This window comes from Jatrophihabitans endophyticus (assembly GCF_900129455.1).
Lineage (GTDB): Bacteria > Actinomycetota > Actinomycetes > Mycobacteriales > Jatrophihabitantaceae > Jatrophihabitans > Jatrophihabitans endophyticus.
Genome location: NZ_FQVU01000002.1, coordinates 225064 through 449847, shown reverse-complemented (window position 1 = coordinate 449847; position 224784 = coordinate 225064). Strand labels below are relative to the sequence as shown.

Sequence of the window (224784 nt, the reverse complement as noted above, 5' to 3'; positions counted from 1 at the left end):
AAGCTGACCCACAATCTGTTCGACGACGACAAGGGCCCCCAGGACGCGTGCGGCGTCTTCGGCGTGTGGGCGCCCGGCGAGGACGTCGCGAAGCTGACCTACTACGGGCTGTACGCGCTGCAGCACCGCGGGCAGGAGGCGGCGGGCATCGCCGTGAGCGACGGCAGCTCGCTGGTGGTCTACAAGGACCTCGGTCTCGTCTCGCAGGTCTTCGACGAGGCGACGCTCGCCACGCTGCAGGGGCACATCGCCGTCGGGCACACCCGCTACTCCACGACCGGGTCGACCACGTGGGAGAACTCGCAGCCGAGCTTCCGCACCACCCCCGCGGGCACCGGTCTCGCGCTCGGGCACAACGGCAACCTCGTCAACACCGCCGATCTCGCCGACGAGGCGCGCGCGGCGGGCATCCGCGGCAGCTCGATGGGCGCCACGACCGACTCCGAGCTGCTGACCGCGATGCTCGCGGCGCGCCCCGACGTCAGCGTCGAGCAGGCGGCGAGCGAGGTCCTGCCCAAGCTCGAGGGCGCCTTCTCACTCGTCTTCATGGACGAGCACACGCTCTACGCCGCCCGCGACCCGCAGGGCGTGCGACCGCTGGTCTTGGGGCGGCTCGAGCGTGGGTGGGTCGTGACGTCCGAGACCGCCGCGCTCGACATCGTCGGCGCCAGCTTCGTGCGCGAGGTCGAGCCGGGCGAGCTCGTGGCGATCGACGCGGACGGGTTGCGCTCGCAGAGCTTCGCCGCCCCCAAGCCCAAGGGCTGCGTGTTCGAGTACGTCTACCTCGCCCGCCCCGACACCACCATCGCCGGCCGCAGCGTGCACTCGGCGCGCGTGGAGCTCGGCCGCCGGCTGGCCCGCGAGCACCCGGCCGAGGCCGACCTCGTCATCCCGGTGCCCGAGTCCGGGGTGCCGGCGGCCATCGGCTACGCCGAGGCGTCCGGCATCCCCTACGGCCTCGGGCTGGTCAAGAACTCCTACGTCGGACGCACCTTCATCCAGCCCTCGCAGACGATCCGGCAGCTCGGCATCCGGCTCAAGCTCAACCCGTTGCGCGACGTGATCCGGGGCAAGCGACTGGTCGTCGTCGACGACACGATCGTGCGCGGCAACACCCAGCGCGCCCTGATCCGCATGCTGCGCGAGGCGGGGGCGGTCGAGGTGCACGTTCGCATCTCGGCGCCGCCGGTCAAGTGGCCGTGCTTCTACGGCATCGACTTCGCCTCGCGGGCCGAGCTCGTCGCGAACGGGCTCGACAACGACGGCATCCGCCACTCCATCGGCGCCGATTCGCTCGGCTACGTCTCGCTGGAGAGCATGATCGCCGCGACCGAACAGCCCAAGACGCGGCTGTGTCGCGCCTGCTTCGACGGCGAGTACCCGATCGCCATCCCGGCGACCATGGGGGGCAAGCACGTGCTCGAGGGCATCGAGCGGTCGGTCGCCGTGCCGCAGCTGCTCGGCCGCGAGCCGGAGCGCTCCTCGGCGTGGGCCGAGGACGCCCTCACCCGGCCGTGAGCGTCGCGCCGTGAGCAACGCCTACGCCGGAGCCGGTGTCGACGTCGAGGCCGGTGAGCGCGCCGTGGAGCTGATGAAGGCGTCGGTGGCGCGCACCGACCGTCCCGAGACCCGTGGTGGCCTCGGCGGCTTCGCCGGCCTGTTCGCACTCGACCTCACCCGCCACCCGAAGCCGGTGCTGGCCAGCTCCACCGACGGGGTCGGGACCAAGCTGGTCATCGCGCAGGCGATGGACCGGCACGACACCATCGGCATCGACCTCGTCGCGATGGTCGTCGACGACCTGGTGGTCGTGGGCGCGGAGCCGCTGCTGCTCACCGACTACATCGCCACCGGCAAGGTCGTGCCCGAGAAGATCGCCGCGATCGTGTCCGGCATCGCCGAGGGCTGCGTGCAGGCCGGCTGTGCCCTGGTCGGCGGCGAGACCGCGGAGCACCCGGGCGTGATGGGCGCCGACGAGTACGACATCTCCGGGACGGGCGTGGGCGTCGTCGACGCCGACGCGGTGCTGGGGTCCGAGCGGGTGCGCCCGGGGGACGTCCTCGTCGCGATGGGGTCGAGCGGCGTGCACTCCAACGGATACTCGCTCGTGCGGCACGTCCTGCTCGACCAGGGCGGGCTCGACCTCACCGCCACGCCGGACGTCCTGGGCGGGCGCACCCTGGGCGAGGAGCTGCTCACCCCGACCCGCATCTACGCACTCGACTGCCTCGCCCTCGCCGCCGGGGGCGGCGCACACGCGTTCGCCCACATCACCGGCGGCGGGCTCGCCGGCAACCTGGCCCGCGTGCTGCCGCCGGGCACCGCGGCGACCGTCGACCGCGCCACCTGGGCGCCGCAGCCGGTCTTCGATCTGGTGCGCACCACCGGCGACGTGTCACGGGCCGACCTGGAGCTCGCCTTCAACCTGGGCGTCGGCATGGTCGCGGTGGTCCCGGCAGCGCGGGTCCAGGACGCGGTCGGGCTGCTCACCGACCGGGGCGTCCCGGCGTGGCCGATCGGGGACGTGCGCGAAGCGGCCAGCACCCAGCCGGGCGAGGTCACACTCGTCGCGAATTACGCAGGTCCGGCGTCGGACTGGGTCTGAGCGGCCCGCTCGGTGGCCTACTCGGCTATCGCGTGCCAGGCGAGCACGAGCTTCGCCTGGCACGCGATCGACGTGTCCGTCATCGCCGCGACGACGTCAGTGGTCTGCACCAATGCCGGCGACCGGGCGGTCACCGGTCGGTGCCGGTCCATTCGTCGTAGTCGTCGTCATCGACGTCGGCGTCCCGCGCGGTGTGATCGCCACCAGGGGAGGAAGTCCCGAGCTCGCGCTGAAGGGCGTCGAGATCGGTGAAATGGGTGTTGTACTTCAGCTCTCGGGCCACTTTTTGCTGTTTGGCCTTGGCACGGCCGCGCCCCATGGCTCGACCCCCTCGCTCGCGCGCTCATCCGGCTTCAAGCCACACGTGGTGTCTCAGCGGGCGTTGCCGGGGAACTTGTCATGTCGTAAACACAGCCTACCTCGCGCAGAAGTGGCCTTGCACGTCGGTGAGCCCACGTGGCGACGTGTCCGGTAGTGACCATATTCGTCCGAATTGCGGCCCGGAAAAATTGGACAGGCACTTCCTGCATGGCACAGAGTGGACAGTTGAGCGCGCACCTATGGCGGATCGCTTCACGCTCGGCATACTCGATGGTGTTCGCGAGGAACAGGACTTCTCGCGACGTTTACCTCAAAGGAGCACCACCATGACGACGGTTCGCGTTCGTCCCGAGACCGAGGCCCTCCTCACCCCGTCCGAGGTTGCGACGCTGTTCCGCGTCGACCCGAAGACCGTGACCCGCTGGGCCAAGGCCGGCAAGCTCACCTCGATCCGCACGCTGGGCGGCCACCGCCGCTACCGCGAGTCCGAGGTCCGCTCGCTGCTGGACGGCAACACCGCCGCCGTCGACGCCTGAGTCGTCGCCACGCGGCTTCCGACGCCGCACCCGAGTCGCTCTGCTGCGACTCCGGTGCGGCGTCGTTGCGTTCGGGGCGGGACCGGCGCCGGCCCTGCTGGCCCGCTGTGACCCGCGCCACCTAGTCTCGGGCGGGTGAACCCCACGTCCTACGCCAGCGGCGTCGCGACCGTCCCGCTGCTCGGCGAGACCATCGACGCGAACCTGCGCCGCACCGTCGCGACCCACGCCGACCGCGACGCCGTCGTCGACGTCGCGACCGGCCGTCGGCTCACCTACGCCGAGCTCGACGAGGCGGTGGACGGCGTCGCGCGCGGCCTGCTCGCCCGCGGTCTGCAGCGCGGTGACCGGGTGGCGGTCTGGGCCCCCAACTGCCTGGAGTGGTTCCTCGTCCAGTTCGCGACCGCCCGGGTCGGGGCCATCCTGGTGACGGTCAACCCGGCGTACCGGACCCACGAACTGGACTACGTGCTCCGGCAGGCCGGCGTCACGATGCTGGTCTCGGCGACGTCGTTCAAGACCAGCGACTACCGGGCCATGATCGACGAGGCCCGTCCTGGTCTCGAACAGCTGCGCGACGTCGTCCTGATCGCCGACGACAGCTGGGACCGGTTGCTCGCCGACGGGGCCGCGGTCTCCCGCGAGGACGTGGCGCGCCGATCGAGCGAGCTGGCCTTCGACGACCCGATCAACATCCAGTACACGTCGGGGACGACGGGGTTCCCGAAGGGCGCCACCCTCAGCCACCACAGCATCCTCAACAACGGCTACTTCGTCGGCGAGGGCATGGGCTACAGCCACGAGGAGCGCATCTGCGTCCCCGTGCCCTTCTATCACTGCTTCGGCATGACGATGGGCAATCTCGCGGCCACGTCGCACGGCGCGTGCATCGTCGTCCCCGCGCCCGGCTTCGACCCCGCCGCGACGCTGCGTGCCGTGCAGGACGAGCGGTGCACCTCGCTCTACGGCGTGCCGACGATGTTCATCGCCGAGCTCGCGCTGCCGGACTTCGCGTCCTACGACCTGTCGAGCCTGCGTACCGGGTGCATGGCCGGCTCGCCCTGCCCGGTCGAGGTCATGAAGCGCGTGATCGACGAGATGCACATGGGCGAGGTCACGATCGCCTACGGGATGACCGAGACGTCCCCGGTCTCCACGCAGACCCGCAAGGACGACTCGCTCGACCGGCGCACCGGCACCGTCGGTCGCGTCCACCCGCACGTCGAGGTGATGGTCGTCGACCCCGAGACCGGCCTGCCGGTGCCGTGCGGCGAACCCGGCGAGCTCTGCACGCGGGCCTACTCGGTGATGCTCGGGTACTGGGAGGAACCGGAGCGGACGGCCGAGGTGCTGCGCAACGGCTGGATGCACACCGGCGACCTCGCGACCATGGACGCCGAGGGTTACGTGCAGATCGTGGGCCGCATCAAGGACATGGTCATCCGCGGCGGCGAGAACGTGTACCCCCGCGAGATCGAGGAGTTCCTCTACGCCCACCCCGACGTCGTCGACGCGCAGGTCATCGGGGTGCCCGACGAGCGGTACGGCGAGGAGCTGATGGCGTGGGTCAGGCTGCGCGACGGGGCTCCCGAGCTCACGGCGGCCGCCCTGCGCGAGTTCTGCCAGGGCAGGCTGGCCCACTACAAGATCCCGCGCTACGTGCGCGTGGTCGACGAGTTCCCGATGACGGTCACCGGCAAGGTCCGCAAGGTCGAGATGCGCGACGTCGCCACCGAGCTCCTCGCGCGGGGCCAGCTCGGCTGAGCGCCCGAGGTGGCAGAACCGCCGGCGCGGGTGAATAATTGTGCCGATCAACTAGTTGAGCGAAGCATGTAATGGAGCCCGTCCGTCGATGACCGACCTCGTCGCCGAGTTGCCGTCCCCCGAGACCGGCGACGTCGCCGACGTCGCCGAACTCGCCGACACCGTCTTCGACCTCGTCCAGGCCGTCCAACGCGCCCGCGCCCGGTGGCTGGCCGCGGCGGAGCACAGCGTCGAGCGCACCGGACTCGTCATCCTGCGCACCGTGCGTAGCGGCGGCCCGATGCGCGCGAGCGACATCGCCGACTCGCTGCAGTTCGACCCGTCCACCGTGAGCCGCCGGGTCGCCGCGCTGGTCCGCGACGGGCTGCTGGAGCGGCGCGCCGACCCCGAGGACGGCCGGGCGAGCCTGCTCGCGCCGACCCCCAAGGCCGACGCGGTGCTGGCCGACCAGCGGCGCGTCCGCGCCGACCACTTCGCGGCGATGCTGTCGGGCTGGGAGCGCGACGAGGTCGTGCAACTCACCGGGCTGATGCGCCGCTTCACCGCCGCCTACGACGACGTGACGACCCGTCACGCGACCACCACTGCCGAGGACGACACCCACTGATGGCCAGCACCACCACCGCATCCGCGCCCGCCGCCGACACCAGCGGCGGCCTCAGTCACAAGCAGATCATGAGCATCCTCTCGGGGCTCATGATCGGCATGTTCCTGGCCGCGCTCGACCAGACCATCGTCGCCACCGCGATCCGCACGATCGGCGACGACCTGCACGGGCTGTCCATCCAGGCCTGGGTGACCACCGCGTTCCTGATCACCTCGACGATCGCCACCCCGCTGTTCGGCAAGCTCTCGGACATCTACGGGCGCAAGCCGATGTTCATGATCGCGATCGTCGTGTTCGTGCTCGGCTCGATGCTCTGCGGCATCTCGCAGTCCATGTACATGCTGGCCGCGTTCCGGGCGCTGCAGGGGATCGGTGCCGGCGGCATCATGCCGCTGGTCCTCGCGATCATCGGCGACATCATCCCGCCGCGCGAGCGGGCCCGCTACCAGGGCTACTTCATGGCCGTCTTCGCGACGTCCTCGGTGCTCGGCCCGGTCATCGGCGGCTTCCTCGCCGGGCAGAGCGACATCTTCGGGATCTCGGGCTGGCGCTGGATCTTCTACATCAACGTCCCGCTGGGCGCGCTCGCGCTGGCTGTCGTCACGCGGGTGCTGCAGCTCGAGCACACGCGCCGCGACCACCGCATCGACTGGACCGGCGCCGCCGCGCTGGTGGTGGGTCTGGTGCCGCTGCTCATCATCGCCGAGCAGGGGCGCGAGTGGGGCTTCCTGTCCGCCGGCGCCTGGGTCTGCTACGTCATCGGCGCGATCGGGATCGCCGCCTTCCTCCGCGTCGAGGCGCGGGCGGGCGACGAGGCGCTGCTGCCGCTACGGCTGTTCCGCATCCGCAACTTCGCGGTCGGCTCGGCCCAGTCGATGGTCGTCGGCATGGGGATGTTCGGCGGCATCGCCGCGATCCCGCTGTACCTGCAGATCGTGAAGGGCGCCTCGCCGACGAAGGCGGGCCTGCTCATCCTGCCCCTCGTCGCCGGCATCATGACCGCGTCGCTGGTGGCCGGCCAGATCACCTCGCGCACCGGCAAGTACAAGGCCTTCCCGGTCGTGGGCTCGGTCCTGATGGTCGCCGGTCTGCTGATCCTCACCCAGGTCGGCGCGGACACGCCGCTGTGGCAGACCGACATCTTCATGGCCGTCTTCGGCCTCGGGCTCGGCATGAACATGCAGAGCATCGTGCTGGCGATGCAGAACGCCGTGGATCCCCGCGACATGGGTGTCGCCACGTCCAGTGCGACGTTCTTCCGGCAGGTGGGCGGCTCGCTGGGCACCGCGGTCTTCCTGTCCATCCTGTTCTCGCAGGCGGCGATCAAGATCCCGCAGGAGATCGCGCGGTCGGGCAACGACCAGCGCCAGTACGCGAACTTCGACCTCAACGACACCAGCGCGCTCGGCTCGCTGAGCGAGCAGGCGAAGCATCCGATCCTCGTCGGGTTCTCCGACGCCATGGACCACGTCTTCCTGGTCGGCGGGCTGCTGCTGGTCCTGGCCGTCGTGCTGTCGATCCTGGTCAGGGAGGTCCCGCTGCGCACGCTGTCGGGGCAGGACGCCCGGCGGGCCGCAGAGGCTGCACCGCCGACGCCGGCGCTCGACCCGGGCGGCGCCGCCTCGCTGATCTCGGTCCCGACGGCGGTCCCGACGGCGGACGGCACCGACGACGACCCGGGCGGCGCGCACGAGGCCGCGGGCGTCGCGCCCCCGCACGACGGGCCGGGCCGGCACGAGCAGGCCGAGGACGACGTCACGCGTCGGTGATGCGCGCGCGGCACCACCGCCTCTAGGCTCGCGGGCATCCTGCCGCGGACGATCGCGTCCGCCCGACCCGATGGAGTGCTCATGCCCGGTGGCGACAAGCGCAAGCTGACCTCGACCCTCACCGGGTACGCGACGTTCGCCGACTGCAGCAAGGACGACGTCGCCGCCCTGGTCGACGCCGGCGGCCCGTTCACGCTCCCGGCGGGCTGGCCGCTCGTGCAGGAGGGCATCCCCGCCGACGCCTGCTTCGTGCTGACGGAGGGCACGGCGCTGGTGTTCCACCAGCGCGAACAGATCGCCGAGCTCGGACCCGGCGACCTCATCGGGGAGATGGCGCTGCTCGGCGGCGGGCAGCGTCGCGCGACCGTCACCTCCTCGAGCCGAGTGGCCGGGCTGCGGGTCGAGTACGACGCGCTGCGCACGCTGCTGTCCCAGCGGTCCGCCCTGGCCGACGCCTTCCGCGCGGTCTACGACGCCCACAGCGACTGACCGTCTTCCTCGGCGAGTTGGTGGCAAAACAGCGGCTCGCAGCAACCAACTCGCCGAGGAAGGCGTCAGCGGACGGCGGCGTGCAGCTCGCGGCGGTGGGCGACGATCCAGCCGCCCGCGCGCCGGTACATCTCCGCCTGTGCCTCCCACATGCGGCCGAAGGCCGGGTGCCCGGCCTGGCTGGCGTCGCGGATGACGGCGGCGATCCACGCGTTCGCGGTCGCGGAGGCGGCCACGGTCGCGGTGCGCAGGATGGCGTCGGCGCCGTAGCCGTCCAGCAGCGCCCGCAGCCGACGGGCCGCCGCACCGGCGCGGTCGTCGGTGACGTCGGCGGGTTCGCGCAGCGGCGCCCAGCAGCATGCCGCTATCGCAAGGTCCCAGGGCCGGCTCCCGGGCGCGGCGAGGTCGAAGTCGATGAGGGCCACGGCCCGGCCGTCGCGGAAGACGACGTTGGCGGGGTTGACGTCGTTGTGCGTCACCAGGGTGCCGCGCCACGGCGGCGGCACCGCCCGCTGCCAGCGCAGCGGCGTGGCGTCGAAGCTCGCGGCGTGGTCGTGGAAGCTGCGCAGCAACGAGCCGACCGTGGCCAGCGCGTCGTCGGTCAGCGCCCACCCGGGCAGTGGTTCGACGGCCGCGGTGCCGGGCACGTAGTCGAGCACCTCGACGCGGCCACCGTCGGCGGCGCCGTCCACGACGCCGGGCGCGCCGCGGAACCCCGTGTCGCGCAGATGACCGAGCAGCGCGTGGACCGCGGGCGCGTGCCCGCCGCGCGGGCGGTGCACGGTGTCGCCCACGCGGAAGACGCGGCCGCGGTTCGCGGTGCCGCCGGCGAGCAGCTCGTCAGCCGGCATCGGCGGCGGCCGGTTCGGTCGCGCGCTGGTCGGCGACCAGCAGCGCGCGGGCGAGCTCGGTATGGGTGACGAGACCGTTCACGAGGCCGCCGCGCAGGGCGGCCCGGACGGCGTCGGCCTTGCCGCGGCCGTACGCGACCGATATGACGGTGCCGGCGCGCCGTAGCTGGTCGCCGGTGACGCCGATGATGCGCTTGCTCAACGCACCGGAGATGGAGTGGCCGTCGCGACCGACGAGCGCGCCGGAGATCTCGCCGATGGTGCCCAGGGCACTGGCCTGCTCGCGGGCCTCGGGCTCCACCATGTCGTAGATGGTCGACAGTCCCGGTTCCCAGGCGCCGATCCCCACCGCCGCGACGGTGACGCGGTCGGCGAGCTCGAGGGCACGCGCGACGTCGGGCTGGCGCAGCACGACGCGGGCCGAGGCGGCGTCCGGTGCGACGAGCGGCGCGTAGTACACGTGCGGGGTCCCGCCGCCGGCCTGCGCCACCGAGCGGACGAGCTCGAGCACGTCGCTTCCGTCGGGCCCGGACAGCGCACCCGTCAGCTGGACCACGGGGCACGCCGCGATGCTGCGCACCGCGGCGCCGACGCCCTGCAGCGACCGTGCCCACGCCAGACCCAGGACGTCGTCGGCGGTGACGATCTCGCTCAGGACCCCGGCCGCCACCTGCCCCAGCCGTCGGCGCAGCTCGGGCATGTCCTCGCCCCCGTGCTCGATCACCACAGCGTGGGCCAGGCCGAACCGTTCCTGCAGCTGGACGGACAACTCGGTGTCGACACCGGCGGGTGACTCGATGCGGATCGACACGATGCCCTCGCGGCGGGCGGTCTCGAGCAGCCGGGCGACCCGGAAACGGCTGATGCCGAGCCGATCGGCGATGTCGCTCTTGGACAGCTCGTCGAGGTAGAAGAGCCGCGCGACGCGGGCGAGCAGCACGTGCTGGCCTGGTGTGGGCGACACCGTGCACCCCCTCGCCGGCACCGCTCATGTGAGCGCGTTGACTTCCAGTTTGTCAGAAACCGTTGACAGCGACCACCGGCAAGCGGGAGTTTCGTCCGGAGATTTCCGAGCGGGCTGGCGCTCGTTTGAGCTATCGGTGTCCTGACGAGTCGAGGAGGATTCGTGCGGGGTAGGACGATTCGCGCGGCGCTGGCGGTGCTGGCCGTGCCGCTGCTGACGGGAGCGCTCGCCTCCTGCGGTGCGCAGGGCTGGGGCGACACGGGGGGCGCGGGCACGGTCCGGGTGCTCATGGTGAACAACCCGCAGATGATCGATCTGCAGAAGCTGGCGCCGGAGTTCACCAAGGAGACCGGCATCAAACTCAGCTTCACCGTGCTGCCCGAGGACGACCTGCGCGACAAGGCCAGCCAGGAGTTCTCGAGCCAGGCGCATCAGTACGACGTCGCCACGCTGTCGAACTACGAGATCCCGTTCTACTCGAAGAACGGCTGGCTCGAGCCGCTGGACCGCTACGTGAGGAACGACGCGTCCTTCGACCAGGCCGACATCCTCAAGCCGATCGCCCAGAGCCTGACCGGCGACGACGGCAAGATCTACGGCGAGCCCTTCTACGGCGAGTCGTCCTTCCTGATGTACCGCAAGGACGTCTTCGCCAAGAAGGGACTGACGATGCCGCCGCACCCGACCTGGCAGCAGGTGGCGGCCCTCGCGGCCAAGGCCGACGGCGCGCAGCAGGGGATGCGCGGCATCTGCCTGCGGGGCCAGCCCGGCTGGGGTCAGGTGCTCGCGCCGTTCACGACCCTCGTCAACACCTTCGGTGGGACCTGGTTCGACAAGGACTGGAACGCGCAGGTCGACTCGCCCGCCTTCAAGCAGGCCGCCGACTTCTACGTCGACCTCGTCCGCCGACACGGGGAGGTCGGCGCGGCCCAGGCCGGCTTCACCGAGTGCCTGACCAACCTGCAGCAGGGCAAGGTCGCCATGTGGTACGACGCGACCTCCGCGGCGGGATCGCTCGAGGCCAAGGGCTCGCCGGTGGCCGGCAAGATCGGCTACGTCCCGGCGCCGGTCGTCAAGACGAAGACGGCGGGCTGGCTGTTCGCGTGGTCGTGGGCGATCGAGAAGGCGAGCGACCACAAGGACAAGGCGGCGCGCTTCGTCGAGTGGGCCTCGAGCAAGAAGTACGAGGAGCTCGTCGGACGCCGACTCGGCTGGGCCAACGTGCCCGCCGGCAAGCGCACCTCGACCTACTCCAACCCGGACTATCTGAAGATCGCGGGGGCCTTCGCGAAACCGACGCTGTCCTCGATCCAGTCGGTCGACCCGCGCTCACCGGGGGTCCAGCCGCGGCCCTGGGTCGGCATCCAGTTCGTCGACATTCCCGAGTTCACCGACTTCGGGACGAAGTTCTCGCAGGAGTTCAGTGCCGCCATCGCCGGCAAGCAGTCGGTGCAGAGCGCGCTCGACACCGGCCAGGATCTCGCGTCCACCGTCGGCGACACGTACAAGTAGGGGGACGCCATGTCGAGCGCAACGTCGGGCGCGGCACCGGCCGCCCCGGTCGCGGAACGCGAAGCCGAGGTGCCCGAGCCCACGGGCAACGGCACCGGGCTGGTCACCGGCCGCGACAAGTGGATGCGCAGGGCGCCGCTGCTGCCCGGCCTGATCTTCATGGTCGTCGTGACCCAGCTGCCGTTCGTCGCGACGCTGGTCATCTCCTTCATGCGCTGGAACGCGTTGTCGCCGGCCAACAAGGGGTTCGCCGGGATCGACAACTACCGCAAGGTGTTCAGCGACTCCGCGCTGCGCTCGTCGGTGCTGTTCACGATCCTGCTGACGGTGACCGTCGTGCTCGTCAGCCTCGTGCTCGGCCTGTGCATCGCGCTGCTGCTCGACCGCGCGTTCTTCGGTCGCGGCATCGTGCGGACGCTGATGATCGCGCCGTTCCTCGTCGTACCGGTCGCCGCCGCCCTGCTGTTCAAGCACGGCGTCTACAACCCCGGTTACGGCCTGCTCAACGGGACGTTGACGTCGATCTGGAACCTGTTCGGCGGCGACGCGCCGCAGCCGGACTGGCTGACCGCGCACCCCAAGCTGATGGTCGAGCTGCAGCTGATCTGGCAGTGGACGCCGTTCATGATGCTGATCCTGCTGGCGGGTCTGCAGTCCCGCGACCGCGAGGTCACCGAGGCGGCGCACGTCGACGGCGCGTCCAGCTGGCAGGCGTTCCGGTTCATCACGCTGCCGCACATGCGCAAGTACCTGGAGCTCGGCGGCCTGCTCGGCAGCATCTACATCGTCCAGAACTTCGACGCGGTCTTCACGATCACGTCCGGCGGTCTCGACACCGCGAACCTGCCCTACACGATCTACCAGACCTTCTTCAGTGCGCACGACTACGGCCTCGCGTCCGCGCAGGGCGTCATCGTGGTCATCGGCTCGCTGATCATCGCGACGTTCGCCCTACGGGTCGTGTCGTCGCTGTTCGAGGAGGAGCGATGACCGCGACGGTGAACGCCCCCGACGCCCCCGACGCGCCGGACGCCGCCGAGACCACGCGCGCCCCGGGTAGCGCCGGCAGCAGCCCGCGGACCCGGCGTTACGGCGGTCCGCTGCTCGGCCTGCTCGCGTGGGTCATCGGCATCATCTTCGTCCTGCCGGTGCTGTGGATGATCCTCACGTCGTTCCACAGCGAGCAGAACGCCGGTCACAACCCGCCGTACGTGACCGCGCCGCTCGACCTCGACGGCTACCGCGATTTCTTCTCCGGCGGTACGAGCCCCTGGCCGTACCTGCTGAACTCGCTGACCGCCAGCGTGGTCTCGACCGCGCTCGTGCTGCTGCTGGCGATCCCCGCCGCGTACGCGCTGTCGATCCGGCCGGTGCGCAAGTGGACCGACGTGATGTTCTTCTTCCTGTCGACCAAGATGCTGCCGCCGATCGCGGGGTTGCTGCCGATCTACCTGTTCGCGCAGAAGGTCGACCTGCTCGACAACGTCTTCCTGCTGATCGTGCTGTACATGTCGATGAACCTGCCCATCGCGGTGTGGATGATGCGCTCATTCCTCGCCGAGGTGCCCCGGGCGATTCTCGAGGCCGCCTCCCTCGACGGGGCGAGCCTGCCGTACCAGATGCGCCGCATCATCGTGCCGATCACGATGCCGGGCATCGCGGCGACGTCGTTGATCTGCTTCATCTTCAGCTGGAACGAGCTGCTCTTCGCCCGGGTGCTCACCGGGGTCGCGGCGCAGACCGCGCCGGTGTTCCTCACCAGCTTCGTGACCAGCCAGGGGCTGTTCCTCGCCAAGGTCTGCGCGGCCGCGACCATCGTGTCGCTGCCCGTGCTCGCCGCTGGATTCGCGGCACAGGACAAACTGGTCCAGGGGCTCTCCCTCGGCGCCGTGAAGTGACGCCGGACCCGGACCGTGACGAGGAAAGAAGGACGCAGTGAGAGCAGCGGTGGTCAAGGCCGTCGGCGAGGTGACGGTCGAGACGGTGGACGACCCCACTCCGCAGGACGGTGAGGTCGTCGTCCAGGTCGCCGCGTGCGGCCTGTGCGGCACCGATCTGCACATCCTGCAGGGCGAGTTCGCGCCGACGCTGCCGGTGATCCCGGGGCACGAGTTCGCCGGGACCGTCGTCGCGCTGGGTGCCGGCGTCACCGACGTGCGCGAGGGCGACCGGGTCGCCGTGGACCCCTCGCTGTACTGCCACGAGTGCCACTACTGCCGACGCGGGCGCAACAACCTGTGCCTGCGCTGGAACGCGATCGGGGTGTCGGTGTCCGGCGGCGCCGCCGAGTTCGTCGCGGTGCCCGCGGCCAACTGCGTGCGGCTGCCCGACCACGTCGAGACCGCCGACGCGACGCTGATCGAGCCGCTCTCGTGCGCGGTTCGCGGCTACGACGTGCTGACCAGCCAGCTGGGTTCGCACGTGCTCATCTACGGTGCCGGCACGATGGGGCTGATGATGCTGCGCCTCGCGCAGCGGGTGGGGGCGACGAGCATCGACGTCGTCGACCTCAACACCGACCGGCTCGAGACCGCCCGCGGGCTCGGGGTGACGCACGCCGAGACCACGGCCGACGGCATCGAGCCGGAGTTCGGCTGGGAGCTCGTCATCGACGCCACCGGCAACGACAAGGCCATCCAGGACGGGCTCGGTCGCGTCGCGCCCGGCGGCACCTTCCTGCAGTTCGGGGTCGCCGACTACGCCGCCCGCGCCACCATCGACCCGTACCGGATCTACAACAAGGAGATCACCATCACCGGGTCGATGGCGGTCCTGCACAGCTACGAGCGGGCCGCCGAGCTCTTCGCCACCGGTGTGCTCGACCCGGGCCTGTTCATCACCGACCGCGTCCCGCTCGAGGACTACGCCGGTGCGATCGAGGCGTTCAAGACGGGCAAGGGACTGAAGACGCAGGTGATCCCGGGCTAGGCGCATCCGATGCGACGATCGGTGGCGTCGGATGCGTGCGCACGACTCTCGATCTCGATCCGAGCGTCCCTACGACCTGGTGCCCGACGCGCACCTCGTCGCGCTGATGCGTCGGCACGACGTGACGGTGATGTGGAGCCACGACCGCGACCTGCGCCGCTTCGCCGGCAGCCGGGTCTAGGATCCGTTCCCGCCTGACGGCGCTACTTCACCGAGCCGGCGGTGAGGCCGCCCACCAGGTGCTTCTCGATGGCGGCGAAGAGCACGACGACCGGCACGATCGCGATGATGGACGCGGCGAAGAGCAGGTCCCAGTTCTGCTGGTAGCCGGTGACGTAGGAGTTGATGCCCACCGTCAGCGGCTTGCGCGAGTCGTCCTGCATCAGCGTCAGCGCGACCACGTACTCGTTCCATGCCGCGATGAAGGTGAACACGACCGCGGTCACGAGCCCCGGCTTGGTGAGCGGCAGCATCACGCGCCACAGCGTGCCGAACTTGCTGCAGCCGTCGAGGTGCGCGGCGTCCTCGACGTCCTTCGGGACGGCGGAGAAGAACCCGTGCAGGATCCACACCGCGAACGCGAGATTGAACGCCGCGTTGGTCAGGATGATCGCCTGGTAGGTGTTCACGAGGCTCAGGTCGAAGAACTCGCGGTAGATGCCGACCACCAGCGACGTGGGCGAGAACATCTGCGTGACCAGGACGAGGAAGAGGAACAGCGTGCGGCCCGGGAAGCGGTAGCGGGCCGTGAAGTACGCGGCCGGCACCGCCGCGACGAGGACGATGGCCGTCGAGACCCCCGCGACGAGCAACGAGGTCTTGAGCCAGTTGAGGAACCGGTCGTCGGACAGCACGTCGCCGAAGGACGAGAACCGCCAGTGCCGCGGCAGGAAGGTCGTCGGGGTCGCCACGACGTCGGCGCTCGGACGCAGCGCGTCGAGCAGCATGACGATGTAGGGCGAGAGCAGCACGAGCGCGAGCACGAACCCGACGACCGGCAGCACGACCGGACGCCAGCGTCGCCAGCCCCGGTGACGGCGTACGGGAGCGGGTTGCTCGCCGGTCGCGTCGCCGACGGCGGTGGCGGTGATGGACGTCGTCACGATCCCGGCTCCTCCTGCCACTTCACGGTCTTCAGGTAGATGACGACGACGACCAGGATGAGCAGGACGTTGAAGACGCCGGTCGCCGCCGACATGCCCACGTCGAGCTCGGCGCTCTTGAAGGCGAGCTTGTACATGAAGGTGATCGTCGTGTCGTGCTCGAAACCGGGGTTGCGCTCGTTGAGCGTGTAGACCACCGGGAAGGAGTTGAAGACGTAGATGATGTTGAGGACGGTCGCGACGAGCAGGGCCGGACGCAGCAGCGGCAGCGTCACGTGCCGGTAGGTCTGCCACGACGACGCACCGTCGATGCGGGCCGCCTCGAGGACCTCGTGCGAGATCCCGTTGAGCCCGGCGATGAAGACGTACGCGGTGAACGGCAGCGACACGAAGACGCCGACGACGATCATCGACGGCATCACCCAGCTGTCGTCGCCGAGGAAGTCGACGGGCTTGTCCAGCAGCCCGAGGCCGACGAGCACCTTGTTGACGATGCCGTGGTAGTAGTCCAACAGCAGCGTGAACAGTCGCGACGTGATGACGAGCGACGCCGCCCAGGGCACGATGAGCGCCCACCGCACGACGCGGCGTCCGAAGAACTCCTTGGACAGGAACTGCGCGAGCGCGAGCCCCAGCACGATGGTGATCGTGACGACCGCGACCACCCACACCAGGGTGTTGACCAGCACGGTGGCGAGGTCGGGGTGGTCGAGCACCTTGCGGTAGTTGTCGGTGCCGACCGAGCCCTTCTCCAGGCCGGTGATCGAGTAGGTCTTGGTCGAGGCCTGGATCATCGCGATCGCCGGGTAGACGACCACCGCGCCGATGAGCACGAGCGCCGGCGCGAGCCAGATCAACGCCTGCCAGAACGGCGCGTGGCCGCGGGCGCGATGCGTGCGCCCGCGGTGCGGCCGGTGCGGCGCCGCCGGCACGGCGTCCGCAGCCGCAGCCGCGGACGTCGTGCCGGCGGACGTCGAGGTCACCGTCAGCTCGCCTCGGCCGTCTTCTGCAGCTGGTCGAGGACCTGCTGCGGGTCTCCGCCGGAGGCGACGCCCTCGCCGATGTCCTGCTGCACGGCGAGCAGCACCTTGTCCCACGCCGGGTCCTGGTTCGGGGTCAGCTTGATGTTCGGCAGCGTCTGGATGTAGACGCTCAAGGCCTTGTTCGACGAGAACACCTTCAGCCCGGACTTGGTGACGGGCAGGAACCCCTCGGCCTTGATGAACTTGTTGACCTGGTCGGGCTGGTAGTACAGCTCGTAGAAGTCCTTGACCGCCTGTTGGTTGCCGGACTTCTTGAAGGCGTTGAGGTAGTCGGTGACGCCGTAGGTCGCCGGCTGGCCGCCGGTGTTCGTGGGCATCGGCGCGATGCCGTAGTCGACCTTCTTGGTCTTGTCGAGGTCGGCCGACAGCGGGCCGAAGCCGACGATCATGCCGGCCTTGCCGGAGGTGAACAGCGGGAACGCGCCGTCGGTGCGGTTCGTGCGGCCCGGGTTGTTCTGCGTGACCTTGTCGTCGACGGCCAGCTTGCGCAGGAACTTCAGCGTGTCGACGTTCTGCTTGGAGTTGATCGTCCACTTGCCGTCGTCGGACTGCCAGTTGCCGCCGTTGTTGAACGCCCAGATCGAGAACTCGGCCTGGGCCTCCTCCTTGCCCAGCGGCATCGCGTAGCCGACGTTGCCGTTGCCGAGCGCCTGCACCTTCTTGGCGTCGGTCTCGAACTCGTCCCACGTCTTCGGCGCGGTGGCGATGCCGGCCTGCTTGAACAGCGTCTTGTTGTAGAACAGGGCGCGCGCCGAGGAGAGGTCCGGGAAGCCGTAGAGCTTGTCCTTGAACGTGCCGCTGGTCTTGAACGCGTCGATGAGGTCGGACTGCACGCTGGTCGGCAGCACCTGCGAGGCGTCGTAGAGCAGGCCGTCCTTCGCGTAGCTCGAGTAGTAGTTGATGTTCAGGATGTCCGGCGGGTTGTTGTTCTGGATCATCGTGCGGCTCTGCTGCGCGATGTCGTTCCAGTTGATGATCTGGACGTCGAGCTTGATGCCGTATTTCTGCTGGTACGTCTTCGCGAACGAGCTCCAGAAGCTCTGCGTGTTCTTGGAGTACTCGGCGGCGACGAGCTTGATCGACTTGACCCCACCACCCTTGCTGGTGGTGCCGGTGTTCTTGGCGTCGTCGGCACCGGTACCGCCGCCACAGGCGGCGAGGCTCAGGGCCACTGCCCCGAACGCGGCGGCGAGCGCGGCCGTCCTTCTCTTCATCTGTCCTCCTTGCCAGGCGGTGGACGTGGCCACCGCGGCCGAACGGCGAACTGCTCAGACTGTGCCGGGGAGGTTAGTACAGATGATTGCTTGCAGCTAGATTAAAGCAGAAACAATCAGATACCGTCCCTCGCGCCGGGCCAATGCGCTCCACGTGCCCAGGAATTGCGCGCAACGCGCAGGGCGCGACCGTATCCCGCCGGGAGTACCCCGGCGCCGTTCCACGCCCGAATCGGGTCGTCACCACCGAGGGGAACCGTCGATGAGCCACGTGTCAGCCGAGATCGCCGACCAGCCGGGCTGCTGGCGGCGGGCCGCCGAGCTCGCCACGACCGACGAGGTCGTCCACGTCCTGCCGAAACCCGGCGAACGGGTCGCGGTGGTGGGCTGCGGGACGTCGCTGTACATGGCGCAGTGCTTCGCCGTCCTGCGCGAGACCGCCGGCCAGGGCGAGACCGACGCGTTCCCGGCGTCGGAGTTCCCGACGGGCCGGACCTACGACCGGGTCGTCGCGCTGACACGTTCGGGCACCACGACCGAGGTCCGCCGGCTGCTCACCGGACTGGCGGGCAGCACGCCCACCGTCGTCGTCACCGCCGTCCCCGACGCCCCGGTCGTCACCGAGGCCGACACCGCCGTCGTCATCGACTTCGCCGACGAGGAGTCGGTCGTGCAGACGCGGTTCGCGACGACCGCGCTGGCCCTGTGGCGCGCCTTCCTGGGCGAGGACCTCGACCCGGTGATCGCGGCGGCCGAGCAGGTGCTGGCCGAGGGGGCACCCCCGGCGGCGGTGGCGTCCGAGCAGTTCACCTTCCTCGCGACCGGATGGGCGACCGGGCTCGCGAACGAGGCCGGCCTGAAGCTGCGCGAGGCGGCACAGGCGTGGACCGAGGCCTACCCGGCCATGGAGTTCCGCCACGGCCCCATCAGCGTGATCGACGATCGCTCGACGGTCTGGGTGCTCGGCGCGCCCCCGGTGGGCCTGCTCGACGATCTCGCGGTCACCCACGCGAACGTCGTCACCGGTCACCGCGACCCGATGGCGCAGCTGATCGGCGCCCAGCTGGTCGCGGTGGCCGTCGCCGAGCGGAAGGGGCTCGACCCCGACCGCCCCCGCAACCTGACCCGCTCGATCGTCCTGCCCGCCTGACGGAGGACTGGGCACGATCGCACCATGACCGAGACGCGACCGGCCACACCCCCGCCCGCCGTCGTCGCCCTCGACGTGGGCGGTACCGGGATGAAGGGCTGGGTCTGCGACCGCGCCGGGCGGTCCCGCCGGACGGCGGAACGACCGACCCCCGTCGCGGCAGGGCCCGACGCCGTCGTGCGGGCGGTGCGCGATCTCGTCGTCGAACTGCGCGGCGCGGACGACGATATCGTCGCGGCCGGCGTGGTCGTCCCGGGCATGGTGGACGCGGCCAACGGCGTCGCCACCTGGTCGGCCAACATCGGCTGGCGTGACGTGCCGCTGGGGACGTTGCTCGCCGCCGACCTCGGCGTGCCGGTCGCGATCGACCACGACGTGCGCAGCGGGGGGCTCGCCGAGGCGCGCATCGGCGCGGCCCGCGGCCGGGCCAGCTCGCTGTTCGTCCCGGTCGGCACCGGCATCGCCGGCGCGTTCGTCGTGGACGGCGTCGCCCACGCCGGCGCACGGGGCGCGGCCGGCGAGGTGGGGCACGTCATCGTCCACCCGGACGGCGAGCCGTGCGCGTGCGGCCAGCACGGCTGCGTCGAGACCTACGCGTCGGCCGCGGCCGTCGTCCGCCGCTACCGTGCCCGCACCGGGACCGCGCGCAGCGCCGCCGAGATCGCGGCGCGGCTGCGGGTCGACCCGGACGCGCGGACGGTGTGGGACGACGCCGTCACCGCCCTGTCGCTCGGGCTCGTCGCGGCGACGGCGCTCTACGACCCCGAGCTGGTGGTCATCGGCGGCGGCCTGGCGGCCGCGGGGAGCGTCCTGCTCGACCCGCTCGTCGCCGCGCTCACCGCGCGGCTGGCGTGGCGCGCGCCGCCGCCGCTCGTGCTCGCGGCGCTGGGCAGCGCGGCCGGTCGCTACGGCGCGGCGCTCATCGCGTGGGCCGCGGCCGGCGAGCCCGACATCGGGTCGGACTGGGACACGACGGCGGCGACGACGGGGGTGACGGCGTGACCGTGCTGGCCGGCGCCCGGGTCGTCACGCCCGACGCGGTGCTGGACCCCGGGTGGGTGGCGGTCGAGGGGACGCGCATCGCCGCGGTCGGCGCCGGTGCCCCGCCCGCGGCCGCAGCCGATCTCGGCGGGGCGTGGGTGCTGCCGGGGTTCGTCGACCTGCACGTCCACGGCGGCGGTGGGCACGACGTGACGACGTCGCCCCGGGACCTGGCCGCGGCGGTCGCCTTCCACCGCGCGCACGGCACCACGCGGACGCTGGTCTCGCTGGTGACCGCGCCCGAGGCCGAGCTGCGCGAACAGCTGACCTGGGTCGCGGCCGCGGCGGCCGCCGGGCCGCACGGGGCCGGCCACGTCGTCGGCGCCCACCTCGAGGGCCCGTTCCTGGCGGCGGAGCGGTGCGGCGCGCAGAACCCGGCGCACCTGCTCGCGCCGGACCGGGCCGTGCTCGCCCGGCTGCTCGGCGCCGCGCCCGGCACCGTCCGGGTCGTGACGCTCGCCCCCGAGCTGCCCGGCGCCGCGGACCTGCTCGCCGACCTGCTCGTGGCGGGCGTGGCGGTCGCGGTCGGGCACACCGCCAGTGGGTACGACGACGCCGCCGCGGCGTTCGAGTCCGGCGCGGGCCTGGCCACGCACCTCGGCAACGGGATGCCCCCGCTGCAGGCGAGGGAGCCGGGACCCGTCGGCGCCGCGCTCGACCGGGGCGCGTACGCCGAGGTCATCAACGACGGGCAGCACGTGCACCGCGGTCTGCTGCGACTCGTCCGCCCCGACCGGCTGGTGTTGATCACCGACGCGATGAGCGCCGCGGGCGCCGCGGGCGGCAGCTACACCCTCGGTGGACAGGAGGTGACGGTCGCCGGCGGGGTAGCGCGGCTGGCGCGCAACGGCTCGCTCGCCGGCAGCACCCTGACGATGGACGACGCGGTGCGCCGGGCGGTACGCGACGCCGGGTTGTCGATCGTCGACGTGGCGGCGGCCGCGGCGACCAACCCCGCGCGCGTGCTCGGCATGGCGGACACGTGTGGCGCGCTCGCCGCCGGGCTCGACGCCGACCTCGTCGTGCTCGACGACGACCTGCGTCTCGCCCGCGTCATGGCGCAGGGGCAGTGGTGCGGCTGACCGGTGGCGGGACCGGCGGGACCGACCCCTAGACCGAGGTGACGTCGACGCCCGCCTCGCGCAGCCGCTGCAGCTCGTCGGCGTCGGCGGTGCCGTCGGTGACGAGGGCGTCGACGCGGCCCGTGTCGCAGATGCGCGCGAACGCCCGCAGCCCCACCTTGGAGCCGTCCGCCACGACGACGACCCGGTTCGAGCGCTCCACCATCAACCGGTTGATCTCGGCCTCGCCCTCGTTGTGAGCCGCCGCCCCGCCGCCGGCGGAGATGGCGTTGACGCCGAGGATGAGGACGTCCACGGCGATGTCGTCGAGCAGCCGGCGCGACAGCGGCCCGATGAGCTCGTAGGACTGCGGCCGCGCCACCCCGCCGATGACGACGACCTTGACGTGGGGGCGCACCACGAGCTCGTTGGCGATGTTCAGCGCGTTGGTGACCACGGTGAGCTGGGTCGGCCCGGAGCCGTTGGCGGTCCCGGCGAGATGGGTGCGCGTCGCGAGCGTGCGCGCGACCGCCGAGGTCGTCGTGCCGCCGTTGAGGCCGACGACCGCCCCGGGGCGGACGAGGTCGGCGGCGGTGTCGGCGATGCGCTGCTTCTCGTCGGACTGCCGCACCGACTTGTACCGCAGCGGCAGGTCGTAGCTGACCGACTGCACGACGGCGCCGCCCCGGGTGCGGGTCACGAGCTGCTGGGCGGCGAGGTCGTCGAGGTCGCGGCGGACGGTCGCGGGCGACACGTCGAAGCGCTCGACGATCTGCTCGACCGAGAGCTTCCCGCTCTCGGCGAGCGCCTCGAGAACCGCGTTCAGGCGTTCGTAGCGCTGCACCATTGCTCGCTTCCGGCGTCGGGTGCACGTATTTGATCGAAGTGGGCATCGACACGTCAAGACCGCGCGGGTTTCGCTCGCAAGAAATGACAGAGCCCACGGTGCCGGGCCCGGAGACACCACCGGCCGCCGCGACGTATCGCGACGGCCGAGGGCGTGGTGGTGGCCAGGGGCGGGGTCGAACCGCCGACCTACCGCTTTTCAGGCGGTCGCTCGTACCAACTGAGCTACCTGGCCGTGCTCGCGGGCCAGACTACCGGACGGCGGCGCGGCTCCGCGGTGCGCGCCCGGTCAGCGCGCGGCCCGGGTCTCGTCGTAGCGGCGCCACGCGAGCGTGACCAGCGCGTCGTGCACGCCGAGCGGCTCGGCGACCGTCGTCCCCGCATCGGCGGCGGCGCGCAGGGTGGACGCGAAGCGGCCCTCGGCGAGCAGGTAGGTCGCCACCGTCAGCGGCCGCGGGAGCGCGGCGAAGGCCGCGACGAGATCGTCGGCCATGGTGTGGACGGCGACGGGACGCCCGACGCGGCGGGCGAGCCGGGCACCGGTCTCGGCGAGCTCGGCGGTGGCGGCCGAGCGACTCGACCCCGCCCCGACGAGGGCGACGGCGCCGTCGGCGGGCACCGCGCCCAGGCGGGCGAGCAGCACGTCGACGAGCAGGTCGTCCGGGCCGAGATGGCGGCTCACGACGGTGCGGGGGTACGCCGCGACCGCGGCCGGGATGTCGGTCTGCACGTGGTAGCCGGTCGAGAGCAACAGCGGGACGACGACGGTGGGCCGGTCGTCGAGGGCGTCGGGCAGCCGTGGCTCGACGACGTCGAGGAAGCAGTGCTCGACCGGGACGGCGGGGCGGGCGGCCGCGATCGCGGCGACGAGACGCTCGGTGGTGGCGCGGCCCGCGTCGTCCGCGGTGCCGTGCGCCACCACGAGCATTCGTGGTGGCGAGGCATCCATGGCGACCCCGACGGGACTTGAACCCGCGACCTCCGCCGTGACAGGGCGGCACGCTAACCAGCTGCGCTACGGGGCCAGGTGGATCGCTGGCGCGATCCGTATGGCGGTACTGCGTGCCCCCAACGGGATTCGAACCCGTGCTACCGCCTTGAAAGGGCGGCGTCCTGGGCCTCTAGACGATGAGGGCGCCGTGAACCGTTCATCATGCTAGCCCCGCTGGTGGACTCGTCCAGCATAGGGGACGCGCCGACCGCCTTCCACCACGGGGCCGCTCACCGGCGTCGCGGGCGGTAGACCAGCCGGAAGACGATGAGCACCAGGACGCTGCCGATGACCGCGCCGATGAAGGTGCTGGCGCGGCGCAGGTTGAACTCGTCCTCGAACAGCAGCGTGAACAGGCTGCCGCCGGCGTAGGACCCGACGACGCCGAGCAGGGCGGTGCCGATGCAGCCGAGGCGGGTGGGGCTGCTCACGAACAACCGCGCGATGCCGCCGGCGAACAGCCCGACGAGGAAGAGGGCGAGGATCGACCAGAACATGACCGGGGATTCTGCCCGGTCGGCGCCGCGCCCGGCGGGTCAGATGGGGCGCATCCCGAGCAGCCGCACACCGTCGTCGTCGCGCAGGACCGCCGTGACCCACCCGCCGGCGCGGCCGTGCCCGACCAGGGCCGTCGGGTCGGTGGTGACCTCGACGGGCTCGAAGCGGCGGTGTTCCCAGTTCGTCCGGGCCGCGTGACCGGCGCTCGCGAGCGGGTAGACCGACCGGCCGGCCGCGAGGGCGTCGCGGGCCGAGGTCAGGTGATAGATCGCGTCGTCGAGCGCGCCGACCAGCGCGGCGTTCCCGTCGCACCACGACGTCACGAGCTCCGGCCGGGTGCGCGCGACCCGCGATCCGGACTTGTACGACCCCGCCGCGAGCGAGAGCCCGAGCGAGCCGCCGGCGAGGCCGGTGAGCGCCAGCGCCTCGGCGAGGACGTGCGGCAGGCCGATGACGCGGGCGACGGCGGTGTCCTGGTCGGCGGCCGTCGTCGGCACCGGCCGGGCGCCCAGGTCGCAGACGAGTCCGGCGAGCCGCAACCACGCGGTCAGCGAGGTGTCCGGCTCGAAGATCAACGCCCACGGGCAGTCGCGGAACAGCAGCGGGTCCGACGCCGCCCAGCCCGTCTCCTCGACGCCGGCGAGCGGGTGCCCCCCGACGAAGCGGACGCCGGGCGCGTGCTCGCGGACCGCGGCCAGCACCGGTTGCTTCAACGTGCCGACGTCGGTCAGCACGGTGTCGGGTCGCAGGTGCGGCCCCACCGAACGCAGCGCGGGGGTGACCTCGGGCAGCGGCATCGCGAGGACGACGAGGTCGGCACCGTGCACGGCGGTGGCGGCGTCCGGTGCGACCGGGAAGCCGGCCGCGCTCGCCGCGGCGCCGGCGCCGGGTTCGGTGTCGAAGCCGATCACCTCGAGGCCGGTCTGGCGCAGCGCGCGCAGCAGCGAGCCGCCGATGAGGCCGAGGCCGAGAACGGTCACGCGCCGGAAGGGCGGGACCTCCGTCGAGGGGTGCGTCGGCACGGTCACCGCGCGACCGTATCGCCCGTGTCGCGACACGTGTCGGCGACTTCCTCGGACCGGGTCGTCCGTGCCACGATCGTGGGCGGAAGGCGGTGATTGCGGTGGCTCAGCCCGGGTTCGCGGTAGCGGCGTATCGCGACGGTGCGCAGTGGCGTGTCGATCCGCTGCCACCGAGCGTGCTCGACGACCTCGGCGTGCTGCTGTCGGCGCTGCGCGCCCAGCCGCCCGAGGGCGGTCCGTTCGTCGTCGCCTGCCTGGAGGACGAGTTCTTCGTCGTCGCGCGGCAGGACGGCCGGCGGATCTCGCTGTTGCTGTCCGACCTCACCGCCGCGGTGGAGTTCCCCCTCGCCGAGCAGGCGATGACCCGCCTGGGCGAGGACCCGCCCGCCGACGACGAGCTGGACGAGGTCTGGCCGGTCGGCGACCTGGACCTGTTCGACGATCTCGAGCTCACCGAGGACGACGTCGAGGAGATCCTCGACGACCTCGACCTGCTGCCCGAGGAGATGCTCGAGGCGATCATGGATCGGCTGGAGGTCGGCGAGGCGTACGCGCGGGCGATCGACGCGGCCTGGGTGCGCTGAGCCGTGACGTACTTCGCCGCCGTGGTCACGCGCAGCGGTCACCGCTGGCGCACGGCGGAAGCCGATCTGACCGGGTGCGAGTCGCTGGCCGACCTGGGCGACATCGTGGGCGACACGGTGGGCGACGTCCGGCTGCTGCTGATCGAGCAGGACGACGAGTACGCCGCGATCGTGCGACTGGACGCCGGCGACGACGAACCACGCGCCTTCCTCACCGACGGCCACTCGGCCGACGCCTACCCGTTGGCCGCCGTCGTCGCCGAGGAGCTCACCGAGATCGGCACCGACGACCTCGCCGACGACGAGGACGCGCCGCCGGCGCACGACAGCGCGCCGTTCGGCGATGCCGGCATCGTCGCCGATCTCGGCACCGACGCCGACGGGCTGCTGGCGCTGTGCGAGCACGAGGGGACGCTGCCGGTCGACGTGCTGTTCGCGGTCTGCGAGAAGGCCGGCTGCGGCGAGGCCTTCGAGGAGCTGCGCGGGTGATTCCCGCCGCGTCGGACGCGGCCGCGATCGGACTCGCGCTCGCCGCCGCGCGCGAGTGCGACGACGACGTCCCGGTCGGGGCGGTCGTCCTCGATCCGGCCGGGCGGGTGATCGCCACCGCCGGCAACGAGCGCGAGGCCGACCGCGACCCGACCGCGCACGCGGAGATCCTGGCGTTGCGCCGGGCCGGCGCGGCGTTGGGTTCGTGGCAGCTCGGCGGGTGCACGCTGGCCGTGACCCTCGAGCCGTGCCCGATGTGCGCCGGCGCGCTCGTCCTCGCCCGCGTGGCCCGTGTCGTGTTCGGCGCATGGGACCCGAAGGCCGGCGCCGCCGGGTCGGTGTGGGACCTCCTGCGCGACCGCCGCCTCAACCACCGACCCGAGGTCGTCGGCGGCGTGCGCGAGGACGAGTGCGCCGCCGTCCTCGCCGAGTTCTTCGCCGGACGCCGCTGGTAGCCTTCTCGGCGGTGGCGTGTCCGAGCGGCCAAAGGAGCACGCCTCGAAAGCGTGTGTGGGTAAAACCACCGTGGGTTCGAATCCCACCGCCACCGCCAAAACGTAATTTTATGGACAAACAAACGGCAGTCTAACGCCACAACCCCCGGAGATCCGCGAGAAACCGCGAATTTACGGGGGTTTCGTGTTGCGCTCGCTCGGCGTGCGTCGTTTTATAGTTTGTTTTATGGCCAGCGACCCATCCGATACGAATTCGTCGTCGTCTCCCGTGCGCCGCGCGAAGCGAAAGAACGGCGAGGGGTGGATGGGCGAAGTGCTGCGTCCAGATGGCACGAAGGTCTGGAGAGTGCGTCGCACGCTCGCCTACGACCCCGTCACCCGCAAGACAACGGTGGTGGCGGGAGAGGGCAAGACGCCGAAGGAAGCCTACGAGCGCCTGGAGCGCAACGTCCTCCGGCGCGAAGTGCTCATGGGGCTGAAGAGTCCGGAGGAGCTGTACTCACCCCTGCCCGCGAAGCTCTCCACCACCGTGAAGGAGTTCCTGAAGGAGTGGGCGCCGAAGCAGGACTGGAGCGAACAGACGAGGGGAGCACAGCTCCGCCGCATGGCGCTCCACATCAACGATGGGCAGGGCGTGGGGCACATCAAGCTCCGCATGCTCACCATCTCCGACTGCCAGAGCTTCCTGGATCGCCTGAAGGCGAAGAAGGCGAAGGACGGCAGTCAGCTGTTGTCCGGCACGGCGCAGCGGGCGGTGGTGCTCCTGCTCAAGGGCGCGCTCGATGACGCCAAGGACCAGCAGCTCATCCTCGCCAACCCCATGGACGCCATCGAGGTGCCGCAACGCAACGAGGTGGACAAGGAGCACATCAAGCGGGTGAAGTCCTGGCTCCCGCTCCAGGTGTTCAAGGCGATCGAGGGTGACGAGCTGGAGGCTCTGTGGGCGCTGTTCTTCCTCGGCATGCGACAGTCCGAACGCCTGGGACTCACCGACGACCGGGTGTTCCTGGATGCGAAGAACCCCCGCATTGAGATCCGGCAACAGCTCCTTCGCCACACGGACGGCGAGCGCGGCACCAACACGCTCTACATCGCGCAGCGCACCAAGTCCAAGAAGAGCCGGCGGGATATCCAGCTCGTGGAGCCGTGGCTGTCCATCGTGCGTGCTCACCGCCGCAAGCAGCTCGCGCGGCGGAAGAAGTTCACCCCTGAGCATCGCGAGCTGTTGGCGGCGCAGGGGTTCGACAAGCTCCTGTTCACCCGCGAGGACGGCACGCCGATCCGGCACCAGATCGAGAACGCGGAGTGGAAGGCGTTGCTCAAGCGCGCCCGCGCCACCGAGATCGTGGGGCACGACGCTCGGCACATCACCGTGTCGCTGTTGAGCAGTCTCGGCTACGACGCCGCCACCATCATGCGGATCACCGGGTGGAGCAGCACGGCGATGATGGCGGTCTACGACCACCAGACCGCAGCCATTACCCGCGCGCCCCTTGAGGAACTGGGCAAGGTGCTCATCGCCCGGCGCGGCAAGACGGTGGACCAGCTCGTGGAGGTGGCGAAGCAAATGGATGCCGACGAGGAGGAAGAGGACGCCTGAGCTTCCTGCTCGCCGCCTCCTGCCCCGCTCTGCGCTTCGTCTCGCCCGTTCGGGTTCGTTCCGACTTCGGTTTTCCGGGGTTTCCGTGCTGCGCATGGCCTCGCCGTGAGCAGAAGCTCTCCTCGTCAACCCACTGCACGACGAGGAGATCCCATGGCAGCAGAAGAGCCCATCGACTGGCGCGAGCTCACGGTGCGCCTGCGCCCGACCACCACCATCTACGAGCGGCTGCGGGGCAAGCTCGTGGTGCTCACGCAGCGCAAGCGCAAGGGCGCGCCGAAGTTCAGCCAGGAGCAGATCGAGTTCATGGGGCGCGACTTCTTCGAGATGCGCCTGGCGGAGTACTACGCCAACGAGGGCGACCTCGTGATCGCTCCCTCGCTCGCCGCGCTCGCCCGCGCCACCTATCTCGGCAAGAAGTACGCAGCGGCGTCCAACGAGATCAAGGACGTACGGCAAACCATGGCCATCGCGCTCGCTCAGGCAGGCGAGCCGCTCATCGACATCTGCGTGGCCACCGGCGTGAACCTGAAGAACCTCCGCGAAGCGTGGTTCGTGGGAGACATGCCGACCGGCGACATGAAGGTCTCCAACCAGAAGCAGTTGGACGAGGACACCACCGGTGAGGTGAAGCCCGTCCTGGAGCCGGTGATGGAGAAGTCGCTTCTCGTGCCGGTGAAGGTGATGGAAGAGCTGATGACCTTCGAGCCGAAGGACTTGAAGGAGCGCGCCAAGACCTTCCACCCGCTCCCGCCGGAGGACGTGACGGCATCGGACGAGGAGGAGGACGACGCACTCAGTGACGAGCTGGACGACCTGGGCGAGGACGCCGTAGAGGACGGCGCACCGCTGGCAGCCACCTTCTGACCCGATGTTGTTCTTCACGCGGCGGGTGGCGGGCGTGCGTTTCTACAGCGACCTGCCACCCGCCGACGTGCCCCGGCTGTCCCGCAGAGAGCGTTTCGCGATGGGCGAGCGCGAGGTGGATCGGCGGGTGGCGCGGTGGCTTGTGGAGCGGGGCAGGCGCAAGGAGCTGGTCCGGGTGAGTACGACGTCGCTGGCAACGCTGGCGGAGCACGCTGAGGTGCTGCGCCGTGCGCACGCTGCCACCGCTCGCGCGCGGCGGGGCATGGCGGTGGCGCTCGTCTGCCGGGGAGAGAGTGCCGTCGCTGTGTGGGAGGAGTCCGGAGTGCCGGCGCGCACCTTCCGCTCCTGGCTGTATGTCGGTCACGGGAAGCCCACCGAGCGCTTGCTCATCCCGGAGGCGGAGCTGCATGCGTTCGACGAGCACCAGAACAGGCTTGCTCACCAGACGGCGCTGGAGGCGATGGACTTCGACGTGCTTCGGCTGAAGAGCCGCCGCATCCGGACGGCGGGCGATCGCCGCTTCAACGAACTGTTGGAGCAGTTCACGGAGATGCATCGCGACTGGTCGGCGGACAACGAAGACCCCTACGTCTATCAGGGCATCGGCACGGAGGAGCTGGACGTCATCCGCGATCAGCTCGCAGGGATCTTGTACGACGAGGCTCTCACCCGATTCCAGCTTTGACGCCCTGTCGCTGCCACACGGCGGGTGACCACGCCTCACTGCTCGATCCCAGAGCCGCCCTCCTGACGAACCATGCGGGAGGGCGGCTTTCGGCTGTTGGAGGCTGCTCTACCGTCGTCCGCACGGTGGCAGTCCAGGCGGGGCAACGGCTGTAGCTGCGGCGCTCAGAGCGGGCGATGCTGCGATAACTGATCTTGAAGGACGCCTGGGTGTGACCGGAGCATCGCCTAGCAGCGCGCCTCACGGAACCTGTCGTTGGTCGTTTGTACGGTGACGGCGTGCCGAGGACAACCCACAGCAAGACGCAGCACCCCAAGGTCGGGACGTCCGAGCAGATCGGCTCCACAACGCTGTTCTGCGGGTCGGCTGGTGACTTCTACGAGCGCTGGGAAGCGCCGACAGTGATCCACGTAGACGGTCCCTACGGCGTGAGCGGCTTCCCTGGCGACCCGCACACGGCTGACGGTCTCGCGAAGTGGTACGCGCCCCACGCTGCCGCCTGGGCATCTGCTGCCACTCCGGAAACCACACTCTGGTTCTGGGGGACCGAGATCGGATGGGCGCTCGTGCACCCCGTGCTCGATCAGGCAGGGTGGGAGTACGAGGGATTGCAAGTCTGGGACAAGGGCATCGCTCACGTGGCTGGCAACGTCAATAGCCGGACCATACGTGGCTTCCCAGTGGTGACAGAGGTGTGCGCCCGGTACAGCCGGCGCGCGACCTTCGAGTCCGAAGACGGCGCGCTGCTCTCCATGAAGGAATGGCTGCGGTCGGAGTGGCTGCGTTCCGGTTTGCCGCTTTACAAGACCAACGAGGCATGTGGCGTGAAGAACGCGGCGACCAGGAAGTACTTCACGCAAGATCATCTGTGGTACTTCCCGCCTCCGGAGATGATGGCGAAGCTCGCTGCCTATGCGAAGACCAATGGGCGGCTGACCAAGCGCCCTTATTTCTCGCTGGACGGTGCGACGCCGCTTACGGCGGAACGCTGGGCGCACATGCGCACCAAGTGGAACCACGAGCACGGCGTCACCAACGTGTGGGCGATGCCCGCCATCAGGGGCGCTGAGCGCATCAAGCACAACGGGAAAATCGTCCACACAAACCAGAAGCCCCTCGCACTTATCGAGCGGCTCATCAATGCAACGTCGGATGAAGGCGACGTGGTGTGGGACCCGTTCGCCGGACTTGCCACCACCGGCGTTGCAGCCAACCGTCTTGGTCGGCGCTGTTACACGGCGGAGATCACGCCGACGGTGGCAACCGCCGCGGCGGAACGTCTCCGCTCCGAACTCGCTGTACCGACAGATCTGAGCGAACTGGCGTAGTCACAGCTACGGTCATGATGTGACCGAGCAGATCGACTCCGAGGCGGCAGATGTTGACGCGCCCGTGCGCATCGACCCCGACACCTTCCCCGAAGACAAACGTGCGCTATACGACGGCGTGCACGCAGCGCTTGCCGCGCTCCCGGTCTACTTCGACTTCGACAACCCCATCGCAGGCATCGACGCCACCGACCTGCACAACCTGAACACGCTCATGGGAGCGGCGATCGAGGTGCAGGTGGTCGAGACGCTCAACGGAATCCGGAGCGTGTGGGACCCCAATCGCACCTGGGCGGAGTACTCCTTCGTGCGCTCGTCGCAGGCGTTCCCGGACGTTCGGCTGGCGCGGCGCACGCCGCAGGGGTTCGAGGTGATCTTCGGTATCGAGCTCAAGGGTTGGTTCCTGCTCGCCAAGGAAGGCGTGCCTTCGCTGCGCTACAAGGTGGCGCCTGCCGCATGTTCGCCCTGGGACCTGGTGTGCGTGGTCCCGTGGTACCTCTCCAATGCCGTCGCCGGTAAGCCGCAGGTCGGCGCTCCGTGGGTGGAACAGGCGAGGTATGCGGCTGAGTGGCGTGACCACTGGTGGCAGAACGTGCGGAAGCCAAAGAATGCAAACGATCCGACCGGCGTTCAGGTCCCAGCCGATGCAGCTCCCTACCCGAGCAAAGCCGACCTGGTGTCGGTGGTGCCGGAGAAGGACGGAGGCGACAACTTCGGACGCCTCCCTCGGTGTCGCCCGCTGATGGACACCTTCATCGAGGACTCGCTCCACCAGCCCATCCTCGGCATCGCAGCAACGGACTGGCAGACCTTCCTGCACATCCACTCGGACAACGCGGACGGCGAAGCAGTGTTGAAAAAAATCTTGGCGATGGACAAGACATCGAAAGCACAAGTGGAAGCGCGGGCAGAGCGTTTGCGCGGACTGCTTCGCGACCTGGCCACCGAGTTCGACTTCAGTTAGCCGCGCTCGGACGGCAGCTCTGACGGGGAGTCCGCCGCCTCAGGTGTTCGTACGGGGAGGCGAGCTTCGTCTGTTAGCTGACGGATGAGGGAGGCGGGGACGGCAGCGCGGACGTGAAGTGCCGCGGCTCGCCTTGCTTGCTCCTGCCGGGACTTGCTCTTGCTCAGAAAGACTGGCTCGGTCCTTTAAGAAGCTGTAGATGGCTCCTCGCCGCCCTCGCGCCACTCCGTGGTGTTCGGGACGGTCTCGGCTCGTCCTTCGGGCGCCTTGACCGGCGGCGTGGAGCGCTCACCGATGAGGGTGTCGAGCTTCGCTCGAAGTAGGTGGGCATGAAGAAGTCGAAGAGGGGAGCCAGCTACCGCTGGCAGGCTCGCTGCGCTCGCACCCATCACCGAAGTGAATGGCACCGCTCGGAGCGTTCCCGGACGGGTCTGCTCTCCCTCCAACTCAAAGTCCATCCCTTCCCCTCCTACTTCGGGCGTAGCCCGACACAGCTAAAAGCTGTCTTACTGGCTGAAGCCAGGTTGTTAGAGGTGGCCACCTTCCCGGTGGCTCGCTTCGCAACAACTAGAAGCGCTGGAAGCGGCTCCATCCTCTCCGCTCGCCTCTGCTCTCGTCAGTAAAAACCAGCTAGTCTGGTACCACTAAAAGCTTTCTTAATAGCATCGGGCTAAGCTGCTCCCCGCCCGGCGGCTCGGCGCAGCGCGGCGGCATACCGCACCGGTGGCTCTCATGAAGAAGCCCCGGAGGAAAGCCGTAACCCCGGGGCTCTTCAATGCTATTTAGGTAATCAGCCTGGGCAGCGGACCCGCAACCAACGCAATGGTGTTATATCAACTCTCCCCTCGCTCTTCGCGGGTGGTCTCGCGCACGAACCACTGGCCCACCAGCCACAGCGTGGTGCGGTAGCCGGCGAGCGTGGGCGGCTTCCAAATGGAGATCACGCCCTTGAGCTTCAGGTACTCCTTCGCCCAGCGCTGCTCGGCGGGAGACAAGCCGAGGCGGGCGGAGATGTAGGACTCGGCGAGCGGGTGCACGCGCCACTCGTGCTCCACCTGCCAGCGGAGCACCGTTTCCGCGATGAGGAGAGCGTGGGTGCGGGTCATGCTCCGCTTCACCTTGCGCACCGCGCCCGCGTCGAATGCCTCCTCCACTCGGCGCAGGCACAGCGTGTGACGGCGGCCGGGCAGGGGATCGCTGTCGTCAAGACGGCGGAGGAGGTAGGAGTAGTACTCGGGGTCGGTGAGGCGAAGCTCCGCAAGCTGCGCCTGCTCCTCCTCCGTCACGGGCTTCACGCCCAGTCCTCGGGTAGTTCGAGGTCGGGGTCGGCGGCGTCTTCTCTGCGGCGCGCGTCGCGGTAGGCGAGCGCGGAGGGAAGGTCGGGGAAGGGGACGTGATCGCCCCACACCACGCCGCAGCGTGCGCCGCGCTCGTCTCGGCAACGCTCCACCACGTCATGGGCGGAGAGGTAGTGGAAGCCCACGTCCTTGCTCCACACCGTGCCGACCGCGCGGGCGGCGAGTTCGGTGGAGCCGAGCGTCCGCGCCTGAGCGTGGTGCAGCTCGCGGTAGGTGGCGGTGTTGCGCAGCCATCCAGCCCGCATGGCGTGGTTGTCCTGCATCACCTCAAGGGCGCACTGGACGAATTGCTCCGGCGTGAGGAAGCCGCGGAGGCAGAAATCGTTGTAGCAACGCTTGATCGCGGCGATGATGGCGCCGTGCGCGCCGGAGAAGTAGGCGAAGTTCGCGCTGTAGAACTTGCGCTTGTGCTCGCGCCAGAACTGCTGGGGGTCGGGCTTCTCGGTCATGGGCTTTCCCTCGGTGAGCGTTGGTCGGCGACGGGTGATTAGTCCGTCCACCGGCGAATATCGCTTCCGAGGCAGAGCCGAGCTGGTGAGCGAGGCACCGGCGCTCCGCCTCGTCAGATGTCGCGGTACAGCTTCGGTGTCCAGTGCACGTCGCGCTCCACCACCAGCGTGAAGCCGTAGGGAGTGGAGACTGCAAGCTCCTCCAGTTCGACGACCGACACGTACCCCCACTCCGCCATCTGCTCGTCACCAAGGTTGGCGTGCCCGAAGGCGAGAAGCGAGTCCGGGTCCAGCTCCGCGATGAGCCAGGTGGCGGCACCGCAGAAGAACTTCAGGTGGATCTCTTTGTCGGAGAAGTCGGTGTCTTCGGTGCCGTAGAGGTCGGGAATCTGGGCGAGTGTGGCGACGTCCGGCAGGAAGGCGTGTCCCCGACGCTCGCGCTGCGTCTCGTTCATCGGGCGCTCCGCACGATGGTGACCTGGAACTCGCCGCCGGTGCTGAAGCTGAGCACCACGCCGTGGTTGTAGGTGAGCACGCCCGCCTCACGGAAAGTGCTCACGGTGGCGGAGAAGTCCCCCGGCACCGCCTCGCCCTCCTCCTCAAGCACGGAGGTGAGCGCCTCCTGCAGGAGGTCCAGGTGCACGAGGTAGCGGAACGCTTCCTCGAGGTGGCGAGAGGTGACGGTGGGCTGCGGGTCGATCTTGGCGTTGTCCATGGCGCGGCATGGTGAACGGACGCCACGACAACGCGCACCACCAACGGTGAGACGGTGCCTGAGCGGGCGAGCGCCTGGGGGATGGTCGATGTGCGCGCCTGCGGTGCTCATGCTGCGAGCGTCCGAGCTAGACGGGTGGAGCCACGTCATCGCCACGACGGCGGGGCTACGCGTGGGCGAACGCGTGAGCCGGCGGCGCTCACTTCTCTCCCTCCGCAGGAGCGTGATCTTCGGAGGGAGGAAGTTGTGTCACCCGGCGGGCGCGGAAGGGGAATGCACGCCCGCCGGGGAGTTCTGGGTCAGCGGCGCTTGCTGGACACTGCGTAGGAGTGGTTGGCGTCGAGTCCGTAGTACCAGCCCTTGGTGCCGCTCTGGTCAGTGAGCAGGTAGGCGTACACGTCGCCGTCGCCCTTGTGGACCACGTTGTGCATGGTGCCGAGCTGGTAGGTGAAAACGCGGGTGTGCTTGCTGCGGGTGGCGTACACGGTGCGGCGAACGCCGTTGCCGTTGTCGCCGGTCTTGTGGGACTTGGCGTTGTTCGCCGCCCACTCCGCCAGGATGGACAGCTTCTCGGCGTGTCCGCCCTTCACCTTCACCTGCATGCGGGCGGTGAGGGTTGCGGAGCCGTTGCGCTCGGTGGCGACGGTGAAGCAGTTGCGCCCCTCCGCGGTGTCGAGGTGCTTCGTCTTGCTCTTCCACAGCACGCCCCACTTGCCGCAGTAGGAGTAGTGCCGGGGCAGAGGCTTGGAGTGATGCAGCGGGGAGGCGAAGGCGGGGAAGCCGCCGAGGGTGAGGAGAGCGAGGCACGCCAGGAGCGCGCTCACCGCGAGGGTGCGGATGGTCTTCATGGGGTTGTTCCTTGCGTTCAGGCGCTCTTGCGCTTGCGGGAGATAAGGAGGACGAGGCCGCCGCTGAGGAGCGCGAGGAGCGCGATGCCTGCCGCGATCACTCCGGCGTGCGAGTCGCTGTTGTCCTTGGTGACGTGGGCGGCGTTCTGCACCGGTGCAACCGTCGGAGAGGTCGAAGGAGTCGCGCTGACGGTGGGAGTGGCGCTTGTTGTAGGAGCACTCGTGGTTGGCGTGGCGCTGGGCGTCGGCTTTTTGGTGGGTGCCTCCTTCACCGGAGCCTTCGGCTTGGGCTTCGCCTTGTGGTGCACCGGCGCGTGTCCGCACCAGCCGTCGTAGCGGGAGCCGGTGTAGTCGCCGTTGGGGCAGTAGTCCTTTGCGGGCGGCGTGTAGGTGTGCTTCGGCAGCGGGGTGTAGGTGTGCCCACCGCCGTTGCCGCCGGAGTGGTGCGAGCTGCCACCGGAGGAGGAACCCCCGCCGGAGTGCGAGCCTCCCGAAGATGAACCGCCGCCGGAGGATGAGCCGCCGCCGGAGTTGGACCCGCCTCCACCGTTGCCGAGATTGCCGCCTCCGCCGCCGAGGCAGAGTATCGCCCCGTTGGGCTCCTTGATCTGATCGCTGGGAGGGCAACTCGCCGCGTGCGCGGCGGTGCTGCCCAGGAAGAGCACGGCGAAGAAAGGCACGAAGGTGAGCGTGAGCAGAAGCGCGGTGCTTCGAATGTGAGTGGTCATTGTCATTCCCCTAACAATGGTTGCCTTGGCCTTTTACCAAGTTCTCCGGATGGAGTGCGGCTAAATATCAAAACGTGGTTACGAGCGGGAGGGTGTCTGCCAGGGGAATGGTGACGGGCTTCTAGCGCCAGTCAATTGGATGTAGGAGAGGAGTGAGAATTCCTCTCTTGAAGCGTGCGGCTACAGGGCATGGCGGAGTTGGGTGGTAGCTGCGGCGAGACAGCGGGAGCGAGGACTTTCTCTGTAAAGCGCATTTCCCGTGGGCATCACAGTCCCGTGATTCTCTCCGTGAAAATGACAGCTCTCACCGCCGTCCCCTCGCCGAAGGGGATCAGGCGAGGGGACGGTGAGCCTCGGAGAGGTGGAGCTGTTAGTTGGTGGTCGCCCGCACGAAGTGCACCTCGCGGTAGTAGGGGCTGTAGGTGACCGGCTCCGGAATCCAGGCGCCTGTGGAGTCGAGCCTCGTGCCGAAGGCGAGCCGCCCGTCCAGCGTGTTGGTGATGGCCGGTTGCCCCTGGTGCTCGATGTCGCCGGTGGAGTTCTTCACCAATGTGGTGAGCGCCGGGCTCGCGGCCGCCGTCCCCTGCATGGAGTACACCTCGCCCTCGATGCCGGTGGAGACAGTGCCGAGGGTGTCGGTGCGCTGGTCGTGGCTGTCGAAGCCCACCACCACGGGGAAGGTGTTGCTCACCTGGGGTGTGTAGATCCACTTGGTGGTGAAGACTTCCGGCTTGCCGGCGTCGGTGGGCCAGTCCGCCTCCATGCCTAAGTTGGTCACCTGGCTGGGCACGAGCCCGAAGTACTTCTCCTGGACGGCGTTTACCGACCCCCACTGCGACAGAACGGGAGCGGGTGAGGCGTCACTGCCGAAGAGCGGTTGGCCGTTGGCCATCATTTGGAACTGACCCGTGTCGCTGACGCCCGGTGCCTGAATGCTGCCGTTCCAGAGGGAGACCATGGTGGCGGTGGCGTCCTGCCCGCTGTAGCTCACCACGCCCCCGGACTGTGGCCGGTAGAGATCCACGCTGGTGGCGTGAGGCGTGTTGTCACGAAAGTAGGTGACGGAGGCCGGGCTGCCGGTGGAGGCTTTCTGCCCCTGGTAGGCGCAGAGCTTGTTCCACTGCCCGGCGCGATCGCCTTCGCCCCATCCCCACTGCGGCTCGAACTCGTTGAGGTTGTCGGTGCGGGAGATCACTGAGCCCGCGAAGTTCTTCGTGCTGTCGCCGTTGTCCACCACGGTGGCGCCGGCGGACTGTCCCTTCTGGATGGCCGCGCTCGCGTCACAGTGATTGGTGAAGATCTGGTAAAGGCCGCCGTTCTCTCCGGTCTCGGTGTTCTCGCCCGTGCCGCAAGAGTGCACCGGTGATCCGCTGTTCTTCCAGGCGGTCCAGGCGGTGTAGGAGAAGTAGTAGCCGGTTTCGTCGCCCACTCCGTACTCCGCTCCGGTGTTGTAGAGCGTGAAGCTGTACACCTGAGTCCTCACCCGCGTCCGCACCTGGGGCTGCTTGGTGGTGGGGGTGAGGAGGAGCTGGATGCGCTCGATGTTCTCCCGCACGGTGAGGATGCCGCCCTCAGCCAGCCCCCTCTTGTTCTCGGCGTTGACCGCCACGCTGCCGTGGCTCACGCCCACGTTCTTCGCGGCGGCGGCGTTGAGCTGAGCCACCGTGGGGCAGGTGTTGTTCTTGTAGTTGTAGCTGTTCACGAACTGGCCGAGAGGCATCACGGTCTCGGTGGTCTGGTACACGAGCTTGTCTGGACCGGGGTGAGTGCGCTGGCCGAAGTCTTCGTCGTCCGGCAGAAGGTCGATGTTGTAGCCGTAGATGTACTCAGGCGACACGGTGCGCTTCCCGCTCGTAGTGAGCAGCCGAGTCTGGGTCTCGGTGTTGCGCGTTCCGGTGCGGTAATAGCAGTAGGCGCCCATCTTCGCCCCCGTGTTGTAGCTCGCCCGGATGGCCGCGCCCGAGTGTTGGATGTAAGCCCTCACGTGGTTCGGATCGCTCGATGACGACGTGGGGCAGTGAAGCGCGCACTTGGCGAGAGCGTCGCTGGCGGAGGAAGCCTCGGTGGTGGCGGTGTTCACGCCGCGGCGGATCACGTAGGTGTGGCTGGTCACGCCGTAGCCGGAGCAATACTGCACCGGAGGGTTAACACCGGGGATGTTGCAGTGAGCGCCGCAGCTCAGCCAGGCGCACACGTAGGTGAGGTACTTCCCATTGGATGCTCGGTAGTTGCTCCCTCCGAGTTCCTTCCATTGCGCGTGGCTCCCGGCGCCGAAGCTGCCGTCGCTGATCTCGGACTCGATCCACCGCTTGATGGCGAGCCGTGTGGGCGCGTTGTCATAGCCGCTCGCCTTCGCGGAGCGAGTGAAACCCGCCGAGATGTTGCTGTCGTCCTGGATGAGATCGGTGAGCTTGTTCCTCATGAACTTGAAGCCGCCGGAGGAGGTGGGAAGGCTGATGTGCTTTCCCTCGTTGCCGCCGCTCGTGGCGGTGACGTAAAAGATCCAGGAGCCTTCAGCGGCGGAGGTCTGGCACGAACTTCCCGTGAGGGTGTTGTTGGTGCAGCCGCTACCTGTCTTCGGCACGGAGCCGTGGGCGAACTCCCACTTCGTGTTGAAGGCGGCGCAGCCACCTGGGCCGCTTCCACCTCCGGAGCCCGAGCCTCCGGACCCGATGCCGCTTCCAGAGGCGTAGGCGGGAGAGGAACCGACCAAAAGGCTGGCGGCGAACGCCAGTAGGAAGCCGACGAAGATGCCGAGGACGGTCACCTTCCGAGTAAGTGCGTGTGTCATGAGTACGCCCCTTCGCTTGTGCTCCCGAGGGAGCGGTTGATGAGGGGCGAATATCGGAGCGGCGTGGTTAGGAGCGGGAGTCCTCCGCCTCCTCCTCCACCGGCGGCGGGAGCGGGATGGGGCGTCCGCCTTCACCGTCCAGGCGCACGTAGATGCGGGGACCGACCCGCACTGTCTCCAAGCCAAGGGTCTGCTTCTTGTAGCGGCGATAGCCGGTGTTGAAGTGGAGCCCCTCGCTCTTCGCCCATCCGGCGAGCGAGATGGTGGCGGGCGGACGCTTGATGGCCATCGGATTCCTCCAGCGGTAGGTGGTGACAAGCGAGATATCGCTCGCGTTGCCACCGTCCGCTCTCAAGGACTCGGGAGCGGCGCTCCCGCTCTGGCATGGAGCGCCGCTCCCCGCCGTGCCATGACACACGCACCGGAAGCACCGGTGAAGAGCAATATCAGGTGCGGGAGGGAGGCGCCGGTGCAGCGGTGCTCGCGCTGGCGCTTTTCGATTGCATCAACACCTGTTGACGAGCGGCGCGAGCAGAGCATCCGTCTCGCCGCGACGCGGGAAGCGTTGCACCGGCGCAGTGTGCGCGAGCCAAAAACTGTCGGACCCGCGTCGGATGATGGCGGCATGATGGTCGAGCCCCGCCGCGGAGTCCCAGCTTCTCTCCTAGAGGAGAAGCTGCGGTACGTCCACAACTCCGCCCAGAACGCGTTCAACGGCAACTCGGACGTGCATGCCCAGGTGGAGCAATACCTGAGCTGGGCGGCGGAGGCAGAACGGCAGCTACGTCCGGTGATGGCAGTCGAAAATCTCGACCGCGTTCTGCTCACCCGGCGCTACTGGGCGACGCACGCGAATCCCTCGTACTCGCCAGCCAACGTGCGCGCTGTACAGGAGGAGGTTCGCACGCGCGAGCGTCTCTTCGAGGAGATGGCGAAGGCAGTGCTCGACGAGCGACGGCGGTGGGCAAGCGCCGAGCCGGAAGTTGCGTTTGTCGTTGCGGACACCAACGTGCACCTGCACCACCCCTCCGCCTGGGAAGCCATCCACTGGCGCGCGGTGGTCGGATGGCAGAACAGGTCTCGCGCGCTCATCCGCCTGGTCCTGCCGATGCTCGTGGTGGATGAGCTGGATAACGCGAAGTGGAAGAACAACGACAAGATCAGGTCGCGAGCGCGAACCACGCTGAAGAAGATCTACGGCGAGTTTGGCTCCGACCCCACGACCACATGGGAGATGCGAGCGGCTGATCTGGACTTCGGTGCGGTGCGCGCGAATCTGCTCGTGGACGAGCCCACCCACCAGCGCTTGGAGCGGGCGGACGACGAGCTTGTGGACCGTGCGCTCATGCTCTCGGACTTCATGGAGCAGAGCGTCATGGGCAATCGCCTGGTGTACTTCGTCTCCTACGACACGGGAGCTGCTTTGCGCGCGCGGTCTGCGGGGCTCAGGGTTTGTCATCTCGTGCACGGTGAAGACGGCAACTAGCGATGACGGAAGAGGTGGACACGCAGTACCGCGCGTGCGCCCGTGACGCGCTACAGCTCTACGCAACAGCGACAGGGCAGTTCGCGGTGCCGCAGGAAGGGACGGTGAAGTTCCAAGCCACCTTCCCTCTCGCCATGTACGCGCTCAACCAGGTGCACGCCGCGCTCATCCTCGCGGAGAACAAGCGGGAGTACCTAGCAGTGGCGAACGTGCGGGTGGCCTACGAGCACGCCGTCACCGCGCAGTGGGTGCTGTTCACGAGGAGTGCGGAAGAGAAGCTCGTAGGGACGCTGCACCGGCACAACCGCTTCGTGGTGAAGGATCTCGCCACCTACGCCAACGTGCCGGATGAGTTGCTGACCGGCTTCGGCGAACAGGGTGATCCGGTGATGCCGAACTTCAAGGTGCAGTGCGAGGCGCTGAACCCATCAAGCGATGCACTGATCTCCCTCTACCGAAACCTGACGGTCGGCGTGCACCCATCGTCAGCCACCCTTGCCCAGCACCTCACCGCCTCCCATGAGCACGGCATCACTGGCGTCAGACTCGGCGCGGTGCAGGAGGCGCCGGTGGACACCTGGATGGGATGCGCGCTGTCCACTTTGGCGGCTGCCTTCGTCATCGAGGTGCAGCGAGAGGATCAACCGCGCATGCCGCAGGTGATGGCGCTGTCCGAGAAGTACCGCGTGCCCTTCGACCTCCGTCGCTGACCTTTCGATCAGTTGCAGTCATTCTTAGAGATGGTGGCGTCCGCAGTGTTATTGAAGAAGTTGTCGCCCTTCGGCTGTACAAACACCTCCGTCCGCAGAAGGTTGCTGCCACAGCGGAGGTCAACGAGCGCCGGCGTAGAAGCGGTTATCACCACGTAAGCTCCCGCGCCGGGCGCGTAACTGCCAATGAGGATGCCGTCGGTAACTACCGCGTCGGTGGAGGTAATGGGTTCGCCGTGAGGTGTCGTGGAGTTTACGAGGTACGTCGAATGAGGAATCATCGTAATGCCTCGCGCGAGCTTAAGCCTTATCTCGACGTCACGCTGAACCGAGCTACTCGTGTTCCGATACTCAACCTCGTACTCGACCAGTGTGGGCGAGTCGCGTGGAGTGATGGCGCGAACCCAGCATTGGCCACGTTCCGTTGTTCGCACGTACAGATCGGCATCTACCACATGATCGCTGCGACCTGTCGGGGCACCTGTCGCCGTGTCCTTCGGGCACGCCTTCGCCGCTGAAGCGGAACCGTAGTAGTTGTTGACAACGCCTCCGACATTCACCTGGCCATTGTTGGTGACGACTTTGGCGGAGGACCGGCCGCCACCGCTGAGCGCAATCGGAACGACTACCCCGGTAACTGCGCCGACGAGAAGTGTCGCAACGATGCTCCAGAACGCCAGCTTGTGCTCGCGCTGCCAGCTTGTGAACCCCCCCGGCGCCCGCCATGCATGGATCGTCTCAGACGAGGACGCACGACACACCGGGGTTGTGGCGCTGCACCGGCATGAGGCGCTGCGCCGGCGCTTCTGCCGCGAGGCGACCGCGTGCTGCACCGGTGCTACGCCCACGTACGCCGCGCCGCGCTCAGACAGCTGCACCGGTGTAAGTGCTCCTGCACCGTCGCGCGCTGCACCGGTTCACCATGCAGAGCTCACCCGCCGCCTCGCCGACGTCGACCAGAGCAAGGGCGAGCTTCTTCCCCTAGGCGGATGGGAGAGCGAGCCGTCCCTCCCTTCGGAGAGCGCCGCGCTGCTCGCCGGTAATGAGCTTGGTAATGCAGCGAAGCTTTACCGGTAATGCTCGAAAAAAATAGCCGGGGACATTCCCAAGGGAGGAGCGCTCCGCCGCTCCGCTCCCCGCTGTTCCCCTCGGACTCGGCTTCGCCTCGTCCCTGAGGTGAAAGCTGTCTCCTGTTCCATACGGGCGAGTGCGCTAGCAACGTCCGAGAGCGTTGGTGGACTTGTTGCCCTGTGACAAGTGCCGGCACTACTGACTGCTTGTGGCTTGTTCGGAGAGACGGGCGGGTTCTTGCTCCCCGGTGGTGAGCTGCTTCAGGCAGCGACTCCGCTCGGGGGCAAGAGCCGTCCGGCTCGGGTGGGGTGGCGTCGCCGGGGAAACACTTCCCCTAGAGACGGTTTCGGCCAGGACTGCTTGCAGTGCTGGCAGGTGGCGGCGGAGCCGCTTTTCCTTCTCCCCATTCGGCGAGAACCCCCCGCCCCCAAGTCCGCCTTGCTCCGCAGGCAAGTCGCACATAAACGGGGTAATAAGTGCCCCAGGTAAGTCCTGATATTACCGGTAAGCGATTTCCCGCATTACCGGTAAAGGACCAAAGCCATGACCACAGATCACTACGACGAGGACGACGACCTGGCCGAGCGCTTCATGCTGGAGCACGCGGCAGAGAACCAGGCGAAGTACGGCGGCAGACACGCGGAGCGCGGCGGCGAGAGCGAGGCTCCCAGCGCGCCAGCGCCGCGAGTGCGCATACCCGCGCCCGTTCCTACCGCAGCGCCCGCACCGTCTCCCGCCGCCGAGCAGGAGGACTTCGACGCACAACTCGCCGCTCTCCAGGACGAGCACGAGGAGGTGCCGACCGTCGCCAGCGTGAAACGGACGGAGGAGCCGAACGTAGAGACGGAGGGAGTGCGGCTGTTCCCAAAAGCCTCCGGTGGTGAGCGCAGGAAGGGGCAGCACCGCCCCGGTCTGAAGCGCGCGCCACGCTTCCGTCTCACGGACGAGGACTCGTGGGTGATCGAGTTCCTCGCCGCTGCCCGCTACGGCACCGCCAGCACCGTGAGCTTCTTCCTCGGCAAGGAGCGCAGGACGGTGGAACGACGCTTGAGCAAGCTCACCGAGCGCGGCTACCTCTTCAAGCGCAGCGGCTCGTCAGCGGGAGCACTCTTCTCTCCCACCGAGTTCGGCCTGGAAGAGGTGGACATCCCGGCGCGAATGGAGCAGGAGGACTTCAGTCTCCGGGCGGTGAGCCACACCTTGGCCGCCGCCAATGTGCTCGCCCTCCTGCTGTCCGGCACGGCTCGCCCCTCCTGGGCGAAGCTGCTCACGCTGCCGGACTTCCCGGTTCACGAGCACTTCCTCACGGAGAAGGAGCTGCGTCGGCAGGTGAATCTGCGGCAGGCCAGCATCAACACACGCCGGGACTCCAAGGCTCCACCCTGGCGGTGGGACACCGGCGAGCTGTACCACGAGCGCGACAAGCGCCTCACCAAGTGGGCGGCTGGCCAGGAGGCTCACGGCGCGAAGCAGGAGGTGGAGCAGCCGTGGACCTTCCTCATCCTTCGCCATCAGGACCTGGGCGAGTACGGCTATCACCTGCCGGACCTGATGCTCACCTACCCGCGCTTCAGCACCACTCACGAGGCGCGCGCCGTGGCGGTGGAGGTGGAGCTGCACGCGGTGAACGAGGACAAGCTGCACAACGCCATGCGCGCCTACGCCGAGGAGTTCGGCAAGGGCGCGGCGAGCAGCTACGGCAGCGTGGTGTGGCTGTGCCGCAACGAGAAGGTGGCGAAGGCGGTGGCAGCAGCCGTCACCGCCGTCATGCCCCGTGACCTGTGGGCGAGAGTGAAGGTGCAGGTGCTGGACTCCCGCGCGCTCACCGGCGTCTCCTTCGCCGGGCGGCAGGCGAACTTCACCCCTGACCAGAAGGCTCGCCGCGACGCCAACCTGGTCACCGAACGCTTCACTCGCGGGCTCTACAAGACAGAACGGACGGCACTTGCCGCCGCCAAGACCTCGCGAGGAGGTGAGTGAGATGGGTGAGTCGTTCAAGCACTTCCCCGGCATCACGGTGCAGTGGCGTGACCCCACCGGTCCGTGGAGCACCTACTACGCGGCGCAGCAGGCGAGCCGGCGAATGATGGAGGAGCACGAGGCACACGGAGTGGTGGGAGACGCTGAGCACTGGGAGTGCCCCAAGTGCCAGCTCCAGCACTACCTCAGCCCCGAACGCCGACCCGGCGAGACGTTGTTCTCCTACGGCGCGAGACGCCTACTGGGCGGCTAGGAGCGCAACGCTCACCGCCGTGAGCATCGGATGGACAGACGCCCACGAGCCTCTTGTGTTCGTGGGCGTTCGTCGCGAGAGCAGCGAGGAGTGCTGTTACGCCGACTCGGCGGGCTGAATAAACAATGGGCGGTAGTGGTGGGGACCGTCGCTGAAGTCGAAACGATCCCAACCGAGAGACGCCCAGAAACCGTCTGCCTCTTCGCTGAGCGCAAGCAGGCGACGGTCCGGATACTGCTCTGCCAGGATCGCAATGACCGCCGCGCCGATGCCCTTCCGGCGGTAGCTCTTCGCCACTTCCATGAACTGAATTTCGAGTGCGGCGTCACCGAGGTCGGGCGCTCCGACGTGTTTGCTTCCCCGGAAATCGTGATCCAGCTCGATTCTCGCCACCTCAACGCCGTCCCCATCCGCTCGCACGAAGTGGGGGTCATCGAAGAGATAGGGCGGCGAGTCCCACCAGTCTCCGTTGAACTCGTCGTTGGGGGCGAAGGGTGTCCACGAGTACTTGTCGTCCGAAGCCCCGCGACGAAGGTGGACGAGGGTAATGCTCACGTCTGGCTCCGACCGCCGTCAAAGGCATGCTTGGTGCTCGGCTTGCCTTGCACCGGATTGCCCCAAACGGTGGGCGTGGACGGCTCAACGATCACCGGCATGGGCTGGCGCCTGGCGTTGGACACTTCCTTGAACCCGTCGGTAAGCATGTCTGGCTTGCGCGTATCGCCGGTGCAGTCGTACTCGTAGGTGGCTACTTCGCCCATCACGAAGATCTGCATGTAGGCGAAGCGCTCGCCGTAGGTGATTCGACGCCAGAAGGGTGAAGCGGACCAGTCCTCGATCTCGGGGTCGATGATGCTTCGCGGGTTGATCTTCACCTCCATGGAGTCATCCCAGGGAGATAGGTCCAGGCGTAGCACCTCTGTCTTGCCGGGACCGAGCACTCGGTTGCCCCAGCGCATCTCGACGTTGCAGCCTTCGGGGTACTGGAGCACGGGTCGAAGGTCCGCCAGGTAGGAGGTCATCACGCTCAGGCGGCGGTGGCGGTCGATGCGGGAGAGCCGGTTGATCCAGCCGAGGTAGTTGGCGTCCGAGTCGCTCGCGAAGGGCTGCATCTCGTACAACATTTCGCGGTGGTGATCGGCCAGGGGTTTGAGGCGGTGAAGTTGGCTGTTCCACATCTTCTCGGTGTCGTAGATGGGGTACTGGAGAACACCTTCGCTGGGCGGCGGGATCGAGCCGTGCAGGTGCACCGCCGTCGCCCAGATGATGTAGTCCAGCGCGCTGCGCAGGCTGTAGAACCACTCACCCGTCACCACCGCAAGTTCTGCGGGCATGGGGGCGTCACGCCAGACGCGCAGGATATGCACGCCACTGCCCTCGTGATCGAGTGACCATTGGACGGGGTGCTCTGTGTAGTAGTCGTTCCAAATTTGCATTGCTTCTCGGCGGTGCACGTCAGCCCGGTCGAGTTTCTGCCAGCAGGCATCGAAAGGTTCGATGGTCACTCCGCCACGATAGGAAAGCGGTACGACTATTTAGCCGTCGATGATGGAGACGGCGAGCGTGGGAGCGGGCGGAACCTTGCTCCCGAAGCGCACCTCAAGCTCCTCCGCGAGGCGGCGCACCCGCAGGTCGAAGTGGTGGGAGGAGGTGAGGAACCGTTCGTGATCGCCGAAGTGCATGGACGGCACCGGCGCGTCCACCAGGCGAGGGCGAGCAACCACGTTGGCGTACTTCTCCAGCCAGGCGCGCACCGCTGGCTTGAAGACGGCGATGGGCAATGCGAGTCCCCATCGCACCGCCTCCGGCGTGAGCCAGGCGAGAAAGTCCTGCACGGGAGCTTGGGGTGCGTCATAGGGCTCGTACCGCAGGATGCCGTCGCGGAGGATGAAGGCGGTGCGTAGGCGTAGCTCCATCGCGGCGAGGTTCTCTCGGTCGCTCGTAGGGATCTTCTGAAAGCGGCGTTCGTAGCCGTGCTGCACTCTCGCCCGGCGATCGTCGTAGGTGGCGTCTGGGCGGGTGCGCATCATGGCGAGCCACTGCCGCACCTCGGCGCGAAGGAGGGCGGGCGGGCAGGTGAGGAAGAACTGCGTCTCGTCTGGGTCGAGAGCGTCGAGGAAGTCCGCCGCAGTGACGCCGTGATCGGCGAGGAGCTTGCGCGAACGAGCGATGCGGTTGAGGAGTGCGTTGCGTGCCGCCAGCTCGCTCACCATCGTGTCGAGCAAGCTCTCTGCCTCGATGGTCTTCATGGTGATGTCGTCCTCCTCCGCGTTGTCCTGCGGCGGGTGAATATCAGTCTGGCGACGACGGTGAGCGGGCGAGCTACAAAACGCCTGCATGCGGTGACGCGTACGGGCGGTCGGGGGTGGACGTGCCGGGAGCATCCGGGTGGGGACGGTTGATCGCGCGCTACGCGGCATGACGCGCGCAGGACACGCAGCGCTCGCCGACGATGAGGTAGTCACGGATGCGGCACCGGCGATCGTGCCCGCAGGCGCACACGAAGGTGGCCTCCTGCCAAAGTGCACGCACCTGTTCTGGCTGGAGCGCGGAGGCTGGACTCCAGTAGGGGAGGTAGGGCGCGAGAAGGGGCGCGACGCGTTCATGCCGGTCGGCGGCGAGGCGTTCTTGTGTCGCCTTGCTCGCGCACTTAGGACAGGGGCGATGCTTCGCCACCTCTCGGTCGTAGTAGGCGACGGTGCGGAGGCGCTTGCAGTCCGGGCACACCACCTGCTCCACCGTGTCTTGCCTGGTGCGGGTGCAGGCGCGGCAGCGGGGATGCTTCGCAAGGTAGAACACCTGCCGTTCCCTGGGTTCGCCGCAGCCGGAGCAGGCGGCAATCACCACGCGGTTGGAATGCACGCCCACTTCTTCAGGCGTGTAGCGGGAAGTGGACAGGAAGAGCGCTGCCAGGTCGGGGCGTAAGTCAGCCACGCTCTTGCCAGGAGGGGCGGTGGAGAAGCAGCGCTGCGCGCAGCGCTTGCATCGACGCGTCTCGCACCCCTTGGTCCCGGTGGTCCAGCGTTCGTGTCCGCAGGCGGGACAGGGCAGGAGGACTCGACGCGCGGTCATGCGGACACCTGCACGTCGGCGGCGTCGTCTGCGAGCGCGCGGTAGAGCGTGGCGCGGCATACGCCCAGGTCTCTTGCCACTGCCGCCTTCGGCACTCCGAGCGCAATGCGCTCCCTTGCGTTACTCACCTGATCTGAGGTGAGCGACGGCTTGCGTCCGGCGTACTTGCCGGCGAGCTTCGCCTTGGCGATGCCCTCCGCCTGTCGCTCCATGATGATGTTGCGCTCCAGCTCCGCCACCGCGCCGAGGATCTGGAGCTGGAAGGTGGCGTAGGGGTCCTTCTTCGCGTTGGGCTGGAAGGTCAGGTTGTTCTTTACGAACTCCACGCTCACGCCCCTGCTGACGAGTTCGCCGACGATGTTCTGTAGGTCGAGGAGTGAGCGTGCGAGTCGGTCCATGGACCACACGCGGATGTGGTCGCCCTCCCGCACGTAGTCGAGCATCGCCTTGAGTTGCGGGCGTTCGCGGGTGGTGCCGCTGGCGTGCTCCTCGAAGACCTTGTCGGTTCCTTCGGTGATGTCCTGCTGTCGGTCGAGCTTCTGGTGCGTGGTGCTCACCCGCAGGTACGCCACCACCTGTCCTTTGTCGTTCATGGTGTAGACCTCCGTTTCGGTTGTGTCGCTAAATATCGAAACGGGCTTCTACGCGACGCTCGGGCGCGGAGCGCACGGTGGTCAGGTGAGCCGGGACCTATCTGAACGCGACCGGGCGGCGCTCGAAGTCGAGGAAGTGTCGTACCCCTGCGCCATGCTTCTTTGCATGCAGACTCATGTGCGCGGTGCCTGGCACGGGTGGAAGGGCGACACGGTGGTCCAGCTCGATGACGGCTCCAAGTGGAAGCAAGCCGAGTATCACTACGAGTACCGCTACGCCTACCGCCCCGAGGCGATGATGAGCGGTGACCAGCTCTACGTGCAGGGCATGAGTCGGGCGGTGCGGGTGCGCCGCGCTCGCTGACAGCGTTCTCCTCGGAGGGGGTTGCGTGGAGGAAGATCGGGAAGACAACCTCGCTTCGGCGTTTCACGCCTGGACGCGTGATCAGTCAAGCAACCCCCGAGTTCTTCGAACTGAAGGGGTCGAGATCTATCGCGGTCCCCAGGTCTACAAGTCCGCAACGCTGCGAACCTTCGGCGACCGTGACGCGGGCAGTGTGTCCAGGACCGAACTGCGCTTCGGAAGCTATCGGCGCAAGGATTTCGAGCCTGGCTACGACTTCGACCATCCTGACCGAACTTGGCACTGCAACGACGAGCAGATCGACCGGGTTCGCGCACTGCTCAACGGCGACTTTCTGGAGGACGGGTATTACTTGCGCGTCGAGCGGGGGTCATCGCTGTCTGGTCTTGCGGAGGCGATGCGCGACGGTGCGGTAGACGCGGAGTCGATCGCCGATCTGATCGCAGCACTCGCTGCCGTCCCAGGTGTCACCGAAGCTCTTGCCTCTACGGATCTCGTTCAGTTCGTGACTGGAGCAGTTGAAAGGGAGAAGCAACGCGCCGGGATCGCGCGGTTGCAGTCCGCAGTCGAAGACTCCGACAGCTCCGAGCAGGACTTGCAATCCATCCTCGAGGACCATTGGTGGATGTTCGGCGGTCGGTACGTGAGTGCCGCCGCCCGCCGGAAGCTCACGCTCCTCGACCAGTTCGACATACCGCTCATTCGGGCAGACGGTGCGCTGCACGTCGTTGAGCTCAAGAAGGCTTACATTCCGCGACTGGTCATCGAGCACAGGAACCATGTCGCGCTCGGTCCGGATGTGCACTTCGCTGTCTCGCAGGCGCAGAACTACCTCGCTGCTCTCGACCGCCAAGAGACCGTCATTCGTTCCGAGTTCGGTCTCGACTGTCGCCGCGCATTTGCAACGGTGGTGGTGGGTCACCCGATGCACTGCACCGGCTTCGACTCGAAGCGGATCTCCGAGGCGCTTCGGATCTACAACGGTCACCTCTCGCGCGTCGAGGTGATCACCTACGAGGAACTGATTCACGGCGCGTCTCGCAGCATCGCCATTACCTCCGAAGAGGACTGATCTCCCGCCCTGTCCCGGCGGATTGCACAGAGGACTGGACGTGGTGATGCCAGCGGATCGCAAAAGGTCAGTGGTGCCGCTTACGCTCCCCGCATGAAGCCGGACGACGACGCCCCCGGTGGCGAGATCGAGCTGATCAGCGACGAGCACGGTCTCGCGGTGATCGGTGATCCCGCAGCGGTGGAGCTGTTCCTTGCCTCCGAGGGGCTGGAGTCGAAGGAGCTTGGTCTGCCTCGGCTGAGCAAGGCTCTCAACGCCAGTGGTGCGCTCGCCCAGGGCGGATCGGAGATCGCCGCCAACGCAGGTCGATGGGTGAAGCTCACCGAGGAGTCCGCGCAAAAGCTCAAGAAGTTCAAGCTCATGAAGGGCTCCAGTCCGGGAACGGCTCGAACCGTTCTCACGCAGAACGGGAAGAGCAAAGGCTTTCTCGAACTGGTGAAGACGCCGGGGTCCATCGCGGGCAACCCGGCAGTCCTGGCGGGAGTCGGCGGCATCATGGCTCAGCTCGCCATGCAGCAGGCGATGGACGAGATCACCGACTACCTCGAAACCATCGACAAGAAGCTCGACAGCGTGCTGCGTATGCAGCTCAATCAGGTGCTCGCAGAGATGGACGCGGTTGATCTAGCGATCCAAGAAGCGATGACCGTCCGCGAGCACGTGGGACGAGTCTCGGAGGTGACCTGGTCGAAGGTGCAGGCGACGTCGCAGTCCATCCTTAAGACGCAAGCGCTTGCCGTTCGCCAGCTTCGTGACCTCGCCACCGAGCTTGACAAGAAGCAGAAGGTGGGTGAGCTGGTCGACGCCACCCAGGAGACCGAGGCAGACGTTCGCAAATGGCTCGCCGTGCTCGCTCGATGCGTTCAGTTGCACGACGCAGTGGCGGTGCTTGAACTGGACCGCGCGTTGGACAGTGCGCCCGACGAGCTTGATCGCCATCGCATGGGTTTGAAGGCGGCGCGGGAGCAACGGCTTGCACTCCTCGCCTCCGCCACTGGCGACGTGCTGGACAGAATGAACGCCGTTGTTGGGATCGCCAACGCCAAGGTGCTGCGGCATCCAAGCGCCTCGCCCACGCTGGCGTTGACCGGCAACCGCGTCGCTACCGGCGTCATCGAGTTTCACGAGACAGTCGGCATCGAGGCAGGCGTTCAGCCCGCAGAGGGCAAGAGGTGGGCGCTCGCTGTTGCGGAGGTGAGGGACAAGGCTCTCGACGCGGGCGGCGATGGCGTCGACGCTGCCAAGCGCCTCGGCAACGAGACCTACGACCGAGCACGCACCACGGGCAAGAAGGTCTCCACGCAGGTGAGCGAGCGCGCCTCCCGCTGGCGCAAGAACTGACTGCTCTCCCGCCCGATCCATGCAGACCGAGCGGGAGGACCGGGAGCGTCCGGACTACTTGCTAGCGGACGTCTCCTTCGGCGCGACCGCCTTGGCGGGTGCAGCCTTCGCCGGAGCCTGCTTCGCGGGCGGCGCGACGGGCGCGGGCGTCGCCTTCACCTCCACCTGCGGCGCGGAGGCGGTGGCGTCGCCGTCCTTCGCCATCGCCTCGCGGTACTGGGCACGCACCTCCTTCGGCACCACGCCCTTCGCCGGAAGCTCCACGCCGTTCGCCTTCGCCCACTCGCGCATGAGCTGTGCCTGGGTGGGACCGCTCTTCTCCGCCTTCGGCTTGCTCGCGCCCCGGGTGTGCGCGGCGGGGGTGGCGACGGCGGTGTAGCGCTCGAACGCCTTGAGGAACTCCTCCCGCTCCTTCGCGGTGAGGTCGAGCGTGTACGCCTGCCCGGCGAGAGCGAAGCTGATGGTCTCCACGCCGTCGGTGACGCCGGACAGGTCGGACACGGTGATGGTCTTGGTAGCCACGGGATGCCTCCACAGGTTGGTGAGCAGTGCGGTGTGGAGCCAAAGGTGACGGGAGCTAGCGAGAGCGCAACCCGCCACCGCAAGCTCCTTGAGTTCCCGCGCGCCCGCCCTGCGGCTAAAGTCCCGGTGAAGCCGATCAAGGGTGGAGGGGCGCGTGAGCGAGGCGCGGGAAGTCCGCACGGAACACCCGGTGGACTTGTTGGTGATGGAGCTTCAGCGCTTGCGTGCTGCCGCCGGCTCCCCCTCCTACGCGGAGATCGCACAACGGGTGGCACGCCGACGTCGCGCAGACGGGGCGAGCGAGGCGGCGGCACGGGTCAGCAAGACCACCGTCTACTCGGTCTTTCAGACCGGGCGTCGCCGCCTCAACGTGGATCTGGTGGAGGAGATGCTGCTGACGCTCGGCGCGGACCACGCCGTGATCGCTTCGTGGAAGGAGCGTTACGCCGAGGCGCAACTGCCCACCGTGAGTGCAGCGGTGGTGGTGGAGGAGGAGGCGCCGGAGGAGCTAGTGGTTGCGCCCGCGGATCTGCTCGTTCACGCCCGTCGCTATGTGGTGCCCTTGGTGCTCGCCTGCTCCCTCGCGCTCAACCTCTTCGGTGGGTGGTTCGTGATGGTGACCCGCCTGCCGGTCTATCTGGACATGGTGGGAACAGCCATCGCGAGCACGGTGCTCGGTCCCTGGTGGGGCGTGCTTGTAGCCATAGGCACCAACGGCGGCGAGACGGTCTATGACGGACGCGCTTCGCTACCCTTCGTCGTCGTGAATATGGCGGGCGCGCTGGTCTGGGGCTACGGCGTACGGCGCTTCGGCATGGGACGTTCTCTCGCCCGCTTCTTCATGCTTAACGTCGCTGTGGCGCTCTCCTGCACGGTGATCGCCGTGCCCATCCTCTTGGGCGACTTCTCCGGCGTCACCCGCAACGCGGTGAGCGATCAGACCCTCACACTTGCAGCCACCTATCACTCACTCCTCGCGGGCGTCTGGTCGAGCAACACCCTCACCTCCCTCATCGACAAGATGCTGTGCGGCGTGGGAGTGCTTCTCGGGACCTCCCGCCTGCCTGCCTCTCACCTCACCCGCATGCCGCGAGACTGGATGGTGCAGGCGCGCGGGGACGGGGTTTCGACGTACGGTGAGACGGCGCGACGCATGATCGTTCGCATCGCCAATCCGGCATGATCAAGTTTGCTAGTTTGTTTTATTTTGGCAAGATCGCGCGGTGTTCGTACGCAGTGCGACGCTAGACGTCAACGTTTGCGCGGGAGACTGCGACTGACGGCAAGATCGACTAACGCCCAGTTGGAAACCCACCGCCACCGCACCGAGAACTCCCGTCTCCGCTGGGCTGTAGCCACTTGGAGCAGTCAGCGGATACGGGAGTTCTTCATGAGGATGCAGCCCGCTCGTGGTCGTTGACGTGGTGGCACCCCCGACGACCGCGCACCCGACCCGGCCGCTCCCTTCCCCGGACGTCGCGATCCGCGCCGCCCTCGATCCTCGCCCAGTTGTGGCAGCAGTGGGAGGGACGGCGGGCAGGATGGCGAAGAGTGGATGTGGCCGTGGGCGCGTCCGATGGCGCGCGGGGGACTGCTGATGGAATCGCACCTCGCGGCGATGCACACCCGCGAGGACGACGGGCGCCTGGTGGTCGATCTGACCGGCGTCCGCACCATCCGTCCGGTCCACATGGTCGCCGTGCTGGCCCGTGCCCGGGCGGCTCGCGAGGACGGGCTCGCGTTCCATCTCGACGGGCCGGCGCTACGCGACCCCGGCGTGTACGCGGCCCGGATGCGGGTGGGGTCCAGCATCGAACGGCTGGGTGGGACGCACACCTTGCCGACCGACATCGTCGAGCACGACCGGGCCCGGTCGCTGCTGGAAGTCTCGTCGATCGCGACGCGCGACGAGGTGCGGGCGCTGGCGAAGCTGGTGCACGGGAAGGTGACCCCGGTCGATCCGGCGTTGGCCAACGCACTGTGGGAGGGCATCTGCGAGATCGGGATGAACGTGCAGGAGCACGCCGAGACGGTCGGTTACGTCGCCGCGCAGACGATGCCCAACCTGGGCGAGCTGAGGTTCGCGATCGGCGATGCCGGTCGAGGCATCCTGTCCACGCTGCGCCCCCGCGGCGCGACCGACCACCGCACGGCGATCGATCTCGCGCTGAGTGGCGTCAGCCGGCACCTGGAGGCCGACAGCGGGACGGGTATCAGGGAGACCACTCGGCTGGTCACCGAATTGAGCGGCGCGGTCCTGCTCGCGAGCGGCGACGCGGAGGTCGTCGTCGGTGAGACCACCCGAACCGCGCGGGTGAACGCCGCGTCGTTCTCGGGAACGCTGTTCGAGGCGACGATCCCGCTGCCCAGCGGCCGGCACGCCGCGCGACTATCGTGACTATTGCGCGAACGGCTGCTGTGAATGGTCGGCGAATCGGTCGTCGCCGCGGCATAGTTGGCGGTTGTCGGAAGAAGGGAGACCCAGTGACCACCTCGCTGCAGTTGCCCTCACTCGTCGCCGGCCGTGATCTGGCGGACGAATACGCCGATCAGCTCGGGGACGTTGCCGAAGAGACGGTCACCGTCGACGCCCGCAGCCTCACCAGTGGGACGTCGTCGTTCGCAGCCCAGCTGGTCCGCCGCATCCTGCTGGAAGGGCACGCGCACCGGCTCGTCGTCGTCGGTGCGCCGGCCCGCTTCGTGCACCACCTGCGTGAGGCGTCCGCGGCCGACCAGGTATCCGCGGGCCTGGAGACCGTCGACACCATGCAGCTCGCCGACGCCTCCTGACATCCGTGCTCAGTCACCCACGAGCGCTGCCGGCACCGTCACGCCCGCCCGGTCGCGCTGCGTCGTGACACCGGTGCTCGACATCAGGGCGGCGCGACACAAGTCCTGGACGTAGGCGAACCACTCGTCCTCGACGTGGGCGCTGAGGTCCTCGACAGAGATCAAACTGCGTTCCGCGGCGGATCGCCACGTCGACATCGCGGTGGCGACCGCGTCGTCGTGGACGCGGGCGACGCGGGTCTCGAAGCGTCCGGTCGCGGTCCGCTTCGCTGCCTCGAGCTCCGGCTGGTCCTGGCTCGCGCGGATGCCCCTGCCGTACTCGGCCAATGCCTCGCGGAGATCCAGCATCGCGTCCTGCGCCTCGGCGAGCCCGGCACGTCGCGAGACGTACTGCCTGTCGATGCGCGAGCGCTGCGACGTCCACACCTGGGTGACGATGGCGACCACCACGGCGACCGACGCGGTGATCACCGCCCCGATCAGAGCGGCATCGCTGGCGGCCATGCACGCAGCTTAGGAAGTCGGCGGCCGGTCGAGCGGGACGTCCACACCACGCAGGGCGCGCCCGTTCCCTGCTGAGTGACGACCACGGGCCGGGTCGGGCCGGGCCGCGAGTTCTGCGACCATGGGCGGCGCGAACCCCGAAGGACAGTGCGATGGAGGCGACGATGGCGGACGACGCTGCCGCAGCGGGTGACCCCGCAGGCCCGGGCGGTCCCGCGGCCGCGGCGGACGCCGCGCGGGCGGAGGACGTCGCGGCGGCGCACAAGCGGCCGCCGCTGGCCAAGCTGCTGCGCTACGAGTTCGGCGGCACGCTGCCGGCGGAGTACCGCACCTGGGTGCTGCACGACCTGACCTGCTCGACGTGGTGGCTGCGCCACTTCGGCCGCACCGCGCTGCTGGTGGTGCCGCTGTTCACGATCTACCTCGTCGCGATGCCGGGCTCGCTCAGCCTGCGACTGCTCAGCGGGTTCACCTTCGTCGGCGCGGTGCTGCTCTACAGCTTCGTCAACATCCTGGTCGCCACCGACCGCAAGGCGATTCGGGCCGGGTACCCGACCGGCCGCGTCTCGGACGTCCGCGAGCAGCGCTCGGTCGACCGGCACCGCGCGTCCAGCTACGAGCGCCGGGAGCGGATCGCCCAGCGGCGCGAGTCCCGCCGCCGGTAGCCCCGCGTCGCACCCACCCATCGCCACACGACGAAGCCCCCGACCCGTGTGGGCCGGGGGCTTCGTCGTCTGCGCGGTCGAACGGTCAGCCGACGTCGAAGCGGTCGGCGTCCATGACCTTCGTCCACGCGGCGACGAAGTCCGTCACGAACTTGTCGGCCGCGTCGTCGAGGGCGTAGACCTCGGCGACGGCGCGCAGCTCGGAGTTCGAGCCGAAGACGAGATCGTTGCGGGTGCCGGTCCAGCGGACGGCACCCGACGCGTCACGCGCCTCGAAGGTCTCCGACGTGTCGTCCAGCGGCTTCCACTCCGTCTCCATGTCGAGCAGGTTGACGAAGAAGTCGTTCGTCAGCGTGCCCGGGCGGTCGGTGAGGACGCCGTGCTGCGAGCCGCCGTGGTTGGTGCCGAGCACGCGCAGGCCGCCGACGAGCACGGTGAGCTCGGGTGCCGACAGATCGAGCAGGTTCGCGCGATCGACGAGCAGGTACTCCGCCGGGAGCCGGTGGCCCTTGCCGAGGTAGTTGCGGAAACCGTCGGCCGACGGCTCCAGCGGGGCGAAGGACTCGACGTCGGTCTGCTCCTGCGTCGCGTCGGTGCGCCCCGGCGTGAACGGCACGGTGACGTCGTGACCGGCGTCCTTGGCCGCCTTCTCCACCCCGGCCGCGCCGGCGAGCACGACGAGGTCGGCGAACGAGATCCTCTTGCCCACCGACTGCGCGGAGTTGAACGACTCCTGCACGCCTTCGAGCGTGCGGACCACCTGCGCGAGCGCGTCGGGCTGGTTGACCTCCCAGCCGTTCTGCGGCTCGAGCCGGATGCGACCGCCGTTCGCACCGCCGCGCTTGTCGGAGGCGCGGAAGGACGACGCGGCCGCCCACGCGGTCGAGACGAGCTGCGAGACCGAGAGCCCCGATTCGAGGATCGTCGCCTTGAGCTCGGCGACGTCGGCGTCGGAGACGAGCTCGTGGTCGACGGCCGGCACCGGGTCCTGCCAGATCAGCACCTCGTCGGGGACGAGCGCGCCGCGGTAGCGCGGCCGCGGACCCATGTCGCGGTGGGTCAGCTTGTACCAGGCGCGGGCGAACGCGTCGGCGAACTGGTCGGGGTGCTCGTGGAAGCGGCGCGAGATCGGCTCGTAGATCGGGTCGAAGCGCAGCGCGAGGTCGGTGGTGAGCATCGTCGGCTTGCGCATGTTCGGCGTGCCGTCGGGGTCGGGGACGGTCGCCTCGGCGTCCTTGGCGACCCACTGGTTGGCGCCGGCCGGGCTCTGCTCGAGCTCCCACTCGTGGCCGAACAGGTTGTCGAAGAAGCCGTTGCCCCAGCGCGTCGGCGTCGAGGTCCAGGTGACCTCCAGGCCACTGGTGATGACGTCGCCGAGGTGGCCGCTCTGGAACTTCTGCTGCCAGCCGAGACCCTGCTGCTCGAGCGGGGCGCCCTCGGGCTCGGGGCCGACGAACTGCTCGGGGTCGGCCGCGCCGTGCGTCTTGCCGAAGGTGTGGCCGCCGGCGATGAGGGCGACGGTCTCCTCGTCGTTCATGGCCATCCGGCCGAACGTCTCGCGGATGTCGCGGGCCGAGGCGAGCGGGTCCGGGTTGCCGTTGGGGCCCTCGGGGTTGACGTAGATCAACCCCATCTGGACGGCGCCGAGCGGCTTCTCCAGCTCGCGGTCACCGGTGTAGCGGTCGTCGCCGAGCCAGACCTCCTCCGGACCCCAGTAGACGTCCTCGTCCGGCTCGTAGACGTCGGCGCGGCCGCCGGCGTACCCGAACGTCTCGAAGCCCATCGACTCGAGCGCCACGTTGCCGGCGAAGACGATCAGGTCGGCCCAGGACAGGCTGCGGCCGTACTTCTTCTTGACCGGCCACAGCAGTCGGCGGGCCTTGTCGAGGTTGCCGTTGTCGGGCCAGCTGTTCAGCGGCGCGAAGCGCTGCATGCCGGCACCGGCGCCGCCCCGGCCGTCGTGGATGCGGTAGGTGCCCGCGCTGTGCCACGCCATGCGGATGAACAGGCCGCCGTAGTGGCCGAAGTCGGCCGGCCACCAGGGTTGCGACGTGGTGAGCACCTGCTCGACGTCGGCCTTGAGTGCGGCGAGGTCGACGCTCTCGAACGCGGTGGCGTAGTCGAAGTCGGCGTCCATCGGGTTGGAGACCGACGCGTGCTTGCGCAGGATCTTCAGGTTGAGCTGGTTGGGCCACCAGTCACGGTTGCTCCCACCCTCGGCGGGGTAGGGGCGGCGGCCGGACGCGACGGGGCAGCGCTCCTCGGCGCTGGCCTCCGGCTCGTCCATTCTGCCGACGACGGCATCGGGCTTGTCTGTGTCAGCCACGGGAGGTCCTTCCGGTTGAGGTTGTCGTGCTCACGAGCGGGGTGCGGGTGGGGGCGCCGCGGCGCAGGCGGGGCACCGACCCCAGTACACGACCTCGGCCTCGTCGATGACGAAGCCGTGGTCGTCGGACGCGGTGAGGCAAGGGGCGTCGCCGACGGCACAGTCGATGTCGGCGATGGCGCCGCACGAACGGCACACCACGTGGTGGTGGTTGTCGCCGACGCGCGACTCGTAGCGCGCCACCGACCCGATCGGCTGGATACGGCGCACCAGCCCGGCGTCGGTCAGGGCACGCAGGACGTCGTAGACGGCCTGGTGCGAGACGCGGCCGAGCTCGCCGCGGACGTCGCCGATGATGGTGTCGGTGTCGGCGTGGGGCCGCTCGTGCAGGGCGGCCAGCACGGCGACCCGCGGCCGGGTGACCCGCAGCCGGGCCTCGCGCAGCCTGCGTTCCAGGTCGGCGGTCGTCGGCACGGGTCGAGTCTGGTCGATTTACTGGAACGAATCAAGTTAGCGGCGTTCGCCGGGGTCCCGGTTCGCCTCACGACCCGCCCGGATCCATGTGGCGCAGCAGGGTGAACTCGTCCTGTCGCAGCGACGTGCGGAAGACGCGGACGAAGTCCTGCCCCACGGCGAGCAGGTCGTCCGGGCCGGTGCGCTCGGCGAGGGCAGCGGCCAGGCCGGGGCGCAGCACCGCGAGGTCGCGCGCGGCGTCGCCCGCGGCGAGCACCAGGTGCGCCGACTGCCACCACCGGCTCGTGTGCGGGACGGCCGACGCCGCGTGGACGACGGTGCTCCACGGCTGCCGGGCGAAGCCGGGCGGCGGCGGGTCGGGCATGTCGATGAGCAACGCGAACGGGGGCGCGGCGGCGTCCGGTGGCCAGCGGCGCAGCTGGCGCGACACGGCGAACGGGGTGGTGTGCGCCCGCGCCGCCAGCCGCTGCCAACGCTGCTCGTCGGCGGTGACGACGGTGAGGTCGCACGACTGCGCCAGCAGCCGGACGGCGAGCAGCGCGGCGAGGCGCGGCTGCGCGACGACACCGATCCGGGTCGAGTGGGTCGGATCCAGCAGCGGATAGGCGATCCGCCCGCCCCAGCGGTCGCTACCGAGCTCGATGCCGGTCGTCGGCACACCCACCGCGAACGGCAGCCGGCCGGGCGCCCACGGCCGACGCCGGACCCCGACCGTGGAGCCGGGCGTCCACGCGGGATCCCGCGGTGGTTCGGTGCGACCGTGCCGCGGGCCCGCGGTCATTGCCGGGCCAGCGTCAGCACGGACAGGATGTCGTTCGGACCGCCGCCGAGCGGCACGAGCGAGGCCATGGCCGACCGCGGCGCGAGACCGATGATCGCGTCGTCGGCGCGGAGCACGTCGACACTGCTGGCGAGCAAACCCGCATCGGGGTCGGCGACTTGGACGACGGCGTGCGTGTGCCAACGGTCGGCGTCGGCGAGGTCGACGCACAACGACAGCACCGAACGCTGCGGCGCGGTGCCGGTCAGCAGGTCGAGCAGCCGCTGCACGTCGCCGGCGAAGGTGCAGTCCGCGACCAGCAGTCGGGCCGGGACGTCCGCGGTGTCGTCGGAGAGCACGGCGCTGATGGCGGCGGTGTCCAGCACCCGGACCGGGGTGCCGGCCCGCCGCAGCCGGCTCGCGGCCCGGTCCAGCGCGGCGACGAGGGCGGCGCGGCTGCCCGCGGCACCGCCGCCGTGGCTCTCGACCACGTCGCCGGCCCGCCCGGGCTCGAAGCGCACGACCAGGTGCACCACCCGGTGCACCGGGACGGCGGTGCCGCGCCGCCGGCCCCCGTAACCGCGCGTGCGGGTGCCCGGCGGCGCCAGGGCCGTGATCCGCAGCTGCACCGACGACGGGTGACAGGGGTCGGCGGCGAGGTCGGCGGCGACGGCGCCGAGGTCGACCCGCGCGCCGCTCGCGGCGGTCAGCTCGAGACCGGCCGCGTAACCCTGCCGGTCGCCCACGACACCGACGTCGCCGCTCGACCGGCTCGTCACGCCGACCACGTGCAGCCGTTGCAGCAGCTGCGGGTCGTCGGTCACGCGGACGGGGCGCAGCAACCGGCCGCGGCGCCAGGCCACGAAGACGGGGACGAAGAGCGCCGCGACCACGACGAGGGCCCAGCCGAAGGTGCCGCGCAGGGCCACCCCGGCGGCGATCGCCGCGATCACGCCCTCGACGACGAGGACGAGACCGACGGCGCGCCGGCTCAGCACCACACGGGGCGGCGAGGCCTGCGGCTGCGTCGCGGACGAGCTCAACCGGTCCCTCCCGGTCCGACTGGACGGCGCGGACGAAGATCGCGCAGTCGTCTTTATACTCGCGCGCACCGCAACACGTCCTGTCGATCACCGACCACGACCGGGAACTGGGTGCCATGGCCAGCGCGCGCGACCAGGTCGAGGCCTACGGCTTCGCGGCGCGCCGGCAGGTCCTGGCGCTGCTGCGCGGCGACGACGAGTCGACGGTGGATCCCCGCCGACGCCTCAGTCGATCGGTCGTCGGGGGAGTCCTGCTCGCGATCGCCCTGCTGGCCGGCGCGGGCGTCGCCGGGTTCCTCTCCGGCGGCGCGTCGGACTCGGTGCCCCGCGCCGGCGTGATCGTCGACGAGGACACCGGTGGGGCCTACGTGCTGACGTCCGGCGTGCTGCACCCCGCACTGAACATCGCGTCCGCGCATCTCGTCGCCGGCAAGCAGACCACCACGATCGCCGGCAGCGCGCTCGCCCGACTGCCGCGCGGCCTGCCGGTGGGCATTCCCGACGCCCCCGACCAGCTGCCGCCCGCCGGCGCCCTCGACCGGGGTGCCTGGACGGTCTGCTCGACCGCGCCGCGGGCGGAGGCCGAACGGGCCCGGGTCGTCGTGAGCCTGGGCGCACGCGTGCCGACGCCGCTGCCGGCCGGTTCCGGCGTCCCGGTGCGCTCGTCCGACGGCGTCCTCTGGCTGCTCGAGGACGGCGTGCGGTACCGCGTCGACGCCGCCGCCTCGACCCTGCTGGGCCTCGACCGGGTGGCGCCGGTGGCGGTCGGGGCGGACGTCCTCGACCTCGTGCCCGAGGGGCCGCGGCTCGCCGTGCCGACGGTGCGCGGCGCCGGCGCGACGCCCACGGTGACGCTGCCCTTCGCCGCGAAGGTCGGCGACGTGGTCGAGGCCGACAACGGCACGGCTCAGCCGGCCCGCTACGTCGTGCTGTCCGACGGCGTCGCGCCGGTCGACCAGCTCGCCTTCGCCCTGCTCGCCGGTGGCGCGGACAGGACGCTGCGGGTGCAGGCCAGTCAGGTCGTGTCCGTCGCGTCGACGTCGCGTCCCGACCTGCCCGACGGCTGGCCCCGCACCTTCGCGCTCGCGCGACCGCCGGTGTCGGCCGCGCCGCTGTGCGTGTCCTACCGCCCCGGCGCCGCGGCGTCCGGTGCCGCCTGGCCGGTGACGGTGAGCGAGCCCGCGACCGTCCCGCTCCCCGCCGGCGCGCGAGCGAGTGCACCCCGGTCGGGCCGGCTGCCCACCGCGGCCACCGGTGTCGCCGTCCCGCCGGGCAGCGGCGCACTCGTCAAGGCGGTCGGTGCGGGCGGTGTCGACGGCGTGTACGCGCTGGTCACCGACAGCGGGCTCCGATTCCCGATCGCGGGGGCCGACGCCGCGGGCCGGCTGGGCTACGACGTCGCCGCGGCGCAGCGCGTGCCCCTGCCGTTCGTGCGCCTGCTGCCGTCGGGGCCGGCCCTGGACCCCGCCGCCGCGGCCGCCGAGTACTCCGGATCGCGCTGAGCCGCCGCCTCCTCAGCCCAGCTGGGCCGGGTGCGGGCGCACCTCGCGCTCGTCGACCGCCCGCCGCCGTCGCCGCCCCGCGACCCAGCCGCGCCGGCGGCCGGCACGCACGCTGATCGTCGCCGTCCCGATCACCACGGCCAGCGCCGCCAGCACCGCGGCCGTGCCTACGATCGCGCCGTGACCGTCGTCGCCGCGGTCGTCGTGGGTGCGGGCGATCGGCACCCGCCCCGCCGCGGCGCCGGGACCGGCCGAGGCGGGTCCCCGCGCGTCGGTGAGCGCGGCGTACGGGTCGACGACCCCCGCGCCCACCGCGTCGGCGCGGCCGCCGTCACCCGGCGGGACGGCGCTGCGCTCCAACCGGGCGATCACCCCGGCCGCCGACAGGTGGGGGAAGCGTGACCGCAGCAGCGCGGCGGCGCCGGACACGACTCCCGTCGCGAAGCTCGTCCCGGTGACCGTCACGTAGCCCTTGCCCCCACGCGGGACGGTGGTCAACGAGTCGCCGGGGGCGGCGATCGAGATCCAGGAGCCCGTGGACGCGCCGGACACGGGAGCGTCGTCGGCGTCCACGGCGGCGACCGCCAGCACGCCCGGGTAGGCGGCCGGGTACTGCTTGGCGCGCGTCGATCCCCCTGCACCGCCGGCCCCGCCGGCCTCGTTGGCCGACGCGGCCACGACGACCACGTCGTGCGCGACCGCGTACTTCACGGCGGCCCGGATGTCGTCGTGGTCGGCCGGCTGCGCGAAGGACAGGTTGATCACGGACGCGTGCCGGGCCGCATCGGTGATCGCGGCGGCGACGAGGGCGGACGGCACCTGCCCGATGTCGCCCTGGATCGACACCGGGTACACGCTCGCGCCGGGCGCCACGCCGGACACGCGGTCGTCGCCCGCCTCGGTGCGCCCCGCGACGATGCCCGCGATCTCGGTGCCGTGACCGTCGCAGTCGACCCGGCCGTCCGGCGCGTCGGCGTAGACGGCTTTGGTGTCCACGACGTGGTAGCTGCGCCCGAGCTGCACCGCGCCGGCGAGCTTGGGGCTGGCGGGATCCACGCCGGTGTCGACGATCCCGACGGTCACGCCGGTGCCGGTGGACAGCGGCCACGCGTGGTCCAGGCCGAGCTGTTCGAGCAACGGGTCGCGTGGGGCCGTGGCGGGGATGGGCACGCCGGGGGTGGGTGCCTGCTCGCACGAGCCGGGCGCCGCCGCTCGCGGTGCTGTCGCCGCTGCTGTCGCCGTCGCTGCGGGGACCGACGGCAGCACGACGCCGGCCGCGGCGAGCAGCCCCGCCGCGAGCGCGCGGCCGGCCGGCATCCCGCGCACGGACCCTCAGTCCCCGAGGTGATAGATCGTCGCGTACACGTGCCACACGCCCAGGACGAGCGGGGCGACGGCGACCAGCATCACCGTCTCGGCCAGGTCGAGGAGGCGTCGCTGCCGCGGCGTCGCCACCCACCGGCCGGCGGTCAACCCGTTGCCCAAGGCGGCGAGGGCGACCGCGGCCGCCACGACGGCGGTGAGGATCAGCGGTCGCTCGCCCGAGCGCGACAGGGCGACCAGCGCGAGTCCGGCGAGGGCCACTGCGGCCGCGGCGACGGTGATGAGGACCGGGCGCCGTGCCGCGAACAGCCGGGCCCGCAGCAGCACGAGCGCGACGAGCACGCCCGCGAGCGCGCGCGCCCACCACCCCGGTGACGCGGCGAGGACCACCACGCCGACCGCGGTGACGCAGAGCGCCCCGGCGGTCAGCCCGGCGAGCAGCGCCCGGGCGTTGGCCACGCGACCGGCGGTCCGGGCCTGGTCGACCTCGCCGGGCAGCTCGGCGAGGTCGGCGGCGTTGAAGGCCAGCTCGGGCCGGGGCAGCCGGGCCAGGCGCAACGACAGCGCCGGCAGCATCGTCGTCGCGGCGAGGGCGAGCGGCGCCACCACGGCCGCGCACCGCGCGGGGGTGACGTCGGCGAGGACGAGCACGAGACCGGCGATCCCGCCGAACAGCGCGAGCATCGCGAAGCCACCGGCGATCGACTCGTACCCCCCGACCAGCGCGGGCAGCAGGGCGGCGACCAGCAACAGCGCCGCGCACGCGATCAGCAACCGCTGCCGGTCCCACGGCCCGTGGACGAACAGCGCCGCGCCGACCGCGGCGAACGGGCCGGCCAGCGCCGCGACGAACGCACCGCCCCCGAGGTCGCCAGCGGCCCGGGACACCGCGAGGCCACCGAGCAGCAGCACCGCCGCGACGGCCACGCAGATCGCCGCCTCGAGATACTCGTGCCGGGGCATGCGGGCCAGCGCGGCCAGGGCGGCCAGCATGGCCAGCCCGCCGATGACGGCGGCGGTCGCTCGACGCTCGCGCGCCGTCCATCGCTCACGAACGGAGTCGCGGCCGACGAGCTCCACGACGTCGTCGAAGAGCGGGTCGTCCACGACCTCGTGCACCGGCTGCAACACCAGGACGTCACCGTCGCGGATCTCGTTGCCGTCCATGCTGCGGGCGAGGTCCAGCGTCCGGCCGTCGAGTCGGCACAGCCGCCACCCGCCGTGGCCGGGAACCGCGGCGTCGTCGTCCTGACCGACCTGACGCAGCAGGACGGGCAGGAACGCGGCCACCGGCACGGAGTTCGGCACGGCGACGTCCGCGCGGGTACGGGGTGCCGACAGCGTGATACGCGAGAACCCGGACAACGGCGACGGGGCGACCACCAGCCATTCCCTCCCCAACTAGGCGCACCGTGATTCGCATGGCACGGTTGCGCTGCGATTGTGACCTATCGATGATCGTCGCGGTATCCACCGCGGCGGCGTCGCCCGACGCCCGCGCAGGGACGTGCTCAGGAGCAGAGACGTGACGACGACGGTCTTCCGGCGGCCACCGCGAATCGAGCCGCCCACGGTGCCGACGGGGGACGTCGTCATGCAGCCGCCTCCGGAGCTGCCGCGCCCGGACGGCAACAACGCCTGGCTGACCGCGCTGCCGGCGCTGTCCGGCCTCGGCTCGGTGGCGTACATGTTCGCCGGTCCCGCGAACCCCATCACCTACGTCGCCGGCTCCATGTTCCTGTTCAGCTCCCTCGCCATGGTCGGCGGCAGCGTGCTGCGCAGCCGCACCTCCAACAAGGGCAGCGCCAACCAGTCGCGGACGGATTACCTGCGCTACCTGCGGCGGGCACGCGGTGACGTGCGGCAGGTCGCCGCGGCGCAGCGGGAGCTCGCGCTGTGGCGCGGCCCCGCCCCCGAGCAGCTGTGGACGATCACGACCGGTCGACGGTTGTGGGAGCGGCGGGCCGGTGACGACGACTTCGCCCTGCTGCGCGTGGGGACCGGCCCGCAGAACCTGGTCACGCCGCTCGTCACCGGCGAGACGGGGCCGGTGGACGACCTCGACCCACTGGCCGCGACCGCGCTACGGCGATTCGTGCTGACGCACGGCGTGCTGCCCAGTGCGCCGATGATGATCGCCGCCCGCCGGCTCGCCGCGATCCGGTTCAGCGGCGACCGCGACGCGGCGCGCGCCCTGTGCCGCTCGGTCGTGCTGCAGGCGGCCGCGTTCCACGCGCCGGAGGACCTGCGCATCGCCGTCTGCACCCGCGACGTCGACGACGGCGGATGGGCGTGGGCGAAGTGGCTGCCGCACGCGCAACTGCCCGACGAGACGGACAACGTGGGTCCGGTGCGGCTGATCACGCCGTCCGTCGCGTCGCTGGAGGCCATGCTCGGTAGCGAGCTCACCAGTCGCCCACGCTTCAACCGCAGCGCGGCGGCCGATCCCGAGGTCGCGCACCTGCTCGTCGTGGTGGACGGCGGCCGGGCCGAGGACGCCGAGCTGCTGCTCGACGACGACGGGCTGCAGGCCGTCACCGTGCTCGACCTCGACGGCGCGGCCGACGACCTCGTGCGTGCGCACGGCATGCATCTCGTCGTCGACGACGGCAAGCTGGCGCAGCGCGTCGGCGACGACCTCGTCTGGCTCGGCGACGCCGACGCGGTGGGCGCGCCGCTGGCCGAGGCGCTCGCCCGCCAGCTCGCCGGCGTCCGCCTGGACACGGCGGCCGCGCAGGGCGAGGACCTCGGTACCGCCGACAACACGTTGCCGGGCCTCTTGGGTATCGCCGATCCGGCGCGGTTGGACATCGAGCGGTTGTGGCGCAACCGGCCGGTCCGCGACCGGCTGCGTACCCCCATCGGGCCGGCCGCGGACGGCACGGTGCTCGAGCTCGACATCAAGGAGTCCGCGCAGGACGGCATGGGGCCGCACGGATTGATCATCGGCGCGACCGGGTCGGGCAAGTCCGAGCTGTTGCGCACGCTCGTCCTCGGCATGGCGACGACACACCCCAGCGAGGTCCTGAACCTCGTCCTCGTCGACTTCAAGGGCGGCGCGACGTTCGCCGGCATGGCCGACCTGCCCCACGTGGCGGCGGTGATCACGAACCTCGAGGACGACCTGACGATGGTCGACCGCATGCGCGAGGCGTTGTCGGGCGAGCTGAACCGGCGGCAGGAGGTGCTGCGGGCCGCCGGGAACCTCGTGTCCGTCCGCGACTACGAGCGCGCCCGGCTGCAGGGCACGAACCTCCCGCCGCTGCCGTCGCTGTGGATCGTCGTCGACGAGTTCAGCGAGCTGCTGGCGCAGAAGCCGGACTTCTCCGAGCTGTTCGTGCAGATCGGCCGCCTCGGCCGCTCGCTCGGAGTCCACCTGCTGTTGGCCTCGCAACGCGTGGACGAGGGCCGGCTGCGCGGCCTCGAGTCGCACCTGTCCTATCGCATCGGGCTGCGGACGTTCTCCGAGTCCGAGTCGCGCGCGGTGCTCGGCGTCCCCGATGCGTACACCCTGCCGAGCGCCCCCGGGCACGGCTTCCTCAAGGCCGACACCTCGGGGCTGCGGCGTTTCCGCGCCGCCTACGTCTCGGGCGCGCACCGCGGGACCGAGACCGACGACGGCGCGGGACTGCTGCCGGGGCGCGAGGTGCGCCCGTTCACGGCGTCCTACCAGCCGGTGTACGTGCCCGACGACCTGGCCGACACCGCCGCGGCCGCCCGGCACCGCGACGGCACCGAGGAGTCCGACGCCGACGAGACGACGGTGCTCGACGTCATGGTGTCCCAGCTCGTGGGGCGCGGCGCGCCCGCGCACCAGGTCTGGTTGCCGCCGCTCGAGGAACCCGAGACGCTCGACCGCCTCTTCGACGACCTGCGGGTGCGCGACGGGCGCGGATTCGGGGCAGCGCCGGACTCGCGACCGCTCGCGGTCCCGTTCGGGACGATCGACCTGCCCTTCCAGCAGCGCCGCGACCCGTTCGTCGTCGACTTCGCCGGCGCCAGCGGGAACGTCGCGGTCGTCGGCGGCCCGCGGTCGGGCAAGTCGACGCTGCTGCGCACGATCATCACCGCTCTGGCGCTGCGGCACACGCCGGCCGAGGTGCAGTTCTACTGCCTGGACTTCAGCGGTGGCGCGCTGTTCGGCCTCGCCGAGCTGCCCCACGTCGGCGGCGTCGCGGGCCGGCAGGACGCCGCGGTCGCGCACCGCATGGTCGCCGAGGTCGCCGCCATCGTCGAGGCGCGCGAGGGGCGGTTCCGCGACGTCGGGGTCGACTCGATGAGCGGTTACCGGCGGGCGCGGGCCGAGGGGCGGGTCGACGACCCGTACGGCGACGTCTTCCTGGTCGTGGACGGGTGGGCGGTGCTGCGGCAGGACTACGAGGACCTCGAGACCGAGCTCACCAATCTCGTCGGGCGCGCGCTCACCTACGGCGTGCACGTGATCCTCAGCGCGAACCGCTGGCTCGATCTGCGGCTGGGCCTGCGCGACCTCGTCGGCGGCAAGCTGGAGCTCAAGCTCGGTGACGCGCTGGATTCCGAGATCGACCGCCGCGCGCAGCAGGCGGTGCCGGCCGGCCGACCCGGGCGCGGCGTCACCCCGGGCAAGCTGCAGTACCTGGCCGCACTGCCCCGCATCGACGGCAGCCAGGACGACGACGACCTCGGTGCGGGGGTGGCGGACCTGGTCGTGACGGTGCGCGACGCGTGGGACGGCCCGGGCGCGCCGGCGGTGCGGCTGCTGCCGGCCCGGGTGACGGCCGAGGACCTGCCGGCCGATACGGCCGATGCGGCCGACCAGGTGGTGCTGGGCATCGAGGGGCAGCGGCTGCAGCCGGTCGCGTTCGACCCGCGCCAGGAGCAGGGCCTCGTCGTCCTCGGCGACGGCGAGAGCGGCAAGACGAGCCTGCTGCGCTCGATCGCGACCCAGGTGACGACGATCTGGCAGCCGAGCGAGGCCAAGATCGTGCTGATCGACTACCGTCGCTCGCTGCTCGGCGAGTTCTCCGGTGACGGCGTGCTCGCCTACGCGGCGACCGCGCAGCAGGCCGTCGACGCGGTCGCCGGGCTGGCGGAGGGTTTCACCAAGCGACTGCCGGGTACCGACGTCACCCCCGAACAGCTGCGCACGCGGTCGTGGTGGACGGGCCCCGAGGTGTACGTCCTCGTCGACGACTACGACCTCGTGGCCAGCACGCAGAACCCGCTGCTGCCGTTGGTGGACTTCCTGCCGCAGGCCCGCGACATCGGCCTGCACCTGGTGATCGCCCGTCGGGCCGGCGGCGCGAGCCGGGCGCTCGTCGACCCGGTCGTGGGGCGCCTGCGCGAGCTCGGCCAGCCGGCGGTCGTGCTCAGCGCGCCGCGCGACGAGGGCGCGCTGTTCGGGGTCCGGCCCGGCCCGCAGCCGGCCGGCCGCGGCACGTTGGTGAACCGGCGGTTCGGCACGGTGCCGATCCAGCTGCTCGCCGCCGACCCGCCGGGCTGAGGCGCCGGCAGGGGTGCGGCAGCTCGCGAGCCTGAGAGATCGCGGACCGGGCAAATGTCCCCATTTGCACAACCGCGGGCCGCGGACGATCATCGCAACACGCCGCCTCGGGTGATGAATTCGCTGTGAGCGGTGGGAACACTGTCGGCGCGGACCAGCCGGTCCGTCGTTCGTGGAAGTGGAGAGGGGTTGCACGAATGTCGATGAAGATCTCGTTCTCCGAGGTCCAGGCGGCGCAGAAGGTCGTCGCGGACGGCGTGGAGCAGATGAACCAGCTGACCCGGCAGATCCTCGCGCAGGCCGGCGCCTCCCAGGCCGCCATGCAGGCGCCCGCCGGTCAGGTCACCAGCGAGACGTTCGGCGATCTCGGCGGTGGCGGCAAGGCGTTGGCCGAGACGCTGACGCAGCTGCACAACGACCTGAACACGCTGCAGCAGGTAGCCGCCGAGGGGTCCGACGAGGCCACCCGGCAGGCACAGGCAGGCGCGGTCAACTCGCCCATCGCGGCGCAGATGTGAGGGGCTGACACACCATGGGCAACGACTTCCTGAAGTTCGACACCGAGCAGATCGCATCCATCGCCAAGGCGACGCAGTCGCACCAGGCGCAGTGGGACGAGATCTGGAACGGCGTGAAGGCGCGGCTGTCGGCGACCGCCGCCGAGGCGCTGTCGCAGGAGCCGGGCGGCTCGCTCGAGCACCGCACGCAGGAGTACCACCGCAAGACGCAGCAGTACAACGAGCAGCTGCTCGCCCAGTCGCACGCGGTGACCAAGGTGGGGGGTACGGCCGAGGACTACAACGGCCGCATGACCCGCACCATCGCCGGCTGAACGGGTCGCGCGAGGTCGTCATGCGCAGCGGAGCGGTCGGCCGGCGGCGTCGCCGGTCGACCGGGTCGGGGCTTCTGCTCGGCCCGGTGACGGTGGCAGCCGTGTTGCTGTCGGCGTGCTCGTCGGCCGGTGGCGAGCCGGCCGGCCCGCCGTCCTCGACGGCGACGGCACCGACGTCGGCGACGCCGAGCAGTGACCCGGTGACAACCTCGACGGCGCCCGCGCCGATCGCCTCCCCGACCGCCTCGCCCGAGCCGATCGCGAAGCGACGGATCGTGCGTCCCGATGGTGCACGCCTGGTCGATTTCAAGACGTGCTCCGGCGCCGCGGGCGGCTCGCTGGTGGGCGCGATCCAGGCCCAGATCTTCAGGGCGACGACGCGCGCCAAGCAGGTTCAAGGGTTGCTGGTTCTGCGCGTCCTCGCCGAAGACAGCGAGCGGGACAGCGTCCAGGCGGCGAAGGCGTTCCGGGCGGCGGGCTACCCCGCCTCCTTCCCGGTGGTGACGGACCTGAAGAACCAGGCGGCGGCCTATCAGGAGCTGTTGCAGATGATCAAGGCGAAGGACGTGAGCGGCATTGCCCCGTTCTATCTGCGGCTGCGCACCGTCGAGGCGCAGTACGCGGCGGATGCGGGGGCCGAGCACGGTTCCGCAAAGGTATGCGATTTCTGATTTGAGGGAGTCAGCATGAGCGAACCACGGCACGACTCGACGCACCCGGCACCGCGCGCGTACTCCACGCGCATGAGTGACGACGGCACTGGCACCACCGACGGCTACGCGGTGAAGATCGCACCGGGCGACCTGGACGCGTCGATCGCCCAGTTCCGCGGTGCGCTGCAGCACCAGAACCCGATCCAGATGCAGACCATGCTGGGCGAGGCGATGCAGGTCGACGCCGCGTTCGGCGACATCCCGAACGCCACGTCGGCATACGGCCAGCTCAGGGACTTCGTGCAAAGCCACCTCGAGGCGATGCAGGAGATGGGTGTCTCGCTGGAGGACTTCGTGGCGCGGGTGCAGGCGGCGGCGAAGCTCGGCTACGAGGCGGACCCGGCGACGGTCGCGGCGGCGAAGCAGGCGGAACAGGCGCGGATCAGCCGGCTCAACCGGATGGCGTACTAGTCATGGCCGAGTGGGGCATCGAAGCCGCGTACCAGCTGCTCATGAGCCCGACGCCGTACTCGCAGGCGTCGGCGTCGGCCATGATGCGCAACTTCTCCTCCGCCGCGCAGCTGATGGCGCAGCACCTGCGTCAGACCGGCGCGACGGCCAGCAGCGCCGGCGACGCGGGGGTGGCGGCACAGCAGAAGGCCGAGGCCCACGCGGCGTGGTTCGACCAGGTCGCGTCGAACTCGGGCCTGGCAGCCGATCACCTCGACCGGCTCGTCACGACGGGCAACGAGCACCAGGCCACCGCCGAGGAGGTCTACGCCGGCTACCGGCAGGCGGTCGCGAGCGACACGGGGCCGAACCCGTCCGGCGAGCAGGACAAGGCCGTCATCGTGAAGAGCCAGAACGGCTCGCGCGTGCTCTCGGCCGCGGTGAACGACTGGGGTGACAAGTACTCGGGCTTCACGGCTCCCGCGCCGCCCCCGGTGCCCAAGAGCGCCGGCGCGCACCCGGCCCGCGGTACGACGGGCGGTGGCTCCGCCAGTGGCGGGGCCACCGGCAGCGGTACCGGCGGGCGGTCGGACGGGTCGACTGGCGACGCCGACGGCCTGCTCGTCCCGAGCGGTGGCTACGGCGAGTCCGGCACCTCGACACCGACACACGACCGGGGCGCGGGGGTGGCGGGCAGCGTCGAGGTAGGTCCGGACGGCGGCGACTTCGCCGGGTGGTACCGCGACCCGCGCACCGGCTACTACATCGATCCGCAGACCGGGCGGGAGTTCGACCCCGCGACGTCGCGCTGGGTCGACCCGGTCACCGGCAAGCCGTTCGGCGACGTCACCCAGTACGCGACCTCGCTGCAGGGTCTCGGGCCGGCCGCGACGACCGGCGGCCTGCTCTCCGACACCGGTGCCGGGGCCGTCGGCGGTGCCGGTGGCGGGAGTTTCGGTGGGCTGTTCGCCGGCGGCGGCGCGACCGGGGCGGCGGGCGTCTCCGGTGCGTACGGGGGCGTGCTGCCGCCGTCGTTGGTCACCGGCTCGGCGGGCTCGGGGTCGCTGTGGCGCCAGGCGGGGCGGACCGTCGACGTCAAGGCGCAGATGGCGGCCAACCTGGTGGCCCGCGAGCAGGCGGTGCGCTCCGGCCGTCCTTACCTGCCTCCGACCCAGGCCGGGCTCGGTGCCGGTGCGGCCACCGCCGCGGGCCGTACCCGTCCCGGCTACCTGACCGCCGACGGCGAGGAGGCGTCGCTGTTCTCGTCACGCGCGAAGGCGGCGTCGGGCGGCCTCGGCCGTGTCGGCGCGCTCGGCGCGGCGGCCGAGGAAGAGGGGGCTGCCGCGGCCGCCGTGCGGGCGGGACGGCTGCCCGGCGCGCTACGAAGCGGTGCCACGGCAGCGGGGGTCGGCGAGGAAGCGGGCATGGTCGGCAGCGTGGGGTCGCGGGTCGGTGGTCCGGCAGGCACCGGGACGGGTCGTGCCGGCAGCGTGGCGGCGGCCGAGGAGTCGGCTGCTGCGGGCGCGGGTCGCCGTCCCTACCTGCCGCCGACCCAGGCCGGCGCGGCGGGCGAGGACAAGCGGCGCGGCCGGGAACGGCCGGACTGGCTGGTCGAGGACGACGCGTTCACCGTCGAGGGGCGCGCCAACGGCGTGCTCGGAGAGTAGGAGGCCGCCATGCCCGAGATGGAGTACCGAACCAGTGACCTGCGTAGCGGCAGCGCTCACGCGGCCGCCGCGTCCGAGGCCGCCGACGACGCCGCAGCCGCGCTGGATGCCGCGGGTGGCGGGTCGCCCTTCGGCGACGTGGACGGGGCAGCCGCGCTGCACGGCGCGGTCGGCCACGCCCGCGACCACCACCAGGTGGGGGCACGGCGCGTGGCCCACAACGCCGACGCCGCGGCGCAACGCGCGTCGGGCACGGCCGCCCTCGGGGACGAGAACACCGCGGAGACCACGCGGGTCGCGCCGCGCAGCGAGCGTTCGGCCGCCGTCCGCGACGGCATGTGACGGCCGTTCGCACGGTTGACGGGACGACGGGAGGGAGATCGTCGTGGTGAGTTTCGACAGGGCGAGCCTGGCCGCGGCCGCGGGCATCGACCCGTGGGCGCTGCAGGCGAAGCTGGGCAAGGGCGACCCCGCCCAGATCGAGGCGCTGGCGGCTGCGTTCTTCCGCGCCAGTGGCCGGTCCGGCGCCGCCGAGACCGCCGCGCGGAAGTCGCAGGCGTACGTGCGGCAGGGCTACTCGGTCCAGGGATCGAGCCCCATCGACATGAGCGCTGCGGCCAAGACCCTGGTGCGCGACCCGGCCGTCGGCAAGGCGCACACCGCTCAGATCGCCAAGATCCTCGGCCACGTCGGCGGTGACCTCGGGCGTGCCGGCACGCGGGCCGGCCACGAGATCGACCAGCTGGACGCGGCCGTCAACCGGTTCGTCGCGTCGGCCCAGACGACGGCCAGAACCACCATGCACATGGCCCCCGAGGACCGCGAAAGCGTGCTGCAGGGGATCTTCGACGACGCGGTGGCCGTCGTGCGCAGTCACGGCGCCACGGTCAAGGGCCTGATCACCACCTACGAACGCACGCTGCACCAGGCACTGCGGTCCATGGCCGACCTCGGCTACATCCCGCCCGACGCCGTCGACGAGGGCCCCGGCGACGTCGACCTGGACACCGGCACGCAGGACGGCAAGACGACCGTCGCGGCGGCGAAGAGCGGGGACAGGGCCAGGCTCCGGCGAGCGATGTTCAAGATCCGCCTGATCGACGACGCGATCAAGCATCGTGGCGGACACGTCGACGACAGTCAGTACGCCTTCCTGTACGAGTACTACGACCAGACGGCGAAGCATTCCGACACGATCTGGAATGCGGCCAAGCACGATGCCGCCACCCGTAACGCCATCGCCCGGCCGTACGCCGACGGGATGTTGAACCTCACCCGAGGTGCCGAGCAGACCGACGATGAGGGCCACCCTCCGCACTACCGCAACGACCACGGTCCGGGCACCTACGGGCGTGGCGGCGTCAACGGGCTGCCGCAGAGCGTGCAGGACGTCCTGCGCTCGCGCATCGGCAAGGTCCAGCCGACGCCGCAGTACGCCGGCGGCGGGGACCACCCCACGCCGGACATGCGACGCGCGGAGTGGCAGGACGGGCACTGGGTCGTCGACAACTACGCCAACGACTCGGCTTTCGCCTCGCTGCTGAACAACGCCAGCAAGGGCGTGCAGGGTGGCGACGACTTCTCCAAGACGTTGGCCGAGACCGCGCTGCGCTGGAAGCACGACGAGAACGCAGTGCAGACCAACACCGCCAACTGGCTGCAGGCCGCCCACACCTACTACAACTATCCCGGTGTCGACAGCAGCGATAGCGACGCGCGAGCGCTCGGGTTCCCGCCGGACACCGACCCCAAACACCTGCACCTCGGCATGACCGACGACGGTGCCTCGGCAGCGCTGGCCACCGCATCTCGCAACAGCTACGCGTCCGCCAACGTCCTGAACGACGCGGGTGATCGTCACGCCGTGCTGGGGTTGAACTGGCACAACGGCGACGGCGCGAGCAAGCTCATCGTCTCTGGCACCGCGCCCGACCCGACCAACCAGATGCTCGATCCCCAGCACCCCGGTCAGAGCGTTCGTAACGAGGCGGCGCTGAACGTCATGCAAGACGTCGGCTCGGATTATCGCACCCTTGCGCATAATGCGAACGGTGCGGTCAAGGGTGCACTTACCACCGTTGCGATTGACCATCTCGCGTCCTTCGCGTCGCCTTCGTTGCGCCCGAGCGCCGGTGGCGACGAGGTTGGCACGCTGACCATTCCGGGTGGCCGCGACATTCACGGTGTGCAACTGTCGAACGACACCTCCGGGAATTTCCTGAAGGCGATCGCAACCTTCGGACCCAGACAGTACGGGTTGCTGCACGCCGCGGCGTTGGAGCAGGGCGCTCAATGGATTCATCAAGCGCCGCCCGGGTCGACCGACGCGACGAACACGGGTGCGGCCTACGCCAGTAACCTCGACGGTCGGATCACCGGCGCGGGTTTCGCCGCGGCGTCGGAGATCGCCGGGCAGGACGCGAAGCACGACCACGACACCTACGCCGCGGAGCTGGTCAAACAGCAGAACGAGGCAACCCACGACATGATGGGCAAGGTGGCGTTTCAGACTATCGACGCGGGACTCGATATTGCTTCCTTCGGTGCCAGCGACCGCATCGGCAAGGCTCTGGACGCGCTTTCCACGATCAACGGCCTGGCCAGCACCGGTTACGACGATTACGGCGAGTTCAACTCGTCCGACGCCAACTCTGAGTACATCCAACATCTGCAATCACAGGTGCACACCTCGCTGCAGCAGGCGCAGAACAGTGCTCATGTCAGTGATGCAACTCGGGTGGATCAGGACTGGATGGCCGTTCGGGCAGCCGCGCTCAATCCCGACCACGCCATGCAGGTGAGCCACGGCGGGCGCGTCGACGTCAGCAACCTGGTCGATGCCAACGGCCGTCCCTACCTGCCGGCAGGGCAGCTCGTCACCTCCAACGGAGCTGTCGCCAATCCCGCCATCGACGTCAACGATCCCCACTACCAATACGCCACGAGCGATGCGACCTATCACAAGGTGATCGCTCCGCTGCAGGACCACGTCTACGGTGCGTACGGGGACGGTTGGGCGGCCGAGGGCATCAATTCGACCGTGCAGAGCGCTGACGGAGCGCACGTGAAGTGGGAGCAGAAACCCGATGTCCTCAACGGCGACAACGCGACGTACTCGTGGAGTCCCGGGCGTGACCCGAACACCTGGGAGTTCTTCACGCCGGAACGGATCAAGTGAGCCGCAGCGCGCGATGGCTCGGCGCGCTCGTGGCGACGTTGGTCGCAACGCTGTGCGCGTGTTCGGGTGGGTCGGACAGCAAGGGCAATGACGCGGGCCCGTGTGACTGGCCGTCCTCGACCGCGGGTCTGGCGATCGGGTCGGCCAGGATGTCCGCGGCGACCTCGCGCGACCCGTCACGGGCTTACGCCATGGTCGTGGCCGTTGATCCGGCGACCGGGCGGCTTCGCGGCATGTGTCGGCTGAGGCGTGAGCCGAGTGCCTACCGCGCTTCGTTGCTCGTGAACGGCCAGCACTACGCGAGCGGGCCGACGAGCTATCCGGGACTGGCCGTGCCCATGACGGCCGACCCGGAACTGACGCCGGACAACGTGGACGAGACACACGGCGCGGTGCGCGATCTGCGCAGCGGAGAGGTCATCCGCCTGAGGTTCGCGGGCTGGGCGGTCCAGGCCACGGCGGGGCGTCGCCTGCTGCTTGTGAACATGGCGCACCGGACATTCTCCGATCCGCTCGAGACCCATCCGTCGGCGTGGTGCGTGCTGCCCTCACCGAACGCGCCCCGGTCGCAGTGCGCGCCCCTTCCTGGAGCCGGTTCCGTCGGTACCGCGGCGGTGTCGTCGTCCGGGTCGGTGTTCTGGGCGCCCGCCCACTCGACACCGCTGCGGGTTGGCGAGACAGCGGTGAACGTCGCGGCCGGCCCCGAGGGACGCATCCTGGCGGCCGGCACCGGGACGCCGGGGCGCCGGGGGAGCACCGGCTTGCCGATCGGTGTGGACCAGCGCACGGTCGTCTTCCTCCCGGGACCGCGCGGTCCCGGGGGGCGTCGCACGCTGCAGTGGGCACATGTCGCGACCGACGGGAAAGGCCGTCGCAGCGCGCGGCTGCACACCACGGGCGAACGGTACGACGACGATCTGGTCTGGGCGTCACCGACGACGTTCGCGTCCGACGCCACCGGCTCGCGCCTTGTCGTCGCCCCGGAGTCGGCCGGCAACGATCATTTCCTCGAGTTCACCGCGGGCGGCGGTCGCCGGGTCCTGCCCGCGTTGCGGTTGCCGGAGAACGTCGGGTCCTTCCACCTGTTCAGCTGGCCGTTCGCGACGAGCCCGGCCTCGTCGTGACCTTGTCCCGCGTGGTGCGATTCTTCCTGCTGCCCATGGGCGTCGCGGCGGGGTTGCTCTCGGCGTGCACGTCGGCGCCGACGCACCGTTCGGCCGGCCCGCCCGCGACGAAGCAGACGTGCGCGTGGGGGGCGGGGGCGCTGTCGGCGCCGGATCGTGCGTTCGCGGTCAACGGCGCGCAGAGTCGCAACTTCGACGCCTACGAGCTGGTCGAGTTGAGTTCCGGACGCGTACTCGACTCGTGCGCGTCCGGTTCGTGGTCGCCGTGGGGGTGAAGCAGGCGCTGAGTTCCCATGGTCGATCCGGTGCGAGCGGCTCCGCCGAGGCATGGCCGGGCAGCCTGCGTCCCGGTGGTGCGGACGGCATGACGGTGGCGGTGGCGGGTGGTGTGGTCGATCTGGCGTCGGGCAAGCGCACGGCAATCCACATCCCGGGGTTCGCGGCCGACGGCGTGGGGCGCACGCAGGTGTTCCTGGCCTCGACGCGGATCCGGTCGGTGGCCGACGCGGTGAAGCCGGGCAACTGGTGCGTGGCCGAGCTGCGTGCTCCCGCGCGATGCCGGCCGGTTGCGGGTGCGGACGGCCCGGGGAGCCCGGCGGTCGATGCCCGGGGCGAGGTGTTCTGGTTGTCCAACGAGGCTCGGGTCTCGACGGCGGTGGCGCCGGGCACGTCGAGTCGCTATCTGGTGCGCGAGGGGCATGGGCTGCTGACTGCGGCCGGGTTGGTGCGTCGTGGTCGGTTCGACGGGATCGACGACTATCTGGTGAGTCCGAACGGCGCCGGGTTCACGCCCAAGACCGAGTTCCACAGCGACCCTCCCGGCCCGATCCGTTGGTACAGCACGACCGTGGCCGGCGGCCTGCGATTGCATCAGGCCACCGCGACGTGGGCGCAGCTGTACCGGGCGGCACAGTGGCCCCCGGCCGGTGCGGACGGAGACTCGGACGACGCGTTCCACACCGACGTGCTGGTCTCGGCCGACGGCACACGGCTCTTCGTCACCCTGGCCCGCGCCGGTGTTCCCCGTGCCTCCGTGGCGCAGGTGAGCGAACGCGGCAATGTCAGCGTCGTGGCCCGGGCCTCGCGACGCAGCGACCGCCGCACCTCCTTTCTGGCTGAGAACACGCACCTGCTGGCGGTACGCCCGTCGTCGTCATGACGCAGCGCGGCGCTGCGCGGTAGCGTCACGCAGGGAGGGGAGGGGGCCATGGCCTTCACACGCGCCGACCTCGTCGCCGCCGCGGGGATCGACCCGTGGGCGCTCGAGGCCAAGGTGGCCGCCGGGGACCCGGCGCAGATCGATCACCTGGCGGCGGCGTTCTACCGGGCGGGTGACCGCACCGCCGAGGCCGCCCGAGCCGAGCAACGCTCCAGCACCCTCGTCCGGCACGGCTACTCCTCCGGTGGGGCAGCCCTGGACTACAACGCGACGGCGCGGCAGACCAGGGCGCATCTCACCGATGCGTCCGTGGCACTCCCACGCATCGCCCGGCTGCTCACCACCGTTGCCGAGGACCTCACGACCGCCCGCAGCGGCGCCGCGGAGCAGGTACGCGGGCTGGCCGGCGACCTGGAGCGCGTCGACGCCGCGTGGCGCAGCTTCCAGGCCGGTGCCGGGCACCACCTGCCCGGCGACGACCAACAGGCCGCGCTCGCGGGTTACCGCAACCAGGCCGTCGACGCGGTCCGTGCCCGCGGCAAGGCCGTCGCCGGTTGCATCGACGCCTACGAGGCGCGCCTCGCGCACTCCAGCAAGGTCATGGCCGACCTCGGCTTCGTCGCGCCATTGGGCCTGCGCGAGGCGGCCGTGCCCGCCATGCCCCCGGCCGGCGCCGATCCGACCAGGGTCGCCGCGTGGTGGAAGGGACTGACCCCGGCCGAGCAGCAGGCGCTGTTGCAACACCGCTACCAACAGCTGGGACGGCTGCAGGGGCTGCCCGCCACCGTGCTGAACACCGCCAACCGGCACCGGTTGAACGACCACCTCGCCGAACTCGATCGCGAGATCGCCGCGTTACGCCAGTCGCCGGGCGTCGTCACCGGCGACCCCGGCGCGGTGAACCGGCTCGGTGCGTTGCTCGCCGAGCGAGGTCAGGACGCCGGCATCCTGCAGGTGGCCAACCGACGCGGCGCGCCGCCGGTGTTCGTGCTCCGCTACGACCCCGAGGCCGGCGACGGGCAGACCGGGGTCGCGATCGCGCTCGGCGACCCGGACGTCGCGAACGACACCGCGGTCGTCGTGCCGGGGACGGGCAACAACGCCAGCAAGTTGAGCTCGGTCGCCGGCAACGGGCTGAGCATGTACGACCACATGTCGTCGTCCTCGAAGTCGGTCGTGGTGTGGCTCGACGGCACCGAACCGCAGTCGATCCCCGACGCCGCGTCCGACGAGTACGCCGACCGCTCGGCGCCCCGTCTGGCCGACGACCTGGCCGGGCTGCGTGCCGCACACGCGAGCGCGTCCGGCACGGCCGGCCACACCACCGCGATCGGTCACAGCTACGGCAGCTACATCCTGGGCAAGGCCCTGTCCGGCGGTGGCAAGGTCGACGACGCGGTCTTCGTCGGCTCGCCGGGCGTCGGGGTCGACCGGGCCGGCGACCTGCACATGTCCGGCGACCACGTGTGGAGCGGCCAGGCCGGGGACGACCCCATCATGTTCACCCCCAACCGGTTCACGCCGGGGCTCAGCGGCAACAACCCGTCCGAGGGCGATTTCGGCGCGCGGCACTTCGACGTCAGCGACTCCCACGGTCACTCGGAGTACTACCAGGGGCACTCCCTGACCAACATGGCGCGGATCGCCGACGGCAACTACGCCGCGGTGTCCACCACCGCGGCGCCGGACCACCGGGGGCTGCGCGAGCTGCCCACCGACGCCCTCGACACGTACGTCTTCGACCCCGTCGAGACCGTCGGGCACACCGCGGGCAGCCTGTTCACCGGTCACCCGATCGACGCGGCCCAGAACCTGTACCACGGGGTCGCCAAGAACCTCGGCGACCTCGGGCACACCGGCGAGGACATCGTCGTCGGGGCCGGGCACGTCGCCAAGTCGGCCTGGGACTGGATCACGTGACCGGACCGCCCGCGCCATCCCCGTGGCCGCCGCAGCCGCCCGTCCCCGTCCAGCCGGAATCGTCCCGCTCGCGACGCAGGGTCGTGCTCGGCGTTCTCGTGCTGGTTGCCGTCCTCGTCGTCGGAGTCGTCATCGGAGTAGCCGTGATCGTCAGCCACACGGGCGGGGGAGACAGCGCCTCGCCCACCATGAACCGCCTGCACCGGGTGCTCGACGCGCTCCCGCTGCCCGCCGGCGCCCGCCAGGGCGGCGAGGAGGCGCACCCCGAGGCCGCGCCCGCCACCCTGCAACGCTCGTACTCCTTGCCGGCGGCGACGGGGACGAGCGAGCAGGTCGTGTCGGCGTTGCGCCACGCGCACTACGAGCCCGTCGACGTGCTCAGTGGCGCCGCCGATCCGGAGGGCTGGGAGGCCGCGCTCGACCACCGCGACACGGGGATGATCACGGTGCGGCCGCCGGAGAACCACGGCCGCGGCGGGATCGACCTGAACTGGACGGCGGGGTTCGTGTTCGCCGAGGTCGACGCCAACGCGTTCCCGGCCTGAGCTCAGCCGTTCGGGGCGCTGAGCTCGACGTTGATGTCGTCGGGGTCCTGCACCGACAGGATCGTCATGCCGAGCGAGCCCAGGTCCTTCACCTCGCCGTGCTCCACGCCAGCGGCGGTGAGCCGCCCGGCGGCGGAGTGCAGGTCGTCGACCGAGCCGACGGACAGGCTGAGGTGGTCCAGCCCGACGCGGGTCGAGTCGAAGGTGTCGCCGGCGGTCGCGGCCGGTCGCAGCCCGAGAAGCTGGTCGCCGAGCGCGAAGCCGCAGCCGCCGTAGAGCTGATCCGGATCGTCACGGACGCCGGGCTCGTCGACGCGATCGCTGTAGTCGAAGACCGTTCCCGTCCCGAGCAGCTGCTCGTAGAAGGCCTTCGAGCGGTGGATGTCGGTCACCGTCAGCCGCACGTGGCTGAAGCCGGCGGGGCGCGCGATGGGTTCGGCTGTCATACCGGGACGATTCCCCGTGCGCCACGACGCGAATCAGTGGGCCGCACTGGCCAGCCACGTGGCCATCCGGGTCATCAGGGCACGCGCCGCGTCCGCACCGGCGCCGTGCAGGAAGTAGTGGTCGACCCCCGGCGCCACGACGTGCTCGGTGGCGACGCCCGCGTCGCGCAACCGGGCCGCGTAGCGGTCGCCCTCGCGGCGCAGGGTGTCGCGTTCGGCGGTGACGACGAGCGTGGGGGGCGCGCCGGTCACGTCGGGCGCGAGCAGTGGCGACGCCACTGCGCCGATGCGGCAGGCCGGGTCGCGGAAGTAGGTCTCGCGCACCAGCGTCAGCAGCGACTCGCCGATCATGCCGCCGGGCGCGGCGGCGCATTTGCCGCGCGCGTCCTCGGCGACGTCCAGCGACGGGACGCCGAGCAGCTGGCCGGCCAGCGGGAACTCGCCCCGGGCGCGCAGCGCCACCGACGCGGCGAGGTTGCCGCCACCGGAGAAGCCGCCGACCACCAGCGGCTCGTCGCTCGCCAGATGGCGCGCGATGTCGAACGCCTCGTCGTGCGCCACCGGGAAGCGGGCCTGCGGCGCCACGTCGTAGTCGGCCAGCACGACCGTCAGCCCGGTCCGCGCGACGACGAAGCGCGCCCAGAAGTCGTCCATGCGGGGGTGGCGGGTGACGAAGGCGCCGCCGTGCAGGTGCAGGTAGCGGCCGGGCCGCGTGCCTCGGTAGACCAGGCAGCGCACCCGGCCGTGGCGGGTCGTCACGCGCTCGCGCGCCGGCGCCGGGAGGTCCTGCCCGGCGAAGCACAGCTCGCGGCCGTAGCGCGGCCGGGCGCGCTGCGCGACGAGCGCGGCCAGGTCGTGTCGCCACCCCACGCCCGACGTTCGTGCCGGCGCCGCGGGTCGGTTCAGCCGGCGCGGTGCGTGGGGCAGCGGGCGAGCACGCGCGTCATCGCGTCCCGCTCGGGACGGGTGACCCACAACCGGTACGCCGCCTTCACCGCGATCTGCCGTGCGACGTAGGCGCACCGGTAACGCTTGTTCGGCGGCAGCCAGGTGGCGGCGTCGCCGTCGCCCTTCGCCTGGTTGGTGGGACCGTCGACCGCGAGCAGCTCCCGCGGGTCATTGGCGAGATCGCGTCGTCGCCGTTCGGAAAGCTGCTGCGCCCCGGTCTGCCACGCGTTGCTCAGTGCGACGACGTGGTCGATCTGGACGGCCGAGCTGGTCCGCGCGCCACGGGTGAAGGCGATGGCCGCGCCGGTGTACGGATCGTGCAGCACCCCGGTCAGGACCACGCAGCCGTGCGTGCCGGGCCGGACGACGTCGCGGTCGAGATCACGGCGCAGGACGTCGTTGCGGGTGTCGCAGCCGTTGTGGCCCTCGGCGACGTCGTTGTCGTCGGTCCAGGCCGGGCCGAAGCGCTCGCGGTCGTACCCCGTCCGCGGCGCACGACCTCGGACCGGCAGCGTGTCGAGCACGGCGAGTGCCGTGCGCGTTGTCGTCGCGTTCGCGGCCGTGGTCACGTCGGCGCGCGCCGACTTCGGGCCCGGTGAGGTCGACGGGGTCGAGGGGAGGGAGCACGCCGACGCGACCAGCGCGGCTGCCGCGGCCGCCGCGGCCCGACCTCGCGCACCGCAGCCCCGTCGCACCGACGCATCGTGTCAGCCGGACCCGACAGTCCCTGCAACGGCAGGGGCACCGGCGTTGTCTACAGCAGACACGACACTGTCGATCCCGGAGGCAATTGCATGTCCCGCATCGCCGTCCTGGCCGCGCTCGCGGCGCTCACCACGGCCGTCACGGCCTGCTCGTCGTCCGGCGGGGGTGGCTCGCCGTCCACCCCGGCCGGACCGTCGGCCACCGCGAGCTCGACCGCGACGTCGACCGCGACACGGACGGCGACCCGCACGGCCACGGCCACCGAGACGCGCACCGCCGAGCGGAGCTCCACCGCCGACGCCGGGCCCGCCCGCTGCCTCGAGAAGCAGCTGCGCGCCACCGTCGACCCCCGGCACCTCCCCGGCAACGGCACGTCCACCGCGCCGGGGCGGGACCGCAACGGTGTGCTGGTCGATCTGGAGAACAAGTCGAGCACGACCTGCACGCTCTTCGGCTACCCCGGCGCCGCCATCGAGGACGGCGACGGCACGCAGGTGCAGCAGGCGAAGCGCACGCTGCGCGGGCCGCTCGGCGGACTCCCGTCCTCGCGCACGGCGCCCGGCACGGTCACGCTGCAGCCCGGCGAGTTCGCGGCCGCCCTCGTCGAGGGCCACAGCACCTACCAGCACGGCGCGGCGCAGGCCGGCTGCAAGGGACCGCGACACCCGCGCATCCTGGTGACCCCGCCGGACACCGAGACCGCCGTGCCGTTCACCGTCGGCTGGCCGCAGTGCTTCACCTTCGAGGTCCATCCGGTTCAGAAACTCGCGTCGCCGCCGAAGTGAGGGGTAGCCCCGCAACGGGGATGACCTAGCTCACACCCATTTCATGTCAGGAGGTCGCGATGCTCGCCCTCATCGTCGGCCGTGTCGCCCGGCGACGCGGCCCGTGTCACGGCGCTCACCGGTGGACCGAGATGGCCACGCCGCCGGCGTGCAGCCGCTGCGGTCGCAGCAGACCCTGACGACCCGACGACCTGACGACCCGACGACCTGACGACCTGCCGGCCGCCGCTGCCGTCAGCGTGTGCTGCGCAGGAACCCGGGCTCGGCGAGCACGGCGGGCAGGTCCGCCGGCGTCGCGAGGAGCGCGGCGGCCACGCGGGCCATGGTGTGCCGCGCCCAGTCGGCGTCGACCCCGTCGCCGGGCTCGGCCGTCGCGATGCGGAAGCCGACGTACTCGAAGGTGTTGAGCAGCACGTCGATGTCCGGTGCCGGCGGTGGGGTGCGACCGAGCCGCTCGAAGCGGTCGATCAGGCGAGCACGCAGCATGCCGAGCGTCCGCTCCCGGTGCGGTGAGACCGGGGAGTTCGGATCGTGCAGTTCGCTGAACAGCGGCCGCAGGGCCGGGCCGTGCCCGCGCGCCCAGGCGAGGTACGCGTCGATGCCCGACACCACCATCTGCACCTCGTCCTGGGCGCCGTCGAGGGCGGCCTGCAGGCCGTCGGCCAGCGCGTGGTCCGAGGCGTCGAGGACCGCCTGCAGCGGTGCCTCGGCGTTGCCGAAGTAGCGGTAGAAGGTGGGCCGGGCGATGCCGGCCCGCTCGATGATGAGGGCCACGCTGAGGCCACGGGAGCCCCGCTCGGCGAACACCGCCGCCGTGGCCGCGACGATGCGTGCCCGGACGGCCTCGGCCTCGGCCGGGCTCTGCGGTGGCCGGCCCCGGCGTGCCGGGCCCGCGGCCGGCGTGAGGGCGTCGTCCGCCTTGACATCGGTGCCCATCGGTTTAGGCTAACAAGCCTGTTCAGCGAACAACAGCGTCACGCCAATTCCGTCGCCCGATCCGTCGCAGGAGGCGTCACATGACCGCCACCGTCCGAGAGCGTCCCGAGCGGGGACCGGCCCCTCGCCGCCGCGCCGCCACCGACCGCGCGCTGCCCGCGGATCGCGTCGCCGCCCTCGTCGCCCGCGCCGCCGCGGGCGGTGCCGAGCCGGTGACGACGCACGCTCCGGCCACCGGCGCGTTGGTCGCCGACCTGCCGCAGTCCTCGCCGGCCGACATCGACGCGGCGTTCGAGCGTGCCCGAGCCGCGCAGCAGCAGTGGGCGCGGCGCCCGCTGGCCGAGCGGGTACGGGTGCTCGCCCGGCTGCACGACCTCGTCCTCGCCCGGCAGCGCGAGATCCTCGACATCCTGCAGACCGAGACCGGCAAGGCGCGGGCACACGCGTTCGAAGAGGTCGCCGACGTGGCGATCAACGCCCGCTACTACGCCCGCACCGCCAAGCACCACCTGCGCTCGCACGACCGCATGGGCGTGCTCCCCGGGTTGACCACCGCCCACGAGGCGCGGCGCCCGGTCGGCGTGGTCGTCGTCATCTCGCCGTGGAACTACCCGCTGGCCCTGTCGGTCTCCGACGCGCTGCCCGCCCTCGTCGCCGGCAACGCGGTGGTCTCCCGGCCGGACAACCAGACCGCGCTGACGACGCTGTGGGCGCACGAGCTCGCCGAGGAGGCCGGGCTGCCGGCCGACCTCTGGCAGGTCGTGCTCGGCCGCGGCCGCGACGTCGGAGCCCCGCTGATCGAGCGCGCGGACTTCGTCGACTACACCGGGTCCACCGCCACCGGCCGCGACATCGCCGCCCAGGCGTCGGCACGGCTGATCGGGTGCTCGCTCGAGCTCGGCGGCAAGAACCCGATGCTGGTGCTGGCCGACGCCGACCCGCGCAAGGCCGCCGACGGCGCCGTCCGCGCCTGCTACTCCTCCGCCGGGCAGCTGTGCGAGTCGATGGAACGCCTCTACGTCCACACCGACGTCTACGACGAGTTCGTCGAGGCCTTCCTCGAGCGCGTCGAACGGATCCGGCTCGGGGCCGAGCTCTCCTACGACTCGGACATGGGCTCGCTGACCTTCGCCCGTCAGCTCGACACCGTCGTCACCCACGTCGAGGACGCCGTGGCGAAGGGGGCGACCGTGCTCGCCGGCGGGCGTGCGCGCCCCGATCTGGGCCCGTACTTCTACGAGCCGACCGTGCTCACCGACGTCACGGCCGACATGCTCGTGCATCGCGAGGAGACGTTCGGCCCGGTCGTCTCGCTGTACCGCGTCGACACCGACGACGAGGCGGTCACGCAGGCCAACGACACCGCCTACGGCCTCAACGCGAGCGTGTGGACGCGCGACGTCGGTCACGGCCGTCGGGTCGCCGAGCGCATCCGTGCCGGGGCGGTGAACGTCAACGAGGGTTACACCGCCGCCTGGGCTAGCGTGCAGGCGCCGTCCGGGGGGCTCGGCGACTCCGGCCTGGGACGCCGGCACGGTGCCGAGGGCATCCTCAAGTACACGAACACGCAGACGGTCGCGGTGCAGCGGCTGCTGCCCATCGCGCCGCTGCCGGGTATGTCGGACGCGGTGTGGGCGAGGACGATGACCGCGGCGCTGTGGGCCTTCCGCCGCGTCGGCATCAAGTAGCGAGGGAGATCGCATGAAGTCGGTCGCGGGCAAGAACGTCCTGGTCACCGGGGCGGCACAGGGTCTCGGCAAGCTGTTCGCGACCCGCGCGGTGGAGGAGAACGCCGCCGCGGTCGTCCTCTGGGACGTCAACGAGGCCAAGCTCAAGGAGACCGCCGTCGAGCTGGAGGCCGCCGGGGGGACCGTGCACACCTACGTCGTGGACGTGTCGGCCGCCCAGCAGGTGCAGGACGCGGCCGCGTCGGTACGGGCCGACGTCGGCGACGTGCACGTCCTGATCAACAACGCCGGCATCGTGCGCGGCAACGGGTACTTCTGGGACAACGCGGTGAGTGACATCGAGGCGACGATGACGATCAACGCGCTCGCGCCGATGTACATCACCCGCGAGTTCCTGCCCGCCATGATCGCCTCGGAGCAGGAGTGTCGCGTCGTCACGATCGCGTCGTCGGCCGGCCTGACCTCGGTCCCGCGGCTCGCGGCCTACTGCGGGTCGAAGTGGGCGGCCACCGGCTGGTCGGACTCGGTGCGGCTGGAACTGGAGAAGGCCGGTCACAAGCACGTGCGGGTGACGACGGTGTGCCCGACTTATATCAACACCGGCATGTTCGACGGCGCGCAGGGGATCCTGTTCACGCCGATGCTCGAGCAGGACGACGTGGTGGCTGACACCTGGCGCGAGATGCTCAAGGGCGGCCCGCAGCTGATCCTGCCGTGGACCTCACGGCTCAGCAAAGCCGTCACCGGGGTGCTGCCGGTGAAGATCCGCGACATCTGGCTCGACCGCACCGGTGTCTACGACTCGATGGCCAAGTTCACCGGTCACGGTAAATAGCGCGCAGCTGCGCCAACTCCCCGCGTCGTGATCGAGAGGGCGTAGCGGTCGTCATGGCGACCACTACGCCCTCTCGATCGACGACCTGGGTGCGGGTCAGGCGTTCTTGATGGCCGAGATCTCGAGCTCGATGGTGATCTTGTCGCTGACGAGGACGCCGCCGGTCTCGAGCGCGGCGTTGAAGCTGATGCCGTACTCGCTGCGCACGATCTGGGTCGAACCCTCGAAGCCGATGCGCTCGTTGCCGAACGGGTCCTTCGCCGAGCCCTGGAACTCGAGCGGGAAGGTGACGGACTTGGTGACGCCCTTGATGGTGAGGTCGCCGGTGACCTGGAAGTCCTCGCCGCCCTCGTGCGCGACGGCGGTCGAGCGGAAGGTCAGCTCGGGGAACTGCTCGGCGTCGAGGAAGTCGTTGGTGCGCAGGTGGCCGTCACGCTGCTCGTTGCGGGTGTCGATGCTGGCGACGCGCGCGGTGACCGACACCGACGACTGCGACGGGTTCGCGCCGTCGATGGTCGCGGCGCCCTCGAAGTCGTTGAAGTTGCCACGGACCTTGGTCACCATCGCGTGGCGGGCGACGAAGCCGAGCCGGCTGTGGGCCGGGTCGATCGTGTAGATGCCGGTGAGGGCGGCGAAGTCGGTCTGGGTGGAGGTCATGGTGTGCTCCTGGCGAGTTCTGGTTGAGGTGTCAACAAACATAGGACGGGAACGGATGACATGTCAACTAGTGCGGTAGGGTGGGGTTCATGAACGAGCGACGGGCGTCCGGTGGCCGCGAGGCGACCGACCGGGACGTGCGCTGGCTCTCCGACGCCGAACAGCGCGCGTGGCGCGCGTTCCTCGAGATGCAGGCCCGCCTCAACGCCCAGCTGAACCGCGAGCTGCAGGAGACCTCGGGCCTGTCCAGCGCCGACTTCGCCGTCCTGGTCACCTTGAGCGAGCACCCCGACGGTCGCGTCCGCGTGCTCGAGCTCGCGCGCGGCCTGCAGTGGGAGAAGAGCCGCCTGTCGCACCAGCTCACCCGCATGCAGCAGCGCGGGCTCGTCGACCGTTCGTACTGCAGCGAGGACCGGCGTGGCGCCTTCATCGTGCTGACCGACGCCGGCCGGCGCGCCGTCGAGGCCGCGGCGCCGACCCATGTCGCCGGGGTGCGGCGCTACCTGTTCGACGGCCTCGACGAACGGCAGGTCGCTGCCCTGGACGCCATCTCCCGCGGCACGCTCGACCGCATCGCCGCGGCGTGCGCCGGCCACCCCGACCCGATCGCGGCGGAGTGCGACGGCGCCGGTGCGGTGACGAGTGCGGACACAACGGGCGAACACGTCCCTCCCCGCTGATCGCGCCGCGACGTCCCTGCGCCGGACGTCGGGTGCCGGTACAGTCAGCCGACCCCGGCACCGGGGTGACGGCCCCGCGCGCGGAGGGAGGAGACGGTGGACTCCACCGATTCCCGCGCGTTCGACCGGTCCGCCGACGTGCCCGACCGGGTGGCGGACGCCCGGATCCTGCTCGTCGAGGACGACCACGGCGACGCCGTGCTGGTGCAGGCCGCACTCGACGAGGCGGGCGTTCCGGACTCCGCAGTCGTGTGGACCCGCTCCCTGGGCGAGGCGCTCGACGCCCTGGCCGCCGCGCCGGACTGCGTGCTGCTCGACCTCGGCCTGCCCGACTCCGAGGGCTACGGTGCGGTGCACAAGATGGTCGAGGCAGCGCCGGACGTGGCGGTCATCGTGCTCACCGGACGGCAGGAGCGCGACGGTCTCGACGCGCTCGCCGCGGGCGCGCAGGACTATCTCGTCAAGGACGCCATCACCGCGGAGCTGCTCGAACGCTCCATCCGCTACGCCATCGAGCGCAAGCGGGCGCAGCACGCGCAGCAACGCCTGCGCGAGATGAGCCTGAGCGCGGCCGAGCAGGCCCGACTGGAACGCGGCCTGCTGCCGCGCCCGCTGCTCACGACCGACGGCGTGCGGTGCGCGACGCACTACCGTCCCGGTCGCGACGACGCCGTGCTCGGCGGCGACTTCTTCGATGTCGTCGAGCCGCGTCCCGGCGTCGTCCGGGCGGTCATCGGTGACGTGATGGGGCACGGTCCCGACGAGGCCGCGCTGGGCGTCCACCTGCGGGTGGGGTGGCGCTCGTTGCTGCTCTCGGGCATCCCCGACGACGAGATGCTGCCCGCGCTCGGGCGGTTGCTGGACGCCGAGGAGGCGCGCGGCACCCACTTCGCCACGGTCTGCGACCTCACCCTCGCCGACGGCACGCTGACCCTGCGCGTCGCCGGCCACCCCGCGCCCGTGCTGAGTCGCGACGGCACGGCGGAGTACCTGCCCGTCGCGGTCGGCGTGCCGCTCGGCGTCCGGGCAGCCAACGTCCCCGACCGCGGCTGGCAGGAGACGCGGGTGCCGCTGCCCGCAGGGGCGTCGGTGCTGCTCTACACCGACGGACTGCTCGACGCGTTCACCACCGATCACACTCTCGGCAGCATCGGCGTCGACGAGCTGGTAACTGCGGTGCGCGCGCGACCCGTCGACGCGACGTCCGCCCAGGACTGGATCGCGGCGCTGCTCGCGGCCGCGCCGCGCGTTCCCATCGACGACACGGCAGTGGTCGTGCTGACCATCTCGTGAGCGCTGCGGTGCCCGACGGCCCGGCGGCGGGCGAGATCCGCGGTCGGTCGCGCGACTGGACGCTGCGGGGCCGGCTCGGCAAGGCATTCGGGGCCGTCTGCGCCGTCATGCTCGTGCTCATCCTCGCCGTCGTGGTCTCGGCACTGCTCTTCGTGCGGGCGGGCAACGACGTCATCGACCGCTGGCAGCCGGCCCTCACGACGAGCGCGCGGCTGCTGACCGACCTCGTCGACCAGGAGACGGGTTTGCGCGGTTACGCGCTTACTCGCGACCCGCAATTCCTCGAGCCGTACCGACGGCACGCGAACGACGAGACCCGCGACCGCAGCCAGCTGTCCTCGTTGATCGCCGAGGACGAAGGGATCCGGCGGCGGTGGGACGACCTGCGCGCGGCGACGGAACGCTGGCGTGCCGAGATCGCCGAACCGGCGGTGGCCCGGATCGCCGACGATCCCGCGGCCGGCGTGGCGATCGTCGGGAGCGCCGGAGCCAAGGCCCGGTTCGACGCGATCCGTTCGCGCGCCGCGGCGCTCGACGTCGTCCTCCGCACCCGGGTGGCCGACGCGCGATCCGAACGCGTCCGTGACGGTGTCCTCTTCGGCGTGTCCGGCGCCCTGCTCGTCGTCGTGCTCGTCGGTTCCGGCCTCGTCCTGTGGCGCGGGCTGGCCCGATGGGTCCTCACGCCGGTGGAGACGCTGGCCGGCCAGACCCGCTCGGTCGCCCGGGGTGACATGCACCGTCGGATCGTCCCCGTCGGTCCGCACGAGCTGACGTCACTGGCCGAGGACGTCGAGGCGATGCGGCTGCGGATCGCGACCGAGCTCGGCCGGGCCGAGGCGATCGGCGCGGAACTGCGCGCCCGCGGCGAGGAGCTCGCCCGCTCCAACGACGATCTGCAGCAGTTCGCCTACGTCGCGTCGCACGACCTGTCCGAGCCGTTGCGCAAGGTCGCGAACTTCTGCCAGCTCCTCGAACGGCAGTACGGCCCGCAGCTCGACGATCGCGCCCGCCAGTACATCCACTTCGCCGTCGACGGGGCGAAGCGGATGCAGGTGCTCATCACCGACCTGCTCGCGCTCTCACGCGTCGGCCGCGGCACCGAGGGCTTCGAGCGGATCGACCTGGACGTGAAGCTCGACCAGGCGATCGCCAACCTGGGCGACAAGTTCACCGAGGCGGGTGCCGTGGTCGAGCGGCTGACGCCGCTGCCGACCGTCGACGGCGACCGGGCCCTGCTCGTGTCGCTGCTGGAGAACCTCGTCGGCAACGCGGTGAAGTACCGCCGCGAGGACGTCGCACCGGTGGTCCGGGTGTCGGCCGAGGTCGACCCGGACACCCGGGTCTGGACGATCACCGTGAGCGACAACGGCATCGGGATCGACGCCGAGTACGCCGAACGCATCTTCGCGGTGTTCCAGCGACTCCATCTGCGCGACCAGTACGGGGGCACCGGAATCGGCCTCGCGCTGTGCCGCAAGATCGTGGAGTTCCACGGCGGGCGTATCTGGCTCGCTGCCGTAGAGTCTGCTGACACTGCCAGTTCCGGGGCGACCTTCCGGTTCACGCTTCCGGAGGTACGCAATGCCAAACTCGGTGACGGAGCAACCGCGCTCGTCGCTGGACGTCCTGCTGGTCGAGGACGACCCGGGTGACGTCCTCATCGCCGAGGAGGCGTTGAAGGCGAGCAAGCTGCGTTCGCGCCTGACCGTCGTCCCGGACGGCATCGAGGCGCTGGCCTACCTGCGTCGAGAGAACGGCTACCAGGACGCCGAGCGCCCCGATCTGATCCTGCTCGACCTGAACCTGCCGCGAAAGAGCGGCCACGAGGTCCTGGCCGAGGTCAAGGAGGACCCGGAGCTGCGCCGGATCCCCGTCGTCGTGCTGACCACCTCGGGCGCGAGCGAGGACGTCGAGCGCAGCTACGACCTGCACGCGAACGTCTTCGTCACCAAGCCCGTCGACTTCGACCACTTCGCCGAGGTCGTGCGCGAGATCGACAGCTTCTTCCTCACCGTCGCCAAGCTGCCCGACGCCTGACCCGCCGCCCGCTCGTCGGCACCGTTCGTAGGAGTCCGGTGGGCGTCCGATGGGCCGTGTGTGTGCGTGCCGGCGCGCACGTGGGCCCGTCGTTAGAACCCCTGGTGCCGGGGGAATGGTGCTGCCATGACAGCGCGAGTAGGGACCATGTCCGTCGACGGAACGCCGATCTCCCAGGCCGATCTGGCCCGGATCGAGGCCGAGGAAGAGCTGCACGCGAAGCAGCGTCGCAGCGCGGTGCGGGTGATCGCAGCGTCCTCCCTCGACGCCGAGGACTGCCGCACGCTGCTCTCGATCCTGGGCCTGGACGACGCCACCGTGCGCGCCGCTCACGCCGAGCTGCAGCCGGTCGCGGCCGCCACCGCAGCGCCCAAGCGCGCACGCAAGCGCCGCGCCGCCTGACCCTCGCACCCCCTCCGCCGAGCGCAACCGGCCGCTGTCCCGGAGTCGTGCTCGGATAGATTTTCCGTCGTGCCCATTACCTCGCGCTCGGTGGTGGCGGACGGGCACACCATCGCCCTCACCGAGGCGGGGCCGGCCGACGCCCCGGTGATCGTCCTGCTGCACGGACTCGCCTCCGACAGCGGGACGTGGGACCGCGCCGTCGGCCCGCTCGCCGCGCACGGGCTGCACGTCTACGCCGTCGATCTGCTCGGCCACGGCGCCTCGGACAAACCCCGTCACGGCTACCTGCTCGACGACTTCGCCGCATCGTTGCGCGACCTGTTCCGCGTCCTGGGCATCGCCTCGGCCACCGTGTGCGGTCACTCCCTCGGCGGCGCGGTCGCGGTGCACTTCTGCTCGCAGCATCCCGACCTGGTCGACCGGCTCGTGCTGGTCTCGGCCGGCGGGCTCGGCCGCGAGGTGCACCCGGTGCTGCGCGCCGCCGCCCTGCCGGTCGCGCCGGCCGTCCTCCGACTCGTCACCCGCCCCGCCCTGCGGCGCCTCTACCGCAGCCCCGGGCTGCACCGGGCGTTGCGACTCACCCCGGACAACGTCGTCAACCTGCGTCGCGCCGGACGGGCGTTGGGGGACGCCGCCGGTCAGGCCGCCTTCTTCGCCGCGCTCCGCGGCGTGATCGAGCCCGGCGGCCAGCGCGGCAACTTCATGGACATGGGGACGCTCGCCGCCCACGTCCCGACGATGCTGGTCTGGAACGAGGGCGACCCGGTGATCCCGGTGCGGCACGCCCGCGCCGCGCACGAGCACCTGCCCGGCAGCCGGCTGCTGGTCTTCCCGAACCGTTCCCACGAGCCGCATCGCGCGTCGGCACAGCACTTCGCCGACGAGGTGGCGGCATTCGTCGCCGAGACCGATCCCGCTATGCGAGACGACCGTCCCTTATCTTGAGATAGCAGGTAGGGTCGGGCCGTGGCGGAGCGGCGGCGGTGGACGATCCTCGTGGTCGGCACGCTCGCGCAGGCCGCGACCTGCTCGTTCCTGTACGGGATCCCGATGCTCGTCCCGGCGCTGCGGGCCGAGGGCCTGAGCCTGTTCGAGGCGAGCCTGCTCGTGTCGGCGCCCATGGTGGGTCTGCTGCTGACGCTCATCGCCTGGGGCGCCGCCGCCGACCGCTACGGCGAGCACGTCGTCATCGTCACCGGCGTCGGCGCCTCCGCCGTCCTGCTGGCGTGCGCCGCCGTCGTGCCGGGGTCGGCCGGGCTCGCCGTGCTGCTCGCGCTGGCCGGCGCGTTCGGCGCGTCGGTCAACGCCGCCAGCGGCCGGGTGGTGATGGGCTGGTTCCCCGTCGCCGAACGCGGCCTGGCCATGGGCACCCGGCAGACCGCGCAGCCGCTCGGGGTCGCGATCGCCGCGCTCGCGCTGCCCACTCTCGGGCGGGAGCACGGCGCGCACCTGGCGCTGCTGTTCCCCGCGCTGGTCTGCGCGCTGACCGCCGCCGCGACCGCCCTGCTGGTCGCCGACCCGCCGCGGCCGGCCCCGGTCGAGGGTGTGCCCCCCGTCCGCTCGCCCTACCGGGGCTCGACCCACCTGCCCCGCGTCCACGTGTCGAGCGCGCTGCTCGTCGTCCCGCAGTTCGCGGTCGCGTCGTTCACGCTGATCTTCCTCGTCCACGAGCGACACTGGGACGCCGCCGCGGCGGGTCGGCTGGTGTTCGCCTTCCAGGTCGCGGGGGCGGCCGGCCGCATCGCGTCCGGGGTCTGGTCCGACCGCGTCGGCAGCCGGCTGCGCCCCATGCGCCAGCTCGCGGTGACGTCGGCGGCGCTGATGGTCGTCATCGCGCTCGGGGCGTGGTCCGGTCTGTGGTTCGTCGTCGCGGGGTTCGCCCTCGGTGCCGTCGTCACGGTCGCCGACAACGGCCTGGCCTACACCGCCGTCGCCGAGTTCGCCGGGCGCGAGTGGTCCGGACGCGCGCTCGGTGTGCAGAACACGGTCCAGAACGTCGCGGCCATCGCCACCGCGCCCGTGCTCGCCGCCGTCATCGGCGACTCGCGCTACGCCGTCGGCTTCGCCCTCGTCGCCGTCTTCCCGCTGCTCGCGATCCCGCTCACGCCGGTCCGCGCCGAGCGGCGGGCGGCCGACGAACAGGCTCGGAACGCGGAACGGGCCGCGCGATCGTGAGACCGCGCGGCCCGGGCCACGTGCGGAGGATATGGGATTTGAACCCATGAGGGGTTTCCCCCAACCCGCGTTCCAGGCGAGCGCCATAGGCCACTAGGCGAATCCTCCGCCGATCAGGATAGAAGACGGCGCAACGGGTCCGTCGCCCGGTGAGCGCACGAGCGTGCGCCGCGGCCCGTAGACTCGGCGCAGACCCCCCGTGTGGCGCTCACCCTGCGAACCTCCCCAGGGCCGGAAGGCAGCAAGGATAAGCAGGCTCTGGCGGGTGCGCGGGGGGTCCTCGCGTCCCCGTCCCGCGGCGCCGACGTCTTCGTGGTCACCGTGAGGTGGCGGGCAGGTCGACCACCACGACGGTGCCGTCGCCGAGGCGACTGTCGAGGTGGACCGAGCCGTGCTGGAGCTCGACGAGGTGCTTGACGCTGGCCAGTCCGAGGCCGGTGCCGCCGTCCTCGCTCGCAAGCTGCCCCCGGACGAACTCGGTGAAGATGACCGGGACGTCCTCGGGCGCGATGCCGCGGCCGTGGTCGGCGACCGTGAGGCGGGTGCGCAGGCCGTCGCCGGCGACGGTGACCTCGACGGGCGCCGCGGCGGGTGAGTACTTCACCGCGTTGCTGAGCAGGTTGGCCAGTACGCGGCGCATCGCGACCCGATCGGCCAGGGCGGTCGCACCGTCGTCGTCGACGTCGATCTCGCGGCCGGCGAAGAGATGGCCGTTGGCGGCCACGACCTCGCGCACGACGTCGCCGAGCGCGAGCGGCCGGACGTCGATCGACACCACGCCGGCCCGCAGCTTCGCGTAGTCGAAGAGGTTCGTGATCAGGTGCTCGAGGTGCGCGGCCTCGGTGGTGATGCGCTCGGCGAAGTGTGCGCGCTCCCCGGGCTCGGCCCTGGCGACGAGCGAGGCGTAGGCCGCGATGCTGTGCAACGGCTGCCGGATGTCGTGCGTGAGCGTCGCGAACAGCGAGGCCTGCAGCCGCTCGAGGCGGTGCTCCTCGGTGCGGTCGCGGGTGACCTCGGCGTAGCCGGTGAGCCGGCCCTCGTCGTCACGCAGCGCGGTGAGCACGACGTCGCCCCAGAACCGCGAGCCGTCCTTGCGTACCCGCCAGCCGGTGTGCTCGACGCGACCGGCCTGGCGGGCGCTCTCCAGTAGGTCGTAGGGCAGGCCGTTGCTCCGGTCGTCGGGTGTGTAGCAGACCGAGAAGTGCTGCCCGATCGCCTCGTCGGCGGTGTAGCCCTTGAGGTGCGCCGCCCCGGCGTTCCACGTCAGCACGACGCCGTTGGGGTCGAGGGCGACGATCGCGTAGTCGACGACCTGGGCGACGAGCATCCGCAGCTGCGATTCGCGCTCGACCAGCGCGTGCTCGGCGGTGCGGTCGCGGGTCACCTTGGCGTAGCCGGTGAGCACGCCGCTCTCGTCGTGCAGCGCGGTGATGACGACGTCGCCCCAGAAGCGGGTGCCGTCCTTGCGCAGTCGCCACCCGCTGTGGGCGACCCGGCCGTCGCGCTCGGCGCGCGTGAGCAGGGTGAGTGGGAGGTCGGCCTCGCGGTCGTCCACGGTGTAGAAGATCGAGAAGTGCCGCCCGACGGCCTCCTCGGTCGCGTAGCCCTTGAGCCGCTCGGCGCCGGCGTTCCAGCTGCGGATCGTCCCGGTGGTGTCCAGCGCGATGATCGCGTAGTCGACCACCTGCGACACCAGGTCGAGCGCCAGCTCGGTGCTCGCGTCCTGCGGGCCGAGGAGGGTCATGGTGGGAAGACTAGGGCCGCGCCCGCGGCCTCCCAAGCAACGACCGTGGCGGGGCGTCGTGGCGGGTCGTTAGGGTCGTCGCGTGACCAGCGCTGCGACCTCGACCGACCCGGCGACCACCGGGGACGCGACGGCCGCCACGGGCCCCGGCGACCGCGCCACGACGAACCTCGCCCTGTACCGCAAGTACCGCTCGTCGACCTTCGCCGAGGTGATCGGTCAGGAGCACGTCACCGAGCCGCTGCGCGCCGCGCTCGCGGCCGGCCGGATCAATCACGCCTACCTGTTCAGCGGTCCCCGCGGCTGCGGCAAGACCTCGAGCGCGCGCATCCTCGCCCGCAGCCTGAACTGCGCGCAGGGCCCCACGCCCGAACCCTGCGGGGTCTGCGACTCGTGCCGGGAACTCGCACCCAACGGGCCGGGGTCGATCGACGTCATCGAGATCGACGCGGCCAGCCACAACGGCGTCGAGGACGCCCGCGAGCTGCGTGAGCGCGCGTTCTTCGCGCCGGTGCGCGACCGCTACAAGGTCTACATCGTCGACGAGGCCCACATGGTCACGACGGCGGCGTTCAACGCCCTGCTCAAGCTCGTCGAGGAGCCACCGGACTTCCTCGTCTTCGTCTTCGCGACGACCGAGCCGGACAAGGTGCTCACGACGATCCGCTCGCGCACGCACCACTACCCGTTCCGGCTCATCCCGCCCGCGGCCCTGCGGGCCCACCTCGAGCAGATCACGCGGGCCGAGGGCATCGGCGTCGAGCCGGCCGTGCTGCCGCTCGTCGTCCGTGCCGGTGGCGGCTCGGCCCGCGACTCGCTGTCGATCCTCGACCAGCTGCTCGCGGGCGCCGGTGCCGAGGGCGTCACGTACACCCGGGCGGTCGCGCTGCTCGGCGTCACCGACGGCGCGCTGCTCGACGACATGGTCGACGCGCTGGCCGCGGGCGACGCGGCGGCGGTCTACGAGACCGTCGACCGCGTGGTCGAGGCGGGGCACGACCCGCGGCGGTTCTCCGTCGACCTGCTCGACCGGCTGCGCGACCTCATCCTGCTCGACGCGGTGCCCGACGCCGGCGAGCGCGGCCTCGTCGACGTTCCCGACGACCAGCTCGCGCACATGTCCGACCAGGCGCTGCGCCTCGGCGGCGCCGCGCTCACCCGCTTCGCCGAGATCGTCCACACGTCGCTCGTCGAGACGCGGGGGACGACCTCGCCCCGGCTCGCGCTGGAGCTGCTCTGCGCGCGGATGATGCTGCCCGACGCCGCGAGCGACTCGGCCGCCCTGCTGCAGCGCCTCGAGGCCCTGGAGCGCCGCATGACCGCCGGCGCGGCGGTCCCCGCAGGTGCCCGGCAGCCCGCACCGCAGCGGCTCGCGGCGCCGGTGCAGCCGGCCGAACGGCCCGACACGCCGCGTACGCCGCCCCCCGCGCCCGAGCCGTCCCGCGACCCGGACGCCCGCCGCGCGCACGCGCAGCAGCCCACCGCGTCGGTGCGCCCCGAGGTGGAGGAGCGTCCGGCGGCCACGGTCGAGGCCGCACCGTCGAGCCCGCCGTCGTCGTCGTCATCCCAGCCGGCCGCCGACGGCAGCGCCGCGACCGGCGCCGACACCGGCGCCGACGCCGACACCGGCGCCGCGGCCGGCGGGGCCGCTGCCGCCCCGGGAGCACTCGACTCGCACGCGCTGCGCCAGCTCTGGCCCGAAGTGCTCGAGGTCGTCAAGCAGACGAGCCGGCGCACCCGGGCCCTGCTCGACAACGCGCAGATCATCGACGTCCAGGGTGAGCAGCTGACGCTGTCGGCCCCGACGGCGCTCGCCAAGATGATCGCCGAGGACAGCAACACCGCGGTGTTGCGCGATGCGTTGGTCACGGTCGTGGGCGGCAGCTGGCGCATCGGCGTGGACGGCGCGAAGCCCGCGGCCGCCGCTCCGAGCAACCCGGCGCGCTCGGCCCCCGAGCCGGATCCGCGCGACGAGGACCCCGGCCCCGACGAACCCGGCCGCCCGGTGGCCGCCGATCCGGAGACCGAGGCGATGCGGCTGCTGCGCAGCGAACTCGGCGCGCGCCGCCTCGACAATCCTCAGTAGCCGCGCGGACCCGTCACGCGTCCGGGACGCTCAACGCTGCCGCAGGAAGGCGAGGATGCCGGCGGCGACGGCGCTGGCGATGCGGGCCCGGCCGGACTTCGAGGACAGCAGCGCGGCGTCGTCGGCGTTGCGCATGTTGCCGAGCTCGAGGAACGTCGTCGGCCGCCGGGCCAGGTTGAGCCCGGCGAGGTCGCTGCGGAAGTAGTAGCCGTCGTCGCCGATGTAGTTCGACGGCGTCAGCCCCGAGCCCGCCACGAGCGTCTTGTGGACGGCCCGGCCGAGCGCCACCGACTCCTGCGCGACCCGCCGGCTGGCGCCGTCCGGGCGGCGGCTGTCCTGGTTGACGTGGAAGCCGTGCCCCGAGGCCGGCGCGCCGTCGGCGTGGATCGACACGACGGCCGCGACGTTCGTGCGGTTGCCGACGGCGGCCCGCTCGTTCACGCACGGTCCGACGCCGATGTCGTTGGGGCGCGTCATCACGACGGTGACCCCCGCGGCCTGCAGGATGCGCCGCGTCCGCAGCGAGACGTCCCACGTGAACGCGTGCTCGGCGTACCCGGCGTTGGTGCTCGTACCCGTGGTGTCGCAGGCCTTGCGCTCGCCGTACCCGGCCGGGACCTGCTGGTCGATGTAACCGGTGTGCGAGGCGTTGCCGCCGTTGTGCCCCGGGTTGAGGACGACGACGCTGCCCCGCGGCGCCGGCTGCGGCGGCGCGGGCGCCCGGGTGCGGGTGGTGGGAGCGGCGGTGGCGGTCCGGGTGCTCGGGCGCGTCGTCGCCGGCGCCGAGGTGGTCGCCGAGGTGGTCGCCGAGCTGCTCGCCGACGACGAGGTGGCCACCGGGGGACGGGACGTGCTCGCCGCCGTGGTCGGCGCGGGTGGGGAGCTCGCCGACGTGCCGTCGGACGAGCTGCACGCCGTGACGGCGCACAGCGCGGTCGCCGACAGCAGCACGACCGGACGGGACACGCGACGCATCCGCCCACCCTCGCACGTCGGCACACACGCGCCGGCCAGCCGGGCCGGATACCCTGACAATTCGACACCGACCCAGCGGCGGGACGCCCAGCAGCGGGACGCCACCAGCAGACGCGGAGGACAGCGAACGTGAGCCAGCGTGGCGGAGGATTTCCCGGCGGCGGCGGCCAGCCGAACATGCAGCAGCTGATGAAGCAGGCGCAGCAGATGCAGGAGCAGCTGCAGTCCGCGCAGGCCGAGCTCGCGTCGGCGTCGGTCACCGGGACCGCCGGTGGCGGCCTGGTCACGGCCACGCTCACCGGCGCCGGCGAGCTGACCGCGCTCGAGATCGATCCGAAGGCCGTCGACCCCGAGGACGTCGAGACGCTGCAGGACCTCGTCGTCGCCGCGGTCCGCGACGCCCACCGAGCGGTGGGTGAGCTCGCGGCCGAGAAGATGGGTCCGCTCACCGGCGGCCTCGGCGGTGGCCTCGGCATCCCGGGCCTGTAGCGGTCCGCGTCCGTGTACGAAGGCGCCGTCCAGGACCTCATCGACGAGCTCGGCCGCTTGCCGGGCATCGGTCCGAAGAGCGCGCAGCGCATTGCCTTCCACCTGCTGGCCACCGAGCCGGCGGACGTCGAACGATTCGCGGGGACGCTGCTGCGGGTCAAGAACGAGGTCAAGTTCTGCTCGGTCTGCGGCAACGTGGCGCAGGCCGACGTCTGCCGCATCTGCAGTGACCCGCGCCGTGACCCCGCGGTCATCTGCGTCGTGGAGGAGCCCAAGGACGTCGTCGCCATCGAGCGGACCCGCGAGTTCCGCGGGCGCTACCACGTGCTGGGCGGTGCGATCAGTCCCATCGACGGCGTCGGGCCGGACGACCTGCGCATCCGTGAGCTGCTGGGCCGGCTGCGTGACGGCGTCGTCACCGAGCTGATCATCGCCACCGACCCCAACCTCGAGGGCGAGGCGACGGCGACCTACCTCGCCCGCATGCTGGCGCCGATGGGACTCACGGTCACGCGGCTGGCCAGCGGACTGCCCGTCGGCGGTGACCTCGAGTACGCCGACGAGGTCACGCTGGGGCGGGCGTTCTCCGGTCGGCGCCGGATCGAGTGACCGCGCGTGACGGCGAGTGACCCGGCGAGTGAACCGGCGAGTGACCCGGCGGCGGCCCCGGTGCCGACCGCGCCGCCGCGACGCCGCCGCGGGTTCTGGGCGGCCGTGCTGGCCGCCACCGCCCTGACGGCGGCGGGGGTGGCGGTCGCGGTGCACGGCTGGGTGGCCACCGACGGCCCGGCCGGTGCCGTCCGCGGGTACTTCGACGCCCTGAGCCGGGCCGACGCCGCCGCCGCGCTCGCCTACGGCGACATCCCGGCCGGACCACGGACGTTCCTCACCGGCGACGCGCTGCGGGCCGCGCAGCGCACCGCGGCGATCGAGGACGTCGACGTCCGCTCGAGCGAGCAGACCGGCGACCGCGCGCGCGTGCGGGTCGCCTACACGCTGGCGTTCGCGCGGCATCCGCTGCCCGTCACGGCCACCGTCGGCGTCCACCGCACCGGGGACGGCTGGCGGCTGGATCACGTCGCCGTGGCCACCCAGGTGCAGCTGGTCCAGGCCGGGGAGCGGGCGACGCTCGCCGGGGTCGCGGTGCCGGCCGGCACCACGCTGCTGTTCCCCGGCGCCGTGCCCGTCGCCTTCGACACGCCCTACCTGCGGGCCGACCCCGCGAACGACGACGTGCCCGTCGACGCCGGAGCGACCACGCAGGTGCTTGTCGACGTCACCGCCGCGGGCCGCACGGCCGCGGTCGCCGCCCTGCGTGCGGCGCTGGCGCGCTGCCTGCGCGCGGGCGCCGACCTGCGCTGCCCGTTGCCGACCGAGCGCTACGTGCCGGGCAGCCTGCGCGGAACGGTCAGCAGCGGCCTGTCCGGCACCGACGTCGACGTGGCCGCGAGCGACGCCGGGATGCTCGAGATCAAGACCACGGTCGCGGTGCGGGGCGGGTTCTCGCGCCTCGAGTTCGACAACACCGTGACGAAGCGCAGCGGCACCACCTTCCGGATGGCGGTGGCCGCGCACGCCTACGCGGTGCCGCCGTTGCGGCTGCAGTGGGACCGGCCGACGTGACCCGGCTGCGCACGCTCGCCGCGGTCGGAGCCGTGGTCGCCGCGACCCTGCTGGCGGCACCGCCCGCGGCGGCCGCCCCCGGCCCGTCCGGCGCGCCGGAGTACTACTTCGACGACTGGAACCTCTACGACCTGTGGGACGCCGGCGCGCGCGGGCAGGGCGTCACGATCGCCGAGATCGACACCGGCGTGAACGCCGACCTCGCCGAGCTGCGCGGACGCGTGGTGCGCGGCACCGACCTCGGCCGGCGCGGCGACGGGCGCGTGGACCGGGAGGTCAGCGCGTTCGGCCACGGCACCGCGATGGCGTCGATCATGGTCGCGCGGCCCGGCCTGCTCGGCATTACCGGCATCGCGCCCGACGCGCGGATCCTGCCGATCGCCGTCCCCCTCAACGGGACGACCGACGCGGCCAAGCCCGACCGGCTGGCCGACGCGATCCGCTACGGCGCCGACCACGACGCCAAGGTCATCAGCATGTCGCTCGGTGGCAAGCGCAGCGAGGGCTCGGACACCGAGTCGTGCCCCGACGAGGAGCAGGCCGCGGTCTTCCACGCGCTGAGCAAGGGCGCCGTCGTCCTCGCGTCGGTGGGCAACAGCGGGCCGAAGCGCAACGCCATCGAGGAGCCCGGGGTCTGCCTCGGCGTGGTGTCGGTGGGTGCCGTCGACGCTGCCGGTGACGTCGCCGACTTCTCGTCGCGGCAGCCCTACCTGACGCTGGTGGCGCCGGGCGTGCGGATCCCGTCGCTCGGCCGGGTGGCCGCGACCGCGTATTCCGGGGACGGCACGAGCCAGGCGACGGCGGTGGCGTCGGCGGTGGCGGCGCTCGTGTGGTCGCGCCATCCGACGCTGACGGCCCGCGCGATCGTCACCCGGCTGCTCGCCACCCTGGACACCCGCGGGGTACGCGGGCACAGCGAGGAGTACGGCTACGGCCGACTGGACGCGCGGCGTGCCGTCACCGCCGACGTCCCCGCCGACGCGGCCAACCCGGTCTACGACTCGGCCACCCCGTTCGTGCGGCGCGCGGCGGCGCTCGACCATCCGGCGTCGGTCCGCCCGCCCGTGCCCGTGACCGGGGCGCCGGGCTCGGGGCGGGCCGAGGTGGGGTCGGTGTCGCGGGTGGACCGGGAGGTCGTCCTCGGTGCCGTCGCGGCCGCCGTCGGTCTCGTCGCCCTACTCGTCCTGGCGGTGCTCGGGAGGCGTCGTCGGACCCGGCCGGCGGCGGCGCCCGCCGCCGGCCCGCGGCCGTGGCCCGCCCCGAGCGCGACGGACTGGTCGGACTGACCACCCGCCCCCGTGCGGAGGTCAGCCGTTGCGCCGCGCCGCCGAGCGGTTCACCGCACTGAGGACGGCGCGCAGCGACGCCTGGGTCGTCGACTCGCTGATGCCGACGCCCCAGAGCACCTCGTCGCTGCCGATCTCGATCTCGAGGTAGGCGGCCGCCTCGGCCTCGCGGCCGGCGGTGAGCGCGTGCTCGGCGTAGTCGAGCACCCGCACCGACAGCCCGCCGTAGCCGAGGTCGACGTCGGACAGCGCGTCGCAGAACGCCGACACCGGGCCGTTGCCGATCCCGCCGATCTCGTGCTCGACGCCGTTGACGCGGACGCGGGCGGTCAGCCGCTCGGTGCCACCCTCGGTCGTCGACTGCGTGTCGATCAGCTCCACCGGTCCGGTGCCGCTCAGGTACTCGGCCGAGAAGATCTGCCACATGAGCGCGCCGCCGACCTCGCCGCCCTCGCCGTCGGCGTGCTGCTGGATGACGTGGCTGAACTCGATCTGCAGCCGGCGAGGCAGGTCGAGCCTGTGGTCGCTCTTCATGATGTAGGCGACGCCGCCCTTGCCCGACTGCGAGTTCACCCGGATCACGGCCTCGTAGGACCGGCCGACGTCCTTCGGGTCGATCGGCAGGTAGGGAATGTGCCAGGGCAGCTCCTCGACCGGGCGGCCCGTCTCGGCCGCCTGTCGGGCGAGGTCGTCGAAGCCCTTCTTGATCGCGTCCTGGTGCGAGCCGGAGAACGAGGTGTAGACGAGGTCGCCGGCGTAGGGGTGCCGCTCGTGGACGCCGATGCGATTGCAGTACTCGGCGGTGCGGCGGATCTCGTCGATGTCGCTGAAGTCGATCATCGGGTCGATGCCCTGGCTGTAGAGGTTCAGCCCCAGCGTCACGAGATCGACGTTCCCGCTGCGCTCGCCGTTGCCGAACAGGCACCCCTCGATGCGCTGCGCACCGGCCAGCACAGCGAGCTCGGCGTCGGCGGTCGCCGTCCCCCGGTCGTTGTGGGTGTGGACGGACAGGCAGACGTGCTCGCGGCGCGAGAAGTGCCGGCTCATCCACTCGATCTGGTCGGCGTAGACGTTCGGCGTCGAACGCTCGACGGTGCAGGGGAGGTTGATGACGATCTCGCGCTCGTGGTCGGGCTGCCAGACGTCCATGACGCCCTCGCAGATCTCCAGCGAGAAGTCGAGCTCGGTGTCCATGAAGATCTCGGGCGAGTACTCCAGGCCGAACGCGGTGTCGGGCAGGTGGACGTCCGCGTACTTCATGATCGCCTGCACGCCGTCGACGGCGACCGCGCGGGTCTGCGCGCGGCCGTCTCCCTCGAAGCCGAAGACCACCTTGCGGAAGACGGGGGCGGCCGCGTTGTACATGTGCACGGTCGCGTTGCGCGCGCCGACGAGGGAGCGCACGGTGCGCTCGATGAGCTCCTCGCGCGCCTGCGTCAGCACCGAGATCCGGACGTCGTCGGGGATGCGGTCGCCCTCGATCAGGCTGCGGACGAAGTCGAAGTCGGTCTGGCTCGCGGCCGGGAAACCGACCTCGATCTCCTTGTAGCCCATGCGCACGAGCAGGTCGAACATCGCGTTCTTGCGGGCGTTGTTCATCGGGTCGATCAGCGCCTGGTTGCCGTCGCGCAGATCGGTCGACAGCCAGCGCGGGGCGATGGTGATGCTGCGCGTCGGCCACTGCCGGTCGGGCAGGTCGACGGCCGGGAAGGGTCGGTAACGGTGGCACGGCATGCCCGAGGGCTGCTGCGGCCGGGGGACGGTGGATCCGGCGGGACTCATGACTGCTCCTGGAGAAAGGACGGTGGAGCGGTCGGCGCAGCGGAGCGGCCCGCGACGAGGGGCCGACCGGAGAGTGTTACCGGGCCTCGCCGCGGCCGCGAAGAAGCAGCGCGCGCGTCATGGTGTGTCCAGGCTAACCCGACGTCCCGGGGCGGCCAACCCCGGGACGTCGGGAAGGCGTCAGCGAGCGTTCGTGATCCGCAGCTCTAGGACGCGCAGCGTCGAGCCGATCCGTACACCGATGTTCCAGTGGCGATGGCTGCGCAACCCGGGCTGCATCAGCACGCCGAGCGTCCACCGGTGGTGACCGCCGCGGCGCAGCGCGTGGTCGCGCACCCGCGGTCGGCCGGGTGCCACGGTCGCGTCGTAATACACCGGACGTGCGCCGCTCGACGTCACCACCAGCGTGTACACCCTGCCGGCCTTCACCTCGAATCGGCCGTGGTCGTAAGTGGCGCCGTCCAGGTAGCGCGTCAGGACGGTGTAGGAGCCCGACGCCGTCCGGGTGTTGCCGGCCCTGTCGGTCGCGGTGGCTCGGTAGTGCACCGTGCGTCCGGCGGCGATTGCGCTCGACCACGTCGACAGCCGGCAGGACGTGATGCCGGAGAGCGCATCCGAGCCGACGCAGCGCACCGACGGAGCGGTGCCGCGGTAGACGCCGCGATTGCGTGCTCCGCCGATCCCGACGGACGGTGCCGTGTGGTCGATGTCCACACCGACGACCACCGTCGCCGTCCCGCCGTCCTTCGCGACGATCGTGCGGGTCACCGTTCGCGCGGCGCCGTCGCCGGTGAATACGAGCGGACTCGGGCACGGGCGAGCCAGCGGTGCGCTGTTCGTGGTGCAGGTGAACGCGATCCGGACGGTGCCGCGGTACCAGCCGTGCTTCGTGCGCGCCGGCCTCCCGGTCACCGTGGCGGTGATCTTCGGGTCGGAACGGCTGGTCGAGTCCGACGACCCGGCGAAGTCGACGTCGCCCGCGTAGACCGCGGAGACCTGACTGGCCTTCCCGGTCGGGACGCGATGGGCGAGGCGGGCCGTGCCGGCCACGATCGGCGCGGTGCCGACGGACGTCCCGCCCACCGAGAACGTGACCGAGCCGCCCGGGGTCCCGGAACCCGGCGCGACGGCCGTGACAGCGGCGCTCAACGCGCTGCTGGTGATCGCCACCCGCGTGGTCGTGGCGGCCGGGCGCACGAAGAGGCTGGCCCCGCCGGACGACACGGCGTACCGGGTGGTGTCGTCCGGGATGAACGCCGCCCGGACGAGATGTGAGCCGGCGGCGAGGCGCGGGACGTCGAGCGTGAACGAACGTCCGGTGCTCGTCACCGTGACCGGGACGTCAGCGCCGAACTGGTCGTTGTCGACGAGCCACTTGAGGGTGCCTGTGGCCCCACCGGCGGCGAGGATCACCGTCGCGGTAGCCCGGACCGGCTGCCCGTAGACCGTTTCGGCCGGATCGGCGGTGACGGTCACCGACGACCCGATCGTCACGACGGTGAACGCCTGCCGGACCTGCGAGGCGGGCCCGTAGTCCGCGGTGCCGGCCTGGTCGGCGGTCACGACGCACATCCCGAAGTGCTCGAAGCGCACCACGCCGTCCTCGATCGAGCAGGCGGTGCCGTCGTCGACGCCGAACGTGACCGGCGCGCCGGAGCCGGCGGTGCCGGCCGGTGTGTAGGTCGTGCCCACGACGGGCGGGTACTGGAGCGCGTTGGTCAGCGTGATCGTCTGGGCACCCCGGCCGACCTCGAAGCTCTGCGTCGCGGTCGGGGCTCTCGCGTAGTCGTCGTCGCCGCCCTGGTCGGCGGCGATGACGCAGGTGCCCGCGTGCACGGGGGTCACCGTCGAGCCCGCCAGTGTGCAGGCGCCCCTGGTGGTCGCCGGGTCGACGGAGAACACCACCGGCGCGCTCGACCCGCCGCCGGTGGCCGCGACCGTGTACGTCGCACCGCCGACCTTCGCGTCCGAGGGCGGGGTCGAGGTGAAGGAGATCGGCTGGGTGCCCTGGCCGACGGTGATCGTCTGCGTGGTGGTCGTGGCCGGCCGGTAGAAGCCGGCGCCGGTCTGGTCTGCGGCGATCACGCAGGTGCCGGGATGCGCGAACGTCACGGTCGTTCCCGAGACGGTGCAGGCCGAGTTGGTCGTCCCGCTCCCGGCGGAGAAAATGACTGGCTGGCCCGACGCGCCACCCGTCGCGGCGACGGTGTAGGTCGAGCCGACCGCCGCCGGTGACGGCGCGCTCGACGTGAACGCGATCGACTGCGCGATCTCGTAGTGCGCGTAGAGCGTGACGGTCTGGGGGCCGGCCCCGACCAGATTCTGCAGGTCCGTCGACTCGGTGACCTTCGTCCCGGCCGTCGCCGAGGTGTACCAGCCGGTGAACGTGTAACCGTTCTGGGCCGGCGGCGCGATCAGCGACCTGTTCGTATCGCCGACGGTGGCGGCGAAGATCGGCCGGTCGGGTCGTCGCGTCCCTGTCGTGCCGTTGTTGTCGAAGGTCAGCAGGTGGCTGTGCTGCGTGACGGTGGTGCCGGTGTCGCCCTGTCCGTTGTTCGCCACCGTGCCGCTGCCGACGATCGTGCCGGTGTTGACGACGGTTCCGGCGCCGGTGATCGACCCGCGGTTGTCGATGAACCCGGAGTTCGTCACCGTGACGCCGGTGGGGACCGTGAGGACGTCCCCGGGCGTCGTCGTGATGATGCCGTCATTTCGCAGCGACCCCCAGTCGGTCGCGCCGGTGTCACCGCCGAAGGCCACGCCACCGGACGTGGTGACCGTCGAGCCCACTGCGACGCGGACGTCGACACCCGCGCCGGCGCGCCCGCCGCCCACCGCGGCGGCGCCGCTCCCGCCGCCGGCGGCCACGACCGAGCCGCGCGTCGTGACGTCGAGGGAACCGCCGGCCGCTCCGTAGGATCCTGTGCCGACCCCGGCGGCGCCGCCCCCGCCGCTCGCGGTCAGCGAGCCGCCGGAGACGGTCACCTTCGCGCCCGCACCTGCGTGACCGCCTCCCACGCCTGCGCCGTAGTCGCCGCCGGTGGCTCTGGCGGCGCCGCCGGCGACGGTCAGCGCTCCGCCGTCGATACCGTCGGCCGCGTCAGGGGTGGCGCCCGCCCCGATTCCGGCGCCGGCCAAGCCACCGGTCGCGGTGATGGTCCCGTGCATCAGCGACACGGCGGCGCCGGAGCTGGACTGCCCACCGCCGATGCCGGCGGCGTCGTCCCCGCCGTGGGCGGTGACCGAGCCGTTCACCACGGTGAGCGAACCGCCCGTCATGCGCGGGGTCGCCGCGAACGAGCAGCCGCTGCCGATGCCGGCGCCGCCGGCGCCGCCGGTGGCGTCGACGGCCACCGCGCCGCTGATCGTGACCACGCCGCCGCTCGTGGACTCGCCCCCGCCGATGCCGGCGGCGAGCGCGCCGCCGGTGACGGTCAGCTGCCCGGAAGCGCCGGTGCTGGTCACGGTCAGCGAGGTGCCGCGGTCGGCGGGCACCGAGACCGCCGCGGACGAGTCGGACACACCGGAGATGGCGAGCGTGTGACCGTTCAGATCGAGGGTTACCTGCTTTCCGGACCCCACCGCGAGATGGGAGCCGTCGTTCCTGGTGATGTCGGCGCCGAGCTGGACGGTGCCGCCGTCGGCGAAAGCCGCGGACAGAGCCGCCCACTCCGAGACCGGTGCGGCGTGGGCCGGCGTGGCGACCACGGCGCCCGCGGTGAGCAGACCGGCGGTCGCCGTCAGGGCGAGGGCACGACGAACAGCAGACATGACGGTAGGTCCTCACCTGTCGCGGGCCGGCGGCGTTCGGCGTGCTGCGCTTCGCTCGACCGATCCCGGAATGAGACTCTGGTCAACACGTCAACCTCACACCAGGGACGGACGTCCCAAACATTGACGCGGCGTCAGACAGTGCGTGACGGGCGGGCCCGGGACGGGCGCGCGGCGGGAGAGAGCGCGGGGAGAGCATGCTGGAAGCGCGGAATCCGTTGTCCTACTCGACTAGACCCACCGTTTCCGTCGTTGTGACCGGTCGCGAGCGGCGGTAGCGTCGGCGGTCGATCCCTCAGCTGACTGGAGCGTGCCGTGGCCCGGACCGTGCAGAACTTCATCGACGGCGAACTGCTCGACGCGGCGAGCGGCGAGCGCAGCGAGCTGGTCGACCCGGCCACCGGCGAGGTGTTCGGCACGGCGCCGGTCTCGGGCGCTGAGGACGTCGACCGCGCCTACACCGCGGCGTCGCGGGCCTTCGAGACGTGGCGCGACACCACGCCGAGCGAGCGGCAGCAGGCGCTGCTGAAGTTCGCGGCCGCGATCGAGGACCACGCCGAGGAGCTCATCGCCGCCGAGTGCGAGAACACCGGCAAGCCGACCGAGCTGATGCGCAGCGAGGAGATCCCGCCCGCGGTCGACCAGATCCGCTTCTTCGCCGGCGCCGCCCGCGTGCTCGAGGGCCGCAGCGCCGGCGAATACATGGCCGGCTTCACCTCCTACGTCCGGCGCGAGCCGGTCGGGGTCGTCGGGCAGGTGACGCCCTGGAACTACCCGCTGATGATGGCGGTCTGGAAGTTCGCGCCGGCGCTGGCCGCGGGCAACTGCGTCGTGCTCAAGCCGTCGGACACCACCCCGGTGACGACCTCGCTCATGGCCGAGATCGCGGGCGACATCTTCCCGCCCGGTGTCTTCAACGTCGTCTGCGGCGACCGTGACACCGGCCGCGCGATCGTCTCGCACAAGGCTCCGGCGATGGTGTCGATCACCGGCTCGGTGCGGGCCGGCTTCGAGGTGGCCGCGGGCGCGGCCGAGGACCTCAAGCGCGTGCACCTCGAGCTCGGCGGCAAGGCGCCCGTCATCGTCTTCGACGACGCCGATGTCGCCGACGCCGCCGAGAACATCGCGATCGCCGGCTACTTCAACGCCGGCCAGGACTGCACCGCCGCCACCCGCGTCCTCGTCGCCCCGCGCGTCGCCGACGACTTCACCGCCGCGCTCGCCGAGCAGGCCCGCGGCACCAAGGTCGGCGCGCCCGACGACGCCGACATCCTGCTCGGGCCGCTGAACAACGCCAACCAGTTCGAGCGCGTGAGCGGCATGCTCGACCGGCTGCCCGACCACGCCGAGGTGCTCGCCGGCGGCAAGCGGCTGGGCGAGCGTGGCTACTTCTGGGAGCCGACGGTCGTCGGCGGGCTCACCCAGGACGACGAGCTCAGCCAGTCCGAGATCTTCGGGCCGGTCATCACAGTCCAGCGCTTCGACGACGAGGACGAGGCGGTCCGTTGGGCCAACGGCGTCGAGTACGGCCTGTCGTCCTCGGTGTGGACGAAGGACCACGGCCGTGCCATGCGCATGACGCGCCGGCTCGACTTCGGCTGCGTGTGGGTCAACTGCCACATCCCGCTGGTCGCCGAGATGCCGCACGGCGGCTTCAAGCACTCCGGTTACGGCAAGGATCTCTCGATGTACGGACTCGAGGACTACACCCGGATCAAGCACGTCATGCACAACATCGAGTCGTGAGCCCTAGCCTGGCGACATGAGTCACACCCTGGGCGCCGAGATGGTCGCGACCGTGCACTCGGTGCACGTCCATGCCGGCGAGCCCGTGCAGCCGGACACGATGGTCGTGCTGCTCGAGTCGATGAAGATGGAGATCCCGGTGCTCGCCGAGGTCGTGGGCGTCGTGCGTACCGTCGCCGTGACCGCGGGCGACACCATCCAGGAAGGCGATGTCATCGCCGTGATCGACGAGGCCACGTCATGATCGAACAGAAGCGCGCCCTGGTCACCGAGGTGCCCGGGCCGCGGTCGCGAGAGCTCCACGCGCGCAAGACCGCCGCGGTGTCCGCCGCGGTCGGCACGACGCTGCCGGTGTACGTCGAGCGGGCCGGCGGCGGGGTGGTCGTCGACGTCGACGGCAACCACCTGATCGACCTCGGCTCCGGCATCGCGGTGACGTCCGTGGGCAACGCCAACCCGCGGGTCGTCGAGGCCGTGCAGCGCCAGGTCGCCGACTTCACCCACACCTGCGTGATGATCACGCCGTACGAGGAGTACGTCGCCGTCGCCGAGGCGCTGAACGAGCTCACGCCCGGCGACCACGAGAAGCGCTCGGCGCTGTTCAACTCCGGCGCCGAGGCGGTCGAGAACGCGGTGAAGATCGCGCGCGCCGCGACCGGTCGGCAGGCCATCGTGGCGTTCGACCACGCCTACCACGGGCGCACGAACCTGACGATGGCGCTGACGGCCAAGAACATGCCGTACAAGCACCACTTCGGGCCGTTCGCCGGCGAGGTGTACCGCGTGCCGATGGCCTACCCGTTCCGCTGGCCCGGCGGGGCCGAGCACTGCGCCGACGAGGCGTTCGCCGCGTTCACCGAGCTGGTGCACACGCAGGTGGGCGAGGAGAACGCGGCGGCGGTGATCGTCGAGCCAATCCAGGGCGAGGGCGGTTTCGTCGTCCCCGCGCCGGGCTTCCTCGCCCGCGTCGCCGAGTGGTGCGCCGGGCACGGCATCCTGGTCATCGCCGACGAGATCCAGACGGGCTTCTGCCGCACCGGCGACTGGTTCGCCTGCGAGGCCGAGGGCATCGTGCCCGACCTGATCACCACGGCCAAGGGCATCGCCGGCGGGCTGCCGCTGGCCGCGGTGACGGGGCGCGCCGAGCTGATGGACGCCGTCCACACCGGCGGCCTCGGCGGCACCTACGGTGGCAACCCCATCGCCTGTGCCGCCGCCCTCGCCGCCATCGAGACCATGCGGATCGACGATCTGTGCGGCGCCGCCCGGCACATCGAGTCGGTCATGCGTCCCCGACTGGCGGCGCTCGCGCAGCGGCACCCGGTCATCGGCGACGTCCGCGGCCGTGGCGCCATGCTCGCCGTCGAGCTGGTCGAGCCCGGTACCCGCGAGCCCGACCCGGCGCGGACGGCCGCCATCGCCGCGGCGTGCCATCGCGAGGGCGTCATCGTGCTCACCGCCGGCACCTTCGGCAACGTGCTGCGCTTCCTGCCCCCGCTCGTCATCGGCGACGACCTGCTCGGCGAGGCCCTCGACGTCCTCGACGCGGCCTTCGCCGCGAACGCCTGACCACTCGGCGGCAAGTGCGGTCGACGCGTCCCGGTATCCTGGACCTTCGGTTCGACCTCGAAGGGAATGCGCGTGAGTCTCGTCGTGCAGAAGTACGGCGGCTCGTCCGTCGCCGATGCCGAGCGGATCAAGCGGGTCGCCGAGCGCATCGTCGCGACGAAGCGTGAGGGCCACGACGTCGCCGTGGTCGTCTCGGCGATGGGTGACACCACCGACGAGCTGATCGACCTCGCCGAGCAGATCGTCCCCGTCCCCGGCGGGCGCGAGTTCGACATGCTGCTCACCGCCGGCGAGCGCATCTCGATGGCGCTGCTGGCGATGGCGATCAACTCGCTGGGCTACAAGGCCGAGTCGTTCACCGGCTCGCAGGCCGGGGTGCTCACGACGTCCGTGCACGGCAAGGCGCGCATCGTCGACGTCACGCCCGGGCGGCTCGAGAACTCGATCGCCGAGGGAAACATCGCGATCGTCGCGGGCTTCCAGGGCTTCTCGAAAGAGACGATGAACATCACGACGCTCGGCCGGGGCGGGTCCGACACCACCGCGGTGGCCATCGCCGCCGCGCTCAAGGCCGACGTCTGCGAGATCTACACCGACGTCGACGGCGTCTACACCGCCGACCCGCGCATCGTCCCGAACGCCAAGCGGCTCGAGTCCGTGACCTTCGAGGAGATGCTCGAGCTCGCCGCCTGCGGCGCGAAGATCCTGCACCTGCGAAGCGTCGAGTACGCGCGCCGGCACGGTCTGGCCATGCACGTGCGCTCGTCGTACTCGGCCAAGCCCGGCACCACCGTCCAAGGTTCGATCGAGGAGTTGTCCGTGGAGCAGGCGATCATCAGCGGGGTGGCGCACGACCGCAGCGAGGTCAAGGTGACCGTCGTGAACGTGCCCGACAAGCCCGGCCAGGCGGCCGCGATCTTCAAGGAGATCGCCGACGCCGAGATCAACATCGACATGATCGTGCAGAACATCTCGACCGGCGGCACGGGGCGTACCGACGTCTCGTTCACGCTGCCGGCCACGGACGGCCCGACCGCACTGGCCGCGCTCAAGCGGGTGCAGGAACGCATCGGCTACACCGACCTGCTCTACGACGACCACGTCGGCAAGGTCTCGCTCATCGGGGCCGGCATGCGCTCGCACCCCGGCGTCTCGGCCCGCTTCTTCAGCGCCCTCGCCGACGCCGGCATCAACATGGAGATGATCTCGACGTCGGAGATCCGGATCTCGGTGGTCTGCCGCGACACCGACCTCGACGCCGCGGTCCGGGCCGTCCACGACGCCTTCCAACTCGGCTCGGACGACGAGCAGGCCGTGGTCTACGGCGGTACCGGGCGATGACCGGCGTGAGGGTCGGCGTCGTCGGCGCGACCGGACAGGTCGGCGCCGTGGTGCGCCGGCTGCTGGCCGAGCGCTCGTTCCCGGTGTCCGAGATCCGCTACTTCGCCTCCGCGCGTTCGGCGGGCGGCACGCTGCCCTGGGAGGGCGTCGACGTCCGCATCGAGGACGCTGCGACCGCCGACCCGACCGGGCTCGACATCGCGATCTTCTCCGCGGGCGGCTCGACCTCCAAGGAGCTGTCGCCGAAGTTCGCCGCCGCCGGCGTGACGGTGATCGACAATTCGAGCGCGTGGCGCATGGACCCCGACGTGCCGCTCGTCGTCGCCGAGGTCAACGGGGCCGCGGCGCAGCACCGCCCCAAGGGCATCATCGCCAACCCGAACTGCACGACGATGGCCGCCATGCCGGTGCTCAAGCCACTGCACGACGCGGCCGGCCTGCGCCGGCTGATCGTGAGCACGTACCAGGCGGTCTCCGGCGCCGGTCTCGCCGGCGTCGACGAGCTCGACGGTCAGGTGCGCAAGGTCGCCGACGGCGCCGCCGGCCTCACCCACGACGGCACCGCCGTGTCCTTCCCCGAGCCGGTCAAGTTCGCACAGCCGATCGCCTACAACGTCCTCCCGCTCGCGGGCTCGATCGTCGACGACGGCGAGTTCGAGACCGACGAGGAGAAGAAGCTGCGCAACGAGTCGCGCAAGATCCTCGACCTGCCCGACCTGCTGGTGTCGGGCACCTGCGTGCGCGTGCCCGTCTTCACCGGCCACTCGCTGTCGATCAACGCCGAGTTCGACCGGCCGCTGCCGGTGGCGCAGGCCCGCGAGTTCCTCGCCGGCGCCCCCGGCGTCGAGCTCAGCGACGTGCCGACCCCGCTGCAGGCCGCTGGCCGCGACCCGTCCTACGTCGGTCGGCTGCGGCAGGACCCGGGTGTCGAGGACGCCCGCGGCCTGGTGCTGTTCGTGAGCAACGACAACCTGCGCAAGGGCGCGGCGCTGAACACGGTGCAGATCGCCGAACTGCTCGTCTGAGCCGGGACCGGACGCTCAGCCGGTCGCGTTCCAGTCGTAGGGCTCCATCTCGCGCAGCACCCGCCGGCGCCGGTTGCGCGGCAGGTGGTCGATGTAGAGCAGGCCGCGCAGATGGTCGGTCTCGTGCTGCAGGCACCGCGCGAAGTAGCCGGTGCCGCTGACCTCGACCGGGGCGCCGGTCTTGTCGAGGCCGCGCACGGTGGCCTGCTCGGCGCGCTCCAGCTCGTGGTACGGCCCCGGCACCGAGAGGCATCCCTCGTCGCCGTCGATCGTGCCGCCCGACGTCTCGATCGTCGGGTTGACGACGTGACCCCGGCGCCGTTCGCCCGAGCCGTCCGGGCAGTCGTAGACGAAGACGCGGAGCCCCACGCCGACCTGCGGCGCCGCCAGGCCGACACCCTCGGCGACGGCCAGCGTGGCGAACATGTCGTCGATCAGCTCGGCCAGCTCGTCGCCGAAGTCGGTGACGTCCTGCGCCGGCTCGTGCAGCACCGGGTCGCCGACGACGCGGACCTTGCGGATCTCGCGTCCCGTTTCGCTCGTCATGGTGGGCGAGCCTACTGACGTCCGGGCGTCCCGACGATGCCGCGTCGGCCGGCGTTGACGGACGGCGCCCTGCGGTGTTTCGTCATCGTCCATGCGGTGGCGACGAGGCCTGTTCGCGGTGATCCTGCTGGCGACGACCGCCGTCGCCGTCCCTGTCCAGGCCCACCCGCCGCGCCCGCACCCCGGCGGCCACGGCTCCGCGCGGTACGACCTGACCCGGCACGAACGGGCGGTGCTGGCGGCCGTCGCCCGCGACACCTGGCGCTTCTTCGCCGACGACGTCGACCCCACGACGCACCTGCCGCTCGACAACCTCGGCCCCGGCGACGCCCGTGGCGGGTACACGTCGGCCGCCAACGTCGGCGTCTACCTCTGGTCGGTGGTGGCCGCACGCGACCTACGACTGATCAGCAGCCGGCAGGCCGAGCAGCGCGTGTCCGCCACGCTGCGCACCGTCGCGCGGCTGCAGCGCAGCCACGGGTTCCTCTACCAGTGGTACGACACGAGCTCGGGGCAGGTGATCAGCAAGCAGGACGGCGTCGACTGCGCCGCGCAGCCGCGGCCCGCGCAGAACAACTGCTTCTTCCTCTCCGCCGTCGACAACGGCTGGTACGCCTCCGGGCTGGTGGTCGCACGGCAGGCGCTGCCCGGCGTCCACCGCCTCGCGAGCCGGCTGCTCGCCGACATGGACTTCTCGATCTTCTACGACGCCGGCCCGCAGACCGACTGCGTCGCGAACACCGGCGGCCAGCAGTACGGCGGCTACTACGTCGGGCAGGGGCCGGCCGGCTACCACAACAGCGCGCTCTACAGCGATCCCCGTATCGCGATGTACCTGGGGCTCGGGCTGCGGCAGCTGCCGGGCGACGTGTGGTGGCGGTCGTGGCGCACCCAACCGCCCGCGCGGTGTGCCGGCGACCCCACCGACGCCGAGCAGGGACAGCCCGCGCAGGGGCACTACGCCGTCGTCAGGGATCCGCAGACGCATCGCCCGTTCCGGGTCTGGGAGGGGCACTACGTCTACCCGGGCACCTCGACGCGGTTCCTGCCCACGTTCGCCGGCGGCATGTTCGAGGCACTCATGGCGAACGAGGTCGTCCCCGAGACGACGTGGGGAGCGCGCAGCTTCGGCCTCGCCGACCGGCGCACCGTGGCCGTCCAGATCCGCTACGCGACCCACGAGCTCGGCTTCCCGGTCTGGGGACTGTCCCCGTCGAGCACCGCGGACGACAGTGGCGGGTACGCGGCCTACGGCGTCGGCGGGCAACGGTTCCCGGCCGGCAGCCGCCTGGCCCAGTGCCCCACGTGCCCGACCGAGACGACGGTGACCCCGCACGCGTCGTTCCTCGCGCTCGACGTCGCGCCGCACCGCGCCGTCGCCAACATCGGGCGACTGCGCTCGCTCTACCCCGACAGCTACGCCCGTGACGGCGGGTTCTACGACGCCGTCGACCCGCGCACCGGGGCGGTCGGGCACCGTCGGCTCGTGCTCGACCAGTCGATGATCATGGCTGCCCTCGACAACGCGCTGAACCGTGGGGCGATGCAGCGTCACTTCGCCGCCGACCCGGTCGCGCGGCTCCCCCGTGCCTACCTGCGGGCCGAGACGCTGTCGCTGTGACGCCGCCGGCTCAGCCGCTGCGCAGCATGCCGATGCCGATGCTCTCGAAGACGACGAGCAGGACGAGGGCGATCACGAAGGACACCGCCGCGCCGCCGACCGACATGATGCGGTAGAGCGCCGGTACCGACTCCGGTGCCAACCGCGCCGCGTCGGGCTGCGACGGGTGGTAGTAGACGGCGACGGGCTGCCCGGGCCGCGGCGTGTGTCGACCGGCGAGATTCGAGGTGAACGTGACCTCGCGGCCCATCGAGGTGCGGAACTGCACGATCGGCTGCCGGATGAGCACCGAGCGACCGGGCCCGTCGCCCGAGGAGCGGTACTCCCACCGGCTGTGCTCGTCGATGACGCTGCCGTCGGCGCGGTACCAGTCCGCCGGCACCCTCGCGTTGTCGCGGTCGGCCTGCAGCTGCGACCACAGCCGCCAGGCCGCGCCCAGGAACGCGACGGCAGGGACGACGACGAAGGCCAGGGGGAGGAGCCGGAAGATGTCGTCGTCGGACACGACGCCACGGTCTCACAGATCGTGAGAATGAGTCGGGGTGACAGGATTTGAACCTGCGACCTCTTCGTCCCGAACGAAGCACGCTACCAAGCTGCGCCACACCCCGGTGTGAGCCTGTCGACCAGCATAGCCAACGGTGCGCACCGGGTTGCGGGGCGGTCAGGCGCGCGGCACCAGCGTCAGCAACGAGGCCTCGGGACGGCAGCAGAACCGCAGCGGGGTGAAGGGGTTGGTGCCGAGACCGGCGCACACGTGGAACCACATGGGGCGCTCGGCGCCGGTGTCCTCGCGGTCGTCCCAGCGGTGCAGCCATCGGGCCCGGTCGCGCTCGATGCCGCAGTTGGTGACCAGCGCGGGGCCGAACGGGAGGCGCACCTGGCCGCCGTGCGTGTGACCGGCCAGGACGAGGTCGTAGCCGTCGGCGGCGAACTCGCGCAGCACGAACGGCTCGGGGGAGTGGGTCACGCCGATGCGGACCGCGGCGTCGTCGTCGGCCGGGCCGGCGACCAGCTCGTAGCGGACCTTGCGCAGGTGCGGGTCGTCCACGCCCGTCAGGGCGACATCGGCGCCACCGACGCTCAGCACGGTGCGCTCGTGGGTGAGGTCGAGCCAGCCGGCGCGGGTGAGGGCGCGGGCGAGCTCGGGCCACGGCAGCGGGGTGCCGGCGGGCGCCGGGCCCTGTGGCCGGCCGAAGTAGCGGGTGGGGCTCTTCGGCCGGGGCTCCCAGTAGTCGTTGTTGCCCGGCACGAACACGCCCGGGAACGCGCGAAGCGGCTCGAGCGCGTCGAGCACGGCGGGGATGCCGTCGACCGCGGACAGCGTGTCGCCGGTGTTGACCACGAGGTCGGGCTGCAGCGCGGCGAGGCCGCGGATCCACTCCTGCTTGCGGTGCTGCCGCGGGGTGATGTGCAGGTCCGACACGTGCAGGATCCGGATCGGGGACGCACCGGGCGCGAGCACCGGCACGTCGAAACGACGCACCGTGAAGGCGTTGCGCTCGACCACCGCCCCGTACGCCGCGGTACCCGCGCCGAGCGTGACGGCGGTGGCGGCGGTGCGTGCCCACGTCCCCATGGGCGTCAGCGTACGGATGTCGCGTTGGCCCACGCCGGTAGCGTCGTCGCCATGCCATCGCTCAAGACCCGCCTGCACGACGACCTCAACGCCGCCATGAAGGCACGTGACGAGTTGACGACCGCCACGCTGCGGATGACGCTCGCGGCGGTCACGACCGAGGAGGTCGCCGGCAAGGCCGCGCGCGAGCTGTCCGACGACGAGGTGCAGAAGGTCCTCGCCCGCGAGGGCAAGAAGCGTCGCGAGGCCGCCGAGGCCTTCGACACCGCCGGCCGCGTCGAGCTGGCCGAGCGCGAGCGTGCCGAGGGCGCGGTGCTCGAGCGTTACCTGCCCGTCCAGCTCGGCGACGACGAGCTGTCCGAGCTCGTCCGCGCCGCGGTGGCCGAGAGCGGCGCGTCCGGCCCCCAGCAGCTGGGCGCGGTGATGAAGCTGGTGCAGCCACGCGTCGCGGGCCGCGCCGACGGCCGCCGGGTCAGCGACGAGGTGCGCCGCCAGCTCGCGCAGGCCTGACGCGCGCGGCGCGCGTCAGCGGTTGCCGCCCCCGCGCCCGCCGCTGTTCCCACTGCCGCTGCGGCCGTTGCCGCGACGACTGCTGCTGTCGTTGTCGCGGTTGCGATTGCGGTTGTTGCTGCCGCTGCGGCGGGTGGGGGTGGGGGCCGGTGCCACGTAGGCGCCCGTGCCGGCGCCGTTGCTCTGGCACACGAGGATGGTCGACCCGGCAGGGGCCCGCTGCGGGCCGAAGTACGCGATGTCGTCGGTCTGTACCGAGCTCGGGCACCTGGCTTGCTGGTCGCTGCCGAAGACCTTGAGCTTGTACCCGGCGTCGGAGAGCTCGTCGCGGGCCGCCGAGACGCTCTTGCCGGTCACGTCGGGCACGTCCTCGCCGCTCACGGAGTCGGCGTCGGACCAGCTCCAGTCCTTCTTGCCCAGCGTGGGCCGCAACGCCTTGAGCCAGACCCCGGCGGCGTACTTGCCGTAGGCGGCGCCGGTCTCGACGCCCGGCAGCCCGGAGTTCGCCTTCGTCGGGTTGTCGTAGTTGATGATCGCCGCAGTCGCCGCGAGCCGGGGCGTCATGCCCGCGAACCAGACCGACGCGTTCTTGGTCTTCTTGCTCGCCACCGCGGTCCCGGTCTTGCCGGCGATCTTGCTGCCGCCGTCGTCGTACCAGTCGGCGAACTGCGACGCCGACGTGCCACCGTCCTCGGTGTCGCCCTGCAGGACGTTCACCGCCCGCACGGCCGCCTGCGCCGGGACGGCCTGCGTGGCCGCGGGGCGCTTGGTGTCGACGACGTTGCCGTCGCTGTTGTAGACCATCGACACGGGGGCGGGCGGGTTGAACTTGCCCTCGTTGGCGACCGCGGCGTACGCGCCGGCGATCTGCAGCGGACTGGTCTCGACCGAACCCAGGACGTAGCGCAGCGCCTGCTGCTTGTTCTCGATGTACTGCCCGACGGTCTCGGTCTTGCTCACCCGCGCCGACAGGCTGGTCACGCCCAGCCGCTGGGCGACGTCGACCATCTCGGTCAGGTCGCAGCCGAAGAACTTGTCCGCCAGCGCGACGAAGTACGTGTTGGACGACTTGGCGGCGGCCGAGCGCAGCGACTCGTTGCGGTTGAAGCCCGAGCCGTCCCGGTCGTTCTCGGCCTTCGCCGGCGTGATGCAGTTCGTGACCTTGTAGGTGCTGTCGGCCGAGCCGTCGGTGGAGTCGAGCTCCTGGTCGGCCGGGACGCCCACCTCGAGCGCGGTGAGCAGCGGGAACAGCTTGTAGGTCGACGCCGGCTGCGCCACGCTCGTCGTGAACAGCGGCTGCTCGGTCTCGTTCTTGCCGGTGCCGAACTCCTTGCTGGCGGCCATCGCGAGGATGTTGCCGGTGCGCGGCTCGATGACCGGCAGCACCGCCGTCATCGGCGACTTCGCCGGCACGCTCTTGGCGATGTTGGCCTGCGTGGAGTTCTGGATGTCGGGGTCGAGCGTGGTGACGATCTTGAACCCGCCGGTCTCGAGCTTGGTCTTGGACAGGCCCGTCACGTTCTCGAGCCAGCTGCGGACGTACTCGCAGAAGAAGCCGACGTTCGCGACCTCGGTGTCGGCGCCGGCGCAGCCCTGGCGCACGGGCGGCGGCCCGTCACTGGCGAGCTGGATGGGCATCGCCTTGTACTCGTTGGCCTGGGCCTGGCTGAACTTGTGCACCGCGACCATGTTCTGCAGAACCTCGTCGCGCCGCTCCTTGGCCGCCACGCGGCTGGTGAACGGGTCGTAGTCCGTCGGCGCGCGCAGCAGCCCGACGAGCAGCGCGGACTCCTGCGGCTCCAGCTTCGAGGCGGGCTTGTTGAAGTAGGTGCGCGCCGCGGTCTGGATGCCGTAGGAGTTCTGGCCGAAGAACGCGATGTTCAGGTAGTTCTGCAGGATCGTCTTCTTGGACTGCTTGAGGGTGTCCTCGATGTAGATCGCGCACTTCGCGTCCTCGATCTTGCGGTTGAGGTTCTGCTCGATGGCGGCCCGCTGCTTCTTGAGGTCGTCGCCGGCCTCGTAGTAGCGGGCCTGCTTGACGTACTGCATCGTCAGCGTCGACCCGCCCTGCGTGTCGCCGCTGGTCGTGTTCACCGCGGAGCGGATCAGGCCGCGCATGTCGACGCCGTGGTGGCTGTAGAACCGCCGGTCCTCGGTGGCGATCAGCGCGTCCTGCAACGCCTGCGGGACGTCCTTGAGGCTGATCTCCACGCGGTTCTGCTTGAAGATGGTGGCGAGCACGGTCTTGCCGTCCTTCGCGTACAGCGTGCTGCGCTGCGGGGGCTTGCTGTCGGGCAGGTCGCAGGTGGTGCGCTGGAACTTGTCGGCCTCCTTGCCGGCGACGAGGCCGAGCCCGCCGACGTAGGGGAACGCGAGCCCGGCGAGCAGGACCCCCGCCGCCACGAGGGCGCCGACGAGCTTGCCGAGCGTCTTCCAGGTGTCCTGGCCGGAGGAGGTGGCTGCCACGACTGCACAGGGTACGGGGCGCGACCGTGAGCCGCGGGCGGCGTCTCAGGAGCCGAGCAGGCGACCGATCTCGCGCAGGCCCTCGAGGTCGTGGACGTCGGTGGGCAGCGACGACACGCCCACCAGCGGCACGTCGGGGTGCGCCGAGGCGAAGCGGCGGGTCATCCGAACGTCGTGCTCGGCCGCGGTCGCGACCTCGACGTGCACGCGCAGGGCGGTGACCGCGAGGTCGGCCCCGGTGCGGTTGCCGGCGGCGTCGGCGGCGACCTGCGCCTGGGCGGCGGTGAGCGGGTCCCGACCCTTCACCGGCGACGAGCGGCGGGTGCGGTTGACGACCACGCCGGCCAACGGCATGGCCTCGCTGCGCAGCCGGTCGACGAAGTAGGACGCCTCGCGCAGGGCATCGGGCTCGGGCGCGGCCACCACGACGAACGCGGTGCCGGGCGCCTTCAGTCGCTGGTAGGTCTGGTCGGCCCGCTCGCGGAAGCCGCCGAACATCGACTCGAGCGCGGTGACGAACGTCGACAGGTCGTTGAGCAGGTCGCCGCCGATGACCTTGGTGAACACCCGCGCGACCATGCCGACGCCGACGGTCACGACCTTGAGGTAGGCCTTGCCACCCGCCTTGGCCGGCGCGGAGAGCAGCTTGATCATCCGGCCGTCGAGGAAGCGGCCGAGCCGATTGGGGGCGTCCAGGAAGTCCAGCGCCGAGCGCGACGGCGGCGTGTCGACGACGACGAGGTCCCACTCGCCGGTCGCGACGAGCTGGCCGAGCTTCTCCATCGCCATGTACTCCTGCGTCCCGGCGAAGGAGGACGACAGCGACTGGTAGAACGGGTTCGCGAAGATCTGCTCGGCCCGCTCGGGGGTGGAGTTCTCGAGCACGACGTCGTCGAACGTCCGCTTCATGTCCAGCATCATCGCGAACAGCGCGCCACCGGCGGGGGCGGCGTCGCCCTCGAACACCCCGGTGACCTCGCGTGGGGTGTTGTCGAGCTCGGTCAGTCCCAGCGACTGCGCGAGGCGCCGAGCGGGGTCGATCGTCAGCACGACCGTGCGCCGTCCCGCGGCGGCGCCGGCGAGGCCGAGCGCGGCCGCCGTCGTGGTCTTGCCGACGCCGCCGCTGCCGCAGGTGACGACCACCCGCGTCGCCGGGTCGCGGACGAGCGCGAGCGCGTCGAACGGGGCGGTCACGCGCTCGTCCCGGTGGCGGACGGGTCCTCGGCGTCGTCCCCCGGGACGCCGGTGACGAGGAAGCGGGCCGCGAGATCCTTCAGCTCGCCCAGGGCGACCGGCGGGTTCAGGTCGGGCAGCTCGATGCGGGGCAGCTCCAGGCCGTCGAGGCGGAGCAGGTTCTCGTCCTGCACCCGCTGCCGCTGCGCGTACTCGGTCATCTCGTGCGCGAGCGCCGGCGCGTGCGCCACCGGCACACCGGCCTTGCGCAGGCTCGCCGCGAGCTCCTTGGCGTCGATCTCGCCGTCCGGACCGAGGGCGGCCGCGTCGAGCAGCGCCGGGCGGGCCCGGTTGACGACGACGGCGCCCAGCCGGAAACCGAGCGTCTGGAGCTCGGCGGCGGCGTCCATCGTCTCCTGGACCGGCATCTCCTCGAGCAGCGTCACGATGTGCACGGCGGTGCGGGGGCCGTGCAGCAGGGTGATCACGCCGTCGCTCTGGCTGCGGATGGGCCCGAACTTCGCGAGCTTCGCGACCTCCTGGGTGGCGTCGAGGAAGCGGCTGATGCGCCCGGTGGGCGGGGCGTCGAGGACGACGGCGTCGTACACCGGCCTGTCGTCCGGGCCGACCCGGACGACGGACTCCTTGACCTTGCCGGTGAGCAGGACGTCGCGCAGACCGGGCGCCAGCGTCGTCACGAAGTCCACGGCGCCGAGGCGCTGCAGGCCCTTGCCGGCCCGTTTGAGGCCGTAGAACAGCTCGAGGTACTCGAGCATCGCCTGCTCGGGGTCGATGGCCAGGCCGAAGAGCTCGCCGCCGTTCGCGGCGCTCGTCAAGCGCTGCTCGCCGTAGGTCATCGGCGGAATGTCGAAGAGCTGGGCGATCGCCTGCCGGGACTCGACCTCGACGAGCAGGACCTTCTTGCCCAGCGAGGCGAGGGCCAGGGCGAGTGCCGCGGCGGCGGTCGTCTTGCCGGTGCCGCCCTTGCCGGTGACGACGTGCAACCGGGCCTTGGGAGCCCGCGCCGCGATGGCGTCGACGAGTGCCACCGGGTGCGCCGCGCGGCCCGGCCCGTCGGCGGTGACCCGCGTGGCGACCATCGGGCCAGCCTAGGAGATGGCCCCGGGGACCCGGACGGCCGGAGCGGTGACGGCCCCGCCGGGTGCGGGCTACGGTCGGCGGATGACGTCTGAATCAGCGGACCCCGCCGTCCCGAACCCGTTGGCACGGCTGGCCGAGCTGGGGCTGACGCTGCCCCCCGTGGTCGCGCCCCTCGCCTCCTACGTGCCCGCGCGACGGTCGGGAACGCTCGTGTTCACGGCGGGTCAGCTGCCGTTCGTGGACGGCCAACTGCCCTCGGCCGGCAAGGTCGGCGCGCAGGTCGGCCCGGACGAGGCGCAGGGCCTGGCCGCCGTGGCGGCGTTGAACGGCCTGGCCGCCGTCCACGACGCGGTGGGTCTGGACCGGGTCGTCGGCATCGTCAAGGTCGTGGGCTACGTCGCGTCGGCGCCCGACTTCACCGGCCAGCCCGCCGTCGTCAACGGTGCGAGCGACCTGCTCGGCTCGGTGTTCGGGCCGGCCGCGGCGCACGCCCGCTCGGCCGTGGGGGTCGCCGCGCTGCCGCTCGACGCGCCGGTCGAGATCGAGCTGATCGTCGAGATCGCGCCGTGACCGAACCGGCCGACGACGACGTCCCGGTCCGCGACGCCGCCACCGTGGCGCTGCTGCGCGACGGTGCCGACGGGGTGGAGGCGTGGCTGCTGACCCGGGTCGCCGGGATGGCCTTCGCCGCGGGCATGAGCGTGTTCCCCGGCGGCCGCGTCGACGACGCGGACGCCGCGTTGCCGATGACCGGGGGCGACGTCGCGGCCATGGCCGCCCGCTTCGGCGCCGACGAGCACACGATGCGAGGGCTGCTCGGCGCCGCGGCACGCGAGACGTTCGAGGAGACCGGCGTCCTGGTCACGGTGCCGGCCGCCGCGCTGCCCGACGCGCGGGCCGACGTCGAGGCCGGCCGGGTGGCGTTCGGTGACCTGCTGCACGAGCACGGCCTGGCGGTGGACGTCGCGGCGCTGCGACCCTGGTCGCGCTGGGTCACCCCCAAGGGCGAGGTACGCCGCTACGACACCCGCTTCTTCGTCGGCCTGCTGCCCGAGGGCGCCGAGGCCGAGGACGTCACCACCGAGTCGAGCACGGCCGAGTGGCTGCCGGTGGGTGTCGCGATCGAGCAGGCACAGCGAGGCGAACGCAAGCTGCTGCCCCCGACGCTGCTGACGCTGGCCGCGATCGCGGGCTGCGCCGACGTCGCGGCGGTGTTCTCGACCGCCGAGCAGAACCCGCTCGAGCCGATCCGGCCCACGCTGCGGACGGCCCCGGACGGCTCGGTGGCCGCCGAGCTGCCCGACGGCCGGCTGCTGGCCGTCCGGCCGGGGCGCGCCTCGTGACGGCCACCCACCCGGCCTACGAGGCGGTGCGGCCGGTGCTGCCCGCCGCCCGGGTGCTGCTGCAGCGCAATCCCGGGATCATGACGCTCGACGGCACCAACACCTGGCTGCTGGGCACGGCCGCGGCGCCGGTGGTGGTCGATCCCGGTCAGGCCCTCGACGACGGGCATCTCGACCGGCTGCTGGCGGCCGCGCCGTCCCCGTCGCTGGTGCTCCTCACCCACCGTCACCACGACCACACGGAACTGGCGGCCGCCCTGCACGAGCGCACCGGCGTCACCGTCCGCGGCGCCGATCCCGCGCAGTGCCGCGGCGGGCCCGCGCTGGCCGACGGCGAGACGATCGCCGCCGCGGGGCTGACGATCGAGGTGCTGCTGACGCCGGGGCACACGTCGGACTCGGCGTCGTTCGTCGTCACCGACGGCTCCGGCGCCACCGCGGTGCTCACCGGCGACACCGTCCTGGGCCGTGGGACGACGGTGGTCGCGCACCCCGACGGCGACCTCGCCGCCTACCTCGCCTCGCTGGAGCGGCTGCGCGCGCTCGGGAGCATGCCGGTGTTGCCGGGGCACGGGCCCGAGCTGCCCGCGGTGGCCGACGTCGCCGCGGCCTACCTCGCCCACCGGGCGCAGCGGCTGGACCAGATCCGCGCCGCGCTGGTTGGGATCGGCGACGACGCGACCGCGCGGCAGGTCGTCGAGGTCGTGTACGCCGACGTCGACCGGGAGCTGTGGGACGCGGCGCAGCTGTCGGTCGGGGCGCAGCTGGCCTACCTGCGCGGCTCCGCCAGCAGCTGACGCTCGCCGAGGAAGGCGCGGAGGAGTTAGCGGGCGCGGCGGGCCAGCCGTTCCCGGTCGAGGATGACGACGCTCTTGCCCTCGAGGCGCAGCCAGCCCCGTGAGGCGAAGTCGGCGAGCGCCTTGTTGACGGTCTCGCGCGAGGCGCCGACGAGCTGGGCGAGCTCCTCCTGCGTGAGGTCGTGGGTGACCCGCAGCTGGCCGCCGTCGATGGAACCGAAGCGCTGGGCCAGCTGCAGCAGCTGCTTGGCGACCCGGCCGGGGACGTCGACGAAGATCAGGTCGGCCAGCATGGTGTTCGTCCGCCGCAGCCGGCGCGCGACGACGCGCAGCAGCTGCATCGCGATCTGCGGACGGTCCGTGGCCCACTGCTGCAGCGCCGACTTCGGCAGCTTGGCGAGGCGGGCATCGGTGACGACGGTGGCGGTGGCGGTGCGCGGCCCCGGGTCGAACAGCGACAGCTCGCCGAACTGGTCGGACGGGCCGTAGATCGCGACGAGGTTCTCCCGGCCGTCGGGCGAGCGTCGACCGAGCTTCACCTTGCCGGTGATGACGATGTAGAGGCTGTCGCCGGGCTCGCCCTCGTTGAACAGCACCGCGCCGCGCGGTGCCTCGAAGATCTCGAACTCGCCCGACAGCGCCTCGATGTCCTCGGGGTCCACCCCTTGGAACAGCCCGGCCCTGCGCAGAATCTCGTCCACGTACGCTCCTCGTTCGTCCGCACGGCGCGATGGCGCGGTGCGAACCAGGTCACAGTCGTCTGGGAGTCTAGGGCACCGGGGAAGCGCGCCCCGGCGGGAGGCCGGTGCGGCACCGCGAGGGCCGGTGGCGAACCGGCGCCGGGTGCGAACCTAGTGGGAGGCCTTGCGCCAGCCGCGTCGCAGCCGGGCGATCCCCAACCGGGCCCGGAAGCGCGACAGCGCCGAGTCGGTGCCCTCGCGCACGAAGGTGTCGAGCTCCTCGGGGCTGGCGTCGTCGAGGAACTGCTCGATCTGCCGTTCGACCGCGATGGAGCTCAGCGGCTCCTCGACCCGCTGCATGAGCAGGACGAAGCCCAGCAGCAGGAAGGGGAAGAGCAGCAGCGCGAAACCGATCATGGTGCCGCTCATTCTGCCATCGCCGTCGGCACCCGGTCGTAGGCTCGCTCATGTGGTCAAGACCGTCGCAGAGACCCCGCTCGCGCTCACTCGCCGGGCCCGCCGGATCAACCGCGAGCTCGCCGAGCTCTACCCCACCGCCCATTGCGAGCTGAACTTCACCACTGCGCTCGAGCTCTCGGTGGCCACCATCCTGTCGGCCCAGTGCACCGACAAGCGGGTCAACGAGGTCACGCCGGCGCTGTTCGCCCGCTACCGCGACGCGGCGGCGTACGCCGGTGCCGACCGCGCCGAGCTCGAGACCATGATCAAGTCCACCGGCTTCTTCCGGAACAAGGCCAATTCGCTGATCAACCTCGGCCAGCAGCTCGAGGAGCGCTACGACGGGCAGGTGCCCGGCCGGCTGCGTGACCTCGTCACGCTGCCGGGGTTCGGCCGCAAGACCGCCAACGTCGTGCTCGGCAACGCCTTCGACGTCCCAGGGCTCACCGTCGACACCCATTTCGGGCGCCTCGTGCGCCGGTGGGGGTGGACGGCCGAGACCGATCCGGTGAAGGTCGAGGCGGTCGTCGCCGAGCTGATCCCCAAGCGGGAGTGGACGATCTTCAGCCACCGCGCGATCTGGCACGGCCGGCGGGTGTGCCACTCGCGCAAGCCGGCCTGCGGGGCGTGCGCCATCGCCCGGCTGTGCCCGTCCTACGGGGAGGGGCCCACCGACCCGGCGGCCGCGACCGCGCTGGTGAAGTCCGAGGCCCAGATGGTCGCCAGTTGAGCGCTGCACCACCGCTGCCGCCGTGGTTGCGCACGCTCGCCGACGCCGCCGGGCGGTTACGCGGCGAGGACCTCTCCCGCTTCCTGCCTCCCGACGACGGCAGCGGCCGGCCGTCGGCGGTGCTGATCGCGCTGGCCGAGGTCGCCGACGGCCCGTCGGTCCTGCTCATCGAGCGCGCGGCCGACCTGCGCAAGCACGCCGGTCAGGTCGCGTTCCCCGGCGGCTCGCTCGACCCCACCGACGACTCGCTCGACGCCGCGGCCCTGCGCGAGGCGCAGGAGGAGGTCGGCCTCGACCCCGCCTCGGTCCGCCTCGTCGCCGACCTGCCCGCGATCTTCATCCCGGTGTCGGGGTTCGTGGTGACGCCCGTGCTGGCCTGGTGGGAACACCCGCACGAGGTCCGGCCGGTGGACGCCGGCGAGGTCGCTCGGGTCGCGCTGGTCCCGCTCGCGGCGCTGGCCGATCCCGCGAACCGGTTCCGGGTGCATCACCCGTCCGGGTTCAGCGGCCCCGGCTTCGAGGTGCCGGCCGCCGGTGGCCTGTTCGTGTGGGGCTTCACCGCGGGCCTGCTCGACCGGCTGCTCGAGTTCGGTGGCTGGGCGCGGCCGTGGGACACCACGCTCACCCGGCCGCTGCCGGCGGCGATGCGGCGCCGGTGAGCAGGCTCGGTTCGGCTCCGCGGCACGGGTCGGGCCGTCGCGCGGGGAGCGGGACGACGCCCGTGGGCTCAGGGACACGCCGGTACGGTCGTGCCATGCCCGCCTCCCGCAGCCCGGTCGCGGCCGGCCTGCTGGCGGCGCTGACGGCCGTCGCCGCGCTGGCCGGCTGCAGCAACGACCAGGCACCCGCCGCGAAGGGCCCGCACGCCGGCACCGGCAGCGCGGTGAACCAGGGCGGCCTGCAGGTCGTCACGGTGACGACCGGCGACGACTACCGCTTCCACCCCTCGACTCTCGTGGTGCACCCCGGTCGGGTCCGGGTCGTGCTGAAGAACACCGCGAAGCAGGGTGCGCCGCACAACCTGCGGCTGGACGACTTCCCGGCCGACTTCGTCCCGCTCGCCGGCGCCGGCCACACGACCGCCGCGACGTTCACGGCGCCCGCGCCCGGGCGGTACCGCTTCGTCTGCACCATCCACGAACGGCAGGGGCAGACCGGCGTCCTGGTGGTGCGGCCGTGAACCTGCTCGACGTCGTCATCGTCCTGGCGGCCGTGGCGTACGGCATCGGCGGCTTCCGCAGCGGGGCGCTGGTCGGCGCGTTCTCGCTCGTCGGCTTCTTCGGTGGTGCGGCGATCGGCGCCCAGGTCGCCCGGCCGCTCGGGGCGAAGCTCGCCGACGGTCGGGCGCAGATCCCGATCGCCATCGTCTGCGTGCTGCTGCTGGCGACGGCCGGCCAGCTGCTCGGCGTCTTCGTCGCCGGCCGGCTGCGCGAACGGTTCGTCCGGGCTCGGGGACGGCCGTGGGACTCCGCCCTCGGCGCCGTGCTCGGGGTCGTCGCGGTGCTGTTGGTGGCGTGGATGGTCGCCCTGCCGCTGGCGACGTCGGCCTACCCGAAGCTCGCGGCCGAGGCGAGCCAGTCCACGATCGTGCGTGGCGTCAACCAGGTGGTGCCCGACCCGGTGCGCGGCCTGTACGCCTCGCTGCGCAACTTCTTCAACCAGAGCGGGTTCCCGCCCGTCCTCGGCGACCTGCCGTCGACGTCGGTGGTGGCCGTCGCACCGCCGCCGGCCGACCTGCCGCGCCGCGTGCGGCGCACGGTGGCCGACGCGCGGAGCTCGATCGTCAAGATCTACGGGCAGGCCCCCGAGTGCGGTCGCGGCATCGAGGGCTCGGGCTTCGTGTACGCGCGCAACCGGGTGCTGACGAACGCGCACGTGGTGGCGGGCACGCGGTCGGTCGAGGTCGTCGTCGGGCGCAACGACAACGACCGCGTCACCGCCCGGGTGGTGCTCTTCGACCCCGATCGCGACGTCGCGGTGCTGGCGGTGCCGGGGCTGGACGCACAGCCGCTGGACTTCGCGCCGCGCGCCGCCGCCCAGGGCACGCCGGCCGTGGTGGTGGGCTATCCGCAGGACGGCCCGTACACGGTGCGCTCGGCGCGCGTGCGATCGCAGACGACCGTGCGCGGCAGCAACATCTACGGCAACGGCGAGGTGCGGCGCGAGATCTACTCGGTGCGCGCGGTCGTGCGCAGCGGCAACTCCGGCGGCCCCATGCTCGGCTACGACGGCCGGGTGCTCGGCATGGTCTTCGCGACCGCGCTGGATTCGAAGGACACCGGGTTCGTGCTCACCAAGGACGAGATCGACGGCGACGCCGACGCCGGGCGTCGTCGCACCACCGCGGTCGGCACCGGCGGCTGCACCCCGGACTGAGGCCCCTCGACCGGCTCGGACACAGTTACCGCCCACGGCGGGTGGGGATCATCGAGGCAATGCCTTCCCAGCGCCGCGCCCCAACGCCCCGACTCGTGGAGGGCCTGCGCCGACGAGCCGCCGCGGTCCTGCGCGACTCCCGCAGCTCGTCCGGTGACTCGGGGGTGGGGTTGACCGACCGACTGGTTGTCGACCCCGTCTTCGTCCTGTGCGCGACCCGCTCCGGCTCGACGCTGCTGCGCAGCATCCTCAACAGCCATTCGCTCATCCATGCTCCCCACGAGCTGCACCTCAATGCACTGCGGGTAGCGATCGAGCGTCCCTACGCCCGCAAGTCCTTCGAGCAGATGTCGCTGTCCGCCGAGGAACTCCAGTTGCTGCTCTGGGACCGGGTGCTGCACGGTCTGCTGGCGTCCAGCGGCAAGCGCGTCATCGTCGACAAGACGCCGCAGAACGCGGCGGACTGGGCACTCATCCACCGGGGGTGGCCCGAGGCCCGGTACATCCACCTGCGCCGTCATCCTGCCGCCATGCTCCAGTCGCGACTGGCCGCGAACACGAAGGCCTCGCGGGATCACGAAATCGATCTGGTGCGACGGTACGGAGACCAGTTGGACGCCGCGCGGCGCGAGCTGCCCGGCCCGACGGTGCGTTACGAAACCCTGACCGCCGATCCGACGGCGGTCGCGCAGGCCCTGTGCGAATACGTCGGCGTGCCGTGGGAAGAGGCGATGGTGCACTACGCGGTGCCCGACACCGGCGAGCTGCGTCCCGGGCTCGGTGACTGGGGCGCGGCGATCCGTTCCGGGCACGTGGGCCAGGCCCGCGAGCTGTCCGACGACCGAGCGGTCGAGCTCGCTGACATGACCGCCCGGTGGGGTTACTCCTGAACAGCGGCAGCCACAGCGTCACTGTGTCGCAACGAGGCCGAGGGCGGCCGCGCCGAGACACAGCAGTGCCGTCCCCAGGCCGTTGAGCACCGCGTGGCCGCGACGGCCCTGCTGCAGCAACCGGACGGTCTCGAAGGTCGCGGTGCTGAAGGTGGTGTAGCCGCCGCAGAATCCGGTTCCGAGGACGAGGCGGACGTCGGTGTCGACCTGGCGGTACAGCATCAAACCGGTCAGCACCCCGAGCAGCAGTGATCCCGACACGTTGATGACGATTGTCGCCCAGGGGAAGCGGCTGGGCCAGCGGCTGCGGATCACGCCGTCGACGACGAAGCGGGCGACGGCGCCGACGCCGCCGGCGAGCACGACGAGGACGGTCGTCATCCGATCGCCGCCGCCCGGGTCGGCCACCGCGCCGCGGCGACGATGCCGGCCCACACCGCCAGACCCCCCAGCAGCAACGACACGACGCCGTAGAGGATCGCGAGCGCGGCGTCGTGGGAGCGGACGAGCAGGTCGACCTCGACCGCGAAGGTGCTGTAGGTCGTGAGGCCACCGCAGAATCCGGTGCCCGCGAGCAGCCGCAGCTGCCGTCGGCGGCCGGCATCGGGGCCGGTGCGCGCGAGCGCCTCCAGCAGCGTCCCCAGTACCAGCGAGCCCGCGACGTTCGCGGCGAACGTGCCCCACGGCCAGCGGCCGGTGCCGCTCGGCCAGAGTTCGGTGAGGCCGTAGCGCGACAACGTCCCGACCATGCCGCCGATCAGCACCAGCACGGCCGCCGAGCCCCGCAGGTGCAGCGGCCGGTCCGCGGGGCTGTCGGGATCGAGCGGGAGTTCGGGATCGCGGTCGCGGCTCGACACGGTCGCTCCTCCTCGTCGTGGCGTGCACGAACACGTCATCGTGAGAAGGAACCATCAGCCGGCCGGCGGTTCGGGTCGTCCGATCGGACGACCCCGGCGGGATCCATCGCCTCGCCCGACCGTACACGCCCGCCGGGTCTGTCGACTGGCGAGCAATCCGCCGACTGGCGACCTACAGCTCGCCAGTCGGACCGCAGGTCGCCAGTCGACCATCGAAGTGGCCAGTCGACGACGGGCGGTGGTGTCGGTCAGTGGGTCTTCGCCCAGCGGACGAGCTCGCCACTGACCTGTTCGGGCACCTCGCTGTGCGGGAAGTGGCCGACGCCGTCGAGCACGCGCCACTCGTACTCGCCGGACACGTACTGGCCCGAGCCCTGCGCGGTCGCGGGCAGGACGCAGGTGTCGAAGTCGCCGTGCAGGTGCAGCACCGGCGCGGTGATCGGGGTGCGCATCGCCTCCGCCCAGCGCCGGCCGTCCGAGCGCAGCACCGAGCGCAGCGACCAGCGGAAGTGCTCCGCGGCGCAGAAGGACACCGGGTGGATGCGCATGGCCTGCGCGAACCGCTCGACGTCGGCGACGTACCCCGGGGTGCCGCGCCAGCGCGGGCCGGTCCAGCGTTCGTACAGCTCGCGGACCCAGTGGGAGTCGCGCGACAGCAGGTGCTCGGGACGCCGCGGGACCTGGAACGTCCGCAACGAGTACGCGGACGCGTGCCGCTGCTCGGGGCCGGCGCCGGGGCGCAGCGCCGCCCGCATCCGCAACGGGTGGGCCGCGCCCAGCACCACCGCGCTGCGGACCACGCGCGGGTGGGTCGCCGCCATCGTCCAGACGAACGTCCCGCCGATGTCGTTGCCGACCACCATGGCGTCGGTCTCGCCGAGCGAGGTGACGAGCGCTGCCATGTCGGCGGCGAGGGTCGCCGAGTCGTAACCGCGGGGTGGCTTGTCGCTCGCGCCGTACCCGCGCAGGTCGACGGCGACGGCGCGGTAGCCGGCGTCGGCGAGGTCGACCAGCTGCCGGTGCCACCCCCACCAGAACTGCGGGAAGCCGTGGACCAGCAGGACGAGCGGACCGGTGCCGAGCTCGGCGACGTGCAGCGCGATCCCGTTGGCGCGCACCGTCCGGTGCGTCCACGGACCCTCGACGAGGACGACGGAGCTGTCGGGCGCCCCGGGCAGCGGGCCGTATCCCATACCGCGTCAGCCGCGCGACTTCTTCAGGTAGTCGACGGTCTCCTTGGTCGTGGTGATCGTCTGCTGCGGCGCGCGGACGCGCTTGACCTTGCGGATGCCGACGAGGACGAACAGCCCGGCGAGCAGCACCAGTGCACCGAAGACGATGAGGAAGCTCAGCCAGCGGGACAGGCCCAGCGCGTTGATGCCCTCGGCGAGCGCGAAGAACCCGAACGTCAGCGAGAACACCAGGACGACGAGCGCGGCGACGAACATCCCGGCGCCCACACCGGCGTTCTTGACCGTCGCGCGGAGCTCGAGCTTGGCGAGCTCGATCTCGCTGTGGACCAGCGTCGACAGCGCCGCCGACGCGTCGGAGACCAGTTGGCCGATGCTCGGTTCCTCCGACGCCGTCACCGCGGACGACGTGGTCGGGACGGGTGGGTTCGGGCTTGCGGTCATGCTGCTCTTCTCCTCGCCGGCCACGGGTCCGTGTGCGCCGCCTTATCGTCGCAGACGGCGGACCCGGGTAGGGCCGACGTCACCGATGTCGGTGTCGCGCCGGCCGTCGTGCCGCGGTCGATAGCCTCGTCCAGGTGACCGCCGACCCGCTCGCGCCGCTGCTCGACCTGCCCGGTGTCGGCGACGCCGTCGACCGTGCGCGCGCCTCGGTCGACGCGCTGCTGGGCAACCGGATGCTGCGCCGGCGCTCGGCCGACGTGTCGGCGGAGTCCTCGCTGCGCGGCGCCTGGGCCTCCGCCGTGCTCGCCGGCGCGGACGTGCCGCTCGACGAGGTCCGCAGCGGCGCCGCGGCCGACGACCCGATCGTGCAGGGTGCCCTGCGTGCCCAGGCCGCCCTGCCGGGGCTGGTCGACACGTGGTCGCACGCGCCGCGGCAGGCCCTCGCCCGGCTGCACGTGCTGGCGGCGGCCGACCTCGTGCCCGACCCCGAGGCGCTCGGGCGGCCGGCGGCCGGCGCCGCGGAACGGCTCGACACGCTCGCGCTCGTCCTCGCCGAGACGTCGGCCCCGGCGGTCGTGGTCGCCGGCATCGTGCACGGCGAGGTGCTCTCGCTCGACGCGTTCCCGCCCGCGTCCGGCGTGGTGGCCCGGGCCGCCGTCCGGCTGACGCTCATCGACCGCGGTCTCGACCCGAAGTCCCTCGTGGCGGTCGAGGCGGGTCATCGCGAGCTCGGCGAGGGATACGACGGCGCGCTGGCCGCCTACCGCACCGGCACGCGGGACGGCATCGCGACCTGGCTCGTGCACTGCGCCGACGCCGTGGCCGCCGGTGCCGTCGAGACCACCGCGATCTGCCAGGCCCTCGCGCGGGCGTGATCCGCGGCGGCGATGGTCGCGCTCGCAATCGCGCTTGACCGCCGTCCGCCGTCACGCCACGGTGCTCGTCATGGGCGACACCATGATTTCCGCGCGTGGGCTGGCGCGGAGCTTCAAGACGAAGTCCGGGCCCGTGCACGCGGTGCGCGGCATCGACCTCGACGTGCGGGCGGGGGAGATCGTCGGGCTGCTGGGGCCGAACGGCGCGGGCAAGACGACGACGCTGCGCATGCTCACCACGCTGCTGATGCCGAGCGAGGGACACGCGACCGTGGCGGGCAAGGACCTCATCCGCGAGCCGCGTGAGGTGCGCCGCCGCATCGGGTACGTCGCGCAGGTCGGCGCGGCGCCGAGCGCGGGCACGCTGGTCGGCGAGGAGCTCGTCACCCAGGGCCGGTTGCAGGGGCTCGCGAAGGCCGAGGCGACGGCCCGGCTCGCCGAGGTCGCCCCGCGCCTCGACCTCGGTGGTCTCGAGGGACGCGCGTTGCTGGAGCTGTCCGGCGGCCAGCGCCGCCGCTTCGACGTCGCGCTCGGGCTCATGCACTCGCCACCGCTGGTCTTCCTGGACGAGCCGACCACCGGCCTCGATCCGCAGAGCCGCGCGAACCTCTGGCAGCACATCCGTGGGCTGCGCGGCGACATGGGCGTCACCGTCGTCATCACCACGCACTACCTGGACGAGGCCGATGCGCTCGCCGACCGCGTCCTCGTCATGGACGGCGGGGCGATCGTCGCCGACGACACCCCGGACGCGTTGAAGGCGCGGATCTCCGGTGACGTGGTGACGCTCGAGTTCGCACCCGACCAGCCGCGGGAGCGGGCCGAGGAGGTCGTGCGGCAGGCGATGGAGGTACGCGAGGTGGTGACGACCGAGACCGCGGTGCTGGTCACCGTCGACTCCGGCGCCACCGCGGTGGCGCCCATCCTGCGCGCCCTCGACGCCGCCGGGCTGAGCCCGGCGTCGATCGCGGTCAACCGGCCGACGCTCGACGACGTCTTCCTGACCCTCACCGGGCGCTCGCTGCGCGACGAGGCGGCGTAGATGCTCACCGAGACGCTGCTGATCTTCCAACGACAGATGCGCATCCTGCTGCGCAACCCGGTGTGGGTGTTCTTCGGGCTGACGCAGCCGATCCTCTACCTCGCGCTGTTCGGGCCGCTGCTGAAGAACGTCACCGGCGGCGGTCTCGGCGGCGACGACGCATGGCGGGTCTTCGTCCCGGGTCTGCTGCTGCAGCTCGCGATCTTCGGGGCGGGCTTCGCGGGCTTCGGCATCATCCAGGAGCTGCGCGAGGGCGTCATCGACCGGCAGCGGGTGACACCGGCGCGCCGCGTCTCCCTCATCATGGGTCGGACGCTGGGCAACGTCGTGACCATCGGCGTCCAAGGCGTGGTGCTCGTGCTCGTCGCCCTGCCGTTCGGGCTGCGGGCGCAGGCGAGCGGCATCGTGGCGTCCGTGGTCATCATCTGCCTGCTGGCGCTCGGCATCTCGGCGGCGTCCTACGCGATGGGCCTGATCCTCAAGGACGAGGACGCGTTCGCGCCGTTCGTCCAGGGCGTCACGCTGCCGTTGCTGCTGCTCTCGGGCGTGCTGCTGCCCATGTCGCTCGCGCCGGCGTGGCTGCGCCACACCTCTGAGGTCAACCCGCTCACCTACGTCGTCGACGCGACGCGCGCGCTGTTCCGCGGCGACTGGGGCGATCGGCACGTGTGGATCGGCGCGCTGGTGACGGTCGCGCTGGGCGCGCTGCTCGCGTGGTGGGGGTCGCGGACGTTCCAGCGGCAGTCCGCGTGAGTTCTGGGCGGGTGCGGACGTAGCGACGGCGCCGTCCGGGAAGGGCGGCGCCGTCGGGCACGGACGTCCGGGTTACCAAGCGTGCCCTGTGCGGAAACGTCAGACGCAGCCCGCTCTCGCAGGTCCACGTCGACTCACCTGTGCGTGGTGGGATCGCCGCGTGGGTGCCCGTTCGTCCGTGCCGGAGCGGAACCCGCCGGCGGCGGGAAGGCCTCGGTGGGTGCCGTTCCGTGCCGACAGTGGACACCTGATGTGACCTGGGGCACAACCCCCGATCGGCGTGTCAGCCCGGAAGCGACGCGCGGACGTCGGCGCTTGACCTCGAGCGCGGATGAACTCCTACCGTCGCCGGCATGATGCCGCGGCCGGGGAGCACGGGGATCGCCGTCGACGTCGGCCCGGACGCCGCGCTCGGCGTCACGGCGCCGGCGCTGGAGGCGCTGGGATTCGACACGCTGTGGCTGGCCGGCGGCCAGCTCGACGCGTTGGAGCGGGTGGACGACGTCGTCCGGGCGACCTCGCGCAGCGCGGTGGGCACCGCGGTCGTGCCGCTCGGGGTGCACGACGTCCCCGCCGTGGTCGCGCTGCGGGCGCGGCTGGCCGACCGTCTCGTCCTCGGCGTCGGCGGGCCGCAGCAGCCCCGTCCGCTCGCCGCGCTCGGCCGGTACCTCGACGCGCTGGACGCGGCCGGCATCGGGCCCGGCGACCGACTGCTGGCCGCGCTCGGTCCGCGCAAGCTCGACATCGCCCGCGAGCGAGCGGCCGGCGCCATGACGCTGCTGACCACCCCGGCGGCCACCGCAGCCGCCCGGGCCCGGTTGGGGCCCGACCGCCTGCTCGTCGTGCACCAGCTCGCGGCGCTGCAGCCGGACGCGGCCGCGGCCCGGGCGGCCGTCCGGGAGCCGCTCGCGTTCCTCGCCGGCGTGCCCGGTTACCGCGCGAGCTTCCGGCGGATGGGCTTCACCGACGACGAGGTGACCGCGCTCGCCGATCGGCTCGTGGACGCCGTCGCGGTGTGGGGTGACGCGGCGGCGATCGCCGCGCACCTGGGCGAACACCGTGCCGCCGGGGCCGACCACGTCGTGGTGTCCCTGCTGCCCACCGGCGCCGGGTCGCCGCTCGAGCGGGCCGGCGCCGTCGCCCGGGCGCTCGGCCTGTCGCGCTGACTCAGCGGGCGCCGCGCCGCCGGGCGAGGTACCAGGCCAGACCGGCGGCGCCGACGCCCACGCCCAGCACGCTCGCCGACGCGACCGGGTGATCGGGCCGCAGCCCGGATATGCGCTCGCGTAGCGGCACGGCGTTGGAGAAGGTGAGCAGCGGCCATTCCCGTTCCACCGCGATCTTGCGCAGAGCGCGGTCGGCGTTCACGGCATAGGCGTGACCGACCGCTTCGAGCATCGGGACGTCGGTCGCCGAGTCGGAGTACGCGTAGCAGTCGGCGAGGTCGTAACCGCGGTCCGCGGCGAGGGCGCGGACGGCGACCGCCTTCTCGGCGGCGTAGGCGTAGCGGCCGATCTCGCCGGTGTAGCGACCCTCCTCGACCACCATCTGGGTGGCGACCACCTCGTCGGCACCGAGCATCGCGCCGATCGGCGCCACGACCTCCTCGCCCGAGGTACTCACGATGACGACGTCGCGCCCCGCGGCCTTGTGCATGCCGATCAGGTCGACCGCCTCGTCGTAGACGATCGGGTCGATGATCTCGTGCAGCGCCTCGGCGACGATCTCGCGGACCTGCGACACGTCCCACCCGGCGCACATGCTCGTCAGATAAGCGCGCATCCGCTCAATCTGGTCGGAGTCGGCCCCCGCGAGCGCGAACATGAACTGCGCGTAGGCGCTGCGCAGCACGGCGCGACGGTTGATGAGACCGCCCTGGTAGAACGGCCGGCCGAACGCGAGCACGCTCGACTTGGCGATGATCGTCTTGTCGAGGTCGAAGAAGGCCGCGGTTCGGCTCCCGTCCGTCACACGGCGAGGATACGGATCTTCACTGCGCGCCGACGTCGCGCGTCGCGCGTGTCAAGCGGCTCGTCCACAGCCCGGCGTGTCGTCCACAGCCTCGGGCGGGACCGTCGACGCCGCCGGGGTGCTCGGGCAGCGTGGCCGAGGTGGGCGGTGTAGACGGTGTGGGCGAGCAGGGCGGGCCGGTGATCGGCGTCGTCGGGGGCAGCGGTGGTGTCGGCGCGTCCTGCTTCGCCGCCGTCCTCGCGCTCGTCGCGGCCCCGGCGATGCTCGTCGACCTCGACTGCGCCGGTGGGGGCATCGACGTCGTGCTCGGCGTCGAGCAGCGTCCGGGGGCCCGGTGGTCGGGGCTGCAGGTGGCCGGCGGCCGGCTCGACCCCGCCGACCTCGCGGGTGGGCTCCCCCGTGCCGGCGGCGCCTCGGTGCTCGCCGCGGACCTCGCGACACTCGACGCCGACGCGGTGCTGCAGGTGGTCGCGGCGGCGGTCTCCCTGGGGCCGGTCGTGCTCGACCTGCCGCGCGCCGACACGCGGGCGCGGGCCGCCGCGCTCGTCGTCTGCGATCTCGTCGTGCTCCTGGCTCGCGCCGACGTGGCCGGTCTCGTCGCCGCGCACGCGGCCGCCGCCGCGTTGGCCGACGTCCGCGTGGGCCTGGTCGTGCGCCGCGGCGAGGTTTCGCCGCGCGAGGCAGCGGCGCTCGTCGGCGTACCGCTGCTCGGGGTGCTGCCGTCCCTGCGCCCAGGACGCTTCGCCCTCGATCCGGGACGGCCGCCGCGCCCCGCGTCCCGGGTCGCCGCCGGCGTGCTGGCGGGGGTGGCCGCCGCATGACCGGCCCGGTGATCGACGCCGAGCTGCTCGACCGGGTCCGCCGCCGCATGGTCGCGGGCACCGTCGACGTCGCGTCCGCACTGCGGGCCGAGAACGCCGGGATCGTCGACGACACCGTCTTCGACCGGCTGCGTCGCGACGTGCACGCCGAACTGCACGGCGCCGGGCCGCTCGAGCCGTTGCTCGCGACCCCGGGCGTCACCGACGTGCTGGTCAACGGGCCCCGCTCGGTGTGGCTCGACCGGGGCCGCGGGCTGGAACGCGTCGGCGTGACCTTCCCCGACGAGGTCGCCGTCCGGGCCCTCGCCCAGCGGCTCGCCGCCGGTGCCGGACGCCGTCTCGACGACGCGATGCCGCACGTCGACGCGGTGCTCGCCGACGGCAGCCGGTTGCACGCGGTGCTGCCCCCGTTGGTGCCCACCACCACGCTGTCCCTGCGGGTGTTGGGACGCCGCCGTCACGACCTGGACTCCCTCGTCGCCCTCGCCGCGATGCCCGCCGACGTCGCGGCCACCCTGCGGGACGTCGTCGCGGCCCGCCTCGCCTTCGTCGTCACCGGCGGCACCGGCACGGGCAAGACGACCCTGCTGGGTGCCCTCCTCGGCACCGTCGACGCCGGCGAGCGGTTGCTGTTGATCGAGGACGCGCCGGAGCTCGTCGTCGAGCACCCGCACACCGTCCGGTTGGTGACGCGCCCGGCGAACGTCGAGGGCGCCGGCGAGGTGGGGCTGCGGGAGCTGGTGCGGCAGGCGCTGCGGATGCGGCCGGACCGGCTGGTCGTCGGCGAGTTCCGCGGCGCGGAGATGGTCGAGCTCCTGGTCGCGCTCAACACCGGCCACGAGGGCAGCGCCGCGACCATGCACGCCAACTCCGCGGCGGACGTCCCCGCGCGCTTCGCCGCTCTGGGCGCGCTCGCCGGATTCCCCGCGCCGGCCGTCACCAGCCTGGTGGCGAGCGCGGTCACGGTGATCGTGCATCTTCGGCGCGGCCGGGACGGGCGGCGCGCGGTGGCCGAGATCGCGCTGCTCGACCGGGTAGGCGACGCGCTGGCCGTCGTGCCGGCGTGGTCGGCCGCCGGGGGCGCCGGGCCGGGGGCGGGTCGGCTCACCGCCGCGATCGACGATCGGGCAGCGCGGTGAGCCCGGCCGTCGGCGCGTTGTTGGCGCTCGGGTGCGCCCTCGCGGTGACGGCGCTCCCGTCGGTCTGGCTGCCGCGGATCGCCGTGCTGGCCGGGTCGGGTCGGCTGGCCCGCTCCGGCGCCGTCGGCCCGGCGACGGTCGGCGGTCCGGCCCGCGCGGTGCGCTGGTCGGGGGCAGTGGGCGGGGCCGGGGCGGCGGTCGGGCTGGGTGCCGTGGCGCTCCGTGGCGCGGTGTTGCTGGCGGTCGCGGGAGCCGCGGTGTCGGGCGTCGCCGCCCTGCTGGCCCGCGACGCCGTCCGGGGTCGCGAGCTCGGCCGGCGACATCGTCAGCTTCTCACCGCGGTCCGCGTCCTGGCCGGTGAGCTCGCGGCCGGCGCCACCCCCGCTGCCGCCCTGCATGCCGCGGCGGCCACCGGCGACGTCGCGGCGGCTCAGCTCCACGCCGGTGTCGACGCCCTTCGGGACGGGGCCGATGCCGCGGCCGCGCTCGCGGCGAGCGGCGAGCCGGGGGTGCGTGCCCTGGGGGCGGCGTGGCGACTCGTCGAGTCGACCGGAGCGGCGCTGGCCGAGGTCGTCGACCACGTCGCGGCCGACCTGGCGGCCCAGGACGTGCGCCGGCGCGCGGTGGCCGTCGCGCTGGCCGGCCCGCGCGCCGCCGCGGTGCTGGTGGCGGCACTGCCGTCGGTCGGCGTCGCGATGGGTGCCGCGATGGACGCGCGACCCCTCGAGTTCCTGCTGGGGCCGTCCGCCGGTCAGGCGGTGTGCTGCCTCGGGGTGCTGCTGGACGCCGCGGGCGTGCTGTGGCTGCGGCGCATCGTGCGGCGCGCCGGGCGATGACGGTGGCGAGACGGTGATCGGCTGGCTGCTCGTCGCTGCCGCGGTGGTCCTCGCGCCGGGGCCGTCGCGCCCCGGCATCCCGCGTCCGGGCACGCCGCATCCGGGCGGGCTCGCCGACCGTGCGGCCGGCCCGCCGCGGACGCTCGTCGCATGCGCGCTCGTCGCCACGATCGCCGGTGCCGTCGCGCTGTCCGGTCCACCGGCCGGGGCAGTCGTGGCGCTCGTCGGTTGCCCGTCGGGCTGGTGGGGGCTGCGCCGGATGCGGCCCGGGCACGCGACGCCGGCCGAGGACCGCTGGGTGGCGCTCGTGCTCGACCTCGCCGCGGCGGCGCTCCGCGCGGGCCGGCCCCCGGCCGACGCGGTGAGCGCTGCCGCCCAGGCCGCCGGCCCCGAGATCCGTGCCGCGTTCGAGCGGGTCGCCGGTCTGCTGCGCCTCGGCGCCGAGCCCGCGCAGGCGTGGGCGGTGCTGGCGCGCGACGGGCCGCTCGGGCCGGTCTCCACCGTCGCCGTGCGCAGCGCCGCGAGCGGGGCTCGGCTCGCCGCCGCGTTCGAGCGCCTCGCGGTCGAGTTGCGCGCCGAGGCCACGGCGGACGCGACGGCGCGCGCGCAGCGGGCCGGGGTGCGCGCGATGGCCCCGCTCGCGGCGTGCTTCCTGCCGTCGTTCGTCCTGCTCGGCGTCGTGCCCGTCGTCGTCGGTGTGGCGCGGGCGGCCCTGACCGACCTGCCCTGACCATGTCGCGGTCGCCGGGTTCGGTGGCCGATGTCTAAGGGGCACCGGCCGGCGGCTAAGGGGGCAGCCGACCCCTTAGCGGGCGGCGCCGCGCGGACGGCCGCTCCGAACTGGGCCAACTTCCGATGCCCGGGCCACGGCCTTACCGCGAACGTGGTCGATGCCAGCGAAGGACATCGACACCGGAGGCCGTCATGACCACCATCCTGACCGACAGCATGGCCCACGAGCACATGCGAGCACTGCAGGCGAGCGCGGTCCGCGGCCGCCGGGTCGGCGAGGCCCGCGCCGCGCGACGTGCCGTCCGTCGCGGCCGGCGCCAGTCCGCGCACCCCCGAGCGGCGGCCGTCGGTCACGCCGCGGCCCGGCCGTTCACCGCCGTGCACGACTGGCTGGTGGCCGGGCAGCTGTGAGCGCGGGCCGTGGGCCGGGGCGCCGCCGACAGCGATGTCGCCGGCAGCGATGTCGCCGACCGCCGTGGCGCGCCGCGAGGGCGTCGATCCCGTACCGGGGTCGGCGCCCTCGTCGCGTCGGGGCGACCCTGTCCGCCGGCGCGGGCGCCCGCTCCCGACCGACGGGGCGCCCCGCGAGGACGCTAGGACGCGGTTGTGACAGCTGGGGCCTCGGCCGTCCACAGGCGGGGTGGTCGTCCACAGCAGTCGCGGCCGCGGTCCGTGCGGCGCCCCTCGGACGGAGGCTGTGCGGCATGACTCCTCGCAGCAGCCACGCTCTCGTCCGCCGGGTCGTCCGTCGCGTGCGTGCCACCGTCGACGCCGGCATGTCCACCGCCGAGTACGCCGTCGGCACCGTCGCCGCGGTCGGTTTCGCGGTCGTGCTCTACAAGGTGGTGCGCAGCCCGGCCGTCTCCTCGGCCTTGAGCTCGATCGTCAGGTCGGCGCTGAATGCGCTCTGACCGGCGCCGGCCCGGCGACGAGGGCATGGCCACGGCCGAGCTCGCCGCCTGCCTACCGGTCCTCGTCCTCCTCCTCGCGGTCGCGTTGACCGCCGTGGCGGTCGCGTCGGGCCGGGTCCGCGTGCAGGACGCCGCTCGCGAGGCCGCGCGCGCGGCCGCGCGGGGCGACACCGCGGTCGCGACCCGCCTCGCCCGACAGGCGGCGCCGGGGGCGGTGCTCTCCATCCGGCGCGCCGGCACCGACGTCGTGGCAGAGGTGCACGCGCAGGTCCGCCCGATTGGCGGCCTGCTGCCCGCCTTCACCGTCACCGGTGCCGCGGTGGCCGCGCTCGAACCCGCCGCGTCCGGGGCGTCGCCGTGAGCCGGGACGACGGATCGGCCTCGATCTGGGTGGTGGCCGCTGCCGCGGTGGTGCTGCTGATCGGTTCGGTGACGACCCTGCGGACCCTCGCGGTCCTCGGCCGTCACCGGGTCGAGGCCGCCGCCGACCTCGCCGCCCTGGCCGCCGCTGCGCGGATCGGGATGTCGGGAGCGCCGTGCGGGGCCGCCGTGCGGATCGCGGCTCGCAACGGGGGCCGGCTCGTCGGCTGCCGGCTCACGTTCGGCGCCGATGGCCGCAGCGGCGTCGTCGACGTGACCGTGAGCGCGACCGTCCGGTTGCCCGTCGCCGGAACCCGACGGGTGACAGCCCACGCCCGCGCCGGCCGGCTGCCGGGGCCGGCCGTCGCGCGTGACCTCGACCGTGACGCCCACGGTGACGTAGATGACGGATCGGCAACGGCGGCAACCGGAGCGCCGGTCACCGCGTCCTTCCCACGTGACGAGCGAGACGACCCCGACCCCCACGACCGCAGCGGCGACCGCCACGACCGCAGCGACTGCCACACCGCAGCCGGCCCCGTCCGCGCGACGTCGCACCGCGCCGTGGCTCGCCGCGGCGGTCGTCGCGCTGTCGGCGGCGCTGCTCGCGGGCTGCTCGGGCGGCAGCTCGGCGTCCGGGCAGGGTGGTGCCGGCACCCGACCGGCGACGACGGCGACCACCTCGTCGCTGGCCAGCACCCCGACGACACCGACCGCGGTCGCTCCCACGACCGGTGCCACCTCGTCGGGCGGTGCGTCGGCCACGCCGTCGCCCTCCGGGCCGAAACGGGCGGACGCCCGGGCCGAGCACGTGCACATCAGCCTGTTCAACGGCGACGGCGCGCACTACGGCGTCGGCATGCCCGTCATCGCCTATTTCTCCCGTCAGATCACCGACGGCGCCGCGCTGCAGCAGGCCACGACGGTCACGGCCGACGGCAAGCCGCTCGCCGGCGCCTGGTACTTCGAGAACTCCGGCGCCGGGAACGGCCCGATCGAAGGGCACTTCCGTCCCCGTCACTACTGGCCGGCCCACGCCCGCATCCACGTCGCGATCCCGGCGAAGGGGCTCTCGGCCGGCAAGGGGCTCGGCTACGACGACAGCCTGACCCTCGACTTCAGCACCGGCGCACGCAACGTCGCCAAGGTCGACGACGGCAAGCACACCCTGACCCTGACCTCCGACGGCAAGCGCGTCGGTCGCTTCCCGGTCTCGCTGGGCGGCCCCGGCTCACGGACGATCCGCGGCACCAAGGTCGTGATGGAGCAGGACCAGGACACCCGCATGCGCGGCGCGCACAGCGGCATCGAGTACAACCTCGCCCACGTCTACTGGACGCAGCGCCTGACCTACAGCGGCGAGTACCTGCACGCCGCCCCCTGGAACGAAGCATCGGCAGGGGGCAACATCGGCCGGTCCAACAGCTCCAACGGCTGCACCAACCTCTCCACGGCCGATGCGAAGAAGCTGTTCGGACTCATGCAGGTCGGCGACGTCGTGCGCTATCCGGACGCGGGCGGCGCCAAGATGCGCCTCGGCGACGGGTACGGCGACTGGAACCTCACCTGGGCCCAGTGGCGCACGGGCGGGCTGGTCAGCACCAGCTGACGTCGCGGTCAGGTCGCCGGCTCGACGTGCGAGAGGACGAGGTCGAGCAGCGTGACCGCCCCCGCCTTGTCGAGCGGTTCGTTGCCGTTGCCGCACTTCGGCGACTGCACGCACGACGGGCACCCGCTCGGGCACTCACAGGCCGCGATCGCGGTCCGGGTCGCCCGCAACCACGCGCCGAGCGCCGCATGTCCGCGCTCGGCGAAGCCGGCGCCGCCGGGGTGCCCGTCGTAGACGAACACGGTGGGGTGACCGGTGTCGGGGTGCAGCGCGGTCGAGACGCCGCCGATGTCCCAGCGATCGCAGACCGCGAACAGCGGCAGCAGCCCGATCGCGGCATGCTCCGCCGCGTGGGCGGCGCCCGGCACCGCCGCCACGTCGAGGCCGACCGCGTCGAGGGCGACCTGCTCGATCGTGTACCAGACGGCGGTGGTGCGCAGCTCACGGGCGGGCAGGTCCAGCGGGATCTCGTCGAGCAGCTCACCGGTGTCGAGGCGACGCCGGACGTAGCCGACGACCTGGTTGCTCACGTCGACGGTGCCCAGCGACACCCGCACCTGGCCGTGCGAGAAGCCGTCGCGCTCGGCCACGACCGCGATGTCGGTGACGTCGCGCGCCGAGGTCGACCAGGGCGGCGACTCGGCGTGCACCAGCGCGACGCTCGCGCCGGACCGGTGGTCCGGGTCCCGTCCGCCCGCTCCGCCCCGGCGGCCGGCGTCGGACCCGAACTCGGGCCCGAACTCGGACCCGAACTCGGGCCCGGGCTCCGCCCTCGGGGCGAGCGCGTCCACGACGTACGACCGACCCTGGTGCAGGTACACCGCGCCCGGATGCACTGTCGCATGGGCCGTCGCGGCGTCGACCGTGCCGATGAGCGAGCCCGTCGCGGCCTCCACCACCGGCACCGGTTGGCCGCCCGCACCGCGGATGTCCACGTCGGGGCGGCGGTGGCGGGTCCAGAACCACCCGGCCGCGCGCCGTCGCAGCGCCCCCTCGGCGACGAGCTGGGCCAGGGCGGCCGCCACGGCCGCCACGCCCGCCTGCTCGTCCGCGCCGCCCACCCCGGCCGTGGGCGCCGCGAACAGGGCGAGCTCGTCCGGGCGGATCGGCAGCTCGGCGGCCGCGGCGCACAGCTGTGGGCCGAGGACGTAGGGATTGGCCGGGTCGAAGACGGCGGCCTCGACCGGTCGGCCGAAGATCGCGGCCGGGTGATGGACGAGATAGGTGTCGAGCGGGTCGTCCCGGGCCACGAACACCACGAGCGACTCGTCGCCGGCCCGCCCCGCGCGGCCGGCCTGCTGCCACACCGAGGCCAGCGTGCCCGGGTACCCGGCGAGCACGACCGCGTCGAGACCGGAGATGTCCAGACCGAGCTCGAGGGCGTTGGTCGCGGCGACGCCGAGCAGGTCACCCGACGACAGCGCCGCCTCGAGCGCGCGCCGCTCCTCGGGCAGGTAGCCGGCACGGTAGGGCGCGATCCGATCGGCGAGCTCGGCCAGTCCGCTCTCGTGCAGCTGCCGGGTCGCGCCGAGTGCGGCGAACTCCGCTCCCCGTCGGGAGCGGACGAACGCGAGCGTCCTGGCCCCCTCGACCACCAGGTCGGCGAGCAGCCGACCCGCCTCCGCCCCCGCCGCGCGCCGCACCGGTGCGTCGTGCTCGCCGCGCAGGGTGGTGAGCGGCGGCTCCCACAGCGCGAACGTCTGCCCGCCGCGCGGCGACGCGTCTTCGGTCACCGCGGTCACCGGCACACCGACGAGCCGCGTCGCCGAGGCCGCCGGCTCGGCCACCGTCGCCGACGCGAGCACGAACGTCGGCGCCGACCCGTACTGCGCGCACACCCGACGCAGCCGGCGCAGCACCTGGGCGACGTGGGCGCCGAAGAGCCCGCGATAGGAATGGCACTCGTCGACGACCACGTAGCGCAGCCGACGCAGGAAGGACGACCAGCGGGCATGGGCAGGCAGCACGCCGCGATGCAGCATGTCCGGATTGCTGAGCACCCAGTTGCCGTGCGCGCGGACCCAGTCCCGCTCGGCGAGCGGGGTGTCGCCGTCGAACGTCGCGGCCCGGACCCCGGGAAGCGCGAGGTCGAGCAGCGAGCGCAGCTGGTCACCGGCGAGCGCCTTGGTCGGGGCCAGGTACAGCACGCGGTCGCGGTCGTCGGCGAGCAGGGCGGTCAGTCCGGGCAGCTGGTAGGCCAGCGACTTGCCCGACGCGGTACCGGTGGCCACGACGACCGAGCCGCCGGCGTGGGCCGTGCTCGCCGCGCTCGCCTGATGCACCCAGGGCCGCTGCACACCGCGCGCGACGAACCGGTCGCGCAGCGGCGTCGGCACCCACTCCGGCCAGCCGACCGTGGTGCCGGCGCGGGGCCGCAGCCGCTCGACGTGTGTGACCGGCGAGTCGCCGGGGGGCACCCCCAGCAGCACGCGATCGAGCAGGTGCTGCACCCGCGACGTCCTCTCCTGGGGCTGTGGCATGCTCATGCACGGCGCTTCGTGCGCCGTCGGACGTCCGACGGCGCCGACGTCCGCCATTGAACCCGCCGGTGGTGACACCACCGGCACGAACCCTGTGACCTGCAACGAGAGGTGACGCGCGTGGAGCTCTCGGTCTCACGCCAATCGGTCGGCGGCTTCCCGGTCGTCGCCGTCAGCGGCGAGGTCGACGTCTACTCGGCTCCCGCCCTGAAGGACAGCCTGTCCGAGCTGCTGCAGTCCGGCGTCACGAGCGTCGTGGTCGACCTGTCCGACGTCGCCTTCCTCGACTCCACCGGTCTCGGTGCGCTCGTCGAGGCCCGTTCGGCCACCACCGAGGCCGGCGGCGCGCTGCCCCTCGTGTGCCACCAGGAGCGGATCCTCAAGCTCTTCGCGATCACCGGCCTGGACGGGGTCTTCTCGATCCACGGCACGGTCGACGACGCGGTCGCCACCCTGCAGGCCTGATCGTCGGCGGGTCGCGACCCGCGTGAGACACGGGTCACACCCCTTCGCGGTCCTGCTCTCAGGCCCCGCTAAACTCCGGCCAGTCAGCGCCGGGGCCAGCCGTTTCGTGCGATGTGCCCGGTGCCCAACTGCGTCAACGGTGCCGTTGCGAGTTCTGGCGGGGCCGTGAGCCGACCAGGGGAGCCCTATGGCCTCGCACCACCTCGTCGCCGCACCGGCGATGGCCGACAATCCGCTCGCGATCACCGGGGCCCAGCGTGGCTTCGTCTACGTCATCGCCGTCGTCGCGGTCCTCGCGCTCGTCTACGCCTACGTCCTCGTGCGGGAGGTGCTGGCCGCCGACACCGGCACGACCAGCATGCAGGAGATCTCCAAGGCCGTGCAGGAGGGCGCCGCGGCCTACCTGAACCGGCAGTTCCGCACGCTGGGCCTGTTCTCCATCCTCGTGTTCGCCCTGCTCCTCGTGCTGCCGGTCAACGAGGGTGGTGCCAGCGTCCGCATCGGCCGCGCGATCTTCTTCCTCTTCGGCGCCGGGTTCTCGGCCATCGTCGGCTATGTCGGCATGACCATGGCGACGCGCGCCAACGTCCGGGTCGCCTCCGCCGCGCGCGGCGGTGAGGGGCAGCGCGGGTTCCACATCGCGTTCCGCACCGGCGGCATCGTCGGCATGCTCACCGTCGGCCTCGGGCTGCTCGGCGCCTCGATCGTGCTCATCGCGTACAACGACCACGCCCCGACGGTGCTCGAGGGCTTCGGCTTCGGCGGCGCGCTGCTGGCGATGTTCATGCGCGTCGGCGGCGGCATCTTCACCAAGGCGGCAGACGTCGGCGCCGACCTCGTCGGCAAGGTCGAGGCAGGCATCCCCGAGGACGACCCCCGCAACGCGGCCACCATCGCCGACAACGTGGGCGACAACGTGGGTGACTGCGCCGGCATGGCCGCCGACCTGTTCGAGTCCTACGCCGTGACCCTGGTCGCGGCCCTCATCCTCGGCCAGGCGGCGTTCGGCGCGAAGGGGCTGCTGCTGCCGTTGATCATCGGCGGCATCGGGGTCATCAGCTCGGTGGTCGGCATCCTCGCCACGAAGCTGCGTCCGGGTGATCGCAACGGCCTCGTGCCCATCAACCGCGGCTTCGTGATCTCGGCCGTCGTGTCGCTGGTCCTGGTCGCCGTCGCCGCGTTCACCTTCCTGCCCTCGAAGTTCAGCGACTTCGACATCAGCGAGCAGGTCTCGGCCTACGACGGCAGCCCGGCCGTCATCGCGTTCGTCGCGGTGCTGATCGGCATCGTGCTCGCCGTCCTCATCCAGCAGCTCACCGGCTACTTCACCGACACGATCCGCCGGCCGGTGAGGGACGTCGCCAAGACCTCGCTGACGGGGCCGGCGACGGTCGTCCTGTCCGGCATCTCGCTGGGCCTCGAGTCGGCCGTCTACACCGCCGTCCTGATCGCGCTGGCCGTCTTCGGCGCCTTCCTGCTGGGCAGCGGTTCGGTCGCGGTCGCGCTGTTCGCGGTGGCGCTCGCCGGCTGCGGCCTGCTCACGACCGCCGGTGTCATCGTCTCCATGGACACGTTCGGCCCGATCAGCGACAACGCCCAGGGCGTGGCCGAGATGAGCGGCGACATCGACGAGGCCGGCGCGCGCGTGCTGACCGATCTCGACGCCGTCGGCAACACCACCAAGGCGATCACCAAGGGCATCGCGATCGCGACGGCCGTGCTCGCGGCGACCGCGTTGTTCGGCTCGTTCACCGACGCCGTCGCCGACGCCCTGGCCAAGTACCACGCGACGGAGGCGACCAACTTCGTCATCGTCTCGCCCAACATCCTCGTCGGCGCGATCATCGGCGCCGCCGCGGTGTTCCTGTTCAGCGGGTTGGCCATCAGCGCGGTCGGCCGGGCCGCGGGGCGGGTCGTGTTCGAGGTCCGGGAGCAGTTCCGCACCCGGCCCGGCATCATGGACTTCACCGAGAAGCCGGACTACGCCCGCGTCGTCGACATCTGCACCAAGGACTCGCTGCGCGAGCTCGCCACACCCGGCCTGCTCGCCATCTTCGCGCCGATCACCGTCGGCTTCGCCTTCGGCGCCGGCCCGCTCGCCGGCTATCTGGCGGGCGCCATCGCGGCCGGCGTGCTCATGGCGGTGTTCCTCGCGAACTCCGGCGGGGCGTGGGACAACGCCAAGAAGATGGTCGAGGACGGCTCGCACGGCGGGAAGGGCAGCGAGGCCCACGCCGCGACCGTCATCGGTGACACCGTCGGCGACCCGTTCAAGGACACCGCCGGCCCGGCCATCAACCCGCTGATCAAGGTCATGAACCTCGTCGCGGTGCTGATCGCCCCGGCCGTGATCCAGTTCAGCACGGGCGACGACAAGAACAACGGCGTCCGCGCGGTCATCGCCATCGTCGCGTTCGTCGTCATCGCCGGCGCGGTCATCGTCTCGAAGCGCCGGCAGGTGACGATGGGCGACGAACCCGAGCCGGCCCGCGTCGAACTGAAGGCCTGAGCGTCCCGCACGTCGACGCGCTCGTCCGACGGCCCCGGTCCCGCACGGACCGGGGCCGTCGCCGTCCCCCCGCCCGGTATGGCCGGGCTTGCGGGGTTTCGCGGCGGCCGGGACCCGCAATCGGGGAGGCCTCCCCATCCGATCGGGCGCGCTCGGGTGGATCGCGCCGCGCCCCTCCTGCCACACTGCCAGCACACGAGACGACGACACCGGTGCGATCCCGGCGACCTCACCTCACAGAAGCGAGCGCGCGATGACGGACTACCCACCGCCGAACAACCCCGGCCAGCCCGGCTACGGGCAGGGCGGCAATCCCTCCTGGGGCCAGCCGGGTGGCGGACAGTACGGGCAGGGTCAGGGCGGTGACCAGTACGGCCAGCAGGGTGGTCAGTACGGCCAGGGCCAGGGCGGTGACCAGTACGGCCAGCAGGGCGGACAGTACGGCCAGGGTGGTTACGACCCGTACGGGCAGGGCGGCCAGCAGGGCGGTCAGTACGGGCAGGGCGGTCATGACCCGTACGGGCAGGGCGGCCAGTACGGGCAGGGCGGTCATGACCCGTACGGGCAGGGCGGCCAGTACGGGCAGCAGGGTGAGCAGTACGGCCAGCAGTACGGCCAGCAGTACGGCCAGCAGCCCTACGGCCAGGGCGGTCCCGGATCACCGTGGGGCGGTCCGCCGCCCACCCGCAACCGGCGCAACGCGATCATCGCCGCCGTCGTCGCGGTCGTCGTCCTCGCCGGCGGCATCACCACGCTCGTCCTGCTCAGTAGCGGTGACGACGACACGAAGACCGCCAGCTCGGGGTCGCCGACCGCGTCGGTGAGCTCCAGCGGCGACTTCCCGTCCAGCTCCGGCGCACCGAGCAGCTCGGACACCTACTCCTCGCCGTCGGACCCCACGTACTCGTCGTCGGACGATCCGTCGTCCTCGCTGTCGAGCTCGAACAACTACAGCTACACGCCGACGGTGGCCGGCTACCGCTACATGCTCGCGCTGCAGGGCCACGACCTCGACGACGTGAAGGCGATCGCCTGCCCGGGGGTGCCGATCCGGATCACGCAGTCCGAGCTCGACACGGTCGAGACGGCCTCGGTGACCAGCGCGGCGAAGGAGTCCGGCGACACCGCCACGATGACCGGCCGCATCACGCTCGACAGCGGGCGGAGCACCAGCATCACCATGTACCTGCGCGAGATCGACGAGAAGTGGTGCCTGTACAAGGACAAGAGCAGCTGACCCAGCACGACACAGTGGTGCAGCAAGGCTGCGACGGTGCCCGGCGAGCGTCCGCTCGTCGGGCACCATTGCGTCCGTGACCCAGTTCTCGCTCTTCGGTGCGGCGGCCGCGACGCCGACGCTCGACGACCTGGACGGGCTGCTGCTCGCCGGCGGCGGGTGGGTCCGCAGCGGGCCGGGCGCGCGGGTCTCGGTCGTCGTCGCCGACCGCTGGCGGGCCGACGCGCTGTGCGCTGCGTTCGCGGAGCTGGACGTCGTCGGAAGCGATGCCGTCGTGACGGCCTCGTCGGGATTCGGCGCCCGCACCGCGTTCTCGCCCGCGCTGCTGCCCCACGCGCAACGGTGGACCCGCGGCGCGGGTCAGGGCCTGCCCCGGTCGTTCCGGCTCGGGCCCGGCGGCCTGCGGCTCTGGGCCGTCGCCGCCGGCCGACGCGACGAGGCGGGCTACCTGTTGGCGACCGCGGCCGGTGACGACCCGACGCACCACGCGATCCACCTCGCCGCCGGGGCGCAGCTGTCCCAGCTCGGCGTCGCGGCCGTCTCGCTCGGCGCGCGGGGTGGCCCGGGGTGGCGCGTCACCTCGTCGCGGCGGCTGCGACGGCTCGTCGAACTGCTCGGCCCCGCACCCGACGGCGCCGGCACGGCGTGGCCGGCGCCACCCACCTGACGGCGGGCCAACTCCCGGAACCGCCGCCTTGCGACCTTCCTGTACCGTCCGCCGTTGGACGTCCGGCACCGGGCGCACAGTGGTGAAAGGCGGACTTCGTGGCGGCACAGGGCGGACGCGCGGGCACCAAATTGGTGATCGTGGAGTCCCCGGCCAAGGCCAAGACCATCGGCGGGTACCTCGGCAGCGGCTACGTCGTCGAGGCGTCGATCGGCCACATCCGCGACCTGCCGCGCAACGCCGCCGACGTGCCGGCGAAGTACAAGGGCGAGTCGTGGGCCCGCCTCGGCGTCGACGTCGACCGCGACTTCGAGCCGCTCTACGTCGTCAGCGTCGACCGCAAGCAGCAGGTCAGCAAGCTCAAGTCTCTGGTGAAGGACGCCGACGAGATCTACCTCGCCACGGACGAGGACCGCGAGGGCGAGGCCATCGCGTGGCACCTCGTCGAGACCCTCAACCCGAAGATCCCCGTCCGCCGCATGGTGTTCCACGAGATCACCCCGCAGGCCATCGCAGCCGCCGTCGCGAACCCGCGTGAGATCAACGACGCGCTGGTCGACGCGCAGGAGACGCGTCGCATCCTCGACCGGCTGTACGGCTACGAGGTCAGCCCGGTGCTGTGGAAGAAGGTGCTGCCGGGCCTCTCCGCCGGTCGCGTGCAGTCCGTCGCCACCCGCATGGTGGTCGAGCGGGAACGCGAGCGCATGGCGTTCCGCTCGGCGTCGTACTGGGACGTCGTCGGCACGTTCGCGCCGCAGCAGCGCAAGCAGGGCGATCCCGAGACGTTCACCGCCACGCTCGTCAGCGTCGACGACACCCGGCTCGCCGCCGGTCGCGACTTCGACCCGGCGACCGGCCGGGCGCCGGCGAACGTGCTGCACCTCGACGAGTCCGGCGCGCGTGGTCTGGCCGCTCGGCTGGACGGCCGCGAGTTCGCCGTCCAGGGCGTCGACGAGAAGCCGTACCGGCGCCGGCCGTACGCGCCGTTCATGACCTCGACGCTGCAGCAGGAGGCCGGCCGCAAGTTCCGCTGGTCGGCGCAGCAGGTGATGCGCACCGCGCAACGGCTGTACGAGAACGGCTACATCACCTACATGCGGACCGACTCGACGAACCTGTCCGAGACGGCGCTGACCGCGGCGCGCTCGCAGGCCCGCGACCTCTACGGCGACGCCTACGTGCCGGCCGAGCCGCGGGTCTACACCCGCAAGGTCAAGAACGCGCAGGAGGCGCACGAGGCGATCCGCCCCGCCGGCGACTCGTTCCGCACGCCCGGGCAGGTCGCGAAGGAGCTGTCCAGCGACGAGTTCCGCCTCTACGAGCTGATCTGGCAACGCACCCTGGCCTCGCAGATGGCCGACGCCGTCGGCACCACCGTGTCGATCCGCCTCGGTGGCACGTCGGTCGCCGGTGAGGCCGTCGTGTTCACGACGTCGGGCCGGACGATCACGTTCCCCGGCTTCCTCCGCGCGTACGTCGAGGACACCGACGAGTCCGCCGAGAAGGACGACGCGGAGAAGCGGCTGCCGCAGCTCGTCCGCGGCGACGGCGTCGACCCGCGTGGCTTCGAGCCGACCGGGCACACGACCTCGCCGCCGTCGCGCTACACCGAACCCTCGCTGGTCAAGGCGATGGAGGAGCTCGGGGTCGGCCGGCCGTCTACATACGCCTCGATCATGCAGACGATCCAGGACCGCGGTTACGTCTGGAAGAAGGGTCCCGCCCTCGTCCCGACCTGGACGGCGTTCTCGGTCATCGGGCTGCTGGAGTCCTACTTCGGACGCCTCGTCGACTACAACTTCACCGCGTCGGTCGAGAACGACCTGGACGACATCGCCTCGGGCGAGCGCTCCCGCGTCGAGTGGCTGACCCGCTTCTGGTTCGGCTCCGGCGACGCCGAGGAGCACTCGGCGCGCATCTCGGCGCAGGGGGGGCTGAAGCGGCTGATCTCGGCCCGGTTGGAGGAGATCGACGCCCGGGGCGTGAACTCCATCCCGCTGGAGGACCGTGCCCCCGGCGTCGTCCTGCGCGTCGGCCGCTACGGCCCGTACCTGCAGGAGGGCGACCCCGACAGCGAGGGCAGCCGGCGTGCGTCGCTGCCCGAGGACCTCGCGCCGGACGAGCTCACCGCCGACAAGATCGAGGAGCTGCTCTCCGCGCCGTCCGGCGACCGCGAGCTCGGCGCCGGCGCCGACGGCCTGGAGATCACCGCGAAGGCCGGCCGCTACGGGCCGTACGTCACCAACGGGGAGAAGTCGGCCTCGTTGTTCAAGACGATGTCGCTCGACACGATCACGCTCCCCGAGGCCGAGCAGCTGTTGACGCTGCCGCGCACCCTGGGGCAACTCGACGGCGAGGACGTCACCGCGCAGAACGGGCGCTACGGCCCCTACATCAAGAAGGGATCGGACTCGCGCTCCATCGACACCGAGGAGCAGTTGTTCACGATCACCATCGACGAGGCGGCCGCGATCCTCGCCCAGCCCAAGCAGCGGGGACGTCGTGCCGCCGCCGCGCCGCCGTTGCGCGAGCTCGGTGAGGACTCGGTGTCGGGCCAGAAGATGGTGATCAAGGACGGCCGCTTCGGGCCGTACGTCACCGACGGCGAGACCAACGCCTCGCTGCGCAAGGGCGACGACATCGAGTCGATCACCGACGCGCGCGCGTCCGAGCTGCTCGCCGACCGTCGTGCCCGGGGCCCGGCGAAGAAGTCCCCGCGCAAGGCGGCGAAGAAGGCGCCGGCCAAGAAGGCCGCGAAGAAGGCGGCCGCCAAGAAGACCGCCACCGCGAAGCAGCCGGCGAAGAAGGCCGCGAAGAAGGCGGCCAAGAAGGCGCCGGCACCCGCGACGTCCGACTGACCGCGATCTTCCTGCGGGTGCCGTGTTCTGGCGCCGCCGGTGCAGGAACATCACCGGCGGTTCCGGATCTTCCTGCGGGTCAGTACACGTGCTCGGCCAGGAACGCGTTGCCGAACGTGCGGTCCGGGTCGTACCGGTCGACGAGCTCGCGGAAGCGGGGCAGCGCCGGCCGGTGCCAGGTGGGCGCGGCGCGGAACACCTTGCCCCAGTGGGGTCGCGGGTCGAACGGGGCCAGCGTGCGCTCCAGGGCGTCGACGGCATTCGCCACCCGGACGTCGTCGTCGAACCAGGTGAAGTGCAGGGCGAGCGTGTCGCGCCCGGAGCAGGGCGAGAGCCACAGCTCGTCCGCCGCGACGGTGCGGATCTCGCACACCTGCAGCGCGCCGGCGAAGTCGACCTCGGCCAGCGCGGCGACCGCGGCCGCCCCCGCCGAGCGGGGCAGCAGGTACTCGCTCTGCTGCTCCTCGCCGTTGCTGGGCGTGAACTCGAGGCGGAAGTGCGGCAGCCGCTCGTGCCACGGACCGGCCGAGCCGGACTGCGGCGTCGCGGTGGCGCCGTCCTGACCGGCGATGGGATGCATCGCCACCTCGGCGGGACGCGCGCCCACCTCGGCGCCGTCGAAGGGCACGCCGTCGGTGCGTGACTTCGTCCAGATCTGGTCGAGGACGTCGCGCCGCCGCCACGACGTGAACAGACTTACGCTGTAAGCCGAGTCCAGGACGTCGTCGAGCCGGTCGAGCACGCGCGGCAACGGAGCGTCGACCCAGACGTCCTGCCGGATCTCGAAGGTGGGGACGGTCGCCAGCGTCAGCCGGGTGACGATCCCGAGCGCGCCCAGTGCGAGGACGGCGCCGCCGAAGTCGGGATCGTCGCGGGTCAGTCGGACGAGGGCGCCGTCGGCCCGTACGAACTCGACGGCGAGCGCGGCGGCGGCGAGGCAGCGGTTGCCCGACCCCGACCCGTGCGTGCCCGTCGCGCACGCGCCGGCCACCGAGATGTGCGGGAGGGAACCGAGGTTCGCCAGCGCCCGCCCCGCGGCGTGCAGCGCGACGGCGAGCTCGCCGTAGCGGGTGCCGCCGCCGACGCTCACCGTGTCGCCGTCGATCTCGATCGGCAACGCGAGGTCGCGGGTCGACACGAGAACCCCGGTCGAGTCGGCGATGCGGTTGAACGAGTGCCCGGTGCCGAGCGCACGCACGAGCGCTCGCGAGGCCACCAGCTCGCTCAGTTCGGCCACCGATGTCGGCCGCAGCACCTCGTCGGCGGTGAAGGCGATGTTCCGGGCCCAGTTGCGGACGGTCATCTGCGCATCATCCGCCCGTGCCGCGGGCGACGCACCGATACACTCGCGCCGTGTTCCCGACCGCGCGGCTCCGTGCCCGGCACCATGCCGTGGCCCCGGCGGTCGCGTGAGCAGCGGACCGGGTCCGCCCGGCTCGGCCCGGCGGCCGCGCCGCGAGAACGCATTGCTGACGCTCGCGCGCATCCCCGTCGTGCGCCGCATGTGGGCGGCGATCACGCTCTCCAGCCTGGGTGACTGGCTGGGCCTGCTGGCCAACACCGCACTCGCGCAGCAGCTGACCCGGGAGCAGTCCTACACCACCCAGGGCGCCGCCATCTCGGGCGTGATCCTCGTCCGGCTCGCCCCCGACCTGCTCTTCGGCCCGATCGCCGCGGCCCTCGCCGACAAGCTCGACCGCCGCAAGACCGTCATCGTGGGCGACCTCGCCGCCGGCGTCCTCTACGCCTCGATCGCCTTCGGCTACAACCTGATCTGGCTTTACATCGCGCAGTTCGCCATCGAGGCCATCGGGCTGTTCACCCAGCCGTGCAAGCAGGTCATCCAGGTCTCCATCGTCCCGAAGCGACTGCTGCCCACCGCCAACCAGATCTCGCTGTTCTCGGTGTACGGCACGGTCCCGGTAGCGGCGGGGCTGTTCGCGCTGCTCTCGGCGACGAACCGGCTGGTGTCGTCCAACGGCACGGTCGGCGCCGACGACGTCAACGTGGCGATCGTCATCGCGTTGCTCGTCAACACCGTCACCTTCGCCGTCAGCGCGAGCACGGTGTTCGTGAGCCGCCGCGACATCCCGGCCGTCCCCGCCGACCGCGAGCAGGAGCAGAGCATCGTCTCGCTGCTGCGCGAGGGCATCTCCTACATCCGACGCAACGCGCTCATCCGTGGCCTGTACGTCGGGATCATCGGCGCGTTCGCCGCCGGCGGCCTGACCGTGGGCGTCGCCCAGCTGTGGGTCCGCACGCTGGGCGGTGGCGCGGCCGGGTACTCGATCATGTTCGGGACGGTGTTCGCCGGCCTCGCCGTCGGCATGCTCGTCGGGCCGCGGGTGCTGCCGTCCTACGCCCGCAGCCGCGTCTTCGGCTTCGCCATCGGCGCCGCCGGGCTGTCGTTGCTGACCATGTCGCTGATCCGCGACTTCATCCTCGCCACCGTCTTCGCGGCGTTCGTCGGACTGTTCGCCGGGATGGCGTGGATCATCGGCTACACGATGATCGGCCAGGAGGTCGAGGACCGGCTCCGCGGGCGCATCTTCTCCTTCGTGCTCTCCTCGGTGCGCCTGGTGCTGCTGCTGACCATCGCCGTCGGCCCCGTGCTCGCCGGACTGCTCGGCGAGCACCGCTTCAAGGTGGGCGAGTCCTACCTGCGCTTCTCCGGCCCCGGGCTCACCCTGCTCGTCGGCGGGCTGCTCGCCCTGCTGGTGTCGTTCTACGCGACGTCGCGCGCCGGCCAGTCGCGCAAGCGGTTCCGCGATCTCGTCCGGCAGCGGGTGCTCAACACCGCCGGCGGACGCTACGGCGACCAGCGCGGCGGGCTGCTCGTCGCGGTCGACGGCACCGACCGGGCCGTCACCGCGCGGTACGCCGCGCTCCTCTCGCAGGCGGCGCGCGACTTCTCGCTCACCGTCGTCGAGACCGCCGAGCCGACCGGGACGCCGGCCGGACGCCACGTCGCCGAACTGCTGGCCGCCACCGACCACGCCGGGCTGGAGCCGGAGACCGCCGCGCTGTTGTCGGCCGCCGACCGAGCCGAACACGTCGCGGTGGTGATCCGCCCGGCGCTGGACCGGGGCGAGGTCGTGGTGTGCGACGGCTACCTGCTCAGCTCGCTGGCGGTGCACGGCGGGGGGCGCGGGGCCGACGCCGAACGCATCCGCGATGTGCACGAGTGGAGCACCGGCGACCTGCGTGCCGACCTCACCGTCGTCGTCGACACGATCGGTGCCGAGCGTCCGGGGGCCGACGACATCGACCTGGCCGGCGTCAGCCAGGCCTACGACGACGAGATCGACGCGCACCCCGGGACGACGGTGCGCTGTCAGGACCCCGCTCCCGTGGCGCTGCCCGTCGAGGTCGCCGAGCGGCTGGAGCGGCTGGTGAGTCGGCGGGCCTCGCTGCTCACGAGCCCCGTGGGCGAGCTCCCGGAGGTCGCCGACCTCCACTCTGGCCCGGCGTGAGCGGGCTGTTCGTCGCGTTCGAGGGGGGCGAGGGGGCCGGCAAGTCGACGCAGATCCGGCTGCTCGCGGCCTCGCTGCGCGCGGCGGGGCAGGAGGTCGTCGAGACCAGGGAACCGGGCGGGACGCCCCTGGGCACCGAGCTGCGCCGGCTCGTCCTGGATCCCGACGGGCACGTGACGCCGCGGGCCGAGGCCCTGCTCTACGCCGCCGACCGGGCGCACCACGTCGACACCGTCGTGACGCCCGGCCTCGCGCGGGGCGCGGTCGTGATCACCGATCGCTACGTCGACTCCACCCTCGCCTACCAGGGCGCCGGCCGGGGGCTGGGCGCCGGCGCCCACGCCGTCACGGTGTGGGCCACCGGCGGCCTCACTCCCGCGCTGACGGTCCTGCTCGACGTCGATCCCGTCGCCGGGCTCGCGCGGGCCGGTGCGCGCGCGCGGCCGGACCGGCTGGAGAGCGCGTCGCTGGAGTTCCACCGGGCGGTCCGTGCGGCGTTCCTGGCCCTGGCCGCCGCCGAGCCGGCGCGCTACCTGGTGCTCGACGCGACCCGCGCCGCCGATGCGCTCGCCGGTGACGTCCTCGCCGCCGTCCGGGCGCGGTTGCGCGGCTGAGGGCGCACCCACGTCGACCTCTCGACGTCAAGAGATGTGCGACCATGGCGGCGTGGCTGCCCACGACCCGATCGCCCGACCCGACGGTGTCGACGGTGTCGACGGTGTCGACGGTGTCGACGGGGCGGACGGCGTCGACGAGGTCGACGGCATCGTCGCGGCCTGGCGGCGGGAGCGGCCCGACCTCGACGTCGCCCCTCTGGAGGTGCTGTCCCGCCTCGACCGGCTCGCCGGCGTCCTCGCCGAGCGCCGGGCCCGCAGCTTCGCCGCGAACGGGCTGCGCAAGCACGAGTTCGACGTGCTGGCCGCGCTGCGCCGCGAGGGCGAGCCGTTCCAGCTCACCGCGGGGGAGCTCGCCGCCCGCACCTATGTCACGTCGGGCACCATGACGAGCCGGCTCGACGGCCTCACCGATCGTGGTCTCGTCGTGCGCTCGGTCGACCGTGCCGACCGCCGGCTCGTCCGCGTCGCGCTCACGCCGGCCGGCCGGGAGCTGGTCGACACCGCGTTCGCGGCCCTGCTCGAGACCGAGCGCGAGCTGTTGACGCCGCTGCCGACGGCGACGCTGGGGCCGCTCGCCGACGCGCTGCGCACCCTGCTGCTCGCCGCGTCGTCGCAGCAGGGGACGACAATCGTCCCGTGACCGTCTGGGACCAGCTCGTCGGGCAGGACACCGCCGTCGCGACCCTGCGCGAGGCCGCGGCGGCCGCCGCCGACATCGCCGCCGGCCGCTCCCCGGCGGCCGGCACCATGACGCACGCCTGGCTGTTCACCGGCCCGGCCGGCTCCGGGCGCTCGGTGGCGGCGCAGGCGTTCGCCGCGGCGCTGCAGTGCGAGCGTCCGGGCGAGCTCGGCTGCGGCGAGTGCCCGCAGTGCCGCACCGTGGGGGCCCGCACCCATCCCGACGTGCACGCCGTCGTGCCGCAGGGGCTGTCCATCGGCGTCGAGGAGATGCGTGCCACCGTCGCCCGCGCCGGGCGGCGCCCGCAGCTCGGCCGGTGGCAGGTCATCGTCATCGAGGACGCCGACCGGCTCACCGAGCAGGCCTCGAACGCCATGCTCAAGGCGATCGAGGAGCCGCCGCCGCGCACGGTGTTCCTGCTCTGCGCACCGTCCCTGCACCCGGACGACGTCATGGTGACGATCCGTTCGCGGTGTCGGCTGGTGACGCTGCGCATCCCGCCGGCCGAGGCGGTGGCCGGGGTGCTGCGCGGCGAGGGCTTCGACGCCGACACCGCGCGCTGGGCGGCCGCGGTCGGGCAGGGGCACGTCGGCCGGTCGCGCCGGCTCGCCCGCGACGAGGACGCCCGCGGCCGGCGCGCGGAGGTCCTGGCCATCCCCGCGTCCCTGACCTCGCTGCGCGCCTGCCTCGAGGCCGCCGACCATCTCGTGGGCGCCGCCGAGGGCGAGGCCGCGGCGCTGTCGGCCGACCGCGACGCCGGCGAGACCGAGTCGCTGCAGGTGGCGCTCGGCCAGGGCGCCACCGGCAAGGGCGTCGCGACGTCCGTGCGCGGCTCGGCCGGCGTGCTCAAGGAGCTCGAGCGTCGGCAGAAGTCACGGGCCACCCGGACGCAGCGCGACGCGCTCGACCGCGCGCTCGTCGACCTCGCCGCGTTCTACCGCGACGTGCTGCTCGTCCTCTGGGGGTCGGGCACCGCGCCGGCGCATCCGGACTTCGCGAGCGACGTCCGCACCGTCGCCGCCGCCCTCGACCCCGCCGGCGTCCTGCGCCGCCTCGACGCCATCCTCGCCTGCCGGCAGGCGATCGAGGAGAACGTCAAGCCGCGCATCGCGGTCGAGGCGATGACCGCCGCGCTGCGGTTGCCGGGCTGACCCACACCGCCGCCACCGGGCGGTGGCTACTGTGGCGCGCATGCCGATGATGTGCGCGGTGGTCTTCCAGCCGAAGGGACGGCTCTACTACGCCGACCCGGGCACGCTGGCCCCGCAGGTCGGCGACCACGTGCTGTTCCCGACCGACGACGGGCCGGAGGTCGCCGAGGTCACCTGGGCGCCGGAATGGGTGAGCGAGGACGTTGCGGGCCTGCCCGTCCTGCTCGGCGTGGCGGGCCCGGACGACGTGGCGGCCGCCGCCACGGCGCGGCGGGCACGGGCCGCGGCGCGGGTGGCGAGCCGCCGGCTGATCCGCGAGCACGGGCTGCCGATGAAGGTGGTGGGCGTCGACCACGTGGCCGCGGAGCACCGCACGACGATCTACTTCACCGCCCCCCATCGCGTCGACTTCCGCGCGCTCGTCCGCGACCTCGCGGCGACGCTGCACGGCCGGGTCGAGCTGCGCCAGCTCTCGGCCCGCGACGAGGCCAAGCTCACCGGTGGGGTGGGTAGCTGCGGGCGCGAGCTGTGCTGCTCGACGTTCCTCGTCGACTTCGAACCGGTCAGCGTGCGCATGGCCAAGGACCAAGACCTGCCGGCCAACCCGATGCGCATCTCGGGCGCCTGCGGCAAGCTGATGTGCTGCCTGAAGTACGAGCATCCGCTGTACCAGGACTTCGCCGCGCGCGCCCCGGCGGTCGGGGCGGACGTCGACACGCCGGACGGCCCCGGCCGGGTCGTGGGCCACGACGTCCCGGGCGAGAACGTGGTCGTGCGGATGTCGGCCGACGGCCGGCGCACCCCGTGCGCCCTGGCGTCGGTGTGCAGCAGCCGGCGGGCCTACGAGTCGCGTTGACGGGTCACGGCGTGCGGTAGATCGTCACCGTGCCGTGCCGGGCGAGGACGGGCCACCGACGGATCGCGTCTCGCGTCTCGCGGCTCAGCCCCGTCTTGCCGCGGATGACGAGGGCGGCCTGACCGCTGCGCAGGTAGTCGCGGATCTCCCGCTGCCACAGCGGGCTGCGACGCCGACCCAGCCCGGAGCGGTCGACGTCGTAGGACCGGCCGCTGACGTCCACCCAGTTGGGGCAGCCGTTGCGCAGCCCGCGGCTGAGCACGTTCAGCTGGATCAACGCGGCGGGGGAGTCGGCCACGACACAGCGGACGGTCGCGGCCCGGTCGGCCAGCGGGCCGGCCGGGAAGCGGCGACTGATGTGAAAGGTGCCGTCGACGAACACCCCGGCGGTGACGGCGACCGCCCCCACGGTGACCAGCGCCGGCACGACGGCGCCGAGACGACGCACCGTGCCGGTCGCGCTCGTCGCGCCCGCGGCCGTGCCGACGAGCAGGGCAGCGGCCGGCGCGACGTAGCCGGAGTAGAAGAAGAAGTAGGTCGGCGTGACGAACAGGACGACGAGCTGCGCGGCCAGCACCGCCGAGACGACCCGACCGAACGTCGTGCGGGCCGCCAGTGCCACCATCGCCAGTCCGAGGACGGCGGTGACGACCAGCAACAGCTCCCGCGAGTCGCGTGACACGTGCAGCCGCGACACCGTCGTGACGGCCTCGCCCCACCGCGCGCCGCGCGGCCCGGCGTCCCGGCGGCCGACCTGGTCGGTGACGATCATCCGCCACATCGCGGTCGGTGCGGCGACGAAGAACACGCCGACCAGCACGACGGCGGCGGCGACCGCGCCGGCCGCGAGCCGCAGCGCGCCCTGCAACCGGCGGGTGGCGAGGGCGGCGGCGAGCAGGACGAGCACGGCGGGGACGACGTACCAGACCTTGACGCAGACGGCGGCGCCGAGAACCGCGCCGGCCAGCGGCAGCCGCCGCGGCGTCCGTCCGTGCTCGCCGACGAGCAGGAAGGCGCCGAGGAGCAGCAGGAAGCTGCCGAGCGGCTCGAGCCGCTCGTTGACCTCGGCCTGGACCGCGCCGAACCAGGCCGCGTAGAACACACCCCCGAGTAGCGCCGCCCACCGCGGCGTGCCCACCCGCCGCAGCACGGCGTGGACCAGTGCGGCATTGACGCCGGCCAGTGCCACGAACGCGGCGTTCGCGAGCATGAAGCCGGCGTGGTCGCCGGCCAGCCGTCCGAACGCCGCGAAGGGAGTGAGGGCGAGCATCATGCCCGGCGGGTGGAGCAGCGTGAAGTCGCGATAGGGCAGCCGACCCTGCAACAGCGAGTCCGCCGCGGCGTAGTAGACCGAGCCGTCGTAGCCGAACACGCCGCGGACCCCGCCGGGGCTCGACAGCACGAACGCCTCGCGGACGACGACGGTCAGCACGAACAGCACGATCGCGTCGAGCCGGCGCGCGGCGGGCCGTCTCGCGACCAGCCCGAAGAACCCTCCCATTCGCCCCACCCTGCCCGGCCATCGATGAGACCGGCCCAGCGATCATGGGCAACGCTCAGGCGGGGATGCCGGCCTCCCGGCTGTCGGGGGCGTGCCACTGCCCCCGCGCGATCAGCACCTCGCGCAGCACGTCGGGTCGGTCGGTGATGATCCCGTCCACGCCGTCGTCGAGCAGCCGGTGCATCGTCACCGGGTCGTCGACGGTCCACACGAGCACCCGCACGCCGGCGTCGTGCGCGCGGGCGAGCAGGTCGCGCCGGAACACCGGCACCCGCCCGACGTGCAGCGGCACGTGGGCGAACGCCGCGGCACCGTAGGTGCGCGGCGGCCGGCTCGCGGCCAGGTGGGCGAGCTCGCGCCAGGACAGCGCGGTCGACAGTTGCGGGCCGACGCGGTCGGCGAGGGCACGCAGCCACGTGCCCCGCGCCCCGGCGACGCACACCCGCGCGGCGGCCCCGGTGTCGTGCAGCAGCCGGGCGAGCGCCGGCACGGCGGCCGGGTCCTTCACGTCGACGGTGAGGCAGGCGTCGGGGAAGGCGGCGAGGACGTCGTCCAGCGCCACGATCGGGCCACCGCCGCGCACGGCCAGCGTGGCGAGCTCGGCCATCGTGCGCGATCGCACCCAGCCGCGCGCCGACGTCACCCGCTCGAGGCGAGCGTCGTGGAACGCGACGAGTTGGCCGTCGGCGGTGCATCGGACGTCGGTCTCCAGGTAGCGGACACCGAGTGCGTACGAGCGGGCGAAGGCGGCCAGGGTGTTCTCGGCGGCAAGGCCGGCGCCACCGCGGTGCGCGACGGCGAGCGGACCGGGCCGGTCGCGGTACGTCACGCCTCCACTGTGAGGTGCGCGTGGCCTCGGCCGCGTCCCCCGGCGCGAGGCTTCGTCCAACGTTCGCCTGCCGGCCACCCGCGGTCCGCGCCGCCCGGGGGTGATCACGCTCCCGGCGACCGGTTAGACTCGCTCGTCGCGCGGAACTCGTTCCGCGCACGCCGCCTTAGCTCAGTCGGCAGAGCACCTCACTCGTAATGAGGTTGTCCGGGGTTCGATTCCCCGAGGCGGCTCCATCTACCCCAGCGATTCCGGGCCCTCCGTCGCTCTGGCGGGGGGCCTGAGTCGTTTCCGGGGCCGGAGTGGTCACCGAGTGGTCACGCAGGGCTCTCGGGACGAGCGCGGCGGCCCGCTCGGCGGCGTCGCGGCCGACCCCCTCGAGCAGGTGCGAGTACGTGTCCGACGTCAGGCTGATCGTCGAGTGCCCGAGCCGCTTCGACACGACGGCCATGGGAACGCCGGCGGCGAGCATCAGCGATGCCTGACCGTGCCGGAGAGCGTGCAGGCTGACCTTCGGCAGGCCTGCGGCCCGGACGAGCTCGTTGAACCGCTTGGTGAGGCGCACAGGCGGCCAGGGCGTGCCGTCCTCGCGGGCGAACACCAACCCGTGGTCGAGGTAGGCCTCGCCCCACGCGGCGCGCTGGGCGTCCTGGGTGAGGCGGTGGGCCATCAGGACGCCGATGACGCCTGAGTCCAGGTCCACGACGCGGTCCTCTCCGCTGCGGGTCTTGGGCCGGCCAAACGAGGCCTCGCGGTGACGGCCCCCGCAGTGCGGGCAGGGCTTGCCGTCGTCGATGGCGACGACCTGCTGGTGCACGATCGCGACCCCGGCCTCGAGGTCGACGTCGACCCACCGCAGCCCGGCAGCCTCACCGCGGCGCAGGCCGGTGCCGGCCATCGTCTCGAACAGCGCGCCGAGCGGGTCGGCCGCGGCGAAGTCGAGGAACCGACCCAGTTCGGCCGGCTGCCACGGCTGCACCCGCGGACGCTGGGCCTTGGGCAGGTCGATCCCGACCGCGTGGTTGAACGAGATCAGGCGGCGCTTCACCGCGGCGCCGAGCGCGCTGCGCAGCGTGGCGTGGATGCGGGCGATGCTCGCCGGCCCGCGCGGCCGGCGGCCGGGCTGCGGCTTGGCGATCTCGCGGAACATCGCCTCGACGTGGCCCGGCCGGAGGTCACGCAGGCGCAGATGACCGATCTGCGGCACGAACAGCTGCTCGACGTGCTGGCGGTAGGACTGCAGCGTCGTCGGGCGCAGGCCGTTCGCCTCGCGCTGCTCGAGCCACCCGCGCAGGTACGCCGCGACGGTCTGCCGCTCGTCGTGGGTCGCGGTGCCCTTGCGGACGGAGTCGACGTGCTCGGCGAGCGCCGCCTCGGCCTCACCCTTCGTGGCGTAGCCCGAGCCGCGGAGCTGACGCCGGCGCCCGGTGGCCGGGTCACGGCCGGCGTCAGCGACGTAGGTCCACGATCCGTGCTTGATCTTGCAAGCGATCCGCTCGCCGCGCGCGTTCCGCTGCACCGGGCACGGGCAGCGCTTCGTCACAGAACCCTTCATCGCTGGGCCCTCTTCGGCTTGATCAGCACGACGTCCCGGAGGAACTGCAGCCGGGCGATCACCATGGCGTCGTCGTCAGTGTTGGCGGCGTCGACCGCCCGCCCCAACTCGGCTTCGAGTGCGACCTTCCACCCCTGATCGGTTGCGTACAGCAAGCGGAGACGACCCACCAGCTGGTCGTAGGTATCGACGGCGGTGTCACGCGCTACTAGAGCTGTAGGGCCCGCAGCGAGGTCCTTCGCCACCTCAAGATCGTTGGTTGCCTCGATCGGCAGTAGGAGCTCGCCGAGCGGAATCCCGAACACCCGCGCGAACCCGATCGCCTCGTCGACGCTGATGTCACGGCGCCCTCCGCGTTGAGGCTTCTCGATCTTCGAGATAGCCGTTTGCGGTATTCGGCAGCCGGCTCGCTCCATCTCTCGGGCCAACTCGGACTGCGACCAGTTCCGAGCTTCTCGCTCAGTGGTGATGCGTTCGGCGAGGTAGTTCTCGCTGCCCATCGATGCGACGAGTCGGTTGCCTTCGACCCAGTCAAGGTGTTGTCCCACGATGCTCCTTAGCCGGAATAGCTAGAAGATATGATGTTTTCGGCTTGCGGTCAACAGGGATCGTCGGGGATCGTCTGAGCCGTACAGGGTCAATAGTCATCCTGAAGGGCTAAGCGCATGCCGCGAGCAGTGGATCGAGTCAGCAGCATCGAAGAGATCAGGGCTTGGCCGCCGACCGTGCCGATCGTCAAGGGGGGTGCCGCGCTCGGATACGGGGCGAACGGCACCTACGCGGCCTACAAGAGCGGCGACTTCCCGCTGCAAGTTCTCAAGATCGGACGAAGGCTACGCATCGTCACTGCCGAACTAGTCCGCCTCCTTGAGGCAGGTGGCTCGTGAGCGAACCCCCGGACAAGCGAAGAGGCCAGGCGCAGCCACGCCCGGCCTCCTCAACAGATGCCGACCACCACGCCGACACCGCCAAGGATGCGGCCACCCCTGCCACACGTCAACCGAGCACATTCGGACTGACGCCACGGGAGCTGTACCTCGAGGCCGTCACCCTTTTCGCGAACGGCGTGCCGCTCGAAGAAATCCGGCAGATGATCATGCTTCCCGACGAGGTGCTGCGGTGAGCGTCGACACTGCTGCGAGGCCCGACCTGACCGCTGCAACGCTGCTCGCCGAGGCGTGGACACCGGCGCTTGACGCGAGCTACCAGCTCGGGTGGACCGATGGCCACACAGCCGGCCGCCAGGCCGCCGAGCGCGACATGCAGGACTGCTGGTCGCAGCTCGCCGCCGTCGTGCGCGTTCGGGCGGTCGATCCGCAAGTCGCCGAACTCGAACGCATCCGGAACACGGTCGACGGTTCACCCTGCCCCCAACGCTGCGACTCATGCTCCCGGTGCATCGCCTCGCGTGCGTGGTGGGCGCGCGGCGGCCGGCCCTACCTCGGGCGCGACGGCGAAGCCGAGCGAGGTGCCGCATGACCGCCCCGCAGATCGTCGTCGAACTCGGCGAGCGATCCGCCTGGTTCGCCGGCGAGATGGGTGTCATCCACGCCGCGATCACGACGGTGAAATGCCGCAAACAGTACGACCGCAAGCGCCGCGCCCTCGGTGTGCCTCGCGCCGCCGCAGACGACGTTATGGCCGCCCTCGAGCTGCGGTTCGGCGGCGATGTTCAGGTCGTCGAGGCGATCGTGTGACACAACCGACCGTCGACGAACTCGACGCCTCATGGATGGGGCCACCCAGTGCGACCGCTCGATCGCGCAACACCCCGCTCCGCGACCGACTCCTCACCCGGGCCGACCTCACGAACCTGCCGACACCGCAGCCGCTCATCGACCGCACCGTCGACCTGCGCAGCGTCGCGGTTCTCGCCGGACACTGGGGCACCGCGAAGAGCTTCACCGCTCAGGACTGGGCCGCCTGCGTTGCCACCGGCAAGGCCTGGCAGATGCGCCCCGTCGAGACCGGATCGGTGCTGTACGTAGCGGCCGAAGGCGCCTACGGCCTCAACCAGCGTTTCGAAGCCTGGGAGTTCACCTGGCACCACGACATCCACCCGGATCGACTCGCTGTCCTGCCCGAACCCATCAACTTGCTGGACGCCAACTCCGTCACCGAACTGGCCACGGCCGCCGCCGGGCGCCGGCTCGTCGTCATCGACACCCTCGCGCGCTGCCTCCCAGGCGGAGACGAGAACAGCGCACGTGACATGGGGCTCGCCGTCGACGCGCTCTACCGGATCCAGCGCGCCACCGGCGGCGGCACCGTGCTCGCCGTCCACCACACCGGAAAGGACGGCACGACCGTCCGAGGGAGCAGCGCGCTCGAGGCCGGCGTCGACACCGTCTACCTGACGACCGGCACGCCCGAGAACCTCACGCTTGAAAGGACGAAGCGGAAGGACGGACCACTGCAGGACCGGGTGTCACTCACCCTCGTGGACGCCCTCGACAGCGCCGTCCTGATGTCCGCTCACGCCGCGGACACGACAAGCTCCGAGCAACGCCTCATGTCCGCGTTCATGTCCGGTCACAGCGCTACCGGCGCCAGCAAGTCCGACCTCCGCGCCACCGCCGAGATGTCCCCCGCCTCCTTCCACCGTGCACTCAACGGCCTTGTTTCCAAGGGCCTGCTGACCAACACCGGAACAACAGCGCGCCCGTTCTACCGAGCACCCAAGGAGACCTGATGTCCACATGTCCGCCCCATGTCCACCCCCACCGGACATGTCCGTCCGCGTCCGCCCCCTTTAAGGGGCGGACAGCGGACAGCCCCAAGTTCAGGGCAGGCCGGCGGGGCCTTGTTGTCGGTGCGATGTTGTCGGATGCCGCGCGCGCGTCAGTCGGCTGCGAGCAGGTACGCGATGGTGCTGCAGGGGAACGGTTCGCCGTCGGCGACGCAGGGCGATCCGAGGTGGCCGTCGGTCGTCCCGTGCGTGTCGAGCTTGGTGAGCTGTGCTCGGGCCCATTGTCTCGTGCCGGGGTTGCCGTCGCGGATGTCGTTCTCGAGGCGGGTCTGCGCAGCCGCGAGCAGCTCGCCCACCGATCGTTGGTCGCTCATCGCTGCATGCTCGCAGCGTGTGTGCGTGACCAGCGTGTGACCAGTCGATTCGCAGGCCAGCGTTCACCGGGCCTGCGAGCGTCGCACCTGATTCGAAATCAGGTGGTCGTGCACCTCGGGTCAGACGTCGTTCAGCAGGTCGATAGCCCAGATCAGATGCTCCCAGAGGTCATTGCTTACTCGGTGCAGGTCGTCGCGGAGGGTGGCCAGTTGGTCAAGGGACCAGGCGCGGCCGCTCACCGAGCCGAACCGCTGGAAGCGGCTACTCGCCCGGTACCCGTCGGCTGTTGGCTCGTCCCATATCGCGTGTACGACGCGGTTGCGCTCGACCATCAGGCGCTCCGCGGTGTGCGCGTCGGCTCGTATCCGATCAAGGTGTGCCAGGTCGGTCGGTGTGAGGCTGATGTACCAGGGCGCGCTCAGGGTGGCGAGGAGCCCGTCGACGATGGTGCGCCACGGTTGGCCAACCGTGAGGTGCTGTGCACGGCCGGATCCCGTCAGGGCAGCGCTCAGCTGCGCTGTCACCAGTTCGATCTCTGCAGCCTCGATAGCGATCCATCCGACAGCGGTGGCAGTCGCATCGTCGGTGGTGCCGTAGGGCCTGATCTCGCTCACGCCGCGGAGTGTGCCGCATGAGCGGGGACATGGCGACGGGGCGTGATCCCCAGGGTCTGGGGGACGCCCCGTCCGACCGCCCACTTGTGCCCCGTGGAACGGGGGAGCGGGCAGTCACCCAAACGGTACCGGCCCGCCTGGCACCTGCCTATGGAGATCTGCGGGGCCTGGCTGCCGTGTATCACCTCGGCGGGCTGGTGAACGCGCTGGACGAGGTGGCGAAGCGGCGGGGTGAGACCCGCCTGCCGGCCACCGCGCGAATGGCTGGGTGGGCGCTCGGGCTGCTGCTGGACGAGCTGGGGCTGACCGAGCCGGGGGACGTGGAGCGGCGCCTGCTCGCGGACGTGTGGCGGGGGGCGGAGTGATGCCGCTACAGCCGATGCAGCTGAACCACGGGACGCCCTCGCATGAGGCGATCGACTTGGCCGTGGGGTCGTTGCGGGGGGACGTGCCCGTCCTGTGGCGGTACGACGGGCTGCCGCCGGAAGTGTTCGAGGTGGTGTCGGCGCTGGCGAAGCTGGCCGCGATCTTGGCGGGTGTGGTCGGGGAGCAGTGCGTCGAGGCGGGCGGGTGGACGGGTGCTGAGGACGTGCTCGAGGCGTTGCGGGCTCAGCAGTTGTCGCCCGGTGAGCGGTTCGCGCCGTGAGCGGGGAGGGTCAGACGTCAGAGGAGTGGGTGCCGGCGTTCCCGGGGCAGCGGCCGCCGTTCGCGCCGGGGCATGAGCTGTCGACGAAGCATGGCGCGAGGTCGCCGCGGAAGGTGGAGCCGTTGGCGCTCGAGTTGGTGGCGCGGCTGCTCGAGCAGCCGGGGACGGAGTACCTGCGGGCGCCGCTGTACGCGTCTGCGGTGCACGCGTGGGCTCGGGTGGAGGCGAAGTGCGCGCGGGCTGCCGAGTATCTGGAGGCCATGCCCATCGAGCGGCAGATGGAGTCTCCGAAGCCGGGGACGGCCCCGCCGTTGGAGGTGTGGCGGCGGATGGAGGCGACCGCGCTGACGCACCGGGGCCGGCTGGGCCTAGATCCGCTGTCGGCGGCGCGGCTGGGGAAGGACGTTGCGGCGGCGAAGGTCGACATGGCGAAGTTGCTGTCGGATGCGCAGGCTGCGGTGGATGCGCGCGAGGCGGGTGAGGGGGCGTGACGGCGGTATGGGTGGTCGAGTCGCTGCTCGATCCCCGGGAGTTCGCGCGGCAGCTGGTGGGTGAGCCGTTGTGGCCGCATCAGCAGACGGTGGTGATGTCGCCGGCACGTACCCGGTGCATGGTGTGTGGCCGGCAGGCGGGGAAGTCGCGGACGTTGGCGATCATCGCCCTGCACACGGCGTTCACTCGGCGGGGGGCGCGGGTGCTGGTGTTGTCGGCGGGTGAGGACGCGGCGAAGGAGCTGCTGGCAGACATGCTCGACCTGGCGTCGAGTCCGCTGCTGGGGGGCTCGGTCGATGACGACAACAAGTCGACGATCACGCTCAGCAATGGGTCGGAGATTCGGTGCATTCCGGCGTCGCAGCGGCGTGCGCGTGGTCCGTCGGTGGATCTGTTGATCTTGGATGAGGCTGCGTCGATCTCGGATGAGCTGTGGCGGGCGATCCGGTACACGATCATCGCCCGGCCGGGCTCGAAGGTGGTGATGGCGGGGACGCCTTACGGCTCGCAGGAGCGGTTCTTCGCGCAGACGTTCCGGCTCGGCGAGAACCGGGCCGAGGGGTACGCGTCGTTCCATTGGCCGTCGCAGGTGTCGCCGCTGGTGGATGACAAGCTGTTGCAGGACTGGCGGCGCACTGATCCGGAGTGGGTGTACCGGCAGGAGGTGCTGGCCGAGTGGGTTGACGACCAGCAGGCTTACTTCTCGGCCGAGGAGCTTGAGGAGGCGGTCGCTGATTACGACCTGTTGGACGCTGACGCGGCTCGTGAGGCGTCGCCGTTCGTGGACGGTCCTGGGCACACGCGGTCGCTGGCGGTTGTTGCCGGGATCGACTGGGGGCTGCGGAACGACGCCAACGTCGTCGCGCTCATCGGAGCACTCGATGACTTCGGCCTGAACGACGAGATCCTCGGTGTCGGCCAGCGTGCCTACTTCGTCCCGTGGCTGGCCGGCCGCTCGGGGTGGGCGTGGCACGACTTCGCCTCGTATGTCGCGGATCTGGTCGAGGTCTACGACGTCAGAATGATCGCGAGCGAGATCAACGGTGTCGGTGATGCCGCCACTTCGATCTTGCGCCGAGAGCTGCAGGAGCGTCGCGTCTCGCCGGCGACTCCACTGGCTGAGGTGTCGATCGACAACCGGCGGAAGCAGGCCGGGTTCGGGCGGATCAAGTCGCTGCTGCAGCAGCGGCGGCTCGTGTTGCCTCGTCATCCTGATCTGCTGCGGCAGTTGAACTCGCTGCAGTTCGAGTACACCGAGTCTGGTGCGGTGCGGATCAGCGTGCCGGAGCGGCTCGGGCACGACGACTTCGCGATGAGCTTGCTGCACGCGGTGTCGTGCGCGAGTGACTTCGCGGTGGCGTCGTGGCACAACCCGGGTCGCAGCTTCTGGGCGCAGGTCGGCGAGTTCGATGACTGGAACCGGGCCTACGCGCGGTTCCGCGCGACCGCTCGGGAGCGTGTCGACCGAGATGACCTCGAGGTCGTTGAGACTGCCGGCGGGCTCGTTGTCCCGCGGTCTGCGCTACCGATGCAGGACTCGGCCATGTGGTGGCAGACGCCTGGGGGCTTCGAGAAGGGTGACACGTGGTGACCGGCGACGAGCCGCTGGATGGCGCTCTGCGTGCGCCTGGGGTCGCGTCGTGGGTGTTGCGTGCGGTGACGCGTGATCTGCGGGCTCGAGCGCGTGTGGATGGCGCGGTGCCGTCGTTTCCGCGGCAGGTGGAGCGTGCATTGGTGCTGCTGCAGGCGGTCGCCGACGACCCCGATGCTGACCTGTCCGGTAGCGGACACTCGGCCGCTACAACGAACAGCGTGACAGGCATGGAACCGACGTCGGTGGCTGCGGAGCGTGCTGGGTGTGGCGAGCGCCGCGCCCGGAGGTTGGCCGCATCTGGCCGTGTCCGCAGCCACCGCGTCAGTGATCGGTGCCTGTTGATCGACACCGATGGACTGATCCGAGCCACGAGGAGCGAACCGTGAGCGGCGCACAGACCAAGACCCCTGGCAACGGCGACGAACAACCGCGCCTGTCGCCGGGCGAAAACATGATCGCCCTGGCCAAGGCGGTCGAGGAGCACTACAAGCCGAAGACCGCCGAGAAGGAGCAGACCCGATGACCGTTGACGACGCGGTAGCGGCGGCCGAACAGGCCGACCAGGAAGCACGAGAGGCCGAGGCACTCGTCGTCGAGTTCGAGCAGCGGCTCGAGGCCGGCGACGAGACGATCACCGCCGAGCAGCTCGACGAGCAGTCGCGGATCTCGCGATTCGCGCGGCTCCGTGCAACGGGTGCGGCGACGAAGCGCGCCGCGGCCGAGCGGGCACTCGCCGTCGAGAGGGCGCAGGAGACGATCGAGCAGGTCGCGAGCATCGACACCTCGGACGCGGAGCTCGTGCAGGCGTGGGCGGCGGCGGTAGATGCGTTGCGCACGCTGGCCAAGCGCGCCACGGCACGGAGCGCGACGATCTGGCACAACTCGAACGAGTTGGTCGCCGCCGACGTGCGGTTGCAGCGGGCGGGCGCCGAAGCCTTGTCCACGTTCGGGGTGCTGGGCGCCATGTACGGGGGCGAGACGGGTTACCGCATCCCGGATCGCGGCATCAACGTGTCCGACGTGGCGCCTGCTGTCCTGATCGCGACCGCGGTCGAGGCCGGTGTGGTCGGCGAAGTGCGTGACTTCTCGTCGATCACCCTGACCAGTTCGCGGCAGCTGGCGGGAAGCACACTCACGGGCCGTGTCGGCGGGTGGGATGCCGCAGCGCGCGGAGTGCTGACCGGCGAGGGGGCGCGGGCATGAGCGCCGGCCCGGTCGTCGTGGGCGGCGGTCCGCTGCGGGACGCCGCGGTCGACGGGCACGCTCCCGGTGAACTGCACACCGTCGTCGGTGTCGGTGATCCGCATGGGCCGGGTGTGCGCTGCATCCAGGTCGGGACACGCGAGTGGGAGGCGCTCGTCGTCGCCGACCGTGCCAACGGGGCGGACGGTGACGTCGCGTGACGGCGGGCGAGTGCACCCGACGCTCCGTGCATGACGTTCTGCAGTACGCGATGCGGCTGCAGGCGGCGGGGGACCTCGAGGAGGTCCGCACCATGATCCGGCGCCGGCTTGCCGGTCGGAATCGGGTGGAGCGTCTGGACTTCGAGGCTGTGCTCGCGTGGACCGCGGCCGAGCTTGCCACGTTCGCGATCGTTGACGACGAGCGCCGTGCTTCGTTCCTCGATCAACTGACGTGGACTGATGCAGAGCTGCGGGCGCGACTGCGCGATCTTCCGGACGGCGCGTAGTGAGCGGCGAGACTGAGACCGGCCATATCGTGGCGTACCTGTCCCTGGACGATTCGGCGTGGGCGCGGACGATTCGGCAGGCCCGCCGGGATCTCGACGCGCTGCGGCACGAGCGGGACATCGACGTGCGGGTACGGGTCGACGACAACGGCGCGCAGGCGCAGCTCGCCGCGATCCGCGCCGAACTGGACCAGCTCCGGGCACGGTCGCGGACGGACATCCGGTTCCGCAACAACGCCCGGCAGACCCGCAGCGACATCGGCAGCATTGGCAGCAGCGCGGACTCGTCCCGCTCCCGTGTCGGGTTGCTGTTCGACGCGATCGTCCTGCTGGGGTCGGCGGCCGCCCCGTTGGCCGCGGTGGGTGGCGGCATCCTCGCCGGCCTCGTCCCCACCCTCGCGTCGACCGCGCTCGGGATCGCCGGCATCAGCGACATGGCGAAGTCCGGCGCCCTCGACATCTCCCGCTACGGCGACGACGTGACCACGTTGAAGCAGGAGCTGACGACGCTGAAGGCGGTCACCGCGGTACCGCTGCTCGACGGACTGGAGTCCGGGCTGGCGAACTCCGCACCCCTGTTCAAGGTGATCAACACCGACGCGCACCAGATGGCGGGGCAGATCGGTGAGATCGCGAGCAACGCCGGTCCCGCGCTGCTCAACATCCTGACGCAGCTGGACCCGTTGTTCGCCAGCATGGGCGCCGAGCTGGTGCGCGGGTCGAACGGGTTGGAGCGGTGGGCGGCGTCGTCCACCGGTGTGCAGGACTTCGTCGCCTACGTGCAGGCCGAGTTGCCGAACGTGGAGCAGACGCTCGGGAACCTGCTCGAGACGATCGTGCATGTCGGGCAGGGCGCCGGGCCGATGGGACACGTGACGCTCGAGGCGATCTCGGCGGTGTCGTCGGCGATCAACTCGCTTCCGCTGCCGGTGCTGCGGGCCATCGTGCCGCTCCTCGTCGCGTGGCGGGTCGCGTCGCTCGGGTTGCGCGCTACCACGGCCGTGGTGGGCGCGATCGGGTCGGCGTACACGCAGGCCGCCGGGCGGGCGCAGGCGATGGGCGCCACGTCGATGGCGGCCAGCCTCGAGATGCGGTCGGCTTCCGCGGCGGCCGCGGCCCAGGTCGCGGCAGACAACCTGGCGCAGGCCGAGTCGGCGCTGACGGCGGCGCGTGCGCAGCAGGGCGCTTCAGCGTCGTTCATCGCGTCGAAGGCGGAAGAGGTCGCCGCCGCCCGTGCCGCGGCCATCCAGACCGCTGCAGCGGCCGAAGCGTCCGCCGCGCGCACCGTCGCGGCCGGTCGTGTCGCCGCGATGGGGTGGCGGGCCGCGCTCGGCCCCATCGGCGCCCTCGTCCTGATCCTCGGATCACTGGCGTTCGCGATGGGTGACTCGTCCGATGAGACAGACGACGCGACGAAGGCGAATCAGAACTACACGGAGTCGGTCAAGCAGTCCACCGACGCCTTGTCGAACGCAAACCTGCAGGCCACGGCGAAGACCCTGCAGGACAACAACGCGCTCAAGGTGCTCGACCGACTCCACGCTGGCAATCAGCAGCTCGGCACGAGCTACGGGACGCTCGCTAACGCCGTCAACGGCAGCAAGAGTGACTTCGACCAGCTCTACCAGTCCCTCCTCGACATCGCTGGCCTCGACAAGCTCCCGGACAACCTCGCCGACCTGGACAAGGGCGGTCAGAAGCTCAACGAGACGCAGAAGGCGGCGGTTGACCTCGCGGACAAGCTCCGGACAACCCGAGCGTCTCTCCACGAGAACATCGACGCCCAGAAGGCGTACAACCAGGCGCAGTCCGAGAGCGTGCGACTGGCTGCCGGCGGCAGTCCCGCTCAGCAGGCCATGGCTCGCGCCCTGAACATGACCGGCGCCGAGTACCTCGCTGCCACGAAAGCCGCGAAGCAGAACACCGACCAGACCAACGCGCAGGCCCAGGCCATGCGCGTCGCGAGTGATGCCGCCGGGCTGCTCGACCAGGCGTTCAAGAAGCTCAACGGCGAGACGCTCGACATCGCGGACGCGAGGATCGCGCAGGCGAACTCGCTGGCCACGTTGACGAAGGGTCTCAAGGACAACGCCACCGCGTGGTCGTTGAGTACCGAGGCTGGACGCAACAACCAGCAGAACGTGAACAGCGCCATTCGCTCAGCGCAGGCTCTCGGCGAGGCCGTATCCGGCGGCTCCAAGATGACCCGAAAGGGCATCGAAGCCACCCGCGAAGCCCTCACGCAGGAACGCGCACGGTTGAAGGCGATGGGCGCATCCGCGGGCGCGATACGCCGAGTCGACCGCGCGCTGTCCGATCTGAACAAGATCCCAGCCAAGAAGATCGCGACGACAGTCGACACCACGACGGCACAGGCACGCATTCGCGATCTGACGGCGAAGGTGAACGCCATCAAGCAGGGGAAGGTGCCGGGGGTCACGGCCAACACGGCCGTCGGCAAGGCGCTGATTGCCCGCCTCAACGACCAGATCAACTCGTTGCAGCAGAACCGGGTTCCGCAGGTCTCGGCGCTCACCGGCCCAGCCGAGTCCGCGCTTCAGCGTGTCCAGAACTACCTCAACGCTCTGCACGACAAGAGCGTGAACGTCACGGTGCACCACAACGGCACCGTCTCGACCGGGGGCGACTCTGGCCGCTCCAAGGGTGGGCAGAAGTTCGAGGCGGCGAAGGGCGGTCCGGTGCATCGGGCCGCCGGCGGCGACGTGGGCATGGTCTACGGTCCCGGCACTGGCACCTCGGACGACGTGCCCGCCATGCTCGTCGACGGCTCCTACCGGCAGCCGTACCGCCTCTCCAACGGGGAGTGGATCTCGACCGCCGACGCCACGAAGCGGAACCGGTCCGCGCTCGAAGCCGCGAACCGTGGCGCCACCCTCGACGTCGTCGCGATGGCCGCCGGCGGCCGTGTCGGACAGATCACCACCACCCGCGGGTCCGGGAAGAAGGACAAGGCCGACTACCGGTACGGCGGCAAGACCTACGACACCATCACCGCCGCCCAGAACGCCCGCGCCACCGACATCAAGGCCGTCCTCAAGCTCACCACCCAGATCGACACCAAGGGCCTCCGCGCCTTCAGCGACGCCGTCGACGGCACCACCAGCCAGGCGCGGGCAGCGTTCCGGCGGCTCTACGACCAGATGGACGACGCCGGCGCCTCCGACCGGGCCCTCGCCCACCTGCGGAAGCTCGACGCCGCGCTCCTCACCCATACCCGCCGCCGTGACGCGCTCCGCGCCCAACTCGGCTCCCCGTCCCGCTCGAACAGCACCGCCTACGACAAGCTCGAGGCCGCCCGTTCCGCCTACTCGTCGACGTACACGCAGGCCCGCGACGCCGCGCGGGGCACCTTCAACGTCGCATCTGCTGGCGTGACCGACCAGCAGGCCACCCCGACGTTCGGGTCGATGCAGGCCGCCGCCCGGCAACAGGCACTCCTCGTCACGAAGTACGTGGCCGGGGTGCGGGCGTTGGCGAAGAAGCTGGGGAAGTCGCAGACGGGCCGGGCGATGCTTCAGCAGATCATCGACGCCGGGCCGGGCGCCTACCCGCAGGTGCGGGCGTTGCTGTCCGCATCCGCGTCGGACCTGTCGTCGCTGGTGTCGTCGCAGCGGACGATCAACGAACGGTCGTCGGCGTTCGGGACGTTCGCCGCGGACACCTTCAACAAGGCGGGGGTGACGACCGCGCAGCGGCGGGTCAACGACCTGAAGCGTGACATCGCCGCCGAGGACCGCCGCGCGGACCGCACCGCACGCGTCATGGCGAAGGCGGCACGCGCCGAGCTGCGCAACATCAAGCTCGACATCTACATGGACGGCAAGAAGGTCGGCACCGCGTCCCGCAAGGGCAACAAGAAGAACGACCGGCGACGCTGACTCAGCCTTGCAGTCCGGGGGACCAGGCCCGTCGAGTGGTGGGAACTGTCGGACCGGCCGCATACGGTCGGTCCACCCGCCGACGCCAGGTCGGCGAACGAAGGGGGTAGCTGTGGCAGACCGAGACGAAGCCGAAGACGCCGTGATGGAAGCGCTGCACGAGGCGGCCAAGCTCGCCACGAGGCACCTCAAGAACCAGACTGCAGGGTCACATGCGGTCGAGTATGCGAGCGCCGTGCGAGAGCTCGCCGAGGCTGTGGCTTGGCTGGACGCACCGCAGAACTCGCACTGACGAGTACGCTCGGCGGCGACGGGGCGTCCCTCCGCGACGCGGGGGATTGGCGCCCCATCGCTCACTGCAGGTGGATCTCCGCGAGCTGACCGCCGCCCTAGTCGGCGGGATCACCACACACACCGGCCGGCAGCCGCATCGCTGCCGCGGCCAGGGTGAGCCTGCGGAAGGTGTTCAGGTAGCGGAGCGGTGGCACGATGACGTAGCGCACCGTTACGCTCCCGCGCATGGCTGAACTCGACTACGCGTTTCTGGCTGAGTTCGCCAGCATCCAGCCGAACGGCACCCTCAATGTGCTGAACGCCAGCTACACAAGCGTGACCGTGCCGATGCTGCCGGGCCAACATCTGCTGTCGATTGCTGGCCGCGTTCGCGCCCAGGAGGGTGAACCCCCGAATCAGCTGACCATTCGAGTTCGGAATGCGCCAGTCTTCGAACTGGCGATGGAAGTGCCGCTTGCAGACTCGTCTGCCAGTCGGCCATACGACGGCAAGGTCGGTCGACTGTTCGCGCTGACCACCCTCATTCCGACTCCGGCGGCGGGCCTGTACGAGGTGCTAGTGGAGCTCGACGGCGAGCAAGTTCGCCGACTGGCCTTCGATGTGGAACTGCAGCCTCAGGCGCGATGAGACTCCGGATCCTGCCGCACGCCCGCGTGCGGATGCGTGAGCGTGGGATTTCCGAGCTGGACATAACAGAGGCTTTACGCAATCATCATTCAGACGAGACGACACCGAAGAACAGCATCCGCTACATCGGACCTGGAGTAGATGGACGGGACCTGAAGGTTTGGGTACGTCACCCGGGACTAGCTGTGGATGACGTGACCGTCAAGTCCGTAGCATGGAAGGATTGAGTCATGCCCGCCATCAACATCACTGCCACCGTCGACCTGGCGGCTGAGGCCGCCTACATCCGATTCTGTGACGGCGAGGTCGCTCGGACCGTCGAGGTCACCGACGAGGTCCAGATCGACTTGGACGCGTTCGCGATGGCGCTCGGCATCGAAATCCTCGATCTGCAGGCTGAGATCCCCTTCCAGCGGCTCATCACTGAGTACCACGTTCCGATCGAGGCGATCGACGCGCTTCGCGCCATTCGCCCGTCGGTTGCCGGGTACTTCCGCATCGGTCAGAGCGGCGACGGATCTCTGGTCACCGGGGGGATGCGCGCGCCCGTGCCGGCCTAACTGTCTGACCGCCGGGTCTGCTCGGCTGCGAGACGGGCACGGACACGGTCGGCCGCCGGCGACAGCAACCGCCGCAACTCGGCCTTCCGTTCCGACGTCAACCGCGGCCACGTCGCGACCTCCGCGCGGATCCGCTGCGCGCGCTCTTCGGCGGTCTCGACCGGGCGCTTCGGGGTGGTCATGCGAGCCAACGTAGCTACGCCCCGCCCTCCGTCTATCTCGGAGGGCGGGGCGCTTTGGGTCAGCGGCTAGTTAGCTAACAAGCCTCCCGCCGTGGCTGCCAGGCCGGCCATGCGCTCGTGCGCGTCGTTGAGGGATGCCCGCATGTAGATCTGCGTGGTCTGCAGCGACGCGTGGCCGAGGAGCTGCTGGACGAGCAGCACGTCCCGGGTCATCCGGACGACCTCAGTAGCGAAGTAGTGCCGGAGCGAGTGCATCGTCGACTCGATACCGATGCTGGTCATGAACTTGCTCGACTGGATGGACAGCTGCGACGCCGTGAAGGGCGTCCCGTCGCGCTTGAGCACGATCGGGCCGAGTCGGCGCCGCGAGGCCGGCACGAGTTCCGCCACCACTGGCGGTAGCAGCGGGACGATGCGCTCGTACCCGCCCTTGCCGTGGATGAGGGCTGTGGGTTGCGGGGCCGTCAGGTTGAGGTCTTGGCCCGTCAGACGCGTGACCTCACCGCATCGCAACCCGGCGAATGCCGCCAGGACGTAGGCCAACCGAAGCCCACCCGTCGCGCATGCCAGCAGCGTCCGCAGGTCGCCCTCGTCGATCGGGTGAGGAAGCCCCTGCCTAGGGCGCACCCGCACCATCCTCGACGTCGGATCGCGCAGCACGCGCTCGGTCGACACCGCCCACGCGTAGAACGCCCGGACGTGGCGGGTGTACACGTCCACACTCGCCCGCGCGAGGTGACTGTAGGACTGCTGGAACCGCTCGAGCTGCTCCGGCGACGCGCCGAGCAGCAGCGTCGGCGCCAGCCAGACCGACAACCGGCGCAGGAACTCCGACCGGTCGCTGATCGTGACCGGTGACAGCTTGTTCGTCAGCATGTGCCGCTCGAACTCGTCGAGTACCGGGTCATAGGGGGTCATCGGGCGTCTCCCATCGTGGCAACGGTGTCGAGCACGGTCTGAGCGAACTCGGCGGCCTGCTGCGGGGACAGCGCGCGGTCGTCCTCGCCGACGTACACCTCGACGGGGCTCCGCGTGAGGCTGACCGCTCCGTCGCCACTGATGCTGACGCTGTCGGTGGCGAAGATCGTGACGGCGCGCCCGACCGGGCTGACTGCGGTGTGCTCCCACCGGATGCCGCCCTCGACGTCCTCGTGGGTAGTCGCCCACGAGGGAGCCTGGCCCGCGCTCGGCGGTTCCCGCCCCTCGACGACCCTGCGCAGCAGATCGCCGGCCGCTTCGATCGCCCGGGCGAGATCCAGCGCCTCCTCCGGCGTCTCCGCCTGGTCGTAGTAGAACGCGACGTAGGCCGGTACCAAGGTGACCCGGCCCGCCTCGTGCCGCTCGTCCTGGACCACGGCCGCGGCCGTTCGCCCGAAGACGTGGGTGTGGATCCGGAACTTCACGGACGGGTCGTTCCAGTCCGAGGACTCGAAGTCCGTGCGGTGGTCGGGGTTGGTGTCGCTGCACCACCACGGACACGGGGGCATGGCGGCGGGGCTCAGGTCCGTGGTCGGCCCGCCGATGGCGGGAGAGGACTGTCCGGCTTGCTCGGTACGTTCTGACATGGGTCCTGCCTTCCTGTTCGCGCAGGGGAGTGCGATCAAGGCCTCGGCCCGGTGTTCCAGCACCGGCCGGGGCCGTCTTCGTGCCTGGGGTCAGGCGTGAGGGGATGTGGTCACGAAAGTGGTCACACACGAACGGGTGCGACCCGTGACGAACGGGGACAAGGGACAGGCGGCGCCCGCGCACAGGCCCGAGATTCCGGGCGACGCGGGGTCACGAGGGATCACCCGGTACGTCGGGCCTGCGACTCGTAATGAGGTTGTCCGGGGTTCGATTCCCCGAGGCGGCTCCATCCCTTCCCCGTCCCGGTGTCCGGTGCGACGCCCGGGCGGCCCGGCCGCGGCGAACTCGTCGGAATCAGGGGTTGCGCCCCCGCCCGACCTTGTGTAAGGTTTTTGTTAGGCAGTTCGGTGCCAGTATCTGGAAAGACTCAGCACCGGCCTCGAGCGTTCCGACGCTCGTGTCTGCGCGAACCCGTTGATCGGGGGAACAACGGAGATACCCGCCGCAGCCTGCCGAAACGTGGCCGCCCCGCCACTCGCCTCGTGCGAGCGGCGGGGCGGTTCTTCGTTGTCGCGCGGAGTTCGGGTCGGCGGTCGCTACTGCTCGATCTGCAGCACGCCGACGAGGCCGGTGGCGGCCAGCACCCGGTGCACCTGGGGCTGCAGGTTGCGCAGCCGCAGCGCGACGCCGACATCCTGCGCCTGCTGGTTGAGCCCCACGAGGAAGCCGATGCCCACGGAGTCCAGGAAGCTGACCTGGGTCAGGTCGAGCATCAGGACCTCGGGCGTCTCGGCCGTGAGCGCGGAGCTGACCTTGGCCTGGGCCTCGGACGCGGTGCGGATGTCGATCTCGCCCGCGAGGTCGACGATCGTGACGCGCTGCGAACTCACGCGCGCGACCCTATCGGGCGGTCGTCGGGCGTCGACAGGGTCGTTCGGCGTGCTGGACACGGTCGTGGCACCCCGCTCACGCCGGCGCGAGGCTGAAGTCGGCGAAGTCGAAACCGGGCGACACGACGCAGGCGACGAGGACCGCCTCGGCCCCGGCGGGGCGCGCGGTCTGCCATTCCTCGCCCTGCACCAGGTGCTGGCCGCCGACGTCCAGCCGCACCTCGGCGCCGGCCACGGGGGCGTCGGCGGTGCCGCCGACGGTGAGCAGCAGCGCCCCGCCGCCCTGCCAGAGCCACAGCTCGGGCGAGCGGACGCGGTGCCAGGCCGAGTGCTGTCCCGGCTCGAGCAGGAAGGCGACGCAGGTGGCGAGCGGGCGCGTGCCGGCGGGCGTCTCGACCGTCGCCTCGTGCCGCCACGTCTCGCGGTACCACCCGCCCTCGGGGTGGGGCTGCATGCCGAGCGCCCGCGGGTCCAGCGTGGTCATCAGCGGTGGATCCGCACGCGTGTGCCGACCGGTGCCCAGCGGTACAGCCACGCCATCGTCTTCGCCGGGACGTGCGTGCAACCGTGCGAGCCGCGGGTGCGGTACTTCTGGCTGCCGTAGGCGAACGTCTGCCAGGACGAGTCGTGCAGGCCGTACGCGCCGTCGTAGGGCATCCAGTACTTCACCGGGTAAGCGCCGCCGGCCGCGGGATGCAGCGTGGTGTCGCGCTGCTTGGCGGAGATGCGCCAGGTGCCGCGCGGGGTCGCGTAGCCATGCGCGCTCGCCCCGGTCGTGACGCGGGTCGTGCGCACCAGCCGGCCGGACGCGCACATCCGGGCGAGCTGGCGGCTGATGTCGATGTCGATGGTCTTGCCCGACAGCTTCGGGCACGCCCTGGACTTCTTCGGCGTGCTCGCGGTGCTCGCCGCGACCTGGCGCTCGGTGGCGGCCTGTCGCTGCGCGCCCGACGCGGGCGAGGTCATGACCGACAGCGTCGCCCCGGCCGCGGCGGCGAGCGCCACCGCCAGCAGGGCGACGAGCCATGCGCGCACGGGAGCCTCCTTCTCGGATCGCCGCAGTCTAGGGGCGGGACGGCCCGCGACGGCGGGTCGTCGTCACCGGGTCGACGGTCGCCGCATCGGCGTGTGCGGGATGCCGTCCTCTTGGTAATCGGCACCGGCACGCCCGAATCCAAATCGGCCGTACCAATCAGCCAGCTGTGATTGCGCTTCCAGCACGGTCTCCCCGTCGCCCACGAGCTCGAGCGCGCGAGTCATCAACCGGGCGGCCGACCCCCGGCCGCGTGCCGCCGAAGCGGTGGCGACGCGGCCGATGCGGGCGGTGCCGTCGGGATCGCGCAACAGCCGCAGGGTGGCGAGGACGGCACCGTCCTCGTCGGCGATCCACAACTGCCGGGCGTCGTCCTCGGCGTCGCGGCCGTCCGGGTCGAGGTAGACGCAGTCCTGCTCCAGCACGAAGACCTCCGAGCGGAGCGCCAGGATGCGGTAGAGGACGACGGGGTCGAGGTCGCGCAGCAGACCGTCGTGCACGGCGGGCAGCGGGTCGGGGCTCACCCGCGCAGCCTGGCAGACGACGGGGCGAACCCGGTTGGCCCCACGCGGGCGCGGTCGCGACGGCCGGTCAGCCGCGCTGGCGTGGGGCCAACCACGCCGCGTGCCGCGCTGGGATGGGGCCAACCACGCCGCGTGCCGCGCTGGGATGGGGCCGACCGCGCCGGGGCCGCGTCGTGTTGGATGGGGTCATGACCAAGCCAGTGATCGAGTACCCGGGCGGGGAACCGCCGGCCGACCTCGTCGTCGAGGACCTCACCGTCGGCGACGGCACCGAGGCCAAGCCCGGCGACCGGGTCGAGGTGCACTACGTCGGCGTCGAGTTCGACACCGGCGAGGAGTTCGACGCCTCGTGGAATCGCGGCCAGTCCATCGAGTTCCCGCTGCAGGGGCTCATCCAGGGCTGGCAGGAGGGCATTCCCGGCATGAAGGTCGGCGGTCGCCGCCAGCTCACCATCCCGCCGGCGAAGGCCTACGGTCCGGCGGGCGCGGGGCACCGGCTCTCGGGCAAGACGCTCGTCTTCGTGATCGACCTGCTCGACGTCAAGTAGCAGCACCCTCGGGGGCCGCACCGGTCAGCTCACGGCGAGCCGGTCGCCGTCCACGAGCGCGTCGGCCTGCTTGAGCTGACGCGACACCGGGCTGATGGCCAGGCTCTGCACGCCCTCGATCGCGCCGACCGTCTCGGTCACCATCCGGTACAGGTGCTCGACGTCGCGGCACACCACGCTCGCCATGAGGTTCTGCGGCCCGGTGACCGCGCCGGCGAAACCCACCTCCGGGGCCGAGGCGAGGGCGGTGCCCGCGGCGTGCAGCCGGGACGGCGGCACCGTCAGCCACAGCGTCGCCGACGCGTGCATCCCGATCGCCGCCAGGGCGATGTCGACGTCGAGGTAGGCGGCGCCGTCCTCGACCAGCGTGCGCAGCCGTCGCGCCGCGCGTGCCTCGGTCGTGCCCGCGGCGTCGGCCAGGGTCGCGTAGGAGGCGCGCGCGTCCGCCTTCAGCACGTCGAGCATCGCCGTGTCGCCGGGGCGGAACTCGAAGCGACGGTCCTCGGCGCACGGGCGCAGCGCCATCGTCGCGGTGGCGGCGGCAGCCTGCTGCGCGTCGAGCAGGTCGGCGAGCCCGGCCCAGTCGTCCGCGGGTGACGTGCCCACCCCCACGTAGCGGTGCAGCAGCATCGCAGCGCTGATGTCGAGCACCGGCGCCGAGCGGGGCAGGCGGTGCATCAGCAGTTCGTCGCGCGACTCCTGCGAGCGGGCGCGCAGCACCCACAGCACCTCGGCACCGCCGGCGGCGAGCGTCACCCAGCTGACGTCGTCGCGACGGGCGAGCGCCTGCGCCAGCGACTCCGCGCCGCTCGGACGGCACTTGGTGCGCACCGTCCAGTTGGTCTGCCCGAACGCGGTCGGCCGCAGGACGACGGTGACGCGCACGATCCCGCCGCCGACCAGCCGCCGGTACCGGCGCGCCACGGTCTGCTCCGACAGGGCGAGGATGTCGGCCACGGTACGGAACGGGATCCTCGGTGACAGCTGCAGGCAGCGGATGATCTGCGCATCGACGACATCGATGCTGGCGGTTTCGGACAACATGACCGTCGATTGTGGCGGATTCCGCCACACGACGGCAATTCGGTGCGTCCGGCGTCCGACCCCGGGCCGATAGTGGTCCGCGGTTCGTCGATCCCGGTGCCTCGTGCTCGTCGGGACGGTGAAGAGGACGACTGGGGAAGGACCCGACATGCGCAAGTGGTTGCCGTTGCTCACGGTGTGCCTGGGCACGTTCATGCTGCTCATCGACGTGACGATCGTGAACGTCGCGCTGCCCGACATGGCCACCGATCTGCAGACCTCGTTCGCGTCGCTGCAGTGGGTGGTCGACGCGTACGCGCTGGTGCTCGCCGCGCTCGTGCTGGGCACCGGCTCGATCGCCGACCTGGTGGGGCACCGGCGGGCCTACATCGCCGGGCTGGGGCTCTTCGCGGTGTCGTCGCTGGTGTGCGGGCTCGCGCCGAACGCCGGCGCCCTGGTCGCGGCGCGGGCCGTCCAGGGGCTCGGCGCCGCGGCGATGTTCGCGACGACCTTCGCCCTGCTCAACAGCAGCTACCACGGCCGCGACCGCGGCACCGCGTACGGCATCTGGGGGGCGGTGGCCGGCGCGTCGGCCGCGGTCGGCCCCATCGTCGGCGGCCTGCTCACCGAGGGCGTCTCGTGGCGCTGGATCTTCTTCGTCAACCTGCCGGTCAGCCTCGTCGCGATCGCGCTGTGCGTCGTCGTGCTGCGCGACTCGCACGCGCCGGTGCGCGCTCGGGTGGACGTGCCCGGCATCGTCGCGTTCACGGCGGCGGCGGCCTCGTTGACCTACGGTCTGATCGAGGCCAACGAGAACGGCTGGGGCGAGGTCGGCAGCTGGGGCTGGCTCGTGGCCACGCCGGTGCTGCTGGCGGTGTTCGTCGCCGTCGAGCTGCGGACCCGGGCACCGATGCTCGACCTGTCGCTGCTGCGCAACGGTCCCTTCGTCGGGGTGCTGCTGGCCGGCATGTTCGTCACGCTCTGTGCGTTCGCGTCGTTCACGTACACGACGATCTGGCTGCAGTCGGTCGTCGGGCTGAGCCCCATCGAGTCCGGTCTCGTGGGGCTGCCGCTGTCGCTCGCGTCCTTCGGCGTGTCCGCGGCGATCGGCCGCTTCCTGCACGGCACCCGTCCCGGCCCGATCATCGGGGGTGGCCTGCTGCTCATCGGGCTCGGCGGCCTGCTCGGCGGGATGCTCGTGCACGGCAGCGCCACCTGGCCCGCGCTGCTGCCCGGGTTCTTCCTCGTCGGCGTGGGCGTCGGGCTGGCCACGCCGACGCTGAGCTCGGCGGCGATGAGCGCGGTGCCGGTGCAGCGCGGCGGCATGGCGGCTGGGGCGGTCAACACCGCCCGGCAGCTGGGCTTCGCGCTCGGCATCGCCGGTCTGGGCTCGGTGTTCGCGGCGCGTTCGGCCCACGTCCTCGCCGACCACCGGGTGCCGGCGTCGGACGCGGTCTCGCGGGCGGTCTCGGGCGGTCAGGCGCACGGCGTCCTGGCCCAGGCGCCGGCGGCCGTGCGCGGCGCGCTCGACGACGCGATCCACGCCGCCTCCGTCCAGGGCGTGCAGTGGACGCTGCTCGTCTCCGGCGTCCTCGGCGTCCTCGCCGCACTGGCGGTGTTCGTCCTCGTCCGCCCGCCGGCCGAGGCGGGTCGCCACGAGCCGGCGGCGCTCGGCGCCGACGAGCTGGACGCCGCCCCCGCCTGACCCTCCCCGTGGCCGTTGCGGCGCGGTTGATCGCGGCCACACCGCGGGGCAAGCGCGGATGGGGGCTGTGGACAACCTCTGCTCCGCTCCTTCGACGCGTCACGATCGCCGGCATGGGTGGGCTCCCGGACCCCGATCGGTACCTGGACCACGTCCTCGTCGACGCCGTTCCCGGTGGTCCCGGGAGGCCGGGACCGGGTCCGGCTCGGCAGTGGCAGAGCTGGTGGCACGCGGCGGCGCGCGGCGCCGGGGAACCGCTCCGTACGGCGGCCGGCCGCGGCTTCGTCCTCACCACCGCCGAGCTCGCCGCCCTGGGGGTGACCCGCTCGGCGGCCCGGGCGGCCGTCTGTCGGGGCGACTGGTCGATCCCGGCCAGGGGGACGGTGGCGCCGTTGCGTGTCGTGGGGTCCGGCGACGTGCGACTCGACGCACGGCGGCGGCACGCCCTCCACGCGGCGGCGCTGTGCCGTGGCCGCCGTGAGCACGTCGTCGCGGCGGCGAGCTCAGCCGTCCTGCACGGCCTGCCGGTCCTGCGATTGCCGACGGCGCCCGAACTGCTGGCGCCGGCGCGCCTCGGCCTCGGGCGCCGCGCGGCGGGGCACGCGTACGGCGCAGGGCTGTCCGACGCGGAGGTGACGTCGTGGTTCGGGGTACCGGTGACCACGGTGGCGCGGACCCTCGTCGACCTCGCCCGTCACGATGCGCGCGGCGGCATCATGGCGGCCGACTCCGCGCTGCGCGAGCGGGTGGCCACCGTGGCCGCGATCGATCGGGCACTGGCCGGCGCGCTCGGCTGGCCCGGCGTCCGCCAGGCGCGCGCCGTGCTGGGCCTGGCCGACCCCCTGGCCGAATCGCCCCTCGAGTCGGTGGTGCGCCTCGCGCTGTGTCGAGCCGGGTTCCCGTCACCCCGGCTGCAGTACGTGATCGGCGGCTACCGGGTCGATTTCTGTTGGCCCGAGCAGCGGTTGGTCCTCGAGGCCGATGGCCGCGACAAGTACACCGCCGACGCGCTGTGGCGCGAGAAGCGGCGCGAGCACGCGCTGCGCTCGCGGGGCTGGCGGGTCGAGCGCATCCTGTGGGAGGACGTGCTGCGGCACTGGCCCGTCACGGCAGCGAGGCTGAGAGCGGCGCTGGCCCCACGGTGACCTGCTTGCCCTTCGCCGTGGTCGCGCTCGGGGTTGCTAACGCGGCCACGCCGAGGGGCAGGACGACGGCCAGATGCGGCGTAGACTCCCCGCCGGAGCGCTCGTGAAAGCGTTCACAAACTCTTCCCCGTTCGGCAGGAGCCCCCCAGCATGTCGGTCCCCACGGCGGAGGTCCGCCCCGAGTCGCTGACCGCCGATGAAGGCAACGACGCCGACGTGATCGTCGTCGGCGCGGGTCCGGCGGGCAGCAGCGCCGCGTACTGGCTGGCGAGCGCGGGCCTGTCCGTCGCCCTGATCGAGAAGACCGAGTTCCCGCGCGAGAAGGTGTGCGGCGACGGCCTCACCCCCCGCGGCACCCGCGCGCTCGTCGACATGGGCATCGACGTCAGCGAGGCCAACGGCTGGCTGCACAACCGCGGACTGCGCGTCATCGGCGGCGGTCAGCGGCTGCACCTCGACTGGCCCGACCTCACCAGCTTCCCGCCGTTCGGACTGGTCCGGCCTCGCGCCGACCTCGACGCGATGCTGGCCGAGCAGGCGGTCAAGGCCGGTGCGCGACTCTACGAGCGCACCAGCGTCACCGACCCGATCCAGGACGCGACCGGTCGCGTCGTCGGCGTCACCGGTCGGACGGCGGACAAGAAGCCGGTCACCTTCCGCGCGCCGCTCGTGCTGACCTGCGAAGGCGTCAGCGGCAAGCTCGCGCAGAAGCTCGGCGTGCACCGCAACGACAAGCGCCCCCTCGGCGTGGCCGTCCGCCGCTACTACACGAGCCCGAAGACGCACGACGACTATCTCGAGTCGTGGCTGGAGCTCTGGGACGGCAAGCCCAACGAGTCCGACCTGCTGCCCGGTTACGGCTGGATCTTCGGCATGGGCGACGGGACGGTCAACGCCGGCCTGGGCGTGCTGAACTCCAGCAGCGGCTTCGGCAAGACCGACTACCGCGCCATGCTGACCCGCTGGCTCGACAACACTCCCGAGGAGTGGGGCCTGCGCGAGGAGAACGCCGTGGGCAAGACCGGCGGCGCCGCGCTGCCGATGGGCTTCAACCGCACCCCGCACTACGTCGACGGCCTGCTCATCGTCGGCGACTCGGGTGGCTCGGTGAACCCGTTCAACGGCGAGGGCATCCCCTACGCGATGGAGTCGGGCAAGTACGCGGCCGAGGCTGCCGTCCAGGCGCTGGCCCGGCCCGACGGCCCCAGCCGTGAGCGCGCGCTGCAGCAGTACCCGGCGCGCATGCGCGAGGAGTGGGGCGCCTACTACCGGCTCGGGGCGGTGTTCGTGAAGCTGATCGGCAATCCGGCCGTCATGCGTGCGTGCACCCGCCACGGCCTGCCCCACCCGGCGCTGATGCGGTTCGTCCTCAAACTGCTGGCGAACCTGACCGACCCGCACGACGGGGACGTCTCCGACCGCGTCATCACCGCGCTCACCAAGCTGACCCCGGCGGTCCGTTAGGCATGCCTAAGCCCAAGTTCCGCCTGAGTGCGGGGATAGCCTGGGGTTCGCGCCCCCCGATTCCGTCCGAGAAGGGAGAGCAGCGCTAGATGCTCGCGCCCTACCTGCCGATCGTCCTGCTGTTCGCACTGGCCTTCGGCTTCGCGTTCTTCTCGGTCGCCATCGCCCCGTTCACCGGGCCGAAGCGTTACAACAAGGCCAAGCTCGACTTCTACGAGTGCGGCATCGAGCCGACGGAGCAGCCGCTCGGCCCGCAGCGGTTCCCGATCAAGTACTTCCTGACGGCGATGCTGTTCATCGTCTTCGACATCGAGATCATCTTCCTGTACCCCTACGCCGTGTCGAACAAGGCGCTCGGACTGTTCGGGCTGGTCGAGATCATCCTGTTCATCGTCACCGTGTTCTCCGCGTACGCCTACGTCTGGCGCCGCGGCGGACTGGACTGGGACTGATAAGCCATGGGTCTAGAAGAGAAGCTGCCGGACGGCGTCCTGCTGGCCAGCGTCGAGAAGCTGGTCAACTGGACGCGCAAGTCCTCGCTGTGGCCGGCGACGTTCGGTCTCGCCTGCTGCGCCATCGAGATGATGACCTTCGGCGCGCCGCGATTCGACTCCGGCCGCTTCGGCATGGAGGTCTTCCGCCCGTCGCCGCGGCAGGCCGACCTGATGATCGTCGCCGGGCGCGTCAGCCAGAAGATGGCGCCGGTGCTACGCCAGATCTACGACCAGATGCCCGAGCCCAAGTGGGTGCTCGCGATGGGCGTGTGCGCGTCGAGCGGCGGCATGTTCAACAACTACGCGATCGTCCAGGGCGTCGACCACGTCGTCCCCGTCGACATGTACCTGCCCGGCTGCCCGCCGCGGCCGGAGATGCTCATCGACGCGATCCTCAAGCTGCACCACAAGATCATGAACGAGCCGCTGGGCCCGAAGCGTGCCGCGAAGCTCGCCGACCAGACCGTCGAGCTCGTGCCGTCGTCGTACAAGTACGGGCGGTAGGACGGTGGCAAGCCCCACGGAGCGCCCCGTCCCCGACGACTCCGCCCCCGAGCAGGGCGCGGCCGACATCGCGCGCGCGACGGTCGGCACGGGTGGCGCGTACAAGGCCGACTCCCCGTACGGCGTCGAGCGACACGGCATGTTCGGCGTCGCCGGCAGCGGTGACACCTCCGGCTTCGGTGGTCTGGTCCGCGAGCCGTGGACGCCGCCGCCGGCCGAACGGCCGTACGGCGGTTACTTCGACGAGGTCGTCGACGCCCTCTTCGAGGCCTACGCCCACGCGGGCGAAGCGGTCCGCAAGGTCGTCGTCGATCGCGGTGAGCTGACGCTGCAGGTCGAGCGCGACCACCTGCTCGGCGTGGCCACGGCACTGCGCGACGACCCGAACCTGCGCTTCGAGCTGTGCTCCAGCGTGTCCGGTGTCGACTACCTGGGCTCGGCCCACCGGCTGCACTCGGTGGCGCACCTGACGTCCATGACCTACCGCCGCCGCGTCCGCCTCGAGGTCGCGGTGAGCATCGAGGACCCGCACGTTCCCTCGCTCACCGGGCTCTACCCGACCGCCGACTGGCAGGAGCGCGAGACCTTCGACCTGTTCGGCATCGTCTACGACGGCCATCCCGCGCTCACCCGCATCCTGATGCCGGACGACTGGGACGGCCACCCGCAGCGCAAGGACTATCCCCTCGGCGGCATCCCCGTGCAGTACAAGGGCGCCACCATTCCACCGCCGGACGAGCGGAGGGCTTACAAATGAGCACCACCGACGACTACGCGCCGTCACGCGCGACGACCGAAGGTCGCGTCTACAACCTCACCGGTGGCGACTGGGACCAGGTCTTCGGCGGCACCGACCCCATCGCCGACGAGAAGCTCGTCATCAACATGGGGCCGCAGCACCCGTCGACGCACGGCGTGCTGCGGTTGGTGCTCGAGCTCGAGGGCGAGACCGTCACCGACGCGCGCGTCGTGGTGGGCTACCTGCACACCGGCATCGAGAAGAACACCGAGTACCGGACGTGGACGCAGGGCGTCACGTTCCTGACCCGGGCCGACTACCTCTCCCCGATCTTCAACGAGACGGCGTACTGCCTGGGTGTCGAGCGGCTGCTCGGCATCGAGGCGCCGGCGCGCGCGCAGCTCATCCGGGTGCTGATGATGGAGGTCAACCGCCTCTCGTCGCACTGGGTGTGGCTCGCCACCGGCGGCATGGAGCTCGGTGCGCTCACCGCGATGACCAACGGCTTCCGGGCACGCGAGCGCTGCCTGGACGTGCTCGAGGCCGTCACCGGGCTGCGCATGAACCACGCGTTCGTGCGCCCCGGCGGCGTGGCGCAGGACCTCCCCGAGGGTTACGAGGAGATCTTCGCCCAGTTCCTCAAGGAGCAGCGCGAGGAGCTGGTCGGCGTCGACCGCCTGCTGCGCGGCCAGCCGATCTGGATCAACCGCCTCAAGGACGTCGGCTGGATCGGCGTCGAGGGCTGCATCGCGCTCGGCATCACCGGCCCGCTGCTGCGGGCCGCGGGCCTGCCGTGGGACATGCGCAAGACCGAGCCGTACCTCGGCTACGAGACCTTCGACTTCGAGGTCCCGACCGACGACCGCGGCGACTGCTGGTCGCGCTTCGTCGTCCGCGTCGCCGAGATGCACGAGTCGATCAAGATCATCGAGCAGGTGCTGGCACGGCTCGAGCCGGGCGAGACCATGCACGACGACCCCAAGATCGCGTGGCCGGCGAAGCTCAGCCTCGGCCCCGACGGCATGGGCAACTCGCTCGAGCACGTCCAGAAGATCATGAACACGTCGATGGAGTCCCTGATCCACCACTTCAAGCTGGTGACGGAAGGGTTCCGCGTCCCGGCGGGCCAGGTGTACTCCAAGGTCGAGTCACCCCGCGGCGAGCTCGGGGCGCACATCGTCAGCGACGGCGGCACCCGGCCCTACCGGGTGCACTTCCGCGAGCCGTCGTTCATCAACCTGCAGGCCGTCGCGGCGCTGTCGATCGGCGGCCAGGTCGCCGACGTCATCGCCGCCGTGGCCTCGATCGATCCCGTCATGGGTGGGTGTGATCGCTGATGCCGGACTACGAGTACAAGAGCTTCACCGACGCCCCCGCGCAGGCGGCGCCGACGAACTCCGACACCGACCGGACGAACTTCCGCACGTCGGTCATCAACCTCGATCGCCCGGGCGACCCGTCGGTGTTCTCCGACCGGACCCGTGCCGACGCCGCGGAGCTCATCGCGCGCTACCCCGAGGGGCAGTCGCGCTCGGCGCTGCTGCCGCTGCTGCACCTCGTGCAGTCAGAGCAGGGGTACGTCACGCCCGACGGCATCGCGTTCTGCTCCGACGTCCTGGGCATCACCAAGGCGCAGGTCGCCGCGGTGGCGACGTTCTACACGATGTACAAGCGTCAGCCCACCGGCGAATACCTCGTCAGCGTCTGCACCAACACGCTGTGCGGCATGCTCGGCGGCGACGAGATCTTCGACGCGTTGAAGACGCAGCTCGGGGTCGGCAACAACCAGACCACCGAGGACGGCCGCATCACCCTCGAGCACGCCGAGTGCCTCGCGGCCTGCGACTACGCGCCCGTCGTCACCGTCAACTACGAGTTCTTCGACCAGCAGTCGGTCGGCACCGCGCGCTCGCTCGTCAGCCAGCTGCAGTCCGGCGAGCGGCCCGCGCCCACCCGCGGCGCGCCGCTGTGCTCCTTCCGCGAGATCGAGCGACAGATCGCCGGCCTGTTCGACGAGACGACGCTCGCGCCCGAGGCCAACGGCACCGGCACGCCGACCGAGGCCGGCGTCGCGCTGGCCGTCCGGCGGGGCGACACCGCACCGTCCTACGCCGTCGACTCCTCGGCCGACGCACAGCAGGGGCAGGCGGCGGCCACGGTCACCCACGGCCAGACCGAGGGCCCGAGCGAGAGCGACGCGCCGCTGCACACCGCGGAGTCCGACCCGAGCAACACGACGGACCCGGCGAGCGAGACCGAGAAGGAGGACTAGGACATGAGCCTCAGTCCCGTTCTGACGAAGCGCTTCGGCACCCAGCAGCCGTGGAAGCTCGACAACTACGAGCGGCTCGACGGCTACGCCGGTCTGCGCAAGGCGCTCGCGATGGCGCCCGCCGACCTCGTGACCCTGGTCAAGGACTCCAACCTGCGTGGCCGCGGCGGCGCCGGCTTCCCCACGGGCATGAAGTGGTCGTTCATCCCCAAGGACAACCCCAAGCCGAAGTACGTCGTGGTCAACGCCGACGAGGGCGAGCCGGGCACCTGCCGCGACCTGCCGCTGATGATGAACGACCCGCACTCGATGATCGAGGGCATCATCATCGCCTGCTTCGCGGTCGGCGCGAACCGTGCCTTCGTCTACATCCGCGGCGAGGCGATCCACGCGATCCGTCGGGTCACCGCGGCCGTCAACGAGGCGCGGGTGAAGGGCTACCTCGGCACGAACATCCTCGGCTCGGGCTTCGACTGCGACATCGTCGTGCACGGCGGCGCCGGTGCCTACATCTGCGGCGAGGAGACCGCCCTGCTCGACTCGCTCGAGGGGCGTCGCGGCCAGCCGCGGCTCAAGCCGCCGTTCCCGGCCACCAACGGCCTGTACGACTCGCCGACCGTCGTCAACAACGTCGGCACGCTCGCGAGCGTGCCCTACATCGTGCTGGGCGGCGCCGACTGGTTCAAGGCGATGGGGCCGGCCGGGTCGCCGGGCCCGTGCATCTACTCGCTGTCGGGCCGGGTCGCGAACCCGGGTCAGTACGAGGCGCCGATGGGCACCACGCTGCGCGAGCTCATCGAGCTCGCCGGCGGCATGAGCCGGGGCAAGGACGTCAAGTTCTGGACGCCCGGCGGCTCGTCGACCCCGCTGTTCACCGAGGCGCACCTCGACACCCCGCTCGACTTCGACGAGGCCGTCAAGGCCGGTTCGATGAACGGGACGTCCGCCGTCATGATCTTCGACGAGGGCGACTGCGTCGTCCGCGCGGTGAAGAAGTGGTCGGAGTTCTACCGCCACGAGTCCTGCGGCAAGTGCACGCCGTGCCGCGAGGGCACGTACTGGTACGTCGGCATCTACGACCGGCTCGAGGCCGGCCGGGGCACCGACGAGGACCTCGAGACGCTGCTCGACCTGTCCGACAACATCCTGGGCCGGTCCTTCTGCGCGCTCGGCGACGGCGCGACGAGCCCGGTGTCGTCGTCGATCAAGTTCTTCAAGGACGAGTACATCGCGCACATCGAGAACCAGGGCTGCCCGTACGCGGGCAACCGCGCGCTCGCCGGGGCCCACTGATGAGCGCGCGCGCGAAGGACGAGGGAAGAGCATGACCGAAGCACCCGCCAAAGAGGACCTCATCTCCGTCACCATCGACGGCCTGGAGATCTCCGTCCCCAAGGGCACGCTGCTCATCCGCGCCGCCGAGCAGCTCGGCATCTCGATCCCGCGCTTCTGCGACCACCCGCTGCTCGACCCCGCGGGTGCGTGCCGGCAGTGCCTCGTCGAGGTCACCGACATGGGCAACGGCCGCGGCATGCCCAAGCCCGCGGCGTCGTGCACCACCACGGTCATGCCGGGCATGGTCATCAAGACGCAGCTCACCTCGGCGGTCGCCGACAAGGCGCAGCAGGGCGTCATGGAGCTCCTGCTCATCAACCACCCGCTCGACTGCCCGATCTGCGACAAGGGCGGCGAGTGCCCGCTGCAGAACCAGGCGATGAGCAACGGCCGCGCCGACTCCCGCTTCCACGAGACCAAGCGCACCTTCCCCAAGCCGGTGGCGATCTCGTCCAACGTCCTGCTCGACCGCGAGCGGTGCGTGCTGTGCCAGCGCTGCACCCGGTTCTCGCTGCAGATCGCCGGTGACCCGTTCATCGACCTGCTCGAGCGCGGTGCCCAGCAGCAGATCGGCACCTCCGAGGAGGTGCCCTTCCAGTCCTACTTCTCGGGCAACACGGTGCAGATCTGCCCGGTGGGCGCGCTGACCAGTGCCTCGTACCGTTTCCGCGCCCGGCCCTTCGACCTGCAGTCCACCGACTCGATCTGCGAGCACTGCTCGTCCGGCTGCGCCCAGCGCACCGACTGGCGCCGCGGCAAGGTGACGCGTCGGCTCGCCGGCAACGACCCCGAGGTCAACGAGGAGTGGAACTGCGACAAGGGTCGCTGGGCTTTCCAGTACCTCCAGCAGGCCGACCGCGTCCTCAACCCGCTGGTGCGCAACGCCGACGGCGAGCTCGTCGAGACGAGCTGGCCCGACGCGCTCGAGCGCGCCGCGCAGGGTCTGGCCGAGGCCGTGGACCGCGGCGGCGTCGGCGTGCTTCCCGGCGGCCGGCTGACCGAGGAGGACGCGTACGCGTACGCGAAGTTCGCGCGTGTCGCGCTCGGCACGAACGACGTCGATGCCCGCACCCGGCCGGTGTCGGACGAGGAGCTCGCGTTCCTCGGCTCGCACGTCGCCGGTCTCGGTCCCGAGCACGTCTCGTTCACCGACCTGGAGCACGCCCCTGCGGTGCTGCTCGTCGGGTTGGAGCCCGAGGAGGAGGCCGCCAGCGTCTTCCTGCGGCTGCGCAAGGGCAGCCGCAACCACGGCGCCCGCGTCTTCTCGCTCGCCGCGTACGCCTCGCGCGGGCTGACCAAGCTGGCCGGGACGTTGCTGCCGACCGTGCCGGGTGCCGAGGGCGAGGCCCTCGACTCCCTTCCGGGCGACGTCGTCGGCGCGCTCGGCGGCCCGGGCGCGCTGATCCTGCTCGGCGAGCGGCTCGCGACCTCGCCCGGCGCGCTGAGCGCCGCCGTCCGGCTCGCCACCGAGACCGGCGCCCGCCTGGCCTGGATCCCCCGGCGCGCGGGCGAGCGCGCCGCGATCGACACCGGCGCGCTCCCGACGCTGCTGCCGGGCGGTCGCGACCTCACCGACGCCGTCGTGCGCGCCGAGGTCGAGGGCGTGTGGGGCGCCGCGATCCCGACCCGCCCCGGCCGCGACATCGACGGCATCCTGCGTGCCACCGCCGAGGGCGCACTCGCCGCGCTCGTCGTCGGCGGCGTCGAGCCGACCGACACCGCCGACCCGGCACTCGCCGAGCAGGCCCTCGCCAACGCCGGCTTCGTGGTCAGCCTCGAGATCCGTCACAGCGCCGTCACGGCCCACGCCGACGTCGTGCTGCCGGTCGCCCCGGTCACCGAGAAGGCCGGCCGCTTCGTGAACTGGGAGGGGCGTCGCCGCCCCTTCGAGCTGACGATCGCCGGCACCGGCGCCATGAGCGACGCCCGCGTCCTCGACGCGCTGGCCGAGGAGCTGGACGTCCGCCTGGACCTCGCGTCGGTCGAGGCCGCGCGCGCGGAGCTGCTGCGTCTCGGCCCGGCCGTGTCGCGCGTGGCGGCACCGGCCGTCGCGCCGTCGCCGGCACCGGTGGCCGCCGCGGGCGAGGCCGTCCTCGCCACGTGGAGCGAGCTCATCGACGCCGGCCGCATGCAGGACGGCGACGAGCACCTCGCGGGGACGGCCAAGCCGGTCTTCGCGCGGGTGAGTGCCGCCACCGCGGCGGAGGTCGGCATCGTCGACGGCGACCTGCTCTCGGTGTCGACCGAGCGCGGTGCCCTGGTGCTGCCCAGCAAGGTCGAGCTCATGCCCGACCGCGTGGTGTGGCTGCCGACCAACGCCCGGGAGTGCTCGGTGCGCACCGGCCTCGGTGCCGTCGCCGGCGCCACCGTCACGCTCGTCCGGACGGATGCCCCGCCGGTCGTCGGAGAGGCGCAGTGATGGACGTTCTCGCAGCAGGGCAGAACCTGCCCGGCTTCGGTGACCAGCCGATCTGGCTCACCGCGCTCAAGGTGCTCGGCGTCTTCGTCTACCTGGTGCTGATGACGCTGTTCACCATCGTCTTCGAGCGCAAGGTCGTCGGTCGGATGCAGAACCGCATCGGGCCGAACCGCGTGGGCCCGTGGGGTGTGCTGCAGTCGCTCGCCGACGGCATGAAGCTCGCCTTCAAGGAAGAGATCATCCCGGTCCTGGCCGACAAGCCGGTGTACTACATCGCGCCCATCGTCTCGGCCGTGCCGGCCTTCCTCGCCTTCTCGGTGATCCCGTTCGGGCCCGAGGTGTCGATCTTCGGTCACCACACCGCGCTGCAGCTGACCGACCTGCCGGTGGGCGTCCTCGTCGTCTTCGCCTGCTCGTCGCTCGGCGTCTACGGCATCGTGCTCTCGGGCTGGGCGTCCGGATCGACCTACCCGCTACTCGGCGGGCTGCGCTCGGCGGCCCAGATGATCTCCTACGAGGTCGGCATGGGTCTGTCGATGGTGGCGGTGTTCCTCTTCTCCGACACCATGTCCACGTCGGGCATCGTGGCCAAGCAGAACCACCTCTGGAACGTCATCCCGCTGATCGTGTCGTTCGCGATCTACGCGGTGTCGGTCGTCGGCGAGACGAACCGCGCCCCGTTCGACCTGCCCGAGGCCGAGTCGGAGCTCGTCGGCGGCTTCCACACCGAGTACTCCTCGTTCAAGTTCGCGATGTTCTTCCTCGCCGAGTACATCAACATGGTCACCGTCTCGGCGCTCGCCACCACGCTGTTCCTCGGCGGCTGGCGCGCCCCGGTGCCGCTGTCGCTCTGGCACGGCGCGAACGCCGGCTGGTGGCCGATCCTGTGGTTCACGGCCAAGGTCATCGCGATCCTGTTCGTCTTCGTCTGGCTGCGCGGCACGCTGCCCCGGCTGCGCTACGACCAGTTCATGGCGTTCGGCTGGAAGGCGCTCATCCCGATCAACCTGGTCTGGATCCTCGCCGTCACTGCGATCCACGTGCTGCGCGACCGCGGCTGGCCGGCCTGGCAGGCCACGCTCGTGCCACTGGCCATCGTGCTGTTCGTCATCGTCATCCCGGCGGTGATGGTGTGGGACGGTGCGTCCGCGCGCCGCGCCGCCGACCTCGAGGACGACGAGGACGACCACGCCCGCTACGAGCCCACCTTCCCGACGCCCCCGATGGACCTCGTCGTTCCCACACCGCCGCGGTCGCTGGCCACGGCCGGGGTCCGCCGCCGCCCCGCCGAGATCGAAGGCGATGACACCGATGTCTGACTCAGCAGTCCCCGCGAACACCCCGCACGGGTCGTCGGCCCTGGAGCCGGGCGCCGGCGTCACGCCGCGCAAGGCGGCCCCGCTGCCCGAGCCGACCGGGAGCGTCGCCGGCTTCGCCAAGGGCTTCGGGCTCACCTTCTCGACGATGTTCAAGAAGGTCTACACGCAGCAGTACCCGTTCGACTACTACGGCACCAAGCCGCGCTATCACGGCCGGCACGTGCTGAACCGGCACCCGGACGGCCTGGAGAAGTGCGTCGGCTGCGAGCTCTGCGCATGGGCCTGCCCCGCCGACGCGATCTACGTCGAGGGCGGCGACAACACCGACGAGCAGCGCTTCTCGCCCGGCGAGCGGTACGGCAAGGTCTATCAGATCAACTACCTGCGCTGTATCTTCTGCGGGCTGTGCATCGAGGCCTGCCCGACGCGGTCGCTCACGATGTCCAACGAGTACGAGCTCGCCCTCGACGACCGCCAGCAGCTGATCTACACCAAGGAACAGCTGATGGCGCCGCTGCTGCCCGGCATGGAGGCGCCGCCGCACCCGATGCGGCTCGGCGACGACGAGAAGGACTACTACGCGAGCCGCTCGCAGGCGCCGCTGCAGCAGGGCGAGCCGCAGAGCACGGCCAACGTCGCGGGCAGGCCGATCACGGGCCACGCCAACCGGATGGGGCAGCACCATGGCAGTTGAGCTGCTGGCGGCGCCGCTGACGAACGGCACCGTCCCGCTGGGCGAGGCGGTCGCGTTCTGGATCCTGGGGCCGGTCTCGCTGGCCGGCGCGGTCGGCATGGTGCTGTTCCGCAACGCGATCCACTCGGCGCTGTCGCTCGTCGCGACGATGATGAGCCTGGGCGCGTTCTACGTGATCCAGCAGGGACCGTTCCTCGGTCTGGTGCAGATCATCGTCTACACCGGCGCGATCATGATCCTGTTCCTGTTCGTCCTCATGCTGGTGGGCCGCGACTCGTCGGACTCCATCGTCGAGACGTTGCGGGGTCAGCGGTGGGCCGCCGCGCTGTTCGGGCTGGCGTTCGCCCTGCTCGTCGCGATCGGTATCGCGAAGGCGTTCGAGGGCGATCAGACACCGGCCGATCTCGATGCGGCGAACGCGAACGGCGGCAACGTCAACTCCATCGCGCAGCTGCTGTTCACGAAGTACCTGTTCGTGTTCGAGCTGACGTCGGCGCTGCTCATCATCGCCGCGGTGGGCGCCATGGTGCTCGCCCACATCGAGCGCGAGGGTCGCAAGCCCACGCAGAAGTCGCTCGCCCGCGAGCGCATCCGCAGCGGCCGGCCGCAGCCGCTGCCCGGACCCGGCGTGCTGTCCACCGGCAACTCGATCGGCACGCCCGCGCTGCTGCCCGACGGCACCATCTCGCACGAGTCGACGATGGTCGGCCACGAGGAGTTCCCGCCCTACGAGGGCGTCCCCGGCGTGCTCGACCCGAGCGACTACAGCGACGCGGAAGCGAGGTCGACGACGAAATGAACCCGTCGTACTACCTGATCCTGTCCGCGGCGCTGTTCACGATCGGCGCGGTCGGCGTGCTCGTCCGCCGCAACGCGATCGTGGTGTTCATGTCGGTCGAGCTGATGCTCAACGCCGTGAACCTCTCGCTCGTCACGTTCTCGCGGATCAACGGCAATCTCGAGGGGCAGGTCATGGCCTTCTTCGTCATGGTCGTCGCGGCCGCCGAGGTCGTCGTGGGGCTCGCGATCATCATGGCCATCTTCCGAACCCGCAGGTCCGCGTCGGTCGACGACGCCAACCTGCTGAAGTACTAGGAGCGGCTCGGTGAATCTCGCCGAATCCGGCACGGAGTTCCACACCGCGACCGGGATCCAGTCAGGCGTCTGGCTGCTGGTCGCCGTCCCCGCGCTCTCGGCGCTGATCCTGCTGGTGATCGGCCGTCGCGCGAACAAGTGGGGGCACCTGCTCGGTGCGCTGGTCCCGATCGCGCTGTTCGTCTACACGGTCATGCTGTTCTTCTCGGTGAAGGACCTGCACGGCGAGGAGCGCCGGGTCGACCTCAACCTGTTCGACTGGGCGCCGGTCGGCAACTTCCGCATCGAGGTCGGCTTCCTGCTCGACCCGCTGTCGCTCGTGTTCGCCCTGCTCATCACCGGTGTCGGCTCGCTGATCCACATCTACGCGGTCGGCTACATGGCCCACGACGACGGCCGCCGCCGCTTCTTCGGCTACTTCAACCTCTTCATCGCGGCGATGCTGCTGCTGGTGCTGGCCGACAGCTACCTGCTGCTCTACATCGGGTGGGAGGGCGTCGGTGTCGCGTCCTACCTGCTGATCTCCTACTACTTCACCCGCAACTCGGCCGCCACCGCCGGCAACAAGGCCTTCTTCGCCAACCGCGTCGGTGACGTCGGGCTGTCCATCGCGATCATGCTGATGTTCGCGTTCACCGGCACCTCCGCGTTCAACACCGTGCTCGGCACGAACTTCTCCACCGGCGCGGCCACCGCCATCGCGCTCATGCTGCTGCTCGGCGCCTGCGGCAAGTCCGGTCAGTTCCCGCTGCAGACCTGGCTGCCCGACGCCATGGAGGGCCCGACCCCGGTGTCGGCCCTCATCCACGCCGCCACGATGGTCACCGCCGGCGTCTACCTCATCGCCCGTTCGGCGCCGATCTTCAACGCCTCGGACGCCGCGCGCACCGTCGTCACGATCCTCGGCGCGATCACCCTGCTCTACGGCTGCATCGCCGGGGCCGGGCAGGACGACCTGAAGAAGGTGCTGGCCAACTCGACGATCAGCCAGATCGGCTACATGTTCCTGGCCGTCGGGCTCGGCCCGGGCGTCTACGCGATCGGCATCATCCACCTGGTCGGGCACGGTTTCTTCAAGGCCGCGCTGTTCCTTTCGGCCGGCTCGGTCATGCACGCGATGAACGACCGCATCGACATGCGTCGCTTCGGTGGCCTGTGGCGGGTCATGCCCATCACCTTCGGTGTCTTCGCCTGCGGTTACCTGGCGATCCTCGGAATCCCGCCGTTCACCGGGTTCTGGACCAAGGACAAGATCATCGAGTCGGCATTCGACAAGGGCGGCGCCACGGGCTGGATCCTCGGCCTCTGCGCGCTCCTCGGCGCCGGCCTGACCGCGTTCTACATGACCCGCGCCTTCGTCATGACCTTCCTCGGCAAGCGCCGGTGGGAGGACGACGTCCACCCGCACGAGGCGAAGCCGGTCATGTGGCTGCCGATGGCCGTGCTCGCCGTGCTCGCGCTCGCCGGCGGTTACCTGATGATCATGGGCGGTAGCGTGCAGCACTGGCTGGAGCCGTCGGTGGGTGAGGCCGAGGAGGTCGGCACGCACACGGTCTCGCCCGTCGCGCTCACGGCCATCACGCTCGTCGTCGTCGTCTTCGGCATCGCCGGGGCGTTCCTCGCCTTCGGCCGCCGGCCCGTTCCGACGGTGCAGCCGGCCGGCTCACCCGTCACGCTCGTCGCGCGCAACAGCCTGTACGCCGACAAGTTCAACGAGACGTTCCTGATGCGTCCGGGGCAGTGGCTGACCCGCGCGCTCGTGTTCTTCGACAACCGGGGGGTGGACGGCGCGGTGAACGGCCTCGCGGCCGGATTCGGTGGCAGCTCGTCGCGACTGCGACGGGCCCAGACCGGATTCGTGCGCAGTTACGCGCTGTCGATGCTCGCCGGCACGGTCGCCATCATCGCCGTGCTCCTGGCGGTGCGTTTCCAGTGAACCAGTCCTATCAGCTTCTAGTCCTGGTCCTGATCCCGCTCGCGGGGTCGCTGGCCGTGTTCGCGCTGCCCGAGGCGCAGTCGAAGCTCGCCAAGCAGGTCACCCTGGTCGTCTCGCTCGGCGTCACCGTCTACGCGCTCGTCCTGCTGTTCACCATGAACACGGGCATGCCGAAGACGGCCGCGGACCGCTTCCAGTACGCCTTCCAGGTCGACTGGATCAAGGCGTTCGGCGTCCACATCTCGCTCGGTGCCGACGGCATCGCCATGGCCCTGGTCGGCATGTCGACGTTGCTCGTGCCGGCCGTGGTCCTCGCGTCGTGGAACGCGCTCGACAGCCGCTCCGGCGCCGAGGAGGCGACCCCCACGCGTCGCCGCTCGGTCAAGAATTACTTCGCGCTGCTGCTGCTGCTCGAGTTCTTCATGATCGGCGTCTTCACCGCGACCGACGTGTTCCTGTTCTACGTGTTCTTCGAGGCCATGCTCGTGCCGATGTACTTCATCATCGGCAGCTTCGGCGGCCCGCGCCGGCAGTACGCGGCGATGAAGTTCTTCCTCTACTCGCTCGTCGGCGGCCTGCTCATGCTGGCGTCGGTGATCGGCCTGTACGTCACCAGCAGCTCGCGCAGCTTCTCGATGGTGGACCTCATCGAGCACCCGCTGCCGAACGACGCTACGCAGAAGTGGCTCTTCCTCGGCTTCTTCATCGCCTTCGCGATCAAGGCGCCGCTGGTGCCGTTCCACACCTGGCTGCCCGACGCCGGTGCCGAAGCGCCCGCGGGCGGTGCCGCCCTGCTGGTCGGCGTCCTGGACAAGGTGGGCACGTTCGGCTTCCTGCGCTACTGCCTCGTGCTCTTCCCGGGCGCGTCGAAGTTCTTCGCGCCGGCCGTCCTCGTGCTGTCGGTCATCGGCGTGCTCTACGCGGCGTTCCTCGCCATCGGCCAGCGAGACATGAAGCGGCTCGTGGCCTACACGTCGGTCGCGCACTTCGGCTTCATCGGCCTGGGCATCTTCGCGTTCACGACGCAGGGCGGCTCGGGCGCCGTGCTGTACATGGTCAACCACGGCTTCTCGACCGGCGCGCTGTTCATCGTCGTCGGCCTGCTCATCGCCCGCGGCAAGAGTCGCAACGTCGACGACTACGGCGGTGTGGCCAAGGTCGCGCCGCGGTTGGCGGGACTGTTCCTGCTCGCCGGACTCTCGGCCCTCGCGCTGCCCGGCATGAGCACGTTCATCAGCGAGTTCCTCGTGCTGGTCGGCGTCTTCAGCCGGTACAAGGGCTACGCGATCGTGGCGACCACCGGCATCATCCTGGCCGCCGTCTACGTGCTCTACCTCTACCAGCGCACCTTCCAGGGTGCGGTGAGCGAGCGGGTCACGAAGTTCCGTGACCTGAACGCGCGCGAGATCCTCAGCGTCGCGCCGCTGATCGCGATCATCGTCTTCCTCGGCGTCTACCCGAAGCCGGTGCTCGACGTCATCAACCCGGCGGTCAAGGTGACGCTGCAGCACGACATCGGGACGACCGATCCCGCCCCGAGTTACCAGACGGCCGTCGGAGGTCAGAAGTGAGCGCCCTGCTGCTGGCCGCAGCCGACAACACCATCGACGCCCCGTCGGTGTCGTACTCGGCGCTGTCGCCCATCCTCATCGTCCTGGGCGCCGCGATCCTCGGCGTCATCGCCGAGGCCGTCCTGCCGCGGCGCGACCGATTCCCCGCCCAGCTGGTCATCTCGCTCGGCGGCCTGATCGCCGCGGTCGTGGCGGTCGGCGTCATCCACGCCACCAACGTGGCGACCCCGTCGCCGGCCGGGAGCAACCTGTCCTTCGCGGGCTCGCTCGCGGTCGACTCGACCGGCCTGTTCATCCAGGGGACGGTGCTGGCCCTCGCCATCATGGCCACGTTGCTGATGGCCGAGCGGAGCGTCGACGTCGGCAGCCCGATCGTCGCGTCGTCCGCCGTCGTCGTCGGGTCGGCCGACGACCGGCGGCTGGCGCAGACCGACCGGGTGCAGACCGAGATCTTCCCGCTGATGATGTTCGCGGTCTCGGGCATGCTGATCTTCCCGATCGCGAACAACCTGCTGCTGATGTTCGTGGCGCTCGAGGTGCTGTCGTTGCCGCTGTACCTGATGGCGGGCATGGCGCGGCGCCGGCGGCTGCTGTCGCAGGAGGCCGCGGTCAAGTACTTCCTGCTGGGCGCCTTCGCGTCGGCGTTCTTCCTCTACGGCCTCGCGCTGCTCTACGGCTACGCGAACTCGGTCGACCTGCCGACGATCCTGCAGGCGACCCGTGGCTCGACGAAGTCCGACATCCTGCTCTACGCCGGCCTCGCGCTGCTGCTGGTCGGCCTGCTGTTCAAGGCCGGCATCGCGCCGTTCCACAGCTGGACCCCGGATGTCTACCAGGGTTCGCCGACCCCGGTCACCGCCTTCATGGCCGCGTGCACCAAGGTCGCCGCGTTCGGCGCGATCATCCGGGTGCTCTACGTCGGGTTCAACACGACCGCCTACGACTGGCGACCCATCATCTGGGCTGCGGCCATCGCCTCGATGGTCGTCGGAGCGGTGTTCGGCCTGACCCAGACCGACGTCAAGCGCATCCTCGCGTACTCCTCGATCGCGCACGCCGGGTTCATCCTGGTGGGGCTGCTCGCGGTCGACCGCAACGGCCATCTCGGCAAGGACGGCATCTCGAGCGTGCTGTTCTATGTGCTCACCTACGGCTTCTCGACGCTCGCCGCGTTCGGCCTGCTGATGGTGGTGCGCGACTCCGAGGGCGAGGCGACCCGGCTCGCGCAGTGGTCGGGGCTCGCCAAGAAGAGCCCGGCGGTGGCCATCACGATGACGGTGCTGCTGATGTCGATGGCCGGCATCCCATTGACCTCGGGATTCACCGGCAAGTTCTTCGTCTTCCGGGCCGCCTTCAGCGACGCGGGTCCGCTCGTCGTCATCGCGCTCATCAGCTCGGCGATCGCCGCGTTCTTCTACCTGCGGATCGTCGTGCTGATGTTCTTCGCCGACCCGCCGGAGAACGCGCCGACGATCGCGATCCCGGGCTGGTCGACCTCCATCGCGCTCACCTTCGGCGTGGTCGTTACGGTGGTGCTGGGCGTCTTCCCGCAGCCGATCCTGGATCTCGCGACGAAGGCCGCCCGGTTGACGGGCTGACGAGCGAGCGGGGGAACGCGATGACGCCAGCGGCGATCGCCGTCGGCTTCGACGACCCGGTTCTCGAACGCTCCGTCCGGGGTGGTCTCGATGCCGTCGAGGCGGCGCTGCGCGAATCCGTCCTCACCGGCGACGACTTCGTCTCAGACGTCTCCCGTCATCTGGTCGACGCCGGCGGCAAGCGGTTCCGGCCCATGGTGAGCGTGCTCGCGGCCCACTTCGGCGACCCGACCCGGCCGGAGATCGTGCCGGCGGCGGTGGTCTGCGAGATCACCCATCTCGCGACGCTGTACCACGACGACGTCATGGACGAGGCCCTCGTCCGCCGCGGGGCGCCGTCGGCCAACGCGCGGTGGACCAACACCGTCGCGATCCTCACCGGCGACTTCCTCTTCAGCCGGGCGTCCAACATCCTGTCCGACCTCGGCCCGTTCGCCGTGCGGCTGCAGGCGCGCACGTTCGAACGGCTGGTGATCGGGCAGATCCGCGAGACGGTCGGTGCGCGCGCCGGCGTGGACCCGCTCGATCACTACCTGTCGGTGCTGGCCGACAAGACCGGCTCGCTCATCGCCGCGGCGGCCGAGTTCGGCGCCCACTTCGCCGGCGTCGACGACGAGCAGATCGCGAGCCTGCGCCTGTTCGGCGAGCAGATCGGGGTGGCGTTCCAGCTCAGCGACGACATCATCGACGTCGCGTCGGAGTCGGCCGAGTCGGGCAAGACCCCGGGCACCGATTTGCGCGAGGGCATCGCCACGCTGCCGAGCCTCTACGCGCTGCGCTCGACCGACCCCGCTTCGGCGCGGCTGCGCGAGCTCGTGTCCCGTCCGCTGCCCGACGACGCCGAGCACGGCGAGGCGCTGCGGCTGCTGCGCGAGTCGGCGGGTATGGCCGAGGCGCGGGCGACGCTGCAGGAGCACGTCGACGCGGCGCGCACCACGCTGACCGCGCTGCCCGACGTCCCCGCCCGCCGCGCCCTCGAGGCGCTCACCGAGCTCGTCATCGACCGGACGGGCTGAGGCCCGCTCGCGCGCCGTCCGCCTTCCCGCGGCGGTGCTCGGCGCGGAGCTTCGCAACCCGGTCCGACGACCTGGTCCTATCCGCGCGGATAGAGCGGGCGCAGGGCACGCGGTGGCCGGAACGCGGTGGCACCGGGGGTTCGCTGGGCGAGCCGATCGGCGATGAGCCACAGCGTCGCCGGGTCGGCGCCGAAGGCGAGGTGGGCGCAGCGCACCTCGACGTTGCGATGGGTGTCGCTGGGCGCCTCGACGCACGAGCGCCAGTGCACGACCCCGTCGTGCCGCGAGTACACGGCCGTGGACGGCACCGAAATCGGGCGTGCCGTCCCGGGGCTGGGGCCGGCGCCCGCGACGTGCTGGTGCTCGTTGCGGCGGAACGCGAAGCCGGCCCGACTCTGCGCCGGGTCGTGCAGGGCGAAGGGGCTGCCGAGCGTGATCACCTGCCGCACCAGCTCCGGCCGGCGGCGAGCCAGCTCACGGGCGAAGACGCCGCCCAGGCTCCAACCGAGCAGCGAGACCGGGCCGCCGGTGCGCTCGGCGAGCAGGTCCACCGCTCTGGGCATGCCGTCGAGGATGTCGCGGGTCGGCCCGAGGTTGCGTCCCAACCGCCACCCCCACGCGGTGTGGCCGAGGCCGCGCACGAAGCGGCGCAGCAGCGCGGTGCTGGCGTCGGTGGTCATCAGCCCGGGGAGCACGAGCACGCCGTGGCCGTCGCCCGCGGCGGGTCGCGGCGCCCGGACGAGCCACGGCGCGGCGAGCGGCAACGTCCCCACCCGGTAGGCGGTCCGGGCCGGCTCGGTGAGGAACAGCGCCAGCGAGGGCGGCCGGACGTCGATCTCGGGCGCGGCCTGGGTGGAGGTCATCGGCCCATTCAAGCGCAGGACGTTCGGCCGCTGCCCCGCGTACGACCAGCGCTTAGTGTGTGCTCATTGTTAGCGAATCGGGAGATGCTGTGACTCGTAAGCTCGTGCCGACCGTCCTCTGCGCCACGCTCGCCGCCGCCGCCGTGCTGATCCCGGCCGAGTCGGCCGACGCCGCGGCCAAGACCTACAAGAACTGCACCGCGTTGCACGCCAAGTACCCCCACGGCGTCGGCAAGAAGGGCGCCCACGACGTCGTGCGCGGCAAGACGAAGCCGGTGACGAACTTCACGCGCAGCAACGCGCTCTACCGGGCGAACAAGAAGAGCGACCGGGACCACGACGGCGTGGCCTGCGAGGCGCGCTGACCCGGTGCGCCGCGGCGGGCGCTCAGCGCCAGGGTGCGAGCCCGGGCGCCTCGCCCAGCCCGGTGGCCGCAGCGCCCCGTCCGGTGGCCCAGGCCAGCACCGCCCAGTCGGGCCCGCGCACCTCGACCGCACCGTCGCCCACCGTCCATTCCTGGCCGGCCGGCTCGGGTGCCACCGAACCCGCCGCGTCCACCACGACGTGCACCCCGGTCGCGACCCGCTCCGCGAGCGACGTCATCACCCCTGGCAGCAGCTCGGCCACCAGCAGCGGCGGCCACCGGTCGGGGCCGTAGTCGCCGGCGAGGTCGACCCGGTGGATCTCGACCTCGCGCAACCGCCGCGCCGGCCAGTCGGCCGCCGTCAGCCCGCCGTCGGTCCGGGCATCCCACCTGCCCGCCTCCTGCACGGCACCGAACACCCGGTCGAGACGCTCGGCGGACTCGCTCACGTCCGCGAGCAGGGCGAGGGCCGGTCGCGGCGCGCCGTCCTCGATCTCCTGGTCGCGACCCCGGCCGCCCCCGGGGTAGCGGGGGACGACCTCGCCGCGCAGGGCGCCGGCGAGGGTCGCGGCGATGCCGTCGGCGTTGCGCGCCAGGTGCGTGAGGACGTGGCCGCGCGTCCAGCCCGCACAGCGCGACGGCGCGCGCAGCTCGTCGTCTGACCAGCGATGCTCCTCCAGGCCCTTGAGCAGATCGGCGGTCGACGTGCGCACCGCCTGCAGGGCGGCCGTGGGGTCCGGCATGGGGACGATCGTGGCACGGCCGAGCTCGCCGCGACCGTCCGGGCTCATCCCAGCGCGCCGAGCCGGGCCTGCTGGCGCGCCGTGCGCTGACCGTGCAGTCCGTCGACCGTGAGCACGACGAGGGCGATCCACACCAGGACGAACCCCACGAGCTCGGCGACCGGCAGCGACTCGTGCCGGATGCCCACGCCGACGGCGAACTGCAGCACCGGCGCAAGGTACTGCAGCAGCCCGAGGACGCTGAGCGGCAGCCGCCGCGTTCCGGCGGCGAAGAACAGCAGCGGCACGGCGGTGACGAGACCGCTCGTCACGAGCAGCAACGAGGTCGACCAGCGGGTGCCGAAGACGAGATCACCCTGCGCGCCCACGACTCCGAGCACGACCAGTGCGGGCACGAACAGCACGGTCGTCTCGACCGTGAGCGAGTCGGCGGCACCGACGTCGGCGCGCTTCTTGCAGAAGCCGTACATGCCGAAGGAGAACGCGAGGATCAGCGCGATCCACGGTGGCCTGCCGTAGTCGATCGCGATCACGGCGACGGCGACGGTGCCGATGCCGACCGCCGCCCACTGGGCGCGCCGCAACCGCTCACCCAGCACGAGGACGCCCAGCAGGATGGTGAACAGTGGGTTGATGAAGTACCCGAGGCTGGTCTCGACGACGTGACCGGTGTTGACGCCGTAGATGTAGGTCGCCCAGTTCGAGGTGATGAAGACGGCGGCGACAGCCAGCAGGCCGAGCGTGCGTCTATTGCGCATCGCCGCGCGAAATCCGGAGAACCCGCCGGAGACCGCGAGGACCACCAGCATGACGACCAGTGTCCACGCCATTCGCGAGGCGAGGATCTCGACGGTGCCCGCCGGTTCCAGCAGGGGGAAGTAGAGCGGGAAGATGCCCCACAGCACGTACGACGCCGCGCCGTAGCCGAGCCCCCGACGCCGCTCTCCTTCCACGACGTCGAATCTACGGTGACGCGGTGGGCGGGTGCGGTGCGACCCCGCCCACCGGGTCAGTCGTTGACGAGCCCGATGAGCTCCAGCAGGTCGTTGCCCTGCAGCTTGGACAGCACGGTGGCGCCGAGCCGGGTGTAGGTCCGCAGCGGATTCACGTACCAGGAACCGTCCACCTGGGTGGTCTCGATGCCGACGTCCTGACCGAGGCCGGCGTACACCCGCGCGACGGCCTGCGCCTGGGCGCGGGTGAGGCCGAAGCCGCGCTGCTGCAGCATGTCGACGACGTCGCTGGCGCAGAATTGCTTGGTGTCGCCGTCGACGGTGACCGACACGCAGTCACCGTCCACCGCGACCCTCACCTGCCCCTCGTCGGTCGTCAGGTCGAGCGACTTCAGGGTCACCCGGGTGCCGTCGGCGTCCTTCTGGTCCGCGAACTGGATGTCGTCGATCCTTGCCTGGACCGGGTCGTAGTGGGTCTTGTCGACGACCAGCGTGCCGTAGTCGTGCAGGGCGCCGAGCTCGTCCGGTGACACCACCTCGATCGCCGACCGCACGTCGCCCTTCAGCAGCGCGTCGACCACCTTGCGCACCGCGGCGTCGGCGGAGTCGGCGCCGACGGCGGGGATGCGGTCGGCCGCGCCCGGAGCGCCCTTGCCCGAGTCCGCGGCCGCGGCGTCCGCGATCGTGTAGGTCAGGCTCGGGTACCACTTGCCGTCGACCTTCTGGGTGGCGATGCGCACCGGCTTGCCGTTGCGCCGTACCGCGTCGGAGATGTCGACCGACTCCGAGGTCCGGCCGTTCGACGGGGTGCCGCCGATGGCCTTGACGAAGTCCGCCGTGAGCGGCAGCTTCGCGGCGTCGGCGTTGATGCCGAACCGGCCGCCGGTCACCTGCACGATCTGGACGTCGTCGTTGATCACGACGGTCTTGTCGGCGTAGCGCAGGTCGGTGGCGTGGACGTCGACGCCGCTCACGTTGGACAGGTCGGCGTCGCTGCGCAGCACCTTGGTGCGCTTGAGCTGGTCCACGGTGTCGAGGAAGGGCTTGGTGATGGCCGCCCGCTCGCCCGGGGGGAGATCCTCCAGGACGCCGACGAGGTCGTCGTTGTCGAGGTCGGTGACGATCTTCTCGACCGCGGCGCGCGGGGTGTCGGTGCCGCCGCCACCGCTCGAGGACACCGCGACGTAGGTCGCGACGCCGCCCCCGGCGAGCACGACCACCGCGGCCGAGGCGGCGACGAGCTTGCCGTGCCGCTTGCGCTCGCCCGGCGGCGTGTTCCCCGGACCGCGCAGGTACTCGTCCTGTCCCGGGTGGCCGTACTGCGGTTGCCCGTACTGGGGTTGGCCGTACTGGGGTTGGCCGTACTGGGGTTGGCCGTACTGGGGTTGCCCGTACTGGGGTTGCCCGTACTGCGGTTGCCCGTACTGCGGCTGTCCGTACTGCGGCTGGCCCGGACCGTGCTGCGGGTCGTAGGGGTTGGTCATCGGGAACTCCGATCCGGATGGCGGTGACGAGCGAGCAGGCAGGCGAGCGCGCCGAGCAGGCAGACGGCCGCCCCGGCGAGCGTCACGGCGGGGCCGAGGGCCGCGGCGCGGACGTACGGGCGAGGGGCGGCGGCGAGCGCGACGGCGCCCGCCGATCCGGCGGCGCACGCGGCGAGCAGCGCCACGACGGCGCCTGCCGGGATCCGGCCGAGGAGCACCAGCGCGATCGCGGCGGCGCATGCGAGGGTGACGAACGGCCAGACGGCGAGCGCGCCGCCGAGGGCGCCGCCGGGGTCGAGGATGCGCCGCAGGGCACCGCCGGCGGCGTAGCTGTTGCGCGTCGCGGACCCCGAGCGCAGCCACGGCAGGAAGGTGCCGACGACCAGTGCGACGAGCCCGCCGACGAGCACGACGGCAGCCGGTCGCCGTAGGGCAACCGGCTCGGGCGCGGACACGATCGTCACGCGCGAGAGTTTACGTGCGCATTACCTCCGCGGGAACCGCGGCGAGGGGCAGCTCTCCCCGGGTCAGGCGACCGACCAGGTGTCCGAGCCGAGCAGCAGCTGCTGCAGCGCGTCGTCGTCGCCCACGGATCGTGCGGCCGCGTCCTCGAGTTGGGCCGCCATGGCGGTGTCGTAGGTCGGCTTGTCGATCGAGCGGAACACTCCCATGGGCGCGTAGCGCGAGTCGACGGCCTGCAGTCGCGAGAGGGCGAACGCGTAGGACGGGTTGTCGACGTGGGCGTCGTGGACGACGACGCGCGGGTCGTCCGCGGCGACGTCGTCCTCGATCGACAGCGTGCCGAGCTCGTCGCGGACGACGGCCTTGCCGGCCAGCCCGTCCTCGCCGGGCGTGCCGAAGCGCAGCGGCTGGCCGTGCTCCATGCGGATGGTCCAGTCGTCGCGGGTCTCGGCGTCCTTGAGCACGTCGAAGGCGCCGTCGTTGAAGATGTTGCAGTTCTGGTAGATCTCCACCAGCGCGGTGCCGTCGTGATCCGCCGCGGCGCGCAACACCGACTGCAGGTGCTTGCGGTCGGAGTCCAGGGTGCGGGCGACGAAGGTGGCCTCGGCGCCGAGGGCGACCGAGATCGGGTTGAAGGGGTTGTCCAACGACCCCATCGGCGTCGACTTGGTGATCTTGCCGACCTCGGAGGTCGGCGAGTACTGGCCCTTCGTCAGGCCGTAGATGCGGTTGTTGAACAGCAGGATCTTGAGGTTGACGTTGCGGCGCAGCGCGTGGATCAGGTGGTTGCCGCCGATCGACAGCGCGTCGCCGTCGCCGGTCACGACCCACACCGACAGCTCCGGGCGCGACGTGGACAGCCCCGTCGCGATGGCCGGCGCGCGGCCGTGGATCGAGTGCATCCCGAACGTGTTCATGTAGTACGGGAAGCGCGACGAGCAGCCGATGCCGCTGATGAACACGATGTTCTCGCGCGGCACGCCCAGCTCGGGCATGAAGCCCTGCACCGCGGCCAGGATCGCGTAGTCGCCGCAGCCCGGGCACCAGCGGACCTCCTGGTCGGTCTTGAAGTCCTTGGGCTTGAGCCCCAGGTCGTTGCCGGGCGCGTCAGGCATGGATCACTCCTTGCAGCATCTCGGCGAGCTCGTCGGCCTTGAAGGGCAGACCGCGGACCTGGGTGACGCTGATGGCGTCGACGAGGTACTTGGCGCGGATCAGGGTGGCGAGCTGGCCGAGGTTCATCTCGGGGACGACGACCTTGTCGTAGCGACGCAGCAGGTCGCCCAGGTCGTCGGGGAAGGGGTTGAGGTGGCGCAGGTGCGCCTGGGCGACGGCCGCGCCCGTCTCGCGGACCTGCCGGCAGGCCGCGCCGATGGGGCCGTAGGTCGACCCCCAGCCCAGCACCAGCACCGACGCGTTCCCGGACGGGTCGTCGACGGTGATCGGCGGCAGCGAACGGGCGATGCCGTCGACCTTGGCCTGCCGGGTGCGGGTCATGAAGTCGTGGTTGTCGGGGTCGTAGCTGATGTTGCCGGTGCGGTCGGCCTTCTCGATGCCGCCGATACGGTGCTCGAGCCCCTTGGTGCCGGGCACCGCCCACGGCCGGGCGAGGGTCTCGGGGTCGCGCAGGTAGGGCAGGTAGTCGCCCTCGGCGCCGCCGTTGCTGCCGTCGCCGTTCGGCTCGGTCGCGAACTCGACCCGCAGGTCGGGCAGGTCGCTGACCGACGGGACGGCCCACGGCTCGGAGCCGTTGGCGATGTAGCCGTCGGAGAGCAGGAACACCGGGGTGCGGTAGGTCAGCGCGATGCGTGCGGCCTCGACCGCGGCGTCGAAGCAGTCACCCGGTGACTGCGGCGCCACGATCGGCACCGGGGCCTCGCCGTTGCGCCCGAACATCGCCTGCAGCAGGTCCGACTGCTCGGTCTTGGTGGGCAGCCCGGTCGACGGACCGCCGCGCTGGATGTCGCAGATGATCAACGGCAGCTCGAGCGAGACGGCCAGCCCGATCGTCTCGCCCTTCAGTGCGATGCCCGGACCCGAGCTCGTGGTGACCGCGAGCGCGCCCCCGAAGGCCGCACCCAGCGCGGCGCCGATGCCCGCGATCTCGTCCTCGGCCTGGAACGTCCGCACGCCGAAGCGCTTGTGCTTGCTCAACTCGTGCAGGATGTCCGACGCCGGCGTGATCGGGTACGCGCCGAGGTACAGCGGGAGCTCCGCGCGCCGCGACGCCGCCACCAGCCCGTACGCGAGCGCCAGGTTGCCCGAGATGTTGCGGTAGGTGCCGGTCGGCGCGGCCGCGGGCTTGACCTCGTAGGAGACCCCGAACGCCTCGGTGGTCTCGCCGAAGTTCCAGCCGGCCTTGAACGCCGTCACGTTCGCCTCGGCGATGTCGGGCTTGGCCGCGAACTTCGTCCGGATGAACGACAACGTGCCCTCGGTCGGGCGCGAATACATCCACGACAGCAGCCCGAGCGCGAACATGTTCTTCGACCGGCCCGCGTCCTTGCGCGACAGCTCGGTGCCGGCCAGGGCGTCCAGCGTCAGCTGGGTCAGGTCGAACGCGTGCAGGTTGTAGCCGTCGAGCGTGCCGTCCTCGAGCGGGTTGGCCGACCAGCCCACCCGCGCCAGCGCCCGCGTCGTGAAGTCGCGGGTGTCGACGATGACCGTCGCCCCCTCGGGCAGCTCGGCCAGATTCGCCTTCAGGGCCGCCGGGTTCATCGCCACCAGGACGTCCGGCCGGTCGCCCGGGGTCAGGATGTCGTGATCGGCGAAGTGCAGCTGGAACGACGAGACCCCGGCGAGCGTCCCCTGCGGCGCCCGGATCTCGGCCGGGAAGTTCGGGAACGTCGCCAGGTCGTTGCCGAAGACCGCGGTCTCCTGCGTGAACCGGTCACCGGTCAGCTGCATGCCGTCACCGGAGTCACCCGCGATGCGGATGACGACCTTGTCCAACTGCTCGACGTGCTTGACGTTCTCGGTCATTCGGGTGCGTGCCTCCAGGGGCATCGAGGTGTCGCGCGGGTCGCGTCGGGGACGGCAGACCCGCAACCCAGTCATGGTACGTAAGCCCGCTGGCCGCCGGTCGTGGTCTGGCTCACCGTCGGCAGCGTCGGTGACCCGGAGGCGACGCGTCGCGCCGCCGCACCCGCCACGACACGCCCGGTCGCGCCGAACGGGATTGCCCGATTGGTCGGCACCGTGATCGGCTGGAAGGCTGGGGGTACAAAGTCCGGAGCGTGTCGGGACCATCGTCCCGGCGCCACCGACCTACGGGAGGCGTCATGGCCGACCTCGTCCTGCCGGCGTTCGAGATGGACTGCCGGGACTGGATCGTGGTGAGCGCGAGCGAAGCCGGCCTGCCCGAGGACGTCGAGGGCGCTCCGTTGCTCGCGGTGCTGAGCACGATGGTGATCGACGACGACGTCCGCGAGGCGACTGGCGCGCTCACCGTCGGCATCATCGACGACGACGAGCTCGCGGTCCGCCAGGTGGCCCCCGGTTCGGTGGCGCACGAGCTGGTCGACGACGATCCGGCCCCGGGCAAACGCCGCTACATCATGCCGGCGCCGAACCGGCAGCTGGCGCTGCTCGCCGAGTTCGTGGTCGCCGACGACAGCGTCGAGCACGCGGCCGAGCCCGCCCGCACGGCCGACCCCGTCGTCACGAGCGAGCTGGACCGTCGCGTCGAGGCCCTGATGACGTCGTTCCGGTGGCAGCAGGCCGACTGAGCCCCGTCGTCGCCGCGCCGCCAGCTACTCGACCTCGGTGATCGTCGCCGTCGTCACGTCGAAGACGAACCCGCGCACGTCGTCGCGGTGGGGGATCCAGCGGCAGGTGCGCACCCGATCCATCGAGCTGCGGGTGTCGGCGACGAGGTCGGTGAAGCCCTTGACGCTCCACGTCGGCCGCTCGCCGGAGTCCGCCTCCAGCTCGGCCCGGAACGCCTCGTCGTCGAAGTTCTCCATCCCGCACATGGTGTGGTGGATGACCACGACCTCGCGCGTGCCCAGCGCCCGCTGACTGAGCGCGAGCGAGCGCAGCACGTCGTCGGTGGGGATGCCGCCTGCGTTGCGGATCAGGTGCGCGTCGCCGATCTCCAGCCCCAGGGCGCCGAACAGATCCAGGCGCGAGTCCATGCACGTGATGATCGCGAGTCGCAGCTTCGGGCGGGTGGGGCGGGCACCCGCGAAGCTCTTGGTGTACTCGGCGTTGGCGTGGACGAGGTGGTCGATGGCCGACATGGCGTGATTCTCGCAAGCCCCGGCGGGAACGGCGACGGTGCTCCCGGGCGTTGTGAGGACATGCACGGCCTACGCAACAATCTCAAGACCGCGGTCCTGTTCGGGCTCCTCGGCGCGCTGCTCGTCGTCGGCGGCGGACTGCTCGCCGGTCGGGGCGGCCTACTGATCGGCCTGCTGCTGGCGGTCGGGATCAACGCCTACAGCTACTTCAACTCGGACAAGATCGCGCTGCGTTCCATGGGGGCCCGGCCGATCAGCGAGATCGAGCAGCCGATGATGTACCGGATCGTGCGCGAGCTGGCGACGAGCGCGCGGCAGCCGATGCCGCGGCTCTACATCTCCCCGACCGACCAGCCCAACGCCTTCGCGACCGGTCGCAACCCGCGACACGCCGCGGTGTGCGCGACCGAGGGCATCCTGCGGATGCTCGACGAACGCGAGCTGCGCGCCGTCCTGGGCCACGAGCTGTCCCACGTCTACAACCGCGACATCCTCATCTCCTCGGTCGCCGGCTGCCTGGCCGCGGGCGTCACCATGCTCGCCCAGTTCGCGCTGTTCTTCTCGCCGGGTGGCGGCGACCGCGACCGCAACCCGTTCGCCCAGCTGCTCATGCTGTTCCTCGGCCCGCTCGCGGCGTCGATGATCCAGCTGTCCATCAGCCGGTCGCGCGAGTACCAGGCCGACGCGTCGGGCGCGCAGCTCACCGCCGACCCGCTGGCCCTCGCCGCCGCCCTGCACAAGCTGGACGTCGGGACCCAGCGGGTGCCGTTGACGAAGACGCCGCGGCTCGAGACCAGCAGTCATCTCATGATCGCGAACCCGTTCGGCGGCGTGCGGTCGCTGTTCTCGACGCACCCGCCGATGGCCGAGCGCATCGCCCGGCTGGAGGAGATCGCCCGCAGCGACCCCCGCTACCAGCGTTGAGGTCGCGCGCTACCGGTAGTTGGTGAACTGCAGCGGGACGTCGAGGTCGGCGTTGCGCAACAGCGACTGGACGTCCTGCAGGGCGTCGCGCTTCTTGCCCGAGACGCGCACCTGCTCGTCCTGGATCGCGGCCTGCACGCCCTTCGGACCCTCGTCCTTGATGAGCTTGACGATCTCGCGGGCGTGGTCGCGGTCGATGCCCTGGCGCATGGTTCCGGTGATCACGTACGTCTTGCCCGACGCCTTGGGCTCCCCGGCGTCGAACGCCTTCATGGAGATGTCGCGCTTGACGAGCTTCTCCTTGAACACGTCGAGCGCGGCCTTCGCGCGCTCCTCGGTGTCGGCCTTGATCGTCACGCCCAGCTCGCCCGACCACTCGACGGTAGCGTTCACGCCGCGGAAGTCGAAGCGCTGCGCGAGCTCCTTGGCCGCCTGGTTGAGCGCGTTGTCGACCTCCTGCCGGTCGATCTTGCTGACGATGTCGAAGGACGGATCGGCCATGGCTGCACGGTAGCCCAGTGGGCGCGGGGTCGCACCGTCCGGCGACACCGTCTCGCGAAGGGTGCCGCGGCGGTCCGGTATGGTTACTCGCTGGCCGGAGCGATCCGGTCGCACCACCCCAGGCGGGTTGCCCGAGCGGTCAAAGGGAACGGTCTGTAAAACCGTCGGCTCAGCCTACGTTGGTTCGAACCCAACACCCGCCACATCGCGTCGGCCGTACGGCCGCCGGACCGGTCCTGGCGCCGGTCCGGCCACTGTGCGGCTCGTCCCGGCGTCCCGGACGACTATCGACAGGACGGTGCCGCACGGTCTGATAGGACTGACGGCGAAGGACGGCCTGCGCCGTCCGCACGGTCGGCCACGACGAAGAGGTTCGGGACATGAGCGCACCGCAGGGCCAGCAGCTGCGCACCGTCGCGGTCGTCCTCGCCGGGGGCACCGGCTCGCGCGTGGGGTTGGACCGTCCCAAGCAGCTGTTGAAGGTCGCCGGCCGCACCGTCATCGAGCACACCGTCGAAGCGCTGCACGAGTGTCCCGAGATCGACGAGATCATCGTGATGATGGCGGCCGACTTCGTGGCCGACGCCGAGGCCCTGCTGCTCGGCAGGCCGAGCCTGCCCAAGGTCACCCGGGTCCTGCCCGGCGGCAGCGGGCGCAACGAGTCCACGCTGGCCGCCCTCGCGGCGTTGGGGCCGCAGGAGTGCAACGTCCTGTTCCACGACGCGGTGCGGCCGTTGCTGCCCCCTGGCGTCGTGCGCGAGTGCGTCGAGGCGCTGCGCACGCACGAGGCCGTCGACGTCGCGATCGCGTCCGCCGACACCGTGATCGAGGTCGACGACGACGACCGCATCGTCGCCATCCCCGACCGCAGTCACCTGCGCCGGGGCCAGACCCCGCAGGGCTTCCGGATCTCCACCATCCGCCGCGCGTACGAGCTCGCCGCGGCCGATCCCGACTTCCGCGCCACGGACGACTGCGGCGTCGTCCTGCGCTACCTGCCCGACGTCCCGATCCACGTGGTCCCCGGCGACGAGCAGAACATGAAGGTCACGTACCCGATCGACCTGTTCCTCGTGGACAAGCTGTTCCAGCTGAGCTCGCACTTCGCGCACCACGGCGGGTCCGCAGCGCTCGCCGACACCCTGCGCGGGCGGACGGTCGTGGTGTTCGGCGGCAGCTACGGCATCGGCGCCGACGTCGTCCGCCTCGCCGAGGCCGCCGGCTGCCGCGTCTTCTCCTTCAGCCGCTCGTCGACCGGCACGCACGTCGAGGACGCGGCCGAGGTCGCGGCCGCGCTGGAGCAGGCCGCCGCGGCCACCGGCCGCATCGACGCGGTCGTCCTCAGCGCGGCCCAGCTCATCACCGGCCCGCTCGCCACGATGGACGACGCCACCATCCGCGGCCAGCTCGACACCAACCTGCTCGGCCCCATCGTCGTCGCCCGGGCCAGCGCCCCGTACCTGCGCGAGACCCGTGGTCACCTGGTGCTGTTCACCTCGAGCTCCTACACCCGCGGCCGTGCCGACTACTCGCTCTACTCGGCCACCAAGGCGGCCTGCGTGAACCTCGCGCAGGCGCTCGCCGACGAGTGGTCCGACGACGGCGTCCACGTCAACGTCGTCAACCCCGAGCGCACCCGGACGCCGATGCGCGAGCAGGCCTTCGGCCCGGAGCCCGAGGGCGCGCTGCTGGACAGCGAGACGGTCGCCGAGACCGTGCTCGGCCTGCTCGCCTCGGAGATGACGGGGCACGTCGTGGACGTCCGGCGCCACGACCGCGAGCCGCAGGGCGTCGTCGAGGCCGTCGACGAGGTCATCGAGCAGGCGGCCGAGGACGCCGGCGTCGACCGCTCCGTCGACGTCCTGTGACCGAGCCGGGCACCGAGGCGGGCATCGAGCCGGGCCGTGACCGCGTGACCCGGGTGCGGGACGCCGGGCTGCTCCTCGCGCTGGCCGCCGGATACGTCGTGCTCTTCGCCGGGGCCGTCACCGGGTCGATCGGCACGGTCGTCGTGGCCGCGCTGGCGCTGTGGGTGCTCGACGTGGTGTTCGTCCGCTACGCCGACCGACGCGCGGTCGGGGCGCTGAACACGGCCAGCGCCGGGATCACCTGGCGCGTCTTCGTGCGCCAGACGCTGCTGGTGGTGCTGCTGCTCGTCGCCGGCGACCACGGCGGCGGTCTCGGCCGCGGCGAGCTGGCGGTCGTCGTCGCCGCGGTACTCGCCCACCACCTCGTGCTCGGCCTGTACCTGGGTGTGCGGACGGTGGTGCGGGTGCGTCGCCTGCGGCGACTCGAGACCGCCAACCTCGACGTGCCCGGCGCGCAGCTGCCCCCGCCGCCGTCGGAGCTCGTCTTCGTATCGGGGGCGCAGCTGCTGCTGCGCACGGACCTCGTGCTCGTGCTCGCGCTCGCCTGGGCGTGGGCGGCCGGCCTCGACGACGCGTCCGGTCTCGTGGTCGCGGCCGCGATCGCCATGGTGGCCGCGGCGCTGGTGGTGCCGGCGGCGCTGCTCCCCGCGGCCGTGGCGCTGCTGCGACTGCCGAGCGACGAGACGCGCATGCGAGCCGCGCAGCAGGCGGTGCTGGCGGCCGCACCGCGGGTCATCCTGTACTTCTCCGGCGGTGCGGCGGACGTGTACCAGGTCAACATGTGGCTGACGACGATGGAGCGGCTCGACCGCCCCGTGCTCGTGCTGCTGCGTGAGCGGCGCTATCTCGACGCGTTCGGCCCGACCAGCGTGCCGGTGCTGTGCCTGCCCTTCACCGCCGACGTGATGAACCTCGACCTGCCGACCGCGCGCGTCGGCCTCTACGTCGCCAACGTCGGGCGCAACATCCACCTGCTGCGCGAGCCGGGGCTCAAGAGCGCGTTCATCGGGCACGGCGACAGCGACAAGACCGCCAGCTTCAACCCGGCCACCAAGGTCTACGACGAGGTCTGGGTGGCCGGCGAGGCCGGTCGGGACCGCTACCGCCGCGCCCAGGTCGGCGTCCGCGACGACGACGTCGTGCTGGTCGGCCGGCCGCAGCTCGACGCGATCGCCTCGCTGGGCGACCGTCCGGTCGGCGAGCCGTTCACCGTGCTCTACGCGCCGACGTGGGAGGGCTGGACCGACGACCCGTTCCAGACGTCGGTCACCGCGATGGGGCTGCCGATCGTGCGCGAGCTGCTCGCGACCCCCGGCGTGCGGGTCGTCTACAAACCGCACCCGCTGACCGGCCGCGTCAACCGCGCCACCGCCGCCGCGAGCGACCAGATCGTCGCGGCCGTGACGGCGGCCGGCGCGCCGCACGAGGTCCTCCTCGACAACGCGGTGCCGCTCTACGACGCCTTCAACACCTCCGACGCCCTCGTCAGCGACATCTCCAGCGTCGTGTCGGACTACCTGCGCTCGGCCAAGCCCTACTTCGTCTGCAATCCCGGCGGCCTGCCCGACGACGCGTTCCGCGAGCAGAACCCATCCGCCGGCGCGGCCCACCTGCTGCGCCCGGACGGCGATCCGCGCCGTCCGGGCGGGGTCGAGGGGCTCGCCACGGGCCTGGCCGCGGCGCGCGGGGAAGACCCGCTGCGACAGCGCCGTGCCGCGGTGCGGACCTACCTGATCGGCGACCCGTCGCAGGACTCGCTGACGCTGTTCCGCGACGCCGTCGACGCGCTGGCGCGCAAGGCCGAGCTGCAGTACGGCGCGCACGGCCTGCGCAGCAGCGAGGTCGACACCGCCGGAGCGGGCGCCGCCGACACCGACGCGGTCGCGGGGGCCTGATCATGACCGTCCGCGTGAGCGTCGTCGTCGCCGTCTACAACACCGGCAAGCACATCGAGCCGCTCGTCGCCTCGCTGCTGGGGCAGTCGCTGCCCGCGGCGCAGTTCGAGGTCATCTTCGTCGACGACGGCTCCACCGACGCGACTCCCGCGCGTCTCGACGCCCTCGCGGCCGAGCACGACAACGTCGTGGTGCGCCACATCCCCAACAGCGGCTGGCCGGGCAAGCCCCGCAACATCGGCATCGATCTCGCGCGCGGCACCTACGTCTTCTTCGCCGACCACGACGACTGGTTCGCCCCCGAGGCGCTGGAACGGCTCGCCGACTACGCCGACGACAACGGCGCCGACGTCGTCGTCGGCCGCTACGCCGGGCATCGGCGCGGCGTGGCGAAGGCGCTGTTCGCGAAGTCGCGTCCGGACGCCACCCTCGCCAACGCGCCGCTCATGGACTCGCTGACGCCGCACAAGCTGTTCCGCGTCGCGTTCCTGAACGAGATCGGCCTGCGCTTCCCCGAGGGCAAGCGGCGCCTCGAGGACCACGTCTTCGTCGTCGAGGCGTACTTCCGGGCGCGCCGCATCTCGGTGCTCGCCGACTACCACGTCTACTTCCACATCGGACGACAGGACGCCGGCAACGCCGGCTACCAGCGCATCGACCCGCCGAGCTACTACGGCTACGTCCGCGAGACGGTCGACATCATCCTGCGGCACACCGAACCCGGCGCGTTGCGCGACAAGTGCCTGCGCCGGCCGCTGCGGCAGGAGATCCTCGGCCGGCTCGACGGCGCGAGCTTCCTGGCCCAGGACCGGGACTACCAGCGTTCGCTGTTCGACGCCGCCCGCGCGCTCGCCGAGGCGGCCATCCCCCCGCACGTCGACGCGGGCCTGTCGCCACGGCAGCGCGTCGCCGCCGAGCTGCTGCGCGCCGGCCGGCTGGACGACCTGATCGGCTACGTCCGCCACCAGCTCGACGTCCGCTGCCGGGCCGAGCTGACGGGGCTGGGGTGGAACCCCGACGGCACGCTGGCGCTGCGATTCGCGGCCGTGCTCGTCGACGCGCACACCGGTGACCCGCGCGGCTACGACCGGTCGGGCGACGACTTCCTCGTCCCGGTGCCCCCGCTCGATCCGCCGGTCACCGTCGCCGCGCGACGGTGCACCCGTGAGCTGCGCTCGGCGTCGATCACGCTCGTGGCGCGGCGACGGGCGGACAGCCTGGAGTTCACGATCGCGACCGAGTCGGCGGCCGACGTGCGCGACGACGGCAGCGGGCGGTCCTCGCTCGCGCTGCGCGGCAGCGCGACGATCGACCCGCGGGTGCTCGCGGAGAAGCCCGACAGCGTGTGGGACTTCTACCTCAAGCTCGCGCAGACCGGCTGGAGCAAGGAGGGCCGCCTCGGCGGCAACCGGACCGCGGACGTGCCAAGCGCGTTGCGTCCCGCTCTCGCCGGCGGCGTGGCCGTGGTGCCGTACTGGACGCAACGCGTCGAGGACCTCAGCCTGCGGGTCGGCGTCGACGGGGCGGCTCTGGCCCGCGCGCTGCGCTTCGGCCCCGGACCGGGCCGGGTCGGCCGGCGCGCGGGGACCGTGACGGTCACCGCGCCGCTGGTGGTGGCCGACGGCGACGACGTGGGTGCGCGGCTGCGCCTCATGCCCCCCGGCCGGCCGGCCCCGGTCGACGTCGTCGCCCGCCTCGTCCGCGACGCCGACACCACCGCCCTCACCGCGCCGCTGCCCCGGCCACGCCGCCGCCCCGCGGTGTGGCGGGTGCTGCTCGCCCTGGACCTGCCCGGATGGGGGGCGCCGCGCCCGACGGGCACGCTCGTGCTGACCGGCGGTCGGCGCGTCCTCGCGGCGCTGCCCGACCCCGAGCTCGCCGGACCGACGACGGCCCGCTGGCAGCGGGTCGGCCGCAGCCTCGCCCGCCGCCGCCTCCGGCAGGCGCGACGGGCGTGGCGCCGGCTGCGTGCCCGCGGGCGGGCTCAGTAGGGGAAGGCCGCCCGCACCAGCACCGGATTGTGATCGGACGGGATGACGCCGCGGAAGCGGCCGCGCGACAGCCGCAGCACGACCTCCCGCGAGCGCACCGCGACGCCGGCCGGCGCGAAGACGTAGTCGATGCTCTGGCCCACCTCCGGCGGCGTGCGCAGGTAGAGGTTGGCGCTGTTGAACCGCTCGTTGGGTCGCGACTGCGCCACGCTCTGCGCGTCGGCGACCCGGTGCGCGCGCATCACGTCCCCGGCGCCGTCGTAGACGTGGTTGCGGTTGAGCACGGAGTTGAAGTCGCCGGCGTAGACCACCGGGACGCCCTTCGCGGCGGCGAGCCGGCCGGCCTGCGAGAGCAGGCTGCGGGTCTCGGCGGCGCGCACGTCGTCGGCGGCCCGGCCGTTGCCGAAGTTGAGGTGCACCGACACGGCCAGCACCGTTGCGCCCGTGCTCCGCCGCTGCAGCACCTGGTAGGCGGCCACCCGGTTGTCGCCCAGGAACCAGTGGCCACCGGTCCCCACGGCCCGGTAGACCGACGTCCGGTACAGCAGGTAGCTGCCGGTGCGGAAGTAGTGGTGCTCGGTGGGTGGGGTCTCGGTGCGGGCGAGCGTGTACGAGCCGAGCAGGTGCGCGAGGTCGTCGGCCTGCCGCGTCCCGCCGTACCCCTGGGGCGAGCCGACCCAGCCGCCGGCCTCCTGCAGGCAGACGACGTCGGGGGTCGCGCCGCGGATCAGTGCGGCGACTCCGGCGCGGCGCTTCGACCAGGGTGCGATCCGCTCGCCGGTGGTGCGCTGACCGTCCGCGGCGCTCGTCAGGACGTTGTAGGTCATGAGCCGAACCGGCTGCAGGTGCGCGCGGACCCGCGCGCGGACCGGCGTCGACCACGGCGATGCGGTGTCGTGGTTCGTCCGGCGGACCCGGAACCAGTAGGTCCGCCCGGGCGTGGTGCCGTAGGGCGTGAACTGGGTGGTGGTGCCGCGCAGGGTGTACGTCCGGCGGCCCGTGCGCATCGCCCGGTCGGTGGCCTGCGCGACGGTGAAGCCGGTGGCCGTGCCGTGCCACGTCAGCCAGGTGCCCCTGCGGGTGGCGGTCACCCGCACCGTCGTGGGTGGGCCGGGTCGCAGCGCGACCGACCGGACGGTGAGACCCCAGCGGTAGTGCTTGGCGTTCCACGCCTTGACGCGGTACCAGTACGGGGCCGTCGTGTAGCGCAGCCCGCGGATCGTGAGTCGCGGCGCGGTGGCGACCGCCGAGGCGTGCGCGTGGCGGATCCGGGCGACCGTCACGTCGTTGCGGGTCGTGGCCGCGTACAGGCGGTAGTGGGTGGCGTGCGCGAGCCGCGGCAGCGCGACCGTGATCGAGTGCGCGGTCACGCGGACGACGTGCTCGCCGTGCGGGCGGACCGGCGCGGGGACGGCCTCGGCGGCCGCGGCCGGCCCGGCGGACAGCAGCAGCGATGTGGCCATGGCCGCGAGCGCGACGAGGGTCGTGGCGAGGACCCGCGCGCGACGACGGCTCGGACGGCGGAAGGACATCGGGCGGCGCTCCACATGACGGTCACGGCCCCCGCCGGACCGCAGGAGCGTATCGGGCGTGCACCGTCCGGGACAGGGACGTTGGACGCTCAGTAACCCCAGGCCGTGGTCAGGTCGCGCAGCTCGGCCGGCACGTCGGCGAGTGCGGGCAGCGGCCGGGCCTGCTGCACCCGTCCGGAGTGGATGTTCTCCGACCAGTCGCCGAGGCCGCCGCGGTTGCCGCTGCGGCGGTAGGTGAGCATCCGCGTCTGGTAGCGCACGCCGAGGTACGCGCACACGGCGCGCAGCGTGGTCGCCGGGTCGGCGGTGAGGTCCTCGTAGCGGACGGTCGGTCCGGGGAGGGCGGCCCGGGCCGCGTCGAGCCACCCGCCGTACCGCGCGACGTTGGCGACGTGCGCCGCCGTCGGCTGGTCCGGGCGGGCGTGTACGAGCGACTCGTACACGCTGCCGGGGTGGCGTCGCAGGTGCAGGTAACGCGCATGGGGCCAGAACGCGTGGATGCGCTGCCAGATCTCGACGTTCTGCGGCGTCTTGTCGACCACGATGCGCCCGCCGCCGCGCACGAGCGCGAGGTGCAGCGCGCGGTCCCAGAGCACGTTCTGCAGCTCGTCGAGGGACAGACCGAGGGCCTCCCAGGAGTCCACCGCGTACTGCTTGGCCGAGCTCACCCGCATCGTTCCCAGGTGCAGCTCGTGGGGCGCGACGATCTGGGTGTGGGTGTCGAGCATCGAGCGCAGCAGCGTGGAGCCGGAGCGCACCGAGCTGAGCAGGAAGACCGGGCTGCGCACCAGATGCAGTCCGTCGTCCTCGAGGCGGGCGGTGCGGCCCAGCGCGAAGCGGCGCCGGTTCACCACGCGCCGGACGTCGCCGAGCCGCGAGCGCAGGCTGCCCGGCTCGGTCATGCCGGCCGCACGCGGGCGGGGGACGTCCCGGTCACCCGGTCGAGTTCGTCGCAGAAGCGGCGCTGCGCCTCGGCGCCGGAGGCGCCCAGCAGGTAGCGGCGGGCGCGGGCCCGGGCCGCGGCGGTCGGGTCGTCGCGGGCGTCGGTCGCGGCGGCGAGCAGCTCGTCGAGGCCGGTGAGGTCGCGGCCGATCAGGAAACCGCCGGCCGCCGCGGGGACGTTGGCGCGGAAGTCGTCGTCGGACTGCTCGGTGTTGTTGACGACGGCGTACGGCCGGTCGGCGGCGAGGAAGTCGGTGACCACGCTCGAGACGTCGGCCACGAGCGCGTCGGCCACCCGGAAGGCGGCATAGAGGTCAGGTTCGGCGCCGGTCAGGATGCGGTGGCCGGGGCGGTCGGCCCAGAACTGCCGGGCCCGCTCGGCCCGCGCGGCGGCCCCGCTCGTGGGCGCGCCCGGCCCGGCCGGCCCCACGGGGGGCAGCCGCCGCGTGCAGACGTCCAGCGGGTCGGGTCGGCCGTCGGTGCCCCCGGCGGGTGGGCTGTCCTGGGGCGGCAGCGGCGCGGCCGCGCCCGCCTCGCGCAGCAGCGCGACGACCTCCTGGTGCGCCCGGCGCATGGTGGTGCGGATGTGGCCGGTACGCGGGTGCGGCCGGTACATGACCCGCACGCCGGGGCGGCGGAGCAGCTCGGCGACGAGCGCGACACCGTGCTCGGCGAGCGAGCTGTGGTTGGGGCTCTCGCCCCAGCCCTCCCACGTCGGGGCGTAGAGGACGGTCAACATCGGCACCGTGTCGGGCTCACGGGCGAGCGACTCGAGCTGCGGGCGGCCGATCTCGCGGAACGCGTGCTCGCTGACCCCGACGCGGGCGGCGCGGTACCGCTCCCGCCCGGCCGGTCCCGCCACCCAGATCTCGTTGTAGGCCCGGCTGAACGGGTTGCGGCTGGCGTCCTTGTCGCTGTCGCCGTGACCGAGGAACACGCTCGTGACACCCGGTCTGCGCAGCATGTGCAGGTTGTTCGAGGTGTTGCCGACGAACAGCGCGGCCCGCAACGAGTCCAGCGGCAGTCGCATGAGCTCGCGGCTCGCCGGCACGCAGACGATCGGCAGGGTCGTCGGCGGCAAGGTCTGCAGGACCGCGCGATCCCGGACGACGAGCAGCACCGGCCGCCGGGAGTCCTCGAGCGCGGTCAGCCAGACCTCGACCTGGTACTGCCAGGCGGGGCCGTCGCCGTAGTAGAGGACGACGTGCGGGTCGATCTCGGCGAGGCGCCGCACCGCGGCATCGGCCACGCGGCGCCGCGGGTCGAGCCGGCGCAGCCGCACCGCGTGGGCGACGACGATCGTCGGCAGGATCAGCGAGGCGACGAGGTACACGCTCAACCCGGCGTAGCCCCAGGTGTCGTCGCCGCGGCGGCCGGAGGCGAGCGCGAGCCCGATCGCGGCGGGGAGCGCGGCGATCTGCTCCACGCCGTGCTGGCGCAGCACCCGGATCGGCAGGGCAGCCGGGACGGGCGGGAGGTCGAGGTCCAGGCCGCGGGTGAGTAGCGGCGGCCGGCGCAGGTAGTCGATGGCCTGGGCCGCGGCGCTGCGCCCCATGGCGGCGGCCAGCGCGACCAGCACCGTCAGCAGGGCCGCCACGACCATCGGCACCTTGTTGGTCTGCACGGCGAACACGACGACGGTGGCGCTGACCAGCAGGCCGCGCGCCACCGCGCCCACGCCGACGCGACGCAACCCCCAGTTGATGAAGGGGGTGAACCGCGCGGAGACGGCCTCGACCGCCACCCACAGCGCGACCGCGAGGACGAACTGCGGCTCGCCGCCGGCCAGTGCGGCACCGGAGGTGAAGCCGACCGCGACGATCAGGGCGAGGAACACGAGCCCAGCGCGCAGCGGCGAACCCGCGGACGGGACGGGCTCGACCGTCGTGATCGAGCGGTGCGACGGGGTCGGGTCGGCCGGGATCGTCACGGGCGTGTCACCCCGTGTCCAAGCATTGGCCCTCCGTGTGCCCCGGCTGACGCCGTCCGGCTGCCGTCGACGTCGCGCTGCGCACTTCCGGTGCCCCGAGCGCGGTGCACACGATACCGACGCAGCGTGTGTGCCCCGAACGGCCCGTCGCCGCCGACCTTGATCGTTGTCGGCCCGTGATCGGCACGCCCGCGTCGCGATCCGGCCGACGCGGTGACCGGACCGCCGCCAGGCGTCGCACGCCGACCGCTCGTTGCGTTACGCGCAACGGTGTGCATAATGAGGACCGCACCAGGCGGCCGTTCCCCCCGTGCGGCCGCCTGTGTGTCGATCCGGCGGCCCGCCCGTCGCCGGCGAGGGCCGGGCTCAGTCCCGGCGCCGCAGGATCGTGCGGCCGAGCCAGACCAGCGGGTCGTACTTGCGGTCGACGACCCGCTCCTTCAGCGGGATCAGCGCGTTGTCGGTGATCTTGATGTGCTCGGGGCATACCTCGGTGCAGCACTTGGTGATGTTGCACATGCCCAGGCCGTGGTCCTCCTGGGCCGAGCGTTGCCGGTCGAGCGCGTCGAGCGGGTGCATGTCGAGCTCTGCGATGCGCATCAGGAAGCGCGGCCCGGAGTACGCCTCCTTGTTCTCCTCGTGATCGCGCACCACGTGGCAGACGTTCTGGCACAGGAAGCACTCGATGCACTTGCGGAACTCCTGCGAGCGCTCGACGTCGACCTGCGCCATGCGGTACTCGCCGGGCGCGAGGCCCGGCGGCGGCGCGAACGCCGGCGTCTCCTGT

At 71.5% G+C, this 224784-nt stretch carries 224 protein-coding genes, 8 tRNA genes, 1 other RNA gene, 3 pseudogenes and 1 riboswitch (2 of these 237 cut by a window edge); of the genes and pseudogenes, 148 read left to right on the top strand and 88 right to left on the bottom strand.

Annotation, left to right across the window (positions count from 1 at the left end):
- Positions 1 to 1518 carry the 3' portion of an amidophosphoribosyltransferase gene (gene purF / locus BUE29_RS07530; protein ID WP_143168050.1) on the top strand. It extends 18 nt beyond the left edge of the window, so 1518 of the gene's 1536 nt are visible here — the last part of the coding sequence; the start codon falls outside the window, past its left edge; it ends in the stop codon at positions 1516 to 1518.
- Positions 1519 to 1528: 10 nt separating this feature from the next.
- Positions 1529 to 2605, top strand: coding sequence for a phosphoribosylformylglycinamidine cyclo-ligase (gene purM, locus BUE29_RS07525; RefSeq protein ID WP_073388188.1), 1077 nt, complete (start codon positions 1529 to 1531; stop codon positions 2603 to 2605).
- 130 nt (positions 2606 to 2735) lie between these two features.
- Here purM and BUE29_RS07520 read toward each other — a convergent pair whose 3' ends face one another.
- A complete protein-coding gene (locus tag BUE29_RS07520) occupies positions 2736 to 2924 on the bottom strand; it encodes a DUF3073 domain-containing protein (protein WP_073388186.1) in 189 nt (62 codons plus the stop codon).
- A 328-nt stretch (positions 2925 to 3252) separates the two neighbouring features.
- On the opposite strand from BUE29_RS07520, the gene BUE29_RS07515 reads away from it, so the two are divergent.
- The 5 genes from BUE29_RS07515 (at position 3253) to BUE29_RS07495 (ending at position 8091) form a co-directional block, all read left to right on the top strand.
- Positions 3253 to 3462, top strand: a complete 210-nt coding sequence (locus tag BUE29_RS07515) for a BldC family transcriptional regulator (protein WP_073388184.1) — start codon at positions 3253 to 3255, stop codon at positions 3460 to 3462.
- Positions 3463 to 3597: 135 nt separating this feature from the next.
- A complete protein-coding gene (locus tag BUE29_RS07510) occupies positions 3598 to 5226 on the top strand; it encodes an AMP-binding protein (RefSeq protein WP_073388182.1) in 1629 nt (542 codons plus the stop codon).
- 88 nt (positions 5227 to 5314) lie between these two features.
- Positions 5315 to 5833 (top strand): MarR family winged helix-turn-helix transcriptional regulator, encoded by a 519-nt coding sequence (locus BUE29_RS07505; RefSeq protein WP_073388180.1) that lies wholly within the window; start codon positions 5315 to 5317, stop codon positions 5831 to 5833.
- Positions 5833 to 7602, top strand: coding sequence for an MDR family MFS transporter (locus tag BUE29_RS07500; protein WP_073388178.1), 1770 nt, complete (start codon positions 5833 to 5835; stop codon positions 7600 to 7602). The genes BUE29_RS07505 and BUE29_RS07500 overlap by 1 nt, the downstream gene beginning before the upstream one ends.
- Before the next feature lie 81 nt (positions 7603 to 7683).
- Complete coding sequence (locus BUE29_RS07495) at positions 7684 to 8091, top strand: cyclic nucleotide-binding domain-containing protein (protein ID WP_143168049.1); 408 nt, start codon at positions 7684 to 7686, stop codon at positions 8089 to 8091.
- A 65-nt stretch (positions 8092 to 8156) separates the two neighbouring features.
- On the opposite strand, the gene BUE29_RS07490 is transcribed toward BUE29_RS07495, so the two are convergent.
- Both BUE29_RS07490 and BUE29_RS07485 read right to left on the bottom strand, forming a co-directional pair.
- Complete coding sequence (locus tag BUE29_RS07490; RefSeq protein ID WP_073388174.1) at positions 8157 to 8942, bottom strand: phosphotransferase enzyme family protein; 786 nt, start codon at positions 8940 to 8942, stop codon at positions 8157 to 8159.
- Positions 8932 to 9906: a sugar-binding transcriptional regulator gene (locus BUE29_RS07485; RefSeq protein ID WP_159440843.1), complete on the bottom strand. Its 975-nt coding sequence runs from the start codon at positions 9904 to 9906 to the stop codon at positions 8932 to 8934. The genes BUE29_RS07490 and BUE29_RS07485 overlap by 11 nt, the downstream gene beginning before the upstream one ends.
- Before the next feature lie 162 nt (positions 9907 to 10068).
- On the opposite strand from BUE29_RS07485, the gene BUE29_RS07480 reads away from it, so the two are divergent.
- The 5 genes and pseudogenes from BUE29_RS07480 to BUE29_RS23665 all read left to right on the top strand — a co-directional run.
- Positions 10069 to 11418, top strand: a complete 1350-nt coding sequence (locus BUE29_RS07480) for an ABC transporter substrate-binding protein (RefSeq protein WP_073388171.1) — start codon at positions 10069 to 10071, stop codon at positions 11416 to 11418.
- 9 nt (positions 11419 to 11427) lie between these two features.
- Positions 11428 to 12408 (top strand): carbohydrate ABC transporter permease, encoded by a 981-nt coding sequence (locus BUE29_RS07475; protein WP_084180825.1) that lies wholly within the window; start codon positions 11428 to 11430, stop codon positions 12406 to 12408.
- Positions 12405 to 13316 (top strand): carbohydrate ABC transporter permease, encoded by a 912-nt coding sequence (locus tag BUE29_RS07470; RefSeq protein WP_073388169.1) that lies wholly within the window; start codon positions 12405 to 12407, stop codon positions 13314 to 13316. The genes BUE29_RS07475 and BUE29_RS07470 overlap by 4 nt, the downstream gene beginning before the upstream one ends.
- A gap of 37 nt (positions 13317 to 13353) precedes the next feature.
- Positions 13354 to 14346 carry a zinc-dependent alcohol dehydrogenase family protein gene (locus BUE29_RS07465; RefSeq protein ID WP_073388168.1) on the top strand — a complete coding sequence of 331 codons (993 nt, stop codon included), beginning with the start codon at positions 13354 to 13356 and terminating at the stop codon, positions 14344 to 14346.
- A gap of 73 nt (positions 14347 to 14419) precedes the next feature.
- Positions 14420 to 14527: pseudogene (locus BUE29_RS23665) on the top strand (type II toxin-antitoxin system VapC family toxin); the annotation flags it as partial.
- Between the two features lie 22 nt (positions 14528 to 14549).
- Here BUE29_RS23665 and BUE29_RS07460 read toward each other — a convergent pair.
- Genes BUE29_RS07460 through BUE29_RS07450 form a run of 3 tightly spaced genes read right to left on the bottom strand, consistent with a single transcriptional unit; the run spans position 14550 to position 17706 of the window.
- The gene (locus BUE29_RS07460; protein WP_073388166.1) at positions 14550 to 15449 is read right to left on the bottom strand and encodes a carbohydrate ABC transporter permease; all 900 of its coding nucleotides are present in this window, start codon (positions 15447 to 15449) and stop codon (positions 14550 to 14552) included.
- Complete coding sequence (locus tag BUE29_RS07455) at positions 15446 to 16432, bottom strand: carbohydrate ABC transporter permease (protein ID WP_200800093.1); 987 nt, start codon at positions 16430 to 16432, stop codon at positions 15446 to 15448. The genes BUE29_RS07460 and BUE29_RS07455 overlap by 4 nt, the downstream gene beginning before the upstream one ends.
- Positions 16433 to 16434: 2 nt before the next feature.
- A complete protein-coding gene (locus tag BUE29_RS07450; protein ID WP_073388164.1) occupies positions 16435 to 17706 on the bottom strand; it encodes an extracellular solute-binding protein in 1272 nt (423 codons plus the stop codon).
- Positions 17707 to 17968: 262 nt separating this feature from the next.
- Here BUE29_RS07450 and BUE29_RS07445 point away from each other — a divergent pair, with 262 nt between their 5' ends.
- The 3 genes from BUE29_RS07445 to nagA are packed head-to-tail and all read left to right on the top strand — an operon-like array spanning position 17969 to position 20979.
- On the top strand, positions 17969 to 18856 hold the full coding sequence (locus tag BUE29_RS07445; RefSeq protein WP_073388162.1) for an SIS domain-containing protein: 888 nt from the start codon (positions 17969 to 17971) through the stop codon (positions 18854 to 18856).
- A 24-nt stretch (positions 18857 to 18880) separates the two neighbouring features.
- Positions 18881 to 19858 (top strand): ROK family protein, encoded by a 978-nt coding sequence (locus tag BUE29_RS07440; RefSeq protein WP_073388160.1) that lies wholly within the window; start codon positions 18881 to 18883, stop codon positions 19856 to 19858.
- Positions 19855 to 20979, top strand: coding sequence for an N-acetylglucosamine-6-phosphate deacetylase (nagA, locus tag BUE29_RS07435; RefSeq protein WP_073389495.1), 1125 nt, complete (start codon positions 19855 to 19857; stop codon positions 20977 to 20979). The genes BUE29_RS07440 and nagA overlap by 4 nt, the downstream gene beginning before the upstream one ends.
- A gap of 28 nt (positions 20980 to 21007) precedes the next feature.
- On the opposite strand, the gene BUE29_RS07430 is transcribed toward nagA, so the two are convergent.
- From BUE29_RS07430 to BUE29_RS07400, 7 genes are all read right to left on the bottom strand, one after another.
- Positions 21008 to 21802, bottom strand: a complete 795-nt coding sequence (locus BUE29_RS07430; protein ID WP_073389491.1) for a DeoR/GlpR family DNA-binding transcription regulator — start codon at positions 21800 to 21802, stop codon at positions 21008 to 21010.
- 160 nt (positions 21803 to 21962) lie between these two features.
- Positions 21963 to 22039, bottom strand: a tRNA-Phe gene (locus BUE29_RS07425).
- Positions 22040 to 22093: 54 nt separating this feature from the next.
- On the bottom strand, positions 22094 to 22723 hold the full coding sequence (locus BUE29_RS07420; RefSeq protein ID WP_159440842.1) for a sirohydrochlorin chelatase: 630 nt from the start codon (positions 22721 to 22723) through the stop codon (positions 22094 to 22096).
- Positions 22724 to 22752: 29 nt separating this feature from the next.
- Positions 22753 to 22829: transfer RNA gene (locus BUE29_RS07415), tRNA-Asp, on the bottom strand.
- A gap of 38 nt (positions 22830 to 22867) precedes the next feature.
- Positions 22868 to 22940 (bottom strand) — tRNA-Glu (locus BUE29_RS07410).
- A gap of 85 nt (positions 22941 to 23025) precedes the next feature.
- On the bottom strand, positions 23026 to 23292 hold the full coding sequence (locus BUE29_RS07405; protein WP_073388155.1) for a GlsB/YeaQ/YmgE family stress response membrane protein: 267 nt from the start codon (positions 23290 to 23292) through the stop codon (positions 23026 to 23028).
- 39 nt (positions 23293 to 23331) lie between these two features.
- Positions 23332 to 24321, bottom strand: a complete 990-nt coding sequence (locus tag BUE29_RS07400) for a prephenate dehydrogenase (protein WP_200800091.1) — start codon at positions 24319 to 24321, stop codon at positions 23332 to 23334.
- Positions 24322 to 24416: 95 nt separating this feature from the next.
- On the opposite strand from BUE29_RS07400, the gene BUE29_RS07395 reads away from it, so the two are divergent.
- The 9 genes from BUE29_RS07395 to BUE29_RS07355 all read left to right on the top strand — a co-directional run bounded on the left by BUE29_RS07395 (position 24417) and on the right by BUE29_RS07355 (position 31287).
- Positions 24417 to 24899, top strand: coding sequence for a tRNA adenosine deaminase-associated protein (locus BUE29_RS07395; protein WP_159440841.1), 483 nt, complete (start codon positions 24417 to 24419; stop codon positions 24897 to 24899).
- A 3-nt stretch (positions 24900 to 24902) separates the two neighbouring features.
- The gene (locus tag BUE29_RS07390) at positions 24903 to 25388 is read left to right on the top strand and encodes a tRNA adenosine deaminase-associated protein (RefSeq protein ID WP_073388151.1); all 486 of its coding nucleotides are present in this window, start codon (positions 24903 to 24905) and stop codon (positions 25386 to 25388) included.
- Between the two features lie 26 nt (positions 25389 to 25414).
- Positions 25415 to 25843, top strand: a complete 429-nt coding sequence (locus BUE29_RS07385) for a nucleoside deaminase (protein ID WP_200800130.1) — start codon at positions 25415 to 25417, stop codon at positions 25841 to 25843.
- Positions 25844 to 25853: 10 nt separating this feature from the next.
- Positions 25854 to 25941 (top strand) — tRNA-Ser (locus tag BUE29_RS07380).
- A gap of 128 nt (positions 25942 to 26069) precedes the next feature.
- Positions 26070 to 27443, top strand: a complete 1374-nt coding sequence (locus tag BUE29_RS07375) for a tyrosine-type recombinase/integrase (RefSeq protein ID WP_084180823.1) — start codon at positions 26070 to 26072, stop codon at positions 27441 to 27443.
- Between the two features lie 153 nt (positions 27444 to 27596).
- Complete coding sequence (locus tag BUE29_RS07370) at positions 27597 to 28310, top strand: hypothetical protein (RefSeq protein ID WP_073388145.1); 714 nt, start codon at positions 27597 to 27599, stop codon at positions 28308 to 28310.
- Between the two features lie 4 nt (positions 28311 to 28314).
- Positions 28315 to 28995 (top strand): hypothetical protein, encoded by a 681-nt coding sequence (locus tag BUE29_RS07365; protein WP_073388143.1) that lies wholly within the window; start codon positions 28315 to 28317, stop codon positions 28993 to 28995.
- 278 nt (positions 28996 to 29273) lie between these two features.
- Complete coding sequence (locus tag BUE29_RS07360) at positions 29274 to 30323, top strand: DNA methyltransferase (protein ID WP_200800090.1); 1050 nt, start codon at positions 29274 to 29276, stop codon at positions 30321 to 30323.
- A 19-nt stretch (positions 30324 to 30342) separates the two neighbouring features.
- Positions 30343 to 31287 (top strand): hypothetical protein, encoded by a 945-nt coding sequence (locus BUE29_RS07355; RefSeq protein WP_084180822.1) that lies wholly within the window; start codon positions 30343 to 30345, stop codon positions 31285 to 31287.
- Between the two features lie 833 nt (positions 31288 to 32120).
- On the opposite strand, the gene BUE29_RS07350 is transcribed toward BUE29_RS07355, so the two are convergent.
- The 8 genes from BUE29_RS07350 to BUE29_RS07320 form a co-directional block, all read right to left on the bottom strand.
- The gene (locus BUE29_RS07350; protein ID WP_073388141.1) at positions 32121 to 32582 is read right to left on the bottom strand and encodes a hypothetical protein; all 462 of its coding nucleotides are present in this window, start codon (positions 32580 to 32582) and stop codon (positions 32121 to 32123) included.
- Positions 32579 to 33094 (bottom strand): hypothetical protein, encoded by a 516-nt coding sequence (locus BUE29_RS07345; RefSeq protein ID WP_073388139.1) that lies wholly within the window; start codon positions 33092 to 33094, stop codon positions 32579 to 32581. Before BUE29_RS07345 ends, BUE29_RS07350 begins: the two co-directional genes overlap by 4 nt.
- Before the next feature lie 113 nt (positions 33095 to 33207).
- A complete protein-coding gene (locus tag BUE29_RS07340; RefSeq protein WP_084180821.1) occupies positions 33208 to 33549 on the bottom strand; it encodes a DUF2958 domain-containing protein in 342 nt (113 codons plus the stop codon).
- Positions 33546 to 33809 (bottom strand): hypothetical protein, encoded by a 264-nt coding sequence (locus tag BUE29_RS07335; RefSeq protein WP_073388137.1) that lies wholly within the window; start codon positions 33807 to 33809, stop codon positions 33546 to 33548. Before BUE29_RS07335 ends, BUE29_RS07340 begins: the two co-directional genes overlap by 4 nt.
- Positions 33810 to 34108: 299 nt before the next feature.
- Complete coding sequence (locus tag BUE29_RS07330) at positions 34109 to 34657, bottom strand: hypothetical protein (protein ID WP_073388135.1); 549 nt, start codon at positions 34655 to 34657, stop codon at positions 34109 to 34111.
- A gap of 17 nt (positions 34658 to 34674) precedes the next feature.
- Positions 34675 to 35391 carry a hypothetical protein gene (locus BUE29_RS21355; protein ID WP_084180820.1) on the bottom strand — a complete coding sequence of 239 codons (717 nt, stop codon included), beginning with the start codon at positions 35389 to 35391 and terminating at the stop codon, positions 34675 to 34677.
- Between the two features lie 364 nt (positions 35392 to 35755).
- Positions 35756 to 38152: a hypothetical protein gene (locus BUE29_RS07325; protein WP_073388133.1), complete on the bottom strand. Its 2397-nt coding sequence runs from the start codon at positions 38150 to 38152 to the stop codon at positions 35756 to 35758.
- A gap of 91 nt (positions 38153 to 38243) precedes the next feature.
- On the bottom strand, positions 38244 to 38465 hold the full coding sequence (locus tag BUE29_RS07320; protein ID WP_073388131.1) for a hypothetical protein: 222 nt from the start codon (positions 38463 to 38465) through the stop codon (positions 38244 to 38246).
- 144 nt (positions 38466 to 38609) lie between these two features.
- Between BUE29_RS07320 and BUE29_RS07315 the strand changes: the two genes are divergently transcribed.
- Together BUE29_RS07315 and BUE29_RS07310 are read left to right on the top strand one after the other, a co-directional pair.
- The gene (locus BUE29_RS07315; RefSeq protein WP_159440840.1) at positions 38610 to 39662 is read left to right on the top strand and encodes a PIN domain-containing protein; all 1053 of its coding nucleotides are present in this window, start codon (positions 38610 to 38612) and stop codon (positions 39660 to 39662) included.
- A 2-nt stretch (positions 39663 to 39664) separates the two neighbouring features.
- On the top strand, positions 39665 to 40372 hold the full coding sequence (locus tag BUE29_RS07310; RefSeq protein WP_073388127.1) for a hypothetical protein: 708 nt from the start codon (positions 39665 to 39667) through the stop codon (positions 40370 to 40372).
- Positions 40373 to 40380: 8 nt separating this feature from the next.
- On the opposite strand, the gene BUE29_RS21905 is transcribed toward BUE29_RS07310, so the two are convergent.
- The gene (locus BUE29_RS21905) at positions 40381 to 41205 is read right to left on the bottom strand and encodes a hypothetical protein (RefSeq protein ID WP_143168048.1); all 825 of its coding nucleotides are present in this window, start codon (positions 41203 to 41205) and stop codon (positions 40381 to 40383) included.
- Between the two features lie 781 nt (positions 41206 to 41986).
- Between BUE29_RS21905 and BUE29_RS07305 the strand changes: the two genes are divergently transcribed.
- Together BUE29_RS07305 and BUE29_RS07300 are read left to right on the top strand one after the other, a co-directional pair.
- Positions 41987 to 43423, top strand: a complete 1437-nt coding sequence (locus BUE29_RS07305; RefSeq protein WP_073388125.1) for a hypothetical protein — start codon at positions 41987 to 41989, stop codon at positions 43421 to 43423.
- A 1-nt stretch (position 43424) separates the two neighbouring features.
- The gene (locus BUE29_RS07300) at positions 43425 to 43676 is read left to right on the top strand and encodes a hypothetical protein (RefSeq protein ID WP_073388123.1); all 252 of its coding nucleotides are present in this window, start codon (positions 43425 to 43427) and stop codon (positions 43674 to 43676) included.
- 96 nt (positions 43677 to 43772) lie between these two features.
- On the opposite strand, the gene BUE29_RS07295 is transcribed toward BUE29_RS07300, so the two are convergent.
- The 5 genes from BUE29_RS07295 to BUE29_RS07275 all read right to left on the bottom strand — a co-directional run bounded on the left by BUE29_RS07295 (position 43773) and on the right by BUE29_RS07275 (position 47341).
- Positions 43773 to 44231 (bottom strand): GNAT family N-acetyltransferase, encoded by a 459-nt coding sequence (locus BUE29_RS07295; protein WP_073388122.1) that lies wholly within the window; start codon positions 44229 to 44231, stop codon positions 43773 to 43775.
- On the bottom strand, positions 44228 to 45181 hold the full coding sequence (locus BUE29_RS07290; protein WP_143168047.1) for a hypothetical protein: 954 nt from the start codon (positions 45179 to 45181) through the stop codon (positions 44228 to 44230). Before BUE29_RS07290 ends, BUE29_RS07295 begins: the two co-directional genes overlap by 4 nt.
- 30 nt (positions 45182 to 45211) lie before the next feature.
- The gene (locus BUE29_RS07285; RefSeq protein ID WP_143168046.1) at positions 45212 to 45925 is read right to left on the bottom strand and encodes a hypothetical protein; all 714 of its coding nucleotides are present in this window, start codon (positions 45923 to 45925) and stop codon (positions 45212 to 45214) included.
- Positions 45926 to 46085: 160 nt separating this feature from the next.
- Complete coding sequence (locus BUE29_RS07280) at positions 46086 to 46610, bottom strand: hypothetical protein (RefSeq protein WP_143168045.1); 525 nt, start codon at positions 46608 to 46610, stop codon at positions 46086 to 46088.
- A gap of 134 nt (positions 46611 to 46744) precedes the next feature.
- Positions 46745 to 47341, bottom strand: coding sequence for a recombinase family protein (locus BUE29_RS07275; protein WP_073388114.1), 597 nt, complete (start codon positions 47339 to 47341; stop codon positions 46745 to 46747).
- A gap of 166 nt (positions 47342 to 47507) precedes the next feature.
- Between BUE29_RS07275 and BUE29_RS07270 the strand changes: the two genes are divergently transcribed.
- The 3 genes from BUE29_RS07270 to BUE29_RS07260 all read left to right on the top strand — a co-directional run bounded on the left by BUE29_RS07270 (position 47508) and on the right by BUE29_RS07260 (position 50118).
- Positions 47508 to 47705: a hypothetical protein gene (locus tag BUE29_RS07270; RefSeq protein WP_200800089.1), complete on the top strand. Its 198-nt coding sequence runs from the start codon at positions 47508 to 47510 to the stop codon at positions 47703 to 47705.
- Positions 47706 to 47730: 25 nt separating this feature from the next.
- The gene (locus tag BUE29_RS07265; RefSeq protein WP_073388112.1) at positions 47731 to 48777 is read left to right on the top strand and encodes a Shedu anti-phage system protein SduA domain-containing protein; all 1047 of its coding nucleotides are present in this window, start codon (positions 47731 to 47733) and stop codon (positions 48775 to 48777) included.
- A 93-nt stretch (positions 48778 to 48870) separates the two neighbouring features.
- On the top strand, positions 48871 to 50118 hold the full coding sequence (locus BUE29_RS07260; RefSeq protein WP_073388111.1) for a hypothetical protein: 1248 nt from the start codon (positions 48871 to 48873) through the stop codon (positions 50116 to 50118).
- A 54-nt stretch (positions 50119 to 50172) separates the two neighbouring features.
- On the opposite strand, the gene BUE29_RS07255 is transcribed toward BUE29_RS07260, so the two are convergent.
- Entirely contained in the window at positions 50173 to 50640 is a 468-nt protein-coding gene (locus BUE29_RS07255; RefSeq protein ID WP_073388109.1) for a histone-like nucleoid-structuring protein Lsr2, read from the bottom strand.
- A 154-nt stretch (positions 50641 to 50794) separates the two neighbouring features.
- Here BUE29_RS07255 and BUE29_RS07250 point away from each other — a divergent pair, with 154 nt between their 5' ends.
- The 3 genes from BUE29_RS07250 (at position 50795) to BUE29_RS07240 (ending at position 53430) form a co-directional block, all read left to right on the top strand.
- Positions 50795 to 51823, top strand: a complete 1029-nt coding sequence (locus BUE29_RS07250; RefSeq protein ID WP_143168044.1) for a hypothetical protein — start codon at positions 50795 to 50797, stop codon at positions 51821 to 51823.
- Positions 51824 to 52237: 414 nt separating this feature from the next.
- Positions 52238 to 53038, top strand: a complete 801-nt coding sequence (locus BUE29_RS07245; RefSeq protein WP_143168043.1) for a hypothetical protein — start codon at positions 52238 to 52240, stop codon at positions 53036 to 53038.
- Between the two features lie 86 nt (positions 53039 to 53124).
- Positions 53125 to 53430, top strand: coding sequence for a hypothetical protein (locus tag BUE29_RS07240; protein WP_073388104.1), 306 nt, complete (start codon positions 53125 to 53127; stop codon positions 53428 to 53430).
- A 9-nt stretch (positions 53431 to 53439) separates the two neighbouring features.
- On the opposite strand, the gene BUE29_RS07235 is transcribed toward BUE29_RS07240, so the two are convergent.
- Entirely contained in the window at positions 53440 to 53934 is a 495-nt protein-coding gene (locus tag BUE29_RS07235) for a hypothetical protein (protein ID WP_073388102.1), read from the bottom strand.
- Between the two features lie 164 nt (positions 53935 to 54098).
- Here BUE29_RS07235 and BUE29_RS07230 point away from each other — a divergent pair, with 164 nt between their 5' ends.
- Positions 54099 to 54599 (top strand): DUF5313 family protein, encoded by a 501-nt coding sequence (locus BUE29_RS07230; protein ID WP_143168042.1) that lies wholly within the window; start codon positions 54099 to 54101, stop codon positions 54597 to 54599.
- Between the two features lie 85 nt (positions 54600 to 54684).
- Here BUE29_RS07230 and katG read toward each other — a convergent pair whose 3' ends face one another.
- The 4 genes from katG to BUE29_RS07210 form a co-directional block, all read right to left on the bottom strand.
- Positions 54685 to 56886, bottom strand: a complete 2202-nt coding sequence (gene katG / locus BUE29_RS07225; protein WP_073388100.1) for a catalase/peroxidase HPI — start codon at positions 56884 to 56886, stop codon at positions 54685 to 54687.
- 69 nt (positions 56887 to 56955) lie between these two features.
- Entirely contained in the window at positions 56956 to 57399 is a 444-nt protein-coding gene (locus BUE29_RS07220) for a Fur family transcriptional regulator (protein WP_073388098.1), read from the bottom strand.
- Positions 57400 to 57466: 67 nt separating this feature from the next.
- On the bottom strand, positions 57467 to 58180 hold the full coding sequence (locus tag BUE29_RS07215) for a hypothetical protein (protein WP_073388096.1): 714 nt from the start codon (positions 58178 to 58180) through the stop codon (positions 57467 to 57469).
- Entirely contained in the window at positions 58177 to 59202 is a 1026-nt protein-coding gene (locus BUE29_RS07210) for a type VII secretion protein EccE (RefSeq protein ID WP_159440839.1), read from the bottom strand. Before BUE29_RS07210 ends, BUE29_RS07215 begins: the two co-directional genes overlap by 4 nt.
- A gap of 116 nt (positions 59203 to 59318) precedes the next feature.
- Between BUE29_RS07210 and eccB the strand changes: the two genes are divergently transcribed.
- Complete coding sequence (gene eccB / locus BUE29_RS07205) at positions 59319 to 60704, top strand: type VII secretion protein EccB (RefSeq protein WP_073388092.1); 1386 nt, start codon at positions 59319 to 59321, stop codon at positions 60702 to 60704.
- A gap of 12 nt (positions 60705 to 60716) precedes the next feature.
- On the opposite strand, the gene BUE29_RS07200 is transcribed toward eccB, so the two are convergent.
- The gene (locus BUE29_RS07200) at positions 60717 to 62021 is read right to left on the bottom strand and encodes a S8 family serine peptidase (protein ID WP_234971410.1); all 1305 of its coding nucleotides are present in this window, start codon (positions 62019 to 62021) and stop codon (positions 60717 to 60719) included.
- Between the two features lie 15 nt (positions 62022 to 62036).
- Positions 62037 to 63410: a type VII secretion integral membrane protein EccD gene (eccD, locus tag BUE29_RS07195; RefSeq protein WP_159440838.1), complete on the bottom strand. Its 1374-nt coding sequence runs from the start codon at positions 63408 to 63410 to the stop codon at positions 62037 to 62039.
- A 142-nt stretch (positions 63411 to 63552) separates the two neighbouring features.
- On the opposite strand from eccD, the gene eccCa reads away from it, so the two are divergent.
- The 13 genes from eccCa (at position 63553) to BUE29_RS07130 (ending at position 79037) form a co-directional block, all read left to right on the top strand.
- Positions 63553 to 67509, top strand: coding sequence for a type VII secretion protein EccCa (gene eccCa, locus BUE29_RS07190; RefSeq protein ID WP_073388086.1), 3957 nt, complete (start codon positions 63553 to 63555; stop codon positions 67507 to 67509).
- Positions 67510 to 67706: 197 nt separating this feature from the next.
- A complete protein-coding gene (locus tag BUE29_RS07185; RefSeq protein WP_073388084.1) occupies positions 67707 to 68027 on the top strand; it encodes a hypothetical protein in 321 nt (106 codons plus the stop codon).
- Between the two features lie 14 nt (positions 68028 to 68041).
- Positions 68042 to 68341 (top strand): hypothetical protein, encoded by a 300-nt coding sequence (locus BUE29_RS07180; protein WP_073388082.1) that lies wholly within the window; start codon positions 68042 to 68044, stop codon positions 68339 to 68341.
- 101 nt (positions 68342 to 68442) lie between these two features.
- On the top strand, positions 68443 to 69012 hold the full coding sequence (locus BUE29_RS21900) for a hypothetical protein (protein ID WP_143168041.1): 570 nt from the start codon (positions 68443 to 68445) through the stop codon (positions 69010 to 69012).
- Between the two features lie 72 nt (positions 69013 to 69084).
- Positions 69085 to 69465 (top strand): hypothetical protein, encoded by a 381-nt coding sequence (locus tag BUE29_RS07170; protein WP_073388078.1) that lies wholly within the window; start codon positions 69085 to 69087, stop codon positions 69463 to 69465.
- Between the two features lie 2 nt (positions 69466 to 69467).
- Entirely contained in the window at positions 69468 to 71111 is a 1644-nt protein-coding gene (locus BUE29_RS07165) for an OCRE domain-containing protein (RefSeq protein ID WP_073388076.1), read from the top strand.
- 9 nt (positions 71112 to 71120) lie between these two features.
- Positions 71121 to 71453: a hypothetical protein gene (locus tag BUE29_RS22420; RefSeq protein ID WP_073388074.1), complete on the top strand. Its 333-nt coding sequence runs from the start codon at positions 71121 to 71123 to the stop codon at positions 71451 to 71453.
- 43 nt (positions 71454 to 71496) lie between these two features.
- The gene (locus BUE29_RS07155) at positions 71497 to 74289 is read left to right on the top strand and encodes a putative alpha/beta hydrolase (RefSeq protein WP_073388072.1); all 2793 of its coding nucleotides are present in this window, start codon (positions 71497 to 71499) and stop codon (positions 74287 to 74289) included.
- Between the two features lie 275 nt (positions 74290 to 74564).
- Positions 74565 to 75413: a hypothetical protein gene (locus BUE29_RS07150; protein ID WP_143168039.1), complete on the top strand. Its 849-nt coding sequence runs from the start codon at positions 74565 to 74567 to the stop codon at positions 75411 to 75413.
- 11 nt (positions 75414 to 75424) lie between these two features.
- A complete protein-coding gene (locus BUE29_RS07145) occupies positions 75425 to 75688 on the top strand; it encodes a hypothetical protein (protein ID WP_143168038.1) in 264 nt (87 codons plus the stop codon).
- Positions 75685 to 76572 carry a hypothetical protein gene (locus BUE29_RS07140; protein ID WP_143168037.1) on the top strand — a complete coding sequence of 296 codons (888 nt, stop codon included), beginning with the start codon at positions 75685 to 75687 and terminating at the stop codon, positions 76570 to 76572. The genes BUE29_RS07145 and BUE29_RS07140 overlap by 4 nt, the downstream gene beginning before the upstream one ends.
- 48 nt (positions 76573 to 76620) lie before the next feature.
- Entirely contained in the window at positions 76621 to 78492 is a 1872-nt protein-coding gene (locus BUE29_RS07135) for a putative alpha/beta hydrolase (RefSeq protein WP_073388064.1), read from the top strand.
- A gap of 83 nt (positions 78493 to 78575) precedes the next feature.
- Positions 78576 to 79037 carry a hypothetical protein gene (locus BUE29_RS07130; protein WP_073388061.1) on the top strand — a complete coding sequence of 154 codons (462 nt, stop codon included), beginning with the start codon at positions 78576 to 78578 and terminating at the stop codon, positions 79035 to 79037.
- Positions 79038 to 79039: 2 nt separating this feature from the next.
- Here BUE29_RS07130 and BUE29_RS07125 read toward each other — a convergent pair whose 3' ends face one another.
- The 3 genes from BUE29_RS07125 to BUE29_RS07115 are packed head-to-tail and all read right to left on the bottom strand — an operon-like array spanning position 79040 to position 81000.
- Positions 79040 to 79483, bottom strand: a complete 444-nt coding sequence (locus BUE29_RS07125; RefSeq protein ID WP_073388058.1) for a VOC family protein — start codon at positions 79481 to 79483, stop codon at positions 79040 to 79042.
- 33 nt (positions 79484 to 79516) lie between these two features.
- Entirely contained in the window at positions 79517 to 80353 is an 837-nt protein-coding gene (locus BUE29_RS07120) for an alpha/beta hydrolase fold domain-containing protein (RefSeq protein ID WP_143168036.1), read from the bottom strand.
- A 32-nt stretch (positions 80354 to 80385) separates the two neighbouring features.
- Positions 80386 to 81000 (bottom strand): HNH endonuclease family protein, encoded by a 615-nt coding sequence (locus BUE29_RS07115; protein ID WP_073388056.1) that lies wholly within the window; start codon positions 80998 to 81000, stop codon positions 80386 to 80388.
- A 225-nt stretch (positions 81001 to 81225) separates the two neighbouring features.
- Here BUE29_RS07115 and BUE29_RS07110 point away from each other — a divergent pair, with 225 nt between their 5' ends.
- Complete coding sequence (locus tag BUE29_RS07110; RefSeq protein ID WP_073388054.1) at positions 81226 to 81921, top strand: DUF4232 domain-containing protein; 696 nt, start codon at positions 81226 to 81228, stop codon at positions 81919 to 81921.
- 234 nt (positions 81922 to 82155) lie between these two features.
- Here the strand turns inward: BUE29_RS07110 and BUE29_RS07105 are convergent, their stop codons facing one another.
- On the bottom strand, positions 82156 to 82857 hold the full coding sequence (locus BUE29_RS07105; protein ID WP_073388052.1) for a TetR/AcrR family transcriptional regulator: 702 nt from the start codon (positions 82855 to 82857) through the stop codon (positions 82156 to 82158).
- Between the two features lie 80 nt (positions 82858 to 82937).
- Here BUE29_RS07105 and BUE29_RS07100 point away from each other — a divergent pair, with 80 nt between their 5' ends.
- Positions 82938 to 84545: a succinic semialdehyde dehydrogenase gene (locus BUE29_RS07100; protein WP_084180811.1), complete on the top strand. Its 1608-nt coding sequence runs from the start codon at positions 82938 to 82940 to the stop codon at positions 84543 to 84545.
- A 13-nt stretch (positions 84546 to 84558) separates the two neighbouring features.
- Positions 84559 to 85380, top strand: coding sequence for an SDR family oxidoreductase (locus BUE29_RS07095; protein WP_073388050.1), 822 nt, complete (start codon positions 84559 to 84561; stop codon positions 85378 to 85380).
- Between the two features lie 96 nt (positions 85381 to 85476).
- On the opposite strand, the gene BUE29_RS07090 is transcribed toward BUE29_RS07095, so the two are convergent.
- Positions 85477 to 86037 (bottom strand): YceI family protein, encoded by a 561-nt coding sequence (locus tag BUE29_RS07090; protein ID WP_073388048.1) that lies wholly within the window; start codon positions 86035 to 86037, stop codon positions 85477 to 85479.
- A gap of 89 nt (positions 86038 to 86126) precedes the next feature.
- On the opposite strand from BUE29_RS07090, the gene BUE29_RS07085 reads away from it, so the two are divergent.
- The 7 genes from BUE29_RS07085 (at position 86127) to BUE29_RS07055 (ending at position 92627) form a co-directional block, all read left to right on the top strand.
- Positions 86127 to 86717: a MarR family winged helix-turn-helix transcriptional regulator gene (locus BUE29_RS07085; RefSeq protein WP_073388045.1), complete on the top strand. Its 591-nt coding sequence runs from the start codon at positions 86127 to 86129 to the stop codon at positions 86715 to 86717.
- A 96-nt stretch (positions 86718 to 86813) separates the two neighbouring features.
- Positions 86814 to 88010 carry a PP2C family protein-serine/threonine phosphatase gene (locus tag BUE29_RS07080; RefSeq protein ID WP_073388043.1) on the top strand — a complete coding sequence of 399 codons (1197 nt, stop codon included), beginning with the start codon at positions 86814 to 86816 and terminating at the stop codon, positions 88008 to 88010.
- Complete coding sequence (locus BUE29_RS07075; protein WP_073388041.1) at positions 88007 to 89662, top strand: sensor histidine kinase; 1656 nt, start codon at positions 88007 to 88009, stop codon at positions 89660 to 89662. Before BUE29_RS07080 ends, BUE29_RS07075 begins: the two co-directional genes overlap by 4 nt.
- Positions 89604 to 90047 (top strand): response regulator, encoded by a 444-nt coding sequence (locus BUE29_RS07070; protein ID WP_234971388.1) that lies wholly within the window; start codon positions 89604 to 89606, stop codon positions 90045 to 90047. Before BUE29_RS07075 ends, BUE29_RS07070 begins: the two co-directional genes overlap by 59 nt.
- Positions 90048 to 90194: 147 nt before the next feature.
- Complete coding sequence (locus tag BUE29_RS07065) at positions 90195 to 90449, top strand: hypothetical protein (protein WP_073388037.1); 255 nt, start codon at positions 90195 to 90197, stop codon at positions 90447 to 90449.
- A gap of 69 nt (positions 90450 to 90518) precedes the next feature.
- A complete protein-coding gene (locus BUE29_RS07060; protein WP_084180810.1) occupies positions 90519 to 91397 on the top strand; it encodes an alpha/beta fold hydrolase in 879 nt (292 codons plus the stop codon).
- Between the two features lie 21 nt (positions 91398 to 91418).
- Positions 91419 to 92627 carry an MFS transporter gene (locus BUE29_RS07055; RefSeq protein ID WP_073388033.1) on the top strand — a complete coding sequence of 403 codons (1209 nt, stop codon included), beginning with the start codon at positions 91419 to 91421 and terminating at the stop codon, positions 92625 to 92627.
- A 23-nt stretch (positions 92628 to 92650) separates the two neighbouring features.
- Here the strand turns inward: BUE29_RS07055 and BUE29_RS07050 are convergent.
- A tRNA-Ser gene (locus tag BUE29_RS07050) sits at positions 92651 to 92735 on the bottom strand.
- Between the two features lie 80 nt (positions 92736 to 92815).
- Here BUE29_RS07050 and ffs point away from each other — a divergent pair.
- Positions 92816 to 92912, top strand: an RNA gene (gene ffs / locus BUE29_RS07045) — signal recognition particle sRNA small type.
- A gap of 31 nt (positions 92913 to 92943) precedes the next feature.
- Here the strand turns inward: ffs and BUE29_RS07040 are convergent.
- Entirely contained in the window at positions 92944 to 94371 is a 1428-nt protein-coding gene (locus BUE29_RS07040) for a sensor histidine kinase (protein WP_073388031.1), read from the bottom strand.
- A gap of 175 nt (positions 94372 to 94546) precedes the next feature.
- Between BUE29_RS07040 and BUE29_RS07035 the strand changes: the two genes are divergently transcribed.
- The gene (locus tag BUE29_RS07035; RefSeq protein ID WP_073389466.1) at positions 94547 to 96457 is read left to right on the top strand and encodes a DNA polymerase III subunit gamma and tau; all 1911 of its coding nucleotides are present in this window, start codon (positions 94547 to 94549) and stop codon (positions 96455 to 96457) included.
- Between the two features lie 30 nt (positions 96458 to 96487).
- Here BUE29_RS07035 and BUE29_RS07030 read toward each other — a convergent pair whose 3' ends face one another.
- Positions 96488 to 97432: an N-acetylmuramoyl-L-alanine amidase gene (locus BUE29_RS07030; protein WP_073388029.1), complete on the bottom strand. Its 945-nt coding sequence runs from the start codon at positions 97430 to 97432 to the stop codon at positions 96488 to 96490.
- Positions 97433 to 97609: 177 nt separating this feature from the next.
- On the opposite strand from BUE29_RS07030, the gene BUE29_RS07025 reads away from it, so the two are divergent.
- From BUE29_RS07025 to BUE29_RS07010, 4 genes are read left to right on the top strand one after another with little or no spacing between them, the layout of a single operon-like run.
- Positions 97610 to 97921 carry a YbaB/EbfC family nucleoid-associated protein gene (locus BUE29_RS07025; protein WP_084180808.1) on the top strand — a complete coding sequence of 104 codons (312 nt, stop codon included), beginning with the start codon at positions 97610 to 97612 and terminating at the stop codon, positions 97919 to 97921.
- Positions 97922 to 97933: 12 nt separating this feature from the next.
- Positions 97934 to 98530 (top strand): recombination mediator RecR, encoded by a 597-nt coding sequence (gene recR, locus BUE29_RS07020; RefSeq protein WP_073388025.1) that lies wholly within the window; start codon positions 97934 to 97936, stop codon positions 98528 to 98530.
- Between the two features lie 6 nt (positions 98531 to 98536).
- On the top strand, positions 98537 to 99544 hold the full coding sequence (locus BUE29_RS07015; protein WP_143168035.1) for a hypothetical protein: 1008 nt from the start codon (positions 98537 to 98539) through the stop codon (positions 99542 to 99544).
- Positions 99541 to 100830 (top strand): S8 family serine peptidase, encoded by a 1290-nt coding sequence (locus BUE29_RS07010; protein ID WP_159440837.1) that lies wholly within the window; start codon positions 99541 to 99543, stop codon positions 100828 to 100830. The genes BUE29_RS07015 and BUE29_RS07010 overlap by 4 nt, the downstream gene beginning before the upstream one ends.
- A gap of 21 nt (positions 100831 to 100851) precedes the next feature.
- Here the strand turns inward: BUE29_RS07010 and leuA are convergent, their stop codons facing one another.
- Both leuA and BUE29_RS07000 read right to left on the bottom strand, forming a co-directional pair.
- Positions 100852 to 102612 carry a 2-isopropylmalate synthase gene (gene leuA / locus BUE29_RS07005; protein WP_073388019.1) on the bottom strand — a complete coding sequence of 587 codons (1761 nt, stop codon included), beginning with the start codon at positions 102610 to 102612 and terminating at the stop codon, positions 100852 to 100854.
- A 180-nt stretch (positions 102613 to 102792) separates the two neighbouring features.
- Positions 102793 to 106383: a beta strand repeat-containing protein gene (locus BUE29_RS07000; RefSeq protein ID WP_073388017.1), complete on the bottom strand. Its 3591-nt coding sequence runs from the start codon at positions 106381 to 106383 to the stop codon at positions 102793 to 102795.
- 315 nt (positions 106384 to 106698) lie between these two features.
- Here BUE29_RS07000 and BUE29_RS06995 point away from each other — a divergent pair, with 315 nt between their 5' ends.
- The 5 genes from BUE29_RS06995 to BUE29_RS06975 all read left to right on the top strand — a co-directional run bounded on the left by BUE29_RS06995 (position 106699) and on the right by BUE29_RS06975 (position 112064).
- Positions 106699 to 108129, top strand: coding sequence for a gamma-aminobutyraldehyde dehydrogenase (locus BUE29_RS06995; protein WP_073388015.1), 1431 nt, complete (start codon positions 106699 to 106701; stop codon positions 108127 to 108129).
- Positions 108130 to 108145: 16 nt separating this feature from the next.
- The gene (locus tag BUE29_RS06990; RefSeq protein ID WP_073388013.1) at positions 108146 to 108373 is read left to right on the top strand and encodes a biotin/lipoyl-binding carrier protein; all 228 of its coding nucleotides are present in this window, start codon (positions 108146 to 108148) and stop codon (positions 108371 to 108373) included.
- Positions 108370 to 109698 (top strand): 4-aminobutyrate--2-oxoglutarate transaminase, encoded by a 1329-nt coding sequence (gene gabT, locus BUE29_RS06985; RefSeq protein WP_073388011.1) that lies wholly within the window; start codon positions 108370 to 108372, stop codon positions 109696 to 109698. Before BUE29_RS06990 ends, gabT begins: the two co-directional genes overlap by 4 nt.
- Positions 109699 to 109770: 72 nt before the next feature.
- Complete coding sequence (locus BUE29_RS06980; protein ID WP_073389464.1) at positions 109771 to 111039, top strand: aspartate kinase; 1269 nt, start codon at positions 109771 to 109773, stop codon at positions 111037 to 111039.
- The gene (locus tag BUE29_RS06975) at positions 111036 to 112064 is read left to right on the top strand and encodes an aspartate-semialdehyde dehydrogenase (protein WP_073388009.1); all 1029 of its coding nucleotides are present in this window, start codon (positions 111036 to 111038) and stop codon (positions 112062 to 112064) included. The genes BUE29_RS06980 and BUE29_RS06975 overlap by 4 nt, the downstream gene beginning before the upstream one ends.
- Positions 112065 to 112079: 15 nt before the next feature.
- Here BUE29_RS06975 and def read toward each other — a convergent pair whose 3' ends face one another.
- Complete coding sequence (gene def / locus BUE29_RS06970) at positions 112080 to 112610, bottom strand: peptide deformylase (RefSeq protein WP_073388007.1); 531 nt, start codon at positions 112608 to 112610, stop codon at positions 112080 to 112082.
- A 91-nt stretch (positions 112611 to 112701) separates the two neighbouring features.
- Between def and BUE29_RS06965 the strand changes: the two genes are divergently transcribed.
- Positions 112702 to 114231 (top strand): glucoamylase family protein, encoded by a 1530-nt coding sequence (locus BUE29_RS06965; RefSeq protein WP_073388005.1) that lies wholly within the window; start codon positions 112702 to 112704, stop codon positions 114229 to 114231.
- A 10-nt stretch (positions 114232 to 114241) separates the two neighbouring features.
- Here the strand turns inward: BUE29_RS06965 and BUE29_RS06960 are convergent, their stop codons facing one another.
- From BUE29_RS06960 to BUE29_RS06950, 3 genes are all read right to left on the bottom strand, one after another.
- Positions 114242 to 114736 carry a DUF3592 domain-containing protein gene (locus BUE29_RS06960; RefSeq protein WP_073388003.1) on the bottom strand — a complete coding sequence of 165 codons (495 nt, stop codon included), beginning with the start codon at positions 114734 to 114736 and terminating at the stop codon, positions 114242 to 114244.
- A 32-nt stretch (positions 114737 to 114768) separates the two neighbouring features.
- A tRNA-Pro gene (locus BUE29_RS06955) sits at positions 114769 to 114842 on the bottom strand.
- A gap of 53 nt (positions 114843 to 114895) precedes the next feature.
- A complete protein-coding gene (locus BUE29_RS06950) occupies positions 114896 to 115810 on the bottom strand; it encodes a metallophosphoesterase (RefSeq protein WP_073389461.1) in 915 nt (304 codons plus the stop codon).
- Positions 115811 to 115861: 51 nt separating this feature from the next.
- On the opposite strand from BUE29_RS06950, the gene BUE29_RS06945 reads away from it, so the two are divergent.
- A complete protein-coding gene (locus BUE29_RS06945) occupies positions 115862 to 116320 on the top strand; it encodes a GatB/YqeY domain-containing protein (protein WP_073388001.1) in 459 nt (152 codons plus the stop codon).
- A 15-nt stretch (positions 116321 to 116335) separates the two neighbouring features.
- Here BUE29_RS06945 and BUE29_RS06940 read toward each other — a convergent pair whose 3' ends face one another.
- From BUE29_RS06940 to BUE29_RS06930, 3 genes are read right to left on the bottom strand one after another with little or no spacing between them, the layout of a single operon-like run.
- Complete coding sequence (locus BUE29_RS06940; RefSeq protein ID WP_073387999.1) at positions 116336 to 118786, bottom strand: penicillin-binding protein; 2451 nt, start codon at positions 118784 to 118786, stop codon at positions 116336 to 116338.
- 45 nt (positions 118787 to 118831) lie between these two features.
- The gene (locus BUE29_RS06935; RefSeq protein ID WP_073387997.1) at positions 118832 to 119980 is read right to left on the bottom strand and encodes an ArsA family ATPase; all 1149 of its coding nucleotides are present in this window, start codon (positions 119978 to 119980) and stop codon (positions 118832 to 118834) included.
- A complete protein-coding gene (locus tag BUE29_RS06930) occupies positions 119977 to 121059 on the bottom strand; it encodes an ATPase BagA (RefSeq protein ID WP_073387995.1) in 1083 nt (360 codons plus the stop codon). Before BUE29_RS06930 ends, BUE29_RS06935 begins: the two co-directional genes overlap by 4 nt.
- A gap of 82 nt (positions 121060 to 121141) precedes the next feature.
- On the opposite strand from BUE29_RS06930, the gene BUE29_RS06925 reads away from it, so the two are divergent.
- The 3 genes from BUE29_RS06925 to BUE29_RS06915 are packed head-to-tail and all read left to right on the top strand — an operon-like array spanning position 121142 to position 123200.
- Positions 121142 to 121630: a RidA family protein gene (locus BUE29_RS06925; RefSeq protein ID WP_073387993.1), complete on the top strand. Its 489-nt coding sequence runs from the start codon at positions 121142 to 121144 to the stop codon at positions 121628 to 121630.
- Entirely contained in the window at positions 121627 to 122403 is a 777-nt protein-coding gene (locus tag BUE29_RS06920) for an NUDIX hydrolase (protein ID WP_073387991.1), read from the top strand. The genes BUE29_RS06925 and BUE29_RS06920 overlap by 4 nt, the downstream gene beginning before the upstream one ends.
- Positions 122400 to 123200: an MBL fold metallo-hydrolase gene (locus BUE29_RS06915; protein ID WP_073387989.1), complete on the top strand. Its 801-nt coding sequence runs from the start codon at positions 122400 to 122402 to the stop codon at positions 123198 to 123200. Before BUE29_RS06920 ends, BUE29_RS06915 begins: the two co-directional genes overlap by 4 nt.
- A 26-nt stretch (positions 123201 to 123226) precedes the next feature.
- On the opposite strand, the gene BUE29_RS06910 is transcribed toward BUE29_RS06915, so the two are convergent.
- Both BUE29_RS06910 and BUE29_RS06905 read right to left on the bottom strand, forming a co-directional pair.
- The gene (locus BUE29_RS06910; protein ID WP_073387987.1) at positions 123227 to 123901 is read right to left on the bottom strand and encodes a Crp/Fnr family transcriptional regulator; all 675 of its coding nucleotides are present in this window, start codon (positions 123899 to 123901) and stop codon (positions 123227 to 123229) included.
- Between the two features lie 150 nt (positions 123902 to 124051).
- A complete protein-coding gene (locus BUE29_RS06905; RefSeq protein WP_234971387.1) occupies positions 124052 to 124309 on the bottom strand; it encodes a hypothetical protein in 258 nt (85 codons plus the stop codon).
- On the opposite strand from BUE29_RS06905, the gene nth reads away from it, so the two are divergent.
- The 5 genes from nth (at position 124296) to BUE29_RS06880 (ending at position 128335) form a co-directional block, all read left to right on the top strand.
- Positions 124296 to 125069, top strand: a complete 774-nt coding sequence (gene nth, locus BUE29_RS06900) for an endonuclease III (protein ID WP_084180805.1) — start codon at positions 124296 to 124298, stop codon at positions 125067 to 125069. The genes BUE29_RS06905 and nth overlap by 14 nt on opposite strands.
- A complete protein-coding gene (locus tag BUE29_RS06895) occupies positions 125066 to 125728 on the top strand; it encodes an NUDIX hydrolase (protein ID WP_073387983.1) in 663 nt (220 codons plus the stop codon). The genes nth and BUE29_RS06895 overlap by 4 nt, the downstream gene beginning before the upstream one ends.
- Before the next feature lie 95 nt (positions 125729 to 125823).
- Positions 125824 to 126249, top strand: coding sequence for a cupredoxin domain-containing protein (locus BUE29_RS22415; protein ID WP_073387981.1), 426 nt, complete (start codon positions 125824 to 125826; stop codon positions 126247 to 126249).
- On the top strand, positions 126246 to 127445 hold the full coding sequence (locus tag BUE29_RS06885) for a MarP family serine protease (protein WP_073387979.1): 1200 nt from the start codon (positions 126246 to 126248) through the stop codon (positions 127443 to 127445). Before BUE29_RS22415 ends, BUE29_RS06885 begins: the two co-directional genes overlap by 4 nt.
- A 164-nt stretch (positions 127446 to 127609) precedes the next feature.
- Positions 127610 to 128335 (top strand): sulfotransferase family protein, encoded by a 726-nt coding sequence (locus BUE29_RS06880; protein WP_159440836.1) that lies wholly within the window; start codon positions 127610 to 127612, stop codon positions 128333 to 128335.
- An 18-nt stretch (positions 128336 to 128353) separates the two neighbouring features.
- Here BUE29_RS06880 and crcB read toward each other — a convergent pair whose 3' ends face one another.
- The 4 genes from crcB to BUE29_RS06860 form a co-directional block, all read right to left on the bottom strand.
- Positions 128354 to 128716, bottom strand: coding sequence for a fluoride efflux transporter CrcB (crcB, locus tag BUE29_RS06875; protein ID WP_073389453.1), 363 nt, complete (start codon positions 128714 to 128716; stop codon positions 128354 to 128356).
- Positions 128713 to 129192 (bottom strand): fluoride efflux transporter FluC, encoded by a 480-nt coding sequence (locus BUE29_RS06870; protein WP_073387977.1) that lies wholly within the window; start codon positions 129190 to 129192, stop codon positions 128713 to 128715. Before BUE29_RS06870 ends, crcB begins: the two co-directional genes overlap by 4 nt.
- A gap of 38 nt (positions 129193 to 129230) precedes the next feature.
- Positions 129231 to 129312, bottom strand: a riboswitch (Fluoride riboswitch).
- Between the two features lie 128 nt (positions 129313 to 129440).
- Complete coding sequence (locus tag BUE29_RS06865) at positions 129441 to 130385, bottom strand: alpha/beta fold hydrolase (protein WP_073387975.1); 945 nt, start codon at positions 130383 to 130385, stop codon at positions 129441 to 129443.
- A 6-nt stretch (positions 130386 to 130391) separates the two neighbouring features.
- Entirely contained in the window at positions 130392 to 130826 is a 435-nt protein-coding gene (locus BUE29_RS06860) for a phage holin family protein (protein ID WP_073389450.1), read from the bottom strand.
- Between the two features lie 134 nt (positions 130827 to 130960).
- Here BUE29_RS06860 and BUE29_RS06855 point away from each other — a divergent pair, with 134 nt between their 5' ends.
- From BUE29_RS06855 to BUE29_RS06840, 4 genes are all read left to right on the top strand, one after another.
- A complete protein-coding gene (locus BUE29_RS06855; RefSeq protein ID WP_073387973.1) occupies positions 130961 to 131701 on the top strand; it encodes an oxidoreductase in 741 nt (246 codons plus the stop codon).
- An 82-nt stretch (positions 131702 to 131783) separates the two neighbouring features.
- On the top strand, positions 131784 to 132743 hold the full coding sequence (locus BUE29_RS06850; RefSeq protein ID WP_073389447.1) for an ATP-binding cassette domain-containing protein: 960 nt from the start codon (positions 131784 to 131786) through the stop codon (positions 132741 to 132743).
- Entirely contained in the window at positions 132744 to 133496 is a 753-nt protein-coding gene (locus tag BUE29_RS06845; protein ID WP_073387971.1) for an ABC transporter permease, read from the top strand. It abuts the gene before it with no gap.
- Between the two features lie 353 nt (positions 133497 to 133849).
- Positions 133850 to 134662: a TIGR03620 family F420-dependent LLM class oxidoreductase gene (locus tag BUE29_RS06840; RefSeq protein ID WP_073387969.1), complete on the top strand. Its 813-nt coding sequence runs from the start codon at positions 133850 to 133852 to the stop codon at positions 134660 to 134662.
- Between the two features lies 1 nt (position 134663).
- Here BUE29_RS06840 and BUE29_RS06835 read toward each other — a convergent pair whose 3' ends face one another.
- Positions 134664 to 135467: an HAD family hydrolase gene (locus BUE29_RS06835; protein ID WP_073387967.1), complete on the bottom strand. Its 804-nt coding sequence runs from the start codon at positions 135465 to 135467 to the stop codon at positions 134664 to 134666.
- 140 nt (positions 135468 to 135607) lie between these two features.
- Between BUE29_RS06835 and BUE29_RS06830 the strand changes: the two genes are divergently transcribed.
- From BUE29_RS06830 to BUE29_RS06790, 9 genes and pseudogenes are all read left to right on the top strand, one after another.
- Complete coding sequence (locus BUE29_RS06830; protein ID WP_143168034.1) at positions 135608 to 136288, top strand: CpaE-like family protein; 681 nt, start codon at positions 135608 to 135610, stop codon at positions 136286 to 136288.
- Positions 136285 to 137427, top strand: coding sequence for a TadA family conjugal transfer-associated ATPase (locus tag BUE29_RS06825; RefSeq protein ID WP_084180801.1), 1143 nt, complete (start codon positions 136285 to 136287; stop codon positions 137425 to 137427). The genes BUE29_RS06830 and BUE29_RS06825 overlap by 4 nt, the downstream gene beginning before the upstream one ends.
- A complete protein-coding gene (locus BUE29_RS06820; protein WP_159440835.1) occupies positions 137424 to 138263 on the top strand; it encodes a type II secretion system F family protein in 840 nt (279 codons plus the stop codon). The genes BUE29_RS06825 and BUE29_RS06820 overlap by 4 nt, the downstream gene beginning before the upstream one ends.
- 13 nt (positions 138264 to 138276) lie before the next feature.
- Positions 138277 to 138993 (top strand): type II secretion system F family protein, encoded by a 717-nt coding sequence (locus BUE29_RS06815; protein WP_073387960.1) that lies wholly within the window; start codon positions 138277 to 138279, stop codon positions 138991 to 138993.
- A 194-nt stretch (positions 138994 to 139187) separates the two neighbouring features.
- Positions 139188 to 139406 (top strand): hypothetical protein, encoded by a 219-nt coding sequence (locus BUE29_RS06810; RefSeq protein WP_073387958.1) that lies wholly within the window; start codon positions 139188 to 139190, stop codon positions 139404 to 139406.
- A gap of 293 nt (positions 139407 to 139699) precedes the next feature.
- Complete coding sequence (locus tag BUE29_RS06805) at positions 139700 to 139906, top strand: DUF4244 domain-containing protein (RefSeq protein ID WP_073387957.1); 207 nt, start codon at positions 139700 to 139702, stop codon at positions 139904 to 139906.
- Positions 139896 to 140267 carry a TadE family type IV pilus minor pilin gene (locus BUE29_RS06800; RefSeq protein WP_073387955.1) on the top strand — a complete coding sequence of 124 codons (372 nt, stop codon included), beginning with the start codon at positions 139896 to 139898 and terminating at the stop codon, positions 140265 to 140267. The genes BUE29_RS06805 and BUE29_RS06800 overlap by 11 nt, the downstream gene beginning before the upstream one ends.
- A pseudogene (locus tag BUE29_RS23660) lies at positions 140264 to 140599 on the top strand (Rv3654c family TadE-like protein); the annotation flags it as partial. The gene BUE29_RS06800 and the pseudogene BUE29_RS23660, both read left to right, overlap by 4 nt.
- Positions 140600 to 140723: 124 nt before the next feature.
- Positions 140724 to 141875 (top strand): L,D-transpeptidase, encoded by a 1152-nt coding sequence (locus tag BUE29_RS06790; protein ID WP_073387953.1) that lies wholly within the window; start codon positions 140724 to 140726, stop codon positions 141873 to 141875.
- Between the two features lie 8 nt (positions 141876 to 141883).
- On the opposite strand, the gene BUE29_RS06785 is transcribed toward BUE29_RS06790, so the two are convergent.
- Positions 141884 to 144355, bottom strand: coding sequence for a DEAD/DEAH box helicase (locus tag BUE29_RS06785; protein ID WP_073389442.1), 2472 nt, complete (start codon positions 144353 to 144355; stop codon positions 141884 to 141886).
- A gap of 120 nt (positions 144356 to 144475) precedes the next feature.
- Between BUE29_RS06785 and BUE29_RS06780 the strand changes: the two genes are divergently transcribed.
- From BUE29_RS06780 to topA, 5 genes are all read left to right on the top strand, one after another.
- Positions 144476 to 144820 carry an STAS domain-containing protein gene (locus BUE29_RS06780; RefSeq protein WP_073387951.1) on the top strand — a complete coding sequence of 115 codons (345 nt, stop codon included), beginning with the start codon at positions 144476 to 144478 and terminating at the stop codon, positions 144818 to 144820.
- A gap of 187 nt (positions 144821 to 145007) precedes the next feature.
- The gene (locus BUE29_RS06775) at positions 145008 to 147329 is read left to right on the top strand and encodes a sodium-translocating pyrophosphatase (protein ID WP_234971385.1); all 2322 of its coding nucleotides are present in this window, start codon (positions 145008 to 145010) and stop codon (positions 147327 to 147329) included.
- A 253-nt stretch (positions 147330 to 147582) separates the two neighbouring features.
- Positions 147583 to 148566: a hypothetical protein gene (locus tag BUE29_RS22765; RefSeq protein WP_073387949.1), complete on the top strand. Its 984-nt coding sequence runs from the start codon at positions 147583 to 147585 to the stop codon at positions 148564 to 148566.
- Positions 148567 to 148642: 76 nt separating this feature from the next.
- On the top strand, positions 148643 to 149233 hold the full coding sequence (locus BUE29_RS06765) for a hypothetical protein (RefSeq protein ID WP_073387947.1): 591 nt from the start codon (positions 148643 to 148645) through the stop codon (positions 149231 to 149233).
- A 98-nt stretch (positions 149234 to 149331) separates the two neighbouring features.
- Positions 149332 to 152091, top strand: a complete 2760-nt coding sequence (gene topA / locus BUE29_RS06760) for a type I DNA topoisomerase (RefSeq protein ID WP_073387945.1) — start codon at positions 149332 to 149334, stop codon at positions 152089 to 152091.
- Between the two features lie 79 nt (positions 152092 to 152170).
- On the opposite strand, the gene BUE29_RS06755 is transcribed toward topA, so the two are convergent.
- Positions 152171 to 153394, bottom strand: a complete 1224-nt coding sequence (locus BUE29_RS06755) for an FAD-binding protein (protein WP_073387943.1) — start codon at positions 153392 to 153394, stop codon at positions 152171 to 152173.
- Between the two features lie 106 nt (positions 153395 to 153500).
- On the opposite strand from BUE29_RS06755, the gene BUE29_RS06750 reads away from it, so the two are divergent.
- The 5 genes from BUE29_RS06750 to BUE29_RS06730 all read left to right on the top strand — a co-directional run bounded on the left by BUE29_RS06750 (position 153501) and on the right by BUE29_RS06730 (position 158867).
- On the top strand, positions 153501 to 155564 hold the full coding sequence (locus tag BUE29_RS06750; RefSeq protein WP_073387941.1) for a bifunctional MFS transporter/dTMP kinase: 2064 nt from the start codon (positions 153501 to 153503) through the stop codon (positions 155562 to 155564).
- Positions 155561 to 156178, top strand: coding sequence for a dTMP kinase (gene tmk, locus BUE29_RS06745; protein ID WP_073387939.1), 618 nt, complete (start codon positions 155561 to 155563; stop codon positions 156176 to 156178). The genes BUE29_RS06750 and tmk overlap by 4 nt, the downstream gene beginning before the upstream one ends.
- Positions 156179 to 156329: 151 nt before the next feature.
- Positions 156330 to 156821 carry a MarR family winged helix-turn-helix transcriptional regulator gene (locus tag BUE29_RS06740; RefSeq protein ID WP_073389435.1) on the top strand — a complete coding sequence of 164 codons (492 nt, stop codon included), beginning with the start codon at positions 156330 to 156332 and terminating at the stop codon, positions 156819 to 156821.
- Positions 156818 to 158011: a DNA polymerase III subunit delta' gene (locus BUE29_RS06735; RefSeq protein WP_073387937.1), complete on the top strand. Its 1194-nt coding sequence runs from the start codon at positions 156818 to 156820 to the stop codon at positions 158009 to 158011. The genes BUE29_RS06740 and BUE29_RS06735 overlap by 4 nt, the downstream gene beginning before the upstream one ends.
- 40 nt (positions 158012 to 158051) lie before the next feature.
- Positions 158052 to 158867: a PSP1 domain-containing protein gene (locus tag BUE29_RS06730; RefSeq protein ID WP_073389433.1), complete on the top strand. Its 816-nt coding sequence runs from the start codon at positions 158052 to 158054 to the stop codon at positions 158865 to 158867.
- A gap of 4 nt (positions 158868 to 158871) precedes the next feature.
- Here BUE29_RS06730 and BUE29_RS06725 read toward each other — a convergent pair whose 3' ends face one another.
- Positions 158872 to 160368 (bottom strand): glycosyltransferase 87 family protein, encoded by a 1497-nt coding sequence (locus tag BUE29_RS06725; protein ID WP_073387934.1) that lies wholly within the window; start codon positions 160366 to 160368, stop codon positions 158872 to 158874.
- A 55-nt stretch (positions 160369 to 160423) separates the two neighbouring features.
- A complete protein-coding gene (locus tag BUE29_RS06720; protein WP_073387932.1) occupies positions 160424 to 161197 on the bottom strand; it encodes a glycerophosphodiester phosphodiesterase in 774 nt (257 codons plus the stop codon).
- Between the two features lie 160 nt (positions 161198 to 161357).
- Here BUE29_RS06720 and BUE29_RS06715 point away from each other — a divergent pair.
- Positions 161358 to 161433 (top strand) — tRNA-Thr (locus BUE29_RS06715).
- A gap of 203 nt (positions 161434 to 161636) precedes the next feature.
- On the opposite strand, the pseudogene BUE29_RS23655 reads toward BUE29_RS06715, so the two are convergent.
- Together BUE29_RS23655 and BUE29_RS23650 are read right to left on the bottom strand one after the other, a co-directional pair.
- Positions 161637 to 162752: pseudogene (locus tag BUE29_RS23655) on the bottom strand (site-specific integrase); the annotation flags it as partial.
- Positions 162749 to 163252, bottom strand: coding sequence for a helix-turn-helix domain-containing protein (locus BUE29_RS23650; RefSeq protein WP_073387930.1), 504 nt, complete (start codon positions 163250 to 163252; stop codon positions 162749 to 162751). The pseudogene BUE29_RS23655 and the gene BUE29_RS23650, both read right to left, overlap by 4 nt.
- 177 nt (positions 163253 to 163429) lie before the next feature.
- Here BUE29_RS23650 and BUE29_RS21885 point away from each other — a divergent pair, with 177 nt between their 5' ends.
- From BUE29_RS21885 to BUE29_RS06680, 5 genes are read left to right on the top strand one after another with little or no spacing between them, the layout of a single operon-like run.
- Positions 163430 to 163639, top strand: coding sequence for a hypothetical protein (locus tag BUE29_RS21885; RefSeq protein WP_200800085.1), 210 nt, complete (start codon positions 163430 to 163432; stop codon positions 163637 to 163639).
- Positions 163636 to 163875, top strand: a complete 240-nt coding sequence (locus BUE29_RS21880; protein WP_073387926.1) for a hypothetical protein — start codon at positions 163636 to 163638, stop codon at positions 163873 to 163875. The genes BUE29_RS21885 and BUE29_RS21880 overlap by 4 nt, the downstream gene beginning before the upstream one ends.
- Positions 163872 to 164231, top strand: coding sequence for a hypothetical protein (locus tag BUE29_RS22410; protein WP_073387924.1), 360 nt, complete (start codon positions 163872 to 163874; stop codon positions 164229 to 164231). The genes BUE29_RS21880 and BUE29_RS22410 overlap by 4 nt, the downstream gene beginning before the upstream one ends.
- Positions 164228 to 164449, top strand: coding sequence for a hypothetical protein (locus tag BUE29_RS22405; RefSeq protein WP_073387922.1), 222 nt, complete (start codon positions 164228 to 164230; stop codon positions 164447 to 164449). The genes BUE29_RS22410 and BUE29_RS22405 overlap by 4 nt, the downstream gene beginning before the upstream one ends.
- A gap of 35 nt (positions 164450 to 164484) precedes the next feature.
- Positions 164485 to 165444, top strand: coding sequence for an AAA family ATPase (locus BUE29_RS06680; RefSeq protein WP_159440834.1), 960 nt, complete (start codon positions 164485 to 164487; stop codon positions 165442 to 165444).
- Positions 165445 to 165593: 149 nt separating this feature from the next.
- Here the strand turns inward: BUE29_RS06680 and BUE29_RS06675 are convergent, their stop codons facing one another.
- Positions 165594 to 165815 carry a hypothetical protein gene (locus BUE29_RS06675; protein ID WP_143168032.1) on the bottom strand — a complete coding sequence of 74 codons (222 nt, stop codon included), beginning with the start codon at positions 165813 to 165815 and terminating at the stop codon, positions 165594 to 165596.
- A gap of 120 nt (positions 165816 to 165935) precedes the next feature.
- Positions 165936 to 166430 carry a hypothetical protein gene (locus BUE29_RS06670; RefSeq protein ID WP_073387915.1) on the bottom strand — a complete coding sequence of 165 codons (495 nt, stop codon included), beginning with the start codon at positions 166428 to 166430 and terminating at the stop codon, positions 165936 to 165938.
- Between the two features lie 176 nt (positions 166431 to 166606).
- Here BUE29_RS06670 and BUE29_RS06665 point away from each other — a divergent pair, with 176 nt between their 5' ends.
- The 10 genes from BUE29_RS06665 to BUE29_RS06630 all read left to right on the top strand — a co-directional run bounded on the left by BUE29_RS06665 (position 166607) and on the right by BUE29_RS06630 (position 174751).
- A complete protein-coding gene (locus BUE29_RS06665; RefSeq protein ID WP_073387912.1) occupies positions 166607 to 166795 on the top strand; it encodes a hypothetical protein in 189 nt (62 codons plus the stop codon).
- A 14-nt stretch (positions 166796 to 166809) separates the two neighbouring features.
- Complete coding sequence (locus tag BUE29_RS06660; protein ID WP_143168031.1) at positions 166810 to 167076, top strand: hypothetical protein; 267 nt, start codon at positions 166810 to 166812, stop codon at positions 167074 to 167076.
- A gap of 122 nt (positions 167077 to 167198) precedes the next feature.
- Positions 167199 to 167567 carry a hypothetical protein gene (locus BUE29_RS06655; RefSeq protein ID WP_143168030.1) on the top strand — a complete coding sequence of 123 codons (369 nt, stop codon included), beginning with the start codon at positions 167199 to 167201 and terminating at the stop codon, positions 167565 to 167567.
- Between the two features lie 11 nt (positions 167568 to 167578).
- A complete protein-coding gene (locus BUE29_RS06650; RefSeq protein WP_073387903.1) occupies positions 167579 to 169159 on the top strand; it encodes a terminase large subunit domain-containing protein in 1581 nt (526 codons plus the stop codon).
- Positions 169156 to 169548 (top strand): hypothetical protein, encoded by a 393-nt coding sequence (locus BUE29_RS21875; RefSeq protein ID WP_143168029.1) that lies wholly within the window; start codon positions 169156 to 169158, stop codon positions 169546 to 169548. The genes BUE29_RS06650 and BUE29_RS21875 overlap by 4 nt, the downstream gene beginning before the upstream one ends.
- Positions 169545 to 169685, top strand: coding sequence for a hypothetical protein (locus BUE29_RS22400; RefSeq protein ID WP_159440833.1), 141 nt, complete (start codon positions 169545 to 169547; stop codon positions 169683 to 169685). Before BUE29_RS21875 ends, BUE29_RS22400 begins: the two co-directional genes overlap by 4 nt.
- Complete coding sequence (locus BUE29_RS06645) at positions 169682 to 170365, top strand: hypothetical protein (protein WP_073387901.1); 684 nt, start codon at positions 169682 to 169684, stop codon at positions 170363 to 170365. The genes BUE29_RS22400 and BUE29_RS06645 overlap by 4 nt, the downstream gene beginning before the upstream one ends.
- Positions 170362 to 170565 carry a hypothetical protein gene (locus BUE29_RS06640; RefSeq protein WP_073387899.1) on the top strand — a complete coding sequence of 68 codons (204 nt, stop codon included), beginning with the start codon at positions 170362 to 170364 and terminating at the stop codon, positions 170563 to 170565. Before BUE29_RS06645 ends, BUE29_RS06640 begins: the two co-directional genes overlap by 4 nt.
- A complete protein-coding gene (locus tag BUE29_RS06635; RefSeq protein ID WP_073387896.1) occupies positions 170562 to 170852 on the top strand; it encodes a hypothetical protein in 291 nt (96 codons plus the stop codon). The genes BUE29_RS06640 and BUE29_RS06635 overlap by 4 nt, the downstream gene beginning before the upstream one ends.
- A 29-nt stretch (positions 170853 to 170881) precedes the next feature.
- Entirely contained in the window at positions 170882 to 174751 is a 3870-nt protein-coding gene (locus BUE29_RS06630; RefSeq protein WP_143168028.1) for a hypothetical protein, read from the top strand.
- Between the two features lie 389 nt (positions 174752 to 175140).
- Here the strand turns inward: BUE29_RS06630 and BUE29_RS23375 are convergent, their stop codons facing one another.
- A complete protein-coding gene (locus tag BUE29_RS23375; RefSeq protein WP_268766572.1) occupies positions 175141 to 175272 on the bottom strand; it encodes a hypothetical protein in 132 nt (43 codons plus the stop codon).
- On the opposite strand from BUE29_RS23375, the gene BUE29_RS06620 reads away from it, so the two are divergent.
- From BUE29_RS06620 to BUE29_RS06610, 3 genes are read left to right on the top strand one after another with little or no spacing between them, the layout of a single operon-like run.
- Positions 175271 to 175672 (top strand): DUF6941 family protein, encoded by a 402-nt coding sequence (locus BUE29_RS06620; RefSeq protein WP_073387892.1) that lies wholly within the window; start codon positions 175271 to 175273, stop codon positions 175670 to 175672. The genes BUE29_RS23375 and BUE29_RS06620 overlap by 2 nt on opposite strands.
- Positions 175669 to 175899, top strand: coding sequence for a DUF4258 domain-containing protein (locus tag BUE29_RS23645; protein WP_073387891.1), 231 nt, complete (start codon positions 175669 to 175671; stop codon positions 175897 to 175899). Before BUE29_RS06620 ends, BUE29_RS23645 begins: the two co-directional genes overlap by 4 nt.
- A 3-nt stretch (positions 175900 to 175902) precedes the next feature.
- Positions 175903 to 176232, top strand: a complete 330-nt coding sequence (locus tag BUE29_RS06610; protein ID WP_073387890.1) for a DUF2283 domain-containing protein — start codon at positions 175903 to 175905, stop codon at positions 176230 to 176232.
- Positions 176233 to 176480: 248 nt separating this feature from the next.
- On the opposite strand, the gene BUE29_RS06600 is transcribed toward BUE29_RS06610, so the two are convergent.
- From BUE29_RS06600 to BUE29_RS06575, 6 genes are all read right to left on the bottom strand, one after another.
- Positions 176481 to 177332 (bottom strand): tyrosine-type recombinase/integrase, encoded by an 852-nt coding sequence (locus BUE29_RS06600; RefSeq protein ID WP_073387888.1) that lies wholly within the window; start codon positions 177330 to 177332, stop codon positions 176481 to 176483.
- Entirely contained in the window at positions 177329 to 177901 is a 573-nt protein-coding gene (locus BUE29_RS06595; RefSeq protein WP_073387887.1) for a hypothetical protein, read from the bottom strand. The genes BUE29_RS06600 and BUE29_RS06595 overlap by 4 nt, the downstream gene beginning before the upstream one ends.
- 675 nt (positions 177902 to 178576) lie before the next feature.
- Complete coding sequence (locus tag BUE29_RS06590; RefSeq protein WP_073387886.1) at positions 178577 to 178870, bottom strand: STAS domain-containing protein; 294 nt, start codon at positions 178868 to 178870, stop codon at positions 178577 to 178579.
- A gap of 76 nt (positions 178871 to 178946) precedes the next feature.
- On the bottom strand, positions 178947 to 179354 hold the full coding sequence (locus BUE29_RS06585; RefSeq protein ID WP_073387885.1) for a cupin domain-containing protein: 408 nt from the start codon (positions 179352 to 179354) through the stop codon (positions 178947 to 178949).
- Positions 179354 to 179905, bottom strand: a complete 552-nt coding sequence (locus BUE29_RS06580) for a L,D-transpeptidase (RefSeq protein WP_073387875.1) — start codon at positions 179903 to 179905, stop codon at positions 179354 to 179356. Before BUE29_RS06580 ends, BUE29_RS06585 begins: the two co-directional genes overlap by 1 nt.
- A gap of 63 nt (positions 179906 to 179968) precedes the next feature.
- Entirely contained in the window at positions 179969 to 180427 is a 459-nt protein-coding gene (locus tag BUE29_RS06575; RefSeq protein WP_073387872.1) for a GNAT family N-acetyltransferase, read from the bottom strand.
- Between the two features lie 188 nt (positions 180428 to 180615).
- On the opposite strand from BUE29_RS06575, the gene BUE29_RS06570 reads away from it, so the two are divergent.
- Positions 180616 to 180975 carry an FKBP-type peptidyl-prolyl cis-trans isomerase gene (locus BUE29_RS06570; RefSeq protein WP_073387869.1) on the top strand — a complete coding sequence of 120 codons (360 nt, stop codon included), beginning with the start codon at positions 180616 to 180618 and terminating at the stop codon, positions 180973 to 180975.
- Between the two features lie 24 nt (positions 180976 to 180999).
- On the opposite strand, the gene BUE29_RS21865 is transcribed toward BUE29_RS06570, so the two are convergent.
- On the bottom strand, positions 181000 to 182019 hold the full coding sequence (locus tag BUE29_RS21865) for an Lrp/AsnC family transcriptional regulator (RefSeq protein ID WP_073387866.1): 1020 nt from the start codon (positions 182017 to 182019) through the stop codon (positions 181000 to 181002).
- A 148-nt stretch (positions 182020 to 182167) separates the two neighbouring features.
- Here BUE29_RS21865 and BUE29_RS06560 point away from each other — a divergent pair, with 148 nt between their 5' ends.
- The 18 genes from BUE29_RS06560 (at position 182168) to BUE29_RS06475 (ending at position 203304) form a co-directional block, all read left to right on the top strand.
- Positions 182168 to 183703: an MFS transporter gene (locus BUE29_RS06560; RefSeq protein ID WP_073387863.1), complete on the top strand. Its 1536-nt coding sequence runs from the start codon at positions 182168 to 182170 to the stop codon at positions 183701 to 183703.
- Between the two features lie 113 nt (positions 183704 to 183816).
- On the top strand, positions 183817 to 184848 hold the full coding sequence (locus BUE29_RS06555) for an endonuclease domain-containing protein (protein ID WP_073387860.1): 1032 nt from the start codon (positions 183817 to 183819) through the stop codon (positions 184846 to 184848).
- A 150-nt stretch (positions 184849 to 184998) separates the two neighbouring features.
- Positions 184999 to 186312 (top strand): geranylgeranyl reductase family protein, encoded by a 1314-nt coding sequence (locus BUE29_RS06550; protein WP_073387857.1) that lies wholly within the window; start codon positions 184999 to 185001, stop codon positions 186310 to 186312.
- An 89-nt stretch (positions 186313 to 186401) separates the two neighbouring features.
- A complete protein-coding gene (locus BUE29_RS06545) occupies positions 186402 to 186764 on the top strand; it encodes an NADH-quinone oxidoreductase subunit A (protein WP_073387854.1) in 363 nt (120 codons plus the stop codon).
- Positions 186765 to 186770: 6 nt separating this feature from the next.
- Complete coding sequence (locus BUE29_RS06540; protein ID WP_073387851.1) at positions 186771 to 187310, top strand: NuoB/complex I 20 kDa subunit family protein; 540 nt, start codon at positions 186771 to 186773, stop codon at positions 187308 to 187310.
- 4 nt (positions 187311 to 187314) lie between these two features.
- Positions 187315 to 188067: an NADH-quinone oxidoreductase subunit C gene (locus tag BUE29_RS06535; RefSeq protein WP_084180793.1), complete on the top strand. Its 753-nt coding sequence runs from the start codon at positions 187315 to 187317 to the stop codon at positions 188065 to 188067.
- Positions 188064 to 189386: an NADH-quinone oxidoreductase subunit D gene (locus tag BUE29_RS06530; protein ID WP_073387846.1), complete on the top strand. Its 1323-nt coding sequence runs from the start codon at positions 188064 to 188066 to the stop codon at positions 189384 to 189386. Before BUE29_RS06535 ends, BUE29_RS06530 begins: the two co-directional genes overlap by 4 nt.
- On the top strand, positions 189386 to 190321 hold the full coding sequence (nuoE, locus tag BUE29_RS06525; RefSeq protein ID WP_073387843.1) for an NADH-quinone oxidoreductase subunit NuoE: 936 nt from the start codon (positions 189386 to 189388) through the stop codon (positions 190319 to 190321). Before BUE29_RS06530 ends, nuoE begins: the two co-directional genes overlap by 1 nt.
- 3 nt (positions 190322 to 190324) lie before the next feature.
- A complete protein-coding gene (nuoF, locus tag BUE29_RS06520; RefSeq protein ID WP_073387840.1) occupies positions 190325 to 191614 on the top strand; it encodes an NADH-quinone oxidoreductase subunit NuoF in 1290 nt (429 codons plus the stop codon).
- A 31-nt stretch (positions 191615 to 191645) separates the two neighbouring features.
- Positions 191646 to 194075: an NADH-quinone oxidoreductase subunit G gene (locus tag BUE29_RS06515; RefSeq protein ID WP_073387837.1), complete on the top strand. Its 2430-nt coding sequence runs from the start codon at positions 191646 to 191648 to the stop codon at positions 194073 to 194075.
- Complete coding sequence (gene nuoH, locus BUE29_RS06510; protein WP_073387835.1) at positions 194075 to 195394, top strand: NADH-quinone oxidoreductase subunit NuoH; 1320 nt, start codon at positions 194075 to 194077, stop codon at positions 195392 to 195394. Before BUE29_RS06515 ends, nuoH begins: the two co-directional genes overlap by 1 nt.
- 145 nt (positions 195395 to 195539) lie before the next feature.
- Complete coding sequence (nuoI, locus tag BUE29_RS06505) at positions 195540 to 196088, top strand: NADH-quinone oxidoreductase subunit NuoI (RefSeq protein WP_407657318.1); 549 nt, start codon at positions 195540 to 195542, stop codon at positions 196086 to 196088.
- Entirely contained in the window at positions 196078 to 196887 is an 810-nt protein-coding gene (locus BUE29_RS06500) for an NADH-quinone oxidoreductase subunit J (RefSeq protein WP_073387832.1), read from the top strand. The genes nuoI and BUE29_RS06500 overlap by 11 nt, the downstream gene beginning before the upstream one ends.
- Positions 196884 to 197183, top strand: coding sequence for an NADH-quinone oxidoreductase subunit NuoK (nuoK, locus tag BUE29_RS06495; RefSeq protein WP_073387829.1), 300 nt, complete (start codon positions 196884 to 196886; stop codon positions 197181 to 197183). Before BUE29_RS06500 ends, nuoK begins: the two co-directional genes overlap by 4 nt.
- A gap of 10 nt (positions 197184 to 197193) precedes the next feature.
- The gene (gene nuoL / locus BUE29_RS06490; RefSeq protein ID WP_234971384.1) at positions 197194 to 199119 is read left to right on the top strand and encodes an NADH-quinone oxidoreductase subunit L; all 1926 of its coding nucleotides are present in this window, start codon (positions 197194 to 197196) and stop codon (positions 199117 to 199119) included.
- Positions 199116 to 200690 carry an NADH-quinone oxidoreductase subunit M gene (locus tag BUE29_RS06485; RefSeq protein WP_073387827.1) on the top strand — a complete coding sequence of 525 codons (1575 nt, stop codon included), beginning with the start codon at positions 199116 to 199118 and terminating at the stop codon, positions 200688 to 200690. Before nuoL ends, BUE29_RS06485 begins: the two co-directional genes overlap by 4 nt.
- Entirely contained in the window at positions 200687 to 202288 is a 1602-nt protein-coding gene (nuoN, locus tag BUE29_RS06480) for an NADH-quinone oxidoreductase subunit NuoN (RefSeq protein WP_200800084.1), read from the top strand. Before BUE29_RS06485 ends, nuoN begins: the two co-directional genes overlap by 4 nt.
- A 20-nt stretch (positions 202289 to 202308) precedes the next feature.
- Complete coding sequence (locus BUE29_RS06475) at positions 202309 to 203304, top strand: polyprenyl synthetase family protein (RefSeq protein ID WP_073387824.1); 996 nt, start codon at positions 202309 to 202311, stop codon at positions 203302 to 203304.
- Positions 203305 to 203381: 77 nt separating this feature from the next.
- Here the strand turns inward: BUE29_RS06475 and BUE29_RS06470 are convergent, their stop codons facing one another.
- Entirely contained in the window at positions 203382 to 204167 is a 786-nt protein-coding gene (locus BUE29_RS06470; RefSeq protein WP_073387821.1) for an esterase/lipase family protein, read from the bottom strand.
- Between the two features lie 89 nt (positions 204168 to 204256).
- On the opposite strand from BUE29_RS06470, the gene BUE29_RS06465 reads away from it, so the two are divergent.
- The gene (locus BUE29_RS06465) at positions 204257 to 204532 is read left to right on the top strand and encodes an excalibur calcium-binding domain-containing protein (protein WP_073387818.1); all 276 of its coding nucleotides are present in this window, start codon (positions 204257 to 204259) and stop codon (positions 204530 to 204532) included.
- Positions 204533 to 204554: 22 nt separating this feature from the next.
- On the opposite strand, the gene BUE29_RS06460 is transcribed toward BUE29_RS06465, so the two are convergent.
- From BUE29_RS06460 to BUE29_RS06435, 6 genes are all read right to left on the bottom strand, one after another.
- Positions 204555 to 205274, bottom strand: a complete 720-nt coding sequence (locus tag BUE29_RS06460; protein ID WP_073389418.1) for a maleylpyruvate isomerase family mycothiol-dependent enzyme — start codon at positions 205272 to 205274, stop codon at positions 204555 to 204557.
- A 44-nt stretch (positions 205275 to 205318) separates the two neighbouring features.
- Positions 205319 to 206227, bottom strand: coding sequence for an EamA family transporter RarD (gene rarD, locus BUE29_RS06455; protein WP_073387816.1), 909 nt, complete (start codon positions 206225 to 206227; stop codon positions 205319 to 205321).
- A gap of 56 nt (positions 206228 to 206283) precedes the next feature.
- A complete protein-coding gene (locus BUE29_RS21860; RefSeq protein ID WP_143168026.1) occupies positions 206284 to 207711 on the bottom strand; it encodes a hypothetical protein in 1428 nt (475 codons plus the stop codon).
- Entirely contained in the window at positions 207708 to 208175 is a 468-nt protein-coding gene (locus BUE29_RS21855; RefSeq protein WP_143168025.1) for a hypothetical protein, read from the bottom strand. Before BUE29_RS21855 ends, BUE29_RS21860 begins: the two co-directional genes overlap by 4 nt.
- Before the next feature lie 63 nt (positions 208176 to 208238).
- Entirely contained in the window at positions 208239 to 209288 is a 1050-nt protein-coding gene (locus tag BUE29_RS06440; RefSeq protein ID WP_073387810.1) for a 2-oxoacid:ferredoxin oxidoreductase subunit beta, read from the bottom strand.
- On the bottom strand, positions 209281 to 211155 hold the full coding sequence (locus BUE29_RS06435) for a 2-oxoacid:acceptor oxidoreductase subunit alpha (protein WP_200800083.1): 1875 nt from the start codon (positions 211153 to 211155) through the stop codon (positions 209281 to 209283). The genes BUE29_RS06440 and BUE29_RS06435 overlap by 8 nt, the downstream gene beginning before the upstream one ends.
- A 299-nt stretch (positions 211156 to 211454) precedes the next feature.
- On the opposite strand from BUE29_RS06435, the gene BUE29_RS06430 reads away from it, so the two are divergent.
- A complete protein-coding gene (locus BUE29_RS06430) occupies positions 211455 to 211901 on the top strand; it encodes a hypothetical protein (protein ID WP_073387803.1) in 447 nt (148 codons plus the stop codon).
- Positions 211902 to 211925: 24 nt separating this feature from the next.
- Here BUE29_RS06430 and BUE29_RS06425 read toward each other — a convergent pair whose 3' ends face one another.
- Positions 211926 to 212414 (bottom strand): beta-class carbonic anhydrase, encoded by a 489-nt coding sequence (locus BUE29_RS06425; protein ID WP_073387800.1) that lies wholly within the window; start codon positions 212412 to 212414, stop codon positions 211926 to 211928.
- A gap of 60 nt (positions 212415 to 212474) precedes the next feature.
- On the opposite strand from BUE29_RS06425, the gene htpX reads away from it, so the two are divergent.
- Complete coding sequence (htpX, locus tag BUE29_RS06420) at positions 212475 to 213338, top strand: zinc metalloprotease HtpX (protein WP_073387797.1); 864 nt, start codon at positions 212475 to 212477, stop codon at positions 213336 to 213338.
- A 9-nt stretch (positions 213339 to 213347) separates the two neighbouring features.
- Here htpX and BUE29_RS06415 read toward each other — a convergent pair whose 3' ends face one another.
- Positions 213348 to 213839: a YajQ family cyclic di-GMP-binding protein gene (locus tag BUE29_RS06415; protein ID WP_073387794.1), complete on the bottom strand. Its 492-nt coding sequence runs from the start codon at positions 213837 to 213839 to the stop codon at positions 213348 to 213350.
- 121 nt (positions 213840 to 213960) lie between these two features.
- Here BUE29_RS06415 and BUE29_RS06410 point away from each other — a divergent pair.
- The 4 genes from BUE29_RS06410 to BUE29_RS06395 all read left to right on the top strand — a co-directional run bounded on the left by BUE29_RS06410 (position 213961) and on the right by BUE29_RS06395 (position 219593).
- Positions 213961 to 214042: transfer RNA gene (locus BUE29_RS06410), tRNA-Tyr, on the top strand.
- 177 nt (positions 214043 to 214219) lie between these two features.
- Positions 214220 to 215707 (top strand): bifunctional cytidylyltransferase/SDR family oxidoreductase, encoded by a 1488-nt coding sequence (locus BUE29_RS06405; RefSeq protein ID WP_073387791.1) that lies wholly within the window; start codon positions 214220 to 214222, stop codon positions 215705 to 215707.
- On the top strand, positions 215704 to 217602 hold the full coding sequence (locus tag BUE29_RS06400) for a CDP-glycerol glycerophosphotransferase family protein (RefSeq protein WP_073387789.1): 1899 nt from the start codon (positions 215704 to 215706) through the stop codon (positions 217600 to 217602). The genes BUE29_RS06405 and BUE29_RS06400 overlap by 4 nt, the downstream gene beginning before the upstream one ends.
- A 2-nt stretch (positions 217603 to 217604) precedes the next feature.
- Complete coding sequence (locus tag BUE29_RS06395) at positions 217605 to 219593, top strand: glycosyltransferase family 2 protein (RefSeq protein ID WP_073387786.1); 1989 nt, start codon at positions 217605 to 217607, stop codon at positions 219591 to 219593.
- On the opposite strand, the gene BUE29_RS06390 is transcribed toward BUE29_RS06395, so the two are convergent.
- The 4 genes from BUE29_RS06390 to BUE29_RS06375 all read right to left on the bottom strand — a co-directional run.
- Complete coding sequence (locus BUE29_RS06390) at positions 219587 to 221125, bottom strand: endonuclease/exonuclease/phosphatase family protein (RefSeq protein ID WP_143168024.1); 1539 nt, start codon at positions 221123 to 221125, stop codon at positions 219587 to 219589. The two genes, BUE29_RS06395 and BUE29_RS06390, sit on opposite strands and share 7 nt — an antisense overlap.
- Positions 221126 to 221214: 89 nt before the next feature.
- Positions 221215 to 222027 (bottom strand): sulfotransferase family protein, encoded by an 813-nt coding sequence (locus tag BUE29_RS06385; RefSeq protein ID WP_073387780.1) that lies wholly within the window; start codon positions 222025 to 222027, stop codon positions 221215 to 221217.
- Positions 222024 to 223997, bottom strand: coding sequence for a hypothetical protein (locus BUE29_RS06380; RefSeq protein ID WP_073387777.1), 1974 nt, complete (start codon positions 223995 to 223997; stop codon positions 222024 to 222026). Before BUE29_RS06380 ends, BUE29_RS06385 begins: the two co-directional genes overlap by 4 nt.
- A 366-nt stretch (positions 223998 to 224363) precedes the next feature.
- On the bottom strand, positions 224364 to 224784 hold the 3' portion of the coding sequence (locus tag BUE29_RS06375; RefSeq protein WP_084180789.1) for a succinate dehydrogenase/fumarate reductase iron-sulfur subunit. Its footprint extends 413 nt past the window's final position; 421 of the gene's 834 nt are visible here — the last part of the coding sequence; its start codon lies beyond the right edge, outside the window; the stop codon is at positions 224364 to 224366.

Coding starts and splice junctions, on each gene's coding strand:
- BUE29_RS07520 (WP_073388186.1), bottom strand. CDS start 2,924: ATGGGGCGCGGCCGTGCCAAGGCCAAACAGCAAAAAGTGGCCCGAGAG.
- BUE29_RS07515 (WP_073388184.1), top strand. CDS start 3,253: ATGACGACGGTTCGCGTTCGTCCCGAGACCGAGGCCCTCCTCACCCCG.
- BUE29_RS07505 (WP_073388180.1), top strand. CDS start 5,315: ATGACCGACCTCGTCGCCGAGTTGCCGTCCCCCGAGACCGGCGACGTC.
- BUE29_RS07500 (WP_073388178.1), top strand. CDS start 5,833: ATGGCCAGCACCACCACCGCATCCGCGCCCGCCGCCGACACCAGCGGC.
- BUE29_RS07495 (WP_143168049.1), top strand. CDS start 7,684: ATGCCCGGTGGCGACAAGCGCAAGCTGACCTCGACCCTCACCGGGTAC.
- BUE29_RS07490 (WP_073388174.1), bottom strand. CDS start 8,942: ATGCCGGCTGACGAGCTGCTCGCCGGCGGCACCGCGAACCGCGGCCGC.
- BUE29_RS07475 (WP_084180825.1), top strand. CDS start 11,428: ATGTCGAGCGCAACGTCGGGCGCGGCACCGGCCGCCCCGGTCGCGGAA.
- BUE29_RS07470 (WP_073388169.1), top strand. CDS start 12,405: ATGACCGCGACGGTGAACGCCCCCGACGCCCCCGACGCGCCGGACGCC.
- BUE29_RS07450 (WP_073388164.1), bottom strand. CDS start 17,706: ATGAAGAGAAGGACGGCCGCGCTCGCCGCCGCGTTCGGGGCAGTGGCC.
- BUE29_RS07445 (WP_073388162.1), top strand. CDS start 17,969: ATGAGCCACGTGTCAGCCGAGATCGCCGACCAGCCGGGCTGCTGGCGG.
- BUE29_RS07440 (WP_073388160.1), top strand. CDS start 18,881: ATGACCGAGACGCGACCGGCCACACCCCCGCCCGCCGTCGTCGCCCTC.
- BUE29_RS07405 (WP_073388155.1), bottom strand. CDS start 23,292: ATGTTCTGGTCGATCCTCGCCCTCTTCCTCGTCGGGCTGTTCGCCGGC.
- BUE29_RS07375 (WP_084180823.1), top strand. CDS start 26,070: ATGGCCAGCGACCCATCCGATACGAATTCGTCGTCGTCTCCCGTGCGC.
- BUE29_RS07370 (WP_073388145.1), top strand. CDS start 27,597: ATGGCAGCAGAAGAGCCCATCGACTGGCGCGAGCTCACGGTGCGCCTG.
- BUE29_RS07365 (WP_073388143.1), top strand. CDS start 28,315: ATGTTGTTCTTCACGCGGCGGGTGGCGGGCGTGCGTTTCTACAGCGAC.
- BUE29_RS07345 (WP_073388139.1), bottom strand. CDS start 33,094: ATGACCGAGAAGCCCGACCCCCAGCAGTTCTGGCGCGAGCACAAGCGC.
- BUE29_RS07340 (WP_084180821.1), bottom strand. CDS start 33,549: ATGAACGAGACGCAGCGCGAGCGTCGGGGACACGCCTTCCTGCCGGAC.
- BUE29_RS07335 (WP_073388137.1), bottom strand. CDS start 33,809: ATGGACAACGCCAAGATCGACCCGCAGCCCACCGTCACCTCTCGCCAC.
- BUE29_RS07330 (WP_073388135.1), bottom strand. CDS start 34,657: ATGAAGACCATCCGCACCCTCGCGGTGAGCGCGCTCCTGGCGTGCCTC.
- BUE29_RS21355 (WP_084180820.1), bottom strand. CDS start 35,391: ATGACAATGACCACTCACATTCGAAGCACCGCGCTTCTGCTCACGCTC.
- BUE29_RS07320 (WP_073388131.1), bottom strand. CDS start 38,465: ATGGCCATCAAGCGTCCGCCCGCCACCATCTCGCTCGCCGGATGGGCG.
- BUE29_RS07310 (WP_073388127.1), top strand. CDS start 39,665: ATGACGGAAGAGGTGGACACGCAGTACCGCGCGTGCGCCCGTGACGCG.
- BUE29_RS07305 (WP_073388125.1), top strand. CDS start 41,987: ATGACCACAGATCACTACGACGAGGACGACGACCTGGCCGAGCGCTTC.
- BUE29_RS07300 (WP_073388123.1), top strand. CDS start 43,425: ATGGGTGAGTCGTTCAAGCACTTCCCCGGCATCACGGTGCAGTGGCGT.
- BUE29_RS07285 (WP_143168046.1), bottom strand. CDS start 45,925: ATGAAGACCATCGAGGCAGAGAGCTTGCTCGACACGATGGTGAGCGAG.
- BUE29_RS07275 (WP_073388114.1), bottom strand. CDS start 47,341: ATGAACGACAAAGGACAGGTGGTGGCGTACCTGCGGGTGAGCACCACG.
- BUE29_RS07270 (WP_200800089.1), top strand. CDS start 47,508: ATGCAGACTCATGTGCGCGGTGCCTGGCACGGGTGGAAGGGCGACACG.
- BUE29_RS07260 (WP_073388111.1), top strand. CDS start 48,871: ATGAAGCCGGACGACGACGCCCCCGGTGGCGAGATCGAGCTGATCAGC.
- BUE29_RS07245 (WP_143168043.1), top strand. CDS start 52,238: ATGGAATCGCACCTCGCGGCGATGCACACCCGCGAGGACGACGGGCGC.
- BUE29_RS07235 (WP_073388102.1), bottom strand. CDS start 53,934: ATGGCCGCCAGCGATGCCGCTCTGATCGGGGCGGTGATCACCGCGTCG.
- BUE29_RS07230 (WP_143168042.1), top strand. CDS start 54,099: ATGGCGGACGACGCTGCCGCAGCGGGTGACCCCGCAGGCCCGGGCGGT.
- katG (WP_073388100.1), bottom strand. CDS start 56,886: ATGGACGAGCCGGAGGCCAGCGCCGAGGAGCGCTGCCCCGTCGCGTCC.
- BUE29_RS07215 (WP_073388096.1), bottom strand. CDS start 58,180: ATGACCGCGGGCCCGCGGCACGGTCGCACCGAACCACCGCGGGATCCC.
- eccB (WP_073388092.1), top strand. CDS start 59,319: ATGGCCAGCGCGCGCGACCAGGTCGAGGCCTACGGCTTCGCGGCGCGC.
- BUE29_RS07200 (WP_234971410.1), bottom strand. CDS start 62,021: ATGCCGGCCGGCCGCGCGCTCGCGGCGGGGCTGCTCGCCGCGGCCGGC.
- BUE29_RS07185 (WP_073388084.1), top strand. CDS start 67,707: ATGTCGATGAAGATCTCGTTCTCCGAGGTCCAGGCGGCGCAGAAGGTC.
- BUE29_RS07180 (WP_073388082.1), top strand. CDS start 68,042: ATGGGCAACGACTTCCTGAAGTTCGACACCGAGCAGATCGCATCCATC.
- BUE29_RS07170 (WP_073388078.1), top strand. CDS start 69,085: ATGAGTGACGACGGCACTGGCACCACCGACGGCTACGCGGTGAAGATC.
- BUE29_RS07165 (WP_073388076.1), top strand. CDS start 69,468: ATGGCCGAGTGGGGCATCGAAGCCGCGTACCAGCTGCTCATGAGCCCG.
- BUE29_RS22420 (WP_073388074.1), top strand. CDS start 71,121: ATGCCCGAGATGGAGTACCGAACCAGTGACCTGCGTAGCGGCAGCGCT.
- BUE29_RS07135 (WP_073388064.1), top strand. CDS start 76,621: ATGGCCTTCACACGCGCCGACCTCGTCGCCGCCGCGGGGATCGACCCG.
- BUE29_RS07125 (WP_073388058.1), bottom strand. CDS start 79,483: ATGACAGCCGAACCCATCGCGCGCCCCGCCGGCTTCAGCCACGTGCGG.
- BUE29_RS07110 (WP_073388054.1), top strand. CDS start 81,226: ATGTCCCGCATCGCCGTCCTGGCCGCGCTCGCGGCGCTCACCACGGCC.
- BUE29_RS07105 (WP_073388052.1), bottom strand. CDS start 82,857: ATGGGCACCGATGTCAAGGCGGACGACGCCCTCACGCCGGCCGCGGGC.
- BUE29_RS07100 (WP_084180811.1), top strand. CDS start 82,938: ATGACCGCCACCGTCCGAGAGCGTCCCGAGCGGGGACCGGCCCCTCGC.
- BUE29_RS07095 (WP_073388050.1), top strand. CDS start 84,559: ATGAAGTCGGTCGCGGGCAAGAACGTCCTGGTCACCGGGGCGGCACAG.
- BUE29_RS07090 (WP_073388048.1), bottom strand. CDS start 86,037: ATGACCTCCACCCAGACCGACTTCGCCGCCCTCACCGGCATCTACACG.
- BUE29_RS07085 (WP_073388045.1), top strand. CDS start 86,127: ATGAACGAGCGACGGGCGTCCGGTGGCCGCGAGGCGACCGACCGGGAC.
- BUE29_RS07065 (WP_073388037.1), top strand. CDS start 90,195: ATGTCCGTCGACGGAACGCCGATCTCCCAGGCCGATCTGGCCCGGATC.
- BUE29_RS07040 (WP_073388031.1), bottom strand. CDS start 94,371: ATGACCCTCCTCGGCCCGCAGGACGCGAGCACCGAGCTGGCGCTCGAC.
- BUE29_RS07030 (WP_073388029.1), bottom strand. CDS start 97,432: ATGCGTCGCGTGTCCCGTCCGGTCGTGCTGCTGTCGGCGACCGCGCTG.
- BUE29_RS07025 (WP_084180808.1), top strand. CDS start 97,610: ATGCAGCAGCTGATGAAGCAGGCGCAGCAGATGCAGGAGCAGCTGCAG.
- leuA (WP_073388019.1), bottom strand. CDS start 102,612: ATGAGTCCCGCCGGATCCACCGTCCCCCGGCCGCAGCAGCCCTCGGGC.
- BUE29_RS07000 (WP_073388017.1), bottom strand. CDS start 106,383: ATGTCTGCTGTTCGTCGTGCCCTCGCCCTGACGGCGACCGCCGGTCTG.
- BUE29_RS06990 (WP_073388013.1), top strand. CDS start 108,146: ATGAGTCACACCCTGGGCGCCGAGATGGTCGCGACCGTGCACTCGGTG.
- gabT (WP_073388011.1), top strand. CDS start 108,370: ATGATCGAACAGAAGCGCGCCCTGGTCACCGAGGTGCCCGGGCCGCGG.
- BUE29_RS06975 (WP_073388009.1), top strand. CDS start 111,036: ATGACCGGCGTGAGGGTCGGCGTCGTCGGCGCGACCGGACAGGTCGGC.
- def (WP_073388007.1), bottom strand. CDS start 112,610: ATGACGAGCGAAACGGGACGCGAGATCCGCAAGGTCCGCGTCGTCGGC.
- BUE29_RS06965 (WP_073388005.1), top strand. CDS start 112,702: ATGCGGTGGCGACGAGGCCTGTTCGCGGTGATCCTGCTGGCGACGACC.
- BUE29_RS06950 (WP_073389461.1), bottom strand. CDS start 115,810: ATGGGGACGTGGGCACGCACCGCCGCCACCGCCGTCACGCTCGGCGCG.
- BUE29_RS06945 (WP_073388001.1), top strand. CDS start 115,862: ATGCCATCGCTCAAGACCCGCCTGCACGACGACCTCAACGCCGCCATG.
- BUE29_RS06930 (WP_073387995.1), bottom strand. CDS start 121,059: ATGGTCGCCACGCGGGTCACCGCCGACGGGCCGGGCCGCGCGGCGCAC.
- BUE29_RS06925 (WP_073387993.1), top strand. CDS start 121,142: ATGACGTCTGAATCAGCGGACCCCGCCGTCCCGAACCCGTTGGCACGG.
- nth (WP_084180805.1), top strand. CDS start 124,296: ATGGTGCCGCTCATTCTGCCATCGCCGTCGGCACCCGGTCGTAGGCTC.
- BUE29_RS06905 (WP_234971387.1), bottom strand. CDS start 124,309: ATGAGCGGCACCATGATCGGTTTCGCGCTGCTGCTCTTCCCCTTCCTG.
- BUE29_RS22415 (WP_073387981.1), top strand. CDS start 125,824: ATGCCCGCCTCCCGCAGCCCGGTCGCGGCCGGCCTGCTGGCGGCGCTG.
- crcB (WP_073389453.1), bottom strand. CDS start 128,716: ATGACGACCGTCCTCGTCGTGCTCGCCGGCGGCGTCGGCGCCGTCGCC.
- BUE29_RS06865 (WP_073387975.1), bottom strand. CDS start 130,385: ATGGGATACGGCCCGCTGCCCGGGGCGCCCGACAGCTCCGTCGTCCTC.
- BUE29_RS06860 (WP_073389450.1), bottom strand. CDS start 130,826: ATGACCGCAAGCCCGAACCCACCCGTCCCGACCACGTCGTCCGCGGTG.
- BUE29_RS06850 (WP_073389447.1), top strand. CDS start 131,784: ATGATTTCCGCGCGTGGGCTGGCGCGGAGCTTCAAGACGAAGTCCGGG.
- BUE29_RS06845 (WP_073387971.1), top strand. CDS start 132,744: ATGCTCACCGAGACGCTGCTGATCTTCCAACGACAGATGCGCATCCTG.
- BUE29_RS06840 (WP_073387969.1), top strand. CDS start 133,850: ATGATGCCGCGGCCGGGGAGCACGGGGATCGCCGTCGACGTCGGCCCG.
- BUE29_RS06825 (WP_084180801.1), top strand. CDS start 136,285: ATGACCGGCCCGGTGATCGACGCCGAGCTGCTCGACCGGGTCCGCCGC.
- BUE29_RS06810 (WP_073387958.1), top strand. CDS start 139,188: ATGACCACCATCCTGACCGACAGCATGGCCCACGAGCACATGCGAGCA.
- BUE29_RS06805 (WP_073387957.1), top strand. CDS start 139,700: ATGACTCCTCGCAGCAGCCACGCTCTCGTCCGCCGGGTCGTCCGTCGC.
- BUE29_RS06800 (WP_073387955.1), top strand. CDS start 139,896: ATGCGCTCTGACCGGCGCCGGCCCGGCGACGAGGGCATGGCCACGGCC.
- BUE29_RS06785 (WP_073389442.1), bottom strand. CDS start 144,355: ATGCCACAGCCCCAGGAGAGGACGTCGCGGGTGCAGCACCTGCTCGAT.
- BUE29_RS06775 (WP_234971385.1), top strand. CDS start 145,008: ATGGCCTCGCACCACCTCGTCGCCGCACCGGCGATGGCCGACAATCCG.
- BUE29_RS22765 (WP_073387949.1), top strand. CDS start 147,583: ATGACGGACTACCCACCGCCGAACAACCCCGGCCAGCCCGGCTACGGG.
- BUE29_RS06755 (WP_073387943.1), bottom strand. CDS start 153,394: ATGACCGTCCGCAACTGGGCCCGGAACATCGCCTTCACCGCCGACGAG.
- BUE29_RS06730 (WP_073389433.1), top strand. CDS start 158,052: ATGCCGATGATGTGCGCGGTGGTCTTCCAGCCGAAGGGACGGCTCTAC.
- BUE29_RS06725 (WP_073387934.1), bottom strand. CDS start 160,368: ATGGGAGGGTTCTTCGGGCTGGTCGCGAGACGGCCCGCCGCGCGCCGG.
- BUE29_RS23650 (WP_073387930.1), bottom strand. CDS start 163,252: ATGGGCAGCGAGAACTACCTCGCCGAACGCATCACCACTGAGCGAGAA.
- BUE29_RS22405 (WP_073387922.1), top strand. CDS start 164,228: ATGACCGCCCCGCAGATCGTCGTCGAACTCGGCGAGCGATCCGCCTGG.
- BUE29_RS06680 (WP_159440834.1), top strand. CDS start 164,485: ATGGGGCCACCCAGTGCGACCGCTCGATCGCGCAACACCCCGCTCCGC.
- BUE29_RS06675 (WP_143168032.1), bottom strand. CDS start 165,815: ATGAGCGACCAACGATCGGTGGGCGAGCTGCTCGCGGCTGCGCAGACC.
- BUE29_RS06660 (WP_143168031.1), top strand. CDS start 166,810: ATGCAGCTGAACCACGGGACGCCCTCGCATGAGGCGATCGACTTGGCC.
- BUE29_RS06645 (WP_073387901.1), top strand. CDS start 169,682: ATGACCGTTGACGACGCGGTAGCGGCGGCCGAACAGGCCGACCAGGAA.
- BUE29_RS06640 (WP_073387899.1), top strand. CDS start 170,362: ATGAGCGCCGGCCCGGTCGTCGTGGGCGGCGGTCCGCTGCGGGACGCC.
- BUE29_RS06620 (WP_073387892.1), top strand. CDS start 175,271: ATGGCTGAACTCGACTACGCGTTTCTGGCTGAGTTCGCCAGCATCCAG.
- BUE29_RS23375 (WP_268766572.1), bottom strand. CDS start 175,272: ATGCGCGGGAGCGTAACGGTGCGCTACGTCATCGTGCCACCGCTCCGC.
- BUE29_RS23645 (WP_073387891.1), top strand. CDS start 175,669: ATGAGACTCCGGATCCTGCCGCACGCCCGCGTGCGGATGCGTGAGCGT.
- BUE29_RS06610 (WP_073387890.1), top strand. CDS start 175,903: ATGCCCGCCATCAACATCACTGCCACCGTCGACCTGGCGGCTGAGGCC.
- BUE29_RS06600 (WP_073387888.1), bottom strand. CDS start 177,332: ATGACCCCCTATGACCCGGTACTCGACGAGTTCGAGCGGCACATGCTG.
- BUE29_RS06595 (WP_073387887.1), bottom strand. CDS start 177,901: ATGCCCCCGTGTCCGTGGTGGTGCAGCGACACCAACCCCGACCACCGC.
- BUE29_RS06585 (WP_073387885.1), bottom strand. CDS start 179,354: ATGACCACGCTGGACCCGCGGGCGCTCGGCATGCAGCCCCACCCCGAG.
- BUE29_RS06570 (WP_073387869.1), top strand. CDS start 180,616: ATGACCAAGCCAGTGATCGAGTACCCGGGCGGGGAACCGCCGGCCGAC.
- BUE29_RS21865 (WP_073387866.1), bottom strand. CDS start 182,019: ATGTTGTCCGAAACCGCCAGCATCGATGTCGTCGATGCGCAGATCATC.
- BUE29_RS06560 (WP_073387863.1), top strand. CDS start 182,168: ATGCGCAAGTGGTTGCCGTTGCTCACGGTGTGCCTGGGCACGTTCATG.
- BUE29_RS06555 (WP_073387860.1), top strand. CDS start 183,817: ATGGGTGGGCTCCCGGACCCCGATCGGTACCTGGACCACGTCCTCGTC.
- BUE29_RS06550 (WP_073387857.1), top strand. CDS start 184,999: ATGTCGGTCCCCACGGCGGAGGTCCGCCCCGAGTCGCTGACCGCCGAT.
- BUE29_RS06545 (WP_073387854.1), top strand. CDS start 186,402: ATGCTCGCGCCCTACCTGCCGATCGTCCTGCTGTTCGCACTGGCCTTC.
- BUE29_RS06540 (WP_073387851.1), top strand. CDS start 186,771: ATGGGTCTAGAAGAGAAGCTGCCGGACGGCGTCCTGCTGGCCAGCGTC.
- BUE29_RS06530 (WP_073387846.1), top strand. CDS start 188,064: ATGAGCACCACCGACGACTACGCGCCGTCACGCGCGACGACCGAAGGT.
- nuoE (WP_073387843.1), top strand. CDS start 189,386: ATGCCGGACTACGAGTACAAGAGCTTCACCGACGCCCCCGCGCAGGCG.
- nuoF (WP_073387840.1), top strand. CDS start 190,325: ATGAGCCTCAGTCCCGTTCTGACGAAGCGCTTCGGCACCCAGCAGCCG.
- BUE29_RS06515 (WP_073387837.1), top strand. CDS start 191,646: ATGACCGAAGCACCCGCCAAAGAGGACCTCATCTCCGTCACCATCGAC.
- nuoH (WP_073387835.1), top strand. CDS start 194,075: ATGGACGTTCTCGCAGCAGGGCAGAACCTGCCCGGCTTCGGTGACCAG.
- nuoI (WP_407657318.1), top strand. CDS start 195,540: ATGTTCAAGAAGGTCTACACGCAGCAGTACCCGTTCGACTACTACGGC.
- BUE29_RS06500 (WP_073387832.1), top strand. CDS start 196,078: ATGGCAGTTGAGCTGCTGGCGGCGCCGCTGACGAACGGCACCGTCCCG.
- nuoK (WP_073387829.1), top strand. CDS start 196,884: ATGAACCCGTCGTACTACCTGATCCTGTCCGCGGCGCTGTTCACGATC.
- BUE29_RS06475 (WP_073387824.1), top strand. CDS start 202,309: ATGACGCCAGCGGCGATCGCCGTCGGCTTCGACGACCCGGTTCTCGAA.
- BUE29_RS06470 (WP_073387821.1), bottom strand. CDS start 204,167: ATGACCTCCACCCAGGCCGCGCCCGAGATCGACGTCCGGCCGCCCTCG.
- BUE29_RS06460 (WP_073389418.1), bottom strand. CDS start 205,274: ATGCCGGACCCCACGGCCGCCCTGCAGGCGGTGCGCACGTCGACCGCC.
- BUE29_RS21860 (WP_143168026.1), bottom strand. CDS start 207,711: ATGACCAACCCCTACGACCCGCAGCACGGTCCGGGCCAGCCGCAGTAC.
- BUE29_RS06440 (WP_073387810.1), bottom strand. CDS start 209,288: ATGCCTGACGCGCCCGGCAACGACCTGGGGCTCAAGCCCAAGGACTTC.
- BUE29_RS06435 (WP_200800083.1), bottom strand. CDS start 211,155: ATGACCGAGAACGTCAAGCACGTCGAGCAGTTGGACAAGGTCGTCATC.
- BUE29_RS06430 (WP_073387803.1), top strand. CDS start 211,455: ATGGCCGACCTCGTCCTGCCGGCGTTCGAGATGGACTGCCGGGACTGG.
- BUE29_RS06425 (WP_073387800.1), bottom strand. CDS start 212,414: ATGTCGGCCATCGACCACCTCGTCCACGCCAACGCCGAGTACACCAAG.
- htpX (WP_073387797.1), top strand. CDS start 212,475: ATGCACGGCCTACGCAACAATCTCAAGACCGCGGTCCTGTTCGGGCTC.
- BUE29_RS06415 (WP_073387794.1), bottom strand. CDS start 213,839: ATGGCCGATCCGTCCTTCGACATCGTCAGCAAGATCGACCGGCAGGAG.
- BUE29_RS06405 (WP_073387791.1), top strand. CDS start 214,220: ATGAGCGCACCGCAGGGCCAGCAGCTGCGCACCGTCGCGGTCGTCCTC.
- BUE29_RS06395 (WP_073387786.1), top strand. CDS start 217,605: ATGACCGTCCGCGTGAGCGTCGTCGTCGCCGTCTACAACACCGGCAAG.
- BUE29_RS06390 (WP_143168024.1), bottom strand. CDS start 221,125: ATGTCCTTCCGCCGTCCGAGCCGTCGTCGCGCGCGGGTCCTCGCCACG.
- BUE29_RS06385 (WP_073387780.1), bottom strand. CDS start 222,027: ATGACCGAGCCGGGCAGCCTGCGCTCGCGGCTCGGCGACGTCCGGCGC.